Raw genomic sequence first — 230,686 nt, 5'->3', positions numbered from 1 at the left:
AGGGCAGCCACATCAAAATTGTCATAACCCACGGAGACGGTCGATGCTGCGCGTAGTTTTGGCATCTTCTCCAGCAGTGCGCTATTGACGGTTTCGCTGGAGCCCAACAAACCTTCCGCGCTGGCGAAAGCCTGGGCGTGTTGTTCTACCGTTTCCGGGCGAAGATTTGGCACCTGCGTGACGGTGAAATGCTCTTCCAGGCGATGCAGTAAATCGTCAGGTAACGCTTTGTAGAGAATAATGGACGGCTTCATGCGGATCTCCGTGAGTTAAGGTTTAAGCGTGGCGTGCGCCAATCGGTAATTGCTGATTGTTAGCAGGCTTAACAATTAAAGTTAGCCATACTGAGGCGAAAAGCGCCACCCCCATAAAAATGTACGAGGCGGCCGGGCTGCCGGTTGCGCCGTTGAGATAGCCGACGAACCATGAACCAAAGAAAGAGCCCAGCGCGCCCATACTGTTGATCAGCGCCATTGCGCCGCCCGCGACGTTACGCGGCAGCATTTCAGGAATAATGGCGAAGAACGGGCCATAAGGGGCATACATCGCCGCACCGGCGATAACCAGCAGGGTATAAGAGAGCCAGAAGTTGTTCGCGCCAACGGCCCATGAGCCGATAAAGGCAAAGGCGGCAATCAACAGCAGTGGCCAGACGAACAGTTTACGGTTTTGCAGTTTATCGGATGCCCAGGAGACAACGATCATCGCGATTGTCGCCGCCAGGTACGGCACTGAAGAGAGCCAGCCGACTTCCACCATACCCATATTCGCGCTGCCGCTACGGATGATGGACGGCAGCCACAGAACAAACCCGTACACCCCGATACTCCAGGTGAAATACTGCATGCACAGCAGGATGACGTTGCGTGAGCGGAATGCCTCGCTGTAATTGCGTACCGCTTTGATGCCCTGCTGCTCTTTTTCCAGCTGCGCCTGAAGCGCGGCTTTTTCTGACTCCGTCAGCCAGCCAGCTTGTGACGGTTTGTCTTTCACCAGCACCCACCAGAAGAACGCCCAGATGATGGCGGGGAAGCCTTCAATAATGAACATTTCACGCCAGCCGAGCGCCTGAATCAGGTAGCCTGAAACCACAGACATCCACAGCACCGTCACCGGGTTGCCGAGAATCAGGAACGTATTGGCGCGCGAACGCTCTGACTTTGTGAACCAGTTGCTGATGTAAATCAGCATGGCGGGCATAACGGCCGCTTCCACGACGCCGAGAATAAAGCGGATGGCGGCAAGCATTGGGATATTACTCACCATCCCGGTCAGCGATGCGCATGCCCCCCATAAAATCAGGCAGATAAAAATTAGTTTACGTACGCTGCGACGCTCGGCGTACACCGCGCCTGGGATCTGGAAGAAGAAATAACCGAGGAAGAACAGGGCGCCCAGCAGGGAGGAGATCCCTTTCGTGATGCCGAGGTCTTCGTTAATCCCCGCTGCGGAAGCGAAGCTGAAGTTTGCGCGATCCAGGTACCCAGGCTGTACGTGATGAACACGATAGGCATGATGTACCACCAGCGTTTTGCTGCATTTGTTGAGCTTGTCATAGGCCTGCCTCTGTCACTATGCCGCCGCTGTATGTAGGGTACAGGGGGCTGTTATCATTGCGTGAAGTTTATTCGCCTAACGCTTCACGAGTGGGTAATCCTTCGCTGTCGCCCTGAACCTGAATCGCCAGCGCGCCAATTTTATTGCCTCGCGTCACTGCCTGATGCAGCGTGCGGCCTTCCAGCAGGGCGCTGATCACGCCCACGGCAAAGCCATCGCCCGCACCAACCGTATCGACCACGTTGTCCACTTTCACCGGTGCGACGCAGCCTTGCTCGCCCTCAGCGGTTTTGTACCAGGCGCCATCCGCGCCGGTTTTCAGCACCACCGCTTTCACGCCGTGGCGCAGATAAAAATCGGCAATGCCCTCAGGCGTTTGCTGTCCGGTTAATATCATTCCCTCTTTCAGACCGGGCAGCACCCAGTCAGCCTGGAAGGCGAGGCGGTTAAGTTTTTCCACCATTTCGGCTTCGCTTTTCCACAGCACCGGGCGCAGATTCGGATCGAATGAAATCGTTTTGCCCTGTGCTTTCATGGTGCGGGCGGTATGTGCCAGCAATTCATAAGAGCTGGCGGAAAGCGCCGCCGCAACGCCGCTTAAGTGCAGATGACGCGCGCCGGAGAAGTACGCATCGTGGTAATCGTCCACGGAAAGGTGGCTTGCAGCGGAACCTTTACGGAAATATTCCACAATGGGATCGGTTCCATTTTCGACTTTAGATTTAAGCTGAAAGCCGGTGGCGTAACGTCCGTCCAGCGTGACGCCCTGCGCATCAATCCCTTCTTTTTCAAGCGACTTAAGGACAAAACGGCCAAAGCTGTCATCACCGACGCGGCTTACCCAGCCGACGTTTAACCCCAGGCGCGCCAGGCCGGTCGCTACGTTAAGTTCGGCCCCGGCGACGCGTTTGATAAACGCGTCTACGTCCGCGAGATCGCCCGTTTGCGTGGCGACGAACATCGCCATCGCTTCACCAATCGTGATGACATCCAGAGAATTTTTCATGCGTTACTCCTCACGTAACAAATCGACGTAGCGACGAGTCACCGCCGTCAAATCTTGCCCTTCCAGTGGGAACTCAATACCGCGCGGTACATCAACAGGCAGCGCGTTCAGCAGCGCCAGCCAGCGGGGGTCGGCGTCATCCGGCGCAACGGCGCGGAAACTGTCGTGATGGGGCGTGGCGGCTTTAACGTGGATATAGCCGACGGCGGGCGCCAGGTAGCGTGCGGCGTCTTCCGGCGAGTCGCCTACCCACAGCCAGTTCCCCATATCAAACGTCAGTCTGATGGGCAGGTTCTGTACCTGACAGGCGGCATTGAAGCGTTGCATCGGGCGCAATTTCCCGCAGGCGGTTTGATCATTTTCCACCACCAGCGCCATGCCGCTGCTCTCCAGCCAGTCACGCAGGGTGTCGAGCTGATCCTGGCGTTCAAAATGACCCAGCGACACTTTCAGCCACCACGCTTGCAGCGTGCGGGCTTCCTGTAACAGGTCGGGAAGGTGGGGGTTGAGGCTGCCATCCTCCAGGAACAGCGGTTCCGGCGCGGAATAGCAGGCCAGCAGGCCGAAAATGTCAATGGCGGCCGCCAGCAGCGGGAGCGCGTTAAGCTCGGCGTCAGTGAACATTTCACGGCGAATCTCGACGCCATCCGCCCCCGCTCCGGCAATGATGGGCAGCATCGCGGTTTGCCCGCCTGCGGCACGCACCTGGTCGTAGCCATAGGCGGCGGTGACCACCATAATTTTTCTTTGCATGGGAACTCCAAATCTATCGCTCTTGCTATTACGCTAGATGGAACCGGTTCCAAAGAAAAGTGCAGTGTGTCGAAATTATGATCACCATCACGAAGGAAAATTAGCGGGCGGTGGAGCCGCGAACGATCAGCTCGCCGGAGAAAACCTGCTCGTGAATCGCGTCGCTGCCCCCTTCAATGCGGCGTACAACCTGCTCGACAGCGGCAAAACCAATTTGCCAGGTCGGCTGTTTCAGCGTGGTGATGCCGACGCCTGCCAGCTCTGCCCATTCCAGTTCGTCAAAACCGAGCAGGCCGATGTCGCTGCCCCAGTTAAGACCAATGCGTTTGAGCGAACGGGCGACCTGCAATGTGAGCGCGCCGTTAGCGGAGATCACGGCTTTGCGCATCCCCCGGTGCTGTTGATGAAAATGGCGCAGGGTGTTATCCAGTTGCGTATTTTCCGCCAGCGGCACCTCGGCGTTTTCCGCCACCACGCCAGGATAACGCGCCAGCGTCGCACGAAATGCGTTCAGGCGCTCGCGGCGGGTATTGACCATACCGAGCGGTTCGCTGAGAAACAGGATCGCCTCGAACCCTTGCTCAATGAGATGTTCGGTGGCGGTTGTTGCCGCCTGGGTGTTATCCAGACCCACGACATCGCAGGCGAAATCAGGGATTTTACGGTCAATCAGAACCATCGGCAGCGCCGACTGTTGCAGGCGGTTCAGCCCCTCCTCGCGCATCCCGACGGCGTTCACCACGATGCCTTCCACCTGGTAGCTACGCAGCAGATCCAGATAGTGCAGTTCCTGATCCACCTCATTGTTGGTGTTACAGACCAGTGGAGTGAACCCTTTCTCGCGGCAGGCGGCTTCAATGCCGCTCAACACGTTAACGGAATAGGGGTTGGTAATATCGGCGATGATCAGGCCAATCAGGCGGGTACGGCCGCGTTTCAGGCCTCTGGCCATCAGGCTTGGGCGATAGTCGAGTTCGGCAATGGCTTTTTCAATGCGCGCCAGCAGGGCATCGGACAGCAAATGCTTCTCGCCGTTGAGATAGCGTGAAATGCTGGTTTTTCCGGTTTTAGCGGCTTTCGCCACATCGCTGATGGTTGCCCGTGTTGATTTGCTCATCGCTGATTTCCCTGAATTTGGTGACAACACCTTAACGCGAAAATCAACGATGGCAAGCGCTTCATGCCGGATAAGAATGTAGGCCGGATAAGGCGAAGCCGCCATCCGGCGATGTGCCCGGTGGCGCTGTCGCCACCCGGCACAACGATTACTGCAACGGACTTAAGGTGATTTCCACGCGGCGGTTTTGCGCTTTACCTTCGGCGGTGCTGTTGCTGGCGATCGGGTTCGCCGGGCCCATGCCGCTGGTGCGGATGCGGTTGGCGGCAACGCCCTGGGTGATCAGCGCGCTGGCCACGGAGTCCGCGCGCTGCTGCGACAGACGCATGTTCAGATCCTGCCCGCCGGTACTGTCGGTGTAGCCCACTACGTTAACGGCGGTTTTGTTGTACTCTTTCAGCACCATCGCCACGCCGGTCAGCGTGTTGGCGCCTGCCGGTTTCAGGGTTGCGCTGCTGCTGTCGAAGGTGACGTTATTCGGCATATTCAGGATGATGTTATCGCCACTTCGCGTCACGCTCACGCCCGTTCCTTGCATTTTGTCACGCAGTTTCGCTTCCTGTACGTCCATGTAATAGCCAGCGCCGCCGCCCAGCGCCGCGCCTGCCGCTGCGCCAATCAGCGCGCCTTTGCCGCGATCTTTCTTGGAAGAGGAGAGTGCGCCGACGCCTGCGCCGACCAGAGAACCAATGCCCGCGCCAATGCCGGATTTACCCGCTTCGCGCTCGCCGGTGTAAGGGTTTGTTGTGCAGCCAGATACTGCCAGGGCGCCGCTCACGATAGCAGCAATGACCAAAACACGTTTTTTCATCTTAGTTCCTTAATGACTTTTTTATTTTTTCGCCACAGCGACGGTGGCGGTTGATTATGACGTGCGAACATGAAGAAAATTCCAGGGAAGACTCTTAAATTTGTAAGTAACATTGAGCGGCATAATAAATAAGCCGTCACACCTGCATCGCATTCAGGAGCGCATTTTGATCAACGCACCATCGCACTATTCGGTATTAACTGCCGCCCACTGGGGACCTGTCCGGGTCGACACTGACGGCGAGACGATTCTCGCGTCTCGCGGGGCGCTGCCCACTTCGCATCTCAATTCCCTGCAAACCGTCGTGCGCGACCAGGTTCACAGCCCTACCCGGGTGCGTTTCCCGATGGTGCGTAAAGGATTTCTCGCCTCGCCAGAGAAGCCACAGGGCGTGCGCGGTCAGGATGAATTTGTGCGGGTGAGTTGGGATGAGGCGCTGGATCTGATCCATACCCAGCACAAACGTATTCGTGAAACATATGGTCCGTCCTCGATTTTTGCCGGTTCTTATGGCTGGCGTTCGAATGGCGTGCTGCATAAAGCTTCCACCCTGTTGCAGCGTTATATGGCGCTGGCGGGCGGGTATACCGGGCATCTGGGGGATTACTCCACGGGGGCGGCGCAGGCCATCATGCCGTATGTGGTGGGCGGAAACGAAGTCTACCAGCAGCAGACCAGCTGGCCGGTTGTGCTGGAACACAGTGACGTGGTGGTGCTATGGAGCGCCAACCCGTTGAATACGCTAAAAATTGCCTGGAATGCGTCGGATGAGCAGGGCATTGCTTACTTTGCCGCGCTGCGCAACAGCGGGAAACGGCTGATCTGCATCGATCCAATGCGATCGGAAAGCGCGGCGTTCTTTGGCGATAAGATGGAGTGGATCGCCCCGCATATGGGGACTGACGTGGCGCTGATGCTGGGGATTGCGCATACGCTGGTGAAAAACGGCTGGCATGATGACGCGTTTCTGGCGCGCTGCACGACCGGTTACGAGACATTCGCCGACTATCTGCTGGGCGTGAGCGACGGCGTGGCGAAAACGGCGGAATGGGCCGCAGATATTTGCGGCGTATCCGCTGCTAAAATTCACGAACTGGCGGAACTCTTCCATAAAAACACCACTATGTTGATGTCTGGCTGGGGAATGCAGCGTCAGCAGTTCGGCGAGCAAAAACACTGGATGCTGGTAACGCTTGCCGCTATGTTAGGGCAAATTGGCACGCCCGGCGGCGGTTTTGGCCTCTCGTACCATTTCGCCAACGGGGGAAACCCGACGCGCCGCGCCGCCGTACTGGCTTCAATGCAGGGCAGTCTGCCAGGCGGCACCGATGCGGTAGACAAAATTCCGGTGGCGCGCATTGTCGAGGCGCTGGAGAATCCCGGCGCGCCCTATCAGCACAACGGTATGAACCGCCATTTCCCGGATATCCGCTTCGTCTGGTGGGCTGGCGGCGCGAACTTTACGCATCATCAGGATACCAACCGTCTGATTCGCGCCTGGCAAAAGCCGGAACTGGTGGTGATCTCCGAATGTTTCTGGACCGCTGCGGCGAAACATGCCGATATCGTGTTACCTGCCACGACCTCTTATGAACGTAACGACTTAACCATGACCGGCGACTACAGCAACCAGCATCTGGTGCCGATGAAGCAGGTTGTGCCGCCGCGTGATGAGGCCCGTAATGACTTTGACGTGTTTGCCGAACTGAGCGAGCGCTGGGAAACGGGCGGTCATGCGCGCTTCACCGAAGGGAAAAGCGAGCTTGAGTGGCTGGAAACCTTCTACAACATCGCCGGGCAACGCGGCGCCAGCCAGCAGGTGACGCTGCCGCCGTTTGCACAGTTCTGGGAAGCCAACGATCTGATTGAAATGCCGGAGAATGCGGCCAACGCGCAGTTTATCCGCTTTGCGGATTTCCGCCGCGACCCCGACGCGCATCCACTGAAAACGGACAGCGGCAAGATAGAGATCTATTCCCGGCGAATTGCGGACTACGGCTATGCGGACTGCCCAGGACACCCAATGTGGCTGGAGCCAGACGAATGGCACGGCAATGCCGAACCCGGTCAGCTACAGGTGCTGTCCGCCCATCCGGCGCATCGTCTGCACAGCCAGCTTAACTACAGCCAGCTTCGTGAACAGTATGCGGTGGCGGGGCGCGAACCGATTACTCTGCATCCGCAGGATGCGCAGACGCGGGGCATTGCCGACGGCGACACGGTGCGGGTCTGGAATCACCGAGGACAAATTCTGGCGGGCGCGGTGGTGACGGAGGGCATTAGACCCGGCGTTATCTGCATTCATGAAGGGGCATGGCCGGATTTAGAGGTGTCGGCTGGCGGCATCTGTAAAAATGGCGCGGTAAACGTGTTGACCAAAGATCTCCCCAGCTCGCGACTGGGGAACGGCTGTGCGGGCAACACCGCGCTGGCGTGGATTGAAAAGTATACCGGCCCTTCGCTGACGCTTACGGCGTTTAATCCGCCTGCCAGCCCATAATCCATGTCGGATGCTGTGTATCTTCCTGCCATGCGCTGTCTTCGATACGAAAACCCAGCGCATGGTAGAAATTCACCGCCGACTGATTTTTCTGGTAAACCTCCAGGCTGAGCGCGGTAAAGCGCTGCTGAACATGCTGCACCAGCGCCTTGCCAATCCCGCTGCGGATCGCGTCTGGCGTGACAAACAGCGCGCCCAAAAAGCGCGCTTCCATCACGCTGGCAAAGCCTTTCAGTGAACCTGCTTCTTCCCACACCCAGGTCTGCGCGGCGGGCAGGTACACGTCACGCACTATCGCTTCGCTTTCGCGCCAGTAGCGCGCTTCGATAAACGGGTGGGCATAGATCGTGCTTTCCATCCAGAGCGTCAAAATTGACGCCATATCGTCAGTCCGGGATTCGCGAATCATGCTGACCTCCAGGATGGCAGAAACAGCCCGTGATATGGTCGTTGACCAGCCCGCACGCCTGCATAAAGGAGTAGCAAATGGTGGTGCCGACGAACTTGAAGCCGCGTTTTTTCAGCGCTTTTGCCAGCGCATCCGACGCGGGGGTTGAGGTGGGGATCTCGCTCAGGCTGGCGGCGCGCGTTACCTGCGGCTGGTTTTCGACAAAAGACCAGACGAATTCAGCAAACGGTTCGCCATTTTGCTCCATCGCGAGATACGCCCTGGCATTGCCGATGATGGCCTGAATTTTTCCCCGATGGCGAATAATGCCCGCATCCTGCAACAGACGCTCAACGTCGTCTTCCTGCATCGCCGCGACGCGAACGGGATCAAAGTGGTGGAAGTTTGCGCGATAGTTTTCCCGTTTCTTCAGCACGGTGATCCAGGAAAGCCCCGCCTGCTGGCCTTCAAGGCAGATCATCTCAAACAGCTTTTTGCCGTCGGTTTCGGGAATGCCCCACTCCTTGTCGTGATAGGCGATGTATAGTGGGTCCTGACTGACCCATCCGCAACGCTGCATACTCTTCCTCGCTGTTTTGACTACCGCAAAAATTTCATTCGGCCCGCCTTGACGCGCCAGCTAAAAAGACAATATTTAATACAGGGCTAATAAGCCCTGGAACCGCCAAACAATGACAATAATATCGCCGAATTCGGCTCTTCTCTGGAGTCGCGTTGATGATTATAAAAAAATGCAGTGGTCGCCAGGTGTGGTACTGCCTGGCGAGCGTTATCGTCTGTGCAATTTTCACTAACACAGCATATGCCTGGCAACAAGAATATATCGCTGATGCCGTATCGGGTCATACGACAGAACGCTATACATGGGACAGCGATCACCAACCAAGTTACAACGATATTCTGGCGGAGCGGATTCGGTCCAGCCAGAATGCGCCAGGCCCTGTGCTGAGTCTGGCCGATCAAACGCCACTGGACGCGACCAGCGGCATGAGCATGGGCTGGAATTTTCCGCTTGCCGGGCGCGTGACGACCGGGCCGGTCGCCAGCCTGCATTACGACGGCTCAACCACCTCGATGTTTAATGAATTTGGCGACAGCGTGACGGCGCAGGCGCTGACCGACCCTCTGTGGCATGCCAGCGTCAGTACGTTGGGCTGGCGGGTGAATTCGCAGTTTGGCGAGATCCGTCCCTGGGCGCAAATCAGCTATAACCAGCAATACGGCGAGAACATCTGGAAAGCGCAGTCGGGGCTGAGTCGAATGACGGCGGCGGATCAGAATGGCAACTGGCTGGATGTGACGGTGGGGGCGGATATGCTACTGAACCCGCATATCGCGGCGTATGCGGCGCTCTCTCAGGCAGATAACAGCGCAAGCAATAGCGACTACCTGTACACCCTGGGCGTTAGCGCCAGATTTTAACGAGAATACGCACGTAATAAAAACAAGTTTTTTACAATTAAGTCTCTTTAATAACAAGCTGTACAGCGATAGTAGGTACTAACTGACCTTAAAAAAATCACGCTGCGCAGTCTTTGTCTCGTCATTCATTCCGCAATCCAGGCATTTCATTCCGTTCTGATGGCATTTCATGCCGTTTTTCCCCTGCATAAAAAGCACTTCGTTATTGTTGTCAGCAGTGAATTTCTCCTTTGTTTATGCAGGAAGACTGCCATGAAAACTTCTGATTATCAGCGTACCCGTTGGCTGACGCTTATCGGCACCATCATCACACAATTTGCGTTAGGTTCTGTTTACACCTGGAGCCTGTTTAATGGCGCGCTCTCTGCGAAACTGGATGAGCCCGTCAGCCAGGTGGCCTTTTCATTTGGCTTGTTGAGCCTGGGACTGGCGATCTCCTCTTCCGTGGCGGGTAAATTACAGGAACGTTTCGGCGTAAAACGCGTCACGATGGCATCAGGTGTTTTACTGGGCATCGGCTTCTTTTTAACAGCGCATTCCAACAACCTTATGATGCTGTGGCTGAGCGCCGGGGTGCTGGTTGGCCTGGCGGACGGGGCGGGATACCTGTTAACGCTGTCTAACTGCGTAAAATGGTTCCCGGAACGTAAAGGGCTGATTTCCGCCTTCGCGATTGGTTCTTATGGCCTCGGTAGCCTCGGCTTCAAATTCATCGACAGCCAACTGCTGGCGACGGTCGGTCTGGAAAAGACATTTATGATCTGGGGCGCGATTGTGCTGGTGATGATTGTCTTTGGTTCAACGCTGATGAAAGACGCGCCGAATCAGGATGTTAAAGCGGTAAACGGGGTGGTGGAAAACGACTTCACCCTGGCGCAGTCCATGCGTAAACCGCAGTACTGGATGCTGGCGGTGATGTTCCTGACGGCCTGCATGAGCGGTCTGTATGTCATCGGTGTGGCGAAAGACATTGCTCAGGGGCTGGCGCATATGGATGTTGCTTCGGCGGCCAACGCGGTCACGGTGATTTCCATCGCTAACCTGTCAGGCCGCCTGGTGCTGGGTATTCTGTCTGACAAAATCGCCCGTATCCGCGTGATTACCCTCGGTCAGGTTGTCTCGCTGGTCGGGATGGCAGCGTTACTGTTCGCGCCGCTGAATGATGTGACGTTCTTTGCCGCGATTGCCTGCGTCGCCTTTAACTTCGGCGGTACGATCACGGTGTTCCCGTCGCTGGTGAGCGAGTTCTTCGGCCTGAATAACCTGGCGAAAAACTACGGCGTGATTTACCTGGGCTTTGGGATTGGCAGTATTTGCGGGTCGATTATCGCCTCGCTGTTCGGTGGGTTCTACGTCACCTTCTGCGTTATTTTCGCTCTGCTGATCCTCTCTCTGGCGCTCTCGACCACGATTCGCCAGCCTCAGCGCCGCGTCTTTAAAGAGGCTCACGCCTGATTTTATTCATCATTTAACCACTTCCCGGCCCGGATATTTTTGTAAATATCCGGGCCGCTTGCTTATTCTTCCGACACTTTTACGCTTCCCTGTGGTCTACATACCCGCGCGTGTAGACTGTCTGACATCTGCTGTTACCGCATTTATCCACCTGCCCGGTCTGGAATGGCCTTTTGCGGGTGGTTTTTATCCCGATTTCCAGGGGTTGCTTGCATGAAATACATTAAATCGATGACGCAGCAGAAGCTGAGCTTCTTGCTTGCGCTCTATATCGGCCTGTTTATGAATTGCGCAGTGTTTTACCGCCGGTTCGGCAGCTATGCGCAGGAATTTACCGTCTGGAAAGGCCTCTCGGCAGTGGTTGAACTTGGGGCCACGGTTCTCGCCACGTTCTTCTTACTCCGTCTGCTTTCCCTGTTTGGTCGCCGCGTCTGGCGGGTTCTGGCTACGCTGGTGGTGCTGTTCTCCGCGAGCGCCAGCTATTACATGACCCTCCTGAACGTGGTGATCGGCTACGGCATTATTGCCTCCGTGATGACCACGGATATCGATTTATCGAAAGAGGTCGTCGGCTGGCACTTCATTTTGTGGCTGGTGGTGGTGAGCATTCTGCCGCTGGTCTTTATCTGGAGTAACCGCTGTCGTTACACCCTGCTGCGGCAGTTACGCACGCCGGGCCAGCGCGTTCGCAGCGTGGCGGCGGTGGTTCTGGCTGGGGTGATGGTGTGGGCGCCGATTCGCCTGCTCGACGTTCAGCAAAAGAGTGTTGAACGAACAACGGGTATCGATTTGCCGAGCTATGGCGGCGTGGTGGCGAACTCTTATTTACCGTCGAACTGGCTGTCGGCTTTAGGGCTGTACGCCTGGGCGCAGGTGGATGAGTCGTCGGATAATAACTCGCTGATGAACCCGGCGAAGAAGTTTACCTATGTTGCGCCAGAAGGCATTGATGACACGTATGTTGTGTTTATCATCGGCGAAACCACGCGTTGGGATCATATGGGCATCTTCGGCTACGAGCGGAACACGACGCCGAAGCTGGCGCAGGAAAAAAATCTCGCGGCGTTCCGGGGTGAGTCGTGTGATACCGCGACCAAACTTTCGCTGCGCTGTATGTTTGTGCGCGAGGGTGGCGCGTCGGAGAATCCGCAGCGTACGCTGAAAGAGCAAAACATTTTTGCGGTGCTGAAGCAGTTAGGGTTTAGCGCCGATCTGTATGCGATGCAGAGCGAAATGTGGTTCTACAGCAATACGATGGCGGATAACATTGCCTACCGTGAGCAAATCGGCGCGGAGCCGCGCAACCGGGGTAAGACGGTTGATGATATGTTGCTGGTGGATGAAATGCAGCGTTCGTTAGCGCAAACCCCTGACGGGAAACACCTGATCGTGATGCATACCAAAGGGTCGCATTATAACTATACGCAGCGGTATCCCCGCAGCTTTGCGCAGTGGACGCCGGAGTGTGTCGGTGTTGACGATGGTTGCACAAAAGCGGAGATGATCAACTCTTACGATAACTCGGTGAGCTATGTTGATCACTTTATTACCCGCGTGTTCGATCAGCTGCGCGATAAGAAAGCCATTGTGTTTTACGCCGCCGATCACGGCGAGTCGATCAATGAGCGCGAGCATTTGCACGGCACGCCGCGCAAGATGGCGCCGCCAGAACAGTTCCGGGTGCCAATGCTGGTGTGGATGTCGGATAAGTATCTGGAGAACCCGCAGCATGCGCAGATGCTTGCGCGCCTGCAACAGGCGGCGGCGATGAAAACGCCGCGCCGTCATGTGGAGCTGTATGACACGGTGATGGGATGTCTCGGCTACACCTCGCCAGATGGCGGAATTAACGAAAACAACGACTGGTGCCATATTCCGGCTGAACAGAATGCAGCGGTGCAGTAAGCGGTCTGCTGACTTTCTCGCCGATTGAATGGCATTTTCAAACTAAGGGATTGACGGGCGCGCACCTGAGCAGTAAGATGCGCCCCGCATTCGGTGATTGGCGCAGCCTGGTAGCGCACTTCGTTCGGGACGAAGGGGTCGGAGGTTCGAATCCTCTATCACCGACCAATTCAGAAAAGCCAGCCTACGGGCTGGCTTTTTGCTGCCTGGAATTCAGCATTGTAGGCCTGATAAGCGCAGCGCCATCAGGCGGGATCGGTCGCCCACTTTCGGCAACGCCGGATGGCGGCGCAGGCGCCTTATCCGGCCTACGGGCGATTTCGCCATTGGCAAAAAATGTGCATCACTTCTCACTGTTTGTTCACGTTTTTGTGACATATTCCATTGCCTTTTTTTATCTTTGCTTAAATTTTTTTTTGCGTTACTTATGGCTGAGCCCAGCATTTTCCGCTGTGCGTTTTAGCGTTCGTGATATTAATCGCTCAGATATGCAGCATTTCGTCAGAAATTTTTCACAATCTGCACAAACGTTAATCACCAAATGTTGCGAAATATGAAGCGATTAATTCTGGTGTTAACGGAGTAGCACAAATTTCCCTGCTGAAAATAGTCGTTTGAAGTTTTTTTAATCTTTGTTTGTGAATTCTCACCGTTGTTGTAAATCATGGTTGCCTGTATTGACGTTTTCACATTCTGTTGACAGATTGTAGGGCATGAGGGGCATTTCATGGAGAATCCGCACTGCAACTCAGGCGCTTATGTGAACGGAATCCCCATCCTCTTAACGCCGACCCGGCCGGGTAAAAAACAAAAAAGGCCAGGCGGTGCAAACCCACTGCAAAGGGTAAAACAACAACATCACATTTGGAGCAGAAGAATGAGTATTTCCTTGAAGAAGTCAGGGATGCTGAAGCTTGGTCTGAGCCTGGTGGCCATGACCGTCGCAGCAAGTGTACAGGCTAAAACTCTGGTTTATTGTTCAGAAGGTTCTCCAGAAGGCTTCAACCCGCAGCTGTTTACCTCCGGCACCACCTATGACGCCAGCTCAGTACCTATCTATAACCGTCTGGTGGAATTTAAAATCGGTACAACCGAAGTTATTCCAGGCCTCGCTGAGAAGTGGGATGTCAGCGAAGACGGCAAAACCTACACCTTCCACCTGCGTCAGGGCGTGAAGTGGCAGGACAGCAAAGACTTTAAACCGACGCGCGATTTCAACGCCGATGACGTGGTGTTCTCGTTCGATCGTCAGAAAAATGCCGAAAACCCGTACCACAAAGTGTCTGGCGGCAGCTATGAATACTTCGAAGGGATGGGTCTGCCAGACCTGATAAGTGAAGTGAAGAAAGTGGACGATAGCACCGTTCAGTTCGTGCTGACCCGTCCAGAAGCGCCGTTCCTCGCTGACCTGGCGATGGACTTCGCCTCCATCCTCTCTAAAGAATATGCTGACAACATGCTGAAAGCCGGTACGCCGGAGAAAGTGGATCTGAACCCAATCGGTACGGGGCCGTTCCAGCTGTTGCAGTACCAGAAAGACTCCCGCATTCTGTATAAAGCGTTTGATGGTTTCTGGGGCACCAAGCCGCAGATCGACCGTCTGGTGTTCTCCATTACGCCTGACGCGTCCGTGCGTTACGCCAAGCTACAGAAAAATGAGTGCCAGGTGATGCCGTACCCGAACCCGGCGGACATCGCGCGCATGAAGCAGGACAAAAACATCAACCTGATGGAGCAGGCGGGTCTGAACGTCGGCTACCTCTCTTTCAACACCGAGAAGAAACCGTTTGATGACGTGAAAGTCCGTCAGGCGCTGACCTACGCGGTGAACAAAGAGGCGATCATTAAAGCGGTTTATCAGGGCGCGGGCGTTGAAGCCAAGAACCTGATTCCGCCGACCATGTGGGGCTATAACGACGACGTTAAAGACTACAACTACGATCCAGAAAAAGCCAAAGCGCTGCTGAAAGAAGCGGGCCAGGATAAAGGCTTCACCGTTGAACTGTGGGCGATGCCGGTACAGCGTCCGTACAACCCGAACGCTCGCCGTATGGCTGAGATGATTCAGGCTGACTGGGCGAAGATTGGCGTACAGGCCAAGATTGTCACCTACGAGTGGGGTGAATACCTCAAGCGTGCGAAGTCAGGTGAACATCAGGCGGTGATGATGGGCTGGACCGGTGATAACGGGGACCCGGATAACTTCTTCGCGACCCTGTTTAGCTGCGCTGCGGCGAAAGACGGTTCCAACTACTCTCGCTGGTGCTACAAGCCGTTTGAAGACTTGATTCAACCGGCGCGCGCCACTGACGATCACAACAAGCGTGTTGAACTCTACAAACAGGCTCAGGTGGTGATGCATGACCAGGCGCCTGCGCTGATCATCGCTCACTCCACCGTGTACGAACCTGTGCGTAAAGAAGTCAAAGGCTATGTGGTTGATCCTCTGGGCAAACACCACTTTGAAAACGTCTCTGTCGAATAATTAAAAGCCAGGGGTGCCTGAGCACCCCATGCCCGGCGGCGCTGCGTTTGCACGAACCTACGATCGTAGGCCGGGTAAGCGCAGCGCCACCCGGCGTAATGCTTTACCCCACGGCGGCGTATGCCGTGGGATAAGATTTGTGAGCAATACAGACGCACTGTCACCAGGCGGCGCGTCATTAGAGAGAATCCGGGTTATGTTGCAGTTCATCCTCCGACGTTTGGGACTCGTCATCCCCACGTTTATCGGTATCACCCTTCTCACCTTTGCCTTCGTCCATATGATCCCGGGCGATCCGGTCATGATCATGGCAGGTGAGCGTGGTATCTCTCCTGAGCGTCATGCTCAACTGCTGGCTGAACTCGGTCTGGATAAACCGATGTGGCAGCAGTACCTCCATTACATCTGGGGGGTGATGCATGGCGATTTGGGCATCTCGCTGAAAAGCCGTTTGCCGGTGTGGGACGAGTTCGTGCCTCGCTTTAAAGCGACGCTGGAACTTGGCGTCTGCGCCATGATTTTCGCCACCGCAGTAGGGATTCCGGTCGGCGTGCTGGCCGCCGTGAAGCGCGGTTCCATTTTCGATCATACCGCTGTTGGCCTGGCGCTGACCGGTTACTCTATGCCTATCTTCTGGTGGGGCATGATGCTGATCATGCTGGTATCGGTGCAATGGAACCTGACGCCGGTTTCCGGGCGCGTCAGCGATATGGTGTTCCTTGATGACTCCAATCCGTTAACCGGCTTTATGCTGATTGACACGGCTATCTGGGGCGAAGAGGGCAACTTTATTGATGCTGTCGCGCACATGATCCTGCCTGCGATGGTGCTCGGTACGATACCGCTGGCGGTTATCGTGCGTATGACCCGCTCCTCCATGCTGGAAGTGCTGGGTGAAGATTATATCCGTACCGCGCGCGCCAAAGGTCTCACAAGGATGCGCGTCATCATCGTACACGCGCTGCGTAACGCGATGCTGCCGGTCGTGACCGTTATCGGTTTGCAGGTAGGGACGCTGCTGGCAGGGGCGATCCTGACCGAAACCATCTTCTCGTGGCCTGGCCTTGGCCGTTGGCTGATTGATGCGCTGCAACGACGCGATTATCCGGTCGTACAGGGCGGGGTGTTACTGGTAGCGACGATGATTATTCTCGTCAACCTGCTGGTCGACCTGCTGTACGGCGTGGTGAACCCGCGTATTCGTCATAAGAAGTAAGGGGCCATCATGTCACAGGTTACTGAAAATAAAGTTATCTCTGCACCGGTGCCGATGACCCCGTTGCAGGAGTTCTGGCACTATTTTAAACGCAACAAGGGTGCGGTTGTCGGTCTGGCGTATGTCGTCATCATGATCCTGATTGCGGTGTTCGCGAACGTCATCGCGCCGTATAACCCGGCAGATCAGTTCCGCGATGTGCTGCTGGCGCCACCTGCGTGGCAGGAAGGCGGCAGTATCGCGCACCTGCTGGGAACGGATGATGTCGGTCGCGATGTGCTGTCGCGCCTGATGTATGGCGCACGTCTGTCGCTGCTGGTGGGCTGCCTGGTGGTGGTGCTGTCGCTGGTGATGGGGATTGTGCTCGGCCTGGTCGCGGGTTACTTCGGCGGCATTGTTGATAACATCATCATGCGCGTCGTCGATATCATGCTGGCGCTGCCAAGCCTGCTGCTGGCGCTGGTGCTGGTGGCGATCTTTGGCCCCTCTATCGGTAACGCCGCGCTGGCGCTGACCTTTGTGGCGCTCCCGCACTACGTGCGTCTGACCCGCGCCGCCGTGCTGGTGGAGGTGAACCGCGATTACGTTACCGCTTCCCGCGTGGCGGGCGCAGGCGCGATGCGCCAGATGTTCGTCAATATCTTCCCGAACTGCCTTGCGCCGCTGATCGTTCAGGCGTCGCTCGGTTTCTCTAACGCCATTCTCGATATGGCCGCCCTGGGCTTCCTCGGCATGGGTGCGCAGCCGCCGACACCGGAGTGGGGCACCATGCTCTCCGACGTGTTGCAGTTCGCACAAAGTGCCTGGTGGGTCGTGACCTTCCCGGGTCTGGCGATCCTGCTGACGGTGCTGGCATTTAACCTGATGGGTGACGGTCTGCGTGACGCGCTCGATCCCAAACTGAAGCAGTAAGAGGTTCGAGATGGCGTTATTAAACGTAGATAAATTATCGGTGCACTTCGGTGACGAAGGTACGCCGTTTCGCGCGGTAGACCGCGTAAGCTACAGCGTAAATCAGGGCGAAGTCGTTGGTATTGTCGGCGAGTCCGGCTCCGGTAAATCGGTTAGCTCGCTGGCGATTATGGGGCTGATTGACTTCCCGGGCCGCGTGATGGCGGAAAAACTGGAATTCAACGGTCAGGACTTGCAGCGCATCTCTGAGAAAGAGCGCCGCAACCTGGTGGGCGCGGAAGTGGCGATGATCTTCCAGGACCCGATGACCAGCCTGAACCCGTGCTACACCGTAGGTTTCCAGATTATGGAAGCGATTAAGGTGCATCAGGGCGGCAACAGGAAAACCCGTCGGCAGCGGGCGATTGACCTGCTGACTCAGGTGGGGATTCCCGATCCGGCGTCGCGTCTGGATGTCTACCCGCACCAGTTGTCCGGTGGGATGAGCCAGCGCGTGATGATTGCCATGGCGATTGCCTGTCGTCCGAAACTGCTGATTGCCGATGAACCGACCACTGCGCTGGACGTGACCATCCAGGCGCAAATCATCGAACTGCTGCTGGAATTGCAGCAGAAAGAAAATATGGCGCTGGTGCTGATTACTCACGATCTGGCGCTGGTGGCGGAAGCCGCGCATAAAATCATCGTAATGTATGCCGGACAGGTGGTAGAGACAGGGGCGGCGCACGATATCTTCCGCGCGCCGCGTCATCCGTATACGCAGGCGTTGCTGCGCGCACTGCCGGAATTCGCGCAGGATAAAGCGCGCCTGGCGTCGCTGCCGGGCGTGGTGCCGGGAAAATATGACCGCCCGAACGGCTGTCTGTTGAACCCGCGCTGCCCGTATGCCACGGATAAATGCCGTAGCGAAGAGCCGGATCTGAATCTGCTCGGCGACGGCCGCCAGTCCAAATGCCACTATCCACTCGATGATGCCGGGAGGCCCACACTATGAGTACGCACGAGGCCACCTTGCAACAGCCGCTGTTGCAGGCCATCGATTTGAAAAAACACTACCCGGTGAAGAAGGGGCTGTTTGCGCCCGAGCGCCTGGTAAAAGCGCTGGATGGCGTATCGTTCACCCTTGAGCGCGGCAAAACGCTGGCGGTCGTGGGCGAGTCCGGCTGCGGGAAATCCACGCTGGGCCGCCTGCTGACGATGATTGAAACGCCGACCGGCGGAGAACTGTATTATCAGGGGCAGGATCTGCTCAGGCACGATCCGCAGGCGCAAAAACTGCGTCGGCAGAAAATCCAGATTGTGTTCCAGAACCCGTATGGTTCGCTGAACCCGCGTAAGAAAGTGGGGCAGATTCTGGAAGAGCCACTGCTGATCAACACCTCGCTCAGCAAAGAGCAGCGTCGTGAAAAAGCGCTGGCGATGATGGCGAAAGTCGGCCTTAAAACCGAGCATTACGATCGCTACCCGCACATGTTTTCCGGCGGCCAGCGTCAACGTATTGCTATCGCCCGCGGTCTGATGCTTGACCCGGACGTGGTGATCGCCGATGAACCGGTCTCCGCGCTGGACGTTTCCGTGCGCGCGCAGGTGTTGAACCTGATGATGGATTTGCAGCAGGAACTGGGGCTGTCTTACGTCTTTATCTCGCACGACCTGTCGGTGGTCGAACACATTGCCGATGAGGTGATGGTGATGTATCTCGGCCGCTGCGTGGAGAAAGGGACGAAGGAGCAGATCTTTACCAACCCGCGCCATCCGTATACGCAGGCGCTGCTCTCCGCGACGCCGCGTTTGAACCCGGATGACCGCCGCGAGCGCATCAAGCTGACCGGCGAGCTGCCAAGCCCGCTGAATCCGCCGCCGGGCTGCGCCTTCAACGCCCGTTGCCGTCGTCGCTTTGGCCCCTGCACCCAGTTGCAGCCGCAGCTTAAAGATTACGGCGGTCAACTGGTGGCCTGTTTCGCCGTCGATCAGGATGAGAACCGACAGCAATAACTGTTGGTTATTGCCTCATAACCGGAGCCTTGTGCTCCGGTTTTTTTATATTCCATTTTTGGCTCCACAATGTGAGTCCATCGGCAGAACATTATCCCATAGCGACTAGAATGTAAGCAGATTTCTGATTGCCACAGAAATATCTGGAGCCAACGTGGTCACGATACGCTGGGATATTAAAACAATCGATCGTCTGTCTATGGTTGAGGATGTCCTCAAGGAGTTTTCCTGCCGCGATATTAATATTATCTCCATGAAGGTCACGCCGGGTCGGATTCTGATTAAATCCTGGTGCCGCCATTTGCAGGATATTTCCAGCGTCCAGACCTGCCTCAATCAACATGCCGACATTATTAATGTCGCTTATCTCTCAGAGAATCTTTCTGAACTGACCACGCCCGAACTGACGCGACCGCGCTATTTCTCCGACATTATCTGTAGCAGCCAGAGTATGCAGGTGCTGATTGAAAAAGCGCTAAAAATCGCTGACAGCAAATATACCGTCCTGATCCGTGGTGAGACCGGCACGGGTAAAGAGCTACTGGCGCGCGCCATTCATAATTCCGGGCAGCGGCGCTTTTATCCGTTTATCCCCGTCAACTGCTCAACGCTGCCTGAGGCATTGATGGAGAGCGAACTTTTTGGTTATGAAAAAGGGGCGTTCAGCGGTGCGGACGGCAGAGGGAAAAAAGGGTTGTTTGAAATGGCGGATAAGGGAACGCTGTTTCTTGATGAATTTGGCGAAATGCCGCTGAATTTACAGGCCAAGCTGCTGCGGGTGCTTCAGGACGGCGGCATCCGCCGCGTCGGCGGGGCGCAGGTGATCCCGGTTAACGCGCGTATTATTGTCGCCACCAACGCGAACCTGGAAGAGATGGTCGAACAGCGACTGCTGCGCGCCGATCTCTGGTATCGCATTAACGTACTGACGCTCACGATTCCGCCGTTGCGCGAGCGTCCTTCGGATATCACTTTACTGATTAGCCATTTTGTACAGAAATATGCCAAAGAGTTTCAACGGCGGCTGATACTGGACAAAGCCTGTTTTGAGTCACTGCGTCACCACCACTGGCCGGGCAACGTTCGCGAACTGGAGAACACCATTATCCGTCTGATGCTGATGTCAGAAAGTGATGTCATCACCTGCGATGATTTGGGGCTTTCAACGGTGTCACAAGCGTTGCCGGGGCATCCCGACCGCCCCTTCAAAGAGCAGGTGCAACATGCTGAGCGGCAGCTGATTGAGCAGATGGTGGAAGAGAATGTCTCCTCCCGGCATATCGCGAAAGCGTTGGGGGTTTCGCACACGACGGTGCTGAATAAAATACGCAGCTACCAACTGGAGGGGGTAAGTTAAGCGCCGCCAGGAATCGACGGCGCACGGAACGCGTTATTCAATCAGCTTCAGGAGCGGCGACAGGCACAGCAAAATCCCATACAGCAGAATCAGCCAGGTTTTCAGGCCGCGCAGTTTTTCCAGTTGCGTGACTTTATAGATCAGGAAAAAAGGGATGATGCACGACACAATGCCGTACAGCGGGCTACCCAACTGGAAGAACACCAGCACCGAGACGCGGAACGATACCCAAATGACCAGCGTGATAACGATAAAGGTACAGATGCCAAGCGTCAGTACCAGCGGATTGATCTTCTCCACGTCGATAACCCGGCTCAGCACGTTGAGAATGATGCCCTTAATCGCTTCATGAAAACCCAGGTAAATACCGAAGAAGGCGGTGAGAACCGCAAAGATATTCAGTACCGTTGAGGTGAAATGAATGATCTGTCCGGGAATGACCTGCGCAGCCAATGCCAGCGCGGAGATATTCTGCTCAAAGGCGGAAACGGCTTCTTCGTGGCTGATGGAGAAGGTAAACGAAAACGAGAAGAACAGGATCACGGCAATCAGCGTGATATAGCTGATGCGGTGGGTACGAATGGCCATGCGCGTCGCCAGCACTCTGTCGGCTTCTCGTTTGCGGTAGGCAATGTTCATTGGGTTCAGTACCTGAATAAACACCGCCGAGAAAAAACAGAAGGGGACGGTGAGCAGCACATCGCGGAAGAAGACCGACGCCTGCGGGAAGGCCGTAATATTGCTGAAGTTCCAGTGCGGAATCATCGCGAAACCGAAGATCAGGATGATGCCTACTTTCACCACCACCATAGGGCCGGAGATTTTAAACAGCAGCTTTTCTCCACCGGAGGCGATAGCGACCAGTACGGCGAAGATCGCCACTTTATAGAGGATGGACTGCGAGAGATCGGCATCGGTCAGACCGAAGGTCTTAATGTACGACGCGCTGTCGAAAACCACGGATAAAGAGTAGATAAAAATGCCGTGGATAATCATCAAAAAGTAGATCACGCCGAGGAAGACGCCCCAGTTTTTCCCCAGGTAATGACTGATAATATCGGTGTAGTCATTACAGGTTTCACTTTCTGATAACGTCTTTAAGTAAATATCCTGCACGATATAGGTTGCGGGGTAGGCGATAATAAACGCGGTGATAAAGACCCAAATTCCTTTTAGCCCAATCTGTACCGGCATCAGCACCGTTCCGGCGCCAATGGCCATGCCGATACATAACAGCACCCAGCCAAAATCGTATTTCGTAAACGGTAGTTTTCCTGAGAACGCTGCGGTGGTCGCTTTACTGTTGCTTAATTGTAATGTGTTGTCCTGCATAGAGCCCCCTGCCCAAAATACGCGTCACCCCGGGAAGGATGATGCGTATAGCCAGGCCGTTGTGCCTTGATTCTCAACAGCCGGAGCCGACGCAGGCCAGCTCCGACCGTAATGGTCAGAATGTCGCCTTTCTGATGGCGTGTTCAAGGTCGTTAATAATATCTTCTGGATCTTCAAGACCCACAGAAAGACGGATAAGCCCGTCGGTAATACCTGCTTTAAGCCGTTCCTCTGGCGCAACAGGCGAATGTGTCATAGACGCGGGGTGCTGAATGAGGGTTTCGGTATCACCGAGACTGACCGCGAGGAGGCACAATTCTACCGAATTGATCATGCGTCTGCCAGCCTCCAGGCCACCCGCGATTTCGAAGCTGATAATGCCGCCGGGCAGGCTCATCTGGCGTCTGCCAAGTTCATACTGCGGGTGCGAAGGAAGCCCCGGATACCAGACGTGGGTAATCTTCGGATGGCTTTCCAGGAAACGGGCGATTTTCAGCGCGTTCTCGCAGTGGCGCTCCATGCGAATCCCCAGCGTCTTCACGCCGCGCAGCGTCAGCCAGGCGTTAAAGGGGCTCATGCAGCCGCCGGTGATATCCTTCAGCCCGATAAACCGCGCCTGATCGATAAACTCCTGCTTGCCGACGATGACCCCGCCAATAACATCCCCGTGTCCGTTGATGTATTTCGTGACGCTGTGAACCACGATATCGGCTCCCTGGAGCAGGGGTTGCTGGCAGTACGGCGACATAAAGGTGTTATCCACAACCAACAGCACGCCCCGCTGATGGGCGATCCCGGCGACCGTTTCGATATCGACCAGGGAGAGCGTTGGGTTGGCGGGCGTTTCGATGTACACCACTTTGGTTTCCGGGCGGATGGCTTCGCGGATCTCATCCGGGTTGGCGGCATTAACGAAACTCACGTCAATACCGAACTTCGGTATGCTGTGCGACAAAAATGCGTGCGTGCAGCCATAAATCGCGCTGGCTGAGACAATGTGATCGCCCTGCTCACAGAGCGTCAGCAGCGTGGTGGTGATGGCGGAAATGCCGGACGCGGTCGCCAGCGCTGCTTCGCCTCTTTCCAGTACCGCCAGCTTTTTCTCCAGCGCGTCCGTCGTGGGGTTGCCCAGGCGGGTGTAAATGTACCCGGACTCTTCGAGCGCAAAGCGGGCGGCCCCCTGTTCGGCGCTGTCGAAAACAAACGTCGACGTCTGGAAGATTGGCGTACTGAGCGCGCCAGTTGAAGGATCGGGTTGTTGCCCCGCGTGAACGATCTGGGTGTTGAATCCGTAAGTACGACAGTCAGACATGATATCTCCTTTGATTCGGAACAGAACAGCTCACACTCAAATAGCAATCGCTGTGCCAGAAAAGGAGTTTTTATATATCAAAGAGTTAGTGGGTTTCGTTTTTTACGGGTCGTCAGAAAAGTTGCCAGCTGGCAAGAATCTTTCCAGCGTGTTGTGGCGCTTGCGCGAGTTTTGCCGGATGGCGACGAAAGCGTCTTATCCGGCCTACAAATCGGCATAATTTCAGGAGATTGTGCCTGACCTGTAGGCCTGATAAGCGTAGCGCCATCAGGCCTTTTTCGTTTACTGCGGATAAGGCACCCAGTCGCCGCCGTTCAGACGCACATACGGTTTACCCTGATACTGGATAACCACCGCGTTGGCGTTTTCAGCGACCGGTGCGGTCTGCGGCAACCCACGGGTGAGCTGATCCCAGTTGACGTTGTCTTCGACAAACAGTTTGCCGTCAAGGGCGCGCACCACCAGTTCGGAAATCGCCAGGTAGCTGCTCGGCTGGTCAATCTCAATCGATGCGCCCTGATGAGGCGTTTTCATACCGAAGAATTTCACCGCTGCCGGTACGTTGGTGATAGACGGGCTGGGGATGTCGCGTAGCCCGGAAACCTGCATTCTGTCGCCTTTGAGCGCGCCGCCGTGTTCCGGGACCATCACCACCATCACTTTACGGCCCGATTTCTCCAGTTCGGTAAAGAAGGCGTCCAGCTCATCGAACAGCTTTTGCGCGCGAATTTTGTAATCCGCCGTTTTGCTGACGCCAGGGAAGTGGTTTCCGTCGTGCAGCGGCAGCGTGTTATAGAACGTTGCGCTACGCGAGTTCTGATCTTTCTCGGTGGTTTCCAGCCAGCGGTTGAGCACGGCGGTGTCGTCATAAACCGGAGAACCGTCAAAGCCCAGCAGCGTGACGGGCAGCCCTTTTTGATCCATCAGCTCCGTCTGCATACCGCCATTCTCACGCACTTCTTTCAGGAAGCCGCCGAATTCGCCGTTATGACCCATCATCAAATGCTGCGTGAAGCCCAGCTTCGACAGGTTATCAAACAGGTAGCAGTCGTTGCCTGCCGGTTGATACAGATTCGTGTGCGACGACTGGCCGCAGCTGGCGCGCAGCAGGCGGATCGCCGCCGGGCCGCTGTAGGAGGTGGCGGAGTTAAAGTGCTTAAACAGAATATCGAAATGCGACCATAACGGATGTGACATCAGGCCTGCGGCTTCAACATCAGACCACGAGAGGGAACAGATGTTGATCACCAGCAGTTCAAACGGCTGCGCATCGGCTGGCAGCGCCGTCGGGAACGGCGTTTTTCGTTTTTCTTCCGCGTTATAGAAGGTGTTCAACCACGCGTTCAGATTGGCTGAGGTCGGAGGCGCGGTCTGCGCCGGGATATCGCCGACCACCGGGGTGTCTCCTGCCGTTGCGACCGTCGCCGCCGCAGAGCCGCCGGTGGTCGTCACCGTGTCGGTCGGCTGGCCGCCAGGCCACAGTGTAAAGACTGGCCCTGTCAGCGTCAGCACGTTCAGCCAGATCATAATGGCGACAACAAAAAGAGTGACCCGAATCCACTGCGATAAAAACAGCCAGGCGACGAGCAGCACAAACACGGCGCCGATCATCTGCCAGTTGATAAAGCGAGTCACCAGATCGAGCATATAGTCCGCGCTAAAACCCGCGACCTGCGAGCCCTGACTGATAATGCTTTGTGGGCCAGGCAGCCAGGTGTCATGCCAGAAAAGCGCGAAGCCGATTGGGATAGCGACCCAATGGCGCAGACGGTGCAGGCTGAGTTTGGGGACTGGCATTAACAAAAAGGCCATGAATACCAGGTTCTGCAACGGATGGAAGTTGAGATATCCCGCCCAGAGCAGGCCAAACTTTACCAGAAAGTAGAAATTCCAGCCCGAAAGGCCGCGCCAGTATTGCCAGAGTGGTGAAGGCATGGATGGGGTTTGAGTATGCTGAGTCATTTTTTGTCTGCCTTGACGTTTGTTGCACGGCGCAAGGTTCCGGCGGGTTTTACATAACGGGGTCTGGCGAATAACAGTCGGGCTGTGTTACGGATGCGGCGAAGCGAATGGCGCGCCAGATAGCCCAGAGGAAAAAAGATCAGCGCGCAAAAGACGATGATCTGGATGATATCGTTGACGTTCATCATTGTGGGCGCTCCACGCTGTCATCCAGCAGTCGTAAGGGTTCGGGAATACGTCGCCAGACTCGCCCGTCATGCTCGGCATTGAGCACAGGGTTCGGCCCCTGAGTCAGCGGCAGCGGTGTGCCCCACAGTTCAGGCGACAGCAGGCGCATTTGCACGAGTTCAGCGCTGATTTGGTTATCTTCGAACCAGACCATGCGGTTGGAAAAGATATCGCCGGTCGGCAGCGGGAAGATATGGTTCAGCGCCGTGTCCAGATCGTTGACCCGACAGAATGATAAAAACAGCACCAGCCGGTTGCCGCCGATAGTCATGATATCGCCGGTACGGTTTGGGCGGCAGAGCGTCAGCGCCTGCTCGATGCGGATACCCGGCACCGGGCGCAATGCGACCATCACGCCTTTCCCGTCAGCGGGCAGCAGCGTGTTGCTCATCATGTTATGTACGGCTTCGCAGAAGACGTCCCATGTCTGGAAACCGCGCAGCTTCATGGGCTGCGTCATCGACAGGAGTGTGGCGATCTCTTCCGGGACGTAGCGGCTGAATTGCTGTCCCTGCACGCTTTCAATCAGCGTCAGGCAGCGGGAAAGCGGCGCATTCCACGGAATAACCATATTCGCGCCGCAGCCTAACAGCAGTCGTTCGTCGGTCGCCCGCAAACTGGCGAGATTTTCGCGGACGATAATTTTCAGCGCGCTTCCGCGCTGGCGGCGCAGCGTATGGATATTTCGCGCCATGGGTTCGATTTGGCTATTTTGCGTCAGGGAGAAGATGATCGTCGCCGCCTGCGCAGTTCGCGCCTCGTTGAACAAGGTTTGGTTATTATCAAAAAGCGCCCAGTGTTCCGACAGCGGCGGAGCGCCTTCAAGAACGGCGATATTGCTGAGGATGCGTTTTTCGTCGCTGCGCGGCTGGATGTTCGCCTCTTCCTTGTGGGCCAGCTCCCAGTGCGCATCTTTATGGCGCAGCGTCAGTTGTTGCCGGGCGCTGACCCCTTTTTCACTGCACCAGAACGCGATGTCGAACAGATGCTGGTCGCCCTGAAAACGTAAGCTGGCAAGGCCGAAAAGCGAACGGTACTCTCCCATCAACAGGGAGAACTGTTTGTCATTATTATTTCCAGGGTTAATAACCAGAAGCGAACAGTGATGGAACCGGGTCCATTTATTCATTTTTTCCAGCCACTGATGAAGGCGTTCCCCTGATATATTTTGCCAGGCGTTATTCGCGCAAAGAAGAATGAAAAAGTAATGTGTAGGATCAACAGAACAAAGCAAATCGCGGGGCAAAAAGTATAACCCCTTTTCAGAATCCGGCATTGAAAATAACTGGATTTTTTCCGGGCCGTGAGATTCATCTAATTTGATTAATTCACCCGGATCGCAGCCCATACAAATGACCGCGACTTTCGCGTTCCCTGCCTGCGAGGCAATCGTTTGATTCACCAGGCTGATGGCATCTTCATTGCGATCAGCGTCAACCCACCAGACACCGCCGGCAGGCATGTGGCGTAGTTCATCCCATAATGATGAGATTCCGATAGAAAATACGGGGTCCACAGCGTCCCTCTTGTCGCTATTTTATCTGTTTATCAGTTTACTAGCGAAAGCTCAGAAATAAACCTAACATTGAAATTAAAACACATCAGATTTAGCATATGAATCAATTCGGCGGGCAGGAAGCCTTGCGACCTCGGTCATGGTGTTTTCTTTACTCTTACAGTTTGCGTAACGGAAAGGCGAGAAATGAACGATCCCCTGCATTGAAGATTAACAGTGAAGAGGGGGGGATGCTGCCAGAAAAATTGTCTGAAGCATGGTGAGTATATTCAAAAGGGACACAATACAGAATGTATAACAACAACGAACCTGACTCTCAGTTTGATTCAGCATTGGGCTATACCTTTCAAAATGATTTTCTGGCGTTAAGTCAGGCTTTCTCCTTGCCCGAAATAGACTATACCGATATTTCCCAACGCGAACAGCTGGCTGCGGCGATTAAACGTTGGCCTTTATTGGCTGAATTTGCGCAACAACCATCATAAGGGAGTCAGGGATGTCCATTCTGGGATTGCAGGGCGTGCGCGGCGGTGTAGGCACCACATCAATCACTTCGGCGCTCGCCTGGGCGCTGCAAATACTCGGGGAAAATGTGCTGGTCGTTGATGCCAGCCCCGATAACCTGCTGCGTATGTCATTCAATGTCGATTTTGCCCATCGCGACGGCTGGGCCAGGGCGCTACTGGACGGTAAAGACTGGCGCGATGCCGGACTGCGTTATACCACCCAGCTCGATCTGCTGCCGTTCGGACAGCTTACGGTGGAAGAACGGGAGAATCCTCAGGAATGGGCGGAAAAGCTGGGAGCTATTTGCGCTGGCCTGCGCGAACTGAAAGAGAGCCGACGCTATTCGTGGATTTTGCTGGATCTTCCCCACGGCGTCTCACCGCTGACGCAACAGTTGGTCAGTCTCTGCGATCATACGCTGGCGGTGGTAAAAGCGGACACCAATTGCCATATCCGGCTGCATCAACAGGCGCTGCCCACGGGCGCGCATATTCTGATTAACGATTTACGCATTGCCAGCCAGTTGCAGGACGATCTGTACCAGGTCTGGCTGCAAAGCCAGCGTCGTTTGCTGCCGATGGTGATCCATCGCGATGAAGCGATGGCGGAGTGTATGGCTTCGAAACAGCCGCTGGGCGAGTACCGTGGCGATTCGCTGGCGGCAGAAGAGGTGCTGACGCTGGCAAACTGGTGTTTGCTGCACTATGCGGGCAATCGCGCCCCTGCCGGGAGCGCATCATGAACATCCTGACCCGGTGGCTTCTCATTCCGCCGGTCGGCGCACGCCTGAGCGAGCGCTATCAAGGGTATCGCCGTCATGGCGCGTCGCCGTTCAGTGCGATGCTGGGCTGCCTGTGGGTGATTCTGGCGTGGACTTTTATTCCGCTTGAGCATCCGCGCTGGCAGCGCATTCGCGCGCAGCATAAAGCGCTCTATCCGCACATTAACGCCAACCGACCGCGTCCGCTGGACCCGGCCCGCTATGCCATTCAAACGCTCTGGTTGATGGCCTTCTCGCCGCGTAAAGAGAAGAAGGTCGAACCGCGCTGGCGGTCGCTCTCCCGCCTGCTGGGCGTGCGCGGTCGCTATCATCAGTGGATGGACACGCTGCCCGACCGCGTCAGTAAAAAGACCACGCACCTGGAAAGCGAAAAAGAGCTGGGCCATCTTAGCAACGGGGTGCGCCGCTTTATCCTCGGAGTTATCGTCACCTTTTCCCTGATTCTGGCGATCATCTGTATTACCCAGCCGTTTAACCCGCTGTCGCAGTTTATCTTCCTGATACTGCTGTGGGGCGTCGCGCTGCTGGTGCGGCGGATACCGGGGCGTTTCTCCGCCCTGATGCTGATCGTGCTGTCGCTGACGGTGTCATGCCGTTATATCTGGTGGCGCTATACCTCGACGCTAAACTGGGATGACCCGCTGAGCCTGGTTTGCGGGCTGATTTTGCTGTTTGCGGAAACCTACGCCTGGATTGTCCTGGTGCTGGGGTATTTCCAGGTTGTTTGGCCGCTTAACCGCCAGCCCGTGCCGCTACCGAAAGAGATGGCGCAGTGGCCGACGGTGGACATTTTTATTCCGACTTACAACGAAGACCTCAGCGTAGTGAAAAACACCGTTTATGCCTCGTTGGGCATCGACTGGCCGAAAGACAAGCTGAGCATCTGGATTCTTGACGACGGTGGGCGCGAAGAGTTCCGCCAGTTTGCCCAGACCGTTGGCGTACAGTACATCGCCCGTACCACGCATGAACACGCCAAGGCCGGCAACATCAATAACGCGCTGAAATACGCGAAAGGCGAGTTTGTCTCGATCTTTGACTGCGACCATGTCCCGACACGCTCGTTCCTGCAAATGACGATGGGCTGGTTCCTGAAAGAGAAAAAGCTCGCCATGATGCAGACGCCGCACCACTTTTTCTCGCCGGACCCGTTTGAACGCAACCTCGGTCGTTTCCGTAAAACGCCGAACGAAGGCACGCTGTTTTATGGGCTGGTGCAGGATGGCAACGACATGTGGGATGCCACGTTCTTCTGCGGATCGTGCGCGGTGATTCGCCGTAAACCGCTGGATGAGATTGGCGGCATTGCCGTTGAGACCGTGACCGAAGATGCGCATACCTCGCTGCGCTTGCACCGTCGCGGCTACACCTCGGCCTATATGCGCATTCCACAGGCGGCAGGTCTGGCGACGGAAAGCCTGTCCGCGCACATCGGGCAGCGTATTCGCTGGGCGCGCGGCATGGTGCAAATCTTCCGTCTGGATAACCCGCTGTTCGGCAAAGGCTTAAAGCTGGCGCAGCGTCTGTGTTACGTCAACGCCATGTTCCACTTTTTATCGGGTATTCCACGGCTCATCTTCCTGACGGCGCCGCTGGCTTTCCTGCTGCTGCACGCCTATATCATCTATGCGCCCGCGCTGATGATTGCGCTGTTTGTGTTGCCGCACATGATTCACGCCAGCCTCACCAACTCGAAGATTCAGGGGAAATACCGCCACTCCTTCTGGAGTGAAATCTACGAAACGGTGCTGGCCTGGTATATCGCGCCGCCGACGATGGTGGCGCTGATCAACCCGCATAAAGGGAAATTCAACGTTACCGCGAAAGGCGGGCTGGTAGAGGAAGAGTATGTCGATTGGGTGATTTCCCGGCCCTATATCTTCCTGGTGCTGCTCAACCTGCTGGGGGTCGTGGTGGGCGTCTGGCGTTACTACTACGGCCCCGCCAACGAAATACTCACGGTGATCGTCAGTCTGGTGTGGGTTTTCTATAACCTGATCATTCTGGGCGGCGCGGTGGCGGTTTCTGTGGAAAGTAAGCAGGTACGCCGGGCGCACCGCGTTGAAATCTCCATGCCGGCGGCCATTGCCCGTGAAGATGGCCACCTGTTCTCATGCACCGTGCATGACTTCTCCGACGGCGGCCTGGGGATTCGGATCAACGGGCAGGCGCAGGTGCTGGAAGGGCAAAAGGTTAATTTATTGCTTAAACGCGGCCAGCAAGAGTACGTCTTTCCTACTCAGGTCGTGCGCGTGCTGGGCAATGAGGTCGGGCTGCAATTGCTGCCGATGACCACGAAACAACATATCGACTTTGTGCAGTGCACATTTGCCCGCGCGGATACGTGGGCGCTCTGGCAGGACAGCTTCCCGGAAGACAAACCGCTGGAAAGCCTGCTGGATATTCTGAAGCTGGGCTTCCGTGGCTACCGCCATCTTGCGGAATTTGCTCCGTCTTCCGTCAAAGTAATTTTCCGTTCTCTGACGACGCTGGTTTCCTGGATTGTGTCGTTTATTCCGCGTCGCCCGGAGCGGCAGCCGGATCAGGTGATGGCTCAACAATGATGATAACGCGATGAAAAGAAAACTTTCCTGGGTTTATGCAGTGGCTATGGGGATAAGCGCTTTCCCCACTTTCATGACGAATGCGACGCCTGCAACGCAACCATTGATCAATGCTGAGCCAGCGCAAGCGCCGACAGCGCCTGCGCCAGAAACGCCGGAGCAGCCGGTCGGCCAGGTAATGCCGGGCGTGCCGGGCGCCGATGCGCCCGTGGTGGCGCAAAACGGGCCTTCCCGCGATGTGAAGCTGACCTTCGCGCAAATCGCGCCGCCGCCGGGCAGCATGGTGCTGCGTGGCGTGAACCCGAATGGCAGCATTGAGTTCGGTATGCGCAGCGATGAGGTGGTGTCGAAAGCGATGCTGAACCTGGAATACACCCCGTCGCCGTCGTTGCTGCCGATCCAGTCGCAGCTGAAGGTCTACCTCAATGATGAGCTGATGGGCGTGTTGCCGGTCACGAAAGAGCAACTGGGCAAAAAGACGCTGGCCCAGATGCCGATCAACCCGCTCTTTATCACCGATTTTAACCGCGTGCGGCTGGAGTTCGTCGGGCACTATCGCGATGTCTGCGAAAACCCGGCCAGCAGTACGCTCTGGCTGGATGTTGGCCGCAGCAGCGTGCTGGATCTGACGTACCAGACCCTGCCGGTGAAAAACGATCTGTCGCACTTCCCGGTGCCGTTCTTTGATCCGCGGGACAACCGCCAGGTTACGCTGCCTGTGGTCTTTGCCGGTTCGCCGGATCTGATGCAGCAGCAGGCGGCATCCATTGTCTCTTCATGGTTCGGTTCGCGCGCAGGCTGGCGCGGCCAGCATTTCCCGGTGATGTACAACACGCTGCCGGATCGTAATGCCATCGTCTTTGCCACGAACGACAAGCGCCCTGATTTCCTGCGCGATCATCCGCCGGTAAAAGCGCCGGTGATTGAGATGATCAGCCACCCGGACAACCCATATGTGAAGCTGCTGGTGGTCTTTGGCCGCGACGATAACGATCTGTTGCAGGCGGCGAAAGGCATTGCGCAAGGGAATATCCTGTTCCGTGGCGACAGCGTGGTGGTGGATGAGGTGAAGCCTCTGCTGGCGCGTAAACCTTATGATGCGCCGAACTGGGTACGTACTGACCGTGCGGTGACGTTCGGCGAGCTGAAAACCTATAAAGAGCAGCTCCAGTCCACCGGGCTGGAACCTGCGGCGATTTCGCTGTCGCTGAATTTGCCGCCGGATCTCTATCTGCTGCGCAGCAACGGTATTGATATGAACCTCAACTACCGTTACACCACGCCGCCGAGCAAAGACAGCTCGCGTATGGATATCAGCCTGAACGATCAGTTCCTGCAAGCGTTCAGCCTGAACAGCACCCAGGAAAGCAATCGCCTGCTGCTGCGTTTGCCGGTATTGCAGGGGCTGATTGACGGTAAAACGGACGTGTCGATCCCGGCGCTGAAGCTGGGGGCGATGAACCAGCTGCGCTTTGACTTCCAGTACATGAACCCGATGCCGGGCGGCTCGGTGGATAATTGCGTGACATTCCAGCCGGTACAAAACCATGTGGTGATTGGCGACGACTCCACCATTGATTTCTCGAAATATTATCACTTTATCGCGATGCCGGACCTGCGTGCCTTCGCCAACGCGGGCTTCCCGTTCAGCCGGATGGCTGACCTTTCAGAAACCATTGCCGTGATGCCGAAAAACCCGAACGAAGCGCAGATGGAAACGCTGCTGGATGTGACCGGAACGATTGGCGCGCAGACCGGTTTCCCGTCGATTAACCTGAATATCACCGACGATAGCCGCCAGATTCAGGGTAAAGACGCGGATATTATGGTGATCGGGACAATCCCGGACGCACTGAAAGATGACAAACGCATCGACCTGCTGGTACAGGCGACGCAAAGCTGGGTGAACACGCCGATGCGCCAGACGACCTTCCCGAGCATCATGCCGGATGAGGCCGACCGCGCGCCGGATGCGAAATCCACCATCACTTCTGCTGGCGCGATGGCGGCGGTAGTGGGCTTCCAGTCGCCGTTCAACGACCAGCGTAGCGTGGTGGCGCTGCTGGCAGACAGCCCGCGCGGGTATGAACTGCTGACCGAAGCGATGAACGATAGCGGAAAACGCGCCGCCATGTTTGGCTCCGTGTCGGTGATCCGCGAGTCTGGCGTCAACAGCCTGCGGGTGGGCGATATTTACTACGTCGGGCATTTACCGTGGTTCGAACGCCTCTGGTACGCGTTATCGAATCATCCGGTGCTGCTGGCGATACTGGCGGCGGTTAGCGTCGTGCTGTTGGCCTGGGTTCTGTGGCGTCTGCTGCGCATTATCAGCCGTCGTCGACTCGATCCCGATAACGAGTAATCGATGATGAACGCGCTGCGTGGATGGATGTTAACTGCCCTGATGCTGGCGACCGTCAGCGTACAGGCGGCCTGTACGTGGCCGGCATGGATACAGTTCAAAAAGGACTATATCAGTCAGGAAGGACGGGTGATTGACCCCAGCGACGCGCGCAAAATCACGACGTCGGAAGGGCAAAGCTATGCGCTGTTCTTTGCCCTCGCCGCCAACGATCGGCCGGCATTTGACCTGATCCTCGACTGGACGCAAAACAACCTGGCGCAGGGTTCCTTACAGTCGCATCTGCCTGCCTGGCTGTGGGGGCAGAAAGACCCCTCGACCTGGGCGGTGCTGGATGCAAACTCCGCTTCCGACGGCGATATCTGGATGGCCTGGTCGCTGCTGGAAGCCGGGCGCTTATGGAAAACGTCGCGCTATACCGACACTGGCGCCGCGCTGCTAAAACGCATTGCGCGTGAAGAGGTGGTAACGGTGCCGGGGCTGGGTTCAATGCTGCTGCCGGGGAACGTGGGTTTTGCGGAAAAGACGCGCTGGCGCTTTAATCCGAGCTATTTACCCCCGCAGCTGGCGCAATATTTTACCCGCTTTGGCGCGCCCTGGACCACGCTGCGTGAAACCAATATGCGTTTGCTGATGGAAACCGCCCCGAAAGGGTTCTCGCCGGACTGGGTGCGCTATGAAAAAGACAAAGGCTGGCAGCTGAAACCGGAAAAAACGCTGGTCAGCAGTTACGATGCCATCCGCGTTTATTTATGGGCGGGGATGATGCACGACGGCGATCCGCAAAAAGCGCGGCTGCTGACGCGCCTGAAACCGATGGCGACGCTGACGACAAAAAACGGCGTTCCGCCAGAGAAGGTGGATGTCGCCAGTGGTAAAGCCCAGGGCAACGGGCCGGTGGGCTTTTCGGCTTCTTTATTGCCTTTCCTGCAAAACCGTGATGCTCAGGCGGTGCAGCGACAGCGCGTGGCGGACAATTTTCCCGGTAGCGATGCCTACTATAGCTATGTGCTAACGCTTTTCGGACAAGGATGGGATCAGCATCGTTTTCGCTTCACCGCTAAAGGTGAATTACTACCTGACTGGGGCCAGGAATGCGCAAGTTCAAATTAAGTCTCATCCATCTCCTTTTGCCGGGTGGCGGTAACGCCTTATCCGGCCTACGGGATGCCGCTGATTGTAGGCCGGATAAGACGCTAAAGCGTCGCCATCGGGCAGTGCTCGGCCTGACGCTCGGCATCGCCTGGATGCCGTTCGCCGAGGCGGCGCCTTCCGCGCAACAGCAGTTGCTGCAACAGGTTCGGTTAGGCGAAGCCTCGCACCGTGAGGATTTGGTGCGCCAGTCGCTTTATCGCCTGGAACTGATCGACCCGAACAACCCGGAAGTGGTCGCCGCCCGATTTCGCTACCTGCTGCGCCAGGGCGACAATGACGGGGCGCAGAAACAGCTCGACAGACTTTCCCAGTTAGCGCCGAGTTCCAGCGCGTATCAGTCCTCCCGCACAACGATGATGCTTTCCACGCCGGAAGGGCGCCAGTCCTTGCAGGAGGCGCGTTTACAGGCGACCACCGGTCATACCGAAGAAGCGATTGCCGCTTACGACGCGCTGTTTAAAGGTCATCCGCCGCAAGGCGATCTGGCGGTGGAATACTGGACGACGGTGGCAAAATCTCCCGCGAGACGTAACGAGGCGATTAATCAGCTTAAAAGAATTAACGCCAGTACGCCGGGCAATACTGCCCTGCAAAACACGCTGGCGCAGTTGCTGTTTGACGGAGGGCGACGCGATGAGGGATTTGCCGTATTAGAGCAGATGGCGAATTCCAGCGCCGGGCGCACGACGGCTTCCGCTCTCTGGTATCAGCAGATTAAAGATCTGCCTGCCAGCGACGCCAGCGTAAAAGCGCTGCAAAAATACCTGACGGTGTTTAGCGAAGGCGACAGCGTCAATGCCGCGCGCAGCAAGTTGAGTGAACAGCAGCAACAGCTTTCCGACCCGGCGTTCAGAGCCAGAGCGCAAGGCCTGGCGGCGGTGGAAGCCGGACAGGGCGGGAAAGCCGTAACGGAATTGCAGCAGGCGGTAAGCGCGGATCACCGCGACAGCGAAGCCGTCGGCGCGCTGGGGCAGGCCTATTCGCAGCGCGGCGATCGTGCCCGCGCGGTGGCGCAGTTCCAGAAAGCGCTTGCGATGGACCCGAACAGCAGCAGTCGCGGCAAATGGGAAAGCCTGCTGAAGGTAAACCGCTACTGGCTGGCGATTCAGCAGGGCGACGCCGCGCTGAAAGCGAATAACCCGGACCAGGCGGAACGCCTCTACCGGCAGGCCAGGAGCATCGACAATACCGACAGCTATGCCGTGCTGGGGCTGGGCGACGTGGCGATGGCGCGTAAAGATTATCCCGCCGCCGAGCGCTACTATCAGCAGACGCTGCGAATGGACAGCGGCAACAGCAACGCCGTGCGCGGCCTGGCGAATATCTATCGTCAGCAGTCCCCGGAGAAAGCCTCGGCGTTTATCGCGTCGCTCTCCAGTCGTCAGCGGCAAAGTATTGATGATATTGAGCGTAGCCTTGAAAACGACCGGCTGGCGCAGCAGGCTGAAGCGCTGGAAAACCAGGGGAACTGGGCGCAGGCGGCGGAACTGCATCGTCGCAGGCTGGCGCTGGACCCCGGCAGCGTCTGGGTAACGTATCGTTTGTCCCGCGATCTGTGGAACGCCGGGCAGCGCAGCCAGGCCGATGCGCACATGCGCGCGCTGGCGCGTCAGAAACCGAACGACCCAGATCAGGTGTATGCCTATGGGCTGTACCTCGCGGGCAACGATCAGGATCGCGCGGCGATGGCGCATATCAATAATCTGCCGCGTAGCCAGTGGAACAGTAACATTCAGGAACTGGCGGACAGGCTGCAAAATAATCAGGTGCTGGAAACCGCCAGCCGCCTGCGTGATAGCGGCAAAGAGCGGGAAGCGGAAACGCTGCTTCGCCAACAGCCCGCCTCTACGCGCATTGATTTAACCCTTGCCGACTGGGCGCAGCAGCGGCGCGATTATTCTTCGGCGCGCGCCGCCTATGATGCGGTTCTGGCGCGGGAGCCGGGTAATGTCGATGCCCGGCTTGGCCTGACGGAAGTCTATATTGCGCAGGGCGATAACGCGGCGGCGCGGGCGGAACTGGCGAAACTTCCCGCCCCGGCAACCGGGGAGCCGCTGTCCATCAATATGCAGCGCCGTATGGCGCGGGCCCAGGCGCAACTGGGCGATACCGTCGCGGCGCAGCAGACCTTCAACACGATTGTGCCGCAGGCGAAGTCACAGCCGCCTTCTATGGAAACTGCGATGGTGCTGCGCGACGCGGCGGGCTTTCAGGCGCAAAACGGCGAACCGCAGCAGGCGCTTGAGACGTACAAAGACGCGATGGTGGCTTCCGGCATTACGCCGACCCGCCCGCAGGATAATGACACCTTTACTCGCCTGACCCGTAATGACGCGAAAGATGACTGGTTAAAACGCGGCGTGCGCAGCGATGCGGCGGATTTATACCGACAGCAGGATCTGAACGTTACGCTGGAGCATGATTACTGGGGATCGAGCGGCACCGGCGGCTACTCCGATCTGAAAGCGCATACCACCATGTTCCAGGTTGACGCGCCGTTGTCAGATGGCCGGATGTTCTTCCGTGCTGACCTGGTGAACGTGGATGTCGGCAGTTTCTCGACCCATGCGGACGGCACCTGGGACAAGAACTGGGGCACCTGTACGCTGCATGACTGTAGCGGCAACCGCAGCCAGTCTGATACCGGCACGAGCGTGGCGGTCGGCTGGAAAAACAAGACCTGGAGCTGGGATATCGGGACTACGCCGATGGGCTTTAACGTTGTCGATGTGGTTGGCGGCGTGAGCTACAGCAATGATATCGGGCCGCTGGGCTATACGCTGAACGCGCACCGTCGGCCAATCTCCAGCTCTCTGCTGGCCTTCGGCGGGCAGAAAGACGCGCCGAGCAACACGGGCACAAAATGGGGCGGCGTGCGTGCGGATGGCGGCGGTGTGAGCCTGAGCTATGACAAAGGTGAAGCCAACGGCGTCTGGGCTTCGCTGAGCGGCGATCAACTGACCGGTAAGAACGTCGTGGATAACTGGCGCGTGCGCTGGATGACGGGCTATTACTATAAAATCATCAATGAGAATAACCGTCGCGTCACCGTCGGCCTGAACAATATGATCTGGCACTACGACAAAGACCTGAGCGGGTATTCGCTGGGGCATGGCGGTTATTACAGTCCGCAGGAGTATGTGTCGTTCGCCGTGCCGGTGATGTGGCGGCAGCGTACGGAAAACTGGTCGTGGGAACTGGGCGGTTCGGTATCCTGGTCGCATTCACGCACCAAAACCATGCCGCGTTATCCGCTGATGAATTTGATCCCGACGGATTACCGCGAAGAGGCGGCCACGCAGACGAATGGCGGCGGCAGCAGTCAGGGCTTTGGTTATACGGCGCGGGCGCTGATCGAGCGACGGGTGACGTCTAACTGGTTCCTCGGAACGGCAATTGATATTCAGGAAGCGAAGGATTATACGCCGAGCCATTTCCTGCTGTATGTGCGTTATTCCGCTGCGGGATGGCAGGGCGATATGGATTTACCGCCGCAGCCGCTGGTGCCGTACGCGGACTGGTAAGCGCCGAACGCCTGATGGCGACGCGTTCGCGTCTTATCAGGCCTACAACGCGCGCTTGCGGTCACGTCGCTATTTGGCAATGCGCGCTTTCGTAGGCCGGATAAGGCGGTCACGCCGCCATCCGGCAGTGTGCGCTTTCTGTAGGCCGGATAAGGCGGTTACGCCGCCATCCGGCACTGATGATTCGGAAAAGTCCTTTTCAGATACGGCCTCTCTTTATGTCTGCGCGATCGGGTATACTCTGGCGGCAGCCTGGGGATAGTCATGGAGAGTCAATTTGCGCGTCAGCCGCTCGTTAACAATTAAGCAGATGGCAATGGTTGCGGCCGTTGTCCTGGTGTTTGTATTTATTTTTTGCACCGTTTTGCTGTTTCATTTAGTACAGCAGAACCGCTATAACACGGCTACGCAACTGGAAAGTATCGCCCGTTCTGTCCGCGAACCGCTGTCTGCCGCAATCCTGAAAGCGGATATCCCTGAAGCGGAAACCATCCTGGCGCGCATTCAGCCTGCGGGCGTGGTCAGCCGCGCCGACGTGGTGCTGCCGAACCAATTCCAGGCGCTACGAATGAGTTTTATTCCTGAGCGCTCCGTCCCGGTGACGGTGACGCGTCTGTTTGAACTGCCGGTGCAGATCTCGCTGCCGGTCTATTCCCTTGAGCGGCCAGCCAACCCACAGCCGCTGGCGTATCTGGTGCTCCAGGCGGACTCGTTCCGCATGTATAAGTTCGTGATGAGCACGCTCTCGACGTTAGTGACCATTTACTTACTTTTATCGCTGATGCTGACGGTGGCGATAACCTGGTGTATGAACCGCCTGATTGTGCATCCTCTACGCAAAATCGCCCGAGAGCTTAACGATATCCCGCCGCAGGAGCTGACGGGCCATCAGCTGGCGCTGCCGCGTCTGCATCATGATGATGAGATCGGTATGCTGGTGCGTAGCTACAACCTGAATCAGCAGATTGCCCAGCGTCACAGCATTGAGCAAAACGATCATGCGATGCGCTTTCCGGTTTCCGAGCTTCCCAACAAGGCTTTTCTGATGGGGCTTCTGGAACAGGTTGTGACGCGTCAGCAGACGACGGCGTTAATGATTGTCACCTGTGAAACGCTGCGCGATACCGCAGGCGTGCTCAAAGAGACGCAGCGGGAAATCCTGTTGCTTACGCTAGTGGAAAAACTGAAATCGGTGCTGGCGCCGCGAATGGTGCTGACGCAGGTGAGCGGCTTTGATTTCGCCATCATCGCGCACGGCGTAAAAGAACCGTGGCACGCGATTACGTTAGGTCAGCAAGTGCTCACTGTCATTAATGAACGGCTGCCGATCGAAAGCATCCAGCTACGCCCCAGTTGCAGCATTGGGGTGGCGATGTTTTACGGCGACCTGACGGCCGAGGCGCTTTATGGTCGCGCCGTCTCCGCCGCCTTTACCGCCCGCCGCAAAGGTAAAAATCAGATTCAGTTCTTTGACCCGGCGCAGATGGAAGCCGCGCAGCAGAGATTGACGGAAGAGAGCGATATTCTCAACGCGCTGGATAACCACCAGTTCGCTATCTGGCTGCAACCGCAGGTGGAGATGTCCAGCGGTAAGGTCCTGAGCGCAGAAGCATTATTACGCGTGCAGCAGCCGGATGGCAGTTGGGAACTCCCGGAAGGGTTAATTGACCGTATCGAATCCTGCGGTCTGATGGTGACGGTTGGGTACTGGGTGCTGGAAGAGTCCTGTCGCCAGCTTTCCGCCTGGCAGGAGCGTGGCGTGATGATGCCGCTCTCGGTGAATCTTTCCGCATTGCAGCTCATGCACCCGAATATGGTGTCGGATCTGCTGGAGCTGCTAAGCCGCTATCGTATTCAGCCGGATACATTGATTCTGGAAGTAACGGAAAGCCGACGCATCGACGACCCGCATGCCGCCGTCGCCATCCTGCGCCCGCTGCGCAGCGCGGGCGTACGCATCGCGCTGGATGACTTTGGTATGGGATACGCAGGGTTGCGTCAGCTTCAGCACATGAAATCGCTGCCGGTCGATATACTAAAAATCGACAAAATGTTTGTTGAGGGATTGCCGGAGGATGACAGCATGGTTACGGCGATTATCCTGATGGCGCGCAGCCTTAACCTGAAAATGATTGCGGAAGGCGTGGAGACCGAAGCGCAGCGCGACTGGCTGGCGCAGGCAGGGGTGGACGTGGCGCAAGGTTTCTTGTTTGCCCGCGCGGTTCCGCCGGATGTGTTTGAAGAACGTTACCTGAAGAACGCGCAGCCTGATTACAAAACTTAAAAAAGGTCAGACTTGTGCGAGCCAGCTCAAAGTTTTTAACATTTTTGTTTCAATTATGATCCAGGTGCATTTCTGTCATGTTGTGTGGGTGTTATTTTAAGGCCGCAGGTTAACCATAACCTTACAAGACCTGTGGTTTTTACTTCAAGGACACCCTATGAAAACCTCTCTGTTCAAAAGCCTTTACTTTCAGGTCCTGACAGCAATTGCCATTGGTATCCTCCTTGGCCATTACTACCCTGAATTAGGCGCACAAATGAAACCGCTTGGCGACGCGTTCGTTAAGCTGATTAAGATGGTCATCGCACCGGTTATCTTCTGTACTGTCGTTACCGGCATTGCAGGTATGGAAAGCATGAAAGCGGTGGGCCGCACCGGTGCGGTTGCGCTGCTTTACTTTGAGATTGTCAGTACGATTGCGCTGATCATTGGTCTCATTATCGTCAACGTCGTTCAGCCTGGCTCCGGGATGAACGTCGATCCGGCGACGCTGGATGCTAAAGCGGTGGCGATCTACGCCGAACAAGCAAAAGACCAGGGAATCGTGGGCTTCCTGATGGATATCATCCCGGGCAGCGTCATCGGCGCGTTCGCCAGCGGTAATATCCTACAGGTTCTGCTGTTTGCGGTGATGTTCGGCTTTGCGCTGCATCGTCTGGGCAGCAAAGGCCAGCTGATTTTCAACGTGATTGAAAGCTTCTCGCAGGTCATTTTCGGCATCATCAACATGATCATGCGCCTGGCGCCTATCGGTGCTTTCGGTGCGATGGCCTTTACTATCGGTAAATACGGCGTGGGTACGCTGGTGCAGTTGGGGCAGTTGATTGTCTGCTTCTACATCACCTGTATTCTGTTCGTGGTGGTGGTGCTTGGCTCGATTGCCCGCGCAGCTGGCTTCAGTATTTTTAAATTTATCCGCTACATCCGTGAAGAACTGCTGATTGTGCTGGGGACGTCCTCCTCCGAATCCGTGCTGCCGCGTATGCTGGATAAGATGGAAAAGCTGGGCTGCCGTAAGTCGGTGGTGGGGCTGGTTATTCCCACTGGCTACTCGTTTAACCTGGACGGAACCTCGATCTATCTGACGATGGCGGCGGTGTTTATCGCCCAGGCGACCAACAGTCATATGGATATCTTCCATCAGGTAACCCTGCTGGTGGTGCTGCTGCTCTCCTCGAAAGGGGCGGCCGGGGTAACGGGGAGCGGATTTATCGTGCTGGCTGCGACGATCTCCGCAGTGGGCCACTTACCGGTTGCGGGTCTGGCGCTGATCCTCGGTATCGACCGCTTTATGTCTGAAGCCCGCGCGCTGACCAACCTGGTCGGTAACGGCGTGGCAACGGTCGTTGTGGCGAAGTGGGTGAAAGAACTGGACCACAAAAAGCTGGATGATGTGCTGAATAATCGTGCGCCTGATGGCAAAACGCACGAATTATCCTCTTAATCTCACCTCTTATGCCCGCAGTCCCTTCCAGGACTGCGGGTGTTTGCGCATAATTGACCCCTGCACCCGAATCACTCAACATGTGGCTTCGGGATTTTTTCACTTCTGGCGTGACATTTTTATGTTCGCGCGGTCTAACACGAAGTGTTTTTAACGTCATATTCAGATAAGCCTTCCAGGCTGTCTTTTTATTACCAGGATTGTTGATCAGGGGTTTACATGCAGGGCACAAAAATTCGACTCTTAGCGGGCAGTCTGCTGATGATGGCTACTGTCGGCTATGTGCAGGCAGATGCGCTCCAGCCTGACCCGGCATGGCAACAGGGGACGCTGGCAAATGGATTACAGTGGCAAGTATTAGCTACCCCGCAGCGCCCAAGCGATCGTATTGAGGTTCGTCTGCTGGTCAATACCGGTTCGCTCACCGAAAGTACGCAACAGAGCGGTTTCAGCCATGCCATTCCCCGTATCGCGCTGACGCAAAGCGGCGGCCTTGACGCCGCGCAAGCACGTTCACTCTGGCAGCAGGGCTTTGACCCCAAACGCCCTGTGCCGCCCGTTATCGTTTCTTATGATTCCACGTTATATAACCTCAGCCTGCCCAACACCCGTAACGATCTGCTAAAAGAGGCGCTCTCTTATCTGGCGCATACCTCCGGCAAACTGTCCATCACGCCAGAGACGGTTGCGCATGCAGTCAATAGTGAAGATATGGTTGCCACCTGGCCTATGGACACCAAAGAGGGTTGGTGGCGCTATCGTCTGAAAGGGTCTGCGCTGTTAGGCCACGATCCGGCCGAGCCGCTGAAACAGCCTGTGGATGCGGAGAAACTTAACGCGTTTTACCAGAAATGGTACACCCCGGACGCGATGACGCTGATTATCGTCGGTAACGTGGACGCGCGTTCGGTTTCTGAGCAGATCAACAAAACCTTCGGCGAGTTGCAAGGCAAACGTGAAACGCCTGCGCCGGTGCCGACGCTTTCCCCTCTGCGCGCCGAAGCGGTCAGCATTATGACTGACGCCGTGCGCCAGGATCGTCTCTCCATCATGTGGGATACGCCGTGGCAGCCCATTCGCGAGTCCGCCGCGCTGCTGCGCTACTGGCAGGCGGATTTAGCCCGTGAGGCCCTGTTCTGGCATGTTCAGCAGGCGCTCAGCAAGAACAACGCCAAAGAGATTGGTCTCGGCTTTGACTGCCGGGTGCTGTTCCTGCGTGCGCAGTGCGCGATCAACGTTGAATCTCCCGGCGATAAGCTGAATCTGAACCTGGGGCTGGTGGCGCGTGAACTGGCGAAAGTCCGTGATAACGGCTTGCCGGAAGAGGAGTTTAACGCGCTGGTGGCGCAGAAGAATCTGGAGTTGCAGAAGCTGTTCGCCACTTATGCGCGTACCGATACCGATATCTTGATCAGCCAACGGATGCGCTCGTTGCAAAATCAGGTGGTCGATATTGCCCCGGAACAGTACCAGCGTTTACGGCAGAACTTCCTGAATAACCTGACCGTTGAGATGTTGAATCAAAACCTGCGTCAGCAGCTATCGCAAGATATGGCGTTGATTCTGCTTCAGCCGAAGGGCGAACCGGAGCTGAATATGAAGGACCTACAGGCAACGTGGGATCAAATCATGGCGCCAGTGACAGCAGCAGCAACAAGCGCAGAAACCGATGATGTCCACCCGGAAGTCACGGATATCCCGGCTGCGCAGTAGCAGTAGGCCGGATAAGGCGGTCACGCCGCCATCCGGCGAGAATGTCATGCCTGATGGCGCTACGCTTATCCGGCCTACCGTGCGGTTATTGCGGCATTGCATCGCGCGGGATAATCGCCCCGCGATGCTGAATGACCGTGCTGGCGGTCAGGTGCCCGCGCTGTGCGGCCCCGGCAGCGTCGCCGCCGGTTAAACGTATTGCCAGATACCCGGCGCTAAAGGAGTCGCCCGCTGCGGTGGTGTCGATCACTTTCTCTTTTGGCAATTTCACCGCCGGAACGTCAATCACCTCTTCGCCTTTGATGGAAACCAGGCAGGAATCTGCGCCGCGTTTCACCACCACTTCCTGGACGCCTGCGTCGTGCGTGCGGGCAATGACCTCGGCAACCGGCTTTTCACCCCACAATGCGTCTTCATCATCCAGCGTCAGGAACGCGATATCCGTGCATTCCAGCATCTGCTGATATACCTGCTGCGTCTCTTCTTTGCTTGCCCACAGGCGCGGGCGATAGTTGTTGTCAAAAATGACTTTCCCGCCGTTGGCACGGCATTCGCGCAGCAGCGACAGTAATTTATCGCGGCTGGACGGGCTTAAAATGGCAAGGCTGATCCCGCTCAGGTAGAGGTAGTCGAAGGTCGCCAGCTCTTCGCAGATTGCCGCAGACTGCTCGCTCTCCAGCCAGAATTTCGCTGCCGCCTCGTTGCGCCAGTAATAGAAAGTGCGTTCGCCAGTGCTGTCCGTCTCGATGTAATAGAGGCCCGGTAGACGGTTTTCCATGCGCTGCGTGAGGGAGGTATCGACATTTTCGCCTTGCCATGAATCCAGCATTTGCTGGCTGAAGCTGTCAGTGCCCAGCGCCGTCACGTAGTGTACGGACAAGGCCGCAGAATCGACCTGACGGGCGATGTAAACGGATGTATTCAACGTGTCGCCACCGAAACCGCGCTGAACGTCTGCGCCTTTCTGTGACAGCTCAATCATGCATTCGCCAATCACGGCAATCTTTTTGGACATAGTCGTGAACCTGCTCTGAAAAAAATTAGCGTTAGTGTGCGCTGTGGTGTATTCAGCGGTCAACTATATTAAAACATCGTTCCATTATTTTTTTGAGCCAACGCGTATTCTGTGTTGATTTTTGTCATGCTGTTTCTATTTTGCGGGACGCTGAACATAAAGTTCTTTGCCAGAGCGCCGATAACCTTTGACGAGTCCGGGCAGTCACACTCTCATTAACAGGACATCTGAGATGATAAAGCAGGTTATCCAGCAGCTAAGCATTCCTGAGGCAAGCATTGAAAGCTTGCAGGAGCGGCGCTTTTGGTTGCAGTGCGAACGTGCTTACACTTATCAGCCAATCTACCAGACCAACGGGCGATTGATGGCCGTGGAACTGCTGACGGTTGTGGTACACCCGGATAACCCTTCCCGGCGCGTTGCCCCGGATCGCTATTTTGCCGAACTGGCGGTAAGACACCGCGTGGATGTGGTGAAAGAACAGCTCCAGTTTCTGGAGCAGAAAGCCGATTTTTTCATGCGTCATGACCTGCTGGCCTCGGTCAATGTCGATGGCCCGACGCTGATCGCGATGCGTCAGCAGCCAGAGGTATTGAAAACGATTGAGCGCCTGCCCTGGCTGCGATTCGAACTGGTGGAACATATTCGTTTACCGAAAGACTCTTCGTTCGCCTCAATGTGTGAATTCGGCCCGCTCTGGCTGGATGATTTCGGCACCGGCATGGCGAATTTCTCTGCCCTGAGCGAAGTGCGTTACGACTACATCAAAGTGGCGCGGGATCTGTTTGTGATGCTGCGCCAGACGCCGGAAGGGCGAAACCTCTTTACGCTGCTGCTGCAACTGATGAACCGCTATTGCCGAGGCGTTATCGTCGAAGGCGTGGAAACGCTGGAAGAGTGGCGCGATGTACAACGTTCGCCCGCTTTCGCGGCGCAGGGGTATTTTCTGTCGCGTCCTGTTCCGCTGGAGAACCTTGAACAGGTGATCCTGATGCTGTAATACCCGCTGTTTCCCGGAATGGCGCGTCTTTCACGCGGTATTCCAGGACGCAGCCTGCCTCCCTTTTCCGTCTGCTGGACTATCTTTAGGACTGGCAAGGAAAGAAGTGAGGAAGTAAAACATGACGAAAGCAGGCAAAATAACCGCTGCCGTATCAGGGACTTTGTTGTTGTTGATCGTCGTACTCATCGTCCTGATTGCGACATTTGACTGGAATCGCCTCAAACCGACCATCAACCAGAAAGTCTCTACAGAACTCAACCGGCCATTCGCCATTCGCGGCGATCTGGGCGTGGTGTGGGAACGTCAAAAACAGGAAACCGGCTGGCGAAGCTGGGTGCCCTGGCCGCACGTTCATGCCGAAGACATTATCCTCGGCAATCCGCCGGATATCCCCGAAGTCACGATGGTGCATCTCCCGCGCGTTGAAGCCACGTTGGCGCCACTGGCGTTGCTGACCAAAACCGTCTGGCTGCCGTGGATCAAACTGGTGAAGCCTGACGCCCGCCTTATCCGCCTCTCGGAGAAAAACAATAATTGGACCTTCACTCTTGCGGCTGACGAGAAAAACGATCCCAATGCGCAGCCGTCCGCCTGGTCGTTCCGTCTGGATACGATTTTGTTCGATCAGGGGCGCATCGCCATTGACGATAAGGTCAGCAAAGCCGATATCGAGATCCTGGTTGATCCGCTGGGTAAACCACTGCCTTTTAGCGAAGTCACGGGAGCCAAAAGCAACAACGACAACAACGTGGGGGATTATGTTTTCGGCCTTAAGGCGCAGGGGCGTTATAACGGGGAACCGCTGACCGGCACGGGCAAAATTGGCGGTATGCTGGCGTTACGCAGCGAAGGCGCGCCTTTCCCGGTGCAGGCTGATTTCCGCTCGGGCAATACTCGCGTGGCCTTTGCCGGGGTGGTCAACGATCCGCTGAACATGGGCGGCGTCGATCTCCAGCTTAAGTTTTCCGGCGACTCGCTGGGCGAATTGTACGACCTGACCGGCGTACTGCTGCCGGACACGCCGCCGTTTGAAACGGACGGTCGCCTGGTGGCGAAAATCGATACGGAGACATCCTCGGTTTTTGACTACCGCAATTTTAATGGCCGCATCGGCGACAGCGATATTCACGGCTCTCTTGCTTACACCACCGGCAAGCCGCGCCCCAAACTGGAAGGGGATGTGGAGTCGCGCCAGCTTCGCCTGGCTGACCTGGGGCCGCTGATCGGCGTGGATTCCGGGAAGGGGGCGCAGCAGTCGAAACGCGCCGAGCAAAGCAAGGGTGAAAAGAGCATCCAGCCTGCCGACAAAGTGCTGCCTTATGACCGCTTTGAAACCGATAAATGGGACGTGATGGATGCCGACGTACGCTTTAAGGGCGGGCGCATTGAGCACGGCAGCAGCCTGCTGGTCAGCGATCTCTCTACCCATATCATCCTGAAAAATGCCGATTTACGTTTGCAGCCGCTGAAATTTGGCCTGGCAGGCGGCAGCATTGTCTCCAGCATTCATCTGGAAGGGGATAAAAAGCCGATGCAGGGAAGGGCGAATATCCAGGCGCGTCGTCTTAAACTGAAAGCGCTGATGCCGGATGTCGAACTGATGCAGAAAACATTGGGCGAAATGAACGGTGACGCGGATATCCGGGGAAGCGGCAATTCAGTGGCGGCGCTGTTAGGTAACAGTAATGGCAACCTGAAGTTGCTGATGAACGATGGCGTGATCAGCCGCAACCTGATGGAGATTGTCGGCCTGAACGTGGGTAACTTTATTGTCGGGCAGATATTTGGCGACGATGAGGTACGGGTCAACTGCGCGGCGGCTAATCTTGACATCGTTAATGGCGTTGCGCGCCCGCAAATCTTTGCTTTTGATACGGAAAATGCGTTGGTTAACGTCACCGGAACCGCGAGTTTCGCCTCTGAGCAACTGGATTTAACCATCGATCCAGAGAGCAAAGGGATTCGTATTATTACGCTGCGTTCGCCGCTGTATGTGCGCGGGTCGTTTAAAAACCCGCAGGCGGGGGTGAAAGCCGGGCCGCTGATCGCGCGAGGCGCGGTCGCTGCGGCGCTGGCGACGTTAGTCACGCCAGCCGCCGCGCTTCTGGCGTTGATTTCCCCGTCAGAAGGCGATGCGAATCAGTGTCGGACGATTTTGTCGCAGATGAAGAAATGATGATAGTGCCGGATGGCGGTGTAAACACCTTATCCGGCCTACGGGTGATGGCGGTCAAATCACAACGACTGGTGGCGCGTCTCGTGGGTCAACAGCAGCGCAATCAGCGTCAGGGCGGCCATTGACGCCAGATAGGTGCCGACCGCCGCCAGACCGTAGTTCCCCTGCAACCATGCGGCAATATATGGCGCTACGGACGCGCCAAGAATTGACGACACGTTATACGAGAAGGATGCGCCGGTGTAGCGAACTTCTGTCGGGAACAGCTCCGGCAACAGCGCGCCCATCGGGCCGAAGGTCAGCCCCATCAGACTCAGCCCCAGCAGCAGGAAAACGAATATCAATGCCGGATTACCGGAACCGAGCAACGGTTTAAAGGCAAACAGCGCGAACAGAATGATCATTGTCGTGATAATGACCATGCTCTTACGGCGACCAAAAGCGTCTGCCAGCAGGCCCGCAACTGGCACCATCACGCCAAAGCCGATCACCGCCAGCATCAACATCCACAACACCTCGTTACGCGGTAAACCGAGCCCCGCAGGAGCGGCTGCGGTACTGTACGTCATGGAATAGACCGTCATGATGTAGAACAGCGTATAGGTCGCCAGCATGATGAATGTCCCGAGTACTGTTACGCGTACGTGCCGGGTCAGCAGGGTGCCCAGCGGGATTTTCACCTGCTTTTTCGCCGCAGCGACCTTAGCGAATACCGGTGTTTCATGCAGCGAGACGCGGACGTACAGGCCGATAATGACCAGCACCGCAGAGAAAATGAACGGTAAACGCCAGCCCCAGGTCATGAACTGCTCATCGGTCAGCAGCCAGGAGAGGAGCAGGAACGTGCCGTTGGCGAAGAAGAAGCCGATAGGCGCGCCAAGCTGCGGGAAAGAGCCGTACAGCGCGCGCTTGCGCGGCGGGGCGTTTTCGGTCGCCAGTCGCGCCGCGCCGCCCCATTCTCCGCCGAGACCCAGACCCTGGCCAAAGCGCGCCAGCGCCAGCAGCAGCGGGGCGAAAATGCCAATGGTGGCATAGCCCGGCAGCAGGCCGATCACGACGGTGGAGATCCCCATCGTCAGCAATGACGCCACCAGCGTCACTTTACGCCCGACGCGGTCGCCGAAGTGGCCGAATAGCGCAGAGCCAATTGGACGCGCGACAAAGGCGATGGCAAAGGTGGCGAGGGACTGAAGCGTTGCCGCTGCCGGATCGCCCTGCGGGAAGAAAATATGGGGGAACACGATTACTGCGGCAGTCGCGTAAATGTAGAAGTCGAAGAACTCAATGGCGGTGCCGATGAGGGAGGCAACGACGACTTTATTGCGCGAGTTTACCGGAACGTGTTCCTGTTCGTTGTCGAGTGTGGTGGCGGTTGCTTGCATAGTATTTTCTTATTTTTTGGCGAACGAACGGCCATATTACGCACAGCAAAAGCGACATTTCAATCTGTAACAAAGCGGGATTTCGCTCAAATAATGGTCAAAAAGGGGATAATGTTTAGACCTGTGATTTCACGTCTATGAAATGCTTCACACAATTTTAAACTTAGAGGATAAAACTGGTTTTAGGTTAAATAAAAGTTACGGTCTGGATTTATATGCTGCAATGCGTGCCGTATAAGGCGTAGCGACCTGCCGGGCGGTAGGCCGGATAAGCATCGCGCCATCCGGCATCAAATGATGAACTAGCGGTGGGTTTTCCCTGGCATACGCGGGTCGTCTTTGTATTCGGCGGTGGCTATCCAGGCCGCACAAAACAGCGTCAGGCGGGCAAAGAAGTAGAAGAACGCCATCAGGCCAAGCACGGAACCGAATGCGGCGCCAGACGGGGATTTCACCAGGGAAGGCAGCGTGTAGGTCATGATGATTTTGATCACCTCAAAACCGATCGCGGCGATAAACGTACCGCGAATCAATGCCTTCTTGCGCGGTCGGTGGCGCGGTAGCCGCCAGAAAATCCAGAAGAACAGCAGGTAGTTGGCGAAAATCGAAATGGCCAGCCCAATCAACCGCCAGGCGGGTTTTAGCCACTCAATGCTGTCGAGATACAGCGCGGAGATAATCATCTGCTGCGCAGAACCGGCAATCGAGGTAATGGACAGCGTGATAATCAGCGCAACCAACAGCCCAATCAGCGAGACAAAATCGCGCAGGTATTTTATCCAGATTTTTTCCTGATCCTGCGGGGTGCGCTCCCACACGTCCCGAGACTGGGCGCGAATCGCTTCACGCAGGTTGCCCATCCAGTTGATCCCGGAATAGAGCGCAATGCCCAGCCCCACCAGGCCGACGGTGGTTCGCTGCTGAACGGCGGTGTTGATAGTGCTTTTCAGCGTGGACGCCAGCGTAGGGTCGCTGACGTTCATCAGGATTTTATTGAAAATGTCCTCTAATAGCGTGGGATGCGACGCGAGAATAAAACCGGCGGCGGCAAACGACACCATCAGGACAGGGATCATCGACAGAAACGAGAAATAGGTGATCGCGGCGCCAAACTGGTTGCCCAGCCGATCGTTAAAACGCTCTGCGGCGCGGATCAGGTGGGCAATCACCGGCTGACGCTGGATTCTCGCTGCCGTCGTGGAGACCGTTTTGAGCGCCTGGGTGGCCTTGTTGTTTGTTTCTGGTTCGTCACGATCATGCGTCTCCACTTTGGGCACCGGCGCATGGTCGAGTTCCTGAATAGGGCGTTTTACGTCTTTTTCCTGCGTCATCAGGTCGATAGTCCTTCTTTTGTTAACTCTCAGAACAGTATAGCGTGTCAGTCCACGTAGTCTTTCATTACGCCGGTCAGCCACTCCATAAACAGGTGCACCCGGCGGGAGAGGTTGCGGCGATGCGGGTAGAGCAGGGACACCGGCATTGGGTCAGCGCGATACTGCGGCAGGATCTCGATGAGCGTTCCGGCGCGCAATGCCTCGCGAACGCCGATGCGCGGCACCTGAATGATTCCCAGCCCCGCCAGGCAGGCGGCATGGTAAGTCTCGGTGCTGTTGACCGTCAGAATGCCGCCGGTTTTAATCCACTGCGTGCCGTTTGCCGTTGCCACTTCGAAGCCTTGCGGGCGCGTGCCCAGATTGACGGAATAATGAACCACCGCATGCGAGGCCAGATCGTCCAGACCTTCTGGGTAGCCAAAACGCGCCAGATACTGCGGACTGGCGCAGTTAATGACCGACAGCTTTCCCAACGGGCGGGCGATCAACCCGGAATCCTTTAGCGCCCCGACCCGCACCACGCAGTCGAACCCTTCCCGTATCAAATCCACCAGGCGATCGCTGCTGCTGAGTTCCAGCTCAATACCCGGATACTGCTGTAAAAACGCGGGCAGGCGCGGTATCACCAGGTTCTTGGCGACCCCAACCGGCATATCGACCCGCAGCTTGCCGCTGATGCTGGCCGGGTCGTGCTGGAATAAACCGTCCAGCTCGTCCAGGTTCGTCAGCAGATCTTTCGCACGTTCGTAATACACCATTCCGTCCTGAGTAAGCTGAACCCGCCGGGTGGTGCGGTGCAGCAACTGCGTGCCGAGGTGGTTTTCCAGCGCCTGTATCTGGCGGGATACGCTACCTTTAGGAAGGCCTGATGTTTCGGCGGCGCGGGAAAAACTCTCCAGTTCAGCGACGCGAATGAACAACTGCATTGCGTGAATTTTATCCATCGCGAGGTCCCGGTGTTGTTCTGAATGAAACAGTGAAGCGCATTTCGCTACATTTATTGTTTTTCTAACACCTAATAAGCTCTTTCTCAATCTTCACAACACCTGAAATGAGGTTTCTTATGACGCAACGTATCGCATTAGTGACCGGCGGCAGCCGAGGGCTCGGTAAAAACGCGGCGCTTAAGCTGGCGAGCAGAGGAATCGGGATCATTCTGACGTGGAACAGCAATGAAAAAGAGGCGCAGCAGGTCGTGCATGAAATTACGCAATCAGGCGGGAAAGCCGCAGCATTGCAGTTGAATGTCGGGGATATTTCGGGATTCCCGGCGTTTGTTGAAAAGGTGCGGGAAACCCTGAAAACGGAGTGGCAGCGTGATTCGTTTGATTATTTATTGAACAATGCCGGAATCGGCATCAACGCGCCGTATTCGACCTTCACTGAAGCGCAGTTTGACCAGCTTTTGAACATTCAGTTTAAAGGGCCGTTTTTCCTGACTCAGGGGCTGTTACCCCTGCTGAAGAATGGCGGCAGGATCCTCAATGTGTCGACGGGGCTGGCCCGTTTTGCGTTGCCTGGCTACAGCGCTTATGCCGCGATGAAGGGGGCGATGGAAGTGCTGACGCGTTATCAGGCAAAAGAGCTGGGCGAACGCGGCATTAGCGTGAACATCATTGCGCCGGGAGCCATTGAAACTGATTTTGGCGGCGGCAATGTGCGGGACAATGAACAACTGAATGCGTATATCGCGTCACAAACTGCCCTGGGACGGGTTGGTTTGCCGGACGATATTGGTGATGCCATCGCCGCGTTGCTCAGTGATGAACTGGGCTGGATGACCGCGCAGCGTATCGAAGTGTCGGGCGGCATGTTCTTATAATCAGGATGATAATATTAAGCGGGTGGTTTACACCCGCAACATTAATTTAGATTAAGGATAAACTTATTTCAGGAACGCTGTTTTATTCCTGACGTTAATTTTAATATTCCGCGATGACTGTTCATCGACTTCTCTTTATTTCCCTCGCCGCCCAAAATAAATTTCTCAACCTTTGCGTTATAGTCACTGTAATGCCAAAAAAATCTGTTATATCTATCAAAACAGATAATTAAAATAATATTAAAAGCCTTCTTTATGGAGGGGCTTTTTTAGGGACGATCATGACGAATAACGCTTCGCAGGCGATGCATTCGCCTTTTGAACACTGTCTGGGCATCATCCGTCAGGCGTCAGTGGAGATCCTGCTGCTGCTGGGCGTACATGTTGCGGAAGGAAAAGAACCGCGCTGGTTTATGGAACAACTGGATCAAGCCCGCCTTAATTTAGGCGGCTGGAGCGTGGTGGCAAAAAAATTACATATAAACGATGCGCAACTGAGCCAGTTTATGCTGCATTTGCGACATCTCCAGCAGTATGTTCCGCAATATGACAGCGGGAAGGATGTCAGTGAAAACCAACTGCTTGCCGCCCTGCGTTTTGTGGCGTCGCTGGAACAACTGCGCCAGCGGCAGCCGCTTCTCACTTATCAGACTGATATTGATGCAGGCAATCAGGACGCGCAAATACAGGCCCGGCGTCAGCTGCGGGCGATTGAACTCACGCTGAAAGCGCTTATTTCGCAGGTGTGGCCGGATCGTCATCAGTTGAATAGCTACCTGAAGCTGCATTTTGGCGCCGATCGTCTGCGACGCTGGTTAAAACTCAGCGAAGGACAGGATGCGCTCAGCGCGATGCTGTTCAGCGAGCTGGCATTGATGGTGGTCGATAAAAAGTCGTTTGCCCGTCACTATTCCGCATTTTTCAAAGACGCGTCTGCGCTGACGCTGTTTGTTGAGCCGCGTACGACCCTGCGTATGTTCCTTGAGGATTGCCGTCAGGCGCGTAACGGCATCATCGCCGGGCAGCCGCTCAGTTCCGTACAGTTGTCGCTACTGGATTGTCAGTTCCGGCAGATCACCCGCTCGGTACAGCGGGCGTTTAATGAAAAACGCACTCGCATAAACCCGGCTTCGTTTATGGCGTCCGATGAGGGCGTGGTGGAGAAATTCTGGGAGGAGGCGCGAGAAAAAGACGCGCTGGCGGGGGGAGATAACCAGGAAATTGGCGAGAGTATTGAACCGCCTCACAAGCGACAGCAGCGGACGGCTGAAGAGCGTGAGCAGCTGATTTCCGGGGTGTTGTGGGGCGGGGTTGGCGCAATGGTGCTGGCGATCCTGGTGGGGGCGTTTTGGTTGTTCAGCTCGCCGCCTCCTTCTGCCGCGCCCGTACAACGCGACGAGGTCATGCAGGATGACGCCCGGCTTGAGGCGCCCTCCGCGCGGGAAACCATGAGCCGCATGGGGATCACCTGGGACCCGTTTAATATGCGCTCGGCGATCGACCGTAATGATACGCGCGTTACGGCGTTGTTCTTACAGGGCGGGATGAACTGGCAGCTGGCCTGGACCGAACAGGCGTTTTCGGCGGGCAATGCCGATGTGCTGCAACTGCTGCTGCGCTACCCTTCGCTGATGGATGAGGTAAAACCCTGCCGACGCTTCCTGACGTCGCTGAGCCACGCCATGCTGAACGGAGCGTCGCTGACGTCGCTGCATAAAAAGTATCTGCAAAGTTTTTGTACCGTTCCGGCGGTGGTGATGCGCCAGCAGCATGATATGGAGCAGGCCCGGCTGCGTGTTCAGGCCGAGCCCAGCGTGGAAAACAAAAAATGGTTAAAGATTCAGACCGCCATTTATAACGAGATTCGGTAACGTCGCTATGGTTCGCCGTATAAACCAATCAAACGGCGAACCACGCCATTGGTCCAGCCAAACCCATCCTGCAACGGATATTCCCCGCCGCCCCCTTCACGCGGCGTGCCGCAGGCAATATGGTACTTTTCGATCAGTTTATGGTGCTGCTGGTAAAAAATATTGACGGTTTTTAACCAGTTGCGGGCAATTTCATCCCCCAGCATATCGTCGCCGTACAGCTTGAAGCCCTGGATTGCCATCCACTGTAGCGGCGCCCAGCCGTTAGGCTTATCCCATTGCTCGCCGGTTTCATACTCTGTCGCCATGATCCCGCCAGGCGTCAGCAGACGGCTGCGAACGGCGTTAGCGAGGCGGTCTGCCTGCTCGTGAGTCGCCATGCCGACATACAGCGGCACGATACTGGCGGCGGAAAAGAGCGCCATTTGCTCGCGCCGCCAGTCGTAATCCCGATAGCAGCCATTCTCGTCATCCCACAGATAGCGGTTTACGGCGGCGCGGCGATCGCTGGCTTTCTGGCGAAATGCCGCTTCGGTTTCACGATCGCCTTTCAGGGCGGAAATGTTGGCTATCGCGCTCTCCAGTTTGTAGAGGAAAGCGTTCAGATCGATGGGGATGAACTGGGTTGTGCGGATGCTGGCCAGCCGGCTTGCATCGCGCAGCCAGCGTGATGAGTAATCCCAACCGGAGGCCGCGCCAGCACGGAGATCCCGGTATACCTCATTGGCCGGGCGACCCGAATGTTTGGCGGTTTCCACATCCTCCAGCCACGATTCGTCGCGGGGGGTGTCGCGATCGTCCCAGTAGCGGTTGAGCAGGGAACCGTCCGGCATTCTGATGACATGGCGATAGGCCTGGTTGAGCACCAGAGATTCCGCGCCGTCCATCCAGAAGGCGTACTCCATTTTCAGATGATCCAGATAGCGCCGCGCCCCGCGCACGCCATCCTCTTCGAACAATTCGACCATCAGCGCAAAGACCGGTGGCTGCGAGCGGCTCAAATAATATGTGCGGTTTCCGTTGGGGATGTGGCCGTAATTCTCAATCATCCACGCGAAGTTGTCCGCCATACATTTCAGCAGGTCTTCCCGGCCGCTTTCCGCCAGGCCCAGCATGGTGAAATAGGAGTCCCAGTAGTAGGTTTCGCTAAAACGTCCGCCCGGCACGATATAGGATTGCGGCAGCGCCAGCAGCGAGGACCAGGGAATGTGATCCTGCGGCTCACGCGTCAGCACCGGCCAGAGCTGATCAATATGCTCTTTCAGTGAATTTTCCGGGTTGGAGACATATTCACTGGACCAGGTTTCTGGTAGCCAGAAGTGATTTTCAACAAAGCGCAGCAGGTCAAAGTCGCGGTGTCGTCTGACCTTACGGTAGCGGATCAGAATATCCAGCGGGTCCATTTTTGGCGCGCAGTCGGGGAAAGTTTTACTGTCGGCAAAAAGCCGGGATGATTGCACATGCTCGAACAGCTCAAGATAGCGATCGGCTGGGGTAAGGGCGTCGGAGGCGGGTAGCCCCTCAATCATCTCAGGTTCCGGTTCTGCCTCGATCATTTCATCCAGCTTTAACTCGCACGGATCCGTTTCATAAAGCAGATCGATTTCGATCGTTAATTCGTCGGATGGGGCGGGGTGTAATTTCTGGTTGAGCATAATGAGAAGGACCTCCGGATTGCGTCGTAAATGATACGGGTGTTGCCCGGCTGTCTATTAAGCGTAGACATTCGCTTCGGTATATGAGGTGCAAACTGTGCGATAGATCACGCTTTGTTAATGCGTGAAAAAGAGTCTTTAAATATAGATTACTGATAATAATATAAAAAATATGGAATAGCCGTAACAGGAAGATTTTCACTTTCAGAACATTCGATTGCAACGAGTTATGAATACCGACGCCGAAAGACCCTGCTTATAATAGGGAAAAGCTATCTTATCGATAGTTTATCCCCATGTAATTGCTTGATACTTATCAAAAACCCTTCGCCTGTATTTCCTATGATGGCTATGTCTAATAAAGACATACGCCTGATTTATGTTCATCTTCTGGGCCATAATATCTCACTATAGTGAGGGTAAAATAATGAAAATCATTACCCGTCTTACCGCGATAGCCATAGCAGGCATTGCGATTTGTTATTTAGGATTATCTGGTTACGTCTGGTATCACGATAATCAACGTAGTAAAGAAGCTGATGTGCAAGCCTCAACGCTGGAAGACAATAATAAAATCCTGGGTTTTTTGCGGGAAAAGGGATGCGATTATTGTCATACCCCCTCTGCTGAACTGCCTTTTTATTCCTCTTTTCCCGTTGCTAAGCAGTTGATGAATTATGACATTCAACTGGGCTATAAATCTTTCAACCTTGAAGCAGTACGCGCCGCGTTGGTCGCGGATAAACCCGTCACGCAAAGCGATCTGAATAAGATTGAATGGGTGATGCAGTACGAAACAATGCCGCCAACGCGCTATACCGCGCTGCACTGGGCCGGTAAGGTCAGTGATACGGAGCGGGAGGAGATTCTCGGCTGGATCGCTAAACAGCGCGAACGTTACTACGCCAGCGCGGATACGGCGGCGGCGCACCGTAATGAGCCGGTTCAGCCTGTCCCCGAAAAACTGCCGGTTGACGATCAAAAAGTCGCACTGGGTTTTACCCTCTACCACGATGCCCGTTTATCGGGTGACAGCACCATCTCCTGCGCGCATTGCCATGCGCTGAACGCGGGCGGCGTGGACGGCAGGAAAACCTCCATCGGCGTGGGCGGCGCGGTAGGGCCAATCAACGCGCCAACGGTGTTCAACTCGATCTTTAACGTTGAGCAATTCTGGGATGGTCGCGCACCGACGTTGCAGGCGCAGGCTGGCGGGCCGCCGTTAAACCCGATTGAAATGGCCTCTAAATCCTGGGATGAAATTATTGGGAAACTCGATAAAGACCCGGTGCTAAAACAGCAGTTCACGGCGATATATCCGCAAGGCTTCAGCGGAGAAACGATTACGGATGCCATTGCCGAGTTTGAGAAGACGCTGATTACGCCAAATTCGCCTTTCGATAAGTGGTTACGAGGGGATGAAAATGCGCTGACGGCGCAGCAGAAACATGGCTATGAGCTGTTCAAAGAGAATAAATGCGCGGCCTGTCACGGCGGTATTATTCTCGGTGGGCGTTCCTTCGAGCCGTTGGGTCTGAAGAAAGACTTTAATTTCGGCGAAATTACCGCTGCGGACATTGGACGTATGAACGTCACCAATGAAGTTCGCGATAAATTGCGTCAGAAAGTGCCAGGATTACGTAACGTTGCGCTGACCGCGCCGTATTTCCACCGTGGAGATGTGCCAACCCTCGACGGAGCGGTGAAACTGATGTTGCGTTATCAGGTGGGGAAAGAGATTCCGCAGAAAGACATTGATGATATTGTCGCGTTCCTGGAAAGCCTGAACGGGGTGTATACGCCGTATATGCAAGGAAAATAAAAGAATGCCGGATGACGGCTAAGGTCTTATCGGGCCTACGGAAAACCGCACGCGTAGGCCCGATAGGCATAGCGCCATCGGGCATGGCGCCGGATGACCGCGTAAATGCCTTATCTGGCCGACAGGATCATCACACCATCCGGCGCTTATCGACGATTAACGCATTGTCACGAACTCTTCCGCCGCCGTTGGGTGAATCGCCACGGTGTTGTCGAAGTCTTTCTTGGTGGCGCCCATTTTCAGCGCGACCGCGAAGCCCTGCAACATTTCATCCATCCCGAAGCCGATGCCGTGAATACCGACAATCTTCTCGTCTTCGCCGACGCACACCAGCTTCATTCGGCAGGGCTGACGGTGAGACGTCACCGCAGTGTACATGGCTGTGAACGATGATTTGTACACTTTCACCTGGTCGTCGCCGTACTGTTCGCGCGCTTGCGGTTCGGTCAGGCCCACGGTGCCAATCGGCGGGTGGCTAAAGACCACGGTCGGAATATTGCTGTAGTCCAGATGCTCGTTCGGCTTGTTGTTGAACAAACGTTCGGAGAGACGACGACCCGCCGCCACGGCGACTGGCGTCAGCTCAACCGCTCCGGTGTTATCGCCCACCGCATAAATACCTTCCACGCTGGTATTCTGGAATTTATCGACGACGATGTACCCTTTTTCGTTGGTTTTCACGCCGGTGGCGGCAAGGTTAACGTTGTCGGTTGCCGGTTCGCGGCCAATCGCCCAAATCAGGCAATCCACCGTTTCGCTGCGACCGTCTTCCAGTTGCAGGGTCAGGCTGCCGTCGGCGTTTTTCACCACCGCTTTCGGGATCGCGTGGGTGTGAAGCGTCGGGCCTTCCGTGTTCATCACTTCAACCAGCGTTTCGGTGATCATCGGGTCAAAGCTGCGCAGCGGCACGTGTTTACGCACGAACAGGTGCGTTTGGGCGCCCAGGCCGTTAATCACGCCAGCCAGTTCTACGGCGATGTAACCCGCGCCGACCACCGCAACGCGCTCCGGCAGCGCAGGCAGCGCAAAGAAACCGTCGGAGTCGATACCGTATTCCGTACCCGGAATGGACGGATGGCTCGGGCGACCGCCGGTGGCGATCAGAATGTGATCGGCGGTGATCGTTTCCCCATTCACTTCAAGGGTTCTGGCATCCACGAAGCGGGCGAATCCTTTGATCACATCCACGTTATTTTTACCCAGCACGTTGTCGTACGAGGTGTGAATACGGTCGATATAGGCCGTGCGGCTGGCAATCAGCGTGTCCCAGTTGAACGCGTTGATGGTGGTGTCAAAGCCGTAGTCCGGGCCGTACATATGGATCGCTTCGCGAATCTGCGCGGCATGCCACATCACTTTTTTAGGGACGCAACCGACGTTGACGCAGGTGCCGCCCAGCTCTTTGGCTTCAATCAACGCACATTTCTGACCGTACATAGCGGCACGGTTAATCGAGGCAATACCGCCGCTTCCGCCGCCGATCGCGATGTAATCATAGTGTTTGGTCATGACCGCTCCTTCATGTTCATTGTAGGACGAATGAGCGCAATGCCATTCGCCAAAATATTCGCGATTGTATACCTGGAATTAAAAGGTTCCACCGATGGCTGTGATTACTCTGGCACGATCCAGCTGACGGAAGCGTGCCCGGTGCCCGCTGGAACCAGCTTGCTGTGCAGCCACGGCAGCACGTTGTTCATCTGCTGTTCCAGCTTCCACGGCGGGTTAATGACGATCATGCCAGAGGCGGTCATGCCCCGCTGGTCGCTGTCCGGGCGTACTGCCAGCTCAATTTGCAGGATTTTGCGGATTCCAGTGTCTTCCAGGTCGTGAATCATGCGTTTAATTTGCTGGCGTAACACCACCGGATACCACAGCGCATAGGTGCCGGTAGCAAAGCGCTTATACCCTTCGCTGATGCCGCTGACGACCGCCTGATAATCGGTTTTCATTTCGTAAGGCGGGTCGATGAGGATCAGGCCGCGACGCGAAACCGGCGGCAGTTTGGACTTCAACTGCATATAGCCGTCGGCACGCTCCACGCGGGCGCGGCTGTCTTTTTGAAACTCAGAACGCAGCAGCGGAAAATCGCTTGAATGCAGCTCCGTCAGTTGCAGGCTGTCCTGCTCACGCAGCAGCTGGCGGGCGATGAGCGGGGAACCCGGGTAGTAACGCAGTTGCCCGTTACGGTTAAAGTGCTCTACCACGCCGATATAAGGCTCCAGCTCGGCTGGTAAATCGTCCTGCTGCCAGATGCGGGCGATTCCTTCCATATATTCACCGGTGCGCTCGGCGTGTTCGCCGCTCAGCTGATAACGGCCAGCGCCAGCGTGCGTGTCCAGATAAAGAAACGGTTTCTCTTTCTCTTTGAGCGACTCGATAATCAGGCTCTGAACAGTGTGTTTGAGGACGTCGGCGTGGTTGCCAGCGTGAAAGCTGTGGCGATAACTGAGCATGGGTAATTAAATTCCGCTGAAATAGACGATTTGTCACAGTTTACAGCAGAAAAGGGCAGATTACCCGTAGGCCGGTAAGCGCAGCGCTACCGGGTATTTTTCCGCTACGCTCGCCATTGAAATTCACTACACTTACCCCCATCTGAAACAAATATGCACAGCGCCGGATGCGCGCTTCATTCACCTCATTCAACAGGACAGCGCTTATGACCAATCCATTACTGACGCCTTTCTCGCTACCGCCGTTTTCCAAAATCCAGCCTGAGCATGTGGTGCCTGCCGTGACAAAGGCGCTGAATGACTGCCGTGAAAACGTGGAGCGGGTAGTGGCGCAGGGCGCGCCGTACACCTGGGAAAATCTCTGCCAGCCGCTGGCGGAAGTGGACGACGTGCTGGGGCGCATTTTCTCTCCGGTCAGCCACCTGAATTCTGTTAAAAACAGCCCGGAACTGCGCGAAGCCTATGAGCAGACGCTGCCGCTGCTGTCTGAATACAGCACCTGGGTTGGTCAGCACGAGGGTCTGTACAATGCGTACCGCGACCTGCGCGATGGCGACCATTACGCGACCCTGAACCTCGCGCAGAAAAAAGCGGTTGATAACGCGCTGCGCGATTTTGAGCTTTCCGGTATTGGTCTGCCGAAAGAAAAACAGCAGCGCTATGGTGAAATCGCCACTCGCCTGTCCGAGCTGGGTAATCAGTACAGCAACAACGTGCTCGACGCTACGATGGGCTGGACGAAGTTAGTGACTGACGACGCGGAACTGGCGGGCATGCCGGAAAGCGCTCTTGCCGCCGCGAAAGCGCAGGCGGAAGCGAAAGAACAGGAAGGCTGGCTGCTGACGCTGGATATTCCAAGCTATCTGCCGGTGATGACCTACTGCGACAACCCGGCATTGCGTGAAGAGATGTACCGCGCCTATGTGACGCGCGCCTCCGATCAGGGGCCGAACGCGGGTAAATGGGACAACAGCCCGGTGATGGAAGAGATCCTCGCGCTGCGTCATGAACTGGCGCAGTTGCTGGGTTTCGACAGCTATGCCTTTAAATCGCTCGCCACCAAAATGGCGGAAAACCCGCAGCAGGTGCTGGATTTCTTAACCGATCTGGCGAAACGCGCGCGTCCGCAGGGCGAGAAAGAGCTGGCGCAACTGCGCGCCTTCGCGAAAGCGACGTTCGGCGTCGATGAACTGCAACCGTGGGATATCGCGTACTACAGCGAGAAACAGAAGCAGCACCTTTACAGCATCAGCGATGAGCAACTGCGCCCGTACTTCCCGGAAAACAAAGCCGTGAACGGCCTGTTTGAAGTGGTACAACGCATTTACGGCATTACGGCCAGAGAGCGTAACGATGTGGATGTCTGGCATCCCGACGTGCGCTTCTTCGAGCTGTATGATGAAAACAACGAACTGCGCGGCAGTTTCTACCTCGATCTGTATGCGCGTGAGCACAAGCGTGGCGGGGCGTGGATGGATGACTGCGTCGGCCAGATGCGCAAAGCCGATGGCTCGCTGCAAAAACCGGTCGCCTACCTGACCTGTAACTTTAACCGTCCGGTTAACGGTAAACCGGCGCTGTTCACGCATGATGAAGTGATCACCCTGTTCCACGAGTTCGGCCACGGTCTGCACCACATGCTGACCCGCATCGAAACGGCGGGCGTTTCCGGCATCAGCGGCGTGCCGTGGGATGCGGTCGAACTGCCGAGCCAGTTTATGGAAAACTGGTGCTGGGAGCCGGACGCGCTGGCGTTTATCTCCGGTCACTACGAGACCGGCGAACCGCTGCCGAAGGAACTGCTGGATAAAATGCTGGCGGCGAAGAACTACCAGGCGGCGCTGTTTATTCTGCGTCAGCTGGAGTTTGGCCTGTTCGACTTCCGTCTGCATGCGGAATTTAACCCGGAACAAGGGGCGAAAATTCTGGAAACGCTTTCTGAGATCAAAAAACAGGTCGCCGTGGTGCCGGGGCCGTCATGGGGCCGCTTCCCGCACGCCTTCAGCCATATTTTCGCTGGGGGGTATGCGGCAGGTTACTACAGCTATCTGTGGGCCGATGTACTGGCGGCGGATGCCTTCTCGCGCTTTGAGGAAGAAGGCATTTTCAACCGCGATACCGGGCAGTCGTTCCTCGACAACATCCTGACTCGCGGCGGTTCGGAAGAGCCGATGGAGCTGTTCAAGCGCTTCCGTGGTCGTGAACCGCAGCTGGACGCGATGCTGACGCACTACGGCATTAAAGGCTGATAGCGTACGTGAAGATCTGCTTAGTTGATGAAACAGGCGCCGGAGACGGCGCCTTATCTGTTCTTGCCGCCCGCTGGGGGTTAGAGCATGACGAAAACAACCCGATGGCGCTGGTGCTGACGACTGCGCATCTGGAGCTGCGTAAGCGCGATGAGCCGAAGCTTGGCGGCATCTTTGTCGATTTTGTCGGCGGGGCGATGGCCCATCGCCGCAAGTTCGGCGGCGGTCGCGGCGAAGCGGTCGCGAAAGCGGTCGGCATTAAAGGCGATTACCTGCCGGATGTGGTCGATGCGACGGCGGGACTGGGGCGCGATGCTTTTGTGCTGGCTTCCGTGGGGTGTCGAGTGCGCATGCTGGAGCGCAACCCGGTGGTCGCGGCGTTGCTGGATGACGGTCTGGCGCGCGGGTATGCCGACCCGGAAATCGGCCCGTGGTTGCAGGAACGCTTGCAGTTGATCCATGCCTCCAGCCTGACGGCGCTGACGGATATCACGCCGCGCCCGCAGGTGGTTTATCTCGATCCGATGTTCCCGCATAAGCAGAAAAGCGCATTGGTGAAAAAAGAGATGCGGGTGTTTCAGTCGCTGGTCGGGCCGGATCTTGATGCTGATGGTTTGCTGGCGCCAGCGCGCCAGCTGGCGACCAAACGGGTCGTGGTGAAGCGCCCGGATTACGCGCCGCCGTTAGCGGATATCGCCACGCCGAACGCGGTTGTCACCAAAGGCCACCGGTTTGATATTTATACCGGTACGGCATTGGTGGAGTAACAAATTGCCCGATGGCGCTTCGCTTATCGGGCCTACGGTTCATGCAGGGTACTCCGCCATCCGGCAAGGCTGATTAAACAAACGGCGCCAGCGGATCGGCAATCTCAAACGCCACGGCTCTGTCGGCCTTCGGTGGATAGATCAGCTCGCTGACAATCGACAGCTTGAGTTTTTTCGCTTCCGCACGCGTCAGTTTTACCTGCTGATCCCAGCCTTCGGTGTAGACCGCGCCCCATGCGCCAAGATCCAGACAGGTGACATAGTTTTCCTGACGATACGGCAGAGGAGCGACCTCCAGCAGGTCAGCGGCCGCGTTATTCCCGGCAAACTTGCCCAGCAGAATAGCGTGCTGGCAGGTCATTAACGCATGGTTGCCTTTGTCATCGGTTGCGGCGTACGCCACATCGCCAGTGGCATAAATGTCATCGTGACCCACCACCTGAAGCTGAGCGTTCACATGTAAACGCCCCTGACGGTCGCGCGGAGCGTCAATCTGCCCGGTCAGATCGTTCGCCTGAACGCCGACGGTCCAGATGACAGTTTGCGACGCGATGGTTTGCCCGTCTTTCAGCGTGATGCCCGTTGCGTCCACGCTTTCCACTTCCGTATTCACCAGCCACTCCACGCCCAGCTCTGCCGACGCTTCGATAATCACGTTGCGCAGTTCTTCGCTGTAGCGAGCGCCAGGCTGCGGGCCGCGTTCAACTACGACTACTCTGGTCTTAGCATCAGCGCCGAGAATATCACGTAAACGGCCAGGCAACTCCAGCGCCATCTCGATCCCGGTAAAGCCGCCGCCGCAAACAACAACGGTATTGCGCGCGTCGCTTTCTTCTTTGTTCGCCAGATCCTTCAGGTGCTGCTCCAGTACGGCGGCGCTTTCCAGTTGATCCAGATCGAACGCATGCGCATCTGCGCCCGTTACGAGTGAACGGTTAACGTGGCTGCCGCTTGCCAGAATCAAACGGTCGTAGCGATGTAAGTGCGTTTTGCCGGAGGCATCTGCCCAGCTCACCTCTTTTGAGTCGGGAAGGATCTGCGCAACCGTCCCGCGCAGGAAGTTGACGCCGGTTTCGTCGAACAGCGGTTGCAGGGGAGCGACCAGCGTCTGGACGGCATTTTCATAAAAGCGAGGGCGTACGCGAAGTTCGGGTTGTGGGGCGATAACGGTGATATCAATTGTGTCATTCTGGTGTTTATCTGCCAGACGGGCGGCGCTCAGCGCGGCCCACATCCCGGAAAAACCTGCACCAACGATCAGAATTTGTTTACGCATTTAGGTTGCACTCAATGTTAACGATGAAGTTATTTACTCGGATTTTATTGGTCGTAGTTAATGAATGCAATGTCATTTGTGCGATCCAGTGGAAAATGATCCAGATCTGTTGGTTATCATTATGATAAATAATGAATTAAATTTTAATTCCTGATGTGCTGTGGTTCTCTGTCTGGCAGGCGCCTGTCGAAAAAGCTACAATAACTCAGAATTATTTTGGCTGAGATAAGAGCATGGCATTCTACAGTTCCGGGGTTGAGTACGGCATCCATAGCCTGATGTGTATGGTGGACAGCAAAGGCGACGCCCGCGATATGAGCGTTCGCGAAATTGCTGACCTGCAAAGCGTGCCCTACGACTATCTGGCCAAGATTTTTACCCGTCTGTCGAAAGCGGGCCTGGTGCGCAGCATCGAAGGCAAAGGCGGTGGTTTTCAGCTCGCCAGGCCTGCCGAACACATCACGGTGCTGGATGTGGTCAACGCCATTGACGGTGACAAGCGCATCTTTGAATGCCGTGAAATTCGCCAGCGTCTGGCTGTTTTTGATGAGCAGCCTCCGGCGTGGGCCTGCGAAGGTATCTGCGGCGTGCGCTCGGTAATGGACATGGCGCAGCAGCGTATGGAAGAAGCGTTAGGGCAGCATACCATTCTCGATCTGGCGCGTAAGATGTACCGCAAAGCGCCAGAGACCTTTGTGGTTGAAGTGCAGGAATGGATTGACGCGCGTAAAGGGTAAATGCCCGAACGCAGGCCGGATGCGGCTATGTCCGATAGCGCTGTGCTTATCGGACTATGTTGCGATTAGACTGTTTTGAAAAGATTAACCATCTCTGGATTACGCTCTATCACCCGAAGAACCTTAAGATAAGTTCCGGTAGGGATACGCCTCTTCTGCTCCCAGGCCTGAATCAGGGAAGATGAGACGCCTATTGCCTGTGCAAACTCATTCTGCTTCATATTGGCTTTCTTCCTGATAGCTTTGACATCTGGAAGTTCATATCGGGTGATTCGGGCAGCAGGTTTGCGACCCTGGCTGATTTCAACGGCCTCGCTTGCAGATTCCATCAGCTCTTTAAAGAAATCGTTCATAACGAGCCCTCTTTTAGTTGGTGAATGATGGATTTGAGGGCGTTTTTTTCTTCGCCGCTCAGACTATCCTTTTTGTTCTTAGGGTAAGCCATGAAAAGCCAGATACGCCCTTCGCTATTTTGAAAATAGTAAATACTACGAATCCCGCCGCTTTTTCCCTTACAGTGGCTCGCTGGAGCAAAACGAACTTTCCTGCAACCACCTGTACCCTGAATTAAATCACCTTCCAGCGGGTTTATAATGAGCATTTCCTGAAATGCGCGATATTCATCCTCGGTGAGCAGGGCTTCCCGCTGGCGGGCAAAGACAGAAGTCTCAATAAATTCAATGTAGTTCATGGTCATGTCCGTCCATGATGACCTGTTTGTTCAAATTATACTCTTACATCGTAAGAGTTAACAGATAAAAAAAAACCGCGATGTTACTCGCGGTCAAAACTAAAAGTTGACGCTTATTTACTGCTATCCGGCGTATTAATCATCCGGTTCAACCACGGCACCATAATCGCCATCACAACGGTGACCGCCAGTGTGACGAGGCCTATTTTGCTGAACACGCCGGTGTAGATGGGTAGCGTCTGGAGCGGGTCGGTGATGTTTTCCGGTACGGCGGTGAAGGTTGCGACATAGCCGCCCAGCAGGAAAGCCGCCGCCTGCGTCAGGAACCACATCCCGAGAATAAAGCCCATCAGGTGCTGAGGCACCAGCGCGGCAACCATCGCCAGCCCCAGGGCGCTAATCAGCAACTCACCCAGACTCTGGAACAGGTACACCAGCACGATAAACCACGGTGAAGTCAGCCCCTGCGCATCGGCGAACCACATGCCTGCGGCGGCGGCGGTCAAAAAGCCCAGCGAACAGAGGAACATGCCCAGCGTAAACTTCATCGGCATGGTCAGATCTTTGCCTTTGCTCCCCAGACGCGTGTAAATCGCCGCCAGTACGGGACTGGCAACCACCACCCAGAACGGGTTCAGCGCCTGGAAGCTGACCGGGTTAATGGTAAAACCGAGAATATCGTGATGTACGTTATTGATTGCGAAGAAATTCAGCGATGTAGGCATCTGTGCGTACAGAATATAAAACAGCACCGCTTCAAGCATCAGGATAAAAGCGACGAACATTTTGTTGCGTCCGGTTTTATCCAGACGAAACGCTTCACGGAAGAAGAAAATGATGACCACAATCGACAGGACGATCAGCACCAGGTTGGCGATTTTTACGTTATGCATCAGCCAGGCGCAGAGGAAAATCATGGCGACGGTGCCGATCAGTACGGCGAGCAGATTACGGAAGCTCAGCGGCTTATGGTCTGGCTCTGAACCGATATCTTTCACCATACCGCGACAGGCGAAGTAGACCAGCAGCGCGACAATCAGCCCGGCGCCGCACAGGTTATAGGTAACGGCATAGCCGAATTTGTCGGCGATGACCGGGGCGAGGGAGAGCGACAGCAGCGACCCGATGTTAATCGACATATAAAACAGGGTGAACGCGCCGTCCAGACGGGGGTCTTTGGGCAGGTAACACTTGGACAGCAGGCTCGCAGGGTTGGCTTTAAACAGCCCGTTACCGACGGCAATCGTCCCCAGCGCGATAAAAATCAGGCTCGGTTTCAGTAACGATAATCCGGTCATGAAGTAGCCGATCGCCAGGACAATCGCCCCCAGTACCAGGGTACGCTTAGTTCCCAGCAGGTGATCGCCAACGTAGCCGCCAATGGATATCAGGCCGTACACCAGTGCGGCAAATGCGCCAAAGGTGATAAATGCCTGTTCCTGAGAGAAGCCAAGCTGTTTAACAAAGAAAACCGCCAGGATGCCCTGGACGCCGTAATAGCCGAATCGCTCCCATAATTCTACAAAAAAGATCATGAAGAACGGACGGGGTTGCTGTAGCAAGCCCGTAGGTGCAGTTGTATTCATATTCCTTCGCCTTTCAATGCCATCCCGAAAAGTATGAACGCGTATGCCAAAACGCGCCGAAAAAGTCTGACTCTGTTATAGACTGCGGTCATTAACCGAATGAATAGATTATTATAGAGATGGTTTTCGATCTAATTAGTTGATCACACTAATTATGATTTGTGGTCTGGAATGTTGTACTGGAATGTGTTCGAGGGAAGGCATAAACAAAAACGCCCGCATTGGCGGGCGCTGTGTATATCGGGCTGATGAATGCCTGGCCGGATAAGGCGTCAGCCGCCATCCGGCACAACAGAACTTACTCTTCTTCGTCGCGCAGCGGAACAATCAGCATGTCGACATGCACGGTATTAATCAGCTGGCGTGCTGAAGACATCAGTTTGCTCCAGAAGTCCTGATGATGACCGCAAACGACCAGATCCATATCGTATTTTTTGATCGCGTCAACCAGTACCTGACCCAGATCGCCGCTGCCGCTCAGGGTTTCGGTGATAGGATAACCGGCATTGGTGGAAAGTTCGGTCAGCGCATGGTGTGTTTCTTCAGAGATGCGTTTTTGCATATCGCCCAGATTCACGTCGATCAGGCCGGTGTACAGGTCAGAGTAATTGACATCAACGTGGATAAGAGAGACTTTCGCGTTGTAAGGACGCGCCATTGAAACCGCTTTTTCTACCAGAACTTTACTTTCCGGGGAAAGGTCAACCGCGATGAGAATGTGTTTGTAAGCCATAGTGTTACTCCTTCCATAAGTTGTCGATGACTAGCCAGCTAGCGTTTCTTGTGCCGCCGCGTCACCCGCGTCCTGCGAACTACAGCGCGGGGCTAGCCCAGCCGAGAAGTGAATGTAAAGACTATCCTTACATTATAGCGACCTGGATAATCCGTCAATCCGCCTTGCTTGCCAATCAGTTAAACAAAATTTTCAGTTAATTGCATTGATAGCGGTTAACCTTCTGGCAAAAAAATTAACTGATCTCCTACACTATTTAATAGAGCCGTTCGGATGCAGGGCACTGGCGTGAACGGTTTAGCAGGACTCTTTCACTGAACTGTCTGGCTGAGTATCGGGGGAGCGGTAGTCCCGGAGAGGAGCTCCGTGGGCGGGTCGCCGGGGAGGAGGTATGATAAGCACCGTCGCATTATTCTGGGCTTTATGTGTCGTTTGCATTGTTAATATGGCGCGCTATTTCTCATCGTTACGCGCGCTGTTAGTGGTACTGCGTGGTTGCGATCCATTGCTCTACCAATATGTGGATGGAGGTGGCTTCTTTACCTCGCATGGTCAACCCAACAAACAGATGCGTCTGGTGTGGTATATCTACGCGCAACGTTATCGCGATCACCACGATGATGAATTCATCCGCCGTTGTGAACGCGTTCGCGGCCAGTTCATCCTCACCAGCGCATTATGCGGTCTGGTGCTGATCAGTATGGTTGCGCTGTTGATTTGGCACTGAGCAAAAAAAGCGGGTCAGTTTCCTGACCCGCTCAATACGGTTGATTCTGCATTCCTTTGCCTGATGGCGCGTCGCTTTAAGGCCTACGTGCTGCGTTTTTGTAGGCCGGATAAGGCATCGCCGCCATCCGGCACGGTCACGCTTAGATAATCTTCAGCGAGATCCAGTACAGCACGCCGGACAGAATAATCGCCGCTGGCAGGGTAAACACCCAGGCCATCAGAATGCTGGTGACCGTTTTGCGCTGTAGACCGCCACCGTCCACAACCATTGTCCCCGCGACGGAGGAAGAAAGGACGTGCGTGGTGGATACCGGCATACCGGTGTAGCTGGCGAGACCGATAGAGACTGCGGCCGTCATCTGCGCCGACATCCCTTGCGCATAGGTCATGCCTTTCTTACCAATCTTCTCACCGATGGTGGTCGCCACGCGGCGCCAGCCGATCATGGTGCCAATACCCAGCGCCAGCGCGACGGCCATGATTATCCAGATCGGCGCGTACTCAATGGTGCTCAGCATATCGGTTTTCAGTTTTTTCAGCAGACGCTGGTCGTCATTGCTTACGCCAGGCAGCTTCACGACTTTATCGGTCGTGTCGGAGATGCACAGCATAATGCGACGCAGCTGGCTACGCTGGTCAACGCTTAACGTGTCGTAGCTTTCCAGATTCGCCAGCATACCTTTCGCGCGATCAAGCGCATTGATGGTATTCGCCGGGTGGCAATGGAACTCTGCGGGTTCTGTCGCGCCCGGTTCCGGTGCGGGAATCAGCTGATCCACGCCGGTGACTTTTTTCAGCAGATCAGGGTGCTGCTGGAAGTACGTTTCGACGTTGTTGATGGCGTCGCGGGTACGGGTAATTTCATAGCCGGATGCGTTCATATTGACGACGAAGCCCGCAGGCGCCACGCCAATCAGAACCAGCATGACCAGACCAATGCCTTTCTGACCATCGTTAGCGCCATGAGAGAACGCCACGCCGATAGCCGAGAGGATAAGTGCGATACGCGTCCAGAATGGCGGCTTTTTCTTACCGTCTTTCTTTTCACGTTCAGCAGGGGTCAGGTGGATACGTGCGCGCTTTTTAGTGCCGCTCCAGTAGCGACGCAGCAAAAAGATCAGACCGCCAGCAAACACCAGGCCTACGATAGGGGAGACAATCAATGACCCAAAGATATTGATAACTTTAGGTATATTTAGCGCATCCACCACTGAAGTGCCGGTCATCATTGCATTGGTTAAACCGATACCAATGATGGCGCCAATCAGCGTATGGGAACTGGAGGCAGGCAGACCAAAGTACCATGTACCGAGGTTCCAGATAATGGCCGCCAGCAACATAGAGAACACCATAGCGAGGCCATGTGCGGAACCCATGTTAAGCAGCAAATCCGTAGGCAACATATGCACGATGGCATAGGCTACACTCAGACCGCCCAGTAGAACGCCAAAGAAGTTAAAGACCGCAGCCATAACAACCGCCAGTTGCGAACGCATCGCACGGGTATAAATCACGGTTGCCACTGCGTTGGCTGTATCATGGAAGCCGTTAATCGCTTCGTAGAACAGCACAAAAGCCAGAGCAAGCAATAATAAAAGCCCGGTATGTAAATCCAGGCCAGCAAACAAATGTAGCATAGGACGTTACGCCATTTTGAGGACATGAACGCGGCGCATTATCAGTGACTTTCGCGGCGCGGGCAAAGTGAAATATAGACTTTTTTTGATATAACGCCTGCTTAATGTCATGCCACTAAAGAATTATCTTATAGAATTCAATTAAATACTCATATCCATCGATTTTGGCGCTGGTGCGACCACTGAGGAATCTTTACAATTCACGCCCTGTTTTCAGAGAGGATCGCAAAGTGGAAAGGTTTGATGCCGTTATTATAGGCGCTGGCGCGGCGGGTATGTTCTGTGCGGCGCAGGCCGGTCAGGCGGGGCGCCGCGTGCTGCTCATCGATAATGGTAAAAAACCGGGGCGTAAGATCCTGATGTCCGGCGGCGGGCGCTGCAACTTCACGAATCTGTATGTCGAACCTGCTGCCTATCTGAGCCAGAACCTCCATTTCTGCAAATCGGCGCTGGCGCGTTACACCCAGTGGGACTTTATCGATCTGGTGGGCAAACACGGCATCGCCTGGCATGAAAAGACGCTCGGCCAGCTGTTCTGCGACGACTCTGCGCAGCAAATTGTCGATATGCTGGTGGCGGAATGCGCAAAGGGCAACGTGACGATGCGCCTGCGCAGCGAAGTGCTCAGCATTGCGCGTGATGACGAAGGGTTTACCCTGGAACTGAACGGCATGACGGTCGCGGCGAAAAAAGTGGTGATCGCCACGGGCGGTCTCTCCATGCCCGGTCTGGGCGCGTCGCCGTTGGGTTATAAAATTGCCGAACAGTTTGGTCTGGATGTCCTGCCGACCCGCGCCGGGCTGGTGCCCTTCACGTTGCATAAACCGCTGCTGGAGCAGCTTCAGGTGTTATCCGGCGTTTCGGTGCCTGCGGTGATCGCGGCGCAGGACGGTACGGTATTCCGTGAAAATCTGCTCTTTACCCACCGTGGGCTGTCAGGCCCGGCGGTTTTACAGATTTCGAGTTTCTGGCAGCCCGGCGAATTTGTCAGCATCAATTTGCTGCCGGAGGTCGATCCTGATGATTTCCTCAATGAACAACGTTGCGCGCACCCGAATCAAAGCCTGAAAAATACGCTGGCGATGCAGTTGCCGAAGCGCCTGGTGGAATGTTTACAGCAGCTTGGGCAAATCCCGGATGTTTCCCTGAAACAGTTGAACGCACGCGAGCAGCAAGCGCTGATTGAAACGCTGACCGAATGGCGCGTACAGCCTAATGGTACGGAAGGCTATCGCACGGCGGAAGTGACGCTTGGCGGCGTGAACACCGATGAACTTTCTTCGCGCACGATGGAGGCCCGAAAAGTGCCGGGACTTTATTTTATCGGCGAGGTGATGGATGTCACCGGTTGGCTGGGGGGCTATAACTTCCAGTGGGCCTGGTCGAGCGCGTGGGCATGTGCGCAGGCGCTGAGCGAAGGATAACGGGTTTGCCCGACCAGAGAGCGGTCGGGCGCAGTTGTCAGTTCAGGCCAAGAAAATACTGGGCGATTTTAAAGTAGATAATCAGTCCGGTGCCGTCGATCAGCGTGGCGATAAACGGCGCGGAGACCACCGCAGGGTCGATGCCGATGCGCTTGAGCACCATCGGGATCACCGATGACACCACCGCGCTCCACAGCGTAATGCATACCAGCGTCAGGCTGACGATCAGCGTGATTTCCACGCCGATACCCATCATCCAGGCGCGCAGACAACCCGCCAGGCCCAGCGTTATGGCGATCAGCAGCGAGGTCGATGCCTCTTTGCGAATGACCCGCCCCATGTCGCGCAGCCGCACTTCGCCCAGTGCCATTGCGCGCACCAGCGTAGAGGTTATTTGTGTGCCGCTGTTGCCGCCGGTGCCAATCAGCAGGGGGATGAAGAAGGCCAGCGCAATCGCTGACTCCAGCGCCTCTTCGAAATGTTGCAGTACGCTACTGGTATAGGCTTCCGCCACAAACAGCAGCAGTAGCCACACAGAACGTTTCTTCCACAGCGTCCACGGGCTGATGTCCAGATACGGTTTCTCCAGCGGCAGCGTCGCCCCCTGGCGCTGCACGTCTTCAGTGACGTCATCTTCCAGAAGATGGGCAATCTCTTTTTCCATCAGGCAGCCGACCAGCTCGCCTTTATCGACGACCGGCACCAGATCGAGCTGGCGTTCGGTCAGCTCGGCAATGATGTGTGGACGTTCGTCGTCGGGTTTGACGCGAAACAGGCAACTGTCCATTAAGGCGTGGATAGATTGCGCCGTGTCGCTTGCCTGTAAAAGTTTCTTGATGGATAAAACCCCGCGCAGCTGTTTTTCCGCAACCACAAACACCTGGCCGGGAATATCATCTGAGGTGAGTTGCGACACAAAGAATTCACGCGCCTCATGAACGCTGAGATGATCCGGCAGCATAATAAAATCGGTACGCATATATTGCGCGATAGCATCGCCGTCAAAAGCCGGAGCCGGGTGATGTGCGTTGCAAACGTGGATGGATGACATTGATGTAATTCCCTATAAAAAGCTCTCATAGGGGCGAACAAGACAGGATGAGCACAGGCAGATCCCTACGTCCTGGTTTTAGCACTGCACAACGTATCTGCCCGATAGTGATATCGTCAGAAGTTACCTTGGCAACACCTTGATTCGATGGATGCCTGTATTTCCCTGAGTGGTCTCTCTCGATACCAGCAGGGCGGTAACTTATATTTGTGCAGGAGCCTCGCCATAACGAGATCGATAAAATGAGCCGCCAGTATAGAGAATGTTAACCATTCACAATGTTTATAATTTAGATGGTTTATCAACGGTTGATATACCACATCGTCTCTCTGCCAATAAAAGCCAGCGAAACCCATTAAAGAATGAAGTGAATAGACATCACGGGTATTGGTGTTAGTATTTCATTGATAGTACATATGAGTATGCGTGTTTCATTTACGGCCAGGAACGCTGATGATGACAACATTAGTACCCGTTTTTCGAGCATTTCCGTCATTCACTTTCCTTTACGGCGAGCGCCGCGCTGACGCCTGCATGCCGTCTGGCCATTTTCTTTTTTTCCTTCTTATCCCGGATGGAATATCCCGCTGAACATGTGTTCGGGGGTGTTGTGACACGCATTGTTGGCTAACAGGGATCACGGCGGGTCGGATATGGACAAAATAAAGCGTCATCTGGTGTGGTGGAGTGTTGGCATCCTGGTGGCAATAGCAGCCGTAGCGTGGTGGATGCTACGTCCTGCTGGCGTACCGGATGGCTTTGCCGCCAGCAACGGCAGAATTGAGGCAACAGAAGTCGATATTGCCACCAAAATCGCCGGTCGAATTGACACCATTCTGGTGTCGGAAGGGCAATTTGTGCGCCAGGGCGAGGTGCTGGCGAAGATGGACACCCGCGTGTTGCAGGAACAGCGGTTGGAAGCCATCGCGCAAATCAAAGAGGCTGAAAGCGCGGTTGCCGCCGCGCGCGCCCTGCTGGAGCAACGCCAGAGCGAAACGCGCGCCGCCCAGTCGGTGGTGAAGCAGCGTGAAGCCGAGCTGGATTCGGTCTCCAAACGTCATGTGCGTTCCCGTTCGCTGTCGCAGCGCGGTGCGGTTTCCGCTCAACAGCTGGATGACGATCGCGCCGCTGCCGAAAGCGCTCGCGCCGCGCTGGAATCCGCCAAAGCCCAGGTCTCTGCGACGAAAGCGGCGATTGAAGCGGCCCGCACCAGCATTATTCAGGCGCAGACCCGCGTAGACGCGGCGCAGGCTACCGAACGACGCATTGTGGCGGACATCGATGACAGTGAATTAAAAGCGCCGCGAGATGGCCGCGTCCAGTACCGCGTTGCCGAACCGGGAGAGGTGCTGTCTGCGGGCGGCCGGGTGCTGAATATGGTCGATCTCAGCGATGTCTACATGACCTTCTTCCTGCCGACCGAGCAGGCCGGCCTGCTGAAAATTGGCGGAGAAGCGCGCCTGGTGCTGGATGCCGCGCCCAGCCTGCGCATTCCGGCCACCATCAGTTTTGTCGCCAGCGTCGCGCAGTTCACGCCGAAAACCGTCGAAACCAGCGATGAACGGCTGAAGCTGATGTTCCGCGTGAAGGCGCGTATCCCGCCAGCGCTGTTACAGCAGCATCTGGAATACGTTAAAACCGGTTTGCCGGGTATGGCATGGGTACGGCTGGATGAACAGCGTCCCTGGCCTGACGATCTGGCGGTGAGGCTGCCGCAATGACGAACCTGGCGCGTCTTCCCATTCCTCCCGTGGCGCACCTTGACGGCGTGAGTCAGCATTACGGGGCAACGGTGGCGCTGAACAACATCACGCTGGATATCCCCGCTCGCTGTATGGTGGGGCTGATTGGCCCGGACGGCGTCGGTAAGTCGAGCCTGCTATCACTTATCTCCGGCGCGCGCGTTATCGAGCAGGGCAATGTGCGGGTGCTGGGCGGCGACATGCGCGACGCGACGCACCGCCGCGATGTCTGCCCACGGATAGCCTGGATGCCGCAGGGGCTGGGAAAGAACCTCTACCATACGCTGTCGGTGTATGAGAACGTCGATTTCTTCGCGCGTCTCTTCGGGCATGATAAAGCGGAGCGTGAAGCGCGAATTACCGATCTGCTGAACAGCACCGGGCTGGCGCCGTTTCGCGATCGCCCGGCGGGGAAGCTCTCGGGCGGCATGAAACAAAAACTGGGGCTGTGCTGCGCGCTGATCCATGACCCGGAACTGCTGATTCTTGATGAGCCTACCACCGGGGTTGACCCGCTTTCCCGCGCCCAGTTCTGGGCGTTGATCGACAGCATTCGTCAGCGGCAGACTAACATGAGCGTGCTGGTCGCCACGGCCTATATGGAAGAAGCCGAGCGTTTCGACTGGCTGGTGGCGATGAACGCAGGTGAAGTGATGGCGACGGGCAGTGCGCAAGAACTGCGGGACAAAACCGGCAGCGCCACGCTGGAGCAGGCGTTTATCGCCCTGTTGCCAGAGGCGCAGCGCCAGGCGCACAAACCCGTTGTTATCCCGCCTTATGATGCGACGCAGGAAGAGATAGCCATTGAGGCGAAAGATCTGACCATGCGGTTTGGCAATTTCGTCGCCGTCGATCACGTCAATTTCCGCATCCCGCGCGGAGAGATTTTTGGTTTTCTGGGATCGAACGGCTGCGGCAAGTCCACCACCATGAAAATGCTCACCGGGCTGCTGCCTGCCAGCGAAGGGGAAGCCTGGCTGTTCGGACAGTCGGTTGACCCGAAGGATATCGAAACCCGCCGCCGGGTGGGTTACATGTCGCAGGCGTTTTCACTCTACAGCGAGCTGACCGTGCGGCAAAACCTGGAGCTACATGCCCGCCTGTTCCACATCCCGGACGCAGAGATTCCGCAGCGCGTAGCGCAGATGAGCGAGCGTTTTATGCTCTCTGACGTCGAAGATATGCTGCCGGAGGCGCTGCCGCTCGGTATTCGCCAGCGCTTGTCGCTGGCGGTGGCGGTGATCCATCGCCCGGAAATGCTGATTCTGGATGAGCCGACCTCCGGCGTGGACCCGGTCGCCAGGGATATGTTCTGGCAGTTGATGGTGGATCTGTCGCGCCAGGATAAGGTGACCATTTTTATCTCCACCCACTTTATGAACGAAGCGGAACGCTGTGACCGCATGTCGCTGATGCACGCCGGAAAGGTGCTTGCCAGCGGCACGCCGCAGGAACTGGTAGAGCGGCGGGGCGCAGCCAGTCTTGAAGAGGCGTTTATCTCCTGGTTACAGGAAGCCGCAGGGCCAGCGCCAGTATCACCGCTGCCGACAACGGACGCGCCAGACGCGCATAAAACGAGTAAACCGCCGCGCCAGGGCTTTAGTCTGCGACGCCTGTTCAGCTACAGCCGCCGTGAAGCGCTGGAGCTGCGCCGCGATCCGGTGCGGTCAACGCTGGCCTTGCTGGGGACGGTCATTTTGATGCTGATCATGGGCTACGGTATCAGCATGGATGTGGAAAACCTGCGCTTTGCCGTGCTCGATCGCGATCGGACCGTCAGCAGCCAGGCCTGGTCGTTGAACCTGGCGGGGTCTCGCTATTTTATCGAGCAGCCGCCGCTTACCAGCTATGACGATCTTGACCGGCGTATGCGCTCGGGCGAGGTGGCGGTCGCGATAGAACTTCCGCCCAATTTTGGACGGGATATCGCCCGCGGCACGCCGGTGCAGATTGGCGTGTGGGTGGATGGCGCAATGCCCAGTCGCGCGGAAACGGTGAGGGGATACGTACAGGCGATGCACCAGAGCTGGCTACAGGATGTGGCGAGCCGTCAGCCGAATGCCAGCAGCCAGGGCGGGCTGATGACCATTGAAACGCGCTATCGCTACAACCCGGATGTGAAAAGCCTGCCAGCGATTGTGCCGGCGGTAATTCCGCTGCTGTTGATGATGATCCCGTCAATGCTCAGCGCCCTGAGCGTGGTGCGTGAAAAAGAGCTGGGATCGATTATCAACTTGTATGTGACGCCGACCACCCGTAGCGAATTTTTACTCGGTAAACAGTTGCCGTACATCGCGCTGGGGATGCTGAACTTCCTGTTGCTCTGCGCGCTGTCGGTGTTTGTTTTTGGCGTGCCGCATAAGGGCAGCTTCCTGACGCTCACCCTGGCGGCGCTGCTTTACGTCACCATTGCCACCGGGATGGGGCTGCTGATTTCGACGTTTATGAAAAGCCAGATCGCCGCGATTTTCGGCACCTCGATCATTACGCTGATCCCGGCGACGCAGTTCTCCGGGATGATCGACCCGGTGGCGTCGCTGGAAGGGCCGGGGAGATGGATCGGCGAGATCTACCCGACCAGCCATTTTCTGACGATCGCGCGCGGTACGTTCTCGAAAGCGCTGGATCTGATGGATCTCTGGCCGCTGTTCGTGCCGTTGGCGATCGCCATTCCGCTGGTGATTGGCCTGAGCGTATTGCTGCTGAAAAAACAGGAGGGGTGATGCGCCGATTACGCAATATTTATAACCTCGGCATCAAAGAGTTACGCAGCCTGCTGGGGGATAAGGCAATGCTGACGCTGATTGTCTTTGCCTTCACGATTTCGGTGTACTCCTCCGCCACCGTTCTGCCGGGTTCGCTGCACCTTGCGCCAATCGCGATTGCCGATATGGACCAGTCTCAGCTGTCGAATCGCATTGTGAACAGCTTCTATCGCCCGTGGTTCCTGCCGCCGGAGATGATCACCGCCGATGAGATGGACGCCGGACTGGATGCCGGACGTTACACCTTTGCCGTCAATATTCCGCCCAATTTCCAACGGGATGTGCTGGCGGGGCGGCAGCCGGATATTCAGGTGAACGTCGATGCGACGCGCATGAGTCAGGCGTTTACCGGCAACAGCTATATCCAGAACATCATCAGCGGCGAGGTGAACAGCTTTGTGGCGCGTTACCGCGACAATAGCGAGCCGCTGGTCTCACTGGAAACCCGGATGCGCTTCAACCCGAATCTGGACCCGGCATGGTTCGGCGGCGTAATGGCGATTATTAATAACATCACCATGCTGGCGATTGTGCTGACCGGCTCGGCGCTGATCCGCGAGCGGGAGCACGGGACGATTGAACACCTGCTGGTGATGCCGATCACCCCGTTTGAGATCATGATGGCGAAGGTCTGGTCGATGGGGCTGGTGGTGCTGGTGGTTTCCGGGCTGTCGCTGATGCTGATGGTGAAGGGGGTACTCGGCGTGCCGATTGAGGGCTCCATTCCGCTGTTTATGCTGGGGGTCGCGTTAAGCCTGTTCGCCACCACGTCTATCGGCATTTTTATGGGCACCCTGGCGCGTTCGATGCCGCAACTGGGGCTGCTGATGATTCTGGTGCTGCTGCCGTTGCAGATGCTCTCCGGCGGTTCCACGCCGCGTGAAAGTATGCCGCAGATGGTGCAGGACATCATGCTGACGATGCCGACCACTCACTTTGTCAGCCTCGCGCAGGCGATACTTTATCGCGGCGCCGGGTTTGGCATCGTCTGGCCACAGTTTCTGACGCTGCTGGCGATCGGCAGCGCTTTCTTCCTGATAGCGCTACTGCGTTTCAGAAAGACGATTGGCACGATGGCGTAAACATTATTGCCGGATGGCGGCTACGCTTTATCCGGCCTGTGAACTACCAACGAAAACGGACGTAGGCCGGGCAAGCGAAGCGCCCCCGGCAACGAAACGGGCAATCACTCTTCCTTCGGCAAACACTGCAAATGACCGTGGCGCACGCCGCGCTGGGCGATGACGTCATCGGCAAAATGCTGAACGTCGCCCATATCGCCTTTCAGTACGGCGATCTCCAGACAGTCGTCGTGATTAATGTGTACATGCAGCGTCGCCACCGACAAATCATGGTGATGATGCTGAGTGGAAACGATGCGACTGGCTAAATCGCGTTTCTCATGCTCATAAACATACGAGAGCACCGCGAAGCCTTGGGTGCCGTGCTCCTGCGTGGCCTCCTGCGCCAGCGCGCCGCGCAGAATGTCACGAATCGCTTCGGAGCGGTTGTTGTAGCCCCGGCGCTGGCTCAGGCTATCCAGCGTTTCGAGTAAATCGTCATCAAGAGTAATAGTGACACGTTGCATCTGAATTAAACCTTTTCTGTCGCGCGACGGCGCACGGGAAATGCGGGAAGTACCGCATTTTGTAACACACGCCCGGCGTCAGAGGAAAAGGTTAATGTGTCACCTACGGTTCGCGTCTCAACAATCTGCCCTTCATCCATCACCATTACCCGGTGGCAAAAACGTTCCACCAGACGTAAATCGTGGGTGATAAACAGACAGGCGGTGCCGAACTGCTGTTGCAGCTTTTTGAGCAGACGAATGACGCCCGCCTGCAATACCAGATCGAGGTTGGAGACCGCTTCATCCAGAATCAGTAATTTGGGTTCGACCGCCAGCGCCCGCGCCAGGCAGACGCGTTGTAATTGCCCGCCGCTCAGCTGTGGCGGACGTTTATCCAGAAGCGTGTCGTCCAGATCCACCGCCCGCAGCATCTCGCTGGCGCGCGCGATTTGCTCGGCTCTGGAAAGCGACAGCAAATGGCGCATCGGTTCACGCAGGATCTCGCGTACGGTTTTACGCGGGTTTACCGCGCTGATTGAGTCCTGAAACACCATCTGGATATCACGGCGAAACGCTTTTTGTCTGGCCCGGTTAAGCGTGGAGAGCGGCTCGTCCTGCCAGCAGACACGGCCCTGCGTCGGCGATTCCAGCCCGACCAGCAGGCGGGCAAGCGTGCTTTTCCCGCAGCCGCTACGCCCCAATAACGCCACGGTTTCGCCGCTTTTCAGGCTTAATGACACCTCTTTCAGCACCGTGTGATGCTGATGTTTGCCGCTGAGGTTAGCGTGCGCGTATTGATGGGAAATACCGCTTACCGTCAGTAACGTCATGAGGCTAACTCCATACCGTACAGCGCGAGATGCGCCGAAACCAGATTACGCGTCACGCTATGCTGCGGGGTGCGGAATAACGTTTCAACGTCACCCAGTTCTACGATCTTGCCGTTGTCCATTACTGCCACATCGTCCGCCAGTCGCGCGACGACGCCCATATCATGAGTGACCAGCAGCATACCGGGCGCGCGGCTGCGCATAATGCTTTCCAGGAGATCGAGGATTCGTGCCTGGGCGACCACGTCCAGGTCGGTTGTTGGTTCGTCCGCGATGATGAACGGCGCGTCACACAGCAGCGCCATTGCAATCATCATGCGTTGCAGCATGCCGCCGCTCATCTCGAACGGGTAAAGCTTCAGCACCCGCGCGGCATTTTCCAGACCTACCGCCTCCAGCGCCGCGATAAGCGTGGCGTCATCCGCCGGTTTACCTGACGCCAGGCAGGTTTCTTTTGCGTGGGCCGCCATCGTGTGCAGCGGATTAAAGGCGCTGCGCGGGTTCTGCATGATGGTCGCGACCTTAATTCCACGCAGCTTGCAGGGGGAAATCGGCTGACCATCGGCCAGAATGGCGCCCGCTGTCTGACGCACGCCTGCGGGCAGGATGCCCAGCGCCGCCGCGCAGGTCAGCGATTTACCGCTGCCGCTGCCGCCTACCAGCGCCAGTACGCGCCCACGCCTGAGCGCTAACGACACGCCGTGCACCAACGGTCTGTCTGCTTGCAACACAATGTTTTGTAATTCAATTTGTTGTGGCATCAGTGGGCATGCTCCGTCACCAGATGAGGGTCAAGGTGATCGCGCAGGGCGTCACCCACCATGTTAAAGGCCATCACGCTGATAAACAGCGCCAGTCCCGGCCAGAACATCTGTAGCGGCTGAGTCCAGATATACTGGCGCGCATCGTTAATCATTACGCCCCATTCCGGCGTTGGCGCAGTGACGCCGAGGCCGAGGAACGACATCCCGGCGACGTGTAGCATCATATGGCCGATATCCAGCGTCGCCAGCACGAGCAGGGAGGGGATCACCGCCCCGGCCAGATGGTCGATAAACACGCGCACATGCCCGGCGCCGGAAAGGCGCGAGGCGAGCACAAATTCACGCTGGCGCAGGGAGATCACCAGGCTGCGCACCATCCGCGCATACCAGGCCCAGTGCGACAGGGCGATTGCGATGATGACGTTGGTCAACCCCGTCCCCAACACGCCCACGAGGAAAAAAGAGAGGATGGAGGTCGGGAACGTCATAAAGATATCCGCGACGCGCATGGTGAACTGATCGACGCGACCGCCCATCAGCCCGGCGCTGCCGCCGACGATCAGCCCCAGCGCTAACACCAGTAACAAACAGGCGATTACGGAACCGAGCGAGACGCGGGTTGCCGCCAGCAGGCGGGAGAAAATATCGCGCCCCAGATGGTCGGTGCCCAGCCAGTGCTGGCTGTCCGGCGACAGTAAACGTGACGGTAAATCAATCGCCTGCGGATCGTACGGCAACCACCACTGGCTGGTGAGCGCGATGATCGCCAGCAAAGCGATAATGAGGAGCGCCAGGCGCACCGGCCAGCGTGCAGAGAGAAAAAAATTCACGAATGCGCTCCTTCATGGCGACGAATGCGCGGGTCCAGCGCGGCGTTCAGCAGGTCAACAATCAGGTTACAGACCACGAAAACCACCACCATAATGAGCGTAAAGCACTGAATGACCGGGTAGTCGCGGTTAAAAATGGCTGACACCGCATAGCGCCCGACGCCCGGCCAGGCGAAGATGTTTTCGATAATCATCGTGCCGCCAATCAGTTCGCCAATGTGCATCCCGACGGCGGTAATCATGGGTAGCGACGCGTTACGCAGAATATGGCGGCGCTCGGTTTGTTTCGCGTTCAGGCCGCGCAGACGCGCCCATGTGACGTGGCGCTGCCCGGCGACTTCCAGCATGCTGGCGCGCAGCAGGCGGGCGTTAATCGCCAGCGACATAAACGCAATCGACACCGCAGGCAGAATGATGTGCTGCCAGCCGCCGTAGCCCATTGCCGGTAGCCACTTTAAATACACCGAGAAGAACATCACCAGCAGGAAGGCGAGCCAGAAGTTGGGCATTGATACGCCGAGAAACGCGATCAGCCGCACGATGAAGTCCGGCAGACGGTCACGATGGCGCGCCGCCCAGATCCCCAGCGGTACAGACGTGAGCAGGATCAGCACCAGCGCCGCGCCCGCCAGCTGTAGCGTGGCGGGCAGAAAGTTCAGTACGTCCTCCAGCACCGGGCGCTGAGTGGCGAAAGAGATGCCAAAATCCAGATGCAGCGCTTTCCACAGCCAGGAGCCGTACTGCACGACCAGCGGTTGATCCAACCCCAGCATAACCCGCGTGGAGGCGACCATCTCTGGCGTTGGCGGTAAGTTAGAGAGCCGCAGATAGTCGAGCGCCGGGTCGCCGGTGCCCATGCGCAGCATCAAAAAGATAATCACCGACGCGGCGAAAATCATCGGGATCAGCAGCAAAATGCGCCGCACAATATAACGCAGCATCAGGGTTTCACCGGGTTGATCTGTTCAAATGGGATCTCGGAGGTGATGGGCGCATAAGGAATTTTCCCCAGCTCGGGTTTCGCCACCACCATCATCGACATATAGCTGATGGGCAGATACACCGCATCGTTATGCAGACGCGTGAGGATGTCGCGATACAGAGACTTACGCTGCGCCTCATCGGTAGTGGTGAGCACCTCGCCAATTTCTTTATCAATTTGCGCTTTGTCCGGCAGCCCAAGCTGCGCCTGATAATCGGCGTGGGACGGTACGCGCATTGAGCTCATAAACGCATGCGGATCGTACGGCGCGCCCCAGGTGCGGGAGAAAATCATCCCGAAACGGCCATCGCGCATACGGGCATAAATACTGCTCTCTTCCTCGCCTACCAGCGACACATCGACGCCCACTTTGCGCATATCGGCCTGGATGATTTCCGCCATTGATTTGCTCAGCGCGTCGGTGCCGATATAGGCCAGCTCAACGTGCAGTGGCTGACCGGCTTTTTCACGAATGGTTTTCCCGGCAGGCAATCTCCAGCCCGCTTTTTCCAGCAGCGCGTTAGCCTGTTGGGGATCGTACTGGCGTGGTTTCAGGCCAATGTCGGCGTAAGGCACGGAGGGGGCAAACAGCGTATCGGCGATCTGCTGGGTGCCGTACAGGGCATTATCGATCAGCGATTTTTTATTTACCGCATAGTTCAGCGCTTCACGCACCGCCAGCTCGTTGGTTGGCGCTTTGGCGGAGTTCAGCGCCAGCATGACGGTCTCAACCGGCGCGGAAAGCTGGGTACGGTATTCCGGCGTCTGGCTGAAACGGGCGAAGGTATCGAGCGGCAGTAGTCCTTCATTGCCATACAGCAGGTCAATATCGCCGGTCTCAAAGGCTACCGCGCGGGTCGTCGGGTCCGGGATCACTTTAATCGTTATCTGGCGGATCGCAGGTTTTTCGCCCCAGTAGTGGTCATTGCGTACCAGCACGTCGTACTGGTTGAGCTTCGACGCTTTCAGAACCCACGGCCCGGTTCCGACAGGCGCTTTAATGCCGTTCATCGTTTCGTTGTTTTTAAACTGGGACGGGGCGATAAAGCGGAAAGGGCGCGGCAGGGCGAGTTCTTGCAGGAAAGGATAATAGGCGCTTTTCAGGGTGATTTGCAGTTCGGTTTTACTCAGCGCTTTGACGTCGGTGATTTGGTTCGTCAGCTCCAGCCAGGCATGGCGCTGGCGGTTATCAAGCACCGCGCGGAAGTTCTCTGCTGCGGCCTGGGCGTCAAATGCTTCGCCGTTAGAGAAGGTTACGTCATCGCGCAGCGTAAACACCCAGGTTTTGCCATCTGCCGAGTGGGTCCAGCTTTTTGCCAGCCAGGGTTTTACTGAACCATCCGCCTGATACTTCACCAGCGGTTCATACACCATGCTCTGGGCGAACATCTGGTTAGGCGTATAAAGGTGCGGGTTTAGCGGCCCTACGTTTACCGGCCATGCGGTGGTGATCTCGTCAGGTGCGGCGGCATGCGCGAGGAATGACGCACAGGCCAGCAGCGCAAAAAGTGTGCGGCGTAGTCTGGACAAAATGGTGGCCTCGATTAAAAAGAGGTACGACTAAATGAGTATGACGATTCTAAAGATTCATCATACTTTTGACGTGTTCTGGATCAATAGTTGGGCGGTCAAAGGGGGAAGGTATACGAAAATCATATGGTAGCGGCGGCGGAAGGGACACCGGGTGCGCCCCTTTTCCGCAATAAATTTACGCGATGGATTCCAGGCGCTGCACGCAATCAGCGGTCAGCGTGAACGGTGTCGGCGTGCAGACCGCCAGACTCAGGGTATCGAGCTGGCACTGGCTGACCGACAACGCCGAGTTGAGCGTGCTGTCCACGCTGACGATTTGCCAGGCGCTGCCGCCGCGCTGTTTTACGATAGCCTCTTTGCGCGTCCAGATGCGCCAGAACGCCGTCAGCTGTTGTTCGGGATGTTCGGCTTCTACTTCCGCATGTTCGCCAAGGCTGAACACCGCGTTGGCCAGCGACCGCCAGTTATCTCGCGGGCGGATCACTTCAATGTCGCAGCCGACTTCGCCCTCGTCGCTCAGCAGCAGGGCGATATCGTCCCCGCTATGACTCAGGTTAAACCAGAGCCGGGTGTCAGGAGAAAAAGCAGGTTTTCCCTGTTCGCCATACACAATCTCCGGCAATGGCGAAAGGGCATGGGAAAGCAGTACGCGACCGGCCAGCCAGCGCGCGCGGCGAGCGCCCTGCGGCGCCTGTGCGTACAGTGGCGACGGCAGCGCGCCTGTGCTCAGTGTCGAAACTTTTCCCAGAACAATCCGGTACATATCAGGGCCAACGTTTAATAATGATAGAAGTATTGATGCCGCCAAACGCAAAGTTGTTGCTTTGCAAAAATTCACAATCAATCTTGCGGGCTTCACCCATGATGTAATCCAGCGCGCCGCATTGGGTATCCGGCTGACTCAAGTTTAGCGTAGGTGCAAACCAACCTTCACGCATCATTTGCAGACTCATCCAGGCTTCCAGTGCCCCGCAGGCGCCAAGGGTATGCCCAAAGTAGCTTTTTAGCGAGGAGATCGGCACATTATCGCTATAAATTGCGGCCGTTGCCTGACTTTCTGCGATATCGCCCCGATCGGTCGCCGTGCCGTGGGCGGAAATGTACCCTATATCCTGTGCGCTTAAACCTGCTATTTTCAGCGATTGTTCCATGCAAATCTGCATGGTTTCACGCTGTGGCTGGGTGATATGCGCGGCGTCGCAGTTAGTGGCAAAGCCGATGATTTCGCCGTAAATGGTCGCCCCTCGGGCTTTGGCATGTTCCAGCTCTTCGAGAATCAGCGTCCCTGCGCCTTCGCCAATTACCAGACCGTCGCGCTTTTCATCAAACGGCGAAGGCGTCGTTTTCGGTTCGTCATTGCGCTGGCTGGTGGCGAACAGCGTGTCAAAAACCGCCGCTTCAGACGGGCATAACTCTTCTGCGCCGCCGGCGACCATCACCGTCTGGTAGCCGTGACGAATCGCTTCCCAGGCATAACCAATCGCCTGACTGCCGGAGGTGCAGGCGCTGGACGTCGGGATCACGCGGCCCCGCAGGCCAAAGAACAGCCCGGTGTTGACGGCGGTGGTGTGCGGCATCATCTGCACGTAAGTGGTGCCGGTGATGTTGTTGGTGTGTTTCTCCGTCAGCATGGTGGCGAATTCGCTCACCGGGCCGGTACTGCCGGTAGAAGAACCATAGGCAATCCCGGTTTCGCCGTTGGTCAGCACCGCATCGTCGATAAGCCCTGCCTGCTCCAGCGCCAGTTCGGTGGCGCGGGTGGACATGAGCGACACGCGGCCCATCGCCCGAATACGCTTGCGGGTATAGTGTGCCGGTAGGGTGAAATCATCGACTGGCGCGCCAAGCAGCGTATGCAGCCCGTCATAAACCTGCCATTCCGGCATCTGGCGCACGGCGTTTTCGTAAGCTTTCAGTCTGGTGGAAACGTCCTGCCAGTTCTCGCCAAACGCGGTGACGCCGCCCATGCCTGTAATCACAACGCGACGCGTCATAACATCCCTCCATTGATGGATATGACCTGGCGGGTAACGTAACCCGCAATATCCGACATTAAATAACTGGCCAGCCCTGCCACTTCATCTGCTTGGCCCATACGTTTCATTGGGATGATGGACATCGCCTCTTTCAGCGCGGCCTCTTCCATTGCGATCATGCCGGTGTCAATCAGCCCCGGCGCGATGCAGTTGACGGTGATTTTACGTTTTGCCAGCTCAATCGCCAGCGCTTTTGTCGCACCGATAATGCCCGCTTTTGCGGCGCTGTAGTTAACCTGACCACGGTTGCCCATCACGCCGGAAACGGATGACAGGGTAATGATCCGTCCACCCTGACGTGCGCTAATCATCGGCATGATGCACGGCTGAATCACATTGTAAAAGCTGTCGAGATTGGTGTGGATCACGGCATCCCAGTCGTCGTCGCTCAGCGCCGGAAAGGCGGCGTCGCGGGTGATCCCGGCGTTGCTGACCACGCCATACCACGGGCCATGCGCGTCGATATCCTGCTCCAGCACCTCGCGGCACTGCTCGCGACTGGCGACGTCAAAACTGAGCAGACGGCCTGCGCCGCCGACGGCGAGAATGGCATCCAGCGTTTCTTGCGCGCCCTGCGCGTCACGGTGATAGTGAACCCCGACAACAAAGCCGTCAGCCGCCAGTTGACGGGCGATGGCACGACCGATGCCTTTGCTGGCCCCGGTAACCAGAACGGAACGACTCATGTTGCAGCTCCCTGTTGAAATAGCGTGGTGAGTTCTTCCTGCGTGGGCTGGAACGTATTTACGCGGCCTGTCGCCAGCGTGTTATCCCCCACGTCGATTGTGCATTCAAAGCTGCCGAAACGCTCATCCTGCATGAGTAATGTGGCCCTGATGGTCAGCGTTTCCCCGGCGGGGAGGGCGCCTGCGGCGCAGACGAGTTCACGCGCGCCGAGCACCATGCCCAAAGAGATGACGCTCTGACCCTGTTGATGACGATGCCAGCCTGACCAGACGCCGACGGTTTGCGCCATCAGTTCCAGCGCGAACCAGCCGGGCAGATTGCCCTGCGGGTCAAGAAACGGGGCCAGCACGCCGCCTGGCGCCACGGTGACGCGGCAGGCGGCGGACTCGTCCGTGACGCACTCGACGTCTTCGAGCAGCAACATGGGGGCGTCATGCGGCAGATACTCGCCGGGTGATAAATAGCGACTCATGAAACCCTCCCGAGCAGAATGCTGGCGTTGTTGCCGCCAAAGGCGAACGAGTTAGATAAGATCACCGGGCGTTCAAGCGCGCGCGGTTGTTCGATGATGCCGCAGCGCGGCAACGCCGGGTCACGCGGCGAATCACTGAAATCCTGCGGCGGCAGCGGCAAGTCGCGTTGCAGTATCAACATGCTGAGGGCGGCTTCGGTGATTCCTGCTGCGCCCAGTGTGTGCCCGGTCAGATGTTTGGTGGAGCTACAGGGCACATTCTCGCCAAACAGTTCACTCACGACTTTCGATTCGATCTGGTCGTTGAGCGGCGTGGCGGTGCCGTGCAGGTTGATATAACCCACCTGCGTCGGCGTGATGCCTGCGTCATTGAGCGCCTGGGTAATCGCGCGAATCGCGCCTTCACCTTGCGGATGCGGCGCGGAAATATGGTACGCGTCGCTGGACTCGCCGACGCCCAACAGCGCGACAGGCTGCGGTTCGCGGGTCAGCAGCATCAGCGCGGCCCCTTCACCGATGGTAATGCCGCTGCGATCCCTGCCGAACGGCAGGCATCGCGTTGGAGAGAGCGACTCCAGGCTGTGGAAGCCGTTAATCGGCATCCGGCTTAAGGTGTCCGCGCCGCCGACAATCGCCACGTCCGCCAGACCGGCTTCGATCAGTCGGCGTCCGCTGATGATCGCTCTGGCGCTGGAGGAACAGGCGGTGGAAAGGGTGAATGCCGGGCCATCAAGCGCCAGCCAGTGGCTGAGAAAGCGCGACGGATCGCCCAGCTCCTGCTGCGGGTACTGCCAGGAGAGGCTTTCCTGGCCGTTTAGCGTCAGGTTGACATGGGCATCACCCTCGTCGAGGCCGGAGGTGCTGGTGCCGAGCACCACGGCGACGCGATCGCGGCCATACTGCGCGATGGCCTCATCCACCCGGGGCTGGATCTGCGCGAGCGCGGCCAGCAGCAGCTGATTGTTGCGCGAACGGTGAGCGGCAAAGTCATCGGGGATGGCGGGCAGTTCGCCGTCAACACCGGCGAGCACCGCCTGTGGATGCCCCTGTAGCCAGCCGGGGCGAGGGCGCATACCAGGCGCCACGCCGCGCGTCAGGTTCGTGGCGATCTCATCCGTATCGTTGCCCAGCGCGTTGATCATACCGATCGCAGAAATATAGATCATATCAGTCACCCAGATATTGAATGGTGATGTGGTATTTGAACACATGCTGCTCAATGCTGATTGGCTCGCGTTTGCCTTTGCGGTTCAGATAGATAATTTCCGTCACCAGCTTACCGCTGGCATTGCGCAGCTCGCGTTTGTCGCCGTTGTCGGTGAGCGTCCAGCCCGTCGGCAACTGCGGCTGCCAGGCGCTAATCGGCCAGTGGCTGAGCATTACGTCGGCCAGAACCTGGCTGGCGGGCGGCAGCTGCGGCACCACGATGGACTGCTCGGTGTGCAACCCTTTCTCATCATAGGTGACCAGGAACAGGCGGATGCCAACCGACGACAGTCCGGCAAGGGTGATTTTTTGCTCGTCGGCATTGAGCATCACCAGCAGCGACTGGGTTTTGCCGTTAAAGCTGCCGGTGAGCAGTTGTTGCGAACTGACCGCCGGAGAGATGCCCGGCGCAGGCAGCGTTACGCGCGCGCCGGGTTCCAGCCACGCCTGCGGGCGGCCTTCCGGCGCTTTCTGCGAGTGGCTGCATCCGGTCAGAATGAGCGCTGCGGTCATCAGCAGAAACTGCCGGATGGCACTACGCTTATCCGGCCTGCGGTTTGTGCGCTGGCGTAGGCCGGATAAGGCAAAGCCGCCATCCGGCAAAAGGTGTCTCAACCAGTGCGCTGTTTGTTTGATCATCTTCTTTTTTTCTCTTTTTTACCGGGCATTGCCAGAGGCGATAACAGAAATGCGGTGAAAATCCCGCTGACCAGTACGATACCGAAACTGCTGATGGCCTGGGTGGTGCTAAAGACCAGCATGCCGAGGGTCAGCAGCGTGGTCATCATCGCCAGCGTAATCGCCAGCAGCGAGGTCAACGGCGTTCCGCGTGGGTTGCTGAAAAACAGCGTATAGTTGATGCCAATCCCCAGCACCAGCACCAGCGCCAATAGCGAGAACAGATTGACCGCATGGCCGCTCAATGTCAGCGCCGCCAGACCGCAGCCCAGCGACAGCACTGACGGCACCAGGCTTACCAGCCCTTTGCGCCAGCCAAGCCTGATCATCGCGCCGCAGGCAATGACCGCCAGCGCCACAAACAGCAGTCCCGTCAGCACATTGCGATAGAGGGCGAACAGCGTGTCGAAGGTGCTTTTTCGGTCAACCCACGCCACGCCGGAATATTGCGTGGCGAGGGCGTTCAGCGTGGCGCTCCGCTTCACGCCGTCTACCGGCACCAGCACGCCGCTTTCGCCATTCTCCCGCGTCAGCCACAGCAGCCGCCAGCCTTCGCTGGCCGGGCTGGCAAGCCAGGCGTCCACCGTTACCGGCATGGCGTTCAGATCCGGGTTAACCGTGGAAAGCCCGGCATTCTGTAGCGCGCGGTTCACCGCCGGAGCGGCGTTTTTCAGTAGCTTCAGATCCTGCCGCTGACGGGCGAGCGAGTTGATCGGAAGCGTGCGATAGCCGCTGAGCAGCCCGTCACGCTTTGCCTGTTCCAGCGCTGGGGTAAAGGCTTCCAGCCGCTCCAGCGTTTGCTGTGCGGACTGACCGTAAACCACAAACCATTTCTGATCGACACTCTGCCCGGTCAGGGCGGTGATCGCTTTTTCCTGCGCCAGAATCTGCTGCGGCAGCGCCTGTAGCTGTGAAATATCGTCATCCACATGCAGCGTTGCGATGCCCGCCAGCGAGAAGATCGCCAGCGCCACAGGCAGGCCGATGGACAGTTTTTTATTGCGCCGCCACGCCGCCAGCCAGCGCAACATTAGCACCATTGCCGGAACGGGGCGCACAGGCAGCCCGCGACACAGCCACGGATGCCAGAAAATGACCGTCAGGCAGGAGGCGCTTAATCCCACGGCGGCAAATACCGCCATCTGGCGAATGCCGGGGAAAGGGGCGAGCATCATGATCAGATACGCCGCGACGGTGGTCAGCAGCGCCGGCAGCAGGGCGTTACGCACTTTGGCGAGGCTCTGCCACGGCGACGCGTCGTTGCCGTGCACCATGCGCTCGGTCAGGTAATAAAGCGTATAGTCGGCCGAAATGCCGATGATGCTCATGCTCATCACCAGCGTCATCAGGTGCAGCTCGCCGAAAATCAGCAGGGTGACGACGGTTCCGGCCAGCGCGCCGACGCCAATCGATATCAGGCACAGCAGCAGCGGGCGCAGCGAGCGAAAGACCGCCACGATCAGCAGAATCACGCCCAGAACCGTCGCCACGCCAAGGGTGGAGATATCCTGTTTCGCCTGCTGGCTGGCGTAATCACTGTAAAAAACCGTACCGCGCGACAGCAGCTGCGCCTGCGGATAACGCGTTTTTAGTTCACCTTCCAGCGCGCTGAGCGTGGTGACGAGCTGGTGCGTTTGCTGCATATCAAACGACGAACCGGCCAGCTCGCCGTGCAGCAGATACCAGTAGTGCCCCTGCTCATCCTGAGTGACCAGCCAGCCGTCCATCAGCCGCAGACGCTGGCCGTTTTTCGCCATCGCCAGCTGCGAACCGCGCATCAGCATCAGCGGATCGTTTTGCAGCTCTTTACCGCTCACCCCGGAGAAGGCGGAATACAGCTGAGACAGAATCCACTGCGCCTGCGCGTCGCCGCCGTTTTGCAGACGAGCGCGGGTGGCCTCATCGATCAGGCCGTTGCGATGCTGCCAGAAAAAGGCGCCCCATGCCTGCTGGCTGTCGGCGTCCATCGGGCCTTTGACGTCCGCCAGCGCGTGGGATTTTTGCAACAGCGCGAGCCAGTCGCGCGCCACCTGCGGATCGGCCTGTTTACCCGGGCTTACCAGCCAGACCAGCTGTTGGTCGAGGCGCTGCATGAAACCGTCGTTCAGGCCAGGCGGAATGTTCCCTAAAGCCTGTTTTGGCAGCATTGCCAGCACGCTGCTGTTCAGCCGTGACTGGGGCAGCAGCGTCAGCAATGCGCCCAACATAATCAGGCAGGCGACACCCCATAGCAGCGCGAGGCTTTTACGGTTATTGCGCGGTAAAACGTTGGCGTTCGTCATCGGTCAGTTGAGCGGGCGTCAGTTGGTGTTGAGTGAGTGCGATATCCGTGCGATCACCTTGTTTATCATTCAGTTGGATTGACTCCAGATACGTTTGTCCGGCCAGGTTAATCGTGGCGAAAATCTTGTCCAGCGGCGTGGTGATCGGCGTCAGCCGCAGCGCCCAGCGCCCCTCGCCTTTATCGGCGAAATCGACGCGGAAGTTCTGCTCCAGCACGCTGCGGTCAGCCTGGAACAGCGCGCGCAGCAGGTGGTTAAACTGGAACATCTGCGGGTTGTTTTCGGCGGTGATGACTTGCGGCGGCTGGCCGTTGATCACCTGTACCATCCGTTTGTCGTCCAGCAGCAGCTGCATCGGGAACGGGGCGGTTTGATCCCACAGCAGCCCCTGGTCGCGAGCGATCAGCATCCTGCCCTGGGATCGCAGCGGCTGCGGCAGATCCTTAATCGTCCGGGTTTGATCGAAGTGGGCGCGGACAACCGGCTGTTCGGTAAAGCGCTGTTGCAGATCGTCGAGCGTCAGAGCGCTCACGAACGGGCTGATGATCAGCGCCAGCAGCGGCAGGAATCTCATGGCGTTACTCCCATACGTTCAAACAAAATATCCGGGCTGACGAAGCACATCTCGCGGCTTTTCTCTTCTACCGCTACCTGGATGGTGTAACCCGTCGTGGCGCGTTTTCCCGTCTGCGCATCAAAAATTTCGTAGCCGATGCGCAGGCGGTTTTCGTACTCTTCAAGACGGGCGCGCACCCGAATGCGTTGTTCGAATGTCAGCGCGTTGCGGTACTTCACGCGGGTATCGACCACGGGCCACAGGTAGCCGGACGCTTTCATCTGGCGGTAGCCGTAGTCGAACTGGTTGAGCAGCGCCTCACGGGCAATCTCGAAGTAGCGGAAATAGTTGCCGTGCCACGCAACGCCCATCATATCGACGTCGTGGAACGGAATGGTCAGCTCTACTTCAGCAGTAAAACGGGGATCGTTAAGCACCCTTTACTCCTTGTTTTTGGCATCCGGCAGTTGCCAGAAATCGAAAAAATTAAACCAGTCGAGCGGCGACTGTAGCGCGTAGTGCTCAAGGCGTTCGGCGTAGCGGTCGATGGCCTGCTGTAATGCCTGCTGGCGTTCGGCGCGCGGCAACAGCAGCGGGTCGGCGAACGGTTCACAGTGGATATGCCGTTTCCCGTTCTGGCGCAGAGCGAAAATAAGCTGAACCGGGCAGCGCAGGATGGAGGCCAGAATAAATGGCCCCTGCGGAAACGGCGCGGGCTGACCCATAAAACGACTCCAGCAGACGCGCCACTCGCCGCCACGCTGTGGGTTAACCGCAATACGGTCGCCAACAATGGCGATCCACTCGCCGCGTTCCAGCTTCTCTTTCAGCAGGATGGCGGTGTCCGGGCCGATGTCGGTGACGGGCATCAGGTTCAGCCCGGCCTGCGGCGCCATCTCGTCCATGATCTGCTTAAAACGTTGGGCATTGTCGCTGAACACCAGAGCGTTGATGGTTTTGCTGCCCTGCAATTGCGCCAGCGCGCGGCAGGCTTCGACATCGCCCAGATGCGAGGCCAGCAGCAGTTTGCCCGTTGGCGCCGTGATGTTGAGCGTCGCTTCTGCGCCCGGCGCAAAGACCACATCGCGGCCAAACTGTAGCTCCCCGCGCCAGCTGGCGATTTTATCCAGCATCGCCTCGCCAAAACGCAGAAAGTGGTGGAAGCTGGTCAGCCGGGACGGAACGGGGCGCTGGTGTGACGTCAGTTGCGTTCGCACGCGGGTCAGCCAGTGTTGCGACGCGTTGCGGGCGTGCGCTGCCGTCAGCCAGTAGACGCCGACCACCGGATAAAGCAGCAGCGAGAACGCCTTACGCCCAAGCAGACGCCAGACCAGCAGCATCAGGCGCATTCCCCACAGCCCTTTAACTTCCTGTTGGCGCGCCCAGTGCGGCGACGAGCGGCGAAACAGCAAAGACGGGATGCGCGGCAGCATGCCGAAGAACAAGCGGGTGTGCATCAGTGAAATTCGGCAGTTGTCTTTTAGCGCGTCAAAATGGGACAGCCCGTCCAGCGGATAGGTAACGCGGGTTGGGACAAAATAGCTGGTGTTGCCCTGCCAGTAGAGGCGCACCATGACTTCGGTGTCGAAGTCCATCCGTTTGCCGAGCGTGACGCGCTGCGCCAGTTGCAGCACAGGGGAGACTGGGTACACGCGAAACCCGCACATGCTGTCTTTCAACTGGAACGAAAGCGTTTCAATCCATACCCAGACGTGGGTTATCCAGCGACCGTACAGGCGCGAACGGGGAATGGAATCGTCATAGATCGGCTGCCCGGAGATCAGCGCGGCTGGGTTTTCCTGCGCCAGTTCGAGCAGCTTCGGAATATCTTCAATGGCATGTTGGCCGTCGGCGTCCACCTGCACCGCGTGGGTAAATCCCGCGTCTGAGGCTGCCTGTAGCCCACGAATCACCGCAGCGCCTTTGCCCGCGTTTTCCGGCAGGCGGATCAGCGTCAGGTTCGGTTCCTGAGCCGCCAGCTGTGCTAATTCCCGATGTGTTGTTTCGTCACTGCCGTCATCCACCACAATGCAGGGCAGATTAAACGGCTGTAGTCGCGCCAGCACCCGCGCCATCATCGCGCCGTGGTTGTAGCAGGGGATGAGCACGCAGGGAGTGAAGGTCAACGGCATAACCGGATCTTCCCGCTGCTGGCGGTATGCCGCGCGTCGCCATCGTGGCGCTGATAGCTAAACGTCAGGAGCTGGCGGGTTTCCTGCCAGCTCAGGGTCAGCGTCACCGTGGTTTCAGGCAGCAGCGGCGCCTGGAATTTGACGTTCTGGATGCTGTGAAAACGCCAGCCGGGCGTGAGCAGCGTGGTGGCGTAATGCATCACCCAGTACAGCTGCGCGACGCCGGGCAACAGCGGCTGCACGGTAAAGTGGCCGCTGAACCAGAACAGGGAAGGGTCGAGATGCAGGACGATCTCAAGCTGTTGGGGTTGTGCCTGATGGCGCTCAATTTCATGGGGTATCATGAAATAACTCCTGTAATTGCGCATAGACACGCTTGTTCATACTGTTGACCGGGATCTCGTCGATCACGCGCCAGTAGCGAGGTACGGCAACCGGCTCCAGCCACGGCAGCAGCGAACGACGCCAGGTCAGCTCCTGGGCTTTGCCGCCGCAGCGCTGCCATTGTTGGCGGGTTTCGTCATCCAGCACCAGCAGAACGCCAATGCCCTGACGACCGCCGCGTGAAACAGGCAGCGCGACCGCCTCGCGGATGCCCTTCAATTCCAGCAGCCGCTGTTCAACTTCGCTGAGCGAGATCCGTTTCTCTTCAATTTTGACGACGCGCCCCCGGCGTCCCATCAGGCGGAACTGGCCGTTCTCATCAAAGTGGAGGATATCGTCGAGCAACAGGCCGTCCTGCTGCACGATCAGCGGCGAAAAGGCGCGAAATGCTTCGCCCTCCGGCTGAAAATGTACGCCGGGGAAGGGGAGCCAGGCGATCTCCTCCTGCTGGCGGTAGCGCCAGGCGAGAATGCCGGTTTCGGTGCTGCCGTAGATTTCATCCGGCCAGATATTGAGCCAGGCGGCGGTTTGCGTGACATCGCCCCAGGGCAGCATACCGCCTGCGGAAAGGATCATGTTGACCGGCGGCGGCGTGAGCCGGTGGTCGAGGCGTTTCAGGAACGCCGGACTGCTGATAAACGCATAGCGGTGGTCGTGGCTTAGCGCGGCAAGCTGCTCTGCGTAGTAGAGCATTGCGGCATGAAGCGGCAGGCCGAGCGCCATCGGTAGGAAAATACGGAAAGTCAGACCGTACAGATGTTGAGGAACGACTGACGCCACGACGCGACAGCCTGCCAGGCGGTCGGCAAAACGCATCGCCAGCAGTTCGGCCTCGCAATCCAGCCGCGCGATGGGTTTGATGATGCGCTTGGGCTGACCGGTGGAGCCAGAGGTAAACAATTCAACGAAGGCATCGGCGGCAATATCGTCGAATGTGAAGGCTTCTGCGCTGAACTGTCGTGATGTATTGACCACCAGCAGCGGGCCGTGCCAGCCAGACGTCTTATCGCTGAGCACGCCGTTGAACAGCGCGCGCTGCTCATCCAGCAGAGAGACGCGGTTATGCCCCGGAATAACGGGCGTTTTTCCGCTATGCAGCGTTGCCAGCAGCGCAACAATAAACAGATAGCTGTTCTCAAAACACAGCGCCCAGCGCTCGCCCTCCTGCTGTTGCAGGTGTTTCACCAACTGCGCGACGTCATGGCGCAGGTGGCCCAGCGTCCAGGTGTCCTCACCCAGCCAGGCAACAGGCGTTTCATCCGGGCGTGGCGCGGTGAGCCAGCGGGAGAGCGGAAGGGTCTGCTTCATTGTGTTTCTCGTTTAATCACCTGGCGGCGCACCAGCCACTCGCCCGCCATCAACGCGCCCATCAGCAGATAGGCAATCATGCCGTTCCAGGCGGTCCATAGCGCCATGTCGCCGTGTAGCGCGGTAAAGAGCGCAATACCGCCGTTGCCGATGAAAAAGGCGCACCAGATTTGTGTTACGCGACGGGTGTAGCGCACTGCGGCTTCCGGCAGCGCAGGTTCACGCAGTCGCGCCAGACGTTCGACAATCGGCATGGATGTCCACAGCGAGCCGCCAAAAACGGCAAGCATGACGCCGTTAACAACGACCGGGTAAAACAGCAGCAGTTGATGTGTTTTAAGCAGATAGCTGGCGACGCAAAGCGCTATGCCCGCCACCGCCGCCACCTGAGTGACGACGCGCAGCGGCCCCGCCTGTCGCCGGGTCTGACGAAAGCGTAAAAAGAGCAGCAACGCCATCAGCGGCAGCAGCCAGTGGAGGCTGTTATGCGTCAGCCCAAACCAGATCAAAAATGGCCAGGCCAGCAGCATCAGGCCGGTCAGCAACTGAATACCCATACGCGCGTGAGCGCCTGACATGGCGTATTACGCTTCTTTCAGCAGGCGTTCTACGGCGTCGACGACATCCTGCACGGTACGCACCGCTTTGAACTCTTCCGGCTTGATTTTCTTACCGGTTTTCTTTTGCAGATGCACGATCATGTCGACGGCGTCGATGCTGTCCAGCTCCAGATCTTCATACAGGCGCGCCTCAGGTTTGATGTCCTGAGGGTCGATTTCAAACAGTTTGACCAGAAGCGCGGAGACTTCTTCATAAATGGCATGTTGTTCTGTCATAACGGACTCGCCTCAGGCTCGTTGAGCGTGAATGAAAGATGCCAGCGTGGCGACGGAAAAGAAGTGCTGACGCATCTCTTCGCTCTCTGCGGAGAGCACCACGCCATACTGGTTTTTCACCGCCAGCCCCAGCTCAAGGGCATCGATCGAATCCAGTCCTAAACCATCACCAAAGAGCGCCGCCTCGGTATCGATATCGTCAGCGGACAGCTCGTCCAGATTCAGCGTATTTATTATGAGATTTTTAATTTCAAGGTAGAGCGCTTGCATCATTAATTCCTGAAAGAGGTGTAGCACCTGGTTGTAATTGAAGCAAAAGATGCCGGTTCAACTGCCTTGCCGCCAGCGCCGGTTCTTGTAAATTTGCATCGTTAAACGGGTCGATCGCGATCCGCTCGCGTACCTCTACGGTAAACAGAGGTTTCGCGGGAGGCACGTCATACCATTTGCTCTGCTTATCCAGCAGATGCTCGCTACAGTGGATAGTCACTACGCGTAAATCGCTGCCGCAGCGCACGGCGATATTGGCCGCGCCGCGTTGCAGCGTCATTTTTTCACCGGGTCGCGTTCGCGTCCCTTCGGGGAAAATCAATATTGTGTCGCCCTGATCCAGACGCTGCTGGCAGGCCGGTAACAGCGCGTCGGCCTGGCTGTTGATCAGGTAATCCGCCGCGCGAATAACGCCGCTGACGAACGGGTTTTTCAGCAGTGCGCTCTTCACCAGGCAGTCGGTTTCGGGCATGACGGAAGCCAGCAGCACGTAATCGATAAGCGTGGGATGGTTCGCCACCACCAGACACCCTTTCTCCTGTCGCAGCACGTCGCTCCCCTCAATGCGGTAGTCCAGAACGCCAAGCGTTTTCGCTACCGTTAAAAAGGCGCGAAAACTGGCCGCAATGCTGCGACGGGCCAGGCGGCGGCGTCTGACGGGGTTCCATACCAATAGTAACAATAAGTTGAACCACACGACAGAAAGCAACAGCCCGCCGATGCCGAACAGGGCAAAACAAAAACCGGTCATCACCAGTCGCCATGCCCAATCCAGGCGCGCCAGAAGCGTGTTCACGCGCGGCTCCACTGCCACTCTACCCGCTCGCCCGGCAGCGTAAAGGCGTCGGCGTTTTGTAAGTAACGTTGTAAAAACAGCAGGCTTTGCGGAAGCGGCGTTTCATCCTGAGGCGTACCGGGCTGCGTGGCGCAGGACAGCGTATTCCCCGCTTCAATGACAAAGGCGACGGCGTAAGGCCAGCTCGGCATCTGCGGCGGTAATCGCGGATGGTAAAACTCGGGTAGGAAGCCGTCGAAATCGACCATCAGTACCCGCTGATAACCCGCCTGAAGCAGGCACATCACTTCGCATAACCCTTGCTGGAAGGTGTCTCTCCCGGCGGAAAGCGAGGATGAGACAACTGGCTGTTTTGCGGCAATGGTCAGATTACCGACCGCGGAATTGTGTACTGACAGGGCGAAATCGGTGGGAGAGAGCGCCTGTTCCATCGCCAGCGCGTGCAGGATGCGGTAGTTACGCTCCAGTTCGCCGTGGCGGCTGGTATAGAGCACCGCGTCGATATCGTGGCGACGCAGCATGGCCAGCCCGCACTCTACCGCCAGTTTGCTGCCGGAACTGAGCCGCCGGGCGGTCATCATCGGGAGTTCGTGCAGTTTTGCCTGCGGCGCGGCGGGATCGATGGCGTACGGCTCCCGCGACCACTGCTGCCAGTGGGTCGCTTCGCTAAGTCCTGGGGCTCTGGCCTGCCAGTCTGTTATGTTTAGTGCAAATTTCATCAACGCGCGTCCGCGGTAATCCGGTGATACCAGTGACGTTTTTTTAACGTCACTTTGTTATTTTTTCTTTTGGCATATCAATAAAGTATGCCCAACGCCCAGGTTGTCATGGCGTTCATCCACCTGGAACCCTGCCATGTCCAGATAGTGATAAAACTTCTCTACGCTGTAGAAACGGCTGTTGCCATTTGCCATACAGGTAAAATAAAGCGAAGACGCATTCAGGCTAAAAGAGGCCGCTTCAAATTTCTGCGCATCCCAGAACAGCTCCATAATGCACAGCCTTGCGCCGGGTTTCATCACTCGGGCAACGTTACTGAGCATGGTGATAATCTGTTCCGGTGAAAAGCAGTCCAGAAATTGGCTCATCCACCAGATATCGGCCTCTCCAGGTAAAGGCGTATCACCCAGCATATCCACTGCATGGAAATCTATGCGATGAGATAATCCTGCATTTTCGATATTTTTACGGGCAAGTGCAATTTGTTGTGGCAAATCTAATAAAGTGACCGCGATATTTTCATCGTACTGGCAGCAGCGTAATGCCCATTTCCCGGTATTTCCGCCCACATCGTACAGGGTTGCCGGGCGACTGGCGAATACATAAGGCAACGCGGCGTCAAATGCGCCGTCGGAATAGTAATGATCGAAGGCGAACCAGCTGTCACGCGCCGCCTGCGGTAATTGCGACAACGCGGGATAAATCGTTGGCCAGTCGCCGAATATTTTCAGTCCTGACGGTTTGCCTTCCTTTAGCGCATTTTCCAGATAAAACAGCCCCTGATAGCAAACATCCTGGGTGAAATCCATATTTATGCGGGTCATGGCGTCATGCAGAAGAAAATGCCCCACCTTCGCGAGATAATAATGCCCCTCTTTGTGAGTAATAATACGTCCGCTTAATCCCATATCCAGCAGTACGCTGGCGGCATATTCATTGATGCTGCTGTTTTCAGTGATATCGTCGAGCGTTGCGCCGCGTTTACCCTGCCGATCCAGATATGTCAGCACACCCGCGTTACGCAGACACAATGCGGCCTGGAAAAGCATGGGGGCGAAGGCGATACGTTGTGCTTCCGTGATGGCATCCAGTGCGCTGAGCGAGTCCTGTTCGTACATAATGGGGACAACCTGTTAAGAGGGGGTAAAAGCGAGTTATCGGGCCGTCTTCGACCCGACTTTAATAATCCGCGTCATCTTTCAGGCCGCCGCTTTTGACGCGTGAACGTTCAGCTCAATGCCACCTGAATGAAAGTGCGTACCGCCTGAATTACAGACCCGCGCCTGCGGACAAGTTAACCTGGATGTCTTTGTCCAGGTTATGTACCCAGCGGTTGTAGTTTTTGTGAATTTTGCCGCCGGAAGCCTGCAAATTGAGGCTGCTGTCGTATTTGATGTCGTAGCCGGTGGCGGAGTAGGTAATGCGCACTTCAGCGACGTGGTTGCGCGTCTGCTGACGTCCTTTGATAACGCCAGGCCCGACTTCAGACATGATCCATTGGCGTTGAACGCCAGCCTTCAGAATGGCGTTTTTGACCTGCTCCTGAGTATGGCCCGCGCTCACGCTGGAGTGAACCTGATCGATAGGCGCAGTACGCGCGCAACCCGCCAGAGCACCCACAACCGCAATAGCGGCAAACCATTTAATGAATTGTTTCATGAAAACTCCCTATCAATTAACTAGTTGACTAATAATGTGCTTATTAATTTATTAATAACGAACGCCAGCCATAATGGCGTCGGTTTTTATTTTATGCATTTTTCATTTCACGCGAAAACCGGCTGAATGCGATATTGTTATATCTGTTTGAGTTAAGTCGCTTTATTCCGGTGAATGCTGTTTCTTATTTATTAAATAACGGGCGGCAGGACATATTTCATTTAAGGTAAACTGCCACATATATTTAAAACGCATGACAGTTTACCGGGCAGGTGCGTAGATAAAAACTACCCTGGTTGGTAGGTAAATTAATTATCCGGGCAACCGACTTTTCGGGCGACCCGGCCCCAGTAAAATCGCCAGCTTGCTGCCGCCTTTGGTGGTCTCCATCCAGATTTTACAGACGCTGGTAAGCGGAACGGAAAGCAGCATCCCTACCGGGCCTAATAACCATCCCCACACCAGTAAAGAGAGGAACACCACCAGCGTGGACATTCCCAGGCGGTGGCCCATCATGCGCGGTTCCAGGATATTGCCGATGATCATATGCACCACCAGAAAGAGCGCGCCGACCAGAACGCATTCGTAGAAACCGTTGAACAGCAGCGCCTGAATCATCGGCGGCACTGCTGAAATGACCGAACCAATATTAGGGACATAGTTGAGTAAAAACGCCAGCACGCCCCACATCAGCGCAAACTGGATGTCCATCAGCGCCAGCCCCAGCCAGACAATCACGCCGGTCCACAGGCTCAGCAGCGTTTTCAGCGCCAGATAGTGCGACACGCCTTTGAGCGCCCGGTGTAAACCCGCAATGTGAATTTGCGGGTTGTTCAGCGCGAAACGCAGTTTGTAGGGAACGTGGCGGACTTCGAACAGCATAAACACCACCGTCATCACCAGCAGGACTACGCTTGCCATCGCCCCGGAAAGGCCGGTCATCAGTGTGGTGGTGAAGGTCATCAGTTTATCGGAGTCGATGCGTTGCAGCAGGCGTTCCGGCGACATGTGCAGGTTGAGGAAGGGCAGCATCTCCTGCAAATGCAGAACCTTACGCGTCAGCTCCTTGTTGTATTTCGGTAGCATGGCGACGAATTCATTGATTGACGCAGCCAGCACGCCGATCAGCGCCGTCAGTACGATAAGCATCACGACCACCACGAGGGTAATCGCCACCGGGCGGTTAACGCCGCGACGAATAAACCAGGTTACCAGCGGGTTGAGGACAATGGCGAAAAAGAGCGCCAGTAAGAGCTGCACAATAATATCTGCTGCGGCATGGAGCCCTGCCAGTATGACGACCAACGACGCCAGTTTGAGCAGAATATGCATCCCCGTTTTGTCGGGGTGAGGGGTTGTCATGTCATCTTCCTTTTTGCATTTTTTCTAAGTGTAGCGCCTGGTCTGAGACCAATATTCTTAATCTTGCTACTGATTTTCGCGACTCAGCATGATAAAAATGAAACACTGTTGTAAAAACGTGGTGACCTCCCATGCCCGAACCCGTCGCTGAACCGGCGCTTAGCGGATTGCGCCTCAATCTGCGTATCGTTTCTGTTGTGATTTTTAACTTCGCCAGTTATCTGACGATCGGTTTGCCGCTCGCAGTCCTGCCGGGCTATGTCCATGATGTGATGGGGTTTAGCGCCTTCTGGGCGGGGCTGGTCATAAGCTTACAATATTTTGCGACGCTCGTGAGCCGCCCTCATGCGGGGCGCTATGCTGACCTGCTGGGGCCGAAAAAGGTTGTCGTCTTTGGTTTGTGCGGCTGCTTTCTGAGCGGCCTGAGCTATCTCCTGGCGGGATTCGCCAGCGGCTGGCCGATTGCAAGCCTGCTGCTGTTATGCCTGGGGCGTGTCATTCTGGGTATTGGACAAAGCTTCGCCGGAACCGGATCAACGCTCTGGGGCGTAGGCGTGGTGGGGTCGCTGCATATTGGCCGGGTGATTTCGTGGAACGGTATTGTCACGTATGGCGCGATGGCGATGGGCGCCCCGCTTGGCGTGCTGTTTTACGCCTGGGGCGGGTTACAGGGGCTGGCGTTGACGATCATGGGCGTGGCGCTGCTGGCCGTGCTGTTTGCGCTCCCGCGCCCGGCGGTGAAAGCCAGTAAGGGCAAACCGCTGCCGTTTCGCGCTGTGCTTGGGCGCGTCTGGCTGTATGGAATGGCGCTGGCGCTGGCATCCGCGGGATTCGGCGTTATCGCCACCTTCATCACGCTGTTTTATGACGCGAAAGGGTGGGATGGCGCCGCCTTCGCGCTCACGCTGTTTAGCTGTGCGTTTGTGGGCGCCCGTTTATTGTTCCCCAATGGCATCAATCGGTTAGGCGGCTTAAACGTGGCGATGATCTGCTTTAGCGTGGAGATTATCGGGCTGCTGCTGGTGGGCGTTGCGCTGATGCCGTGGATGGCGAAAATTGGCGTGCTACTGGCGGGGGCGGGGTTCTCGCTGGTCTTCCCGGCGCTGGGCGTGGTAGCGGTAAAGGCGGTGCCGCAGCAGAATCAGGGGGCGGCGCTGGCGACCTATACGGTGTTTATGGATTTATCGTTGGGCGTGACCGGGCCGCTGGCGGGGCTGCTGATGACCTGGGCGGGCGTGCCGGTTATCTATCTGGCGGCGGCGGGTCTGGTGGCGATTGCGCTGTTGCTGACCTGGCGGTTAAAAAAACGGCCTCCGGCGGTATCGCAGGAGGCCGTGTCATCGTCTTAACCGTTACTGGATAACCAGCGTGTTAATGATGTTTTCAGCGGCGGTTTGCGCCTTCTGCTGATCGTCTGCTGGCAGCGTGATTTGCAGGGTCAGCAGTTGGTTATCCACTTTGCCCAGCAGTACGGAAGAGTACGCGGTCTGGCCTTTCGCAGAGATAATGCTGTCCAGCTGTTGCAGCGTGTGGCCTTTCAGCTCGATGGCTTTATTGGTCACGACCTGCAACTGCGGGTCGCGGCTGCGCTGTTGGTCTTCCAGACGTTTCGCCAGCACGGCGAGGTCTTCATTGGTGTTATCGCCAACAATCACGATCACCGCTTTCTGGCCTGTCGCGTCAGAGTAGACGTGCATATTATTGGCCTGAGTGCCCAGCTTGCCGCTCTGGTCGGTCATATCCGCTGGCAGTGAGAACGTCAGCTTACCGTCCAGCAGGCTGACAGGTTGTCCGGTTGCGTTGCTTTCCGTAGAGGTTCCCTCTGCCGGAGCATTGGTATCGTTGTTATCACAGGCCGCAAGCCCCATAACCAGCAGGCCAATACCGACATATTTAACCAGATTGCGCATTGACTTCTTCCTTTCGATAAACGGCCATAACGGCTCATTCATCCATCTTATCACAACTCGGAAAATGAACCTTTAACTCGTCTGCAATGCCGAGATTTCAGATTTATCTGCCAGCCTTTTCAGCAACATATTCAGCAATACGCCATACATCGGCAGGAAGAAAATAATGCTGATGAGCACCTTGAAGCAGTAATCGACAAGGGCGATTTCCATCCAGTGCTCGGCCATAAAGGCATCGGGGCTGCGCCAGAAAGCGATGAAGAAGAAGGCGAGGGTATCGCTGACGTTGCCAAACAGCGTGGAGGCCGTGGGGGCCATCCACCAGCGGCGGTTCTGGCGCAGGCGGTTAAAGACGTGTACATCCAGAATTTGGCCCAGCGCATACGCCATAAAGCTGGCGGTGGCGATACGCGCGACAAACAGGTTGAAGTGCAGCAGCGCGCCAAATCCCTGCCAGGAACCCATATAAAACAGTGATGAGATGACATAGGAGATGAGCAGCGCCGGGATCATCACCGCAAAGATTATCCGTCGTGCCAGCGGCGCGCCAAAAATGCGCACGGTCAGGTCGGTCGCGAGAAAAATAAAGGGAAAGCTAAAGGCGCCCCACGTCGTGTGGAACCCGAAAACAGAGATCGGAAGCTGTACCAGATAGTTACTGGAGGTGATCACCAGTAGGTGGAATAGCGATAGCCAGAACAACGCTTTTACGCGCTGTATTTGAGTAAAGGAGTTCATATTGTACCTTTTTGATCGATATTTGGGGTGAGGGAACCCAATAAAACCGCCGCATCATACTGCTTTGAAAACGTATTGCAATGGTTGTTTTTCACGCAATCGTTAACTTGATTTGCTTACGGGCAAACAGGGCGTAAACTACAGCCGTTTTTTTAGTGAATGAGACGAAGATGACCGATCTGTTTTCCTCCCCCGACCATACGCTTGATGCCCAGGGGCTACGCTGCCCGGAACCGGTAATGATGGTGCGTAAAACCGTGCGTAACATGCAAACGGGCGAAACGCTGCTGATTATTGCCGACGATCCGGCGACAACCCGCGATATTCCTGGCTTTTGTACGTTTATGGAACATGAGCTGATGGCGAAAGAGACGGATTCGCTGCCGTATCGCTATTTGCTGCGTAAAAAGCATTGAGTCTCAGCCGGATAAAACCGGCGTGACCGCTGCGACATTTTTAAACCATCGTTTCAATTTTTCCTGCTTTTTTGTGAAGCACTTCACCTTCATCTTTCAGGGCATCGGCTACGGTTTAAGCGTAAAAACTAAAACAATGTTTTAACGCTACCCTCTCAACCTCTGGAGCTGACCCGATGAAAGTGACTCTCAAGCCGCTCGCGGCTTCCCTGTGCCTGGCTACCGCGTCAATACTGTTTTCCCATTCCGTTTTCGCGCAGGTCATTAAAGCGGCGGATGTCCATCCGCAGGGCTATCCGAATGTCGTCGCCGTGCAGAAAATGGGCGAAAAACTCAAACAACAAACCGACGGTAAACTGGAAATTAAAGTGTTCCCGGGCGGCGTGCTGGGCGATGAAAAACAGATGATTGAACAGGCGCAAATCGGCGCGATTGATATGATTCGCGTATCGATGGCGCCGGTGGCGGCTATTCTGCCGGATATCGAAGTCTTTACGCTACCCTATGTGTTTCGCGACGAAGACCACATGCACAAAATTATTGATGGCGATATCGGGAAAAGCATTGGCGATAAGCTGACGAACAACCCGAAATCACGTCTGGTGTTTCTTGGCTGGATGGACTCCGGGACGCGCAACCTGATTACCAAAAACCCGGTGGAAAAGCCGGAAGATCTCCACGGTATGAAGATTCGCGTGCAGGGAAGCCCGGTGGCGCTGGATACGCTGAAAGACATGGGGGCGAACTCGGTGGCGATGGGGGTGAGCGAGGTGTTTAGCGGTATGCAGACCGGCGTGATTGACGGTGCGGAAAACAACCCGCCGACTTTTGTCGCGCATAACTACATGCCGGTTGCGAAGAATTACACCCTCAGCGGGCACTTTATCACCCCGGAAATGCTGCTCTATTCCAAAGTGAAGTGGGACAAGCTGACTGCGGATGAGCAGCAGAAGATCCTGACGCTGGCGCGCGAAGCGCAGTTTGAGCAGCGTAAATTGTGGGATGCCTACAACCAGGAGGCATTAGCGAAGATGAAGGCTGGCGGCGTGCAGTTCCACGAAATTGATAAAGCGTATTTCGTGAAGGCCACCGAGCCGGTGCGCGCGCAGTATGGCGAAAAACACCAGGCGTTGATGAAGGCGATTGCCGACGTGCAGTAAGCGCTTTCGCTTCGCCGGATGAGCAGGCCTGCGTGGGTTCGTGCCATGATCCCCGTAGGCCTGATAAGCCTGGCGCCATCAGACGACAATCTACCCTTTACGCAACAGCCGCAGCGCGTTGGCAGTCACCAGCACTGTCGCCCCGGTATCCGCCAGCACGGCCAGCCACAGACCGGTTATGCCGAGCAGCGTGGTGATGAGAAAGATCCCTTTCAGCCCCAGGGCAATCGCGATGTTCTGACGAATATTGGCGTGGGTGGCGCGCGCCAGCTGGATCATCTGTACCAGCCCGCGCAGGCGGTTATGCGTCAGGGCGGCGTCTGCCGTTTCCAGCGCGACATCCGTTCCGCTTCCCATCGCAATACCTATCGCGGCGGCTTTCATTGCGGGGGCGTCGTTAATGCCGTCACCCACCATCGCCAGCGGGGCGTGCTGATTGAGCGCTGTCACCGCCCGGACTTTATCTTCCGGCAGCAGGCCCGCTTTAAACGTCAGGCCCAGCTCTCCGGCAATGGCCGCTGCCGCGCGTGGGTTATCGCCGGTCAGGATCACGCCTTTCACCCCTAACTGATTAAGCTCGCCGATCGCGGTGCGGGCGTCATCGCGCAGCGTATCCTGTAGGGCGAGCACGCCGAGTACGTCGTCGTTGCGTAGCACCAGCACGACCGTCTGTCCGGCGCTTTCCAGTTCGCTGATTTGCCCGGCAAAGGCTTCCGCCGGGCGTTTGCCTGCGGCGCAAATCAGGATGCGCTCGCCGTTAACCTGAGCTTCGATACCCGAACCGACCAGCGCGCGCTGCTCCAGCGCTGGCGGAATGGTCAGCTCACGCGTCTGCGCTTCACGCACAATGGCCTGCGCCAGTGGGTGCGTCGCGCCTTGTTCCACCGCCGCCGCCAGCGCCAGCAGCTCCGCTTCGCCGATCCCGCTTGCCGGATGGATGGCGGTGACGCGCGGTTTCCCTACGGTCAGGGTACCGGTTTTATCGAACGCCACCTGAGTGACTCGGCCTAGCTGCTCCAGCGCTGCGCCGCCTTTAATCAACGCCCCGCGACGTGCCGCCGCCGCCAGCCCGGAGGTGATGGCCGCCGGGGTGGAAATGACCAGCGCACACGGGCAGCCAATCAGTAACAGCGTGAGTCCCTTATAAATCCACTCTTGCCAGGACGCGGCAAACAGCAGCGGCGGCACCAGCGTGACCAGCAGCGCGACGGCCATAATCACCGGGGTGTAAATCCGGCTGAAGCGGTCAATAAAACGCTCAATGGGCGCGCGGCGTTCTTCAGCTTCTTCAATCAGCTTCAGGATACGGTCAATCGCGCTGGCGCCCGGTTCTGACAGCACTTCCAGCGTAACGAGCCGATCCACGCTGGTGGCGCCGGCGGGGACTTTCTCGCCCGTTGAGCGCTCGACCGGAATCGACTCGCCGGTGAGCGCGCTCTCATCAAAACTGGCGAAACCGGAGACCAGCCTGCCGTCGGCGGGTAAGCGCCCACCTGCCGCCACTTCGATAATGTCGCCGGGTTGCAGGGTGTTGATCGCCACCTCTTCGCGCACGCCATCGCGCAGGCGCGTGGCGGTTTCCGGTTTGAGGGCCATCAGCGCGCTGACCCCTTTGCGGGCGCGGCTGGCGGCCCACCCTTCGAGGCGTTCGCCGATCAGAAATAACAGCAGCACCATCGCCGCTTCCGCCGTCGCGCCAATAAACAGCGCGCCAATCGCCGCCACGCTCATCAGCGTTTCGATGGCGAACCAGCTACCGGTTTTCATCAGGCGCAGCGCCTGACGGGCAATGGGATACAGGCCGACCAGCGTGGTGGCGATAAACGCCAGTTGGCCGAACGGATGGTTGAATTGCTCCAGCCCCCAGCTAATCGCCATCATAATGATGAGCGTGATCAGCGGCAGGTTTTCTTGCAGCCGGGATTCGCGCGCCTCTGCTGTGGCCTGTTCATCACGCAGGGTATAACCCGCCTTTTGTACGGCGCGTTCAACGTGTTGGCGGATATCGGCATTCGCATCCACCACCAGTTTCTCGGTGGCGAACAGCACCTGTACCTGATTGACGCCCCCGACCTGGCGCACGGCGTTTTCGACTTTACGGGCGCAGGCGGCGCAGTCCATACCGGCGACTTTCCAGGTGTAACGCGTCCCTTCGATGGTGTCGGGGACGAGAGCCTCCGTTGCGCAGGCGCCCTCACAGCAGCAGTCATCTATCTTCCGGGGGGCTGGCGCCAGTTTGAAGGATGAAAATTGTGGGACTTTTTTGCCATCAGTATCGGGTGTCAACATGGCATCCTCCGGTTGATGATAATTTTCTCATTAACCGGAGGATACACTCTGGAGTCGACTCCAGAGTCAAGCGTTATTAAAGATAAAGTGAGCGGACAATCAGGAAGTGCCCGGCAAAGTAGCAGGCGGCGGAAATAGCGTTATCCGCGCGGAAGCGGCAGCGGTAATGGCTGCCCAGCCAGACGATGTTGCCGAGGAATAACAACGATGCGCCCATAAAAGCAGAGAGCGCCGGGGCGGTCGGGCGGAAGAACCACAGTTCACCGGCCAGCCAGACCATCATGAGCGTCATGGCGATAAAGGTGCATATCGGCCAGCGCAGCTCTTCCAGACGCGTCCAGATCACTGCAATCAGCAACCCGCCCAACACCAGCAGCACTAACGGCAATGGCCAGAAGAACGACAGCGTCATCTGGCTGGCGAAATAGAGGGTGTACAGCAGGTGCGACAGGAAGAATGCGCCAATGGCGTACAGCAGACGTTGGCGCGGCAACAGCGTCAACGCATCGCCCAGCAACGAGGCGCACAGGCCCGCCAGCACAAGGTAGCTGATCGCGTCGAACATCGGCGCTTGCCAGGCGAGTAAAAGAAGGAGAATCAGGGTGAGAGGTTTAAAGACCCAGCGCTGCCACGCTGGCCCACGATACGATGCGTCCACAAATAGCCATGCGGAAAGACAGACAGCGATAAACGACCAAAGCATCTTAGTTCCTTGAATTCGTTATTTTTTCGCGAGCGGTATGCTCACGGCCCTGTTGTCCAGTGTAGAGGTCGGCGCAGGCAGATGACAACACCATAACGGGCAGGGTATGCTTATTTCCGCATTTTCTGATGGGTTAAAATGATGAGTAAACCACCACTTTTTTTCATTGTTATCATTGGCTTGATTGTTATCGCCGCGTCGTTTCGCTTTGTTTCGCAGCGGCGAGAAAAAGCCGATAACGATGCCGCGCCATTGCAGCAAAAGCAGGTAGTGGTGAGCAATAAGCGCGAAAAGCCGATCAACGAGCGGCGCTCGCGTCAGCAGCAGGTGACGCCAGCGGGCACCAGTATGCGTTATGAAGCTAGCTTTAAACCGCAACGCGGCGGGCTTGAGCAGACGTTTCGTCTGGATGCCCAACAGTACCATGCGTTAACGGTCGGGGATAAAGGCACGCTGAGCTACAAAGGTTCGCGGTTTGTCGATTTTGTCGCCCAGCCATAAGATTTCGCCCGATGGCGTGTTGCTTATCGGGCCTACGGTCTGAGGGGTTTGTAGGTCGGATAAGGCGCAGCCGCCATCCGGCAAAAGGTTATTTTTTAACGTTAAATTTCTTCTGCCACACCAGCAGCTCAAATACGCCGAACAGGAAAATGCGGATTTTCTCACCGGTGGTCATCTGCGGGCCATCTTTAGGCATAGTGCTTTTTAACAGCGCCAGCTGCATACCGTGCATCAGCACCATAAAGACCAGTGCGACGTTAACGAAGATGTTGAGCGGGCGTGGAAAGGGTTGGAAAATATTCAGTAGTAAAAATGCCCAGACGCACAGCATCAGCAGACGTCCCAGATTAATCAGCATCGCTTTCTCCTTGTGCTTCCCGTTGATACAGGCGGTATGCGACCTGCCCGGCCACTTTTTCACGATACAAAGACCAGTTTGCCGGGACGGGCGGCAGACCGTTTTCGACTTCGCTTTCAACGTAAATATACGCGTCATCAGCCAGCCAGCCGTGCGTTTCCAGCAGGCTTAACGTCTCTTCCAGCAGCCCTTTGCGAAACGGGGGATCGACAAACACCACGTTGTGCGGCGTACCGGTCTGCGCCAGAAAGGCCAGCGTATTGGCGTTGACCACGCGGGCGTTGCCTGCCTTTAGCGTAGCAAGATTCTTTTGTAACTGCTGTGACACGGCGCGATCCATCTCCAGCAACGTCGCGCCCGCCGCATAGCGGGAAAGCGCTTCCAGCCCCAGCGCGCCGCTTCCGGCGAAACAATCCAGACAGTGGGCGTCTACCATGACCGGCGCCAGCCAGTTAAACAGCGTCTCGCGAACCCGGTCGGTTGTCGGGCGCAGCCCTGGGCTGTCGGGAACCGGAAGTTTACGGCCCCGCCACTGTCCGCCAATAATGCGGATTTGACCGCTGCCAGAGTGATTCGGTTTTTTCATTTCTATTGCTCAATCCGCTGCTGACGTGTCATTCCAGGCGGTGATGTGAATTAAGTTAAGTGGTAGACTATTTCATCATTTTTTTAGCTTCCATGTATATAGCGCCAGATATTAACCGCGAGGAGTACAGTCGCAGATGGCAAAACAGAAAAAACGTGGCTTCTTTTCCTGGCTGGGCTTTGGTGAAAAAGAGCAGGAACAGGAACAAAAAACCGAAGAACAACAGCGTGTTGAAGAACAGTTAGCGCCAGAGACGCCGGTTGAGACGGCGGCAGACGCCGACGCGGAAACGCACGCCCACGGCAAGGCGGAGACCGACGCTTTCGCCGAAGCCGTGGTGAACGTCACCGAACAGGTTCAGGAAAGCGAAAAACCGCAGCCGGTTGAGCCAGAGCCTGTCGTAGAGCCTGTTGTTGACCCCGTGGTTGAAGAAGACATCGTTGAGCCGCAGGCGGTGGTGGAACATGAAGAACTGCCGCTGCCGGAAGAGGTGAACGTCGAAGAGACATCGCCTGAAGAGTGGCAGGCCGAAGCGGACACGGTAGAGATCGTGGAGGCGGTAGAAGAAGAGGCGCAAAACGAACCGCAACTGACCGACGAAGAACGGGAAGCGCAGGCGCTAGCGGTGGAAGCGGCGGAAGACGCGGTGGTTGTCGTGCCGGCGGCGGAAGAAGAGACGCCGGTTGAGGAGGTGATTCAGGAGCAAGAGAAGCCGACAAAAGAGGGTTTCTTTGCGCGTCTGAAACGTAGTCTTCTGAAAACAAAAGAAAATCTCGGTTCAGGATTTATCAGTCTGTTCCGTGGTAAGAAAATCGACGATGATCTGTTTGAAGAACTGGAAGAGCAGTTGCTGATTGCCGATGTGGGCGTGGAAACCACTCGCAAGATCATCGCTAACCTGACAGAGGGCGCCAGCCGCAAACAGCTGCATGACGCCGAAGCGCTGTATGGCCTGCTGAAAGACGAGATGGGCGATATCCTCGCAAAAGTTGACGAACCGCTTAATATTGAAGGCAAAACGCCATTTGTTATTCTGATGGTTGGCGTTAACGGCGTGGGGAAAACCACCACGATCGGTAAGCTGGCGCGTCAGTTCGAGCAGCAGGGCAAATCCGTGATGCTGGCGGCGGGGGATACCTTCCGTGCGGCGGCGGTAGAGCAGTTGCAGGTCTGGGGCCAGCGTAACAACATTCCGGTTATCGCCCAGCATACCGGCGCGGATTCCGCTTCCGTTATCTTTGACGCCATCCAGGCGGCGAAAGCGCGTAATGTGGATGTGCTGATTGCCGATACCGCAGGTCGCTTGCAGAACAAAGCGCACCTGATGGAAGAACTGAAAAAAATCGTTCGCGTGATGAAGAAACTCGACGAAGATGCGCCGCATGAAGTGATGCTGACCATCGACGCCAGCACCGGGCAGAATGCGATAAGCCAGGCCAAACTGTTCCATGAAGCGGTTGGCCTGACCGGTATCACCCTGACCAAGCTGGATGGCACGGCGAAGGGTGGGGTTATCTTCTCGGTTGCCGATCAGTTTGGCATTCCTATCCGCTATATTGGTGTGGGCGAACGTATCGAGGATTTACGTCCGTTTAAGGCGGACGATTTTATAGAGGCACTTTTTGCCCGAGAGGATTAACAATGATTCGCTTTGAACATGTCAGCAAGGCCTATCTCGGTGGGAGACAAGCGCTGCAAGGAGTCACATTCCACATGCAGCCAGGCGAGATGGCGTTTCTGACCGGTCACTCAGGCGCGGGGAAAAGTACCCTGCTGAAGCTTATCTGTGGGATTGAACGGCCGAGCGCCGGGAAAATCTTCTTCAGCGGGCATGACATTACGCGCCTGAAAAACCGTGAAGTGCCGTTTCTGCGTCGTCAGATCGGAATGATTTTCCAGGATCACCACCTGCTGATGGATCGTACGGTCTATGACAACGTGGCGATCCCGTTGATTATCGCTGGCGCCAGCGGGGACGACATCCGTCGTCGTGTGTCGGCGGCGCTGGATAAAGTCGGGCTGCTGGACAAAGCGAGGAATTTTCCCATTCAACTCTCTGGCGGTGAGCAGCAGCGCGTGGGGATTGCCCGTGCGGTGGTGAACAAGCCTGCGGTGCTGCTGGCGGATGAACCGACCGGGAACCTGGATGATGCCTTATCGGAAGGGATTTTACGTCTGTTTGAAGAGTTTAACCGCGTTGGGGTGACGGTATTGATGGCGACGCACGACATCGGGCTTATCTCCCGTCGTTCGTACCGTATGCTCACCCTGAGCGAAGGTCATTTGCATGGAGGCCTGGTCAGTGAATAAGCGTGACGCTATCAACCAAATCAGGCAGTTTGGCGGCAGACTGGACCGTTTTCGTAAATCTGGCGGTTCGTCCGGCGACGGCGGCCGCAATGCGCCGAGACGCGCAAAACCCTCGCCAAAGCCGAACTCGCGTAAAACCAACGTCTTTAACGAGCAGGTGCGCTATGCGTTCCAGGGCGCGTTACAGGATCTGAAAAGCAAGCCGCTGGCGACGTTTCTGACGGTGATGGTGATTGCCATCTCTCTGACGCTGCCAAGCGTCTGCTACATGGTCTATAAGAACGTCAACCAGGCGGCGACGCAGTACTATCCGTCCCCGCAGATCACCGTTTATCTGCAAAAGACGCTGGATGACGACGCGGCCGCCGGGGTGGTCGCACAGCTCCAGGCCGAGCAGGGGGTGGAGAAGGTCAACTATCTCTCCCGCGACGATGCATTGGGCGAGTTCCGCAACTGGTCTGGCTTTGGCGGCGCGCTGGACATGCTGGAAGAGAATCCGCTTCCGGCAGTGGCGGTGGTGATCCCGAAACTGGATTTCCAGGGAACGGAGTCGCTGAATACGCTACGCGATCGCATCTCGCAGATTAACGGCATTGATGAAGTGCGTATGGATGACAGCTGGTTTGCCCGTCTGGCGGCGCTGACCGGGCTGGTAGGGCGCGTTTCCGCGATGATCGGCGTGCTGATGGTGGCGGCGGTGTTCCTCGTCATCGGCAACAGCGTGCGCCTGAGCATTTTCGCCCGCCGTGACACCATCAACGTGCAGAAACTGATTGGCGCGACGGATGGATTTATCCTGCGACCGTTCCTGTACGGCGGCGCTCTGCTCGGTTTTTCAGGGGCATTTCTTTCACTGATTTTGTCAGAAATTTTGGTGATGCGCTTGTCGTCAGCGGTGACGGAAGTGGCGCAGGTTTTCGGCACGAAGTTTGATATCAATGGCTTATCGTTCGATGAGTGCCTGTTGCTGCTGCTGGTGTGCTCGATGATCGGCTGGGTTGCGGCGTGGCTTGCCACTGTGCAACATTTACGTCACTTTACTCCCGATTAATAAAAGCGTGGTATACTCTTTCCCTGCAATGAGTTCCCGTTCGCAGGGAAAGAGCATCAAAACATCTCATCCCCTGCCCACAGTGTTTTTTCATAGCGGTGTCACATTTTGTGCGTAATTTATTCACAACGTTGCATTGAACTTGTGGATAAAATCACTGTCTGATAAAAGAGTGAGTGCTATTCTCGTTGCTCATAAACGCTGGCACGTTTGTTGCTCATTTGCAGTGCCAGACGATATAAATTGAGAGGATTTGAATGACCAAAGAAATGCAAAATTTAGCTTTAGCCCCTGTTGGTAACCTGGAATCTTACATCCGGGCTGCAAACGCGTGGCCGATGTTATCGGCTGACGAAGAACGGGCACTGGCTGAAAAGCTGCATTACCAGGGCGATCTGGAAGCAGCTAAGACGCTGATTCTGTCTCACCTGCGCTTTGTTGTTCATGTTGCTCGTAACTATGCGGGCTATGGCCTGCCGCAGGCGGATCTGATTCAGGAAGGTAACATCGGCCTGATGAAAGCCGTGCGCCGTTTTAACCCGGAAGTGGGTGTGCGCCTGGTTTCTTTCGCCGTGCACTGGATCAAAGCGGAGATCCACGAATACGTATTGCGTAACTGGCGTATCGTTAAAGTCGCAACCACCAAAGCACAGCGTAAGCTGTTCTTTAACCTGCGTAAAACCAAGCAGCGTCTGGGCTGGTTTAATCAGGATGAAGTGGAAATGGTGGCGCGCGAACTGGGCGTAACCAGCAAAGACGTTCGCGAGATGGAATCCCGTATGGCGGCGCAGGACATGACGTTTGACATGTCTTCGGACGACGAGTCTGACAGCCAGCCGATGGCGCCAGTGCTGTATTTGCAGGATAAAACCTCTAACTTTGCCGACGGCATTGAAGAGGATAACTGGGAAGATCAGGCGGCAAACAAACTGACCCACGCAATGGAAGGTCTGGACGAGCGTAGCCAGGACATCATTCGCGCCCGTTGGCTGGACGAAGACAATAAGTCCACGCTACAGGAACTGGCCGACCGCTATGGCGTTTCTGCTGAACGTGTACGTCAGCTTGAAAAGAACGCGATGAAGAAACTGCGCGCCGCTATCGAAGCGTAATTTCCGCGAAGTGCCCGAAAAACCCTGGATGAGAATCCGGGGTTTTTTGTTTTACAGGCCGGATAAGGCACCGCCGCCATCCGGCAAACAGGCAAACATAAATGCCCGATGGCGTTTCGCTTATCAGGCTACGGGGATAACGCTTTTTTTCTCCCCCGCTCTGGCGAATTCTTCCCCCCTGGCAAACACTTACCGATGGGTTGTGCGCATCTTAGGGGGAGAAGGTGAAAAATAACGAACTGAATGAAAGACGGTTGCAGGCGACGCCGCGCGGCATCGGGGTGATGTGCGGTTTCTATGCCGACAGAGCGGAAAACGCCACGCTGTGGGATATTGAAGGCAATGAGGTGATTGATTTCGCCGCCGGAATTGCCGTGTTGAACACCGGGCACCGTCATCCAAAAGTCATCGCGGCAATTGAAAAACAGCTCCAGTCATTTACCCATACCGCGTATCAAATCGTGCCTTATGCAAGCTACGTTACGCTTGCCGAGCGTATTAACGAGCGCGTGCCGGTCAACGGCCCGGCGAAAACGGCTTTCTTCTCCACCGGCGCGGAGGCGGTCGAAAACGCGGTGAAAATTGCGCGCGCCTGTACCCGACGACCGGGGCTGATTACCTTTGGCGGCGCGTTTCACGGGCGAACCTTTATGACGATGGCGCTCACCGGTAAGGTCGCGCCCTACAAAATTGGCTTTGGGCCGTTCCCGGGATCGGTCTATCACGCGCAATATCCGAATCCTTTGCATGGCGTTACCACGGCGGATGCGCTGAACAGTCTCGAACGGATTTTTAAAGCCGATATTGCGCCGGACCAGGTGGCGGCCATTATCCTGGAACCGGTGCAGGGGGAAGGGGGCTTTAACGTCGCGCCAACGGATTTCATGCAGGCGCTGCGTACGTTATGCGATACCCACGGCATCTTGCTGATCGCCGATGAAGTGCAGACCGGTTTTGCCCGTACAGGCAAACTGTTTGCGATGGAACACTACGGCGTTCAGCCGGATCTCATCACGATGGCCAAAAGTCTGGCCGGCGGTATGCCGCTGTCGGCGGTATCCGGTCGCGCCGAGGTGATGGATGCGCCAGCGCCGGGCGGTCTTGGCGGCACCTACGCCGGAAACCCGCTGGCGGTGGCCGCCGCGCATGCGGTGCTTGATGTGATTGAAGAAGACGATCTCTGCACTCGCGCCACGCAGCTTGGTCAGCATCTGGTTGAGGTGTTGAACAAAGCGAAAGCCGCCTGCCCGTCCATTGCCGAGATCCGCGCGCAGGGCTCGATGGTGGCGGTAGAGTTTACCGATCCGCAAACCGGCCAGCCGTCCCCGGAATTTACCCGGCAGGTGCAGGATCGCGCATTGCAGGAGGGTCTGCTGCTGCTCAGCTGCGGTGTTTACGGCAACGTGATCCGCTTCCTCTATCCGCTGACGATCCCCGATGCGCAGTTCCGTAAAGCGCTGGAGATCATTACGCGTTCGCTGACACGATAAACCGACGCCGCCCGTTGCGGCGGCGCCCCGTTTTGTCATCAACTTGTTATCTGACTGTCAAATTAGCTATTCCAAAATCATAAAAATCGGGTATGTTTTAGCAGAGTATGCTGCTAAAGCACGGGTGGCTTACCATTAATTGAAATAAAGTGCTGAACAACAACATCACAACATACGTAATAACCACAATAATGGGGATTCTCAGGATGAATATGAAGGGTAAAGCGTTATTGGCAGGATGTATCGCCCTGTCTTTGAGCAATATGGCGTTTGCTAAGGATATCAAAGTGGCCGTTGTCGGCGCGATGTCCGGCCCGGTAGCGCAGTACGGCGATCAGGAATTTACCGGCGCGGAGCAGGCGATTGCCGATATCAACGCGAAAGGCGGCATCAAGGGCGATAAGCTGGTTGCCGTGAAATATGATGATGCCTGCGACCCGAAACAAGCGGTAGCCGTAGCCAACAAAGTGGTCAACGACGGCATTAAATATGTTATCGGCCACCTGTGCTCCTCATCCACGCAGCCTGCGTCTGATATCTATGAAGACGAAGGCATTCTGATGATTACCCCGGCTGCGACCGCACCGGAACTGACCGCGCGCGGTTATCAGCTGATCCTGCGCACCACCGGTCTGGACTCCGATCAGGGGCCGACGGCGGCGAAATATATTCTGGAAAGCGTGAAGCCGCAGCGCATCGCCATTATTCACGATAAGCAGCAGTACGGTGAAGGCCTGGCGCGCGCGGTGCAGGATGGCCTGAAAAAAGGCAACGCCAACGTGGTGTTCTTCGACGGGATTACCGCCGGCGAGAAAGATTTCTCCACCCTGGTGGCGCGCCTGAAGAAAGAGAACATCGACTTTGTGTACTATGGCGGCTATCACCCTGAGATGGGGCAGATCCTGCGCCAGGCTCGCGCTGCTGGCCTGAAAACGAAGTTTATGGGGCCGGAAGGGGTAGCGAACGTGTCGCTGTCTAACATTGCCGGTGAGTCTGCCGAGGGGATGCTGGTCACCAAGCCGAAGAACTACGATCAGGTTCCGGCGAACAAACCGATTGTAGACGCGATCAAAGCGAAGAAACAGGACCCAAGCGGCGCGTTTGTGTGGACCACCTACGCGGCGTTGCAGTCATTGCAGGCGGGTCTGAATCAGTCCGACGATCCGGCTGAAATCGCCAAATACCTGAAAGCGAATACCGTGGAAACCGTTATGGGGCCGTTGTCCTGGGATGAGAAGGGCGATCTGAAAGGCTTTGAGTTCGGCGTCTTTACCTGGCATGCCGACGGTACGGCAACCGACGCCAGGTAATTGAGTGCCGGGTGGCGGCTTCGCCTTACCCCCTGGAAAATTGCGTGAGAGTTGCGAAACACGTAGGCCGGATAAGCGTTAGCGCCATCCGGCTTTTTTATTACCGTTTTTCCCAGCCGTCCGCCTGCGCCGTAAACCCTAATGCCTGCATAAACGCCGCCATTACGCCTCGCTCTTCGACGCCGACATCTGCCATCCACCAGGCTGAAACGCCCGGATTATTGCGGATCACCTCTTCCACCAGATACTGCCCCACGCCGCGACGACGCGTGATCTCGCGAACCCGCAATGAATCCAGCGCGCCTTGCGTACCGCTTAGCGTTACCCGCACAGCGCCCAACAGACGCTCATTGAAACGCGCCGCGTAGATCCGGTGAGTATCATCTACGCTTAAAGACGAGGCGGAGTATTCCGGCCAGATTTTACCCAGATCGATGAGATCCTGGGCGCTAAAGTTTTCTAAACGAACGATGGTCAGCTTCATCGACAGCATGTCCAAATCACCAAAGAGAGAACCAGTGTACCGAAATAATGTGTTCCGACACTTTCTCTTTTTTATTTCATTTACCAGGCGATTAGTTTTTTGGCAACGATAAGTACAGTTTGAAACATCAGAGAATGAAAAACAGGCAGGATAATCCCCTGGAAGGCAGCGTTTTATTCCGCCCTTTGTACCGTTATTTTATGCTGACAAGTGCGCTTTTTTTTGTTTATCTATAGCTGAAATCAGAATATTATCTTTTCTTAATCGACTGAAAAATAGAGTGTTTACTCTGATTTTGCATAAAAAACTGTGCTAAACCATTAATGCAACAGGTAAAAATAGCATAGTTCAAAAAAAGCACAGTCTGCTTTTTAACCACATAAATACAAAATATATACACAAAATCATTCAAGGTGCATCAAGGCGGTAAGAGCGTGAATCCCCAGGTGCTTACATAAGTTAGTGACTGGGGTGAACGCACGTAGCCAACACCGGGGCAGCGTGAAGGATGAAGTGTAATAACGTCACGAATGGGGATTCAGTAAATGAAACGGAATGCGAAAACGATCATCGCAGGAGTGGTTGCACTGGCGATGTCGCATACGGCAATGGCGGACGATATTAAAGTCGCCGTTGTCGGGGCGATGTCCGGCCCGGTAGCGCAGTGGGGCGATATGGAATTTAACGGCGCGCGTCAGGCCATTAAAGACATCAACGCCAAAGGCGGCATCAAAGGCGATAAGCTGGTGGGCGTTGAGTATGACGACGCCTGTGACCCGAAACAGGCTGTCGCGGTGGCGAACAAAATCGTCAACGACGGCATTCAGTACGTTATCGGCCACCTGTGCTCCTCTTCCACACAGCCCGCGTCTGATATCTATGAAGATGAAGGCATCCTGATGATCTCCCCGGGCGCCACAAACCCGGAGCTGACGCAGCGCGGCTACGAACACATCATGCGTACGGCGGGCCTGGACTCCTCCCAGGGGCCAACGGCGGCGAAATACATTCTTGAGAAAGTGAAGCCGCAGCGTATCGCCATTATTCACGATAAGCAGCAGTACGGTGAAGGTCTGGCGCGTTCCGTACAGGACAGCCTGAAAGCGGGCAACGCCAATATCGTGTTCTTTGACGGGATTACCGCTGGCGAGAAAGACTTTTCCGCACTAATTGCCCGCCTGCAAAAAGAGAATATCGACTTCGTTTATTACGGCGGTTACTACCCGGAAATGGGCCAGATGCTGCGCCAGGCGCGCGCTATCGGCCTGAAAACCCAGTTTATGGGGCCAGAGGGCGTGGGCAATGCCTCACTGTCCAACATTGCTGGCGCGGCGGCAGAAGGCATGCTGGTGACGATGCCAAAACGCTATGACCAGGACCCGGCGAACAAAGGCATTGTCGATGCCCTTAAAGCCGACAAAAAAGATCCTACCGGCCCTTACGTGTGGATCACTTACGCTGCGGTGCAGTCGCTGGCAACCGCAATGGATCGTACCGGCAGCAAAGCGCCGCTCGATCTGGTGAAAGATCTGAAAGCACACGGGGCTGATACCGTGATTGGGCCGCTGAACTGGGATGAAAAAGGCGATCTGAAGGGATTTGAGTTTGGTGTCTTCCAGTGGCATGCCGACGGCTCATCGACCGTTGCCAAATAACGCCTGAAGACAAGTTATCCCTCCGCCCGCGCAAAACGGGCGGGTTGAGAAAGGTTACCTTATGTCCGAGCAGTTTCTCTATTTCTTGCAGCAGATGTTTAACGGCGTCACGCTGGGAAGCACTTATGCGCTGATCGCTATCGGCTATACGATGGTTTACGGCATTATCGGCATGATCAACTTCGCCCACGGCGAGGTCTATATGATCGGCAGCTATGTCTCTTTCATGATCATCGCCGCGCTGATGATGATGGGCATTGATACCAGCTGGCTGCTGGTCGCCGCCGGGTTCGTCGGGGCTATCATTATCGCCAGCGCCTATGGCTGGAGTATTGAACGGGTGGCCTATCGGCCAGTGCGCAGTTCCAAGCGACTGATTGCGCTCATCTCCGCGATCGGGATGTCTATTTTCCTGCAAAACTACGTCAGTCTTACCGAAGGTTCGCGTGACGTGGCGCTCCCCAGTTTGTTTAACGGCCAGTGGATTATCGGCAGCAGCGAGAACTTCGCCGCCAGCATTACCACCATGCAGTTGGTCATCTGGATCGTCACTTTCCTGGCGATGCTGGCGCTGACGCTGTTCATCCGTTACTCCCGTATGGGACGCGCCTGCCGCGCCTGTGCGGAAGACCTGAAAATGGCGAGTCTGCTGGGCATTAATACCGACCGCGTGATTGCGCTGACCTTTGTGATTGGCGCGGCGATGGCGGCGGTGGCGGGCGTGCTGCTCGGTCAGTTCTATGGCGTTATCAACCCGTATATTGGCTTTATGGCCGGGATGAAGGCCTTCACCGCCGCGGTGCTTGGCGGCATCGGCAGCATTCCTGGCGCGATGATTGGCGGCCTGATTCTGGGCGTCGCCGAAGCGCTCTCCTCTGCGTACCTGAGTACCGAATATAAAGATGTGGTGTCGTTTGCGCTGCTGATTCTGGTGCTGCTGGTCATGCCGACCGGTATCCTGGGCCGCCCGGAGGTAGAGAAAGTATGAAACCGATGCATTTTGCGATGGCGCTGCTCTCTGCCGCCATGTTCTTCGTACTGGCGGGCGTCTTTATGGGCGTTCAACTGGAACTCGATGGCACCAAACTGGTGGTGGGGACTGCTGCGGATATTCGCTGGCAGTGGGTGTTTATCGGTACTGCCGTGGTCTTTTTCTTCCAGTTGCTGCGACCGATTTTCCAGAAAAGCCTGAAGGGCATTTCTGGGCCTAAATTTGTTCTGCCAGCGATTGATGGCTCAACCGTGAAGCAGAAGCTGTTCCTGATTGCGCTGCTGGTCATCGCCGTTGTGTGGCCGTTTATGGTGTCGCGCGGCACCGTTGATATCGCCACGCTGACCATGATTTATATCATCCTCGGTCTTGGGCTGAACGTGGTGGTGGGGCTGTCTGGTCTGCTGGTGCTGGGCTACGGCGGTTTCTACGCCATTGGCGCGTATACCTTCGCGTTGCTGAACCACTATTACGGTCTGGGGTTCTGGACCTGCCTGCCGCTGGCGGGGCTGGTTGCGGCGGCGGCGGGCTTCCTGCTCGGCTTCCCGGTATTGCGCCTGCGCGGCGACTACCTGGCGATTGTGACCTTAGGCTTTGGCGAGATTGTGCGCATCCTGCTGCTCAATAACACCGAAGTGACCGGCGGGCCGAACGGTATCAGCCAGATCCCGAAACCGACATTCTTCGGTCTGGAGTTCAGCCGTACCGCCCGTGAAGGCGGCTGGGATACCTTCAGCAACTTCTTCGGCGTGAAATACGATCCATCCGACCGCGTGATTTGGCTTTACCTGGTGGCGTTGCTGCTGGTCGTCTTCTCGCTGTTTGTGATCAACCGTCTGCTGCGTATGCCGCTGGGGCGGGCATGGGAAGCGCTGCGTGAAGATGAAATTGCCTGCCGTTCATTAGGCTTAAGCCCGACGCGCATTAAGCTGACGGCGTTTACCATCAGCGCCGCGTTTGCGGGGTTCGCCGGAACGCTGTTCGCCGCGCGCCAGGGCTTTGTCAGCCCGGAGTCGTTCACCTTTGCCGAATCCGCTTTTGTACTGGCGATTGTGGTGCTTGGCGGCATGGGTTCGCAGTTCGCGGTTATTCTCGCCGCTATCCTGCTGGTGGTATCGCGCGAGCTAATGCGTGACTTCAACGAATACAGCATGTTGATGCTCGGTGGTTTGATGGTACTGATGATGATCTGGCGTCCGCAGGGCTTGCTGCCGATGACCCGTCCGCAGTTGAAACTGAAAAACGGGGAAGCGAAAGGAGAGCAGGCATGAGTCAGCCATTATTATCCGTTAACGGCCTGATGATGCGCTTTGGCGGTCTGCTGGCGGTAAACAACGTTGAACTGGAGTTGCATCCACGCGAAATCGTCTCATTGATCGGGCCAAACGGCGCCGGGAAAACCACGGTCTTTAACTGCCTGACCGGTTTCTATAAACCGACCGGCGGCACCATTATGCTGCGCGATCAGCATCTGGAAGGGCTGCCGGGTCAGCAGATTGCCCGTATGGGCGTGGTGCGTACCTTCCAGCACGTCCGCCTGTTCCGTGAGATGACGGTGATTGAAAACCTGCTGGTTGCGCAACATCAGCAGTTGAAAACCGGCGTCTTTTCGGGTCTGTTGAAGACTCGGGCGTTCCGTCGGGCGCAGAGTGAAGCGCTCGATCGTGCCGCCACCTGGCTGGAGCGTATCGGCCTGCTGGAGCACGCCAACCGCCAGGCCAGCAACCTGGCCTACGGCGACCAGCGTCGTCTGGAGATCGCCCGCTGCATGGTGACGCAGCCGGAGATCCTGATGCTGGATGAACCGGCGGCGGGTCTGAACCCGAAAGAGACCAAAGAGCTGGACGAATTAATTGCGGAGCTGCGTAATCATCACAACACCACCATTCTGCTGATTGAGCATGATATGAAGCTGGTGATGGGGATTTCCGATCGCATTTACGTGGTGAACCAGGGAACGCCGCTGGCGAACGGGACGCCGGAAGAAGTTCGCAACAACCCGGACGTGATCCGCGCCTATTTAGGTGAAGCATAATGGTGGTGACGCATAAGATGGAAAAAGTCATGTTGTCCTTTGACAAAGTCAGTGCCCACTACGGCAAAATCCAGGCGCTGCACGAGGTGAGCCTGCATATTCGTCAGGGAGAAATCGTCACCCTGATTGGCGCCAACGGCGCGGGTAAAACCACGCTGCTCGGCACGTTATGCGGCGATCCGCGCGCCACCAGCGGTCGGATTGTGTTTGATGGTAAAGACATTACCGACTGGCAGACGGCGAAAATCATGCGTGAAGCGGTGGCGATTGTCCCGGAAGGGCGTCGCGTTTTTTCTCGTATGACGGTAGAAGAGAACCTGGCGATGGGCGGTTTTTTCGCCGAGCGCGACCAGTTTCAGGAGCGCATTAAGTGGGTTTACGCGCTGTTCCCGCGTTTGCATGAGCGTCGTATCCAGCGTGCGGGCACCATGTCCGGCGGTGAACAGCAGATGCTGGCGATTGGTCGTGCATTGATGAGCCAGCCGCGTTTGCTGCTGCTGGATGAACCGTCCCTGGGTCTGGCGCCGATCATTATCCAGCAGATTTTCGATACCATCGAACAGCTGCGCGAGCAGGGAATGACCATCTTCCTCGTCGAGCAGAACGCGAATCAGGCGCTGAAGCTGGCGGATCGCGGCTACGTGCTGGAAAACGGTCATGTGGTGCTGGAAGATACCGGCGATGCGTTGCTGGCCAACGAAGCGGTGCGCAGCGCATACCTCGGAGGCTAAACCATCTGTGTGCCCGGTGGCGCTACGCTTACCGGGCCTACTCGATCCTGTAGGCCGGGTAAGGCGAAGCCGCCACCCGGCTTTTTGTTTCTTCCATATTATCTTCACCATTCCATCATCTTCTTATCATCCTGCTGACGTTTGGCTGTCATTTATTTGTAACTAAAAAGTTATTTTTCTGTCATTCGCGCATGTCATGTTACCTCGCGAGCATAAAACGCGTGATATCGCGCATCCGGCACAACAAGAGAGATAAGCGAATGACATCGTTACGACATACAGCGTTAGGACTGGCGTTAAGCCTGGCATTCGTGGGAAACGCCATGGCCGTTACCACCATTCCATTCTGGCATTCTATGGAAGGCGAGCTGGGGAAAGAGGTTGATTCTCTGGCGCAACGTTTCAATGCGGCCAATCCTGATTACAAGATTGTGCCGGTGTATAAGGGCAACTATGAACAGAGCCTGAGCGCAGGTATCGCCGCGTTTCGTACCGGTAACGCTCCGGCGCTGTTGCAGGTTTATGAAGTCGGCACCGCGACCATGATGGCGTCGAAAGCGATTAAACCGGTCTATGAAGTGTTCAGCGACGCGGGCATCAGTTTCGATGAGTCGCAGTTTGTACCGACGGTGTCCGGTTACTACACCGATTCCAAAAGCGGACATCTGTTGTCCCAGCCGTTTAACAGCTCCACACCGGTGCTGTACTACAACAAAGACGCTTTCAAAAAAGCCGGTTTAGATCCAGAGCAGCCGCCGAAAACCTGGCAGGATCTGGCGGAGTACACCGCAAAGCTGAAGGCGGCGGGAATGAAGTGCGGCTACGCCAGCGGCTGGCAGGGCTGGATTCAGATTGAAAACTTCAGCGCCTGGCACGGCCTGCCGGTCGCTACCCAAAATAACGGCTTTGACGGTACTGACGCGGTGCTGGAATTTAACAAGCCGGAGCAGGTGAAACATATCGCGCTGCTGGAAGAACTGAACAAGAAGGGTGATTTCAGCTACTTCGGGCGTAAAGACGAATCCACTGAGAAGTTCTACAACGGCGATTGCGCCATCACCACTGCCTCTTCCGGTTCTCTGGCGGATATCCGCCACTACGCCAAATTTAATTACGGCGTAGGCATGATGCCTTATGACGCGGATGCCAAAGATGCGCCGCAAAACGCCATTATCGGCGGGGCGAGCCTGTGGGTGATGCAGGGTAAAGACAAAGAGACCTACACCGGCGTGGCGAAATTCCTCGACTTCCTGGCGAAGCCGGAAAATGCTGCTGAATGGCATCAGAAAACCGGCTATCTGCCGATCACCAAAGCGGCTTACGACCTGACCCGCGAGCAGGGATTCTATGACAAGAACCCCGGTGCGGATATTGCCACGCGCCAGATGCTGAACAAGCCGCCGTTGCCGTTCACCAAAGGTCTGCGTCTGGGCAACATGCCGCAGATCCGCACCATTGTGGATGAGGAACTGGAAAGCGTGTGGACCGGGAAGAAATCCCCGCAGCAGGCGCTGGATGCCGCCGTTGAGCGTGGTAATCAGCTGCTGCGTCGCTTTGAGCAGTCAACGAAATCGTAACGCATGATATGCCCGGAGGCGCTGCGCTTACCGGGCCTACAAGACCGTAGGCCGGGTAAGGCGAAGCCGCCACCCGGCACTGTTCAGGAATCAAATCTTCATGTCATCATCCCGTCCGGTGTTTCGCTCGCGTTGGCTGCCGTATTTGCTGGTTGCGCCGCAACTGGCGATCACCGTCATTTTCTTTATCTGGCCTGCGGGCGAAGCGCTGTGGTATTCGCTGCAAAGCGTCGATCCGTTTGGGCTGTCCAGCCAGTTTGTCGGTCTGGATAACTTTGTCGCCTTATTCCATGACAGCTACTACCTCGACTCCTTCTGGACGACGATGAAATTCAGTGCGCTGGTGACGGTAAGCGGCCTGTTGGTCTCGCTGTTTTTCGCCGCGCTGGTGGATTACGTGGTACGCGCAAGCCGCCTGTATCAAACGCTGATGCTGCTGCCTTACGCCGTTGCGCCAGCGGTGGCCGCCGTACTGTGGATCTTCCTGTTCAACCCCGGGCGCGGGCTAATCACCCATTTTCTTGCCGGGTTCGGCTATGACTGGAACCATGCGCAACACAGCGGCCAGGCCATGTTTTTGGTGGTGTTCGCTTCAGTCTGGAAGCAGATTAGTTACAACTTCCTGTTCTTTTTTGCCGCGTTGCAATCCATTCCCCGCTCGCTGACGGAAGCGGCAGCGATTGATGGGGCGGGTCCGGTTCGGCGCTTCTTTAAACTTTCGCTACCGCTGATTGCGCCGGTGAGTTTCTTCCTGCTGGTGGTCAATCTGGTGTATGCCTTCTTCGACACCTTCCCGGTGATCGACGCCGCTACCGCAGGCGGACCGGTACAGGCGACGACCACGCTGATTTATAAGATCTACCGCGAAGGCTTTGCCGGACTGGATCTCTCCGCCTCTGCCGCACAGTCGGTGGTGCTGATGTTCCTCGTCATCATTCTGACGGTTATCCAGTTCCGCTATGTGGAAAGTAAGGTGCGTTACCAATGATTGAGAACCGTCGCGGGCTGACGATATTCAGCCACACTATGTTGATTCTGGGGATTGTGGTGATCCTGTTTCCCTTGTACGTCGCCTTTGTGGCGGCGACGCTGGACAACCGCGCGGTGTTCGATACGCCGATGACGCTCATCCCCGGAACGCATCTGCTGGAAAACATGGCAACGATCTGGGTTAACGGCGTGGGTGTGAACAGCGCGCCGTTCTGGCTGATGATGCTTAACAGTTTCATCATGGCTTTTGGCATTACGGTGGGGAAAATTACCGTTTCTATGCTGTCAGCGTTTGCCATTGTCTGGTTTCGTTTTCCGCTGCGTAATCTGTTTTTCTGGATGATCTTTATCACCCTGATGCTGCCAGTTGAGGTGCGTATTTTCCCGACGGTGGAAGTGATTGCCAATCTGAAAATGCTCGACAGCTACGCGGGTCTGACCCTGCCGCTGATGGCCTCAGCGACCGCCACCTTTCTGTTTCGCCAGTTCTTTATGACGCTGCCGGACGAGTTGATTGAAGCGGCGCGCATCGACGGCGCTTCACCGATGCGCTTTTTCCGCGACATTGTGCTGCCGCTGTCGAAAACCAATCTCGCGGCGCTGTTCGTCATCACCTTCATCTACGGCTGGAACCAGTACCTGTGGCCGTTGCTGATTATTACCGACGTTGATCTCGGCACCGCCGTTGCGGGGATTAAAGGCATGATCGCCACCGGGGAAGGCACCACTCAGTGGAATCAGGTGATGGCGGCGATGCTGCTGACCCTGATTCCCCCCGTCGTTATCGTTTTAGCCATGCAGCGCGCGTTTGTACGCGGCCTGGTGGACAGTGAGAAGTAGGAAATTTTATGGCTGGTTTGAAATTACAGGCAGTAACCAAAAGCTGGGACGGCAAAACCCAGGTCATACAGCCGTTAACGCTGGATGTGGCGGATGGCGAGTTTATTGTGATGGTTGGGCCGTCCGGCTGCGGTAAATCGACGCTGCTGCGTATGGTGGCCGGGCTTGAGCGGGTAACGAGCGGCGATATCTGGATTGACCGCCAGCGCGTTACGGAGATGGAGCCGAAAGACAGGGGCATTGCGATGGTGTTCCAGAACTACGCGCTCTACCCACACATGAGCGTAGAGGAGAACATGGCGTGGGGGCTGAAGATTCGCGGCATGGGCAAAGGGCATATTGCTGAACGGGTGAAAGAGGCGGCGCGGATTCTGGAGCTGGACGGTTTGCTCAAACGCCGTCCACGCGAGCTTTCCGGCGGCCAGCGCCAGCGTGTGGCAATGGGGCGTGCGATTGTGCGCGATCCGGCCGTCTTCCTGTTTGATGAGCCGCTGTCCAACCTTGACGCTAAATTGCGCGTCCAGATGCGCCTTGAGTTACAACATCTGCATCGCCGCCTGAAAACCACCTCGCTGTACGTGACGCACGATCAGGTCGAAGCGATGACGCTCGCCCAGCGGGTGATGGTGATGAACAAAGGCGTGGCGGAGCAAATCGGTACGCCGGTAGAGGTGTATGAGAAGCCCGCCAGCCGCTTTGTGGCGAGCTTTATCGGCAGCCCGGCGATGAACCTGCTGGAGGGGCGCATCAGCGCCGCAGGCACCCATTTTGAGCTGGAGAGCGGGATGGCGCTGCCCGTTAACTGGAACTATCGTCGCTATGCCGGGCGGAAAATGACGCTGGGTATCCGTCCTGAGCATATTGCGCTAAGCTCGCAGGCGGAAGGCGGCGTACCGCTGGTGATGGACACGCTGGAGATGCTGGGGGCGGATAACCTGGCGCACGGACGCTGGGGCGATCAAAAAATGGTCGTGCGGCTGGCGCATCAGCAACGTCCGACGGCAGGCGGCACGCTATGGCTGCATTTGCCGGAAAATCATCTGCATCTTTTCGATGGCGAAACAGGACAACGAGTATGAGTAACTGGCCTTATCCCCACATCGTCGCGCATCGCGGTGGCGGAAAACTCGCACCGGAAAACACGCTGGCGGCGATTGACGTGGGGGCGCGGTGCGGACACACGATGGTTGAGTTTGACGTGAAGCTGTCGAAAGACGGTGAGATCTTTCTGCTGCATGACGACAACCTGGAGCGCACCAGTAACGGCTGGGGCGTGGCGGGGGAAGTCAACTGGCAGGATCTGCTGCGCGTTGATGCCGGGAGCTGGTTTAGCGGCAAGTTTAAAGGCGAGCCGTTGCCGCTGTTGTCTCAGGTAGCGGAACGCTGCCGCGAGCACGGCATGATGGCGAATATTGAAATTAAACCGACGACCGGCACCGGGCCATTGACGGGGAAAGTGGTGGCGCTGGCGGCGCGGGAGCTGTGGTCTGGAATGACCGCGCCTTTGCTTTCATCGTTTGAAATTGATGCCCTGGAAGCGGCGCAACAGGCGGCACCAGAGCTACCGCGCGGTTTACTGCTGGATGACTGGCGTGACGACTGGCATGCGCTGACGACCCGACTGGGCTGCGTCTCTGTTCATCTCAACCATAAATTGCTCGATGAAGCACGGGTAAAAGCGCTCAGGGCGGCGGGACTGCGCATTCTGGTTTACACCGTCAACAAACCCCAGCGCGCGGCGGAACTGCTGCGCTGGGGCGTGGACTGCATCTGTACCGATGCCATTGATGTGATTGGGCCGGATTTTACTGCGGCGAGTTATTGAGCATATCGCCACTCTGTCGCTGGGGCAGCAGATGTTGCTGACCGCTGCTCTGGCGGGTTCCACCGCTTAACATACCGCCATTGTTGTTTGGTAAAACCTGCTCACGCACCTGGCCCTGCTGGACCCGCTGCGCGTTATTGTTCATCTGCGTTTGCAGATGCTGTTGCTGAAGCTGGGTCTGCGTTTTTAACTGCTGGTTAAGCATTCCTTTCTGCTGGGTCTGCTGCGTCTGCATTTGGGTTTGCATCCGCTGTTGACTCGGGATCTGATACCCCGGCTGATTCGGGTTATTCATGGTGTTGATGGGCTGCGCAAAGCCGGAAAACGGCAGTAGCGCCGCTAAAATTAAGAGTCGTTTCATCGTCTTTCCTCCTCTGGGGGGATCTATTAAGTTTACTCCTTTCCCGCCGCAACGATGATTATTTCAGAGTTATGCACCAGGCTTAGTGGGGGGCTGACCCCGTATCTCTGGAGAATAACGATGATGAAACCGACGTTTTTGCGCCGGGTAGCCATTGCTGCTCTGCTCTCAGGAAGTTGTTTTAGTGTTGTTGCCGCGCCGCCTGCGCCACCTCCGGTGTCATACGGTGTTGAAGAGGATGTTTTCCACCCTGTTCGTGCGAAGCAGGGGATGGTGGCATCCGTGGATGCGATGGCGACCCAGGTCGGCGTCGATATCCTTAAGCAAGGGGGAAATGCCGTCGATGCGGCGGTTGCCGTTGGCTATGCGCTGGCGGTGACGCATCCGCAGGCGGGGAACCTCGGCGGCGGGGGTTTTATGCTGCTGCGCACCAAAGACGGGAACACCACGGCGATCGACTTCCGCGAAATGGCGCCAGCCAATGCCACCCGCGATATGTTCCTGGACGATCAGGGCAATCCTGACAGTAAAAAATCGCTGACGTCGCACCTGGCGACCGGTACGCCGGGCACCGTGGCCGGATTCTCGCTGGCGCTGGAGAAATACGGCACCCTGCCGCTCAACAAAGTGATACGCCCGGCGATGAAACTTGCGGATGAGGGATTCGTCGTCAACGATGCGCTGGCGGATGACCTGAAAACCTACGGTAGCGAGGTGCTGCCGAATTATGAAAACAGCAAGGCTATTTTCTGGAAAGACGGCGAACCGCTGAAGAAGGGCGACAAGCTGGTGCAGAAAAACCTGACGAAAAGTCTGGAGATGATTGCTGAGAATGGCCCGGATGCCTTCTACAAAGGGGCAATAGCCGACCAGATCGCACAGGAGATGCAGAAGAACGGGGGGCTTATCACCAAAGAGGATCTGGTGGCTTACAAAGCGGTAGAACGCACGCCGATTAGCGGCGACTATCGCGGGTATCAGGTCTTTTCGATGCCGCCTCCGTCCTCCGGCGGCATTCATATCGTGCAGATCCTCAATATCCTTGAAAACTTCGACATGAAGAAATACGGGTTTGGCAGCGCCGATGCCATGCAGATAATGGCTGAAGCGGAGAAATATGCCTATGCCGATCGGTCGGAGTATCTCGGTGACCCGGATTTTGTGAAGGTGCCGTGGCAGGCGCTGACCAGTAAAGCGTATGCGAAATCCATTGCCGATCAGATAGATATCAATAAAGCCAAACCGTCCAGCGAGATTCGCCCCGGTAAACTGGCGCCGTATGAAAGCAATCAGACCACCCATTTCTCGGTGGTGGATAAAGACGGCAACGCGGTGGCCGTCACCTACACCCTGAACACCACGTTTGGTACCGGGATTGTGGCGGGAAACACCGGGATTCTGCTCAACAATGAGATGGATGACTTCTCCGCGAAACCTGGCGTACCAAACGTTTACGGTCTGGTGGGCGGTGATGCTAACGCCGTAGGGCCGAAGAAACGTCCGCTGTCGTCAATGTCGCCGACCATTGTGGTGAAAGACGGCAAAACCTGGCTGGTGACAGGCAGCCCTGGCGGTAGCCGGATTATTACCACCGTGCTGCAAATGGTGGTCAACAGCATCGATTTCGGGATGAATGTCGCTGAGGCGACCAACGCACCGCGTTTCCATCATCAGTGGCTGCCGGATGAGCTGCGCGTGGAAAAGGGCTTTAGCCCGGATACGCTGAAACTCCTGGAACAGCGTGGGCAAAAAGTCGCGCTGAAAGAAGCGATGGGCAGCACCCAGAGCATCATGGTCGGGCCGGATGGTTCGCTGTACGGCGCGTCTGACCCGCGCTCAGTCGATGATTTAACGGCGGGATATTGAGGTAAGTGGCCCTCTTCGGTGGAAGGGGGCTTATCAGGGAGTTCTGGCTGTAACCTTGTTTTTCAACAGCATTATTCTGCACGGCGATTATGGTACGTTATTGTCAGTATCAGTATTCTTGATTAGCCTGTATCCTTTTTCAGATACGCGATAGTAAGGCATGGACTTATGCCCACTATCTTCAATATTTACCAGACACTCGCTAGCCAATTTATTCACAATATTAACGACATTGCTGAACCCCGGGATTCTTTTCATGGAAAGCGTGCGATCCAGATTCATCCAGTTCCAGTTAATATCTTTTTCGGCCATAACTTTCAGTACGTTAAGTTCAGTTTCAGTTATCATAGTTAATCGTATCTGGGTAAGCTTAGCTTCGTGCTTTTTTGCTCTCTTCGTAGTCTTTTAAATATTTCTCCAGCGGCCAGGCAGTACCTAAATCAAAGATTTCACCGCTATCTTTATCGATGATGAAAGGAGTGTTTCCTGCCAGGCGGGAAGCGTTGTCTCCGGTTTCGAGATACTCCATTGATTCGAAACAAAAAACAACCTTCTGTAAATCTTCCGTGGAGTGTGATGACGACAGGAGTATCTGCATCGTAAAGATACTTATTGGCTTTGTTTATAGCTTTTTTGTAAGTGATCATTAGCATTCCCCTTAAAGCGCATAACTTTATTATCTGGATTTCTACTTTTTCCGCTCAAGCCCAATATATTCTACAAAACCTTCTCCTGAATAAATATTCATTCTTATTCTAAGTATGTCTATTGTATCTTTTGCTAGCTCTTTAGGAATGAACAGCACAAAAACTCTGTCGTCACCATCAATAATTACTCCTGAAGCCAATTGTGAAAATATATTGTCTGGCAATATATAATCACCCAATGTCTTTCTGCTAATTTCTTTTGCTTTTCGTTCTAAAATGTCTAAAGGTATTTTTTTCATTCTATGGTCTCCATTCTGGGCTAATTAAATCGCCATCAGGTGAAAAGTTGAACCTGCGTCCATAAGGATCAGATATAGAACTCTTACTATTCAAATTGTGATCCTTAAATATCTTCAAAATCGCTCTATCACCAAGAGAAGATCTTAAGGTTCCATCTGGATGAACATGGCTGGACCATCGCCAACCTTTAGTAGCAAGCTCTTCAGCTTCAACAATACCTATTGGTACTCCGGTTGCATTTCCGCGAATAATCAATCTTCTACCACCTGTTGTAAACATTGCAAACTCGTCACCTGTAGCTGCACTAAGCGCTGCTAAATCATTCTGTCCAAAGCCTTTGGTTACAATAATTCTTGAGCCCATTTTGGGCAATTGTGTCAGCGTTTTTGTTTGTGCAACACTCAAGTCTTCAGCACCAGCGGCAATTGCGCGGTAATTTTGTCCTGTTGTTGCAATGGTAGTGGTGTCAATGCTATCTGGAACTGATAGTGTCTTCCAGACTTTTGCCTGTCCGAACTTTTCCACCTCCGAAGCTAATCCTAACCGCCCCATACCAAAGACAGAAGCGATTGATGCTAAGGCTATTATGGTTCCTTTCGTTTGATCATTCAGGACGTGATCATATCCCTTAATCGCATCTCCTCCCAACTTTTCTGCCGTTTCCCTGAAACCTTCGATATTCCCGTTGTAGATACCTCCGGCGGCAAGCAATCTGCCAACCCCTTTGCTGTTTAACGTTTTGAGGCTGTTATCTGCGGGTGTTTTTGGACGGGGGATAAACAGGCGGTTGTAGTTCTCGGGCAACGCCAGGTAGCTAAACTCAGTGTTGGCAATAAGGTGTTTGCAGAGGATATATTCATAGCTGATGGTTATTGTTTCTGTATCTAAATTATTTTCGCTGAATTGGTGTTGAATACCTGATAGAAATGCTCCCCGCAGTTGAATATAATAATACTTCTCCCATCTACCGAATCTATTGATGCGGTAGAAATAAAACTCCATATACAACTGCTCGTTGTTGTTAATAGCATTAACAAACAACGGTGTGCTTTTATCGATCAGTTTACAAAATCGCAGTCCATGCAGTTGAGAACCTTTACCAGTACTGGTTATGCTATTCGAGAGTGAAAATACGAAAATTTCATCCTCGTGTCCGGTTTGCCAGCGGTTGCCCACTGAGGCAGTGCTTCCACATCCATCGGAAATAGCACCTTGCAGCTCCCCTGCAATTGTCAGGTAGACAATATTTCCCATTATTATCTTATCCTTTAATAACGGCATGCTAAATGTATTAGCCGTGAATCCTTTCTTTATTATCTGTTTACGCTCTATTCTCAGATTCGTATACAGAATTAATAAATGTTTTCACTTTAGCCAAATATTATTGAGGATATTCTGAATTGGGCCGGACTACTTTTAATTACGGGATATTCCCCTCTCCTGGAGAGAGGGGAGGCGAAAATTACTTCACCCGCGCCATAAAGTATGCGTCGACATACTCACCGTTACGCAGTGCGTACTTCTTGCCGGAGCCTTCAATCTCAAAACCATGCTTCTTGTAGACCGCCACGGCGGGTTCATTATCGACAAATACCGTTAGCTCGATACGCTCCACGCGCAGCCAGTTATCGCACATGTCGATCATGGTACGGAGCAGCGCGCTGGCGACCCCACGGTTTTGCCACCGCGCATCAACGCTGATGCCAAAATCGGCGACATGGCTGCGGCGCGGACGCTGGATGACCGCAATGGTGAGATGCCCAACGACAGTATCGTCAATACAGGCGACCAGCTGTTTGATGCCGGGCTGGTCGGCTAACCGCTCCTGCCACATCGCACTGGAAGGATGAGGAACCTGTAGCGTGTTGTGATACACCTCCGGCTGGGCATGGATCTGACGAATTGCGTCGTAATCTTTTGGTTCCGCGTGGCGTATCACTATCTCGCTCATTTCTGTGTCCTTAGCAGGTTAAAAGTCCTTTTAAACATCATTGACTTTAAAAACGGAGTCAACTGCATTTTTTTGCAAAAAGTATTGGACAAGTGCGAATGAGAATGATTATTATTGCTCTGCGTTCAGGGAGACCCTTGCGGAGAACCTGAAAGCACGACATTGCTCACATTGCTTCCAGTATTACTTTAGCCAGCCGGGTGCTGGCTTTTTTTTTGAGCTGGGTGTTCGGCCTGGCTTACTTGTCATTTTGTCCCCGGGAAGTGCTCGTGCTCCTCACGTACATTTAGTACGCTCCGGGCCCTGCGCGCTTGCCGTGAACAAACTGACCGCGACGCCGACGACCGATCTTGAGGCTTCTTCTTTTGTAGGCCGGATAAGGCAAAGCCGTCATCCGGCAATGGCTCTTGTGACGCCGGATGGCGCTTATGCTTATCCAGCCTACGATCGTTTCACCGCTATTTCCCACATGTTGTTTGCGCTATGGTGTATGCAATCACCTTTCAAAAAGGACACTCCCATGACCTTACACTGCGCATTTATTGGCTTTGGTAAAAGCACCACCCGCTACCATCTGCCGTATGTTCTTAACCGTAAAGGCAGCTGGCATGTTGCGCATATCTTCCGCCGTCACGCGAAGCCGGAAGAGCAGGCGCCGATCTACTCGCATATTCACTTCACCAGCGATCTTGATGAAGTGCTGAACGATCCGCAGGTAAAACTGGTGATCGTCTGTACCCATGCGGACAGCCATTTTGACTACGCCCGGCGCGCGCTGGAGGCGGGAAAAAACGTGCTGGTGGAAAAACCGTTTACGCCAACGCTTGCCGAGGCGAAAGTGTTGTTCGAACTGGCGCGGAGCAAAGGGCTGACCGTCACGCCGTACCAGAACCGCCGCTTTGACTCCTGTTTCCTGACCGCCAAAAAAGCGATTGAGAGCGGTAAACTGGGCGAGATTGTTGAAGTTGAAAGCCACTTTGATTACTACCGACCGGTTGCGGAAACCAAACCTGGCCTGCCGCAGGATGGCGCGTTTTACGGCCTCGGCGTGCATACGATGGATCAAATTATTTCGCTGTTCGGACGCCCGGACCATGTGGCCTATGACATCCGCAGCCTGCGCAATAAAGCCAACCCGGATGATACGTTCGAAGCGCAGCTGTTTTACGGCGATCTGAAAGCCATCGTTAAAACCAGCCATTTAGTGAAGATCGATTACCCGAAATTTATCGTTCACGGCACCAGAGGCTCGTTTGTGAAGTACGGCATCGACCAGCAGGAAACCAGCCTGAAGGCCAATATCATGCCCGGCGAACCGGGGTTTGCGGCGGATGATTCTGTCGGCCTGCTGGAATACGTTAATGACGAAGGCGTGACGGTGAAAGAAGAGATGAAACCGGAGGTCGGCGACTATGGCCGCGTTTATGACGCCCTGTTCGAGACCCTCACGCATGGCGTGCCGAATTACGTCAAGGAATCTGACGTTCTCACCAACCTTGAGATCCTTGAACGGGCGTTTGAACAGGCGTCTCCGGCCACAGTAACCCTTGCGAAATAAACAAAATCAACGTCTCTGGGCTTGTTCATAATTTTTGAACAGAGGAGTCAATTTTCACCCTCTATGATCCCGTCTGGATTGGGTTCACACTTACTCCATCGAAAACATCTGGGGGGTGAATACAATGATCTACTTACGCAAAGCAAACGACCGTGGTCATGCGAATCATGGCTGGCTGGATTCCTGGCATACTTTTTCTTTTGCAAACTACTATGACCCTAACTTTATGGGCTTCTCGGCACTGCGCGTGATTAACGATGACGTTATTGAAGCAGGCCAGGGCTTTGGGACGCACCCGCATAAAGACATGGAAATCCTGACCTATGTGCTGGAAGGCGCAGTGGAACACCAGGACAGCATGGGTAACAAAGAGCAGGTTCCTGCCGGTGAGTTCCAGATAATGAGCGCCGGGACGGGCATTCGTCACTCGGAATACAACCCGAGCAATACCGACCGCCTGCGTTTGTATCAGATTTGGATCATGCCGCAGGAAAACGGGATTACGCCGCGTTACGAGCAGCGTCGTTTTGACGCCGTACAGGGCAAACAGCTGGTGCTGTCGCCGGATGCGCGCGACGGTTCGCTGAAAGTGAATCAGGATATGGAGCTGTACCGTTGGGCGCTGCTGAAAGACGAACAGTCGGTACACCAGATCTCCGCCGAACGCCGCATCTGGATTCAGGTGGTGAAAGGTAACGTCACCATTAACGGCACCAAAGCGTCTACCAGCGACGGTCTGGCGATTTGGGATGAGCAGGCGATCTCCATCCATGCCGACAGCGATAGCGAAGTGTTACTGTTCGACCTGCCGCCAGTTTAAAAATACACGTCATCCTTCAAGCCGCATCTTTGTTGGCTTCCTGGCTTACCCCGGTCGCGTACTTGATGTACGCTTCCGGGGATTTAATGAGGGACATCCTTGTCCCTCACCAGAGGCAACCTTCGGTTGTTCAAATTCGTTCCTGACGAATTTGTCACTGCGTCGCCGCCTTGATGCAACTCGAATGATTTAGTGTATTTCTCACAATACAAAAACAACCTTAGTTTTCTCTGCGAAGGTTCATGCACGTCCGTGGTAAACTGGGGAAATCTATCCCTTTTATGCCTTTCAGGACGATGAAAAAGAAAAGACCCGTACTTCAGGATGTGGCTGACCGCGTAGGCGTGACCAAAATGACGGTCAGCCGTTTTCTGCGTAACCCGGAGCAGGTCTCCGTCGCGCTGCGGGGCAAGATCGCTGCTGCACTTGATGAACTGGGTTACATTCCCAATCGTGCTCCCGATATTCTTTCTAACGCGACCAGCCGTGCGGTGGGCGTTCTGCTGCCGTCGTTAACCAACCAGGTTTTCGCCGAGGTGTTACGCGGAATTGAGACCGTCACCGATGCCCACGGCTATCAGACGATGCTGGCGCACTACGGCTATAAGCCGGAAATGGAGCAGGAACGTCTGGAGTCGATGCTGTCATGGAACATTGACGGGTTAATCCTCACTGAACGTACCCATACGCCGCGCACGCTCAAAATGATTGAAGTCGCGGGCATTCCGGTGGTGGAGCTGATGGACAGCAAATCGCCATGCCTCGATATCGCCGTCGGTTTTGACAACTTTGAAGCCGCGCGTCAGATGACCGCCGCGATTATCGCGCGTGGCCATCGTCATATCGCCTATCTGGGGGCGCGCCTCGACGAACGTACTATCATCAAACAGAAGGGCTATGAACAGGCCATGCTGGACGCCGGGCTGGTGCCCTACAGCGTGATGGTGGAGCAATCGTCGTCTTACTCTTCCGGGATTGAGCTGATCCGCCAGGCAAGACGTGAATACCCACAACTGGACGGTATTTTCTGTACCAACGATGACCTTGCCGTCGGGGCGGCGTTCGAATGCCAGCGTTTAGGGCTCAAAATTCCTGATGATATGGCGATTGCCGGTTTCCACGGCCACGACATTGGTCAGGTGATGGAACCGCGTCTGGCCAGCGTACTCACGCCGCGTGAGCGGATGGGCAGTATCGGCGCAGAGCGCCTGCTGGCGCGCATACGCGGTGAAGCGGTGACGCCTAAAATGTTAGATTTAGGTTTCACCTTGTCACCGGGTGGATCTATTTAGTCCAACAAATTTGAAGTAGCTCACACTTATTCACTTCTGCCACGAATGGATATTGCTTCTATTCTGGTCCGGCCGGACAATGTTACCGATAACAGTTACCCGTAACAATTCCTGATCCTTGTACTGTGGGGGCACCACTTTGAGCACGACTAACCATGATCACCACATTTACGTTCTGATGGGCGTATCAGGCAGTGGCAAATCCGCTGTCGCCAGCGAAGTGGCGCATCAGCTGCATGCCGCGTTTCTTGATGGCGATTTTCTCCATCCGCGTTGCAACATCATGAAAATGGCCTCCGGCGAGCCGTTGAATGACGACGACCGCAAGCCGTGGTTACAGGCGCTGAACGATGCGGCGTTTGCGATGCAGCGAACCAATAAGGTATCGCTGATTGTCTGTTCCGCACTGAAAAAACACTATCGCGACCTGCTGCGCGACGGTAATCCAAACCTGTCTTTCATCTACCTGAAAGGGGATTTTGACGTTATCGAAAGCCGCCTGAAGGCACGTAAAGGCCACTTCTTTAAAACGCAGATGCTGGTAACTCAGTTTGACACGCTGGAAGAGCCGGGCGCTGACGAGAGCGATGTACTGGTGGTGAATATCGATCAGCCGCTGGAAGGTGTCGTGGCAAGCACCATTGAGGTCATTAACAAAGGCAGTAAGTAGTGAGTACATTAACGCTTGTTTTAACAGCAGTAGGTTCTGTTTTACTGCTGCTGTTTTTAGTGATGAAGGCGCGTATGCACGCCTTCGTTGCTTTGATGGTGGTGTCTATTGGCGCAGGTCTCTTTTCCGGTATGCCGCTCGATAAAATCGCGGCGACGATGGAAAAAGGGATGGGCGGTACGCTTGGCTTCCTGGCGATTGTCGTCGCACTGGGCGCCATGTTCGGCAAAATTTTGCATGAGACGGGCGCAGTCGATCAGATTGCCGTCAAAATGCTCAAATCTTTCGGCCACAGCCGCGCGCATTACGCGATTGGTCTGGCGGGGCTGATTTGCGCGCTGCCGCTGTTCTTTGAAGTCGCCATTGTGCTGCTGATCAGCGTCGCATTCTCTATGGCGCGCCATACCGGAACAAACCTTGTGAAGCTGGTCATTCCGCTGTTTGCGGGCGTGGCGGCGGCTGCGGCGTTTCTGCTGCCCGGGCCTGCGCCGATGCTGCTGGCGTCCCAAATGCACGCTGATTTTGGCTGGATGATCCTGATTGGTCTGTGCGCGGCAATCCCTGGCATGATCATCGCCGGGCCGCTGTTTGGTAATTTCATTGGCCGCTATGTGGAACTGCATGTCCCGGACGACATTACCGAACCGCATCTGGGCGAAGGTAAAATGCCGTCATTTGGCTTCAGCCTCTCGCTGATCCTGCTGCCGCTGGTGCTGGTGGGGCTGAAAACGATCGCCGCGCGCTTTGTCGCGGAAGGTTCCAGCGCTTACGAATGGTTTGAGTTTATCGGCCACCCGTTCACCGCGATTCTGGTGGCGTGCCTGGTGGCAATCTATGGCCTGGCGGTGCGTCAGGGGATGGCGAAAGATAAAGTCATGGCGATCTGCGGTCAGGCGCTGCAACCGGCGGGCATTATTCTGTTGGTGATTGGCGCAGGCGGCGTGTTCAAGCAGGTTCTGGTGGATTCCGGCGTTGGCCCGGCGCTGGGCGAAGCGTTAACCGGCATGGGCTTGCCGATTGCCATCACCTGCTTCGTGCTGGCGGCAGCGGTGCGTATCATTCAGGGTTCCGCGACCGTCGCGTGCTTAACGGCGGTGGGGCTGGTGATGCCGGTGGTGGAACAACTGAACTTCTCCGGCGCGCAGATGGCGGCATTGTCTATCTGTATCGCGGGCGGTTCTATCGTGGTCAGCCACGTAAACGACGCCGGTTTCTGGCTGTTCGGTAAATTCACTGGCGCGACCGAAGCGCAAACGCTGAAGACCTGGACGATGATGGAAACTATTCTCGGCACCGTCGGCGCGATTGTCGGTATGGTTGCGTTCCAGCTTCTGAGCTGAGTCTTGTTGCCCGGTGGCGCGCCGCTTACCGGGCCTACAAGTGAGCACATATCCACACCGTAGGCCGGGTAAGCGCAAGCGCCACCCGGCTTTTTTACATCCTCAGCCTTTCATCCACATCCGAATGCCGTCCAGGAACATTTGGGTCGCCATCATCACCAGAATCAACCCCATCAGACGTTCCAGCGCGTTAACCCCTTTCTCGCCCAGCAGACGCAGGAACAGCGACGATTGCAGCAGAATCACAAACGTGCCGCCCCAGGCGATCAGCAGAGCGATGACCAGATGCCCCATCTGGTTCGGATACTGATGCGATAACAGCATCAGCGTCGCCAGGATGGTCGGGCCCGCCACCAGAGGGATAGCCAGCGGTACGATAAACGGTTCTTCGCCCGCCGGGAGTCCGGCGCTGTTGCCTGATGCGCTGGGGAAAATCATCTTAATGGCGATCAGGAACAGAATAATCCCCCCGGAGATCGACACGGTTTCCGCCCGCAGGTTGAGAAAGGCCAAAATTTTCTCGCCCGCAAACAGGAAAATGAGCATCAGTAAAAGCGCAATAAACAGCTCGCGAACCATAATCGCCCGGCGGCGCTTTGGTTCGGTATGTTTCAGTACGGACATGAAAATGGGCAGGTTTCCGAGTGGATCCATAATCAGGATCAATAAAACTGCCGCTGAAATGATTTCATTCATAACTCAAATTCCCTGATAATTACTGCGGACTTTCTGCTTGCTTAGGAAGCGGGATAAGTCGCATTACTGATGGCTTCGCTATCATTGATTAATTTCACTTGCGACTTTGGCTGCTTTTTGTATGGTGAAGGAAGAACCAGTAGGACACTGGTTTGCATACACAGCACACATCTTTGCAGGAAAAAAACGCTATGAAAAATGTTGGTTTTATCGGCTGGCGCGGTATGGTCGGCTCTGTACTCATGCAACGCATGGTTGAAGAGCGCGACTTCGATGCCATTCGCCCTGTTTTCTTTTCTACTTCCCAGCTTGGGCAGGCAGCGCCGACGTTCGGCGGTACGCCCGGCGGCACACTTCAGGATGCCTTTGATCTCGACGCGCTGAAGGCGCTTGATATCATTGTGACCTGTCAGGGCGGCGATTATACCAACGAAATCTATCCAAAGCTCCGTGAAAGCGGCTGGCAGGGCTACTGGATTGACGCGGCATCCTCGCTGCGCATGAAAGACGACGCCATCATTATTCTTGATCCGGTTAATCAGGATGTCATTACCGACGGCCTGAACAACGGCATTAAAACCTTCGTCGGCGGTAACTGTACCGTCAGCCTGATGCTGATGTCGCTGGGCGGTCTGTTTGCTAATGACCTGGTGGACTGGGTTTCTGTTGCGACTTACCAGGCGGCGTCCGGCGGCGGCGCGCGTCATATGCGCGAACTGCTGGCGCAGATGGGCCACTTGTACGGTCACGTAGCCGATGAGCTGGCGACCCCTTCTTCCGCGATCCTCGACATTGAGCGCAAAGTGACGACCCTGACCCGCAGCGGCGACCTGCCGGTTGATAACTTTGGCGTACCGCTGGCGGGCAGCCTGATTCCGTGGATCGACAAACAGCTCGATAACGGCCAGAGCCGCGAAGAGTGGAAGGGCCAGGCGGAAACCAACAAAATTCTCAACACCTCTTCCGTGATCCCGGTGGATGGTCTGTGCGTGCGCGTCGGCGCGCTGCGCTGCCACAGCCAGGCGTTCACCATTAAACTGAAAAAAGACGTGTCTGTTCCGACCGTGGAAGAACTGCTGGCCGCGCACAACCCGTGGGCGAAAGTGGTACCCAACGATCGTGATATTACCCTGCGTGAGTTAACCCCGGCAGCCGTTACTGGCACGCTCACCACGCCGGTTGGCCGCCTGCGTAAGCTGAACATGGGGCCGGAGTTCCTCTCCGCCTTTACCGTTGGCGATCAGCTGCTTTGGGGCGCGGCAGAACCGCTGCGCCGTATGCTGCGTCAGCTGGCGTAATTGTGATGGCCTGGTGGCGCGACGCTTATCAGGCCCACCAATAACGTGAATCATCAGGCCGGATAACGCATCGCCGCCATCCGGCAAACAAAACAGAGTTTAAATGTTGGGTGCTGAGTCACCCTTTTTTTGCGTAATACAGGAGTAAGCGCAGATGTTCCAATATTTACCAGGAGTAAGATAAAGCATTGGCTATTCTTTAAGGGTGTCTTAATACCGGAGGTATTAAGCCTTAGCCTGAAGGTGGGACGGGGCAGAGAGGATGCACATTGGTGCTGCGCCGTTCAGGTCAAAGAAGTGTCACAACCTGATGTCGAAGATCAGTTGGAAGGGGTGACACCATAAAACAGGAAGACAGCCATGTCCGATCGTATCGATAGAGACGTGATTAATGCGCTAATTGCGGGCCATTTTGCGGACCCTTTTTCCGTACTTGGTATGCACCAAACCACCGCGGGACTGGAAGTCCGCGCCCTATTGCCTGATGCCACCGAAGTGTGGGTGATTGAACCGAAAACCGGACGTAAAGTCGGCAAACTGGAATGTATCGACTCACGCGGTTTTTTTAGCGGTGTGCTCCCCCGACGCAAAAATTTCTTTCGCTATCAGCTCGCTGTTGTCTGGCATGGACAGCAGAATCTGATTGACGATCCTTACCGTTTTGGCCCGCTGATCCAGGAAATGGATGCCTGGTTACTGTCTGAAGGCACGCATTTACGCCCGTATGAAACGCTGGGCGCACATGCCGACACAATGGACGGCGTTACTGGAACCCGTTTTTCCGTCTGGGCGCCGAATGCCCAGCGCGTCTCCGTCGTTGGGCAATTCAACTACTGGGATGGCCGCCGCCACCCGATGCGCCTGCGCAAAGAAAGCGGTATCTGGGAGCTGTTTATTCCCGGCGCGCAACACGGTCAGTTGTACAAGTTCGAGATGATCGATGCGCATGGCAAGCTGAGAATCAAAGCCGACCCGTATGCGTTTGAAGCGCAAATGCGCCCGGAAACGGCCTCGCTGATCTGCGGTCTACCGGAAAAAGTGGTGCAGACGGAAGAGCGCAAACAAGCCAACCGGTTCGATGCGCCAGTCTCCATCTATGAAGTGCATCTGGGCTCGTGGCGTCGTCATACCGATAACAATTTCTGGCTGAGCTACCGCGAACTGGCGGATCAGCTTATTCCATACGTAAAATGGATGGGCTTTACCCACCTCGAACTGCTTCCTGTTAATGAACATCCCTTTGATGGCAGCTGGGGCTACCAGCCGACCGGGCTGTATGCGCCGACCCGCCGTTTCGGCACGCGCGATGACTTCCGCTATTTCATCAATGCCGCTCATCAGGCGGGTCTGAACGTCATTCTTGACTGGGTGCCGGGCCACTTCCCGTCGGATGATTTTGGTCTGGCGGATTTCGATGGCACCAAACTGTATGAGCACAGCGACCCGCGCGAAGGGTATCACCAGGACTGGAACACGCTTATCTATAACTACGGGCGCCGTGAAGTCAGCAACTATCTGGTCGGGAACGCGCTTTACTGGATTGAGCGTTTCGGCATTGATGCGCTGCGTGTAGACGCCGTGGCGTCGATGATTTACCGCGACTACAGCCGCAAAGAAGGCGAGTGGATCCCCAACGAGTTCGGCGGGCGTGAGAACCTGGAAGCCATTGAGTTCTTACGCAATACCAACCGTATTCTGGGAGAACAGGTGTCTGGCGCGGTGAGCATGGCCGAGGAGTCCACTGACTTCGCTGGCGTGTCCCGACCACAGGATATGGGCGGACTGGGTTTCTGGTACAAATGGAACCTGGGCTGGATGCATGACACGCTGGACTACATGAAGCTGGACCCGGTTCATCGCCAGTATCATCACGATAAGCTGACCTTCGGCATGCTCTACAACTACACCGAAAACTTTGTCCTGCCGCTGTCGCATGACGAAGTGGTGCATGGCAAAAAATCGATTCTCGACCGTATGCCTGGCGACGCCTGGCAGAAATTCGCCAACCTGCGCGCCTATTACGGCTGGATGTGGGCGTTCCCCGGTAAGAAACTGCTGTTTATGGGCAACGAGTTCGCCCAGGGGCGCGAGTGGAACCACGACGCCAGCCTTGACTGGCATCTGCTGGAAGGCGGCGACAACTGGCACCACGGCGTACAGCGGCTGGTGCGCGATCTCAACCATACCTATCGCCACCATAAAGCGCTGCATGAACTTGATTTTGACGCTTACGGTTTTGAATGGCTGGTGGTGGATGATAACGAACGTTCGGTGCTGATTTTTGTCCGCCGCGATAAAGTCGGCAATGAAATCATCGTCGCCAGCAACTTTACCCCGGTGCCGCGCCATGACTATCGTTTTGGCATCAATCAGCCAGGGAAATGGCGGGAGATTGTGAATACCGACTCCATGCACTACCACGGCAGCAATACCGGCAACGGCGGGGTGGTGCACAGCGACGAGATCGCCAGCCACGGCCGCCAGCACTCATTGAGTCTGACGCTGCCGCCGCTGGCCACCATCTGGCTTGTGCGGGAGGGTGAATGACGCAACTGGCAACCGGCAAAGCGACACCGCATGGCGCGACGTATGACGGTCATGGCGTCAACTTCACGCTTTTTTCGGCGCATGCAGAGCGCGTTGAACTGTGCGTGTTTGATGCGCTCGGCAATGAGCAGCGGTATGACCTGCCGGGGCGCAGCGGCGATGTCTGGCACGGCTACCTTGCCGACGCCAGACCCGGCCTGCGCTACGGGTATCGCGTACACGGCCCGTGGCAACCCGCGCAAGGGCACCGCTTTAACCCGGCAAAACTGCTTATCGATCCCTGCGCTCGCCGCGTTGAAGGAGAGCTGAAGGATAACCCGCTGCTGCACGGCGGGTACGACGAGCCGGACCATCGTGATAATGCCGCCGTTGCCCTGAAGTGCGTTGTCACCGCCGACCGCTATGACTGGGAAGATGACGCCGCGCCGCGCACGCCGTGGGGCAACACGGTCATCTACGAAGCGCATGTGAAGGGGCTGACGTACCTGCATCCGGCGATCCCGTCAGAGATTCGCGGCACCTGGAAGGCGCTGGGCCATCCGGTGATGATCGCGTATTTCAAGCAGTTGGGCATTACCGCGCTGGAGCTGTTGCCGGTGGCGCATTTTGCCAGTGAACCGCGCTTACAGCGCCTGGGGCTGTCGAATTACTGGGGCTATAACCCGGTGGCGATGTTCGCGCTGCATCCGGCTTATGCCTGCTCCCCGGAAACGGCGCTGGATGAGTTTCGCGATGCCATCAAAGCGCTGCATAAAGCCGGTATTGAAGTCATTCTTGATATTGTGCTGAACCATAGTGCGGAGCTGGATCTCGACGGGCCGCTCTTCTCCCTGCGCGGAATCGACAACCGTAGCTATTATTGGATCAAGGAGGATGGCGACTATCACAACTGGACCGGCTGCGGCAACACCCTCAATCTGAGCCATCCCGGCGTGGTGGAGTTTGCGTGCGAGTGCCTGCGCTACTGGGTTGAAACATGCCATGTGGACGGTTTTCGTTTTGATCTGGCCTCCGTGATGGGGCGCACCCCAGCGTTCCGTCAGGATGCGCCGCTGTTTACCGCCATCAACAATTGCCCGGTATTGTCGAGCGTGAAGCTCATTGCTGAGCCCTGGGATATCGGCGAAGGCGGCTATCAGGTGGGGAATTTCCCGCCGCCGTTTGCCGAGTGGAACGACCATTTCCGTGACGCGGCCCGCCGCTTCTGGTTGCAACGCAATCTGCCCCTCGGTGAGTTTGCCGGACGTTTCGCCGGTTCCAGCGATGTGTTTAAACGCCACGATCGCCTGCCCAATGCGTCCGTCAATCTGATCACCGCGCATGACGGTTTTACGCTGCGCGACTGTGTTTGTTTCAATCAGAAACACAATGAGGCGAACGGTGAGGAAAATCGGGACGGCACCAACAACAATTACAGTGATAATCATGGTAAAGAGGGATTAGGCGGCACGCTGGATCTGATTGAACGGCGGCGCGACAGCATTCACGCCCTGCTGACCACGTTGTTGCTCTCTCAGGGAACGCCGATGCTGCTGGCGGGCGATGAACACGGCCATAGCCAGCACGGCAACAATAACGCTTACTGCCAGGATAACGCGTTAACCTGGCTGGACTGGCAGCAGGCAAACAGTGGGCTAACCACCTTTACCGCTGCATTGATTCATCTTCGCCAGCAGATACCGGCATTAGTGGGAAATCGCTGGTGGGAAGAAAATGACGGCAATGTTCGTTGGCTGAATAAAAATGCAGAGCCCTTAAGCGCGGGCGAGTGGGAAAACGGGCCGAAACAGATGCAGATCCTGCTTTCAGACCGCTTCCTTATCGCGATAAACGCCACGCTTGAGGTGACAGATATCGTTTTACCTGAAGGGGAGTGGCACGCTATTCCCCCATTCGCTGGAGAGGATAATCCGGTGATTACGGCTGTCTGGCAGGGACCTGCGCACGGACTGTGTGTGTTCCAGAGATGATAAAAAAGGAGTTAGTCATGGTGAGTTTAGAGAAGAACGATCGTGTAATGTTGGCGCGCCAGCTGCCATTAAAATCTGTTGCCCTGATCCTGGCCGGTGGCCGTGGTACACGCCTGAAAGATTTAACCAACAAACGTGCCAAACCTGCCGTGCACTTTGGCGGTAAGTTCCGCATCATCGATTTTGCCTTATCCAACTGTATTAACTCCGGGATCCGCCGTATTGGCGTGATCACGCAATACCAGTCTCATACTCTGGTACAGCATATTCAGCGCGGCTGGTCATTCTTCAGCGAAGAGATGAACGAATTCGTCGACCTGCTTCCCGCCCAGCAAAGGATGCAGGGCGAAAACTGGTATCGTGGAACGGCGGATGCCGTGACCCAGAACCTGGACATCATTCGTCGCTATAAAGCGGAATATGTGGTGATCCTCGCGGGCGATCATATCTACAAGCAGGACTACTCGCGCATGCTGATCGACCACTTCGAAAAAGGAGCGCGCTGTACCGTGGCGTGTATGCCGGTGCCGATTGAAGAGGCCACCGCGTTTGGCGTGATGGCGGTGGACGAGAGCGACAAGATCATCGAGTTTGTTGAAAAACCGGCGAATCCGCCAGCCATGCCTGGCGACGCGACGAAATCTCTCGCCAGCATGGGGATCTACATTTTCAACGCCGATTATCTGTATGAGTTGCTGGAGGAGGACGACAAAGACGACACCTCCAGCCACGATTTCGGTAAAGATATCATCCCAAAAATCACCAAAGCTGGTATGGCATATGCGCATCCATTCCCGCTGTCCTGCGTGCAGTCCGATCCCGAATCTGAGCCTTACTGGCGCGATGTGGGCACGCTGGAAGCCTACTGGAAAGCCAACCTCGACCTGGCCTCGGTGACGCCGGAACTCGACATGTATGATCAGGACTGGCCGATCCGCACGCACATGGAGTCTCTGCCGCCTGCGAAATTTGTTCAGGATCGCTCCGGCAGCCACGGCATGACGCTCAACTCGCTGGTCTCCGGCGGGTGCATTATATCCGGTTCGGTGGTGGTGCAGTCCGTCCTGTTCCCGCGCGTGAGGGTGAACTCATTCTGTAACATCGATTCGGCAGTCCTGCTGCCAGAGGTCTGGGTTGGACGCTCATGCCGCTTGCGTCGTTGCATCATCGATCGCGCCTGCGTAATCCCGGAAGGGATGGTGATTGGCGAAAACGCGGAAGAAGATGCCCGTCGTTTCTACCGTTCAGAGGAAGGCATTGTGCTGGTCACGCGTGAAATGCTGCGCAAATTGCAGGTCAAACAGGAGCGATAATGCAGGTTTTACATGTATGTTCAGAGATGTTCCCCCTGCTAAAAACAGGTGGTCTGGCGGATGTGATTGGCGCGTTGCCTGCGGCACAGATTGCGGATGGTGTGGATGCTCGTGTGCTGCTTCCTGCATTTCCTGATATTCGTCGGGGCATCCCGGATGCGCAGGTAGTGACCCGGCGCGATACCTTTGCGGGAAGAATTACACTCCTGTTCGGGCATTATAACGGCGTGGGAATCTACCTGATTGATGCGCCGCATCTGTATGACCGTCCAGGAAGCCCTTATCACGATACGAATTTATTCGCCTATACCGATAACGTCCTGCGGTTTGCGCTGTTGGGATGGGTGGGATGTGAAATGGCCTGCGGGCTTGATCCATTCTGGCGCCCGGATGTGGTGCATGCGCACGACTGGCATGCAGGCCTGGCGCCTGCGTATCTGGCTGCGCGCGGGCGTCCGGCGAAATCGGTGTTTACCGTACACAACCTGGCCTATCAAGGCATGTTTTATGCACATCACATGGATGACATCCAACTGCCATGGTCGTTCTATAACATGCATGGTCTGGAGTTTAACGGGCAGATTTCATTCCTGAAGGCGGGGTTGTATTACGCCGACCATATTACGGCTGTGAGCCCGACCTATGCGCGTGAAATTACCGAGCCGCAGTTCGCGTACGGGATGGAAGGCCTGCTGCGTCAGCGTCATCAGGAAGGGCGTCTGTCCGGCGTGCTGAATGGCGTGGATGAGAAAATCTGGAGCCCGGAAACGGATCTGCTGCTGGCGGCGCGCTATACGCGTGACTCGCTGGAGGAGAAAGCGGAGAACAAGCGCCAGCTACAGATTGCGATGGGGCTGAAAGTGGATGACAAAGCGCCGCTGTTCGCCGTGGTCAGCCGTCTGACCAGCCAGAAAGGGCTGGATCTGGTGCTGGAGGCGTTGCCGGGATTGCTGGAGCAGGGCGGGCAACTGGCGCTGCTGGGCGCGGGCGATCCGGTATTGCAGGAAGGATTTTTAGCGGCGGCGGCGGAACACCCTGGTCAGGTGGGCGTGCAGATCGGCTATCACGAAGCCTTCTCTCACCGCATCATGGGCGGGGCGGATGTCATTCTGGTGCCCAGCCGCTTTGAGCCGTGCGGCTTAACGCAGTTATACGGACTGAAGTACGGCACGCTGCCGCTGGTGCGGCGTACCGGTGGGCTTGCTGATACGGTGTCGGACAGTTCGCTGGAAAACCTGGCGGACGGCATCGCCAGTGGGTTTGTATTTGAAGATAGTAATGCCTGGTCTCTGTTACGGGCGATCCGGCGTGCTTTCGTGTTGTGGTCCCGACCTTCGCTCTGGCGGTTTGTGCAACGGCAGGCTATGGCCATGGATTTTAGCTGGCAAGTCGCGGCGAAGTCTTACCGCGAGCTTTACTATCGCTTGAAATAGTTATCCAGGAATCACCTATATGAATGCTCCATTTACTTATGCATCGCCCACTCTTAGCGTAGAAGCGCTTAAGCATTCTATTGCCTACAAACTGATGTTCACGATTGGTAAAGATCCGGTCATTGCCAATAAACATGAATGGCTGAACGCCACGCTGTTCGCGGTGCGCGATCGCCTCGTGGAACGCTGGCTGCGTTCTAACCGTGCTCAACTGTCGCAGGAAACCCGTCAGGTCTATTACCTGTCGATGGAATTTTTGATTGGCCGAACCCTCTCCAATGCCTTGTTATCGTTGGGTATTTATGACGATGTTAAAGGGGCGCTGGAAGCGATGGGGCTGGATCTCGAAGAACTGATTGATGAAGAGAACGACCCCGGTCTTGGCAACGGCGGTCTTGGCCGTCTGGCGGCGTGCTTCCTTGATTCGCTGGCGACCCTGGGCCTGCCGGGGCGCGGCTATGGAATTCGCTACGACTACGGCATGTTCAAGCAGAACATTGTCGAGGGGCGGCAGAAAGAGTCCCCGGACTACTGGCTGGAATACGGCAATCCGTGGGAGTTCAAACGCCATAATACGCGCTACAAAGTGCGTTTCGGCGGGCGAATTCAGCAGGAAGGCAAGAAAGCCCGCTGGATTGAAACCGAAGAGATTCTGGCGGTGGCCTATGACCAGATTATCCCGGGCTATGATACCGACGCCACCAACACGCTGCGCCTGTGGAGCGCTCAGGCCAGTAGCGAAATCAACCTTGGTAAATTTAACCAGGGCGACTATTTCGCGGCGGTAGAGGATAAAAACCACTCTGAAAACGTATCCCGCGTGCTTTACCCGGATGACTCCACCTATTCGGGACGCGAGCTGCGCCTGCGTCAGGAGTACTTCCTGGTTTCCTCAACGGTACAGGACATTCTGAGCCGCCACTACCAGCTGCATAAAACCTATGACAACCTGGCGGATAAAATCGCCATTCACCTCAATGATACCCACCCGGTGCTGTCGATCCCGGAACTGATGCGCTTGTTGATTGATGAGCACAAATTCAGCTGGGACGATGCGTTTGAGGTGTGCTGCCAGGTCTTCTCCTACACCAACCACACGCTGATGAGCGAAGCGCTGGAAACCTGGCCGGTGGATATGCTGGGTAAAATCCTGCCGCGTCATTTGCAGATCATCTTTGAGATTAACGACTACTTCCTGAAAACGTTGCAGGAGCAGTATCCCAACGATACCGCTCTGCTGGGGCGGGCGTCGATTATCGATGAGTCCAACGGTCGTCGCGTCCGTATGGCGTGGCTGGCGGTAGTGGTGAGCCATAAAGTGAATGGCGTGTCGGAGCTGCACTCTAACCTGATGGTGCAGTCGCTGTTTGCTGATTTTGCGAGTATCTTCCCGACCCGCTTCTGCAACGTGACCAACGGCGTGACGCCGCGCCGCTGGCTGGCGCTGGCGAACCCGTCGCTTTCTGAGGTGCTGGACGAAAATATCGGGCGCACCTGGCGTACGGATCTCAGCCAGCTAAGCGAACTACAGCAGCATTGCGATTTCCCGCTGGTGAATCACGCGGTGCGCCAGGCGAAGCTGGAAAACAAAAAACGGCTGGCAATACTCATCGCTCAGCAGTTGAACGTGGTGGTCAATCCGAAGGCGTTGTTTGATGTGCAGATTAAACGTATTCACGAGTACAAACGTCAGTTGATGAATGTGCTGCATGTGATTACGCGTTATAACCGCATCAAGGAAGATCCTGAGGCGGAATGGGTGCCGCGCGTGAATATCTTTGCCGGTAAGGCGGCTTCGGCCTATTACATGGCGAAGCACATTATTCACCTGATCAATGACGTTGCTAAGGTGATCAACAACGATCCGCAGATTGGCGATAAGCTGAAAGTGGTGTTTATCCCGAACTACAGCGTGAGCCTGGCGCAGGTCATTATTCCTGCCGCCGACCTGTCTGAGCAGATTTCGCTGGCGGGTACGGAAGCGTCCGGCACCAGTAACATGAAGTTTGCGCTTAACGGCGCGCTGACCATCGGTACGCTGGACGGCGCAAACGTCGAGATGCTGGAGCATGTGGGGGCGGAGAATATCTTTATCTTTGGTAATACGGCGGAAGAAGTGGAAGAACTGCGCAAGCAGGGCTATAAACCGCGCGAGTATTACGAAAAAGATACGGAGCTGCACCAGGTGCTGACGCAGATCGGCAGCGGCGTGTTCAGCCCGGAAGAGCCGGGGCGCTACCGTGATCTGGTGGATTCGTTGATTAACTTTGGCGACCACTATCAGGTGCTGGCGGATTATCGTAGCTATGTTGATTGTCAGGATAAGGTGGATGAATTGTATCGTCATCCCGAAGAGTGGACCGCGAAAGCGATGCTCAATATCGCCAATATGGGGTATTTCTCTTCCGACAGGACGATCAAGGAGTATGCCGAAAATATCTGGCACATTGATTCGGTAAGGCTGTAACAAGGGACAGGACTAGCTGTAGGCCGGATAAGACGTTAGTCGCCATCCGGCAAAAGGCCCGGTGGCGCTGACGCTTACCGGGCCTGTGGACTGTTTTGTAGGCCGGATAAGGCGTAGCCGCCATCCGGCATTGTCATTACGACGCCAGCGACAACTGACGTTTGCCAATATATTCCGCCAGCCACTGGCTCACGCGGGACTGCTGCTCGGCGTTGAGCCACATCCCTTCTTTGGTGCGGCGCCACAACGCGTCGTCCGCGCGACGTACCCATTCGTGATCCACCAGATACTTCAGCTCCGCTTCGTAAAGTTCGTGACCGAAATCTTCACCTAACTCGGCAACGGAGGTGGCTTCGCCGAGTATCCACTCGGTATTGCTGCCGTAGGTGCGGGAATAATGACGCGCCAGCGACTCCGTCAGGAACGGATAGCGGCGGCGCAGTTTGGCCGCGTAATCTTCACGATCGCCGCCGATATCCCCGCCAGGAAGCACGCACTCTTTAGTCCAGGCCGGGCCAATGCCCTGGTAATAGGACGACAGTTTTTCCATTGCGTGTTCGGCCAGCTTACGATAAGTGGTCAGCTTACCGCCGAATACCGACAGCAGCGGCGCTTTGCCGTTTTCATCGTGGATATCCAGCGTGTAGTCACGGGTGATCGCCTGCGGAGAATCGGACTCGTCATCGCACAGCGGACGCACGCCGGAGTAGGTCCAGACGATATCGTCGCGGCCCAGTTGTTTCTTGAAGTGCGCGTTATAGACTTTCAGCAGGTAATTGATTTCGCTTTCATCAATTTTCACTGCTTTCGGATCGCCTTTGTACTCCACGTCAGTGGTGCCGATGATTGAGAACTCATCCATCCACGGAATCACAAATACGATACGCTTATCTTCGTTTTGCAGGATATAAGCCTGTTTCTGCGTATGCACGCGCGGCACCACAATGTGGCTGCCTTTGATCAGACGAATGCCGTAGGGTGAAGGCAGGTGCATACCGTCGTCGAAGAACTGTTTTACCCACGGCCCCGTGGCGTTGACCAGACCACGCGCCTGCCAGGTGTGCTTTTTACCGGTATCGATATCTTCCGCTTCTACGATCCACAGACCGTTTTCACGACGGGCAGAGGTCGCTCGGGTACGGGTTAACACTTCCCCGCCTTTACGCACCACCATTTGGGCGTTTGCCAGAACCAGACGCGCATCGTCTACCCAGCAGTCAGAATATTCGAAACCGCGCACGATCTCCGGTTTCAGCACCGAATCTGCGCCAAAACGCAAACCGGTTGAACCGGGCAGACTGGTGCGTTTGCCCAGATGATCGTACATAAACAAACCAATTCGGATCATCCATGCCGGGCGCAGGTGCGGGCGGTGAGGCAGGCGGAAGCGCATCGGGAAGGCGATGTGCGGCGCCATTTTCAGCAGCACTTCACGTTCGGCCAGCGCTTCGCTGACCAGGCGGAATTCGTAGTGTTCAAGGTAGCGCAAGCCACCGTGAATTAATTTAGAGCTGGCGGAAGAGGTTGCACAGGCCAAATCCTGCGCTTCCAGCATGAGCACGGATAAACCACGTCCGGCGGCGTCTGCCGCGATACCCGCACCGTTAATGCCCCCGCCTATCACAATCAGATCTTTGGTTTCCATGCTACCCTCTTGCACTTTCGTTAAAGCTCAAAAATGTTCGTTATCGAGCATAATAGCAAAAAAACGAGCTGGTGGTAACATCGAAAAAACATTTTAGAGTGATACATATAACATTATGGCGTTTACTTACCCCGGCGACGTACACTGAACGGTAAAATAGCCATCTGCATATAAAGCCTGCATATAAAAGAAAGAGAGACTCATGGATCAGTTTGAATGTATTAATGTCGAAGAAGCTCACCAGAAGCTGCACCAGGGAACGGCGGTGCTGGTGGATATCCGCGATCCGCAAAGCTATGCGATGGGCCACACGCCGCAGGCATTCCATCTGACCAACGATACGCTGGGCGCGTTTATGCGCGACCATGATTTCGATACCGTGGTGATGGTGATGTGCTATCACGGCAATAGCAGCAAAGGCGCGGCACAGTACCTGCTACAACAGGGTTATGACGCGGTTTACAGTATTGATGGCGGGTTTGATGCCTGGCACCGCCATTTCCCCTCAGAGGTGGCATTTGGCGCTTAAGCCCACAAAGATGCAGCCTGAAGCCGGAAGGGCCTATATACTGTCCTCTTTTGTGTGGACTAAGCGACAGCAACAATGTTGATGATTACCTCTTTTGCTAACCCCCGCGTGGCGCAGGCATTTGTTGATTACATGGCGACGCAGGGCGTTATCCTGACGATTCAACAACATCATCAAAGCGATGTCTGGCTGGCGGACGAATCTCAGGCCGAGCGCGTGCGGGCGGAGCTGGCGCGCTTTCTGGAAAATCCCGCCGATCCGCGTTATCTGGCGGCAAGCTGGCAGTCCGGTCATACCGGCAGCGGGCTGCACTATCGCCGTTTCCCGTTTATCGCCACATTGCGCGAGAGGGCGGGCCCGGTCACCTGGCTTATTATGATCGCCTGTATCCTGGTGTTCGTTGTGATGAGCATCGTCGGCGCGCAGAGCGTCATGGTGTGGCTGGCGTGGCCGTTTGATCCGTCACTGAAATTTGAGTTCTGGCGCTATTTCACCCATGCGTTTATGCATTTCTCGTTAATGCATATCCTCTTCAACCTGTTGTGGTGGTGGTATATCGGCGGGGCGGTGGAAAAACGTCTGGGCAGCGGAAAACTGATTGTTATTACCGTCATCAGCGCATTGCTGAGCGGTTATGTACAGCAGAAGTTCAGCGGCCCGTGGTTTGGTGGGCTTTCCGGCGTGGTTTACGCGCTGATGGGCTACGCCTGGCTACGTGGTGAACGCGATCCGCAAAGCGGCATATATCTACAGCGTGGGCTTATTGCTTTTGCGTTGATCTGGATTGTTGCCGGGTGGTTTGATGTGTTTGGCATGTCGATGGCGAACGGTGCGCACATCGCCGGGCTGGCCGTGGGGCTGGCGATGGCATTTGCTGACACGGTGAATGCGCGAAAACGAACATGATTGGGGTTGCGCCGGATGGCGGCGAAACGCCTTATCCGGCCTACTAAAAATGCACGGTCGGTAGGCCGGATAAAACGCCAGGCGTCGTCATCCGGCAAAATTCCAGGGAATAACAATGAAACAGACACAACGTCATGACGCTATCATCGAACTGGTAAAAAAGCAGGGATACGTCAGCACTGAAGAACTGGTGGAACATTTCTCCGTCAGCCCACAAACCATCCGTCGGGATCTCAACGACCTGGCGGAGCAGAATATGATCCTGCGCCACCACGGCGGCGCGGCGTTGCCTTCCAGCTCGGTCAACACGCCGTGGCACGATCGTAAAGCGACGCAAACGGCGGAGAAGGAACGTATTGCGCGGAAAGTCGCCACGCAAATCCCCAACGGTTCAACGCTGTTTATCGATATCGGCACGACGCCGGAAGCGGTGGCGCATGCCTTGTTGGATCACAGTAACCTGCGCATTGTGACCAACAATCTCAACGTGGCGAACACGCTGATGGTGAAAGAGGATTTTCGCATTATTCTCGCTGGCGGTGAGCTTCGCAGCCGTGACGGCGGCATTATTGGCGAAGCGACGCTCGATTTCATCTCTCAATTCCGCCTGGATTTTGGCATTCTGGGGATCAGCGGTATCGACAGCGACGGGTCGCTGCTGGAATTTGATTATCACGAAGTACGCACGAAACGCGCGATTATTGAAAATTCACGCCATGTGATGCTGGTTGTGGATCACTCTAAGTTTGGTCGTAATGCGATGGTGAATATGGGCAGCATTAGCCTGGTGGATGCCGTCTATACCGATATGACGCCGCCAGCAGGGGTATTGCAGGTACTTACCGACCACCATATTCAGTTAGAGTTGTGCTGATCGTGATTGTAGGCCCGGTAAGCGTAAGCGCCACCGGGCAATCATCACACCCCGTACCCCATCATTTTCAAAAGCCTCTGCGCATGTTGTACGGCGTCCTGACGATGCGCGACGCCGAGCTTCTGATATAAATTGCGAATGTGCGTTTTGATGGTCGTGGCCGCAACCGCCAGCTCGCCGGCGATTTGCTCGTTGCTGTAGCCGGAATAGATCAGCCCCAGAACCTGCCACTCACGCTGCGTTAGCGGGCTGGTGCGGATCAGCTCCGGTACGTCCGGGTGATTTAACAGCCGCTCCACAAAGCCTTCGTCAAAATGGGCGAACTTATGTCGATGGTGCTGGTTAATTTCCCGCAGGATGCGCTGTGCGCGATGTTGTTCAAGCTCCGGCAGCGTATTCAACTGAATCAACTGACGCAGTTGCTGCGCCATCGCTTCGCCTTCAATCACAAAGTGGCTGATGAAACCGGTACGGTTCGCCAGTTGCAGCGCATCAAGCAACACCCGCTGGGCGTCGTTTTTACGTCCGGCCTGCCAGTACAGTTGATTAAGCAACAGCAGGTTACGGTTAAGATCGCTCATTAAACGCAGGCTACGGGCGTTCTCGTTTAGCTCTTCCAGCACAATCTCTGCGGATTCAAACTCACCCAGCAGGATCTGCGCCCTGGCGATATTACGCCACTGGCCTTGCAGGAAGTGGTTGTTGGCAAATTCTGGTTTCGGCGTATGACGCAGCCAGTTGGCGGCGGACTTCTTATCGCCCGTCATCTGCCAGTAAATCACGCGAACCTTATCGGCATTGGAAATCCAGTCGCTGTGATACTGGCCGTTGCCCAGCAGGTTCTCCAGACGGTTCAACTGCGTGCGGGCATTATCCAGATCGCCGCGCGCCAGCGAGCACTGCACCAGCAGCGCCAGACACTGCAATTGCTGCTGCGGCTGGAATGCGGAAAGCACATCAATACCGCTGCGGGCGGAGGCTTCCGCTTCGTCAAGACGCGCCCATGCCCACAGAAGCTGCGCGCGAATGCGCATCAGGAACTCGTGCATCGGCAACTGTTCGAGATGTTGCTCTTTAATCAGCTGGAACGCTTTCTCCTGGGTTTCCCAGGCGGCCTGCAAAAAGCCCTGGGCGAAGAGAATTTCACTTTGTTGGAGCAGGCTCCAGAGGGCGTAATGCCAGACGTCATGATGACGTGACATTTGCTCAGTTTGCTGCATCAACGACAGTGAACGGGAGAGATCGCCTTTACAGTGCAGCACTTCGCCGTGTACGGAGGTGGCGACAATACGGCTGTAAAACCAGGCGATCGGCAGCTCATCCAGCGCCAGTTTTGCCAGCCGTTCCGCTTCATCCGGGTTGCCGTCGTTAATCGCGACCTGAGCGCGCAGGGCGTTAAATTCCGCATGCAGCGTACCGTCCATCATGCCCTGAATTTCTTGCTCAGCGCGCGCCAGCAGAGTATTCACTTCGCTGTAGCGGTGCTGGCTTTGCATCAGCCATGCCTGCAACAGAACCAGCCGCGGGTTTTCCAGCAAACTTTCCCACGGCAGGGCCTTTAATGACTCTTCCAGCAGCGCCAGCTCACTGTGGTTAAACAGCCCCCACGCATGATTCAGCAGGATATCGCGCAGCATATGCGCATCGCCCGCCGCCAGGGCATGGTGAATGGCTTCGCTGGGGAAACCTTGCGCCATCCAGCTTTCGGCGGCAGCGCGGTGGATATCCGGCAGCTCGGTCGCCAGTTCCCACTGGCAACGCTGACGCAGGAAACTGCCAAACAGCGGGTGATAGCTGAACCATTCGCCCGTATCGTCCATGCGTTGCAGGAACAGCCCCTGACGCTCAATCTCCTCCAGACGCATCTGCCCGTTCTCTTCGCCCGTCACGCGCACGATCAGCGCATCGTTCATCGAACGCAGGATGGCGCTTTTCAGCAGAAAATGCCGGGTACTCACGTCCACGTTGTCCAGCACTTCATCGACCAGGTAATCAGACAGATGGCTGGCGTTGATTCCCGCCAGGCGTCGCGCAGACTGGTGCGCGGAGTTATTGTTCTGGCGGGCGGAAAGGGCGATAAGCTGTAGCGCGGTTGCCCAACCGGCGACGTCGTCGCACATCCGGCTGCTCTCGGCGGCTTCGATAGGCGAGGACAGACGGCGGTCAAAGAACTGTTTTGCTTCCTGATGGTTAAAGGCTAATTGCTGGCTGCCGATTTCCAGCAGCTGATCGCGAACGCGCAGATTAGCGATGCCGAGCTGCGGTAAATTACGCGACAGCACGACCAGCGTGAGATTTTCGGGCTGATGGCGCAGGAAAAAGCGCATCGCGTCGTGGATCACCGGGTTTGTGATCAGATGGTAATCATCAATGACCAGATAAAGCGGGCGATGCCACTCAGCCAACTCAATAAAGAGTTGCGCGAAAAGGGAGGTCAGGCTGACGTACTGGCGTTTTTGCACCATGACTTCACTGGTGGAGCAATGCCCGCCCGTTGCCTGCTGAAGCGCGGCAATTAAATAACTGGCGAATCGCTCCTGCTGGTTGTCGCCTTCATCCAGCGAGAACCAGCCTAACTCGTTTTTCCCGGCTGCCCACTGTGAAACAAGCGTGGTTTTCCCATAGCCCGCAGGGCTTGTTACCAGGGCCAGCCTGAAATTGTTCGCGCCGGAAAGTTTAGCCAACAGGCGCTCACGAACCACCGTATGGTCGAGTCGAACCGGACGACTTAATTTAGACGGAATCAACATAGTAATCACTTCACTGTGAGGAAATGGGGAAATGCGATTTTTTTTGCGCTTCGTAATTAATAGATATAAGGTCGGACAGAAACCGGTTTAATGCAAGCTATGCAAGTTTTTTGTGTGTCTGAATTTGCACTCTGTCACAATTCTAAATATCCATTGCAAGAAACGGTTTAGCACGGTCTGAGTGTGCGTGGAGACTGGGATAGTGCCCGATCCTGCCTGCCCCAAATAATGCCATTTCCTCTGTGTGGTTACTGTGCTTTTTAATGAAAGTCAGGAAGTAATGAACTCAGGGAATTATTCAGGAACGGAAATAACTGAATGGGTTTGATATTTCAGGTTAGAAACTATTTCCGCATTTACATATTCACTTTCAATAAACCTCCGCGATTTAATTATTTGTGTCATCGTGCGTAAAACGGCGTGCAGTCGCAGGTATGCTGTGCGGTAATTCGACGTATTCACCGGCAATCCACTACCTTTAAGTGGCGGCGATCACACTTTTATGCTCATCCCCACTACTCCTCCCTGCCTAATCCCGGGTGGGATGAGGAAGGTCAACATCGAGCCAGGCAAACTAACGATAACGTTGTTTTATTACCTGAGGATTCGGAATTTCTATGTCACAGCCTACCTTCAACAAAGATCACTTTCAGGCTGCCCTGATGCGTCAGTGGCAGCGTTTCGGTTTACTGTCGGCTCATGAGATGACATCTCGCCAGTGGTGGCAGGCCGTTAGCGGCGCACTGGCTGAATTGCTCAGCGCGCAACCTGCGGCGAAACCGGCTAAAAACCAGCGTCATGTTAACTACATCTCGATGGAATTCCTGATTGGCCGCCTGACCGGGAACAACCTGTTGAATCTGGGCTGGTATCAGGCGGTGAGCGATGTGCTGAAAACGCACGACGTCAACCTGACCGACCTGCTGGAGGAAGAGGTTGATCCTGCGCTGGGCAACGGTGGTTTAGGACGTCTGGCGGCATGTTTCCTGGACTCTATGGCGACGGTAGGCCAGTCCGCAACGGGCTATGGTCTGAACTACCAGTATGGGCTGTTCCGTCAGTCTTTTGTCGATGGGCAACAGATGGAAGCGCCGGATGACTGGCATCGCGGTAGCTACCCGTGGTTCCGTCACAATGAACAGCTTGATGTTCAGGTCGGTATTGGCGGTAAAGTGACGAAGGACGGGCGTTGGGAACCGGGTTTTGTGATCACCGGGCAGGCGTGGGACTTGCCGGTGCTTGGCTACCGGAACGGCGTCGCACAGCCGCTGCGTTTGTGGCAGGCCGCGCATGCGCATCCGTTTAACCTGACCAAATTCAACGACGGCGATTTCCTGCGCGCGGAGCAGCAGGGGATCGACGCGGAAAAACTGACGAAAGTCCTCTATCCGAACGACAACCACACCGCAGGCAAAAAGCTGCGCCTGATGCAGCAGTATTTCCAGTGCGCCTGCTCGGTAGCGGATATTCTGCGCCGTCACCACCTGGCGGGGCGCAAACTGCATGAGCTGGCGGAGTATGAGGTCATTCAACTCAACGATACTCACCCGACCATCGCTATCCCTGAACTGCTGCGCGTGCTGCTCGATGAGCACCAGCTAAGCTGGGACGACGCCTGGGCTATCACCAGTAAAACGTTCGCCTACACCAACCATACGCTGATGCCGGAGGCGCTGGAGTGCTGGGATGAGAAACTGGTGAAAGCGCTGCTGCCGCGCCATATGCAGATCATCAAAGAGATTAATGACCGCTTTAAGAAACAGGTTGATAAAACCTGGCCGGGCGATAAGCAGGTGTGGGCGAAGCTGGCGGTAGTGCACGACAAGCAGGTGCGGATGGCCAATATGTGCGTGGTCAGCGGCTTTGCGGTCAACGGCGTTGCGGCGCTGCACTCCGATCTGGTGGTGAAGGATCTGTTCCCGGAATATCACCAGCTGTGGCCGAACAAATTCCACAACGTGACCAACGGCATTACGCCGCGTCGCTGGATCAAACAGTGCAACCCGGCACTTGCGGCGCTGCTGGATAAGTCGTTGAAGAACGAGTGGGCTAACGACCTCGATCAGCTGATCAACCTGGAGAAATTCGCCGACGACGCGGCGTTCCGCAAAACGTATCGTGAGATTAAACAGGCGAATAAAGTCCGCCTGGCCGAATTTGTGAAAATACGCACCGGGATTGAAATCAACCCGCAGGCGATTTTCGATATCCAGATTAAGCGCTTGCACGAATATAAGCGCCAGCACCTGAACCTGCTGCATATTCTGGCGCTGTACAAAGAGATCCGCGAAAATCCGAAAGCAGACCGCGTGCCGCGCGTGTTCCTGTTTGGCGCAAAAGCGGCGCCGGGCTACTATCTGGCGAAAAACATCATCTTCGCCATTAACAAGGTGGCGGAAACCATCAACAACGACCCGAAAGTCGGCGATAAGCTGAAAGTGGTCTTCCTGCCGGACTACTGCGTTTCGGCGGCGGAAATGCTGATCCCGGCGGCGGACGTCTCTGAGCAGATCTCTACTGCCGGTAAAGAAGCCTCCGGCACCGGCAATATGAAGCTGGCGTTGAACGGCGCGCTGACGGTCGGTACGCTGGATGGGGCGAACGTTGAGATCGCCGAACAGGTCGGGGACGAGAACATCTTTATCTTCGGTCATACCGTGGAAGAGGTGAAACGGCTGAAGGCCAAGGGTTACGACCCGGTGAAATGGCGTAAGAAAGACAAAGTGCTGGACGCGGTGCTGAAGGAGCTGGAAAGCGGCAAATACAGCAACGGCGACAAGCACGCTTTTGATCAGATGCTGCACAGCATTGGCAAACAGGGGGGCGATCCGTACCTGGTGATGGCGGACTTTGCCGCCTACGTTGCGGCACAAAAGCAGGTGGACGTGCTGTATCGCGACCAGGATGCCTGGACCCGGGCGACGATCCTGAACACCGCGCGTTGCGGGATGTTCAGCTCGGATCGCTCCATCCGCGATTATCAGGCTCGTATCTGGCAGGCAAAACGCTAAGGAAGCGCCATGGAACGCAAACGTCTGGATAATGCCGCGCTGGCGGCGGGGATCAGCCCCAATTACATCAATGCCCACGGTAAACCGCAGTCGATTGGCGCCGAAACCAAACGGCGTTTGCTTGATGCGATGCACCGCGCCACCGCCGCCACGAAGGTGGCGGTAACGCCAGTGCCGAATGTGATGGTGTATACCGCAGGCAAGAAGATGCCGCTGGCGGTAGAAGGCAGCGGCGATTTTAGCTGGCTGCTGACCACCGAGGAGGGCGTACAGCACAAGGGGCACGCCACCGGCGGTAAAGCCTTTACGCTTCCGGCAAAGCTGCCGGAGGGGTATCACACGCTGACCCTGACTCAGGGCGAACAGCGCACGCACTGCCGGATCATCGTGGCGCCGAAACGCTGCTATGAGCCGCAGGCGCTGCTGACCGGACAGAAGCTATGGGGGGCGTGCGTTCAGCTTTATACCCTGCGTTCGGAAAAAAACTGGGGGATTGGCGACTTTGGCGATCTCCAGTCGATGCTGACGGATGTTGCGAAACGCGGCGGCGCATTTATTGGCCTGAACCCGATTCACGCCCTCTACCCGGCAAACCCGGAGAGCGCCAGCCCGTACAGCCCCTCATCCCGCCGTTGGCTGAATGTCATTTATATCGACGTGAATGCCGTTGACGATTTCCGGTTGAGCAAAGAGGCGCAGGCCTGGTGGAACATGCCGGCGACGCAACAGACATTGCAGCGCGCACGGGACGCCGAATGGGTTGATTATTCTGCTGTTACCGCGCTGAAAATGACCGCCCTGCGGATGGCATGGAAAGGTTTTGCGCTTCGTGATGACGAGCAGATGGCGGCGTTTCGCCACTTTGTCGCCCAGGAAGGCGACAGCCTGTACTGGCAGGCGGCATTTGACGCGCTGCACGCGCATCAGGTGAAGGAAGATGAGTTGCGCTGGGGCTGGCCGGTCTGGCCGGAAGCGTATCAGTCAGTGAACTCGCCGGAAGTGAAACAGTTCTGTGAAGATCACCGTGATGAGGTGGACTTTTACCTCTGGTTACAGTGGCTGGCGTATACCCAGTTTGCCGCCTGTTGGGCGGTATGCCAGGGTTATGATATGCCGATTGGCCTGTATCGCGATCTGGCGGTAGGGGTTGCGGAAGGTGGGGCGGAAACCTGGTGCGACCGTGAGCTGTATTGCCTGAAAGCGTCGGTGGGCGCGCCGCCGGATATCCTCGGCCCTCTGGGGCAGAACTGGGGACTGCCGCCGATGGACCCACACATCATCGCCGCCCGCGCCTATGAGCCGTTTATTGAACTGCTGCGCGCCAATATGCAGAACTGCGGCGCTTTGCGTATCGATCATGTTATGTCGATGCTGCGTCTGTGGTGGATTCCTTACGGTGAAACGGCGGATCACGGGGCGTATGTGCATTACCCGGTGGACGCCCTGCTCTCTATTCTGGCGCTGGAAAGTAAACGTCATCGCTGCATGGTGATTGGCGAAGATCTGGGGACGGTGCCGGTGGAAATCGTGGGTAAACTGCGCGACAGCGGCGTTTACTCGTATAAAGTGCTCTATTTCGAGAATGATCATGAGAAGAACTTCCGCGCGCCGAAAGCGTACCCGGAACAATCAATGGCAGTCGCGACGACGCATGACCTTCCTACGCTGCGTGGCTACTGGGACAGCGGCGACCTGACGCTCGGCAAAACGCTGGGGCTTTACCCGGATGAAGTGATATTGCGTGGGCTGTATCAGGATCGTGAGCTGGCGAAGCAGGGTCTGCTGGACGCGCTGCACAAATACGGTTGCCTGCCGAAACGCGCGGGGCATAAGGCGTCGCTGATGTCGATGACGCCGATCCTCAACCGTGGAATGCAGCGTTACATCGCGGACAGCCATAGCGCATTGCTGGGGTTGCAGCCGGAAGACTGGCTGGACATGGCGGAGCCGGTCAATATTCCAGGCACCAGCGACCAGTACAAGAACTGGCGGCGCAAGTTGTCCACGACGCTTGAGAAGATGTTTGCCGATGACAAGGTGAATAAACTGCTTAAAGATTTGGACAAGCGGCGAAAAGCGGCCGCGAAGAAGAAGTAAAAAAAGCCGGGAAATTCCCGGCTTTTTTATGGTGACAACACGTAGGCCTGATAAGCGCAGCGCCATCAGGCAATTCTGGCGCACATTGCCGGATGGCGGCTTTGCCTTATCCGGCCTACAGGCCGTCTCGGTTACACCACCATTCCCAGCAGCAGACACCCAATCAGGCCGCAGACGGAGATAATGGTTTCCAGCATTGACCAGGACTTGATGGTTTCGCCGATGGTCAGGTTGAAATACTCTTTGAACAGCCAGAAGCCTGGATCGTTTACGTGAGAGAAAATGACGCTACCGGAACCGACGGCGATAACCATCAGCTCAGGGCTTACGCCCGTCGTCGCAATCAGCGGCGCCACGATACCACCCGCGGTAATTGCGGCCACGGTGGCAGAACCGAGCGCGATACGCAGTACGGCTGCGATGGACCATGCCATGAACAGCGGAGAAACGTTGGTTTCGTTCATCATGGACGCGATGTATTTGTCTACGCCGCTATCAACCAGTACCTGCTTAAACGCGCCGCCGCCGCCGATGATCAGCAGCATCATCGCGATGATTTTGATTGAGGAACCCAGCGTGTCGTTAATCTGATCCATTGAGCGGCCACGGTTCAGACCGAACGTAAACATCGCAATCAGTACCGCAATCAGCGTTGCCATTACCGGGTCGCCAAAGAACTCAGCAACCGGCAGGAAGGCATGACCTTTTGGCAGCACCATTTCTGCAACGGCGCGCATGGCCATTAAAATAACCGGCACCAGAGAAGTCCAGACGCTGACGCCAAAGCCAGGCATCTCTTCTTCAGTAAAGTTTTTTGCGCTGTACAGACCTTCCGGGATCGGCTTATCGATGCCTTTCAGGAAGCGGGCAAATACCGGGCCAGCGAGAATTACGGTCGGGATAGCCAGAATCGTACCGAACAGCAGGGTTTTACCCATATCGGCGTGGAAGATCGTGGCGATAGCGGTCGGGCCCGGGTGCGGAGGCAGGAAGCCGTGGGTAACGGACAGCGCTGCCGCCATCGGTACGCCGACATACAGCAAAGGAATGCTGGCCGCCGCTGCGATGGTGAATACCAGCGGCAGCATCAGCACGAAACCCACTTCATAGAACAGTGCGAAACCTACCGTGAAGCCGGTTAATACCACTGCCCACTGGATGTGTTTTTTACCAAATTTGGCAATCAGCGTGGTCGCGATGCGCTGTGCGCCGCCGCAGTCTGCCAGCATTTTGCCCAGCATGGCGCCGAAACCCATAATCAGGGCGAGGCTACCAAGAGTACCACCAACACCAGCTTTAATAGAGCCAATGACTTTATCCAGCGGCATTCCTTGCATCAATCCAACAGCAAGTGCCACCAGGACGAGAGCGATGAAACCGTTCATTTTGAAGCGGATCATCAGGAGTAATAACAAAATTACACCGATAGCGACGATGACTAATGGCATGATTTACCTGGCCTTTCATTTGTTATGGGTAACGTCGGTGTGTCGACGAAAAATTCCGCTTGCCCCAACCGGGAACAGAAGCGTAACGGCACCAACACTGATTGACTTTAACACTATCTGGTTTAGTCGGCTGTTATGGGGATGTTTGGTGCCCATATGAATGATACGGGTAACATATAGCGATTGAGAATCACCCTGGCAGGCAAAATTTAAATTATGAGAGGCAGGTCATGTTATCGAAGGGGAAAAGCGGAAGATATCATCACGCCGGATGGCGGCGTAAACGCCTTATCCGGCCTACGGGATATGCATTGTAGGCCCGGTAAGCGACGCGCCACCGGGCAGAATCTTAGTAGTAAGAGTGCTCGCCGCGCTGGTGTTCGGTCAGATCGCGAACGCCTTTCAGCTCAGGGAATTCATTCAGCAGCTGCTTCTCGATCCCTTCTTTCAGGGTCACATCGACCATCGAGCAACCGTTACAGCCGCCGCCAAACTGCAAAATGGCGTAGCCTTCGTCGGTGATCTCCATCAGAGAGACGCGACCGCCGTGACCGGCAAGCTGCGGGTTGATCTGCGATTGCAGCATGTACTCCACACGTTCCATCAGCGGCGCATCATCAGCAACCTTACGCATTTTGGCGTTTGGCGCTTTCAGCGTCAGCTGAGAACCCAGCTGATCGGTGACGAAATCGATCTCGGCATCTTCCAGATACGGCGCGCTCAGTTCATCAACATAAGCGGTCAGCAGGTCAAATTTCAGGGCAGTGTCGCTTGCTTCCACGGCGTCCGGCGGACAATAAGAAACGCCGCATTCAGCGTTAGGCGTACCGGGATTGATCACAAATACGCGGATTTGTGTCCCTTCTTCCTGATTTGCCAGCAGTTTGGCAAAGTGCGCTTGTGCAGCATCGGAAATATGGATCATAGTAATGGCCTAATAGTTGACTATTTTACTTGGTTATAATACGCCCATCATCGAGGCTCTACAAGGTTCGACACAGGCACCATACCTGGACAGTCGCCGCGCCGTTGCGCAAAAGCAGCTGCGCGATCTCCGCGACGGTACTTCCGGTAGTGACGACATCATCCACAATGACCATATGGAGTCCCTGTACCGGCAATTCAAGGCGAAACGCATTTTTCAGGTTATGTTTGCGCAATCGGGCGCTGAGATGGTGCTGAGTGGCGGTGGCGCGAAGGCGCGTGACGCTTCGGCTGTCCCAGCCGCAGCCCAGCCAGCGCGCCAGGGGGCGACACAGCAGATCGCTTTGGTTAAATCCCCTGCGCCAGTGACGGCGCTGCCAGAGCGGCACGCTGACTAAGCGATCCGGTAGCGGAAGCGTCGATGCGCGGTGCGCGTGTAAGACTTCCAGCAACAGCAGGCGTGAAAGGGCGGCGGCGACGTCGCTGCGGCGAGAGAATTTTAGCTGGTGGATAAGTAAACTTAATGGCGGTACGTAGTCGCTGACCGTCACCAGACGCTGCCACGGCGGGGGTTTTTGCAGACAACGCCCGCAGGGAATGGCGGCGTGCGCAGCGGGTAATCCACACTGCGGGCACAGGCTGACGCGGCGACGCGCCGCTCTCGTGCAAACCGAACAAATCCCCCAGTGACTCAACGCCAGCGGCATTCGGCATAGCCAGCATAATCCCGGTACTGTTAGCATATGTTCATCCTTGTTAGCCAAAAGAGAACAGTAACTGATGAATGACATCTGGTGGCAGACTGAAGGTCAGGGAAATTGCCATCTTGTGCTGCTGCACGGATGGGGACTGAATGCGGAAGTCTGGAATTGCATTCGTGAGGAACTCAGCGCGCATTTCACGCTGCATCTTGTCGATTTACCCGGATTTGGCCGCAGCCAGGGTTTTGGCGCGATGTCGCTGGAGCAGATGGCGAAGCATGTGCTGAAACAGGCGCCTGATAAAGCCGTCTGGCTTGGCTGGAGTCTGGGAGGGCTGGTGGCGAGCCAGGTGGCGTTAACCCATCCTGAACGCGTTCAGGCGCTGGTGACCGTCGCGTCATCGCCCTGTTTCAGCGCTCGCGAAGCGTGGCCGGGTATTAAGCCGGATATCCTGGCGGGATTTCAACAGCAGCTCAGCGAAGATTTCCAGCGTACGGTGGAACGTTTTCTGGCGCTGCAAACGTTAGGCACCGAAACCGCGCGTCAGGATGCCCGCACGCTGAAAAGTGCCGTGCTGGCGTTGCCGATGCCGGAGGTTGCGGTACTGAACGGTGGGCTGGAGATATTGAAAACGGCCGACCTGCGCGAGCCGCTTAAATCGCTGACCATGCCGTTCCTGCGTCTGTATGGTTATCTGGATGGTCTGGTGCCGCGCAAAGTCGTGCCGATGCTGGATGCCGCATGGCCGGAGAGTGAATCGCAGGTGTTTGCAAAGGCCGCCCATGCGCCGTTTATTTCGCATCCCGGCGAATTTTGTCAGGCGTTGATGGCGTTAAAGCAGAAGATATAATTATTGTCTATGCAGTGCCGGATAGCGGCGTAAACGCCTTATCCGGCCTACAGGTTAGCTACCGTTCGCCATCCGGCATAACGTTAACGCAACGTCCACCACTCCCGGAGACAGGCTTTTCCTTCCGGGCAGCTTTTGCAGCTACCGGACAGGCAGCCGTCGGGATCTTCCTGAATCCGCACGGCCCTGCCCATATTCTCCAGCTGATTCAGCATCGCGTCGATCATCGGCTGCGGCGTATGCAGCGTGCGGCTAATCTGCATTGCCTCCATACGCCCCTGCAAAGCCAGTAAATCACGAACCTGAATAAGTGACGCCATTGTTCTCAACCTTAGTGACAGTTACCGGCAGGGCTTGCGCAGCAGGCGCTGGCCGTTTTACGCGTCGCCAGCAGTTCGATATCCACCCGGCTACGGGCGCGCCGTAACAGCCCCAGCACCACGATGTTAAACAGGATGACCGCCAGAATGCAGACCAGGCTATAGGTCGGATGCTGGCTAAAGCTTGCAACCTGATAGAACAGGGTAGACAGCGAGTAGGCGATATTCAGCCCCCACAGAATCGAGAAGCTCATCCAGCCGCGGCTGGATTCACGCGCGATAGCCCCCATCACCGAGATGCACGGTACATACAGCAGAACGAAAATCAGATAGCTGTATGCGGCAGCGGCGCTGCCAAACTTCGCGTCCATCACGCCCATCGCCCCGGTCGCCATTTCACCGTCGCCTTTGCTGGCTTCGATTGGGTTAGCCAGTACGCTAAGGCTGAAGGTGTCTTTCAGGCTTTGCCAGGTTTCATCGACCGCGCCCAGCAGCTCGTCGCCGAGATGGAAGTCAGCCGGGTTAAACTCTTCTTCCTGAATATTTTCAGCGGTATAGAGGGTGTTCAGCGTCCCTACCACCACCTCTTTCGCCATTGCGCCGGTGAACAGGCCAACGGTCGCCTGCCAGTTATCTTCATGAACGCCAATCGGTTTAAAGACAGGCGTAATCACGCGGCTGATGGACGCGAGCGCAGAGTCGTTGATGTTATCGACGATTTTTCCGCTCAGGGAGAAGCTGTTAAACGCGCTGAGGAAAATACTGACGATGATGATGACCTTACCGGCACGCAGCACAAAGCCTTTCAGGCGTTGCCAGGTCTGGATCACCAGGCTTTTGATGTGCGGCACATGGTAGACCGGCAGTTCCATCACGAACGGAGAGGCTTCGCCGCGCATAATCGTGTGTTTAAGCATCAGGCCGGTCAGTACCGCCATCACGATACCCAGCACATACAGCGAGAAAACCGCCAGCGCGCCGTTTTGCCCAAAGAACGCGGCGGCAAACACGGCGAAAATCGCCAGACGTGCGCCGCAGGACATAAACGGCGCCATCATAATGGTCATCAGGCGTTCACGCGGCGCGTCCAGGGTACGGGCGCCCATCACGGACGGGACGTTACAGCCAAAGCCGACAATCAGCGGCACGAACGATTTACCCGGCAGCCCTAGTGCCTGCATCAGACGGTCCATAACGAACGCCGCGCGCGCCATGTAGCCGGAGTCCTCCAGGAAAGAGAGAAACAGGTACATCATGCCGATCTGCGGCACCAGCGGCAGAACGGTATTGATACCGCCGCCCAGCCCCTGCGCGAGGAAAATGGTGAGCCAGTCCGGGAAGTGCAGCGTGTAGCCGATCCACTGGATGCCGTGAATAAAGAGCGCCACGGAACCCACGTCGAACAGCGGTTGCAGCGCGCCGCCAATGTTAATGGCGAGCAGGAACATCAGGTACATGACGAACAGGAAAATCGGCAACCCGAGGAAACGGTTCAGGATGACCTTATCTACCGCTGCGGTGAAACGGCTGGGTTCCGCCGTCAGGGTGTTGCTGACCACGTCGCAAATCGCGGCGATGCACTGATAACGCGCATCAGCGATGTGTAGCGCCGGGTCATCCATCTCTTTGCTCAGGCGAGTGAGCGACGCCTCAAGGTTTTGCGCGGCATTACCGGCGTAAACGCGGCTGTAGATATCGCCTTCCAGCATCTGCAAGCCCAGCCAGCGGCGCTGTTGCGCCGGCATATCCGCCGCCATGACGTCGGCCAGCGATTCGGCCTCGCGCAGCAACGGCCGGGCATAATGTACCAGCTCAACGTTTTCGTTTTCTTTATAGCGATCGATAGCCAGTTTCAGGGCTTCAATCCCACGGCCGCGCGTGGAAACCAACGGCACAACCGGGCAACCAAGGCGTGCGGACAGCGCGTCGATATCAATGCGAACCTGCTGTTTCTCCGCGATGTCGAGCATGTTGAGCGCCACAATGCAGGGAATGCCCAGCTCAAGCAGTTGCAGCGTCAGGTAGAGGTTGCGCTCAAGGTTAGAGGCATCCACCACGTTGATCAGCAGGTCTGCGTCGCCGCTCAGAATGTAATGGCAGGCGATTTGCTCATCGAGGGAAGTTTGTGACGAAATGGTGGTCAGTGAATAGGTGCCGGGTAAATCGACCAGCGTGACCTGATGGTCGGTTGTTGCGAACTGACCTTCTTTGCGTTCAACGGTAACACCCGCCCAGTTCCCCACACGCTGACGCGCGCCGGTGAGCTGGTTAAATAATGTTGTCTTGCCGGAATTTGGATTACCAATTAAACCAATGGTTAATTTTTTCATTTTTATAGACTCACCGAATTAACAGGAAACCGCTTCCACTTCTAATAACGCCAGATCTTTCTTACGTAATACCAGGCTCACGCGGCGAGTTTCGATATGAATAGGATCGCCTAATGGGGCGACGCGCACTACGTTAAATGAAGAACCTGGCAACATGCCGAGTGAAAGCAGTTTCTGACGGTATGCCGGGCTGATTTCATGGGAAAAGCCGGTAATTTTCCACGCCGTGTCTGGAATGAATTGCATAGGGGGCCTACTTGTTTCTCGCTAACTGGACGTATACCTCATGCGCGCTCAGAAGGCGGCATAAGACCAGATGATTAGCCAACGAAAGAAAGATTAAATAATCAACAAGACAATGATAATGAGAATGGTTTTTATCATCAATGATTAAAATGTGACGGAATGTAGAAATGGATAATAAATTGAGTCAGTTTTGACATGGCTCAACATTTATTCGTCTTAAAAAGAACGTGTTGATTTAAACATTATTCAGCGTTGCTAATGTTTAATTAAGGTTTCATCTGTTAATGAATTGATAATTACCAGTACTGGCAACAGGCGGGTAATGAATTAAGCAATTTAATTCGTAAGATTTAATTGTTAATTTCAAATATAACGGCCGGATGGCGGTATAGATACCTCATCCGGCCTACAAGCATAAGGCTTGATTAGCGTTTTTTACCCATTGCGGCCGCCAGCGCGTCCATCATGGCGCTGTTGCCCGCAGGCTGCGCATCACGACCACGCGGCTTCGCCGCTTTTGCCGCCGGGCGGTTGCCCTGGGCGCGATCGTTGCCGCCGCCGCGACGGGCGTTGGTTTCACCCGGCTGCTCGTCCAGACGCATGGTCAGCGCGATGCGCTTACGTTGCAGGTCAACCTCCAGCACTTTCACCTTCACGATGTCGCCCGCTTTCACCACGGTGTGTGGATCTTCGACGAACTTATTCGACAGGGAAGAGATGTGCACCAGACCGTCCTGATGTACGCCGATATCCACAAACGCGCCAAAGTTGGTGACGTTGGTTACGGCGCCTTCCAGAATCATGCCCGGTTGCAGATCGTTCATGGTTTCTACGCCATCAGCAAACTGCGCGGTTTTGAACTCTGGACGCGGGTCGCGGCCCGGTTTTTCCAGCTCTTTGATGATGTCGGTAACGGTTGGCACGCCGAATTTGTCGTCGGTGAAATCCACCGCTTTCAAATTGCGTAGCTCGCTGCTGTTGCCCATCAGCGCTTTCAGCGCCTGTTGGGTGGCGGCAAGAATACGCTCGACCACCGGGTAGGCTTCCGGGTGAACGGTAGAGGCATCCAGCGGGTTATCGCCGTGGTTGATGCGCAGGAAGCCCGCGCACTGTTCAAAGGCTTTCGGCCCCAGACGGCTCACTTTCAGCAACTGCTGGCGGTTCTGGAACTGACCGTTTTCATCACGCCAGGCGACGATATTCTGCGCCATCATGCGCGTTAAGCCTGCCACGCGGGTCAGTAACGGTACGGACGCGGTATTGAGATCGACGCCGACGGCGTTTACGCAGTCTTCCACAACGGCATCCAGCTTACGGGCAAGCTGGGTCTGGCTGACGTCGTGCTGATACTGGCCGACGCCGATGGATTTCGGATCGATTTTCACCAGCTCTGCCAGTGGGTCTTGCAGACGACGGGCGATAGAGACCGCGCCGCGCAGCGAAACGTCCAGATCCGGGAACTCCAGCGCCGCCAGCTCGGAAGCGGAATACACCGATGCTCCGGCTTCGCTGACGATCACTTTCTGCGCCGTCACTTTCGGGAACTGTTTCTGCACGTCGAGGAAGAAGCGCTCGGTTTCGCGCGATGCCGTGCCGTTACCAATCGCCACCAGCTCAACGTTGTGTTTTTCGCACAGCGCGGCAACCGCCACCGCAGCTTTAGCTGCCTGACCGGTATGTGGATAAATGGTGTCGGTGGCGACCAGTTTACCGGTGCCGTCCACTACAGCGACCTTCACGCCGGTACGCAGACCCGGATCGAGACCCATAGTCGCGCGCAGGCCAGCAGGCGCCGCCATCAGCAGATCGTGGAGGTTGCGGGCAAAGACGTTAATGGCTTCATCTTCCGCGCGTTCACGCACGGTGCCCATCAGTTCGGTTTCGAGATGCATCAGGACTTTTATACGCCATGTCCAGCTCACCACGCCTTTGCGCCAGCTATCCGCCGGAGCGTTGTTCAGACGCAGGCCGAGGTGATCCTGGATGATCTGCTCGCAGTGGCTCTCTTTGGGCGGCTCATCGAATTGCGGGTCGGCATTCAGCGACAGTTGCAGCACGCCTTCGTTGCGGCCACGGAACATCGCCAGCGCACGGTGTGAAGGGACGGTGGCGATTGGTTCGTGATGATCGAAGTAATCTCGGAATTTCGCCCCTTCCTCCTCTTTGCCGCTTACGACGGTCGCGACCAGGTGGGCGTTCTTCCACAGATAATCGCGCACTTTCGCCAGCAGCGCCGCGTCTTCGGCAAAACGCTCCATCAGAATATAGCGCGCGCCATCAAGGGCTGCTTTGGCGTCCGCCACGCCGTTGTCAGCGTCGATGTATTTTGCCGCTTCCGTTTCCGGGGTGTGGGACGGGTCTGTCCACAGCAGGTCGGCCAGCGGTTCAAGTCCGGCTTCGATGGCGATTTGCCCGCGCGTGCGACGCTTGGGTTTGTAGGGCAGGTAGAGGTCTTCGAGTTCGGTCTTACTTAACGTGCCGTTGATGGCGTTAGCCAGCTCATCGGTCAGCTTGCCTTGCTCGGAAATGGACTTGAGAATGGCCTGACGTCTGTCTTCCAGTTCACGCAGATATCCCAGACGGGTCTCCAGATTACGCAATTGCGTGTCATCCAGCCCGCCGGTGATCTCCTTACGATAACGTGCGATAAACGGCACGGTGTTCCCTTCGTCAAGCAGGCGAACGGCAGCGTCTACCTGTTCGGCGCGTGCCTGAATTTCACCCGCGATAATGCGGCAGAAAGAATCATTCATCATGGATTTAGTTTCATCTGAGTAAAAAATCAGGGGATAGTTATACGGATTGACTGGCAAAATTGCCAGTCATCAGCGGGGGCTTCGGATTGTTCCGGCGCTATTTTACGTATTCGATCTCATTAACGTACCAGCTGGCCTCGCCGGCGGGCGTGTGTACTACCGCGAGATCGCCCACTTCTTTTTTCAGCAACGCCCGCGCCATAGGCGAGTCGATGGAGATGTAATCCTTACGACCGAAAATTTCATCGTAGCCGACGATGCGAAAGCGGCGGATATCGCCCTCATCGTTTTCGATCTCCACCCACGCGCCGAAGAACACTTTGCCTTCCTGCTGCGGGGAATAATCGACGATTTTCAGGTTTTCCATGCATTTGGTCAGATAACGAACACGACGGTCGATCTCACGCAGGCGCTTTTTATTATACTGATAGTCAGCATTTTCGCTGCGGTCCCCAAGACTCGCAGCCCAGGTCACTTTTTTGGTGACTTCCGGGCGCTCTTCCCGCCAGAGATAATTCAGCTCGTGTTTGAGTTTTTCGTACCCTTCCCGGGTAATCAGGGGCGTTTTCATCTCGTTGATTTACCTTTGACTATTTGGCGATGCGCACAATACGTATTACGTGATCGCCGCAGCAGAATAAATAATGTGTCGCAAGATTAATTGTATACTTAAGCTGCTGTTAAATATGCTTTGTAACAATTTAGCCTGGAATTTATACCAGAATTCGCTGGTGACGAACGTAAGCTTTTTTAAGAATACACACATTCAATTGTTGCGAACCTTTGGGAGTAAAACAATGCAAGAGAATTATAAGATTCTGGTGGTGGATGACGATATGCGCCTGCGCGCGCTACTGGAACGTTATCTGACCGAGCAGGGCTTCCAGGTTCGAAGCGTGGCAAACGCCGAGCAAATGGATCGTCTGCTGACCCGTGAGTCCTTCCACCTTATGGTACTGGACCTCATGCTGCCTGGCGAAGACGGCCTGTCAATTTGCCGCCGTCTGCGCAGCCAGAGCAACCCTATGCCGATCATCATGGTGACGGCGAAGGGCGAAGAAGTGGACCGCATTGTGGGTCTGGAGATCGGTGCCGACGACTACATTCCGAAGCCGTTCAACCCGCGTGAACTGCTGGCGCGTATTCGCGCTGTGCTGCGCCGTCAGGCGAACGAACTGCCGGGCGCGCCTTCGCAGGAAGAAGCGGTAATCGCTTTCGGTAAGTTCAAGCTGAACCTCGGCACCCGCGAAATGTTCCGCGAGGACGAACCGATGCCGCTCACCAGCGGTGAATTTGCGGTACTGAAAGCGCTGGTCAGCCACCCGCGCGAACCGCTCTCCCGCGATAAGCTGATGAACCTGGCGCGCGGTCGTGAATACTCTGCGATGGAACGCTCCATCGATGTGCAGATCTCCCGTCTGCGCCGCATGGTGGAAGAAGATCCGGCGCATCCGCGTTACATTCAGACCGTCTGGGGCCTGGGCTACGTCTTTGTACCGGACGGTTCTAAAGCATGAGGCGAATGCGCTTCTCTCCGCGAAGTTCATTTGCCCGCACGCTACTGCTCATCGTCACCTTGCTGTTCGTCAGCCTGGTGACGACTTATCTGGTGGTGCTGAACTTTGCGATTCTGCCGAGCCTCCAGCAGTTTAATAAGGTTCTGGCCTACGAAGTTCGTATGCTGATGACCGATAAGCTGCAACTGGAGGACGGCACGCAACTGGTGGTGCCGCCTGCGTTCCGCCGGGAAATCTATCGTGAGCTGGGGATTTCTCTCTATTCCAACGAGGCTGCCGAAGAGGCCGGGCTGCGTTGGGCGCAACACTATGAATTCTTAAGCCATCAGATGGCGCAGCAGCTGGGCGGCCCGACGGAAGTGCGCGTTGAGGTCAACAAAAGCTCGCCGGTGGTCTGGCTGAAAACCTGGCTGTCGCCCAATATCTGGGTGCGCGTGCCGCTGACGGAAATCCATCAGGGCGATTTCTCCCCGCTGTTCCGCTATACGCTGGCGATTATGCTGCTGGCGATAGGCGGCGCATGGTTGTTTATTCGTATCCAGAACCGACCGCTGGTCGATCTTGAACATGCCGCGTTGCAGGTGGGGAAAGGCATGATTCCGCCGCCGCTGCGCGAGTACGGCGCGTCGGAGGTGCGCTCTGTGACCCGCGCCTTCAACCATATGGCGGCGGGTGTGAAGCAACTGGCTGATGACCGTACCTTGCTGATGGCGGGCGTGAGCCATGATTTGCGCACACCGTTGACGCGTATCCGCCTGGCTACCGAAATGATGGGTGAAGAGGACGGCTATCTCGCGGAGTCCATTAATAAGGACATCGAAGAGTGCAACGCCATTATCGAACAATTCATCGATTACCTGCGTACCGGTCAGGAAATGCCGATGGAGATGGCCGATCTGAATGCCGTGTTGGGTGAGGTTATTGCGGCGGAAAGCGGCTACGAGCGGGAAATTGATACTGCGCTGCAACCGGGCAGTATTCAGGTGAAAATGCATCCGTTGTCGATTAAACGCGCGATCGCCAATATGGTGGTCAACGCCGCCCGTTATGGCAATGGCTGGATCAAGGTCAGCAGCGGTACGGAACCGCATCGCGCCTGGTTCCAGGTTGAGGACGATGGGCCAGGCATTAAGCCGGAACAGCGTAAGCACCTGTTCCAGCCGTTTGTGCGTGGCGACAGCGCGCGCAGCACCAGCGGCACCGGGTTGGGTCTGGCGATTGTGCAGCGTATTGTGGATAACCATAACGGTATGCTGGAGATTGGCTCCAGCGAGCGCGGTGGGCTTTCTATTCGCGCCTGGCTGCCGATTCCGGTCGCTCGCGTGCCGGGTTCAACGAAAGACGCATAAGAAAAGGGAGGCGAAATGCCTCCCTTTTTATTTCTCAGCGCCCGGTGGCGCTACGCTTACCGGGCCTACGACAGCGTGTGCTCCGTAGGCCGGATAAGGCGCAGCCGCCATCCGGCGTGTTTCTTTACAGCTTCGGCCCGGCGCTGACCAGCGCTTCACCGGCTGGGGTATCGGTGTATTTCTCGAAATTCTCGACAAACAGTTTCGCCAGCGCGGTGGCTTTTTCCTGCCACTGTTCCGGTGACGCGTAGGTGTTACGCGGGTCAAGAATACGTGTCTCTACGCCCGGCAGCTCGGTCGGGATCGCCAGGTCAAACATCGGCAGATTAAAGGTTTCCGCATTATCCAGAGAGCCGTTCAGGATGGCGTCGATAATCGCGCGCGTATCTTTGATGGAGATACGTTTGCCCGTGCCGTTCCAGCCGGTGTTTACCAGATACGCCTGCGCGCCGGATGCCTGCATGCGTTTGACCAGCACTTCAGCGTACTGCGTCGGGTGCAGCGACAGGAACGCCGCGCCGAAGCAGGCAGAGAAGGTTGGCGTCGGTTCGGTAACGCCGCGCTCAGTACCGGCCAGTTTAGCGGTAAAGCCAGACAGGAAGTGGTACTGCGTCTGGTCAGCCGTCAGGCGTGAAACCGGCGGCAGCACGCCGAAAGCGTCGGCAGTCAGGAAGATGACTTTGGTTGCATGGCCCGCTTTTGATACCGGCTTAACGATGTTATCGATGTGATAAATCGGGTAGGAGACGCGGGTGTTCTCGGTTTTGGAACCATCGTCGAAATCGATGGAGCCATCTTCGCGAACGGTGACGTTTTCCAGCAGCGCATCGCGACGGATAGCGTTGTAGATTTCCGGTTCAGCTTCTTTAGACAGCTTGATGGTTTTCGCGTAGCAGCCGCCTTCAAAGTTAAACACGCCGTCGTCATCCCAGCCGTGTTCGTCATCGCCGATCAGACGGCGTTTCGGGTCGGTGGAGAGGGTGGTTTTCCCGGTGCCGGAAAGCCCGAAGAAGACCGCGACGTCGCCTTTCTCGCCCACGTTGGCGGAGCAGTGCATGGAAGCAATGCCTTTCAGCGGCAGCAGGTAGTTCATGACGGAGAACATCCCTTTTTTCATTTCGCCGCCGTACCAGGTGCCGCCAATTAACTGAATGCGTTCAGTCAGGTTGAAGGCCACGAAGTTTTCAGAGTTCAGCCCCTGTTCCTTCCACTGCGGGTTGGTGCATTTCGCGCCGTTCATCACGATAAAGTCTGGTTTGAAATCCACCAGTTCTTCGTCCGCAGGACGGATGAACATGTTTTTGACAAAATGCGCCTGCCAGGCGACTTCCGTGATGAAGCGAACGGAGAGACGGGTATCCGCGTTAGCGCCGCAGAAGGCGTCAACGATGAACAGGCGTTTGCCGGAGAGTTGCTGAGTTACCAGCCCTTTCAGGTGCTGCCAGGTTTCCTGGGACAGCGGTTTGTTGTCGTTCTTGCCTTTGCCTTTGTCGGACCACCAGAGCGTGTCACGCGTGGTGTCGTCACGGACAATGTATTTATCCTTCGGCGAACGTCCGGTAAAGATACCAGTATCAACGGCAACGGCGCCCAGATTCGTTAATACGCCGCGCTCGTAACCTTCCAGAGTAGGATCAAGTTCCTCCTGGTACAGCAGGTCGTAGCTGGGGTTGTAAACGATATCCTGAACGTCATTGATACCATAAGCCTTGAGATCTTGCGGGGTTAAGCTGTTAACGCGCATGTCACTACTCCTTAGCCAATATGTATTACCTGAAATTGTAGGGTTTTTTAGGGTTTGTTAACCGCGACGAGGCTCATAGATTTACGTATCTGGACAAAATCACGATTGACCGAAAACGCTGTGACTCCTGTCACGAAGCGGCGCTTATTATGGCAGAGAACCCTTTTTTGTTGTGGAAAATGTTCTTAAAACGTTAAAAATGAGTGTATTCTGCGGGAATGTTGTGAGTGTAATCGCATTCATGTAAGAAATTTACGAAACTCTTACATATAAAATATCGATTCACCACGAAGGAAAAAATGAACAAAAAGTGCGGAATTTTGCGGAGCAGGCCGGATGACGACGCGGATGCGTCTTATCTGACCTGTAAATGAGTAAGCCTGATGAGCGATTCGCCATCAGGCTTTTTACTGGTGATTAATGCACCTGCGGGTCGGCAGGGGAGGCGTTGTTGCGGATTTCCGCAATGTCCATCGCGTTGAACAGATAGTGGCTACCGCAGTAATCGCAGTGCATATCGATCTCGCCTTCTTCCGCCAGGATGCTGTCCACTTCTTCATCCGGTAGCGTTTTCAGCGCGCCCGCACAGCGTTCACGAGAACAGGTACACTTGAACTCAACGTCCTGCGGGTCGTAGAGCGTGACTTCTTCTTCATGGTACAAACGCCACAACACATCGTTAGCCGGAAGGGTCAGCAACTCTTCGGTTTTGATGGTTCCGGTCAGCGTCGCCAGGTGATCGAAGTCGTCCGCCTGCGCGTTCTGCGCGGGCATTACCTGTAGCAGCATTCCGCCCGCCGCCGGTTTGCCTTCCACCTCGCCAGTGCGGATGAACAGGCGTGTCGGCAACTGTTCGGAACGCAGGAAGTAATCTTCCAGACACGCTGCCAGCGTGTCGCCTTCCAGACCGACCACGCCCTGATAACGCTCGCCTTCTTCCGGCGTAATGGTGATCACCAGATAGCCGTTGCCCACCAGCGTTTTCAGATCCGCGTTTTCCGGCACTTCGCCCTGTACGCGAGCGACGCCGCGCATCTGCTGGTTGTTATTGCCGTTGATCACCGCCAGGCTCAGCGGGCCGTCGCCCTGTAGCTGTACGGTAATGTCACCGGCAAATTTCAGCGTGGCGGTCAGCAGGCTGGTGGCGACCAGCAGCTCGGCCAGCACGGTTTTTACCGGCTGCGGATAGGCGTGGTTTTCGAGGATCTGTTGCAGGGTTTCCGATACGGTCACCAGTTCGCCGCGCACGGCAAAGTTTTCAAACAGATAACGATGTAATTGGTCATGTTGCGGCATAATCATCTCTCTTGCGGGTGACAGTCACTCACTGTCGCCGTGTTTAAATCGTAACAGGTCGCGGCGCTCTTTTTTATCCGGTCGCCTGTCCGGGTGCGGCATGGTTAATGCGTTAAGTTTGCGTGCCTGCGCCATTTTTTCGCGTTTTTCCACGCTCTCCGCTGTTTCTTCATACAGCGTAACGGCTTCGCTCGCCGGACGGCGCTGCTCGGTAATGCCTTTAATGACTACCGTCCGCTCGTCGTTGCCCTGGCGCAGGGTCAGCGTCGCATTCAGCTCGACAATCTTGCCCGGCTTGCTGCGCTGCCCGTTATAGTGCACCTTACCGCCTTCAACCATTTCGCGGGCCAATGCACGGGTTTTATAAAAGCGTGCGGCCCACAGCCATTTATCCAGTCGGACCTCAACAGAGGGCTTTTCTTTCATGGCGTCTCCTTCACATCAGTGAGGGGATCAGTCGGCGGTAATCATTCAACGACGGATGGCGTGCATACTGCTTTTCCGCAATGCCGGAGTCGGGATTGGTCACGCCGAGGCAGTAACGAATGCCGAATTGGGCGGCGGCGTCGAGAATCGGTTCGCTGTCGTCGATAAACAGCGTTTTCTCTGCGCTTATTCCCGTTTCTTCAGCCACTGCGTGCCATAACCGCTGATCCTCTTTGGGATAACCAAATGTGTGGGTGGAAAGTAATAAATCAAGGTGTGATGCCAGACCGGTATGTTCCAGCTTCACCGCCAGGTTATGCGGGTGCGCGTTGGTCAGCAGAATGCGGCGTTTACCGCGGGCTTTTAACGCATCCAGAAACGGCACGGTATCTTCGCGCAGCACGGCGCGCGGCCCCTGTGCCGTCGTCATGGCGCAAATGTCCAGACCCAGCCGCTCGCTCCAGTAATCAAGACAGTACCAGTTTAGCGTATGCTGCACGGCATGATACTGCTGGCGAATATAGTCCTGGGCTTCCTGTGCAGTGATTCCCTGCTGTGCGCCATAGGTTTCCGGCACCAGTTTCTGCCAGAAATAGTTATCGAATGCCAGATCGAGCAGCGTGCCGTCCATGTCCAGCAAAACGGTATCGACGTCCTGCCAGGCAATATCAATATGCATGGGAATTCTCCAGATGAGATTGCCGCCAAATCCTGGCGGCTTTTGCCGGATATGCGCTACAGGGTAGCATACCGTGAGCTGTCAGATGAGGCTTTCCGGGGAGGCGATCAGCTTTGGATTCAGGCAGTTTTCATAATATTCCTGAATTTCCGCCATACGGGTGCGGTTACGCTGATAACGTCTGAACGCCTGAATACCGTTGTAAGCGGCGCAGCCCAGCATGGTGAGCATCAGCAACGTCGTGCCAAGGTAGCGCCATAAACCGGAACGATCCGGGATGCGGTGCAGGCCGATGTGCTGCGTGCCGTTGGCGTCGGTGTAGACACGGGTGACGATCCCTTCGGCGCTAAACGGCGTTTGCATTAACATCTGCGCCAGGCGCTGGAATGCGCCCCACTGTTCCTGCGCGGGGTAATCGTACAGGGACATCGACGGCCACGGCTGATCAACCAGATCGCTGCCTTCATCGCTGATAATCAGGAAGCCGCCCGGCGCGGGGCTGTTAAGCGCCTGTGCGGCGCGCGCGGTTTCACGGGAGATAAACGGCGCGGTTGAGGTCGTCACCAGGTTATCGAGCGACTCCGCGCTGACGGGGCGCAGCAGAACGTTCACGCCGTCAAGTTTGCCCGCATTCGCGCGTTTGACCAGCGCGGCCCAGTTTTTGCTGTTGCCGAGGTTCACCAGCGCATTTTTCAGGCGCACGCATTCATCTTCGGCGGCGCACAGATCGGCGGTCTTTAATACGATGTCGCCGAAATCATCCAGCAATACCATCCCGGACTTTTGAATCGCCGAACGCAGCGACGCGCTAACGCGGGAGTCATCTTCCGGCTTCGGGTGCAGCTGGCGGTTGATGGCCTGGGTCAGCGCTGTGGCTTTGTGGACGAGATCGGACTCGGGCAGCGGCAGCGTCCGCGCGTCATTCCAGATGATTTGCGAGCAATCAAACGGCATAAAAGGGGAGTTCGGCTGCGCAGTCCAGCTACCAGACTGATGGATATTACACATGCCTTTGCCGCTCAGATGCAGCGTATCGCCCACGCGAACTCCGGCGTCGTGGAGCTGCTTAACGCTGGTGGCCTCAATGGTTTGCGCGCCTTTCATCCACGACAAGGTGAATTTGATCGGCATATCCAGCGGGATCCAAAAGAGCAGCATAAACAGCACCAGCAGCGATCCGCCCGCAATAACGGCGCTACGCAGCCAGTGTTGCAACGGGAAATTTTTCACCTCGTCATGCAGGGAGAGAAAACGCCCTTGCCGCGCGACGTGGCGATCCAGATAGATATCAATATCCGTTTGCTGCCCGAGATCCTGTGCGATATAGGGTTGCCAGTGGGCAGGGTAAATCAGGTCAATAATCCCCAGCGAAATATTGTTGATCTGCTCCTGATCGTTTTCGCCAAACAGCCCCCAGCGACGCGGGGTTCCCCGCAGGCAGTGAATCTCCCGCAGCGAGGTTTTAGATGGCGGTGCAAACAGCCCCCAGAGACCTGCGGCGAGCAGCAGAATTGCGCCGCCTGCAATCCACGGCACGAAGACATCCGGCGTAATTAAGCAACAGAAGAACAGCAGGAATGAGGCCACAATCAGCGACGCTTCGCGCAGCCCCGCAGGGCGGCTGAGCGCATACTCTTCGTGAGTTTCCTGACGAATGTTCAGCAGTTCAATTTGCTCGCTCTCTTCGCCACGAATCGACGCCTGGGTGGAGGAGGTATGCTGTAGCGCATAGCCGCGCGTCTCCTGCATGTACTCCTGCAACGTGTGGCCGTTAAGCGAGATGACTAAAGGAAGCGTATCGGTATGGATCAGCTCAACGTTATTTTCGTCATTGATGTACTGTTCCCAGAACGGCGGTAAATGAACCTCAACGGAATCAAGGTAATATCGCCATTTATTGGGATCGTCGGTCGTAATGCCGTAACGCGTAATGGAATGGGTCAGAATAATGACGTTATTACTCTGGGCATTCAGCGTTAACGACACGGGAGCGGTGCTGGCGCCTGTCGGCCCCGGCACCTGCTGAATCTGGCTGAGGTTGTCGAGATAGTTTTCAACCGCACTGCGCTCTTCCGGCGTTAGCTTGCGCGTCGCGGCGTCTGAAAAGGCGCTGATCCAGGGCAGATTCTGCCGCCTGGCTCTTACTCTGAGTAGCCATCCTGCCAGTAGAGAGCAGGCCAGCAAAGCAGCTAAGAAAATCAAAATGGTGCTCATGCTTTCCCCATCTTACTAAGTCTGTCAGGCGTGGTCAGTCGCACCCTGTCGAATAAATGTGATGCTGTGGTTGGCTATCGGCAAGCGTGGAGTTGAACTTGAGCATTTTTACGCGCATCCCAGTGAACGCGGATCATAGCAAACCCACCAAAAGCGGAATATCAGCAAATTCCTGGAGTTATTTCAACCTATTGACTTTTAATTTTAAATGGGAATTAATTTTTACTACGTTACATAAATGTAAATAAACGGCAATTCACATTGCCGAAACCGTGCTGTATATCGCACAATGGCACCAGATTTCACTGCATAGATTCTCACGATGAGCAAATCATTACAAAAACCCACCATTTTGAAAGTTGAAACTGTCGCGAAATCCCGGCTGTTTAACGTCGAAAGTGTGGATCTCGAATTCAGCAACGGCGTGCGCCGCGTCTATGAGCGTATGCGTCCGTCCACTCGTGAAGCGGTAATGATTGTGCCGATCGTAGACGATCACCTGATTCTGATTCGTGAATATGCCGTGGGCACGGAGTCTTATGAGCTGGGGTTCTCCAAAGGGTTGATCGACCCTGGTGAAACCGTTTTTGAAGCGGCGAACCGGGAACTGAAAGAAGAAGTTGGGTTTGGCGCGAACGATCTGACGTTCCTCAAAAAGCTCAGCATGGCGCCGTCCTATTTTTCCAGCAAAATGAATATTGTGATAGCGGAAGACCTCTATCCTGAATCACTGGAAGGCGACGAGCCGGAACCGCTGCCGCAGGTGCGCTGGCCGCTGACGCATTTAATGGATCTGCTGGAAGAACCGGATTTCAGTGAAGCGCGAAACGTCAGCGCGCTGTTCCTGGTCCGTGAGTGGCTGAAGGGGCAGGGGCGGTTGTAATTTATATTGCCGGATGGCGGCTGACGTTTTACCTGGCCTACAACAAAATGTAGGCCGGATAAGACGTTTCAGGCGTCGCCATCCGGCAAAAGATCAAAACAGTTCGTGTGTCTCACCGTTATCGATAATGGTGGTGCCCACCTCATGCACCGCCTGCTGCGTTGGCTGAGTGCCTTCGATAAAGTATTCCGCGCGGCTGTTACCGCCGTTTGCCAGTTGCCCGGTGCTTCTGTCGATATTGATCGTCACGATGCCCGGAGGCGGCGTCAGCGGCTCTTCAGGAACCCCTTCCAGCACGGTTTTCATGTAAGCATCCCATGCGGGTTGCGCACTTTTCGCGCCGCCTTCGTAACCAGAAATCTGGTCTTTGATCGCCCCGGACGCGGTAGTGCGCCCCAGATCGCGACGGTGATCGTCAAAGCCGATCCACACGGAAGTCACCACGCCCGGGCCGTAACCGGAGAACCAGGCATCTTTCGAGCTGTTGGTGGTCCCGGTTTTTCCGCCGATATCATGACGTTGCAGGTCGCGACCCGCGCGCCAGCCGGTGCCCATCCATCCGGGTTCGCCGAAGATGTTGCTGTTCAGCGCGCTCTTAATCAGGAAGGCCAGCGGCGTGTTGATCACATGCGGAGCATATTCCTGCATTCCGCTTTGCGCCACTAACGCCTGGTTAGCCTGCTCCAGTTTTGGCATTGGCACGGTGGCGTTTTGCTGCTCCTGAGAGATGGCGACATCTTCAACGTTATTGTTTTCCAGCACGTTGGATTTCTGGGTATCACCGTAAATGACCGGGATATCGCAATCCGGGCAGGCGATTTTCGGCTTCGCTTCGAAGATCACGCCGCCCTGGTCGGTCTCTATCTTGCTGATGAAATACGGGTCTACCAGGAAGCCGCCGTTAGACATTACCGCATAACCGCGCGCCACCTGCATCGGGGTGAAGGACGCGGAGCCCAGCGCCAGCGATTCGGTATGCACGATGTTCTGCGCCGGGAAACCGAAGCGTTGCAGATACTCTGCGGCGTAATCCACGCCCATCGCGCGCATCGCCCGCACCATCACCACGTTTTTCGACTGACCCAGACCCTGACGTAAGCGGATTGGCCCGGCATACTGCGGCGGGGAGTTTTTTGGCCGCCAGTCGGAACCGGCGCCTGCGTCCCAGCGGGAAATCGGCACGTCGTTCAGCATACTCGCCAGCGTCAGACCTTTATCCATTGCGGCGGTATAGAGGAACGGTTTGATGTTCGACCCGACCTGACGCAGCGCCTGCGTGGCGCGGTTGAATTTACTCTGGTTGAAGTCAAAACCGCCGACCAGCGCCAGAACCGCGCCGTTTTGCGGGTTGATGGAAACCAGCGCTGAGTTCACATCCGGGACTTGCGCCAGCCACCAGGCATCACCCATCTGGCGAACCCAGATTTGTTGGCCTGTCTGTACGGCGTCGGTCACTTTACGCGGCGTCGGGCCCTGTTGGGTATCCGAACGGTAAGGGCGCGCCCAGCGTACGCCTTCCATCCGCAGCGACACGGAGGTGCCATCAGCGAGCATCGCGGTGGCTTCCTGCGGATTCGCGCCGGTAATGACGGCGGGCAGCAACGGCCCGTAGGTTGGCAGGGCTTTCAGCGTGTCGGTGATTTTTTTGTTGTCCCAGGCGGTTTCGCCTACTTTCCACAGCACGTTCGACGGCCCGCGATAGCCGTGGCGCATGTCGTAGTCCAGCACGTTGTTACGCACGGCTTGCTGCGCCGCCTGCTGTACTTTGCGGGTGATTGTGGTGTAAATGCGATACCCGTCTTCATAGGCGCTTTCGCCATAACGGCTGTACATTTCCTGGCGCACCATTTCCGACAGATACGGCGCTGAGAACGCGATTTCCGGCGCATGGTAATTGGCGTCAATCGCTTCGCCGCGCGCCTGATCGTACTGCGCCTGGGTGATGTAGCCTTCGCTCAACATACGAGACAGCACCACGTTACGACGCGCCGTCGCCCGATCCATCGAGTAGAGCGGGTTAAATGTGGAAGGGGCTTTCGGCAGACCGGCAATCACCGCCATTTCGCTCAGGGTGAGCTGATCGACCGTCTTACCGAAATAGACCTGCGCCGCCGCGCCGACGCCGTAGGCACGGTAGCCGAGGTAGATCTTGTTCAGGTAAAGTTCGAGGATCTCATCTTTGCTCAGCATCTGCTCAATGCGGATTGCCAGGAACGCTTCCTTAATTTTACGCATCAGCGTGCGTTCCGGGCTCAGGAAGAAGTTTCTCGCCAGTTGCTGGGTGATGGTACTTGCCCCCTGTGAGGCATGGCCTGAGAACAGCGCGACGCTGGCCGCACGGAAGATCCCTACCGGATCGACGCCATGATGCTCGTAAAAGCGGCTGTCTTCCGTAGCGATAAAGGCTTTAACCATTTCCGGCGGCATCTGGTCAAGCGTGACCGGGATACGACGTTTCTCGCCATACTGCGCGATCAGCTCGCCATCCGCGCTGTAAACCTGCATCGGAATCTGCAAACGCACGTCTTTTAAGGTCGCGACGTCAGGTAGTTGCGGCTCGATATAGCGGTAGAGGCCATAAATCGAGCCTGCTCCCAGCAGGATGCAACATACTGCAAGGATCAATAAATACTTTACGAACTTCACTGGAGATTTCCCATTTAGTGTCATTTGGGCAGTTTATAAACAAACGCGCGGTAGTATAAAGGCAAGCCAGACGCATTGATATACCCGTAAGAGCGACCATTGATAAGGAGATCATAAGCAATGGCTTTCAGGTTCTGGCAAATTGGCCTTCATATTCAGCAGCATGAGGCGCTGGCTGTCGCCGTGGTTCGCGGCGCGTCAGGCTGGTCTTTACAACGCTGGTGGCGGGTGCCGCTGGCGGGACGTACCTTCGTTGACGGGCATCTCCGCGAGCCAGAACAGCTCGTCGATGCATTGCTTCCGTGGCGTCGTTCGCTTCCTCACCGGCATCATATTTATCTCTCTTTCCCTGCCAGCCGGACGCTGCAAAAGCATTTTCCGCGCCCGGAAATGGCGCTGCGCGAACGTGAACAAACGGCGTGGCTGACCGGCGCGATGGCGCGTGAGCTGGATATGCCCCCCGACGCCCTGCGCTTTGACTATCGCGAAGATACCCTGACTCCGGCATTTAACGTGACCGCCGCCCAAAGCAAGGAGGTGGCGACCTTATTAACGCTGGCGCAAAAACTGAAAATGCAGGTGACGGCGATTACGCCGGATGCCTGCGCATTACAGCGCTTTATTCCTTATCTGCTGGCGCACCAGCAGTGTCTGGCCTGGCGTGACGAAGAACAGTGGCTGTGGGCGACGCGCTATGCGTGGGGGCGTAAACCGCTACAAGAGGCGGCCTGCGCCGACAGTCTTGCCGCGACGTTGTCCATTGCGCCGGAAAGTCTGACAGTGTGCGGCGCGGGCGGCTTCGAACCCTGGTGCGCGGTTGCCATTCGCCAGCCTCCCGTTCCGCCGGAAGGCCATACCTTTGCCATCGCGCTGGGATTAGCAATGGGGGCGCCGCGCTGATGAGTCATCCGGTCAACTTTTTGCCCTGGCGTCAGTCCCGGCGGCGCGAATGTCTGCGATTCTGGAGCGTTATGTTCAGCGGTTCACTGCTGCTGACCATCGCGCTGGCGTGCATCCATGAGGTTACGCTCACGGCGCAAAAGCGGGTGGATGCGCAGTGGTCGATCGCAGAAAAAGAGCGCGCCGCCGCGCTGCTGGCGATCCAACCCCGCTTACAGCAGCGGCAGACCGCGTGGCAGCAAGCGTTGCAGCGGCAAACGGAATATGAGCAGACGCGGCGCTGGCAGAGCGTGCTGGAAGGGATGGCGGCGCTGTTGCCCGAGCAGGCGTGGCTAACCCGGTTATCCTGGCAGCAGGGAACGCTGGAACTTGAGGGATACGCGACGACATTTCTCGCGTTAAACACGCTGGAAACCGCGCTGCGTCGTCATCCTGATTTCCTGTTAGCCGGGAGTGGGGCAACGCAGCAGGATGCGCAGGGACGCTGGCAATTTCATTACCCGTTAAAAAGGAGCCTCGCAGATGGCCGCGCTTTTTGACCTCTGGTGCGGGTTATTGCCGCGAACCCGCCTCTTCTGCTGGTTAGGCTGGAGTCTGGGGCTGGGATTACTGGCGTGTTTATGTGCGTTTTCTTCGGGTGCGCAGCAACAGGAGCAGCAACGAACGGCGCTGGCGCAACAGCGGGCGGCTATCGACCGGCAGTGGCGGGGTCTGCGCCAGATCGCCGCATCAATGGATATGTCTCGTTTAGCGTCGGCCAGCAAGCGCGTGCCTTTTTCCCCTCTGGATTTTCAGCGCTCTCCGGTACGCCTTCTTCACTGGCAGCCTTCCGCGCAGGGAGGCGAGCTGGCGCTGGCATCCTCCTGGGAGGCGGTTCCGCAACTGTTCAGTCGGCTGGCGGAGCGTGGCATGCGCATTAACCGCTTTTCGCTTGTTCCGCAGGAGACGGAGCTGCTGTTGACGCTACAGCTGGAGCGGCTGACTGATGACTAAGCGCTGGCTGTTGGTCTGTAGCTGCCTGCTGATGCTGACCGGAATGCGCGACCCCTTCAAACCGCCGGAGGACCGATGCCGGATCGCTGAACTGCCGATGTGGCGTTACCAGGGCGTGGTGAGTCAGGGAGAGCGCCTGACTGGCATTCTCAAAGACAGCCAGCAGAAGTGGCGGCGCGTCGAACAATATCAGGTGCTGGAGAACGGCTGGACGATTTCCCGACTGACGGCAGACAGCATAACGCTTGAGACCGGTAAAGGCTGTGAACCATCGCAGTGGCGGTGGCAACGACAAGGAGAAGTGAATGAAGCGATGGATAGCCGCAGCGTTGATCGCCGTGATGCCCGCCGTACAGGCGGGGAAAGCGCAAAACGTGACGCTGGTGGTGGATGATGTTCCTGTTGTTCAGGTGTTGCAGGCGCTTGCCGCGCAGGAGAAGAAGAATCTGGTGGTCTCGCCTGACGTCAGCGGTTCGCTGTCGCTGAGTCTGACGGATGTGCCGTGGAAGCAGGCGGTGCAGACGGTCATAAAAAGCGCCGGGCTGGTGCTGCGCCAGGAGGGGAATATTCTGCATGTTCACTCGGTTCACTGGCAAAACGAAAACGCCGCGCGGCAGGAGGCCGAGCAGGCAAGGCTTCGGGCCAACTTACCGCTGGAGGATCGCAGTATTTCTCTGCAATACGCCGATGCCTCCGAACTGGCAAAAGCGGGAGAAAAGCTGCTGAGCGCCAAAGGCAGTATGACGGTAGATAAGCGCACCAACCGGTTATTGCTTCGGGATAACAACGCTGCGCTGGCGGCGCTGGAAACGTGGGCGGCGCAAATGGATCTCCCCGTTGAGCAGGTTGAACTGGCGGCGCATATCGTCACCATAAATGAAAAAAGTCTGCGTGAGCTGGGGGTAAAGTGGACGCTGGCGGACGCGCAACTGGCCGGGTCGCCAGGGCAGGTGACGTCGCTTGCCAGCGATCTGTCCGTCGCGGCCGCCACGTCTCGCGTCGGGTTTAACATCGGGCGCATCAACGGTCGCTTGTTGGATCTTGAGCTTTCCGCCCTGGAGCAGAAGCAGCAACTTGATATTATCGCCAGCCCACGACTGCTGGCTTCGCACCTGCAACCTGCCAGTATTAAGCAGGGGAGCGAAATCCCGTATCAGGTCTCCAGCGGCGAGAGCGGGGCGACGTCCGTGGAGTTTAAAGAAGCGGTGCTGGGGATGGAGGTGACGCCCACCGTTTTGCCGAAGGGGCGCATTCGTCTGAAGCTTCACATCAGCCAGAACGTTCCCGGTCAGGTGCTACAGCAGGCGGATGGCGAAGTGCTGGCGATCGATAAGCAGGAGATCGACACGCAGGTCGAGGTTAAAAGCGGCGAAACGCTGGCGCTGGGCGGCATCTTTTCGCGCAAGAACAAATCCGCTAAAGATAGCGTCCCGCTGTTAGGCGATATCCCCTGGCTTGGTTCCCTTTTCAGCCATGATGGAAAAGAGAACGAGCGGCGCGAACTGGTGGTGTTCATTACCCCCAGACTGGTTGCGGCAGAATAATTTATGCCTGAAATCGCGCTGTTTTTGCACTGAACACGTTTCAGGGATTTGACGTGGGGGTGTATTTAGCATACAAGGAGTACCGATTTGAGAGTTGGTTCTTCTCGTCGCTATCCGGCGACGCTGCCTCCGGGGTTGTCTACAATATGTCTTGGTAATTTATTCAGTTGCCAAACCCGTTGGAGTATTGAGATAATTTTCAGTCTGACTCTCGCAATATCTTATGAGGTTTCAGTTCATGTCCTGCTGCGCAAGGTGTCTGCGACGCGGGTTTATCATTAACGAATTGTCTTAGTAGTACCGAAAAAATGGCAGAGAAACGCAATATCTTTCTGGTTGGGCCTATGGGTGCCGGAAAAAGCACTATTGGGCGCCAGTTAGCTCAACAACTCAATATGGAATTTTACGATTCTGATCAAGAGATTGAGAAACGAACCGGAGCTGATGTGGGCTGGGTCTTCGATGTAGAAGGTGAAGACGGCTTCCGTGATCGCGAAGAAAAAGTCATCAACGAGTTGACGGAAAAACAGGGTATTGTGCTGGCAACCGGCGGTGGCTCTGTAAAATCACGTGAAACGCGTAACCGTCTCTCCGCGCGTGGCGTCGTGGTGTATCTTGAAACGACAATCGAAAAACAACTTGCGCGTACGCAGCGCGACAAGAAACGCCCGCTGTTGCAGGTAGAAGCTCCGCCTCGTGAAGTTCTGGAAGCGTTGGCCAACGAACGCAATCCTCTGTATGAAGAGATTGCCGACGTGACCATTCGTACCGACGATCAGAGCGCTAAGGTCGTGGCAAACCAGATTATTCATATGCTGGAAAGCAACTGATTCTGGCTTAATACATACTCGGTAAGCGGGTACAAGTAACTAAGGTGGATGTCGCGTCATGGAGAGGATTACAGTTACTCTCGGGGAACGTAGTTACCCTATCACCATCGCGGCTGGTTTGTTTAACGAACCAGCTTCATTCTTACCGCTGAAATCGGGCGATCAGGTTATGTTGGTGACCAACGAAACCCTGGCTCCCCTTTACCTTGATAAGATCCGTAGCGTACTTGAACAGGCGGGGGTTAACGTAGATAGCGTTACCCTGCCCGATGGCGAAAAGTATAAAAGCCTGACGGTACTTGATACGGTTTTCACCGCGTTACTGCAAAAACCGCACGGTCGCGATACCACGCTGGTTGCCCTCGGCGGCGGCGTGATTGGCGACCTTACCGGTTTCGCCGCCGCCAGCTATCAGCGTGGCGTGCGCTTTATCCAGGTCCCGACGACATTGCTGTCGCAGGTCGACTCCTCCGTAGGCGGGAAAACCGCTGTAAACCATCCCCTCGGCAAGAACATGATCGGCGCGTTCTACCAGCCTGCTTCTGTGGTGGTGGATCTCGACTGTCTGAAAACGCTTCCTGCGCGTGAGCTGGCATCGGGTCTGGCGGAAGTGATCAAATACGGCATCATTCTTGACGGTGAATTTTTCACCTGGCTTGAGGACAATCTGGACGCGTTATTACGTCTGGAAGGTCCGGCAATGGCGTACTGTATCCGCCGTTGTTGTGAGCTGAAAGCCGAAGTTGTCGCAGCAGACGAGCGCGAAACGGGCTTACGTGCTTTACTGAATCTGGGACATACCTTTGGTCATGCCATTGAAGCTGAAATGGGTTATGGCAATTGGTTACACGGTGAAGCCGTCGCCGCTGGTATGGTGATGGCGGCGCGCACGTCAGAGCGTCTCGGTCAGTTTAGCGCTGCGGATACGCAACGCATTATTACGCTGCTCCAGCGCGCAGGTCTGCCTGTACACGGGCCGCGTGAGATGTCTGCTCAGGCGTATTTGCCACACATGCTGCGCGATAAGAAAGTCCTGGCGGGCGAGATGCGCTTAGTGCTCCCGCTGGCGATAGGGAAAAGTGAAGTACGCGGCGGAGTGCCGCACGAAATCGTTCTCAGCGCTATTGCTGACTGTCAGCAGGCGTAACAACAAGAAAGGTCGGACTGATACTGCACGGTATTGGTCATTTAAATTCAGGTTAACTGCAACGTCGTAAGCATTAACCTTTGAGTGGGGTGTTAAATGGATGAATTCAAACCAGAAGACGAGCTGAAACCCGATCCCAGCGATCGTCGTACTGGTCGTACTCGTCAATCTTCTGAACGCGATAATGATCCACAGATCAATTTCGATGACGTCGACCTGGATACGGACGATCGTCGTCCAGGGCGTGCGCGAAAGGCGCGTGAGGAAGAGCAGTACAGCGAAGACGATTATGAATCCGATGATGCAGTGGATGAAGAACGCGTAGAGCGTCGTCCCCGCAAACGTAAGAAAGCCGCCAGCAAACCCGCTTCCCGTCAGTACATCATGATGGGTGTCGGCGTTCTGGTGTTGCTGCTGTTGATCATCGGTATTGGTTCCGCGCTGAAAGCCCCTTCACCCTCCTCTTCCAGCGATCAAACGGCGTCTGCCGAGAAGAACATCGATCTTTCCGGCAATAACGCGACCGATCAGGCGAGCGCCACGCAGCCTGCGCCAGACGCTGAACAGACCGCCGGAAACACGCAGCAGGATGTTTCTCTGCCGCCGATCGCCTCAACGCCAACGCAGGGTCAGGCGCCTGCCGCGACCGAAGGCCAGCAGCGTGTGGAAGTTCAGGGCGATCTGAACAATGCGCTGACTCAGCCGCAGGGCCAGGAACAGGTTAACAATGTGGTGGCGAACTCCACGCTGCCGACGGAACCAGCCACCGTTGCGCCAATCCGCAACGGCAATGCGCCGCGTCAGACGGCGACGACGCAATCGGGCGAGCGTCAGACCACTACGCGCCCGGAACGTAAGCAGGTTGTGATTGAGCCGAAGAAACCGCAGACCACCGCGAAAGCGACGCCAGCGGAACCGAAGACGACCACGCAGCCGAAACGTAGCGAACCTGCCGCGCCGGTCGCGACGACGAAAGCGCCAGCAACCTCCGCGCCAGCGGCAACGACCGCGCCGAAAGCCACCGCCAGCACTGCGCCTGCACAAACCGCAGCGCCAGCGCAAACCACAGCGGCAGCCGGCAGTGCGGCTGGTACGAAAAGCACAGGTAACGTGGGTTCGCTGAAGTCTGCGCCTTCCAGCCATTACACCCTGCAACTCAGCAGTTCTTCTAACTACGACAACCTGAACGGTTGGGCGAAGAAAGAAAACCTGAAAAACTATGTGGTGTATCAGACGACGCGTAACGGCCAGCCGTGGTATGTTCTGGTAACGGGTGTGTATGCGTCTAAAGATGATGCCAAACGTGCGGTGTCTACGTTGCCAGCCGATGTGCAGGCGAAAAACCCGTGGGCAAAACCGTTGCATCAGGTGCAGGCCGATCTGAAGTAATAGTCATGTTAAAGCGCAGGATGCTGTCGGAGCTTTCTCCACAGCCGGAGAAGGTGTAATTAGTTAGTCAGCATGAAAAAGAATCGCGCTTTTCTGAAGTGGGCAGGGGGGAAATACCCCCTGCTTGATGACATCAAACGGCATTTACCGAAAGGTGAATGTCTGGTTGAACCCTTTGTGGGTGCCGGGTCGGTGTTTCTTAACACCGACTTTTCTCGTTATATTCTTGCCGATATTAATAGTGACCTTATCAGCCTCTATAACATCGTGAAGTCGCGTACTGAAGAGTATGTGCGGGCTTCCCGCGAGCTGTTTACGCCTGAGACGAATCAGGCCGAGGTTTACTATCAACTCCGTGAAGAGTTCAATACGAGCCGGGAGCCGTTCCGTCGCGCGGTCCTGTTCTTATACCTGAACCGCTATGGTTACAATGGCCTGTGCCGCTATAACTTGCGTGGGGAGTTTAACGTGCCGTTTGGCCGTTACAAAAAGCCCTACTTCCCGGAAACGGAGTTGTACCATTTTGCCAAAAAAGCGCAGAATGCAGAGTTTCATTGCCTTTCGTATGAAGAGTGTATGGATCGTGCTGATAGCAATTCTGTGGTCTATTGCGATCCGCCTTACGCACCGCTTTCTGCGACGGCGAATTTCACCGCTTATCATACCAATAGCTTCAGCCCAAAAGAGCAGGCGCGCCTGGCGGAGATGGCAGAAAAGCTGGTCAGCAAGCGGATCCCGGTGTTAATTTCGAACCATGACACGCCCGATACCCGCGAGTGGTACAAAGCGGCGAAACATTTTCAGGTCAAAGTGCGTCGCAGTATAAGCAGCAATGGCGGCACACGTAAAAAGGTGGACGAACTGCTGGCTCTGTACCAACCAGGAGTCGTAACGCCTGCGAAAAAATAATTCTCAAGGAGAAGCGGATGAAACAGTATTTGATTGCCCCCTCAATTCTGTCGGCTGATTTTGCCCGCCTGGGTGAGGACACCGCGAAAGTGCTGGCTGCTGGTGCGGATGTCGTGCATTTTGACGTCATGGACAACCACTATGTGCCGAACCTGACCATCGGCCCGATGGTGCTGAAATCCCTGCGCAAATACGGTATTACCGCACCCATCGACGTGCATTTGATGGTGAAGCCGGTTGACCGCATCGTGCCGGATTTCGCCGCAGCGGGCGCCAGCATCATTACGTTTCATCCCGAAGCCTCCGAGCATGTCGATCGTACCTTGCAGCTGATTAAAGAAAACGGTTGTAAAGCGGGTCTGGTGTTTAACCCGGCCACGCCGCTGAGTTATCTGGATTACGTGATGGATAAGCTGGATGTGATCCTGCTGATGTCCGTCAACCCGGGTTTTGGCGGCCAGTCTTTTATTCCGCACACGCTGGAGAAGCTGCGTGAAGTGCGTCGTCGTATTGATGAGTCAGGTTATGACATTCGCCTGGAAGTGGACGGCGGCGTCAAGGTGAACAACATCGGCGAAATCGCCGCGGCGGGCGCAGACATGTTTGTGGCAGGCTCCGCGATTTTCGACCAACCAGACTACAAAAAAGTCATTGATGAAATGCGCAGTGAACTGGCAAAGGTAAGTCATGGATAAATTGCAGGATATTCGGGGTGTCGCCTTTGACCTCGACGGCACGCTGGTTGACAGCGCGCCGGGATTAGCCGCTGCGGTAGATATGGCGTTATACGCGCTGGAACTGCCTACCGCTGGCGAAGATCGCGTAATTACCTGGATTGGTAACGGCGCGGATGTATTGATGGAGCGTGCGCTCGCCTGGGCTCGCCAGGAACGCGCTACGTTACGTAAAACAATGGGCAAACCGCCTGTTGATGATGAGATCCCCGCCGAGGAGCAGGTGCGTATTTTGCGTAAGCTGTTCGACCGCTACTATGGCGATGTGGCGGAAGAAGGGACGTTCCTGTTCCCGCACGTAGCCGATACGCTGGGCGCGCTGCATGCCAAAGGGCTGCCGCTTGGACTGGTGACCAATAAGCCGACGCCGTTTGTGGCGCCGCTGCTTGAAGCGCTGGATATCGCCAAATACTTCAGCGTGGTTATTGGCGGCGACGATGTGCAGAACAAAAAGCCGCATCCCGATCCGCTGCTGCTGGTGGCAAAGCGGATGGGCGTCGCGCCTGAACAGATGCTCTTCGTGGGCGATTCGCGTAATGACATTCAGGCTGCAAAAGCGGCTGGCTGCCCGTCAGTCGGCCTCACGTACGGCTACAACTATGGCGAATCCATCGCTCTTAGCCAGCCGGATGTGATTTACGACACTATTAATGACCTTCTGCCCGCTCTCGGGCTTCCGCATAGCGAAAATCAGGAATCGAAAAATGACTAAGCCCATCGTTTTTAGTGGCGCACAGCCCTCAGGTGAATTGACCATTGGCAACTATATGGGTGCGCTGCGTCAGTGGGTGAACATGCAGGATGACTATCATTGCATTTACTGCATCGTTGACCAGCATGCGATCACCGTGCGTCAGGATGCACAGCAGCTGCGTAAGGCGACGCTGGATACGCTGGCGCTCTACCTGGCGTGTGGTATCGATCCTGAGAAAAGCACCATCTTTGTTCAGTCCCATGTGCCGGAGCACGCGCAGCTGGGCTGGGCGCTGAACTGCTACACCTATTTCGGCGAACTGAGCCGGATGACCCAGTTCAAAGACAAATCCGCGCGCTATGCCGAGAACATCAACGCCGGTCTGTTTGATTACCCGGTTCTGATGGCGGCAGACATTTTGCTGTATCAAACGAATCAGGTGCCGGTGGGTGAAGATCAGAAACAGCATCTGGAATTGAGCCGCGACATCGCGCAGCGTTTTAACGCGCTGTATGGCGATATCTTTAACGTTCCTGAGCCGTTTATTCCAAAATCCGGCGCGCGCGTGATGTCACTGCTGGAACCGACCAAAAAGATGTCCAAGTCGGACGATAACCGTAACAACGTCATCGGCCTGCTGGAAGACCCGAAATCGGTGGTGAAAAAAATCAAACGTGCGGTGACGGATTCCGACGAGCCGCCGGTAGTGCGCTACGACATCCAGAATAAAGCGGGTGTGTCTAACCTGCTGGATATCCTCTCCGCCGTAACTGGCCAGAGCATCCCTGAACTGGAGCAGCATTTCGAAGGCAAGATGTATGGTCATCTGAAAGGTGAAGTGGCTGAAGCCGTTTCCGGTATGCTGACCGAGTTGCAGGAGCGTTATCATCGCTTCCGCAGCGACGAAGCCTTCTTGCAGAAAGTGATGAAAGAAGGGGCGGAAAAAGCCAGCGCCCGTGCTTCCGAAACGCTGAAAGCGGTCTACGAAGCGATTGGCTTTGTCGCCAAGCCGTAATGCGCACCGCGCCGTAGGCCAGATAAGGCGTTTACGCCGCCACCCGGCGTAAACACGGCGAGGGCCTACAGTGGTGCGACACCACACATTAAAAAACCGGGGATTTCCCGGTTTTTTTGTCTCTCTGCGTACCCGTGACGAAAAACTGTGAGGCGTCTCGCCGTTTACGCACATCGTCATTGCGCGATATCTTCATTTTAATGAATATATAAATATTCACTTTACTGAAAATTTATGATGCGTCGAACATTTATCAAAAAAGAGGGGGTCGTGCTGACGACCCTGGCCCGCTACCTGCTTGGTGAGAAATGCGGTAACCGTTTGAAAACGATAGATGAACTGGCTAATGAATGCCACTCATCGGTGGGGTTAACGCAGGCCGCATTAAAAACGCTGGAGTCTTCCGGGGCGATCCGTATTGAGCGTCGTGGGCGCAACGGCAGCTTCCTGGTGGAGATGGATAACAAAACGTTGCTGTCGCATGTGGACATCAGCAACGTTGTTTGCGCGATGCCGCTGCCGTACACCCGTCTGTATGAAGGGCTGGCGAGCGGGCTGAAAGCGCAGTTTGAAGGGATTCCATTTTATTACGCGCACATGCGTGGGGCGGACATCCGGGTTGAATGCCTGCTGAATGGCGTCTACGACATGGCCGTGGTGTCGCGTCTGGCCGCAGAGAGCTACCTGGCGCAAAACGGGTTGCGCATCGCGCTGGAACTGGGGCCCCACACCTATGTCGGCGAGCACCAGTTGATCTGCCGTAAAGGCGAATCCGACCGGGTGAAGCGAGTGGGGCTGGATAACCGTTCGGCAGATCAGAAAATCATGACTGAAGCCTGTTTCGGCAAAAGTGATGTGGAGCTGATAGACCTCTCTTATCACGAAAGTCTTCAGCGCATTGTGAAAGGCGATGTGGATGCGGTGATCTGGAATGTGGTGGCGGAAGCGGAGCTGGCATTGCTGGGGTTAGAAGCGACGCCGCTCACCCGCGATCCTCGATTCTTGCAGGCCACCGAAGCCGTGGTGCTGACCCGGTCGGACGATTACCCGATGCAGCAACTGCTGCGCGCCGTGGTGGACAAACAGGCGCTGCTCGCCCATCAGCAACGTGTGGTCAGCGGTGAACAGGAACCCAGTTACTAAGTTAATCAAAGGCATTGTAAATGGAAAACAGACTCAGCCTGCTGTGTGACGCAGGGGTTATCGACGAAGATATTTGCCGTGGCATGTTGCAGGTCGTCAGACGACTGGACGAGGAGTGGAAGCTGCCGGTGCATACCGAGCAGGGAACGATGGCGATAACCCACATGGCCAGCGCGTTAATGCGCAGTCGCCGGGGAGAGGTGATTGACGCGCTGGATCACGAGCTGTTGGCGGAACTGACGCAATCTCCCCACTGGCCCGCGATTTTGTTGGCGCACCAGGCGCTGCTGGCGGAGTTTACGGTTTCGCTTCATGCCAATGAGGAAGGTTATTTGTTGGCAAATCTATATGGGCTGTGGATGGCGGCGCACGAAGCGTCGTGAGGAACACCGTACATCAACGTACCACACCTTAAATATTCAAAAAAATGAATATTTAATTCAGGGATTAGAAACCGAGGCACAAAGATGTTTATACACGCATTGAAACGCCAGAATCCGGCGCTGATTACCGCCGCGATCCGACTCTGGCAGCAGGGAAGGATCGTCCCGGACAGCTGGGTGATTGATGTTGATCAGGTGCTGGAAAACGGGAAGCGCCTGGTTGATACGGCTCATCAATACGGCATCACGCTGTATCTGATGACAAAACAGCTTGGGCGCAATCCCTGGCTGGCGGAAAAGCTGCTGGCGCTGGGATATGCCGGAATTGTCACGGTGGATTACAAAGAGGCCAGGGTCATGCGCCGCGCCGGATTGCCGGTGGCGCATCAGGGGCATTTAGTGCAGATCCCCTCCCGGCAGATTGGCGAAGCGGTGGAGCAAGGGACGGACGTGATTACGCTCTTTTCGCTGGAGAAGGCGCGTGAAGTGTCGGCGGCGGCGGTGAAGGCCGGGCGCGTGCAGGCGGTAATGCTGAAGATTTACGGCGAGCAGGATTTTCTTTATCCGGGGCAGGAGAGCGGCTTCCCACTGGCGCGCCTTGATGACGCTGTGAATGACATTCGCCGTCTGCCGGGGCTCCATGTCACGGGGTTAACGCATTTCCCCTGCCTGCTGTGGGATGACGCATCAGGCGAGACCAGGCCGACGCCCAATCTGCATTCCCTGGTCAAGGCGAGGCAGCAACTGGAAGAACAGGAGATTGCCATTGAGCAGCTTAATGCGCCCTCTGCAACCAGCTGTGCGTCTTTGCCGCTGTTGGCGCGGTATGGCGTCACCCATGCCGAACCGGGCCATGCGCTGACCGGCACCATTCCGTCGAATCAGCAAGGCGATCAGCCTGAACGCATTGCGATGCTCTGGCTGAGTGAAATTTCGCACCATTTTCGTGGCAACAGCTACTGCTATGGCGGCGGCTATTACCGCCGGGGACATGCGCGCAACGCGCTCGTTTTTACGCCGGAAAACGACGTTCCCGCGAAGACGACGCTGGAACCCGTCGATGACAGCAGTATCGACTACTACCTGCCGCTTGCAGGGACGTTTCCGGTGAGCAGCGCCGTGGTGCTTTGTTTTCGTACCCAAATCTTTGTGACGCGCAGTGATGTGGTGCTGGTGTCTGGCATTCAGCGCGGCGCGGCGGAAATCGTCGCCCGTTATGACAGTCTCGGAAACGTACTGGAGGCGTAATGGCTCGTTTTGTGGTGCTGGTGATTGATAGCTTCGGCGTTGGCGCAATGAAGGATGTGGCGGAGGTTCGCCCGCAGGATGTCGGGGCGAATACCTGCGGACATATTCTGCGTCAGCTCCCGCAGCTACATCTGCCGACGCTGGAGAAGCTGGGGTTGATTAACGCGCTGGGCTATGCGCCAGGCGTTATGGCTCCCTCGGCGTCGGCAGTGTGGGGGATCGCGGAATTGCAGCATGAAGGAGGGGATACCTTCATGGGGCATCAGGAGATTTTAGGCACGCGTCCGCAGGCGCCGCTGCGTATGCCGTTTAGCGAGGTGATTGATCGCGTTGAGCTGGCGCTGAAGGCGGCGGGCTGGCAGGTAGAGCGACGTGGCGGCGAACTGGCGTTCCTGTGGGTCAATGAGTCGGTGGCGATAGGCGATAACCTCGAAGCGGATTTAGGGCAGGTTTACAACATTACCGCCAACCTTTCCGCCATCGCCTTTGACGAGGTGCTGAAGATTGGCCGCATTGTGCGTGAACACGCGCAGGTGGGGCGCGTCATTGCATTCGGCGGCACGCTTCACGACAGCCAGCGGATTCTGGACGCCGCAGAAACGAAAGAGGGGCGTTTTATTGGCATCAATGCGCCGCGATCCGGCGCATATGAGAGCGGTTTTCAGGTTGTTCATATGGGCTATGGCGTGGATGAGCGGGTTCAGGTGCCGCAAAAACTGCATGAGGTTGGCGTGCCGACCGTGCTGATCGGCAAAGTGGCGGATATCGTGGCGAACCCTCACGGACGTAGCTGGCAAAACCTGGTGGACAGCCAGCGCATTATGGATATCACGCGCGATGAATTCAGTGCCGCCCGGCACGCGTTTATCTGCACCAACATCCAGGAAACCGATCTGGCGGGGCACGCCCAGGATGTCGCACGTTATGCGGAACGTTTGCAGGTGGTTGACCGTAATCTTGCGCGGCTGACAAGCGAGATGACACCCGATGATTGTCTGCTGGTGATGGCCGACCACGGCAACGATCCGACGATAGGTCACAGTCACCATACCCGTGAAAGAGTGCCGATTCTGGTCTACCGGCAGGGGCTGAAGCCTGTTCAGTTAGGCCTTCGCGCCACGCTGTCGGATGTGGGCGCGACGGTCTGTGAGTTCTTTGGCGCGCCCGCGCCACAAAACGGCACCTCTTTCTTTTCGTCATTACAGCTCACAGGAGACGCCGTATGAATTTTGATACGTCAGGCTACACCTGGGCCCATGAGCATCTGCACATCGATCTCTCCGGGTTCAAGAATAACCTCGACTGCCGGTTAGATCAGTACGATCTCATTTGTCAGGAGATGAAAGATCTGCGGGCGTTGGGCGTGCGCAACATCATTGAAATGACTAACCGCTATATGGGGCGCAACCCGCAATTCATGCTCGATTTGATGCGGGATAGCGGGATAAACGTGGTGGCCTGTACGGGTTACTACCAGGACGCATTTTTCCCTGAGCATGTCGCGACCCGCAGCGTGGAGCAGCTTGCGCAGGAGATGATCGATGAAATTGTCATCGGTATTGATAACACGACGCTGAAAGCCGGAATTATTGCGGAAATCGGCTCCAGTGAAGGGGTGATTACGCCGCTGGAAGAGAAGGTGTTTATCGCCGCTGCGCGCGCCCACAATGAAACCGGACGCCCCATTTCCACCCATACCTCGTTCAGTACTATGGGGCTGGAGCAACTGGCCTTGTTGCAGGCGCAGGGCGTCGATCTCTCCCGCGTGGTGATTGGTCATTGCGATCTGAAAGATAACCTTGACGGCATTTTGCAGATGATCGATCTCGGCGCGTACGTGCAGTTCGACACCATCGGCAAAAACAACTACTACCCGGATGAAAAGCGCATCGACATGCTGAATGCGCTGCGCCAGCGTGGTTTGCTCAACCGCGTGATGCTTTCGATGGATATTACCCGCCGCTCCCATCTAAAAGCCAATGGCGGCAATGGCTACGACTACCTGTTAACCACCTTTATCCCACAGCTGCGCCAGTCAGGATTCAGTCAGGCCGATGTGGACACGATGTTGCGTGATAACCCCTCACAATTTTTCCAATAAGGACAGAAAGATGAAAAAGATTGGTGTTGCTGGCTTACAGCGTGAGCAGATTAAAAAAACCATCGAGACCGTGGCGCCCGGCTGCTTTGACGTGTCCATTCACAACGATATGGAAGCGGCGATGAAAGTGAAGTCCGGGCAACTGGATTATTACATCGGCGCGTGTAATACCGGCGCTGGCGCGGCGTTGTCGATAGCGATTGCGGTGATTGGCTACAACAAAAGCTGCACCATCGCTAAGCCGGGTATTAAAGCGAAAGACGAGCATATCGCAAAGATGGTCGCGGAAGGGAAAGTGGCGTTTGGCCTCTCTGTCGAACATGTTGAGCATGCGATTCCCATGCTGGTTAACCACTTGAAATAAAAGGCATGCTTATGGAGCTGTATATTCAGATTCTGGTGGTGGCCTGCCTGACGGGGATGACGTCGCTACTGGCGCACCGCTCAGCCGCCGTTTTCCATGACGGGATTCGCCCGATCTTACCGCAACTGATCGAAGGCTATATGAACCGCCGGGAGGCGGGGAGTATCGCGTTTGGTTTGAGTATCGGTTTTGTGGCGTCGGTGGGGATCTCATTTACCCTCAAAACGGGGCTGCTTAACGCCTGGCTGCTGTTTTTACCTACCGATATTCTTGGCGTACTGGCGATCAATAGCCTGTTGGCGTTTGGGCTTGGTGCCGCCTGGGGCGTGCTGATTCTGACCTGTCTGCTGCCGGTGAACCATCTGCTTACCGCCTTGCCGGTTGACGTGCTGGGGAGCCTTGGCGAGCTGAGTTCCCCGGTTGTCGCCGGTTTTGCTCTGTTCCCGCTGGTGGCGATTTTTTATCAATTCGGCTGGAAACACAGTCTTATCGCTGCGGTTGTGGTGCTGATGGCGCGTGTCCTGGTAGTGCGCTACTTCCCGCATCTGAACCCGGAATCGATTGAGATTTTTATCGGCATGGTGATGCTGCTGGCGATTGCGATTACGCACGACCTGCGCCACCGTGGCGATGAGGAGATGGATACCAGTGGGTTATCCGTCTTTGAGGAGCGCACCTCCCGTATTATTAAAAATTTACCGTATATCGCGATCGTCGGCGCGTTGATTGCGGCGGTCGCCAGTATGAATATTTTTGCCGGCAGCGAGGTGTCGATCTTTACCCTTGAGAAAGCCTATTCTGCTGGCGTTACGCCTGAAGAGTCGCAGACCTTGCTTCATCAGGCGGCGCTGGCGGAGTTCATGCGCGGGCTTGGCTTCGTGCCGATGATCGCCACAACGGCGCTGGCGACGGGCGTGTATGCGGTGGCCGGTTTTACCTTTGTGTATTCCGTGGGCTATCTGGCGCCGAATCCGTGGATTGCCGCCATCCTGGGGGCGGTCGTGATTTCTGCGGAAGTGCTGCTGTTGCGCTCGATTGGGAAGTGGCTTGGACGCTACCCGTCGGTGCGCAATGCGTCGGACAATATCCGTAACGCGATGAATATGCTGATGGAAACCGCGCTACTGATCGGCTCTATTTTTGCGGCGATCAAGATGGCGGGTTATACCGGATTCTCGATTGCGATTGCTATCTACTTCCTCAACGAGTCGCTGGGGCGCCCGGTGCAGAAGATGGCCGCACCGGTCGTGGCCGTGATGATTACCGGTATCTTGTTGAATATTCTCTACTGGTTCGGTCTGTTTATTCCGGCCTGAGGAGGCGTCTAAATGAAAACCTTCCCCCTGCAAAGCCTGACGCTCGCCGAGGCGCAGCAGAAGCAGTTTGCGCTGGTGGACACGGTGTGTCGTTATTTCCCTGGCGCGGATTTTTTAAAGGGTGGCGATCTGGGATTAAGTCCGGGGCTTAACCAGCCGGGAACCACCCGACAAGTGGAAAAGGTGCTGGCGGAGGCGTTTCATGCTGAGGACGCGGTGCTGGTGCAGGGCGCGGGAACCGGCGCGATTCGGGCCGGGCTGGCTGCGCTGCTGAAACCGGGGCAACGCCTTCTGGTGCATGATGCGCCGGTTTATCCCACAACGCAGGGGATCGTCGAGCAGATGGGGATTGTGCTTGTCAGAGCGGATTTCAACGATCTGGCGACGATAACGCAGGTTATCGCAGAGCATCGGCCCCATGCGGCGCTGGTGCAACATACGCGTCAGCAACCGCAGGATTGCTATTCTCTGGCCGGGGTACTGGCGGAGCTTGCGCGATGCGGCGTCCCCACGCTGACCGACGATAATTATGCGGTGATGAAAGTGGCGCGTATTGGTTGTGAATGTGGGGCCACGCTGTCTACGTTTTCCTGTTTTAAACTCTTCGGGCCTGAAGGCACCGGCGCGGTGGTGGGGGAGGCGGAAGCCATCGCCAGAATACGTGCGACGATGTATTCCGGCGGCAGCCAGATTCAGGGCGCGCAGGCGCTGGCGGTGCTTCGTGGCCTGGTTTTCGCGCCAGTGATGCACGCTGTGCAGGCCGGGGTGACGGAACGTTTACTCGCCTTGTTAAACAGCGGAACCGTGCCGGAAGTGAAGCAGGCGGTGATTGCGAATGCGCAATCGAAAGTGTTGATTGTGGAGTTCCACCAGCCCGTTGCCGAAAAGGTGCTGGAGGAGGCGCAAAAGCGCGGGGCGTTGCCTTACCCGGTGGGCGCGGAGTCCAAATATGAAATCCCGCCATTGTTTTATCGCCTTTCCGGTACGTTTCGTGCGGCCCGTCCGGGTCTGGCGCGTTATGCGATTCGTATTAATCCCAACCGCAGCGGCGAAGAAACGGTGTTACGTATTTTGCGGGAAAGCCTGTGTGCCTGATGGCACAGCACCGTAGGCCGGATAAGGCGCTTGCGCCGCCATCCGGCGCGTATGTGTGCACGGAAGCCTGATGGCGCTACGCTTATCAGGCCTACAATGATACACATGAAAAAACCGGGGAATCCCCGGTTTTTTTGTATCGTGCGACAACGGTCTCGATTATTGATCCGCAGCCGGGCCGCAACCACCAATAATTTTTGAAATAGAAATTGCCGGGTGAAGTAAATAATCGTAACTGCAATCATTCTTTTTGTTTTCGATATGACCCGTACACGCGGTGAGCGTAGCCAGCATCCCTGCCACAACGGCAATCTTTGCAATTTTAAACATGACAAAATCCTTGTAAATAAAACAATTTTAATTGTATGAGATAAATGGAAAAATCCATTTTGCGGACGTTACCATATCAATTAATAAGGGAGTGAGGTAGTCCAGATAAGGACTTCTTATTCTGCGGGTAATATGCTTTGCGTAGACTCAACATAATAAAAAACGGCCTGGAGATGATGTATATTCTCCAGGCCGTGGCGTTTATTTAATTAACGGAATGTTTTCTTAAAGTTCAGCATAAAGCCTTTATCGCTGATGCCGTCTTCTTTCCACTGATAAGCGTCAAGATGCAGGCTGCTGTCCTGGGCGCTGTACTTCACGCCCATCGTTGCCAGACCGTTCAGACCGCCGCCTTTCTGGCCGTCGTCAACGCTAAAGCGCTGGTCGCTTGCACCCGCCAGCGTGGCGCTACGCTGGCTTTTCGTGTAGCTCAGGTTCGGGCCGCCTTCCAGCGTGGCGCTTGCGCTCCAGCCGTTTTCCCCGGCGTAGTCCATTTTCAGGCCAAGCACGGAATCTACGGCTGTTTCGCTGCCGCTGTTCATCGACAGGTTGAAGTCTCCGGCGCTGCGCTCTTTGTAACCTTCTTCCATTGTATGACGCAGCTTAACGCCCGCATACGGCGTGATTTTCAGCGCATCGTCCATCAGGTTAAAGGTTTTTGCCCCTTCGCTGCGGAACTCCATGTACTGCTGACGGGCGTCAGAATCCGCCACTTTATTGACATCGCCATAGGCGACAGAGCGGCTGCTGTCGAGGTTATGCACGTCATAACGCAGGCTGTTGTTCCAGGCCAGACCCTCATTAAAGGTCATGCTGTGCTTCAGGCCGAAGAACTGGCTGTAGCCGCCGGTCACTCCGTTGTCGCCCGCTTTCTGCGAACCGTCGCCGTCCAGACGCGCAATACCGTATTCCAGCGTCAGGTTCTGGCTGGCGGTCAGATCCAGCGTCTGGCGCAGCGCCAGCATGTCGTACTGGGTGTCGTTACCCAGTTCGGCACGCGGATCGCCTTTCGCCATCACGTTGAACGCCAGACCGTCTTTCACCTGCGGCGCGGCGTCCGCCAGCATCGTAAAGCGATTGCTGAGTACGCGGGCTTCGCGGAAGACGGTGTTCGCCTGGCTGCCGCTGACCTGTTTCAGGGCGTTGTTCAGCTCTGCGGTCGTGCCAACGTTCAGGCTGTTGTACAGCTCATTGTTGGTATACCCGGCGTCCAGCGCCTGTGCGACGTCGTTGACGGAACTCTCCGTCGCCACATCCGCATAGGCGTTTTTGGTCATGGTGATGTCAACGTTGCCGTCGCCGTCGGTGCTGCCCTGGGCGTTCCACACCACGCTGGTGGAGGTGATATTGTCCGCGCCCTGGATATTACTGCCGGTAAAGGCGTTATCGACCACGACGGTGGTCTCTGCCGTACCTGCGGTAAAGCCGGTATTCACCTTCACGTCGTCGCCAATCATCAGGTTATTCGCTTTCAGCGTACCGGAACTGCCGTCAGCATTGGTGCCCACAATGTAGTTGCTTAACATCTGCGGCGCGTTCGGATCGGCCGGAGGCGCTGGAATATCACCCTGCGTCGGCGCGACAATCGCATCCGGGATCACGATATCCGCCGTACCGTTGTGATCGTTCTGCGTACCCGTAGTGCCAGGGGCGTAGATGCCGCAGCCGGTGTCGCACAGCAGATTCACTTCGCCATTATTGATGATGGTTTTGCTCTGGCCGCCAAACGCGTAAGAGTCATTCGCGTACACGTTGATCACGCCATCGGCGGTGTTGTTGATGGTGGTGGCGTTGCCGTTGCCTTTGATGCCGATAAGTCCGGTGCCGTTGGTTCCGTCTATTTGCCCCTGTTCGGTGCCGACGTTGATGGTGCCGCTGTTGACCAGGTCGATGATATAACTGCTGGTGCCGCCGCTGATCGCCACGGCATTGTCGCCCTGGACGTTAATGGTCCCTTCGTTGTCAAAGCTATAGTCACGGCTGAGGTTGATCAGGGGGGCGTCCGGGTTAATACCATTAATCACGCCGGTTTCCGTGTTCCAGATCCACATCGGGGAGTTGCTGGCATTCGCGGTGGTGATGGCGCTGTAACCGTTGGTGGCGGTAATGGTGCCGCTGTTCACCTGAGCGATGGAACTGTCGGTTCGCGTCATGTTGATGATGGTGTTTTCGCCGCCTTCTACCGCGCTGCCGCTGTTGGTAAGCGTTGCGCCTTCCTGGTTATAAAACGCAAAGCTGCCGTTGATGAGCGATTTGCCATCTTCCGCCACCGTCATATTGCCGGTATTGACGACTTCCTGGGCGTAAGAGGTTCCTGCAATTGAGCCGGTAAAGCTGCCCTCGTTGAACAGGGTGATATCGCCATTAAGCGTCAGGAGGTCAGTGGTCAGGCTGCCGTCTGCGCGGTTGAACAGGCTGTGATACGTGGTGATCGTATCGACATGCATCGTCCCGTGGTTTTCCAGATCGCCTCCGGCATTAATCGCCATATCGCCGTTGACGGTCAGCGTGGCGCCTGCTTCGTTGTACAGCCAGCCGCTAACATCGATATCGCCGTTCAGCGTTTCATTGCCGTAATTCGCCAGCGCTCCGGTGGTGAAAAAGCCCGCTTCTGACGTTTGGCTATCGCTGTCGCCGCTGCCGGGCAGCGACCGTATCCAGATTTTGTCGGTTGGCGTGGAACCCATATGCGGGTCGTTTTCGTCCATCGGGCTGCCGTTCAGGTTGATGGCGCCGTTATTGATGATGTAGCTGTTGCTGTCGCTAAGGAACGCCTGACCGTAGTCGGCATCAATATTGATGGTGCCGGTGGTGTCGTTCACGACGGTGCCGCCGTTTAATGCAGCCATCCCCACCAGTTGGTTTTCCTCGCCGGTCACACCTTCATCAGCGGTCAGCGTAATAGTACCCTGGTTAACGGCCGTGCCGCCGTTGAGCGCCATCATACCGAACCCGGCGTTGTTGACGGTGATGGTGCCGGTGTTGATGGCCGTGGCGTCACCGTAGCCGCTGTCGGTGGAACCGGCAACCATTGCCGAGCTGGTCAAATAGAGGTGTGTCGGCTGCCAGTAGTCTGTGCTGATGATATTGTTTTCATCGTCCAGCGTCGGGATAAAACCGTCCAGATAAATATCGCCTTCGTTTAACGCCGTCCCTACACTGGCACTGACGCCATATGCTCCCGCGCCCTGTAAATGGACGGTCGCTCCTTTATCATTAACGACGCTGCCGCCCTGGGCCGCCAGCATGGCGTAAAGCGTGTGGGTATACCATCTTTCCGGGTAGAGATTGATGCCGTCAATGTACTCTGGCGTTTGGTTAGAAAAGAGGGTGATATCGGCCCCCGCTTTGTTGTGTACGACCGCATCTTCGCGATTTGCACTGGTGATGGCAGAACGGTTATCTCCCGTATCGTCACTGCTTCCGTAGACGAGAATATTGCCACTGTTGCTCGCTTCCGCTCCCTGATCGGCAAGGAGAACGTTGGCTGTTCCGTGGGTGGTAATATCGCCCTGATTTTCAATCGTCGAGCCCTGGCCATGAGCTGACAGCAGGGCTTTATTTCCGACGGAGTAATGTGTGTACAGATAGTCGGCGTTCACTTCAATCGTGGCGTCATCGGTAACGAGCAGGGAGCCGCCATTATTAACGTTTGCCAGCGTGGCCTGGCCACCTGAGATAGTGGTCATATCCACGGTAGATTTACCGCTTAGCGTTAACGTGTTGTCACCATCAATGTTGATACCGATAGCTTCAGAGCCAGCAGCCGCTTCGTTTTGGGAAAAGTCGATGTTTATACCACCGGCGACATTCACGGCGTTACCGCTGCCGCTGATATCGAGGCCGACAACGCTCGCATACCCAGAGCTGATATCAGAACTGTCAAGATGGATATTCATCGCGCCATCCAGATTGACCGTATTTTGATTGCCGTTGACGGTAATGCCTTGTAACTGCTCATCGCTTTTAATTTGAGCGTCTTGCGGGTAACTGCCCTCGATGTTCACATTACCCAGAATGGTTGTCGTATTCGTGTCGCCAGAAACGTTAAGACCGGTTGCCCCACGAAATACACCGCTGCTGTCCTGAGCCGCAGTCACGTTAATATCGCCCGTCAGACTGACCTGCGATTCAGTACCGCTGATCAGCGTTCCCGTACCGTTAAGGCTGGTGTTGATATTACCTTTGTTGTTGAAGGTGTTTTGTGTACCAGCCACAACGAAGCCGACAGAGCCGTCGTTACGCACGGTGGTGGTGCCGCTGTTTGTGAGTTCGCTTTCTTCGCCGTTGATGGTCAGGCCCGTCGCGCCATTCATAACCAACAGGTCGCCATTCTGCGTCATGTCAGCGTTATTGCCCGTAATGGTGGCGATTGTTGAGCCAGCGCCGTCGACGGCCATATTGCCGGTATTGAGTACGCGGGCGTTGTCGCCATCAATGCGCACGCCCGTCGCGCCATCGGCGATGAGCTGATCACCTTCATTAATCACCAGCGCATGATCGCCCTCAATGTACAGCCCCGTAGAACCGGTACCGCGGGTTGTCGAATGGCCTTTGTTATCGACAATAGCATTGTCGCCGGTGATTTTTGCCCCGGTGCCGCCGTCAGAAACGTTTAATTCCCCCTTGTTGAGGAGGCGAATGTTATTGCCGTTAATGATGGAACCGGTAGAACCTGCGCCGCTAATGCTGGAGGTTCCCGCATTATCAATGAGGGTGTTATCACCATCGATAACGATGCCCGTACCGCCGCCGCTGATGGTGATATCGCCGGAGAGCGAGGTCGAGGTGCCATTGCCGGAAATTAACGCCCCGGTAGCGCCATCTACCGTACTTTTGCCTGAGATAGCGTTAGTGGTGCCGTCGCCGCTAATAACCAGGCCAACTGCGCCATTGGTTACGGTGGAATCCCCGTTCAGCGTATTACGGGTGTTATCGCCCGAGATAATGACGCCGGTACGATTTTTCCCGCTGATATCCAGTTCGCGATCGGTGGTGTGCGTTTTGCCGTCTCCGCTGACAACCTGAGTATTGTTATCCGCGAGGATCAGATAGCCCCGACTGTCGTACTTCCAGTAAAAGCCGTTGGCCTGAGCGCCTTCAATCACGGCTGCGTTGCTGTCGGTAACGTTCCAGCCGGAAATCGCCAGCGTTTTGCCGTCCTGGGTGGTTAACTGCCACTGCGCGTCTTGTTCGGAATAACTGAGCGTGGCTTCGCCGAGGTGCTCGCCGTTATCCAGTTTGATGTCGTCGAAGTGCAGGGTGTCTGTGCCTTTATCCAGCGTCACCTGATTGCTGAAGGTCGTCACGGATGTGTCGTCAGGCGGTACTGGTGTATCACCGCCATCATCAGGCGGTGTGACGTCGCCGCCATCATCGGGAGGCGTTGGGGTGACATCTCCGCCGTCATCCGGCGGCGTTGGGGTAACGTCGCCCCCGTCGTCTGGCGGGACTGGCGTTGTTGAATGGTGGTGAGAGTCGCCGTCGCTGTGATTGCCAATGGCGATGCCCGCCGCCAGAGCCGCTACGCCACTGGCGACCCATGCCCAATGGTTATCCTGCCCGGCTTCTGCCGTCAGACATTTCGCCGGTAACTTATTGCGCTCCGCCTGAGATAACGACGAAATATTTACCGGACATTCTTTCTCATCTTCTGTATTCTCTGCCGCAATTGCCGGGCAGTAATATGTTTGCAGTGCAATCGCAATACCCACTGCAAGGAGTTTTTTCCTTTGCATAAACATAGTTGCCATCCTGTAAATAAAATAAGAAATATAAGGCGGCCCTGACAGGCAACCTTTATTTGCAAAATTAATGAATGGCGCTATTTTGCCACTGACTACCCAGGGGGCGTCAATCCAGCCCTTATTCTGCTGATATTTGTGTGGTGAATTTATTTAGCGAATAAAAAAGAGATAATGGCTGTTTTGTGCGGTATTTTATGGCGTTATTCTTTTTTGTATTTACGTAATGAATGGATTTAGCTTATTTAAAGTGTAATGTAAGAATGAATGATCGTTAAAGTGTTAAAAAAAAGATGCCCTGATATAGGGCATCTATATTTATTAATGGTTTGAGAACCAGTTTAGCTTATCGCGTAACGCGACCACCCGACCGACAATAATCAGCGCCGGGCTTTCGACCTGTTTCGCCAGCTCGCCTAATTGCGCAAGAACGCCGCTGACCACGCGCTGCTTGACGGCCGTACCGTTTTCGACCAGCGCCACAGGCATATCGGCCTGCATACCAAACGCGATCAGCTTCTCCTGAATGGTTGCCGCCTGATTCAGCCCCATATAGAACACCAGCGTTTGTTTCTCCGCCGCCAGGTTTTCCCAGTCCAGCTCGCCGCCCGTTTTCAGGTGCCCGGTGACCAGACGCACGCTTTGCGCGTAGTCGCGGTGAGTCAGCGGAACGCCGGAATAAGCCGAGCACCCGGAGGCCGCGGTAATACCGGGAACAACCGAGAACGGAATACCGGCGTGGCACAGCGTTTCCAGCTCTTCGCCGCCGCGACCGAAGATAAACGGATCGCCGCCTTTCAGACGCACCACGCGTCTGCCTTTCTGCGCTTCTCGCAGCAGGATCTGGTTAATCTCTTCCTGCGGAACGCAGTGATAGCCCGCGCGTTTGCCAACGAACACGCGGTCAGCGTCGCGGCGTACCAGATTCATAATGTCGTCGGAGACCAGACGGTCATACACCACCACATCCGCCTGTTGGATCTGTTGTAACCCTTTCAGCGTCAGCAGCCCGGCGTCGCCAGGGCCCGCGCCCACCAGCACCACTTCACCACGGTGATCCAGCGGTTCGCTAAGCATCTGCTCGGTGATCTCCGACACCGCTTTCGCATCGGCATTCGCCAGCGACTGCGCGAGCCTGTCGTTGATGAACAGTTTTTCCCAGAAGCGACGGCGCTCGCCCATTGTGGCGAACTGCTTTTTCACCCGCGCGCGGAGCTGGCCGGCGTAATGCGCGACCTGACCGAGGTGCTGGGGCAGCAAGGACTCCAGTTTCTCGCGCAGCAAGCGTGCGAGAACGGGCGAGGTGCCGCCGGAGGAGACCGCCACCATCAGCGGCGAGCGGTCGATAATGGAGGGCATGATGAAACTGGCGGCTTTTGGCGCATCGACCACGTTGCAGAAAATGCGGCGTGATTCAGCGGCTTCGCTCACCTGCTGGTTCACGGCGTCATCATCGGTCGCGGCGATTGCCAGCCAGCATCCGTCGAGCAGGGATTCTTCGAATGCCCCTTCAACTAACGTCAACATGCCTTCATTTGCCCACACGGTGAACTGCGGAATAAACGCCAGCGCGTTGACCGTTAATCGAGCGCCTGCTTCCAGCAGTAACCGCGCTTTGCGTTCTGCGACATCGCCACCGCCGACGAGCAGACAGTCACGATCGCGTAATTGACAAAATATAGGCAAATGGTCCACGACATTACCTCTTAATTATTGGCAGTAGCTTCAGTTTGATTGATTTTTGCCGGAGCCGGACGCTCCGCTTTTGGCGTAGCATACCAATAACCTAATCCCATGAATACGACACCGGACAAAGTATTGCCGAGAGTCACCCACAGCAGGTTATGACCAATTCCCGCCAGCGTGTAGGCGTCGCCGTGATGGCCGAACCAGGAGAGGGCGAACAGCGTCATGTTGGCGACGGAGTGCTCGTAGCCGGACGCGATGAACGCCAGCAGACACCACCAGATAGCGAGGAATTTCGCCGCGCCTTCGGTACGAATCGCCATCCAGATCGCCAGACAAACCAGCCAGTTGCACAGCGCGCCTTTAAAGAACAGTACCGTGGCGGGCGCGGTGGTTTTCGCCAGCGCAACCGTGTGAACGATGCTGGTATCGACCGGCAGCAGACTGCCGCCGCCCCAGCTATACAGCAGCGCGACGAACACGGAGCCCACCAGGTTGCCCAGCCAGGTTTGCGGCAGAATCGCCCACATCTGACCGTGGCTGATGGTGCCCGCTTTTACGCCGAGCGTCAGGAACATGGTGTGGCCGGTAAAGAGTTCAGAACCGGCGATGATCACCAGCGTTAAGGCGATGCCGAAGGTAGCGCCCATCACCAGTGGTCGAACGGAAGGGTCAAGCAGGTTGCCGAGAGTGAAAATAAGAATGATGCCGAGACCGACGTAGGCGCCGGCCATTGCGGAACTCACCCAGAAACCGAGCGGATTATTTGCCGACAGGCGTGCAATGCGCGCAGCGTTAGCCGCACACTTGTTAATAGTGTCTGTAAACATTTGATTATCCTTGAAGTAAAAACAATAAAATTAAAAAAGAAATCGTAAAACCGTAGGCCGGATAAGGCATTTATGCCGCCATCCGGCGGTATGTTTTGCCTGATGGCGCTGCGCTTATCAGGCCTACAAAATCGGGCCTGTAACCATTTGATTGTCCTTGAAAAATCGTAAAACCGTAGGCCGGATAAGGCATTTATGCCGCCATCCGGCGGTGTGTTTTGCCTGATGGCGCTACGCTTATCAGGCCTACAAAATCGGGCCTACAAAGACGTCAAAAAGGGAGGCGTTGCGCCTCCCCAAATTCATCAACCGCGCAGTTGCACCACGCCGTCTTTCACGCGAGCTTCGTAGTGCGCGACGGAATGGCTTTCATCTTCCATGCACAGACCGTCGCTCAGACGGAAACGCTGTTTTTTCAGCGGGCTGGCAACCCACAGTTCGCCCTGATGCTCGGCAATCAACCCGCGCGACAGCACGCTGGACTCAAAAAACGGGTCGATGTTGCTGATCGCGAACACCTGGTCGCTGTGATATGGACGGAAAATGGCGACCTGCTTTTCGCCTAACAGCGCGCAGACGCCGGTTTCCGGCAGAATGTCATCGATTTTGCAGATGTTTTTCCACTGGCTCATGCGTTTTCCTCCACCAGAGTTACCGGAATGCGCTCGTACGGCGTTGCCGGACGATGCTGTTCACGCTCAGGCACCACCTGAACATTCGGGTCGCGCTTATCGCTGTTGATAAAGTGTCTGAAACGAACCTGCGCAGACGGTGTATTCACGGTCTCCGTCCACTCGCACACCACCGCTGCACGCAGGCGGGTCATCTCTTCTTCCAGATGCGCGTTCAGGCCCAGTTTGTCGTCGATGATGACCGACTTCAGGTAGTCGATGCCGCCTTCCAGGTTATCTAACCACGGTGCGGTACGGGTCAGTTTGTCGGCGGTACGGATGTAGAACATCATGAAGCGGTCGAGGTATTTAACCAGCGTTTCGCGGTCGATATCCGCCGCCAGCAGGTCTGCATGACGCGGTTTCATCCCGCCGTTACCGCAGACGTACAGGTTCCAGCCTTTTTCCGTGGCGATAATCCCCACATCTTTACCCTGGGCTTCCGCACATTCACGGGTACAGCCGGAGACGCCAAATTTCATTTTGTGCGGGGTACGGATGCCTTTGTAGCGGTTTTCCAGCTCGACGCCGAAGCCGACGCTATCGCCCACGCCGTAGCGGCACCAGGTGCTGCCCACGCAGGTTTTCGCCATACGCAGCGCTTTGGCATACGCGTGACCGGTTTCGAAGCCCGCTTCAATCAGCTGACGCCAGATTTCCGGCAGATCGTCTTTCTGCGCGCCGAACAGACCAATACGCTGAGAACCGGTAATTTTGGTGTACAGGTTAAACTCACGCGCGATGCGACCTACGGCCACCAGACCTTCCGGCGTGATTTCGCCGCCCGCAGAACGCGGGATCACGGAGTAGGTGCCGTCTTTCTGGATGTTCGCCAGGAAGTTGTCGTTGGTATCCTGTAGCGGGGTGTGCTGTGGCTTTAGAATGTATTCGTTCCAGCAGGAGGCCAGCAGAGAACCGACGGTCGGTTTACACACTTCGCAGCCGTAGCCTTTACCGTGTTTCGCCAGCAGTTCTTCAAAGGTTTTAATGCCTTCCACGCGGATGAGGTGGAACAGTTCCTGGCGCGAGTACGCAAAGTGCTCACACAGGTTGTTGTTTACTTCAATACCCTGTTTCGCCAGTTCGGCATTCAGAACCTGAGTAACCAGCGGAATACAGCCGCCGCAGCCAGTACCGGCTTTGGTTTCCGCTTTCAGCGCCGCAACGGTGTGGCAGCCTTTGTTGATGGCGGCGACCAGCATCCCTTTGGTGACGTCAAAGCAGGAACAGATTTGCGCGCTGTCCGGCAGTTTATCAACGCCAATGGAAGGCTTACCGCTGCCAGAATGTGCCGGCAGGATCAGCGAGTCCGGGTTTTCCGGCAGTTCAATCGCATTCAGCACCAGTTGCAGCAGGTTGCCGTAATCGCTGGTATCGCCCACCAGAACCGCGCCGAGCAGGGTTTTGTTGTCTTCGCTGACGATGAGGCGTTTGTAGACCTCTTTGCTTTCGTCGAGGTAAACGTAGCTACGCGCGCCCGGCGTGCGGCCATGCGCATCGCCAATGCCGCCGACGTCCACGCCCAGCAGCTTCAGCTTGGCGCTGAGGTCTGCGCCTTCAAACACGTTTTCGGTTTCGAGGATGTGGTCAACGGCAACCTGCGCCATTTTGTAGCCAGGCGCGACCAGACCGTACACGCGGTTGTTCCAGCTGGCGCATTCGCCAATCGCGTAGATATCCGGGTCAGACGTCTGGCAGGCGTCGTTAATCACGATACCGCCGCGCTGAGCGACGTCCAGGCCGCACTGGGTGGCCAGTTTGTCACGCGGGCGGATACCGGTAGAGAAAACGATGAAATCGACTTCCAGCTCGCTACCGTCGGCAAAACGCATGGTTTTACGCGCTTCGGTGCCTTCCTGAACGATCTCTTTGGTGTTTTTGCTGGTGTGTACGCGTACGCCCATGCTTTCGATTTTACGGCGTAGCTGCTCGCCGCCCATCTGATCCAGCTGTTCTGCCATCAGCATGGGGGCAAATTCGATAACGTGGGTTTCGACGCCTAAGTTTTTCAGCGCGCCAGCGGCTTCCAGACCCAGCAGGCCGCCGCCGACCACCGCGCCGCGTTTGCTGCGACGGGCGCAGGCTTCAATGGCGTTGAGATCTTCAATGGTACGGTAAACAAAGCAGTCCTGAGTTTCGGAACCTTTAATTGGCGGGATCCACGGGTAGGAGCCGGTCGCCATGATCAGTTTATCGTAATAAACCGTACGACCCGCGCTGGAGTGGATGACCTTCTCCTGACGGTTGATCGTAATGGCGCGTTCGCCGACCAGAACGTTAACGCCGTGCTTCTCATAAAAGCCTTCACGCACCAGAGACAGCTCTTCAGCGGTGTGGTGGGAGAAGTAGGAAGACAGGTGGACACGGTCGTATGCTTTGCGGGGTTCTTCACAGAACACGGTAATGTCAAAATTGGCAGCGTCGGATTTATCAAGAAGGTCCTCAATAAAGCGATGGCCGACCATACCATTACCGATAATAGCGAGTCTGACTTTGCTCATTTTTGCCTCGATTTCTTTTCTATTACTGCCTACCTTAACGATTCAGCAACCCCGCTTATTGATGTAAATCAAATTCGGCCTTATATACTCCTTAAGAGGTATATTGCTGATTTGTCAGCATTTTTATAAGTCACGGAATTGTCAGACATTTCGTTGTTGTGCAAATAACGTACAAAATGAGGGGTTATTAGCGTAAGAAGGTCTACCTCTAAAGAATGCGAGGTCTACGCCGTCAGGAGGAGGGGGAAATTGCGCGAAAAAGCAGGATTAAAAAGCCGGATGGCGACGCTATGCGTCTTATCCGGCCTACAAGTTACATGTAGGCCCGGTAAGCTTGCGCCACCGGGCAAATCATCATCAGTGCGCTGCTGGCACGTTATGCTGGCGATGACGGGTAACAAACCCGAGGATAAAGCACATCACAAACACCACGGCATACAGACCGTTTGCGGTGAGCAACGCGGCCTGCGGGCCGCTGTGCGCCACGATTGGGCCTGTCACCACGAAGGTCAGCATGGTGCCAATGGTGCCGCAGGTCAGCACAAAGTTAACCAGCTTCGGCGACGGCACTTTGGTTTGCTGCGAACCCAGCGTAATGATTGAGGTGTAAATGGCGCTGGAGAAGAAGCCGAGCGTCAGAATAAACCATGCCATATGCTCCGGCTGGGCCTTAATGAACAGGTACATCAGCACCGCCGCCAGACCCGCCAGTACCGTCAGGATACGTTGCAGATCAAAGAAGCGCAGAATGAAGCTGAAGGCCCACATGCCGAACATGTACGACATCCAGAAATCGCTGACCAGCGTACCGGCGTCGTTCAGGCTCATGCCCAGACCTTTGGCGTATTCCGGCACCCAGGAGATGAAACCCAACTGACCGAGGATGTAGCACAGCGCGGCGATAGACAGGAACAGAACGCCAATGCCCCATTTCTCTTTTACCACCGGCGTTTCCGTTTTCGGCGCGTGTTTACCCAGCGCCGGAAATTCGCAGCCGAAGGTCAGGATGAAAATCGCCACGTAGACCAGACCGATGCAGGCGTATACCCAGTACCACTCAATGCTGCGCGCCAGCAGGTAAGCGGCGACCATCGGGAAGATCATCCCGGCCATACTGAAGAAGGAGTCGGTGAACAGCAGGCGAGAACCACGCTGACGGCCTTCATACATCTGGGTGATCAGGAAAGTACCGATCGACATGGTGATACCGCTCACCAGGCCCAGTACAAACATTGCCGCAGAGAAAAGCGCCAGGCTATGGCTGAGCATCAGCCCGGCCACGGCCAGCACCATCAACACAAAGCCAAAACGCAGCTGCGTTTTCAGCGGGATAATTTCCATCAGCCAGGCATTCAGGAAAATAGAGATCAGGATACCGGCGTTAAGAAAGGTGAATGTGTTACTCATACTGGAAACGGGCAGGTTGAAGTACTCTGCAATGTTTCCCATCACCATCCCGGTGACAATTACCAACGCGCCTGTCAGGGCGTAGGAGAGAAAGCTAATCCATGTGAGCTTGATGCGATTGCTGTTAGTCATGACTGGCCTGTGTATAGAGGTGTAAAGCGCGTTGACAGCGCCGTGAGCGGGCAGATTTTAGGCGTTTTAGTGATGTATTTAAATGTTTATTAGCAATTACTGTAAGCGTTACATTTTTTAACGTGACATTGATCACATTAATATACCGAAAAGCACAACAAAATCGTAAGGTTACATTTGTTTCAGATACGTAAAATTAGGTAAAGGGCTGGCCTGCTCCTTGAAGGCTCTTTAGAATCAATCTACTTGCTTTTGTTACTGCTCTCGTTAAGGAAATCTCATGCTCAAATCGACTCTGGCGGCTGTTGCAGCTGTTCTCGCTCTTTCTGCTCTCTCTCCTGTAGCGTTGGCAGCGAAAGGTGACCCACATGTTCTGCTGACGACCTCCGCCGGAAATATTGAACTGGAACTGAATAGCCAGAAAGCGCCAGTTTCAGTGCAAAACTTTGTCGATTATGTCAACAGCGGTTTCTATAACAACACCACGTTCCACCGTGTGATCCCCGGCTTTATGGTGCAGGGCGGCGGTTTTAACGAGCAGATGCAGCAAAAGAAACCTAACCCGCCGATCAAGAACGAAGCGGACAACGGGCTGCGCAACACCCGTGGCACCATTGCGATGGCGCGTACCGCAGATAAAGACAGCGCAACCAGCCAGTTCTTTATCAACGTTGCCGACAACGCCTTCCTGGATCACGGCCAGCGCGATTTTGGCTACGCCGTATTTGGTAAAGTTGTGAAAGGGATGGATGTCGCTGACAAAATCTCCCAGGTGCAGACGCACGATGTCGGCCCTTACCAAAATGTTCCTTCAAAACCGATAGTTATCCTTTCTGCCAAAGTCCTGCCGTAATGGCATTCTGCGCGGGCCAGCAATGCCCGCGCGATTCCTGACCTCTGCGTAACCTGAATTTGCTGCTTATACTTGTGGCAAGTGCAGGCACATTCAGGGAGGTCTCGTGAAAAAACTCACCGATAAACAAAAGTCTCGCCTCTGGGAACAACGACGAAATATCAATTTCCAGGAGAGTCGACGTCTGGAAGGGGTGGACATCCCGTTAGTTACCCTGACCGCCGAAGAAGCACTGGTGCGCCTGGCAGAATTAAGGAGGCACTATGAGCGATAAGTTTGGTGATGGACGCGACCCCTATCTGTATCCCGGCCTGAATATCATGCGTAACCGCTTAGGCATCCGGCAGGTTCAGCGCCTGGAGCAGGCGGCGTATGAACTGACCGCACTGCGTGCCGCGACGATTGAACCTGGCCCTCTGGTGCGCGGACTGCCTCACCTGCGCGCCATTCATCGTCAGCTGTATCAGGATGTTTTTGACTGGGCCGGACAACTGCGCGAGGTCGATATATATCAGGGAGATACCCGTTTTTGCCATTTTGCCTACATCGAAAAAGAGGGCAACGCCCTGATGCAGGATCTGGAAGAAGAGGGGTATCTGGTCGGGCTGACGAAAGAGAAATTCGCCGATCGTCTGGCGCACTACTACTGTGAAATTAATGTGCTGCATCCTTTTCGCATCGGCAGCGGACTAGCGCAGCGCATCTTCTTTGAGCAACTGGCGCTCCACGCCGGTTATATCCTGAGCTGGAGCGGCATTCAGGTGGCCGAATGGAGCCAGGCGAACCAGAGCGGCGCGATGGGCGACCTGTCGGGATTACAGGCAATATTTCGTAAAGGGGTAAGCGAAGCCCAGGAAACTGAGTAGAATAGCGCGGTTCTTACGTACCGGAGCCGCCATGATTCTGCTGATCGACAACTATGATTCGTTTACCTGGAACCTGTATCAGTATTTCTGCGAACTGGGCGCTGATGTCCTGGTCAGGCGAAATGACGCGTTGACGCTGGCGCAAATTGACGCGCTGAATCCGCAAAAAATCGTGATCTCGCCGGGGCCCTGTACGCCGGATGACGCGGGCATCTCCCTGGCAGTAATCCGCCATTATGCCGGACGCCTTCCCATGCTCGGCGTCTGTCTTGGACACCAGGCGATGGCGCAGGCCTTTGGTGCGACGATCGTGCGGGCGGCTAAAGTGATGCACGGTAAAACCTCTCCCGTCACCCATAACGGCCAGGGCGTTTTTCAGGGGCTATCGAACCCGCTTACCGTCACGCGCTATCACTCACTGGTGATCGATCCTGCAACGCTTCCCGCCTGCTTTGACGTTACGGCCTGGAGCGACACGCAGGAAATTATGGGGATTCGCCACCGGGAGTGGGATCTGGAAGGGGTGCAGTTCCACCCGGAAAGTATTCTGAGCGAGCAGGGACATCAACTGCTGGCTAATTTCCTGTCGCGCTGATTTGTGGTTGCTATCCAGTGATTTTTTATGCATATTTTATGACTGAAATTTCATTTAGCTGGATGGGCATAAGATGGCAACTGAACAAACTGCAATTACGCGCGCGACTTTCGATGAAGTTATCCTGCCGATTTATGCACCGGCAGAGTTTATTCCGGTAAAAGGCAAGGGCAGCCGGGTCTGGGATCAGCAGGGTAAAGAGTACGTTGATTTCGCGGGTGGGATTGCAGTTACCGCCTTAGGGCATTGCCATCCGGCGCTGGTGGAGGCGCTGAAAACGCAGGGTGAAACGCTGTGGCACACCAGCAACGTTTTTACTAACGAACCTGCGCTGCGTCTGGGGCGTAAGCTTATCGACGCGACCTTCGCCGAGCGCGTGCTGTTTATGAACTCCGGCACCGAAGCCAACGAAACCGCCTTCAAACTGGCGCGCCACTATGCCTGCGTGCGTCATAGCCCGTTTAAAACCAAAATCATCGCCTTCCATAACGCTTTTCATGGCCGCTCGCTGTTTACCGTTTCCGTTGGTGGTCAGCCGAAGTATTCCGACGGATTTGGCCCTAAACCGGCGGATATCATCCATGTTCCTTTCAACGACCTGCACGCGGTGAAAGCGGTGATGGATGACCATACCTGCGCGGTGGTGGTGGAGCCGATCCAGGGAGAAGGCGGCGTCACCGCCGCAACGCCAGCGTTTCTGCAAGGCCTGCGCGAGCTGTGCGATCGGCATCAGGCGCTGCTGGTGTTTGATGAAGTTCAGTGTGGTATGGGGCGCACCGGCGATCTGTTCGCCTATATGCACTACGGCGTGACGCCGGATATTCTTACCAGTGCGAAAGCGCTGGGCGGCGGCTTCCCGGTCAGCGCTATGCTGACCACGCAGGAGATTGCGTCCGCGTTCCACGTTGGGTCGCACGGTTCCACCTACGGCGGCAACCCGTTGGCCTGCGCTGTTGCCGGGGCCGCGTTCGATATCATCAATACGTCTGACGTGCTGAGCGGTGTTCAGACTAAACGCGAGCGGTTTGTTCAGCATTTGCAGAAGATTGACGAGCAGTATGACATTTTCAGCGATATTCGCGGCATGGGGCTGTTGATTGGCGCGGAACTGAAGCCGCAGTACAAAGGTCGGGCGCGGGATTTCCTTTACGCTGGCGCGCATGAAGGCGTTATGGTGCTGAATGCCGGGCCGGATGTCATGCGCTTTGCCCCGTCGCTGGTGGTGGAAGAGGCGGATATTGACGAAGGGATGCAGCGTTTTGCGCAGGCGGTGGCGAAAGTGGCTGGCTGATTGCCGGATGGCGCTACGCTTATCCGGCCTACAAATCGCGTTTTCCCTGTAGGCCGGATAAGGCGCTTGCGCCGCCATCCGGCAAACAACAAACAGCAAACAACGTCAACCCTTCATATCCCGTAACCGGCGACTAAGCCAGATGCCGTGATGCGGGCGCTGGCGCCATGCCACTGACGAAATGGTGTGCATGGTATTCAGGTGCCCCAGCACGCGTTGCAGATGCTGTTCCAGCGTGCTGAGCGGCCCGTGGGAGAGCATCTCCGATGACTCCAGAATATTCACATCCCCGGAACCGCCCGGCGCGTCATACTCCAGCCGCTGCTGACAGCGCTGGAGCGCAATTTCGCAGGATTCCAGATAGCGCTGCGCCAGATCCGGCGTCAGCATCGTATGCTCGCGCGCCAGCGTGGTCATGGCGTTGACGTGCTCAACGATAAACTGGCTGTGCGTTACCCACAGTTTCATATCTTCCAGATAGTGCGTGTTAAACCCCGGTTCCTGCATCGCCTGATTCAGCGAGTTAAACAGCGTATTGTGCGCCTGGTTCACCCGCATTCGCTGGTACGCCAGCGGCGTTGGCTGCGGGTCGTTGCTGAGGATCAGCCGAATGGCCTCCTGGTCCGCTTCCAGCGCGTCGTGGGCATTCTTACGCAAAAGGCCGCTTTGCCACTGCGGCCAGAGCCAGACCATCCCGCCAAAAGCAATCAGGCAGCCAATGACCGTATCAATAAATCGCGGCACGATGAACTGTTCGCCGTTGAGCGTCAGCAGTTGCAGGGTATAGACCGCCGTCACCGTAAAGCCAACCGTCGCCCAGCCGTAGTTTTTGCGAATGGTCAGATAGCTCACCAGCGTAATGATCAGCATTAATGCCAGCGTGTAGCCTTCAGGAATGCGAAAGTGCAACGTGACGCCCGCCACCACCAGACCGGCCAGCGTACCCGCTGAACGGTGCAGAATGCGTACGCGCGTCGCGCCGTAGCCGTTTTGCGTGACGAACAGGATGGTCATCAGAATCCAGTACGGCTTGGGCAGATGTAAGGCGCTGCCCATCAGACTGGCGATACTTAACATGACGCTGATTCGCCCGGCGTTGCGCAGCGCGGGCGATTTAAACGATAAATAGCTTTTCAGCGCGGGCAGCAGCGGCAGGCGACGCTGTTTATCAGCCATCAGGTCGCGTGCGTACAGCGGACGCTGAGTGCGTAATACGCGGGCAATACGGCTAAAGTGCCAGTAGCAAAACTGCCCGACAGGGTTTTCCGGGTGCTGATTGGCGATTTTTTCCAGCGCGCCAGTCTGCTTCTCCATCGAAAAACGGCTGGGCAGACGGTGATACAGGATGTCATCCGCGATGATGCGCAGGCGGGCAGCGACGGTTTGCGCATTCCAGCGAATAACCTGTTCCGCGTGGCTGCGCTCCACCAGCTTCTGAACCTCCTCCGGCTGATGCAAACTAACGGAGATATGCTCCTGTAAGTCCAGCGCTTCCTGGAAGGCGCGCAGCAGGCGCTTGTAGTCATTATTGTGCTGGGCCGACAGCATGTGCATCTGCTGGTAACACTGGGTAATGAGATCTACCGCTTTCTGCTGGCGCACCAGCAGAGGCGGCAGCGCTTTTTCTGGATCGATATGCTGCGTGAGCAGGCTGTATTTGGCCTCGCAATAGTCGGCCAGCTCGCGATACAGCAGGCTGAGCGACTCGCGCAGCGGCTGTTCGCGCCACAGCCAGAACCAGAACCAGTTAAACAGCCCATACCATAGCGTGCCGAGCGCATAGATGAGCAGCGGCTCCCAGACCGGCATGTTCCCCGCCAGGCTTAGCGTGAAAATGGCGGCAATCAGTGAAGCGGGCAGCAGCCTTGCATGCAGCGGGCTGATTTCTGCCGTGACGCCGAGCAGCAGCGTCAGCCCGGTGAGGATCAGCGGCAGGGGGATGTCGCGCGCCAGCAGCAGTTGTGTAATCAGGCTGCATCCGGCAAACAGCGATCCGCCGATGATTAAGCGTTTGAAAAAGCGTTTATGCGGGGTATCAAGACCGGCAATATTGCAGCAGGCGGGAACGAGCGAGAACAGCAGTCCCAGGTGCAACTGGCCGATGATCAGGCCGATAGCCACAGGCAGGCACAGCACCAGCGTTTGCCGTAGTGCGTAGTTGATCTCAGGATGGTAAATCAGTCTTCGCCACATCGGTGCAAACAAAAATGGCGCATTACCCGGTAATGCGCCATTCCGACGGGATTAACGTGTGCCGTAGACGACGATGGTCTTACCGTGAGCGGAGATCAGATTCTGATCTTCGAGCATTTTCAGAATACGCCCCACGGTTTCACGGGAGCAGCCAACGATCTGGCCGATCTCCTGACGGGTGATTTTGATCTGCATGCCATCCGGGTGAGTCATCGCGTCAGGTTGTTTCGCCAGGTTCAGCAGGGTCTGAGCGATACGGCCCGTTACGTCGAGGAAGGCGAGGTTACCGACTTTCTCAGATGTCACTTGCAGACGGCGAGCCATCTGGGAAGACAGGCGCATCAGAATATCCGGGTTTACCTGGATCAACTGACGGAATTTCTTGTAAGAAATTTCAGCGACTTCACAGGCCGTTTTGGCACGTACCCAGGCACTGCGTTCCTGACCTTCTTCAAACAGGCCCAGTTCGCCAATAAAATCGCCCTGATTCAGATAAGAAAGGATCATTTCTTTCCCTTCTTCATCTTTGATCAACACTGCCACTGAGCCTTTAACGATGTAGTACAACGTTTCCGCTTTTTCACCCTGGTGAATCAGCGTGCTCTTCGATGGGTACTTATGAATGTGGCAATGAGACAAGAACCATTCGAGAGTCGGGTCTGTTTGCGGTTTGCCAAGCACCATGCGCGGTTATCCTCTGTTATAAGCTGTCTCCAGAGCCAGAACACGACACTGCCTCTGGGTTTGCAAAAATAGGTTTCCCGAATTCCTGGGAAGGGGGCTGTCGAAAATGTACTGCAGCCTGAATGTGATGTCCTCTGCATACATGCAGTACGTCAATGTATTACTGTAGCATCCCGACTGTTTTAGCATAGCTTTCGCCGTGTGTCTCCTGGTGTCTCGCTTCAGCATGACGCAGGTCGCCTTCCGTTGCGAGATTTGTTATGTGCGCGTAATCTGTCAGGAAAATTGACACATTGGAGTTCCGAATATGCAAGCGCGTGTAAAGTGGGTTGAAGGGTTAACCTTTCTGGGAGAGTCTGCCTCCGGCCACCAGGTTTTAATGGATGGCAACTCCGGTGATAAAGCGCCAAGCCCGATGGAAATGGTGCTGATGGCCGCAGGCGGTTGTAGCGCAATCGACGTGGTTTCTATTTTGCAGAAAGGGCGTCAGGATGTGACGAATTGCGAAGTGAAGCTGACGTCCGAACGTCGTGAAGAAGCGCCGCGCCTGTTTACGCATATCAATCTGCATTTCATTGTGACCGGCAATGACCTGAAAGACGCGGCGGTTGCGCGGGCGGTCGATCTTTCGGCTGAGAAGTATTGCTCAGTGGCGCTGATGCTAGAAAAAGCGGTGAATATTACCCATTCGTATGAAGTGATTGCGGCGTGATGCCGGTTGCCTGATGGCGCTTCGCTTATCAGGCCTACGAATTCGCACCCTGTAGGCCGGATAAGGCGCCAGCCGCCATCCGGCATATATCAAACGCACCCTGTAGGCCGGATAAGGCGTCAGCCGCCATCCGGCAAACATCGAACAGATTATTCGATCTTCTTCCCTTCCATCAGTCGCTGAACCAGCGGCAACATGATCAGCTCCATCGCCAGCCCCATTTTGCCGCCCGGCACCACGAGCGTATTGATATGGGAAATAAACGACCCCTGCAACATCGCCAGCAGCCACGGGAAATCAATCCCTTCCAGATTTCTGAAATGAATGACCACAAAACTTTCGTCCAGCGAAGGAATGCCTTTCGCGGCGAAGGGATTGGAAGTGTCAACGGTGGGCACGCGCTGGAAGTTAATGTGGGTGCGGGAAAACTGCGGCGTAATGAAATTAATGTAGTCATCCATTGAGCGGACAACGGAATCCATCACCGCCTCGCGGGAGTGGCCGCGCTCGCTGGTATCGCGAATCAGTTTTTGAATCCACTCCAGGTTGACGATCGGCACCACGCCGACCAGCAGATCGACATGACGCGCGACATCATGCTGCGGCGTTACCACGCCGCCGTGCAGCCCTTCGTAAAACAGCACATCGGTGGGTTCCGGCAGCGGCTGCCACGGGGTAAACGTCCCTGGCACCTGATTCCACGGCACGGCCTCATCGTAGGTATGAAGATACTTACGCGCCTGGCCTTTGCCCGTCTGTCCGTATTCAATAAAGGTTTGTTCCAGCAGGCTGAAGTCGTTGGCTTCAGGGCCGAAATAGCTGATATGCCGCCCGGCGTCGCGCGCTTTGCGGATCGCCATGTCCATTTCGGGGCGTGTGTAACGATGAAAACTGTCGCCTTCCACCTCGGCTGCGCGCAGATTTAACTGCGCGAAAATTTTTCGAAACGCGAGGCTGGTGGTCGTGGTCCCCGCGCCGCTGGACCCTGTTACCGCAATCACCGGATGTTTGGCAGACATAACAACTCCATGAATCAACAAAAGTTTTAGTATAGTCGGCCGTCAGCGGCGGATTATTCGCGAAACTGTTCACGCGGCATAATGTTGACCGTCTCGTGCAGTTCAGACCACACCAGAACAGCTTCTCCGCACTGTAGCTGTCGTTTGACGTCGGCGACCTTTTGCTCAAGCGAACGTTCATGTTCACCATAATCGGTGCCTTCACGCAACACAAAGCTTTCGATCAAATTGTCCAGCGTCTCAGAAGACAGCTCTTGCCAGGGGATCATCATGATGACGCCTCCAGATACGTTGTCAGCCAGTCGGGAATCCGCGACTCCAGCCACATTTCCGGGCGACGCAGCGTCCCGCCGATAAATCCAACATGCCCGCCATGCTCGGTGAGCTGATACTCCACCAGCGGCGGCAGATTTTCCGGTTTCGGGATCACATGATGATCCATAAACGGATCGTCTTTCGCGTGGATGATGAGCGTCGGTTTGGCGATCTGGTTGAGCATCGGCATGGCGCTACATTGACGATAATAGTCTATCGCGTCGGCAAAGCCGTGAATTTTCGCGGTGATCAGATCGTCAAATTCACGGAGCCGGCGCACGGATTTGAGCTGCGCCAGATTAATCGGCAGTGTGCCGGGGTATGCCGCCAGCTTGCGCGCGGCGTTGGCCTTCAGCAGATTGAGCAGATAGCGCTGATAAACGCGGGAAAACCCTTTTTCCATATGATAGCTGCACGCTTCCAGCACAAAGGGAGCGGAAACGATGACCGCCGCGTCAATTGGGATCTCGCGGCCTTCTTTCGCCAGCAGACACGCCAGCATATTTCCGCCGAGCGAATAGCCGACGGCGGCGGTGGGGACGGCGCCAAACTCACGCTGTAGCCAGTGTAAAAACCAGGTGCCGTCTTCCGTTTCGCCGGAGTGATAAATGCGGTTCAGCCGGTTCGGTTCGCCGCTACAGCCGCGAAAGTGCATGACCACGCCCAGCCAGCCGCGCTTTTGCGCCGCTTCAATCAGCCCGTGAGCGTACGGGCTGTTCAGGCTGCCTTCCAGGCCGTGAAAAACCACCAGACGCGGTTTGTGCTTCGCGTGCTGTGGATCTTCACTCCAGGCCAGATCGATAAAATCGCCGTCTGGTAATTCCAGACGCTGCCAGTGCGCATCGAACTTCACCTTGCGGCGGATGAGTCGCGGCAGCATGGTTTGCAGGTGGCGGTTGCGGATACCGCGCATTGGCACGAACTCCGCACTATCGTGACCGGTGATATCAAGGTCGGGGGAGGTTATTTGAGTCATAAATTATGCGATGTTTTTTTAAATCTGCCGCCTACTATACCGTCACTTTCCCCTGGTGTTTATGAAAATGAGGCAGGGGGAGCGGATTTACACCTTCCTGACGCTGATCTTAATCACAATTCATTACTCAAATTATTACTCTCAGGCTAATGATTCCTCTCTACGCTTAATTGATGACTTTCTCACCAGGGCGCACACTCTTTCCAGTGTTAAGCAATCAAAATGATTAGCTGAATCAGGAGGTTAATAATGTTATCTGGGCAAACGCCAGCACGAGTCTGGAACACGCGCCGCACCGAGAAGCAGCGGCGTCTGGCTTCTGTTCCGGTGCAGGGCAAGGTGCTGCCAACCGCAGACCTGACCGCAATGCTGGAAAAACTGATCGCGCCGGGTGACCGCGTGGTATTAGAAGGGAATAACCAGAAGCAGGCAGATTTCCTGTCCCGCATGCTGGCGGAGGTCAACCCGCAGATAGTGCATGACCTGCATATGATCATGCCAAGCGTTGGGCGCAGCGAGCATCTCGATATCTTCGAAAAGGGTATCGCCCGCAAGCTGGACTTCTCTTTTTCCGGCACCCAAAGTCTGCGCATCTCGCAACTGCTGGAAGATGGCCTGCTGGAAATTGGCGCCATCCACACCTACATTGAGCTTTATTCCCGTCTTTACGTCGACCTGGCGCCAAACGTGGCGCTGATTGCCGGTTACAAAGCTGACCGCAAAGGCAACCTCTACACCGGGCCGAGTACCGAAGATACCCCGGCGCTGGTGGAAGCCGCCGCATTCCACGATGGCATCGTTATCGTACAGGTGAATGAGCTGGTGGACGACGAGTGCGACTTGCCGCGCATCGATATTCCGGGCTCGTGGATCGACTACGTGGTGGTTGCCGACAAACCGTTCTTTATCGAACCGCTGTTCACTCGCGACCCGCGCCTGATCAAACAGGAACATATCCTGATGGCGATGATGGCCATTAAAGGCATCTACGCAGAGCACCAGGTGCAGTCGCTGAACCACGGTATCGGCTTCAACACCGCCGCTATTGAACTGCTGCTGCCCACCTGGGGCGAGCAACTCGGTCTGCGCGGCAAAATCTGTAAACACTGGACGCTGAACCCGCATCCGACGCTGATCCCGGCGATTGAAAGCGGCTGGGTGGAAAGTGTGCACTGCTTCGGCGGCGAGCTGGGGATGGAGGAGTACATCCGCGCCCGTCCTGACGTGTTCTTTACCGGCGCCGACGGCTCCATGCGTTCTAACCGCGCTTTCTGTCAGCTGGCGGGTCAGTACGCGGTCGATATGTTTATCGGCTCCACGTTGCAGGTTGATGGCCTGGCTAACTCCTCAACGGTGACTCGCGGTCGCCTGTCCGGCTTCGGCGGCGCGCCAAACATGGGCCACGACCCGCACGGTCGCCGTCACGCTACCCCGGCCTGGCTGAACATGATCACCGAACCTGACCCTATGCAGCGCGGTAAAAAGCTGGTGGTGCAGATGGTGGAAACCTTCCAGGCAGGCGTGAAACCGACTTTCGTGGAAAAACTGGATGCGGTTGATGTAGCGAAAGCCTCCGGTATGCCGCTGGCGCCGGTGATGATCTACGGCGACGACGTGACCCACGTTCTGACCGAAGAAGGTATCGCTTATCTCTACCGGGCGGAAAGTCTGGAGGAGCGTCGCGCGATGGTTGCGGCGGTGGCCGGTATCACCGACATCGGTCTGGGCGTAGACGCCCGGCGCGTCGCCGAACTGCGTCAGAGCGGCAAGGTGGTTTACCCGGAAGATATGGGCATTCGTCGTACCGACGCCACCCGTTCTCTGCTGGCGGCCGGCAGTGTTGCCGACCTGGTGGAATGGTCCGGGGGGCTCTACAACCCACCTGCGAAATTTCGGAGCTGGTAATGAAACTTCTGCCCCGGATTCAGGTTGAAGGCGGCGCCGAATGGCTGGCGCGAACCGCCACGCAGTGTCTGATCGACGAAGCACGATTAAGCCCGAAGCCCGGTCTGGTGGACAGTCGGGGGAACGGCGCGCACCACGATTTATCGCTTGCGCTGATGGAGCGCTCGGCGCACAGCCTGACCGCCACGTTTCAGGCGCTGGCGCAACAAAGCTGGCGGCGTCCGGCTGATATTGCGCTCAGACAAACCATAGGGCGACTCGGTCGCGAAGGCGAGCAGCAGATGATGGCGGCAACGGGCGGCGTGAACACCCACCGTGGCGCGATTTGGGCGCTGGGGCTGTTGGTGAGCGCCGTGGCGATGCACGGCGGCGCGGGTAAGGCGCAGCAGGTGACGGCAACCGCCGCTGAACTGGCAAAACTGCCGGATGACGCCGCGCCGAAAGTCTTCAGTAAAGGGCTGCGCGCCACCCACCGTTATCGCGTACCGGGCGCCAGAGAAGAGGCACAGCAGGCGTTTCCACACATTATGCAGCGTGCGCTGCCGCAGCTTCGGCTAAGCCGACAGAACGGCAGCAGCGAAATGCACGCCCGGCTGGATGCGCTGATGGCCATCATGACCTCGCTGACCGACACCTGCGTACTTTCTCGCGCCGGGATGGAGGGGCTGGATGCCATGCAGCATGGCGCGCGCGCCGTTCTCCATGCGGGCGGCAGCGCGCACCCGGCAGGGGAGCAGGCGCTGGCTCGTTTAGACCGCCAGATGCTGGCGCTGAACGCCTCGCCGGGCGGCGCGGCGGACTTGCTCGCCGCCACCCTGTTTCTCGATCGTGTCGAAACGTCTTATTCAAAGCATTAAGAGGATGTTATGGAAAAAATCACATTGACCGTGCCAGCCAACCGCGCATTACGCGGCAGGGCGCTGGCAGGGGTTGTCGGCTCCGGGGATATGGAGGTGTTATTCACCGCCGACCAGGGCCAGACGTTAACCATTGATATCACCACTTCCGTCGATAACAGCCGCAGCCGCTGGGAAGCGCTGTTTACCCGTCTGCAAACGGTCAGCAGCCTGCCGGCAGGCAAACTGACCATCCACGACTTCGGCGCGACGCCGGGCGTAGCGCGCATTCGTATCGAACAGGTATTTGAAGAGGTGAGCTATGCGTGATGACCGCAGTTTTATCGAATTAAAAGCGCGTCAGCGCGCCCATGCGCTGCTGGATGAAGGCAGCTACCGCGAACTGCTCGACCCGTTTGAAGGCGTGATGTCGCCGTGGCTGGGTGCGCAGGGCATCGTGCCGCAGGCCGATGACGGTATGGTCGTGGCGAAAGGCACTATTAACGGCAAACCGGCGGTGGTTGTGGCGATTGAGGGCGCATTCCAGGGCGGCAGTATGGGCGAAGTGTCCGGCGCTAAAATGGCGGCGGCGCTGGAGCTGGCGGCGGAAGATAACCGTAACGGCATTCCGACGCAGGCGGTGTTGAGCCTGGAAACCGGCGGCGTGCGTTTGCAGGAAGCCAACCTCGGCCTGGCGGCGATTGCCGACATCCACGCGGCGATTGTTGACCTGCGTCGTTATACCCCGGTGGTCGGCATTGTGGCCGGGACTGTCGGCTGCTTCGGCGGGATGTCTATCGCCGCTGCGTTGTGTAGCTATCTGATTGTCACCCGCGAAGCGCGTCTGGGTCTGAACGGCCCGCAGGTTATCGAACAGGAAGCCGGGATTGAAGAATATGACTCCCGTGACCGCCCGTTTATCTGGAGCATGACCGGTGGCGAAGTGCGCTATCAAAGCGGGCTGGTGGATGCGCTGGTTGGCGATGGCGTCAACGCGGTGAAAGCGGCGATGAACGATGCGCTGGCGAAAGGCGTTCCGGCAAAACACCGCACCGATAACTACGACGATTATCTGAACCGTCTGAGCCATTTCGACACCCGCAAACAGGCCGATTCAGAACAGATTAACGCGCTCTTTGCCCGGGAGGTGAAATGATGAGTAACGCAATAAGCCGTGGCGAGTTATGGCTGCAAGCCCTCGTACCGAACGCCAGACGGCTCGAAGGGCTGTGCCCCTCCGTGCAGGCCGCAGACGGTGAGCTGAACGGTGAAACGGCGCGCTTTATCGCGGTAGTGCCGGATGCTAACAACCATTACCCACGCGCCGCAAAAGGCGAGGTTGGTCTGCTGGAAGGCTGGACGCTTGCAAAAGTGGTCAGCGAAACCGTGGCTGCCGATGCTGATAACGCTGTTAAGCGCCCGATCGTGGCGGTGATTGATGTGCCCAGCCAGGCCTACGGTCGCCGTGAAGAGGGATTTGGTATTCACCAGGCGCTGGCCGGTGCGGCAGCGGCGTATGGCAATGCGCGTCTGGCGGGCCATCCGGTGATTGGCCTTATCGTCGGCAAGGCGATGTCTGGCGCGTTTCTGGCGCACGGTTATCAGGCCAACCGCCTGATTGCCTTCAACGACAAAGGCGTGCTGATCCACGCGATGGGTAAAGAGTCTGCGGCACGTATCACCCTGCGTACCGTCGAGTCGCTGGAAAAACTGGCGGCCACTATTCCGCCGATGGCGTACGACATCAGTAACTACGCCACGCTGGGACTGCTCTCCAGTCTGCTGGATATCAGTAATCCAGATGTTCCTTCGGCAAACGATCTGACGTTGGTGACGGCCACTCTGCAACAGGCCATCAGCGATGCTCGTCAGGAGCCGACGCTGAAAAACCGTCTGGGTGCCGACAATCGTCGTAGTTCTGCTCTTGTACGCGAACGCATGCGGGCGAGCTGGTAAGTAAAAGAGACCTGCCAGATGCATAACCCCACGGGCGCGCCCGTTGCGTCCGTGAGGCGACCTGCATCCTGAAAATAATAATCATCGCGTCCGTGCTAACTCTTTTATTCATTACAGGTGATTTATGACTTACGTGATTGTTCATGCTCTTGCACCGATTTTTGTCATCATGTTGCTGGGGTTCTGGGCCGGGAAGGCCAAAATGGTTGATAACAAGAATGTTTCCCTGCTCAACATTTTCGTCATG

General features: G+C 56.0%; 198 protein-coding genes, 1 tRNA gene, 2 pseudogenes and 1 riboswitch (2 of these 202 cut by a window edge). Of the genes and pseudogenes, 106 read left to right on the top strand and 95 right to left on the bottom strand.

Annotation, left to right across the window (positions count from 1 at the left end):
* From ghrB to CKO_RS21310, 6 genes and pseudogenes are all read right to left on the bottom strand, one after another.
* Positions 1-254: the 5' portion of a glyoxylate/hydroxypyruvate reductase GhrB gene (ghrB, locus tag CKO_RS21335; protein WP_012135692.1), read on the bottom strand. Its footprint begins 721 nt before the window's first position; the window shows 254 of its 975 coding nt (coding positions 1-254); its start codon is at positions 252-254; its stop codon lies beyond the left edge, outside the window.
* A 22-nt stretch (positions 255-276) separates the two neighbouring features.
* Positions 277-1,556: pseudogene (locus tag CKO_RS21330) on the bottom strand (MFS transporter).
* Between the two features lie 68 nt (positions 1,557-1,624).
* The gene (locus tag CKO_RS21325) at positions 1,625-2,563 is read right to left on the bottom strand and encodes a sugar kinase (protein ID WP_012135690.1); all 939 of its coding nucleotides are present in this window, start codon (positions 2,561-2,563) and stop codon (positions 1,625-1,627) included.
* Positions 2,564-2,566: 3 nt separating this feature from the next.
* Positions 2,567-3,316, bottom strand: coding sequence for a sugar phosphate isomerase/epimerase family protein (locus CKO_RS21320; RefSeq protein ID WP_012135689.1), 750 nt, complete (start codon positions 3,314-3,316; stop codon positions 2,567-2,569).
* A gap of 100 nt (positions 3,317-3,416) precedes the next feature.
* Entirely contained in the window at positions 3,417-4,433 is a 1,017-nt protein-coding gene (locus tag CKO_RS21315) for a LacI family DNA-binding transcriptional regulator (protein ID WP_024131050.1), read from the bottom strand.
* Positions 4,434-4,581: 148 nt separating this feature from the next.
* Complete coding sequence (locus CKO_RS21310; protein ID WP_012135687.1) at positions 4,582-5,244, bottom strand: OmpA family lipoprotein; 663 nt, start codon at positions 5,242-5,244, stop codon at positions 4,582-4,584.
* A 166-nt stretch (positions 5,245-5,410) separates the two neighbouring features.
* Here CKO_RS21310 and CKO_RS21305 point away from each other — a divergent pair, with 166 nt between their 5' ends.
* Positions 5,411-7,744, top strand: coding sequence for a molybdopterin guanine dinucleotide-containing S/N-oxide reductase (locus CKO_RS21305; protein ID WP_024131049.1), 2,334 nt, complete (start codon positions 5,411-5,413; stop codon positions 7,742-7,744).
* Here the strand turns inward: CKO_RS21305 and CKO_RS21300 are convergent.
* Positions 7,722-8,153 (bottom strand): N-acetyltransferase, encoded by a 432-nt coding sequence (locus tag CKO_RS21300; RefSeq protein WP_012135683.1) that lies wholly within the window; start codon positions 8,151-8,153, stop codon positions 7,722-7,724. The genes CKO_RS21305 and CKO_RS21300 overlap by 23 nt on opposite strands.
* Positions 8,131-8,712: a DNA-3-methyladenine glycosylase I gene (tag, locus tag CKO_RS21295; RefSeq protein ID WP_012135682.1), complete on the bottom strand. Its 582-nt coding sequence runs from the start codon at positions 8,710-8,712 to the stop codon at positions 8,131-8,133. The genes CKO_RS21300 and tag overlap by 23 nt, the downstream gene beginning before the upstream one ends.
* A 158-nt stretch (positions 8,713-8,870) precedes the next feature.
* Here tag and CKO_RS21290 point away from each other — a divergent pair, with 158 nt between their 5' ends.
* The 10 genes from CKO_RS21290 to CKO_RS21245 all read left to right on the top strand — a co-directional run bounded on the left by CKO_RS21290 (position 8,871) and on the right by CKO_RS21245 (position 20,900).
* A complete protein-coding gene (locus tag CKO_RS21290) occupies positions 8,871-9,575 on the top strand; it encodes an autotransporter outer membrane beta-barrel domain-containing protein (protein WP_012135681.1) in 705 nt (234 codons plus the stop codon).
* Positions 9,576-9,827: 252 nt separating this feature from the next.
* Positions 9,828-11,030, top strand: coding sequence for an L-lactate MFS transporter (locus tag CKO_RS21285; protein WP_024131048.1), 1,203 nt, complete (start codon positions 9,828-9,830; stop codon positions 11,028-11,030).
* A 213-nt stretch (positions 11,031-11,243) separates the two neighbouring features.
* Positions 11,244-12,935: a kdo(2)-lipid A phosphoethanolamine 7''-transferase gene (gene eptB / locus CKO_RS21280; protein WP_012135679.1), complete on the top strand. Its 1,692-nt coding sequence runs from the start codon at positions 11,244-11,246 to the stop codon at positions 12,933-12,935.
* Between the two features lie 91 nt (positions 12,936-13,026).
* Positions 13,027-13,103, top strand: a tRNA-Pro gene (locus CKO_RS21275).
* Between the two features lie 709 nt (positions 13,104-13,812).
* The gene (gene dppA, locus CKO_RS21270; protein ID WP_012135678.1) at positions 13,813-15,420 is read left to right on the top strand and encodes a dipeptide ABC transporter periplasmic-binding protein DppA; all 1,608 of its coding nucleotides are present in this window, start codon (positions 13,813-13,815) and stop codon (positions 15,418-15,420) included.
* 196 nt (positions 15,421-15,616) lie between these two features.
* Positions 15,617-16,636, top strand: coding sequence for a dipeptide ABC transporter permease DppB (gene dppB / locus CKO_RS21265; RefSeq protein WP_012135677.1), 1,020 nt, complete (start codon positions 15,617-15,619; stop codon positions 16,634-16,636).
* A 9-nt stretch (positions 16,637-16,645) separates the two neighbouring features.
* Complete coding sequence (dppC, locus tag CKO_RS21260; RefSeq protein WP_012135676.1) at positions 16,646-17,548, top strand: dipeptide ABC transporter permease DppC; 903 nt, start codon at positions 16,646-16,648, stop codon at positions 17,546-17,548.
* A 10-nt stretch (positions 17,549-17,558) separates the two neighbouring features.
* Positions 17,559-18,542: a dipeptide ABC transporter ATP-binding protein gene (gene dppD, locus CKO_RS21255; protein ID WP_012135675.1), complete on the top strand. Its 984-nt coding sequence runs from the start codon at positions 17,559-17,561 to the stop codon at positions 18,540-18,542.
* Complete coding sequence (dppF, locus tag CKO_RS21250; protein WP_012135673.1) at positions 18,539-19,543, top strand: dipeptide ABC transporter ATP-binding subunit DppF; 1,005 nt, start codon at positions 18,539-18,541, stop codon at positions 19,541-19,543. The genes dppD and dppF overlap by 4 nt, the downstream gene beginning before the upstream one ends.
* Positions 19,544-19,697: 154 nt before the next feature.
* A complete protein-coding gene (locus CKO_RS21245; protein WP_024131046.1) occupies positions 19,698-20,900 on the top strand; it encodes a sigma-54 interaction domain-containing protein in 1,203 nt (400 codons plus the stop codon).
* Between the two features lie 33 nt (positions 20,901-20,933).
* On the opposite strand, the gene CKO_RS21240 is transcribed toward CKO_RS21245, so the two are convergent.
* The 5 genes from CKO_RS21240 to bcsE form a co-directional block, all read right to left on the bottom strand.
* Positions 20,934-22,232: an aromatic amino acid transport family protein gene (locus tag CKO_RS21240; RefSeq protein WP_012135671.1), complete on the bottom strand. Its 1,299-nt coding sequence runs from the start codon at positions 22,230-22,232 to the stop codon at positions 20,934-20,936.
* A 115-nt stretch (positions 22,233-22,347) separates the two neighbouring features.
* Positions 22,348-23,544 (bottom strand): methionine gamma-lyase, encoded by a 1,197-nt coding sequence (gene megL / locus CKO_RS21235; RefSeq protein ID WP_012135669.1) that lies wholly within the window; start codon positions 23,542-23,544, stop codon positions 22,348-22,350.
* Positions 23,545-23,826: 282 nt separating this feature from the next.
* Positions 23,827-25,506 carry a cellulose biosynthesis protein BcsG gene (gene bcsG, locus CKO_RS21230; protein ID WP_012135667.1) on the bottom strand — a complete coding sequence of 560 codons (1,680 nt, stop codon included), beginning with the start codon at positions 25,504-25,506 and terminating at the stop codon, positions 23,827-23,829.
* Positions 25,503-25,694: a cellulose biosynthesis protein BcsF gene (gene bcsF, locus CKO_RS21225; RefSeq protein ID WP_012135666.1), complete on the bottom strand. Its 192-nt coding sequence runs from the start codon at positions 25,692-25,694 to the stop codon at positions 25,503-25,505. Before bcsF ends, bcsG begins: the two co-directional genes overlap by 4 nt.
* Positions 25,691-27,250: a cellulose biosynthesis c-di-GMP-binding protein BcsE gene (bcsE, locus tag CKO_RS21220; protein ID WP_024131044.1), complete on the bottom strand. Its 1,560-nt coding sequence runs from the start codon at positions 27,248-27,250 to the stop codon at positions 25,691-25,693. The genes bcsF and bcsE overlap by 4 nt, the downstream gene beginning before the upstream one ends.
* Positions 27,251-27,540: 290 nt before the next feature.
* On the opposite strand from bcsE, the gene bcsR reads away from it, so the two are divergent.
* From bcsR to CKO_RS21175, 9 genes are all read left to right on the top strand, one after another.
* Positions 27,541-27,735: a cellulose biosynthesis protein BcsR gene (bcsR, locus tag CKO_RS21215; RefSeq protein ID WP_012135663.1), complete on the top strand. Its 195-nt coding sequence runs from the start codon at positions 27,541-27,543 to the stop codon at positions 27,733-27,735.
* A gap of 11 nt (positions 27,736-27,746) precedes the next feature.
* Complete coding sequence (gene bcsQ / locus CKO_RS21210; RefSeq protein ID WP_012135662.1) at positions 27,747-28,499, top strand: cellulose biosynthesis protein BcsQ; 753 nt, start codon at positions 27,747-27,749, stop codon at positions 28,497-28,499.
* Entirely contained in the window at positions 28,496-31,102 is a 2,607-nt protein-coding gene (gene bcsA / locus CKO_RS21205) for a UDP-forming cellulose synthase catalytic subunit (protein WP_012135661.1), read from the top strand. Before bcsQ ends, bcsA begins: the two co-directional genes overlap by 4 nt.
* A gap of 10 nt (positions 31,103-31,112) precedes the next feature.
* Positions 31,113-33,464, top strand: coding sequence for a cellulose biosynthesis cyclic di-GMP-binding regulatory protein BcsB (gene bcsB / locus CKO_RS21200; protein ID WP_012135659.1), 2,352 nt, complete (start codon positions 31,113-31,115; stop codon positions 33,462-33,464).
* Between the two features lie 3 nt (positions 33,465-33,467).
* Positions 33,468-34,577, top strand: a complete 1,110-nt coding sequence (gene bcsZ / locus CKO_RS21195) for a cellulose synthase complex periplasmic endoglucanase BcsZ (RefSeq protein WP_012135658.1) — start codon at positions 33,468-33,470, stop codon at positions 34,575-34,577.
* A complete protein-coding gene (gene bcsC, locus CKO_RS21190) occupies positions 34,559-38,143 on the top strand; it encodes a cellulose synthase complex outer membrane protein BcsC (RefSeq protein WP_012135657.1) in 3,585 nt (1,194 codons plus the stop codon). The genes bcsZ and bcsC overlap by 19 nt, the downstream gene beginning before the upstream one ends.
* Before the next feature lie 277 nt (positions 38,144-38,420).
* Positions 38,421-40,427: a biofilm formation regulator HmsP gene (hmsP, locus tag CKO_RS21185; protein ID WP_024131042.1), complete on the top strand. Its 2,007-nt coding sequence runs from the start codon at positions 38,421-38,423 to the stop codon at positions 40,425-40,427.
* A 157-nt stretch (positions 40,428-40,584) separates the two neighbouring features.
* Positions 40,585-41,871 (top strand): C4-dicarboxylate transporter DctC, encoded by a 1,287-nt coding sequence (dctA, locus tag CKO_RS21180; RefSeq protein WP_012135654.1) that lies wholly within the window; start codon positions 40,585-40,587, stop codon positions 41,869-41,871.
* Positions 41,872-42,090: 219 nt separating this feature from the next.
* Complete coding sequence (locus CKO_RS21175; RefSeq protein ID WP_012135653.1) at positions 42,091-43,584, top strand: M16 family metallopeptidase; 1,494 nt, start codon at positions 42,091-42,093, stop codon at positions 43,582-43,584.
* A gap of 85 nt (positions 43,585-43,669) precedes the next feature.
* Here CKO_RS21175 and kdgK read toward each other — a convergent pair whose 3' ends face one another.
* Complete coding sequence (kdgK, locus tag CKO_RS21170) at positions 43,670-44,599, bottom strand: 2-dehydro-3-deoxygluconokinase (RefSeq protein WP_012135652.1); 930 nt, start codon at positions 44,597-44,599, stop codon at positions 43,670-43,672.
* Positions 44,600-44,831: 232 nt separating this feature from the next.
* Here kdgK and pdeH point away from each other — a divergent pair, with 232 nt between their 5' ends.
* Together pdeH and CKO_RS21160 are read left to right on the top strand one after the other, a co-directional pair.
* Entirely contained in the window at positions 44,832-45,599 is a 768-nt protein-coding gene (gene pdeH / locus CKO_RS21165) for a cyclic-guanylate-specific phosphodiesterase (protein ID WP_012135651.1), read from the top strand.
* A gap of 121 nt (positions 45,600-45,720) precedes the next feature.
* On the top strand, positions 45,721-47,778 hold the full coding sequence (locus CKO_RS21160) for an AsmA family protein (protein WP_012135649.1): 2,058 nt from the start codon (positions 45,721-45,723) through the stop codon (positions 47,776-47,778).
* A 59-nt stretch (positions 47,779-47,837) separates the two neighbouring features.
* On the opposite strand, the gene CKO_RS21155 is transcribed toward CKO_RS21160, so the two are convergent.
* The 3 genes from CKO_RS21155 to CKO_RS21145 form a co-directional block, all read right to left on the bottom strand.
* Positions 47,838-49,160: an MFS transporter gene (locus tag CKO_RS21155; protein WP_012135648.1), complete on the bottom strand. Its 1,323-nt coding sequence runs from the start codon at positions 49,158-49,160 to the stop codon at positions 47,838-47,840.
* A 302-nt stretch (positions 49,161-49,462) separates the two neighbouring features.
* Positions 49,463-50,491, bottom strand: coding sequence for an inner membrane protein YhjD (yhjD, locus tag CKO_RS21150; protein WP_012135646.1), 1,029 nt, complete (start codon positions 50,489-50,491; stop codon positions 49,463-49,465).
* A gap of 47 nt (positions 50,492-50,538) precedes the next feature.
* Positions 50,539-51,438 (bottom strand): LysR family transcriptional regulator, encoded by a 900-nt coding sequence (locus CKO_RS21145; protein WP_012135645.1) that lies wholly within the window; start codon positions 51,436-51,438, stop codon positions 50,539-50,541.
* A gap of 119 nt (positions 51,439-51,557) precedes the next feature.
* Here CKO_RS21145 and CKO_RS21140 point away from each other — a divergent pair, with 119 nt between their 5' ends.
* Together CKO_RS21140 and CKO_RS21135 are read left to right on the top strand one after the other, a co-directional pair.
* Positions 51,558-52,316 carry an SDR family NAD(P)-dependent oxidoreductase gene (locus CKO_RS21140; RefSeq protein ID WP_024131041.1) on the top strand — a complete coding sequence of 253 codons (759 nt, stop codon included), beginning with the start codon at positions 51,558-51,560 and terminating at the stop codon, positions 52,314-52,316.
* Between the two features lie 281 nt (positions 52,317-52,597).
* Entirely contained in the window at positions 52,598-54,187 is a 1,590-nt protein-coding gene (locus CKO_RS21135; protein WP_012135643.1) for an STY4199 family HEPN domain-containing protein, read from the top strand.
* Between the two features lie 5 nt (positions 54,188-54,192).
* On the opposite strand, the gene CKO_RS21130 is transcribed toward CKO_RS21135, so the two are convergent.
* Positions 54,193-55,842, bottom strand: coding sequence for an alpha,alpha-trehalase (locus CKO_RS21130; protein WP_012135642.1), 1,650 nt, complete (start codon positions 55,840-55,842; stop codon positions 54,193-54,195).
* A 427-nt stretch (positions 55,843-56,269) separates the two neighbouring features.
* Between CKO_RS21130 and CKO_RS21125 the strand changes: the two genes are divergently transcribed.
* The gene (locus CKO_RS21125) at positions 56,270-57,664 is read left to right on the top strand and encodes a cytochrome-c peroxidase (RefSeq protein ID WP_024131040.1); all 1,395 of its coding nucleotides are present in this window, start codon (positions 56,270-56,272) and stop codon (positions 57,662-57,664) included.
* A 156-nt stretch (positions 57,665-57,820) separates the two neighbouring features.
* On the opposite strand, the gene gorA is transcribed toward CKO_RS21125, so the two are convergent.
* Both gorA and CKO_RS21115 read right to left on the bottom strand, forming a co-directional pair.
* Positions 57,821-59,173: a glutathione-disulfide reductase gene (gorA, locus tag CKO_RS21120; RefSeq protein WP_012135640.1), complete on the bottom strand. Its 1,353-nt coding sequence runs from the start codon at positions 59,171-59,173 to the stop codon at positions 57,821-57,823.
* A gap of 104 nt (positions 59,174-59,277) precedes the next feature.
* Positions 59,278-60,120 (bottom strand): 23S rRNA (adenine(2030)-N(6))-methyltransferase RlmJ, encoded by an 843-nt coding sequence (locus tag CKO_RS21115; RefSeq protein WP_012135639.1) that lies wholly within the window; start codon positions 60,118-60,120, stop codon positions 59,278-59,280.
* A 206-nt stretch (positions 60,121-60,326) separates the two neighbouring features.
* On the opposite strand from CKO_RS21115, the gene prlC reads away from it, so the two are divergent.
* Together prlC and rsmJ are read left to right on the top strand one after the other, a co-directional pair.
* A complete protein-coding gene (gene prlC / locus CKO_RS21110; protein ID WP_024131039.1) occupies positions 60,327-62,369 on the top strand; it encodes an oligopeptidase A in 2,043 nt (680 codons plus the stop codon).
* An 8-nt stretch (positions 62,370-62,377) separates the two neighbouring features.
* Positions 62,378-63,136: a 16S rRNA (guanine(1516)-N(2))-methyltransferase RsmJ gene (rsmJ, locus tag CKO_RS21105; RefSeq protein WP_012135636.1), complete on the top strand. Its 759-nt coding sequence runs from the start codon at positions 62,378-62,380 to the stop codon at positions 63,134-63,136.
* Between the two features lie 73 nt (positions 63,137-63,209).
* Here rsmJ and CKO_RS21100 read toward each other — a convergent pair whose 3' ends face one another.
* Entirely contained in the window at positions 63,210-64,412 is a 1,203-nt protein-coding gene (locus CKO_RS21100; RefSeq protein WP_012135635.1) for an NAD(P)/FAD-dependent oxidoreductase, read from the bottom strand.
* A 233-nt stretch (positions 64,413-64,645) separates the two neighbouring features.
* Between CKO_RS21100 and CKO_RS21095 the strand changes: the two genes are divergently transcribed.
* Complete coding sequence (locus CKO_RS21095) at positions 64,646-65,149, top strand: RrF2 family transcriptional regulator (protein WP_012135633.1); 504 nt, start codon at positions 64,646-64,648, stop codon at positions 65,147-65,149.
* A 65-nt stretch (positions 65,150-65,214) separates the two neighbouring features.
* Here the strand turns inward: CKO_RS21095 and nadS are convergent, their stop codons facing one another.
* The 4 genes from nadS to uspA form a co-directional block, all read right to left on the bottom strand.
* Entirely contained in the window at positions 65,215-65,502 is a 288-nt protein-coding gene (gene nadS / locus CKO_RS21090; protein WP_012135632.1) for a NadS family protein, read from the bottom strand.
* A complete protein-coding gene (locus CKO_RS21085) occupies positions 65,499-65,840 on the bottom strand; it encodes a type II toxin-antitoxin system RelE/ParE family toxin (RefSeq protein WP_048902455.1) in 342 nt (113 codons plus the stop codon). Before CKO_RS21085 ends, nadS begins: the two co-directional genes overlap by 4 nt.
* A 113-nt stretch (positions 65,841-65,953) precedes the next feature.
* A complete protein-coding gene (gene dtpB, locus CKO_RS21080) occupies positions 65,954-67,426 on the bottom strand; it encodes a dipeptide/tripeptide permease DtpB (RefSeq protein ID WP_012135629.1) in 1,473 nt (490 codons plus the stop codon).
* A 298-nt stretch (positions 67,427-67,724) separates the two neighbouring features.
* Entirely contained in the window at positions 67,725-68,159 is a 435-nt protein-coding gene (gene uspA / locus CKO_RS21075; protein ID WP_000323571.1) for a universal stress protein UspA, read from the bottom strand.
* A 391-nt stretch (positions 68,160-68,550) separates the two neighbouring features.
* On the opposite strand from uspA, the gene uspB reads away from it, so the two are divergent.
* A complete protein-coding gene (uspB, locus tag CKO_RS21070; protein ID WP_012135627.1) occupies positions 68,551-68,886 on the top strand; it encodes a universal stress protein UspB in 336 nt (111 codons plus the stop codon).
* A 142-nt stretch (positions 68,887-69,028) separates the two neighbouring features.
* Here the strand turns inward: uspB and pitA are convergent, their stop codons facing one another.
* Positions 69,029-70,525, bottom strand: coding sequence for an inorganic phosphate transporter PitA (pitA, locus tag CKO_RS21065; protein ID WP_012135626.1), 1,497 nt, complete (start codon positions 70,523-70,525; stop codon positions 69,029-69,031).
* A gap of 230 nt (positions 70,526-70,755) precedes the next feature.
* Here pitA and CKO_RS21060 point away from each other — a divergent pair, with 230 nt between their 5' ends.
* Positions 70,756-71,949, top strand: coding sequence for a BaiN/RdsA family NAD(P)/FAD-dependent oxidoreductase (locus CKO_RS21060; protein ID WP_012135625.1), 1,194 nt, complete (start codon positions 70,756-70,758; stop codon positions 71,947-71,949).
* 37 nt (positions 71,950-71,986) lie between these two features.
* On the opposite strand, the gene CKO_RS21055 is transcribed toward CKO_RS21060, so the two are convergent.
* Positions 71,987-73,000, bottom strand: a complete 1,014-nt coding sequence (locus CKO_RS21055; protein ID WP_012135624.1) for a magnesium transporter — start codon at positions 72,998-73,000, stop codon at positions 71,987-71,989.
* A gap of 56 nt (positions 73,001-73,056) precedes the next feature.
* Positions 73,057-73,240, bottom strand: a riboswitch (M-box (ykoK) riboswitch).
* Between the two features lie 413 nt (positions 73,241-73,653).
* Here CKO_RS21055 and CKO_RS21050 point away from each other — a divergent pair.
* Genes CKO_RS21050 through CKO_RS21040 form a run of 3 tightly spaced genes read left to right on the top strand, consistent with a single transcriptional unit; the run spans position 73,654 to position 78,589 of the window.
* Positions 73,654-74,721, top strand: a complete 1,068-nt coding sequence (locus tag CKO_RS21050; RefSeq protein ID WP_012135621.1) for an HlyD family secretion protein — start codon at positions 73,654-73,656, stop codon at positions 74,719-74,721.
* Positions 74,718-77,465, top strand: a complete 2,748-nt coding sequence (gene rbbA, locus CKO_RS21045; protein WP_012135620.1) for a ribosome-associated ATPase/putative transporter RbbA — start codon at positions 74,718-74,720, stop codon at positions 77,463-77,465. Before CKO_RS21050 ends, rbbA begins: the two co-directional genes overlap by 4 nt.
* Positions 77,465-78,589: an ABC transporter permease gene (locus CKO_RS21040; RefSeq protein WP_012135619.1), complete on the top strand. Its 1,125-nt coding sequence runs from the start codon at positions 77,465-77,467 to the stop codon at positions 78,587-78,589. Before rbbA ends, CKO_RS21040 begins: the two co-directional genes overlap by 1 nt.
* 104 nt (positions 78,590-78,693) lie before the next feature.
* On the opposite strand, the gene nikR is transcribed toward CKO_RS21040, so the two are convergent.
* The 26 genes from nikR to CKO_RS20910 form a co-directional block, all read right to left on the bottom strand.
* Entirely contained in the window at positions 78,694-79,095 is a 402-nt protein-coding gene (gene nikR, locus CKO_RS21035) for a nickel-responsive transcriptional regulator NikR (RefSeq protein WP_012135616.1), read from the bottom strand.
* A gap of 5 nt (positions 79,096-79,100) precedes the next feature.
* Positions 79,101-79,907: a nickel import ATP-binding protein NikE gene (gene nikE / locus CKO_RS21030; RefSeq protein ID WP_012135615.1), complete on the bottom strand. Its 807-nt coding sequence runs from the start codon at positions 79,905-79,907 to the stop codon at positions 79,101-79,103.
* Complete coding sequence (nikD, locus tag CKO_RS21025; protein ID WP_012135614.1) at positions 79,904-80,668, bottom strand: nickel import ATP-binding protein NikD; 765 nt, start codon at positions 80,666-80,668, stop codon at positions 79,904-79,906. The genes nikE and nikD overlap by 4 nt, the downstream gene beginning before the upstream one ends.
* A complete protein-coding gene (gene nikC, locus CKO_RS21020; protein WP_012135613.1) occupies positions 80,668-81,501 on the bottom strand; it encodes a nickel ABC transporter permease subunit NikC in 834 nt (277 codons plus the stop codon). Before nikC ends, nikD begins: the two co-directional genes overlap by 1 nt.
* The gene (gene nikB, locus CKO_RS21015; RefSeq protein WP_012135612.1) at positions 81,498-82,442 is read right to left on the bottom strand and encodes a nickel ABC transporter permease subunit NikB; all 945 of its coding nucleotides are present in this window, start codon (positions 82,440-82,442) and stop codon (positions 81,498-81,500) included. Before nikB ends, nikC begins: the two co-directional genes overlap by 4 nt.
* Positions 82,442-84,016, bottom strand: a complete 1,575-nt coding sequence (gene nikA / locus CKO_RS21010) for a nickel ABC transporter substrate-binding protein (protein WP_024131037.1) — start codon at positions 84,014-84,016, stop codon at positions 82,442-82,444. The genes nikB and nikA overlap by 1 nt, the downstream gene beginning before the upstream one ends.
* A gap of 175 nt (positions 84,017-84,191) precedes the next feature.
* Positions 84,192-84,779, bottom strand: coding sequence for a 4'-phosphopantetheinyl transferase AcpT (acpT, locus tag CKO_RS21005; protein WP_012135610.1), 588 nt, complete (start codon positions 84,777-84,779; stop codon positions 84,192-84,194).
* Between the two features lies 1 nt (position 84,780).
* Entirely contained in the window at positions 84,781-86,010 is a 1,230-nt protein-coding gene (locus CKO_RS21000; RefSeq protein ID WP_012135609.1) for a beta-ketoacyl-ACP synthase, read from the bottom strand.
* On the bottom strand, positions 86,007-86,738 hold the full coding sequence (locus CKO_RS20995; RefSeq protein ID WP_012135608.1) for a 3-ketoacyl-ACP reductase FabG2: 732 nt from the start codon (positions 86,736-86,738) through the stop codon (positions 86,007-86,009). The genes CKO_RS21000 and CKO_RS20995 overlap by 4 nt, the downstream gene beginning before the upstream one ends.
* Positions 86,735-87,211: a hotdog family protein gene (locus tag CKO_RS20990; protein ID WP_012135607.1), complete on the bottom strand. Its 477-nt coding sequence runs from the start codon at positions 87,209-87,211 to the stop codon at positions 86,735-86,737. The genes CKO_RS20995 and CKO_RS20990 overlap by 4 nt, the downstream gene beginning before the upstream one ends.
* Positions 87,208-88,377, bottom strand: coding sequence for a beta-ketoacyl-[acyl-carrier-protein] synthase family protein (locus tag CKO_RS20985; RefSeq protein ID WP_012135606.1), 1,170 nt, complete (start codon positions 88,375-88,377; stop codon positions 87,208-87,210). The genes CKO_RS20990 and CKO_RS20985 overlap by 4 nt, the downstream gene beginning before the upstream one ends.
* A 1-nt stretch (position 88,378) precedes the next feature.
* Entirely contained in the window at positions 88,379-88,930 is a 552-nt protein-coding gene (locus tag CKO_RS20980; protein ID WP_096753934.1) for a DUF3261 domain-containing protein, read from the bottom strand.
* 122 nt (positions 88,931-89,052) lie between these two features.
* Complete coding sequence (locus CKO_RS20975; protein WP_012135604.1) at positions 89,053-91,377, bottom strand: MMPL family transporter; 2,325 nt, start codon at positions 91,375-91,377, stop codon at positions 89,053-89,055.
* Positions 91,346-91,951, bottom strand: a complete 606-nt coding sequence (locus CKO_RS20970) for a LolA family protein (protein ID WP_012135603.1) — start codon at positions 91,949-91,951, stop codon at positions 91,346-91,348. Before CKO_RS20970 ends, CKO_RS20975 begins: the two co-directional genes overlap by 32 nt.
* Positions 91,948-92,370, bottom strand: coding sequence for an acyl-CoA thioesterase (locus CKO_RS20965; protein WP_012135602.1), 423 nt, complete (start codon positions 92,368-92,370; stop codon positions 91,948-91,950). The genes CKO_RS20970 and CKO_RS20965 overlap by 4 nt, the downstream gene beginning before the upstream one ends.
* 3 nt (positions 92,371-92,373) lie before the next feature.
* Complete coding sequence (locus CKO_RS20960; protein WP_012135601.1) at positions 92,374-94,065, bottom strand: glycosyltransferase family 2 protein; 1,692 nt, start codon at positions 94,063-94,065, stop codon at positions 92,374-92,376.
* The gene (locus tag CKO_RS20955) at positions 94,056-94,409 is read right to left on the bottom strand and encodes an ApeI family dehydratase (protein ID WP_012135600.1); all 354 of its coding nucleotides are present in this window, start codon (positions 94,407-94,409) and stop codon (positions 94,056-94,058) included. Before CKO_RS20955 ends, CKO_RS20960 begins: the two co-directional genes overlap by 10 nt.
* Complete coding sequence (locus tag CKO_RS20950; protein WP_012135599.1) at positions 94,396-95,757, bottom strand: class I adenylate-forming enzyme family protein; 1,362 nt, start codon at positions 95,755-95,757, stop codon at positions 94,396-94,398. The genes CKO_RS20955 and CKO_RS20950 overlap by 14 nt, the downstream gene beginning before the upstream one ends.
* The gene (locus tag CKO_RS20945; protein ID WP_024131036.1) at positions 95,754-96,335 is read right to left on the bottom strand and encodes a COG4648 family protein; all 582 of its coding nucleotides are present in this window, start codon (positions 96,333-96,335) and stop codon (positions 95,754-95,756) included. The genes CKO_RS20950 and CKO_RS20945 overlap by 4 nt, the downstream gene beginning before the upstream one ends.
* A 6-nt stretch (positions 96,336-96,341) precedes the next feature.
* Complete coding sequence (locus CKO_RS20940) at positions 96,342-96,593, bottom strand: acyl carrier protein (protein WP_012135597.1); 252 nt, start codon at positions 96,591-96,593, stop codon at positions 96,342-96,344.
* A gap of 12 nt (positions 96,594-96,605) precedes the next feature.
* Complete coding sequence (locus CKO_RS20935) at positions 96,606-96,863, bottom strand: phosphopantetheine-binding protein (protein WP_024131035.1); 258 nt, start codon at positions 96,861-96,863, stop codon at positions 96,606-96,608.
* Positions 96,844-97,614, bottom strand: a complete 771-nt coding sequence (locus tag CKO_RS20930) for a lysophospholipid acyltransferase family protein (protein WP_228096617.1) — start codon at positions 97,612-97,614, stop codon at positions 96,844-96,846. Before CKO_RS20930 ends, CKO_RS20935 begins: the two co-directional genes overlap by 20 nt.
* Positions 97,615-97,655: 41 nt before the next feature.
* Entirely contained in the window at positions 97,656-98,378 is a 723-nt protein-coding gene (locus CKO_RS20925; protein ID WP_012135594.1) for a beta-ketoacyl synthase chain length factor, read from the bottom strand.
* Between the two features lie 57 nt (positions 98,379-98,435).
* Positions 98,436-99,497 carry a class I SAM-dependent methyltransferase gene (locus CKO_RS20920; protein WP_012135593.1) on the bottom strand — a complete coding sequence of 354 codons (1,062 nt, stop codon included), beginning with the start codon at positions 99,495-99,497 and terminating at the stop codon, positions 98,436-98,438.
* Between the two features lie 151 nt (positions 99,498-99,648).
* Positions 99,649-100,026 carry a hypothetical protein gene (locus CKO_RS20915; RefSeq protein ID WP_125337100.1) on the bottom strand — a complete coding sequence of 126 codons (378 nt, stop codon included), beginning with the start codon at positions 100,024-100,026 and terminating at the stop codon, positions 99,649-99,651.
* Between the two features lie 324 nt (positions 100,027-100,350).
* On the bottom strand, positions 100,351-101,400 hold the full coding sequence (locus tag CKO_RS20910) for an AI-2E family transporter (protein WP_012135589.1): 1,050 nt from the start codon (positions 101,398-101,400) through the stop codon (positions 100,351-100,353).
* A gap of 131 nt (positions 101,401-101,531) precedes the next feature.
* On the opposite strand from CKO_RS20910, the gene CKO_RS20905 reads away from it, so the two are divergent.
* Positions 101,532-102,749 carry an MFS transporter gene (locus CKO_RS20905; protein WP_012135588.1) on the top strand — a complete coding sequence of 406 codons (1,218 nt, stop codon included), beginning with the start codon at positions 101,532-101,534 and terminating at the stop codon, positions 102,747-102,749.
* Between the two features lie 3 nt (positions 102,750-102,752).
* On the opposite strand, the gene CKO_RS20900 is transcribed toward CKO_RS20905, so the two are convergent.
* Positions 102,753-103,310 (bottom strand): DcrB family lipoprotein, encoded by a 558-nt coding sequence (locus tag CKO_RS20900; protein ID WP_024131033.1) that lies wholly within the window; start codon positions 103,308-103,310, stop codon positions 102,753-102,755.
* Between the two features lie 72 nt (positions 103,311-103,382).
* The gene (locus tag CKO_RS20895; RefSeq protein ID WP_012135586.1) at positions 103,383-104,048 is read right to left on the bottom strand and encodes a 7-cyano-7-deazaguanine/7-aminomethyl-7-deazaguanine transporter; all 666 of its coding nucleotides are present in this window, start codon (positions 104,046-104,048) and stop codon (positions 103,383-103,385) included.
* 170 nt (positions 104,049-104,218) lie between these two features.
* Between CKO_RS20895 and tusA the strand changes: the two genes are divergently transcribed.
* Positions 104,219-104,464, top strand: coding sequence for a sulfurtransferase TusA (gene tusA, locus CKO_RS20890; RefSeq protein ID WP_012135585.1), 246 nt, complete (start codon positions 104,219-104,221; stop codon positions 104,462-104,464).
* A 176-nt stretch (positions 104,465-104,640) separates the two neighbouring features.
* The gene (locus CKO_RS20885; protein ID WP_012135584.1) at positions 104,641-105,624 is read left to right on the top strand and encodes a TRAP transporter substrate-binding protein; all 984 of its coding nucleotides are present in this window, start codon (positions 104,641-104,643) and stop codon (positions 105,622-105,624) included.
* 90 nt (positions 105,625-105,714) lie between these two features.
* Here the strand turns inward: CKO_RS20885 and zntA are convergent, their stop codons facing one another.
* Both zntA and CKO_RS20875 read right to left on the bottom strand, forming a co-directional pair.
* Entirely contained in the window at positions 105,715-107,913 is a 2,199-nt protein-coding gene (gene zntA / locus CKO_RS20880) for a Zn(II)/Cd(II)/Pb(II) translocating P-type ATPase ZntA (protein ID WP_012135583.1), read from the bottom strand.
* Between the two features lie 76 nt (positions 107,914-107,989).
* On the bottom strand, positions 107,990-108,616 hold the full coding sequence (locus CKO_RS20875; RefSeq protein ID WP_012135582.1) for a lysoplasmalogenase: 627 nt from the start codon (positions 108,614-108,616) through the stop codon (positions 107,990-107,992).
* A gap of 141 nt (positions 108,617-108,757) precedes the next feature.
* On the opposite strand from CKO_RS20875, the gene CKO_RS20870 reads away from it, so the two are divergent.
* Positions 108,758-109,117, top strand: a complete 360-nt coding sequence (locus CKO_RS20870) for a DUF2500 domain-containing protein (RefSeq protein WP_024131032.1) — start codon at positions 108,758-108,760, stop codon at positions 109,115-109,117.
* Positions 109,118-109,205: 88 nt separating this feature from the next.
* Here the strand turns inward: CKO_RS20870 and CKO_RS20865 are convergent, their stop codons facing one another.
* Positions 109,206-109,475 (bottom strand): DUF1145 family protein, encoded by a 270-nt coding sequence (locus CKO_RS20865; protein ID WP_012135579.1) that lies wholly within the window; start codon positions 109,473-109,475, stop codon positions 109,206-109,208.
* Entirely contained in the window at positions 109,465-110,061 is a 597-nt protein-coding gene (gene rsmD, locus CKO_RS20860) for a 16S rRNA (guanine(966)-N(2))-methyltransferase (RefSeq protein WP_012135578.1), read from the bottom strand. The genes CKO_RS20865 and rsmD overlap by 11 nt, the downstream gene beginning before the upstream one ends.
* 136 nt (positions 110,062-110,197) lie before the next feature.
* On the opposite strand from rsmD, the gene ftsY reads away from it, so the two are divergent.
* The 6 genes from ftsY (at position 110,198) to livJ (ending at position 117,334) form a co-directional block, all read left to right on the top strand.
* Positions 110,198-111,700 (top strand): signal recognition particle-docking protein FtsY, encoded by a 1,503-nt coding sequence (gene ftsY, locus CKO_RS20855; RefSeq protein ID WP_012135576.1) that lies wholly within the window; start codon positions 110,198-110,200, stop codon positions 111,698-111,700.
* Positions 111,701-111,702: 2 nt separating this feature from the next.
* Positions 111,703-112,371 (top strand): cell division ATP-binding protein FtsE, encoded by a 669-nt coding sequence (ftsE, locus tag CKO_RS20850; RefSeq protein ID WP_012135575.1) that lies wholly within the window; start codon positions 111,703-111,705, stop codon positions 112,369-112,371.
* Positions 112,364-113,422, top strand: coding sequence for a permease-like cell division protein FtsX (ftsX, locus tag CKO_RS20845; RefSeq protein ID WP_024131031.1), 1,059 nt, complete (start codon positions 112,364-112,366; stop codon positions 113,420-113,422). The genes ftsE and ftsX overlap by 8 nt, the downstream gene beginning before the upstream one ends.
* 257 nt (positions 113,423-113,679) lie before the next feature.
* Positions 113,680-114,534, top strand: a complete 855-nt coding sequence (rpoH, locus tag CKO_RS20840) for an RNA polymerase sigma factor RpoH (protein ID WP_012135571.1) — start codon at positions 113,680-113,682, stop codon at positions 114,532-114,534.
* Between the two features lie 224 nt (positions 114,535-114,758).
* A complete protein-coding gene (locus CKO_RS20835; protein WP_012135569.1) occupies positions 114,759-116,024 on the top strand; it encodes a 4-aminobutyrate--2-oxoglutarate transaminase in 1,266 nt (421 codons plus the stop codon).
* Positions 116,025-116,230: 206 nt separating this feature from the next.
* Positions 116,231-117,334, top strand: coding sequence for a branched chain amino acid ABC transporter substrate-binding protein LivJ (gene livJ, locus CKO_RS20830; RefSeq protein WP_024131030.1), 1,104 nt, complete (start codon positions 116,231-116,233; stop codon positions 117,332-117,334).
* 100 nt (positions 117,335-117,434) lie between these two features.
* Here the strand turns inward: livJ and panM are convergent, their stop codons facing one another.
* Positions 117,435-117,818, bottom strand: a complete 384-nt coding sequence (gene panM, locus CKO_RS20825; protein WP_024131029.1) for an aspartate 1-decarboxylase autocleavage activator PanM — start codon at positions 117,816-117,818, stop codon at positions 117,435-117,437.
* Positions 117,819-118,363: 545 nt separating this feature from the next.
* Between panM and livK the strand changes: the two genes are divergently transcribed.
* The 10 genes from livK to ugpQ all read left to right on the top strand — a co-directional run bounded on the left by livK (position 118,364) and on the right by ugpQ (position 128,462).
* A complete protein-coding gene (livK, locus tag CKO_RS20820; RefSeq protein ID WP_012135565.1) occupies positions 118,364-119,473 on the top strand; it encodes a high-affinity branched-chain amino acid ABC transporter substrate-binding protein LivK in 1,110 nt (369 codons plus the stop codon).
* 61 nt (positions 119,474-119,534) lie between these two features.
* Positions 119,535-120,461: a high-affinity branched-chain amino acid ABC transporter permease LivH gene (livH, locus tag CKO_RS20815; protein WP_012135564.1), complete on the top strand. Its 927-nt coding sequence runs from the start codon at positions 119,535-119,537 to the stop codon at positions 120,459-120,461.
* Positions 120,458-121,735: a branched chain amino acid ABC transporter permease LivM gene (livM, locus tag CKO_RS20810; RefSeq protein ID WP_012135563.1), complete on the top strand. Its 1,278-nt coding sequence runs from the start codon at positions 120,458-120,460 to the stop codon at positions 121,733-121,735. The genes livH and livM overlap by 4 nt, the downstream gene beginning before the upstream one ends.
* Complete coding sequence (livG, locus tag CKO_RS20805) at positions 121,732-122,499, top strand: high-affinity branched-chain amino acid ABC transporter ATP-binding protein LivG (protein ID WP_012135562.1); 768 nt, start codon at positions 121,732-121,734, stop codon at positions 122,497-122,499. The genes livM and livG overlap by 4 nt, the downstream gene beginning before the upstream one ends.
* A gap of 17 nt (positions 122,500-122,516) precedes the next feature.
* Positions 122,517-123,230, top strand: coding sequence for a high-affinity branched-chain amino acid ABC transporter ATP-binding protein LivF (gene livF / locus CKO_RS20800; RefSeq protein WP_047463875.1), 714 nt, complete (start codon positions 122,517-122,519; stop codon positions 123,228-123,230).
* A 260-nt stretch (positions 123,231-123,490) separates the two neighbouring features.
* The gene (gene ugpB, locus CKO_RS20795; protein ID WP_024131025.1) at positions 123,491-124,807 is read left to right on the top strand and encodes a sn-glycerol-3-phosphate ABC transporter substrate-binding protein UgpB; all 1,317 of its coding nucleotides are present in this window, start codon (positions 123,491-123,493) and stop codon (positions 124,805-124,807) included.
* Between the two features lie 100 nt (positions 124,808-124,907).
* Positions 124,908-125,795, top strand: coding sequence for a sn-glycerol-3-phosphate ABC transporter permease UgpA (gene ugpA, locus CKO_RS20790; RefSeq protein ID WP_024131024.1), 888 nt, complete (start codon positions 124,908-124,910; stop codon positions 125,793-125,795).
* Entirely contained in the window at positions 125,792-126,637 is an 846-nt protein-coding gene (gene ugpE, locus CKO_RS20785) for a sn-glycerol-3-phosphate ABC transporter permease UgpE (protein ID WP_012135557.1), read from the top strand. Before ugpA ends, ugpE begins: the two co-directional genes overlap by 4 nt.
* A gap of 8 nt (positions 126,638-126,645) precedes the next feature.
* Entirely contained in the window at positions 126,646-127,716 is a 1,071-nt protein-coding gene (locus tag CKO_RS20780) for a sn-glycerol-3-phosphate import ATP-binding protein UgpC (RefSeq protein WP_012135556.1), read from the top strand.
* Entirely contained in the window at positions 127,713-128,462 is a 750-nt protein-coding gene (gene ugpQ, locus CKO_RS20775; protein ID WP_012135555.1) for a glycerophosphodiester phosphodiesterase, read from the top strand. Before CKO_RS20780 ends, ugpQ begins: the two co-directional genes overlap by 4 nt.
* Here the strand turns inward: ugpQ and CKO_RS20770 are convergent.
* The gene (locus tag CKO_RS20770) at positions 128,443-128,823 is read right to left on the bottom strand and encodes a DUF2756 family protein (protein ID WP_012135554.1); all 381 of its coding nucleotides are present in this window, start codon (positions 128,821-128,823) and stop codon (positions 128,443-128,445) included. The two genes, ugpQ and CKO_RS20770, sit on opposite strands and share 20 nt — an antisense overlap.
* Positions 128,824-128,943: 120 nt before the next feature.
* On the opposite strand from CKO_RS20770, the gene ggt reads away from it, so the two are divergent.
* Positions 128,944-130,689 carry a gamma-glutamyltransferase gene (gene ggt / locus CKO_RS20765; RefSeq protein WP_048902419.1) on the top strand — a complete coding sequence of 582 codons (1,746 nt, stop codon included), beginning with the start codon at positions 128,944-128,946 and terminating at the stop codon, positions 130,687-130,689.
* Positions 130,690-130,776: 87 nt separating this feature from the next.
* Here the strand turns inward: ggt and CKO_RS20760 are convergent, their stop codons facing one another.
* From CKO_RS20760 to yhhY, 5 genes and pseudogenes are all read right to left on the bottom strand, one after another.
* Positions 130,777-131,037, bottom strand: a complete 261-nt coding sequence (locus tag CKO_RS20760) for a hypothetical protein (RefSeq protein WP_012135551.1) — start codon at positions 131,035-131,037, stop codon at positions 130,777-130,779.
* A gap of 22 nt (positions 131,038-131,059) precedes the next feature.
* A pseudogene (locus tag CKO_RS20755) lies at positions 131,060-131,336 on the bottom strand (YrhB domain-containing protein).
* Positions 131,337-131,377: 41 nt separating this feature from the next.
* Positions 131,378-131,635, bottom strand: coding sequence for a hypothetical protein (locus tag CKO_RS20750; protein WP_012135548.1), 258 nt, complete (start codon positions 131,633-131,635; stop codon positions 131,378-131,380).
* Between the two features lies 1 nt (position 131,636).
* Positions 131,637-132,890: a type VI secretion system tube protein TssD gene (tssD, locus tag CKO_RS20745; protein ID WP_024131022.1), complete on the bottom strand. Its 1,254-nt coding sequence runs from the start codon at positions 132,888-132,890 to the stop codon at positions 131,637-131,639.
* Positions 132,891-133,098: 208 nt separating this feature from the next.
* Complete coding sequence (gene yhhY, locus CKO_RS20740; RefSeq protein WP_012135546.1) at positions 133,099-133,587, bottom strand: N-acetyltransferase; 489 nt, start codon at positions 133,585-133,587, stop codon at positions 133,099-133,101.
* Positions 133,588-134,107: 520 nt separating this feature from the next.
* Between yhhY and CKO_RS20735 the strand changes: the two genes are divergently transcribed.
* The 5 genes from CKO_RS20735 to gntU all read left to right on the top strand — a co-directional run bounded on the left by CKO_RS20735 (position 134,108) and on the right by gntU (position 139,267).
* A complete protein-coding gene (locus CKO_RS20735; RefSeq protein WP_024131021.1) occupies positions 134,108-135,145 on the top strand; it encodes an oxidoreductase in 1,038 nt (345 codons plus the stop codon).
* A 124-nt stretch (positions 135,146-135,269) separates the two neighbouring features.
* Complete coding sequence (yhhW, locus tag CKO_RS20730) at positions 135,270-135,965, top strand: quercetin 2,3-dioxygenase (protein WP_012135544.1); 696 nt, start codon at positions 135,270-135,272, stop codon at positions 135,963-135,965.
* Positions 135,966-136,261: 296 nt separating this feature from the next.
* A complete protein-coding gene (gene gntR / locus CKO_RS20725) occupies positions 136,262-137,257 on the top strand; it encodes a gluconate operon transcriptional repressor GntR (RefSeq protein WP_024131020.1) in 996 nt (331 codons plus the stop codon).
* A gap of 139 nt (positions 137,258-137,396) precedes the next feature.
* The gene (gene gntK, locus CKO_RS20720; RefSeq protein ID WP_024131019.1) at positions 137,397-137,927 is read left to right on the top strand and encodes a gluconokinase; all 531 of its coding nucleotides are present in this window, start codon (positions 137,397-137,399) and stop codon (positions 137,925-137,927) included.
* Entirely contained in the window at positions 137,927-139,267 is a 1,341-nt protein-coding gene (gene gntU / locus CKO_RS20715) for a gluconate transporter (RefSeq protein ID WP_024131018.1), read from the top strand. Before gntK ends, gntU begins: the two co-directional genes overlap by 1 nt.
* 102 nt (positions 139,268-139,369) lie before the next feature.
* Here the strand turns inward: gntU and yhgN are convergent, their stop codons facing one another.
* The gene (gene yhgN, locus CKO_RS20710; protein WP_012135540.1) at positions 139,370-139,963 is read right to left on the bottom strand and encodes an NAAT family transporter YhgN; all 594 of its coding nucleotides are present in this window, start codon (positions 139,961-139,963) and stop codon (positions 139,370-139,372) included.
* A gap of 191 nt (positions 139,964-140,154) precedes the next feature.
* Here yhgN and asd point away from each other — a divergent pair, with 191 nt between their 5' ends.
* The 6 genes from asd (at position 140,155) to glgP (ending at position 150,991) form a co-directional block, all read left to right on the top strand.
* Positions 140,155-141,261: an aspartate-semialdehyde dehydrogenase gene (gene asd / locus CKO_RS20705; protein ID WP_012135538.1), complete on the top strand. Its 1,107-nt coding sequence runs from the start codon at positions 140,155-140,157 to the stop codon at positions 141,259-141,261.
* A gap of 360 nt (positions 141,262-141,621) precedes the next feature.
* Entirely contained in the window at positions 141,622-143,808 is a 2,187-nt protein-coding gene (glgB, locus tag CKO_RS20700; protein WP_012135537.1) for a 1,4-alpha-glucan branching enzyme, read from the top strand.
* Entirely contained in the window at positions 143,805-145,778 is a 1,974-nt protein-coding gene (gene glgX, locus CKO_RS20695) for a glycogen debranching protein GlgX (RefSeq protein WP_012135536.1), read from the top strand. The genes glgB and glgX overlap by 4 nt, the downstream gene beginning before the upstream one ends.
* A 17-nt stretch (positions 145,779-145,795) precedes the next feature.
* Positions 145,796-147,091, top strand: a complete 1,296-nt coding sequence (glgC, locus tag CKO_RS20690) for a glucose-1-phosphate adenylyltransferase (RefSeq protein WP_024131017.1) — start codon at positions 145,796-145,798, stop codon at positions 147,089-147,091.
* A complete protein-coding gene (glgA, locus tag CKO_RS20685; RefSeq protein ID WP_012135534.1) occupies positions 147,091-148,524 on the top strand; it encodes a glycogen synthase GlgA in 1,434 nt (477 codons plus the stop codon). The genes glgC and glgA overlap by 1 nt, the downstream gene beginning before the upstream one ends.
* Positions 148,525-148,543: 19 nt before the next feature.
* A complete protein-coding gene (glgP, locus tag CKO_RS20680) occupies positions 148,544-150,991 on the top strand; it encodes a glycogen phosphorylase (RefSeq protein WP_012135533.1) in 2,448 nt (815 codons plus the stop codon).
* A 136-nt stretch (positions 150,992-151,127) separates the two neighbouring features.
* Here glgP and glpD read toward each other — a convergent pair whose 3' ends face one another.
* Positions 151,128-152,636, bottom strand: a complete 1,509-nt coding sequence (glpD, locus tag CKO_RS20675) for a glycerol-3-phosphate dehydrogenase (RefSeq protein WP_012135531.1) — start codon at positions 152,634-152,636, stop codon at positions 151,128-151,130.
* Positions 152,637-152,838: 202 nt separating this feature from the next.
* Between glpD and glpE the strand changes: the two genes are divergently transcribed.
* The 3 genes from glpE to CKO_RS20660 all read left to right on the top strand — a co-directional run bounded on the left by glpE (position 152,839) and on the right by CKO_RS20660 (position 154,945).
* A complete protein-coding gene (glpE, locus tag CKO_RS20670) occupies positions 152,839-153,165 on the top strand; it encodes a thiosulfate sulfurtransferase GlpE (protein WP_012135529.1) in 327 nt (108 codons plus the stop codon).
* Between the two features lie 75 nt (positions 153,166-153,240).
* Positions 153,241-154,071 carry a rhomboid family intramembrane serine protease GlpG gene (gene glpG / locus CKO_RS20665; RefSeq protein ID WP_012135528.1) on the top strand — a complete coding sequence of 277 codons (831 nt, stop codon included), beginning with the start codon at positions 153,241-153,243 and terminating at the stop codon, positions 154,069-154,071.
* Positions 154,072-154,186: 115 nt separating this feature from the next.
* Positions 154,187-154,945, top strand: a complete 759-nt coding sequence (locus CKO_RS20660) for a DeoR/GlpR family transcriptional regulator (protein ID WP_012135527.1) — start codon at positions 154,187-154,189, stop codon at positions 154,943-154,945.
* 44 nt (positions 154,946-154,989) lie between these two features.
* Here CKO_RS20660 and malT read toward each other — a convergent pair whose 3' ends face one another.
* Complete coding sequence (gene malT, locus CKO_RS20655) at positions 154,990-157,695, bottom strand: HTH-type transcriptional regulator MalT (RefSeq protein WP_012135526.1); 2,706 nt, start codon at positions 157,693-157,695, stop codon at positions 154,990-154,992.
* Between the two features lie 617 nt (positions 157,696-158,312).
* On the opposite strand from malT, the gene malP reads away from it, so the two are divergent.
* Both malP and malQ read left to right on the top strand, forming a co-directional pair.
* Entirely contained in the window at positions 158,313-160,706 is a 2,394-nt protein-coding gene (gene malP, locus CKO_RS20650; RefSeq protein ID WP_012135524.1) for a maltodextrin phosphorylase, read from the top strand.
* A gap of 9 nt (positions 160,707-160,715) precedes the next feature.
* Positions 160,716-162,803, top strand: a complete 2,088-nt coding sequence (gene malQ / locus CKO_RS20645) for a 4-alpha-glucanotransferase (RefSeq protein WP_012135523.1) — start codon at positions 160,716-160,718, stop codon at positions 162,801-162,803.
* Positions 162,804-162,934: 131 nt separating this feature from the next.
* On the opposite strand, the gene gntT is transcribed toward malQ, so the two are convergent.
* The 3 genes from gntT to gntX form a co-directional block, all read right to left on the bottom strand.
* A complete protein-coding gene (gene gntT / locus CKO_RS20640; protein WP_012135522.1) occupies positions 162,935-164,251 on the bottom strand; it encodes a gluconate transporter in 1,317 nt (438 codons plus the stop codon).
* A 349-nt stretch (positions 164,252-164,600) separates the two neighbouring features.
* Complete coding sequence (gene nfuA / locus CKO_RS20635) at positions 164,601-165,176, bottom strand: Fe-S biogenesis protein NfuA (protein ID WP_012135521.1); 576 nt, start codon at positions 165,174-165,176, stop codon at positions 164,601-164,603.
* 58 nt (positions 165,177-165,234) lie between these two features.
* Positions 165,235-165,918, bottom strand: a complete 684-nt coding sequence (gntX, locus tag CKO_RS20630; RefSeq protein WP_024131016.1) for a DNA utilization protein GntX — start codon at positions 165,916-165,918, stop codon at positions 165,235-165,237.
* Between the two features lie 37 nt (positions 165,919-165,955).
* Between gntX and bioH the strand changes: the two genes are divergently transcribed.
* The gene (gene bioH / locus CKO_RS20625) at positions 165,956-166,726 is read left to right on the top strand and encodes a pimeloyl-ACP methyl ester esterase BioH (RefSeq protein WP_012135519.1); all 771 of its coding nucleotides are present in this window, start codon (positions 165,956-165,958) and stop codon (positions 166,724-166,726) included.
* Between the two features lie 83 nt (positions 166,727-166,809).
* On the opposite strand, the gene feoC is transcribed toward bioH, so the two are convergent.
* The 5 genes from feoC to greB form a co-directional block, all read right to left on the bottom strand.
* Positions 166,810-167,046 carry a [Fe-S]-dependent transcriptional repressor FeoC gene (gene feoC / locus CKO_RS20620; protein WP_012135518.1) on the bottom strand — a complete coding sequence of 79 codons (237 nt, stop codon included), beginning with the start codon at positions 167,044-167,046 and terminating at the stop codon, positions 166,810-166,812.
* Positions 167,047-167,057: 11 nt separating this feature from the next.
* Positions 167,058-169,376 carry a Fe(2+) transporter permease subunit FeoB gene (gene feoB / locus CKO_RS20615; protein ID WP_012135517.1) on the bottom strand — a complete coding sequence of 773 codons (2,319 nt, stop codon included), beginning with the start codon at positions 169,374-169,376 and terminating at the stop codon, positions 167,058-167,060.
* 18 nt (positions 169,377-169,394) lie between these two features.
* Positions 169,395-169,622, bottom strand: a complete 228-nt coding sequence (gene feoA, locus CKO_RS20610) for a ferrous iron transporter A (RefSeq protein ID WP_012135516.1) — start codon at positions 169,620-169,622, stop codon at positions 169,395-169,397.
* 425 nt (positions 169,623-170,047) lie between these two features.
* Positions 170,048-172,378 carry a Tex family protein gene (locus CKO_RS20605; RefSeq protein ID WP_012135515.1) on the bottom strand — a complete coding sequence of 777 codons (2,331 nt, stop codon included), beginning with the start codon at positions 172,376-172,378 and terminating at the stop codon, positions 170,048-170,050.
* A 97-nt stretch (positions 172,379-172,475) separates the two neighbouring features.
* Entirely contained in the window at positions 172,476-172,949 is a 474-nt protein-coding gene (gene greB, locus CKO_RS20600) for a transcription elongation factor GreB (protein ID WP_012135514.1), read from the bottom strand.
* A 226-nt stretch (positions 172,950-173,175) separates the two neighbouring features.
* Here greB and ompR point away from each other — a divergent pair, with 226 nt between their 5' ends.
* Both ompR and envZ read left to right on the top strand, forming a co-directional pair.
* Positions 173,176-173,895 (top strand): osmolarity response regulator transcription factor OmpR, encoded by a 720-nt coding sequence (gene ompR, locus CKO_RS20595; RefSeq protein ID WP_001157751.1) that lies wholly within the window; start codon positions 173,176-173,178, stop codon positions 173,893-173,895.
* The gene (envZ, locus tag CKO_RS20590) at positions 173,892-175,244 is read left to right on the top strand and encodes a two-component system sensor histidine kinase EnvZ (RefSeq protein WP_012135512.1); all 1,353 of its coding nucleotides are present in this window, start codon (positions 173,892-173,894) and stop codon (positions 175,242-175,244) included. The genes ompR and envZ overlap by 4 nt, the downstream gene beginning before the upstream one ends.
* Before the next feature lie 124 nt (positions 175,245-175,368).
* On the opposite strand, the gene pckA is transcribed toward envZ, so the two are convergent.
* From pckA to igaA, 5 genes are all read right to left on the bottom strand, one after another.
* The gene (gene pckA / locus CKO_RS20585; RefSeq protein WP_012135511.1) at positions 175,369-176,988 is read right to left on the bottom strand and encodes a phosphoenolpyruvate carboxykinase (ATP); all 1,620 of its coding nucleotides are present in this window, start codon (positions 176,986-176,988) and stop codon (positions 175,369-175,371) included.
* A gap of 417 nt (positions 176,989-177,405) precedes the next feature.
* Positions 177,406-178,284 (bottom strand): Hsp33 family molecular chaperone HslO, encoded by an 879-nt coding sequence (gene hslO / locus CKO_RS20580; protein WP_024131015.1) that lies wholly within the window; start codon positions 178,282-178,284, stop codon positions 177,406-177,408.
* Positions 178,285-178,308: 24 nt separating this feature from the next.
* A complete protein-coding gene (gene hslR / locus CKO_RS20575; RefSeq protein WP_012135509.1) occupies positions 178,309-178,710 on the bottom strand; it encodes a ribosome-associated heat shock protein Hsp15 in 402 nt (133 codons plus the stop codon).
* Positions 178,711-178,720: 10 nt separating this feature from the next.
* Entirely contained in the window at positions 178,721-179,389 is a 669-nt protein-coding gene (gene yrfG / locus CKO_RS20570; RefSeq protein ID WP_012135508.1) for a GMP/IMP nucleotidase, read from the bottom strand.
* 81 nt (positions 179,390-179,470) lie between these two features.
* Positions 179,471-181,603, bottom strand: a complete 2,133-nt coding sequence (gene igaA / locus CKO_RS20565; protein WP_012135507.1) for an intracellular growth attenuator protein IgaA — start codon at positions 181,601-181,603, stop codon at positions 179,471-179,473.
* A 322-nt stretch (positions 181,604-181,925) separates the two neighbouring features.
* Here igaA and nudE point away from each other — a divergent pair, with 322 nt between their 5' ends.
* Positions 181,926-182,486, top strand: coding sequence for an ADP compounds hydrolase NudE (gene nudE / locus CKO_RS20560; protein WP_012135506.1), 561 nt, complete (start codon positions 181,926-181,928; stop codon positions 182,484-182,486).
* 93 nt (positions 182,487-182,579) lie between these two features.
* Here nudE and mrcA read toward each other — a convergent pair whose 3' ends face one another.
* Entirely contained in the window at positions 182,580-185,132 is a 2,553-nt protein-coding gene (mrcA, locus tag CKO_RS20555; protein ID WP_012135505.1) for a peptidoglycan glycosyltransferase/peptidoglycan DD-transpeptidase MrcA, read from the bottom strand.
* 120 nt (positions 185,133-185,252) lie between these two features.
* On the opposite strand from mrcA, the gene CKO_RS20550 reads away from it, so the two are divergent.
* The 20 genes from CKO_RS20550 to CKO_RS20455 all read left to right on the top strand — a co-directional run bounded on the left by CKO_RS20550 (position 185,253) and on the right by CKO_RS20455 (position 202,937).
* Entirely contained in the window at positions 185,253-186,032 is a 780-nt protein-coding gene (locus CKO_RS20550; protein ID WP_012135504.1) for a type IV pilus biogenesis protein PilM, read from the top strand.
* Positions 186,032-186,571 (top strand): PilN domain-containing protein, encoded by a 540-nt coding sequence (locus CKO_RS20545; protein ID WP_024131014.1) that lies wholly within the window; start codon positions 186,032-186,034, stop codon positions 186,569-186,571. Before CKO_RS20550 ends, CKO_RS20545 begins: the two co-directional genes overlap by 1 nt.
* The gene (locus tag CKO_RS20540; RefSeq protein ID WP_012135502.1) at positions 186,555-187,025 is read left to right on the top strand and encodes a HofO family protein; all 471 of its coding nucleotides are present in this window, start codon (positions 186,555-186,557) and stop codon (positions 187,023-187,025) included. Before CKO_RS20545 ends, CKO_RS20540 begins: the two co-directional genes overlap by 17 nt.
* A complete protein-coding gene (locus CKO_RS20535; RefSeq protein WP_012135501.1) occupies positions 187,018-187,419 on the top strand; it encodes a DUF2531 family protein in 402 nt (133 codons plus the stop codon). The genes CKO_RS20540 and CKO_RS20535 overlap by 8 nt, the downstream gene beginning before the upstream one ends.
* The gene (hofQ, locus tag CKO_RS20530; RefSeq protein ID WP_012135500.1) at positions 187,331-188,569 is read left to right on the top strand and encodes a DNA uptake porin HofQ; all 1,239 of its coding nucleotides are present in this window, start codon (positions 187,331-187,333) and stop codon (positions 188,567-188,569) included. Before CKO_RS20535 ends, hofQ begins: the two co-directional genes overlap by 89 nt.
* A 308-nt stretch (positions 188,570-188,877) precedes the next feature.
* Entirely contained in the window at positions 188,878-189,399 is a 522-nt protein-coding gene (aroK, locus tag CKO_RS20525) for a shikimate kinase AroK (RefSeq protein WP_012135498.1), read from the top strand.
* A 58-nt stretch (positions 189,400-189,457) separates the two neighbouring features.
* Positions 189,458-190,546, top strand: coding sequence for a 3-dehydroquinate synthase (gene aroB, locus CKO_RS20520; protein WP_012135497.1), 1,089 nt, complete (start codon positions 189,458-189,460; stop codon positions 190,544-190,546).
* Positions 190,547-190,642: 96 nt separating this feature from the next.
* Entirely contained in the window at positions 190,643-191,935 is a 1,293-nt protein-coding gene (gene damX / locus CKO_RS20515; RefSeq protein WP_012135495.1) for a cell division protein DamX, read from the top strand.
* A gap of 72 nt (positions 191,936-192,007) precedes the next feature.
* A complete protein-coding gene (dam, locus tag CKO_RS20510) occupies positions 192,008-192,844 on the top strand; it encodes an adenine-specific DNA-methyltransferase (protein WP_012135494.1) in 837 nt (278 codons plus the stop codon).
* Positions 192,845-192,861: 17 nt separating this feature from the next.
* Positions 192,862-193,539, top strand: coding sequence for a ribulose-phosphate 3-epimerase (gene rpe / locus CKO_RS20505; RefSeq protein ID WP_012135493.1), 678 nt, complete (start codon positions 192,862-192,864; stop codon positions 193,537-193,539).
* Complete coding sequence (gene gph, locus CKO_RS20500) at positions 193,532-194,290, top strand: phosphoglycolate phosphatase (protein WP_012135492.1); 759 nt, start codon at positions 193,532-193,534, stop codon at positions 194,288-194,290. The genes rpe and gph overlap by 8 nt, the downstream gene beginning before the upstream one ends.
* The gene (gene trpS, locus CKO_RS20495; protein WP_012135491.1) at positions 194,283-195,287 is read left to right on the top strand and encodes a tryptophan--tRNA ligase; all 1,005 of its coding nucleotides are present in this window, start codon (positions 194,283-194,285) and stop codon (positions 195,285-195,287) included. Before gph ends, trpS begins: the two co-directional genes overlap by 8 nt.
* A gap of 237 nt (positions 195,288-195,524) precedes the next feature.
* A complete protein-coding gene (yhfZ, locus tag CKO_RS20490) occupies positions 195,525-196,430 on the top strand; it encodes a GntR family transcriptional regulator YhfZ (RefSeq protein ID WP_024131011.1) in 906 nt (301 codons plus the stop codon).
* 20 nt (positions 196,431-196,450) lie between these two features.
* Positions 196,451-196,813: a hypothetical protein gene (locus CKO_RS20485; protein ID WP_012135488.1), complete on the top strand. Its 363-nt coding sequence runs from the start codon at positions 196,451-196,453 to the stop codon at positions 196,811-196,813.
* A gap of 84 nt (positions 196,814-196,897) precedes the next feature.
* Complete coding sequence (locus tag CKO_RS20480) at positions 196,898-198,061, top strand: YhfX family PLP-dependent enzyme (RefSeq protein ID WP_012135487.1); 1,164 nt, start codon at positions 196,898-196,900, stop codon at positions 198,059-198,061.
* Entirely contained in the window at positions 198,061-199,287 is a 1,227-nt protein-coding gene (locus tag CKO_RS20475) for a phosphopentomutase (RefSeq protein WP_012135486.1), read from the top strand. The genes CKO_RS20480 and CKO_RS20475 overlap by 1 nt, the downstream gene beginning before the upstream one ends.
* A complete protein-coding gene (locus tag CKO_RS20470; RefSeq protein WP_012135485.1) occupies positions 199,284-200,162 on the top strand; it encodes a phosphotriesterase-related protein in 879 nt (292 codons plus the stop codon). The genes CKO_RS20475 and CKO_RS20470 overlap by 4 nt, the downstream gene beginning before the upstream one ends.
* Before the next feature lie 10 nt (positions 200,163-200,172).
* Positions 200,173-200,526: a DUF2620 domain-containing protein gene (locus tag CKO_RS20465; RefSeq protein WP_012135484.1), complete on the top strand. Its 354-nt coding sequence runs from the start codon at positions 200,173-200,175 to the stop codon at positions 200,524-200,526.
* An 11-nt stretch (positions 200,527-200,537) separates the two neighbouring features.
* Positions 200,538-201,842, top strand: a complete 1,305-nt coding sequence (locus tag CKO_RS20460; protein ID WP_024131010.1) for a YhfT family protein — start codon at positions 200,538-200,540, stop codon at positions 201,840-201,842.
* Between the two features lie 12 nt (positions 201,843-201,854).
* On the top strand, positions 201,855-202,937 hold the full coding sequence (locus CKO_RS20455) for an aminotransferase class I/II-fold pyridoxal phosphate-dependent enzyme (RefSeq protein WP_012135482.1): 1,083 nt from the start codon (positions 201,855-201,857) through the stop codon (positions 202,935-202,937).
* A 159-nt stretch (positions 202,938-203,096) separates the two neighbouring features.
* On the opposite strand, the gene CKO_RS20450 is transcribed toward CKO_RS20455, so the two are convergent.
* From CKO_RS20450 to tsgA, 7 genes are all read right to left on the bottom strand, one after another.
* Entirely contained in the window at positions 203,097-203,267 is a 171-nt protein-coding gene (locus CKO_RS20450) for a YhfL family protein (RefSeq protein WP_012135480.1), read from the bottom strand.
* A gap of 209 nt (positions 203,268-203,476) precedes the next feature.
* On the bottom strand, positions 203,477-209,005 hold the full coding sequence (locus CKO_RS20445; RefSeq protein ID WP_024131009.1) for a BigA/YdbA N-terminal beta-barrel domain-containing protein: 5,529 nt from the start codon (positions 209,003-209,005) through the stop codon (positions 203,477-203,479).
* Between the two features lie 327 nt (positions 209,006-209,332).
* Positions 209,333-210,706, bottom strand: a complete 1,374-nt coding sequence (cysG, locus tag CKO_RS20440) for a siroheme synthase CysG (RefSeq protein WP_012135478.1) — start codon at positions 210,704-210,706, stop codon at positions 209,333-209,335.
* Positions 210,707-210,717: 11 nt separating this feature from the next.
* Complete coding sequence (gene nirC / locus CKO_RS20435; RefSeq protein WP_012135477.1) at positions 210,718-211,527, bottom strand: nitrite transporter NirC; 810 nt, start codon at positions 211,525-211,527, stop codon at positions 210,718-210,720.
* Between the two features lie 305 nt (positions 211,528-211,832).
* Positions 211,833-212,159 carry a nitrite reductase small subunit NirD gene (gene nirD / locus CKO_RS20430; RefSeq protein ID WP_012135476.1) on the bottom strand — a complete coding sequence of 109 codons (327 nt, stop codon included), beginning with the start codon at positions 212,157-212,159 and terminating at the stop codon, positions 211,833-211,835.
* The gene (gene nirB / locus CKO_RS20425) at positions 212,156-214,699 is read right to left on the bottom strand and encodes an NADPH-nitrite reductase large subunit (RefSeq protein WP_012135475.1); all 2,544 of its coding nucleotides are present in this window, start codon (positions 214,697-214,699) and stop codon (positions 212,156-212,158) included. The genes nirD and nirB overlap by 4 nt, the downstream gene beginning before the upstream one ends.
* Before the next feature lie 357 nt (positions 214,700-215,056).
* The gene (gene tsgA, locus CKO_RS20420; RefSeq protein ID WP_012135472.1) at positions 215,057-216,238 is read right to left on the bottom strand and encodes an MFS transporter TsgA; all 1,182 of its coding nucleotides are present in this window, start codon (positions 216,236-216,238) and stop codon (positions 215,057-215,059) included.
* Positions 216,239-216,518: 280 nt separating this feature from the next.
* Here tsgA and ppiA point away from each other — a divergent pair, with 280 nt between their 5' ends.
* The 5 genes from ppiA to argD all read left to right on the top strand — a co-directional run bounded on the left by ppiA (position 216,519) and on the right by argD (position 219,843).
* Positions 216,519-217,091, top strand: coding sequence for a peptidylprolyl isomerase A (gene ppiA, locus CKO_RS20415; protein ID WP_012135471.1), 573 nt, complete (start codon positions 216,519-216,521; stop codon positions 217,089-217,091).
* A 106-nt stretch (positions 217,092-217,197) separates the two neighbouring features.
* Positions 217,198-217,365 carry a YhfG family protein gene (locus CKO_RS20410; RefSeq protein WP_012135470.1) on the top strand — a complete coding sequence of 56 codons (168 nt, stop codon included), beginning with the start codon at positions 217,198-217,200 and terminating at the stop codon, positions 217,363-217,365.
* The gene (locus CKO_RS20405) at positions 217,355-217,957 is read left to right on the top strand and encodes a putative adenosine monophosphate-protein transferase Fic (RefSeq protein ID WP_012135469.1); all 603 of its coding nucleotides are present in this window, start codon (positions 217,355-217,357) and stop codon (positions 217,955-217,957) included. Before CKO_RS20410 ends, CKO_RS20405 begins: the two co-directional genes overlap by 11 nt.
* A 31-nt stretch (positions 217,958-217,988) precedes the next feature.
* Positions 217,989-218,552, top strand: coding sequence for an aminodeoxychorismate synthase component 2 (pabA, locus tag CKO_RS20400; RefSeq protein ID WP_012135468.1), 564 nt, complete (start codon positions 217,989-217,991; stop codon positions 218,550-218,552).
* A gap of 73 nt (positions 218,553-218,625) precedes the next feature.
* A complete protein-coding gene (argD, locus tag CKO_RS20395) occupies positions 218,626-219,843 on the top strand; it encodes a bifunctional acetylornithine/succinyldiaminopimelate transaminase (protein WP_012135466.1) in 1,218 nt (405 codons plus the stop codon).
* Positions 219,844-219,948: 105 nt separating this feature from the next.
* On the opposite strand, the gene CKO_RS20390 is transcribed toward argD, so the two are convergent.
* Together CKO_RS20390 and crp are read right to left on the bottom strand one after the other, a co-directional pair.
* Entirely contained in the window at positions 219,949-222,036 is a 2,088-nt protein-coding gene (locus tag CKO_RS20390; RefSeq protein ID WP_012135464.1) for a YccS/YhfK family putative transporter, read from the bottom strand.
* Between the two features lie 51 nt (positions 222,037-222,087).
* Positions 222,088-222,720 carry a cAMP-activated global transcriptional regulator CRP gene (gene crp / locus CKO_RS20385; protein ID WP_000242758.1) on the bottom strand — a complete coding sequence of 211 codons (633 nt, stop codon included), beginning with the start codon at positions 222,718-222,720 and terminating at the stop codon, positions 222,088-222,090.
* Between the two features lie 307 nt (positions 222,721-223,027).
* On the opposite strand from crp, the gene CKO_RS20375 reads away from it, so the two are divergent.
* Positions 223,028-223,432, top strand: coding sequence for an OsmC family protein (locus CKO_RS20375; protein WP_012135462.1), 405 nt, complete (start codon positions 223,028-223,030; stop codon positions 223,430-223,432).
* Between the two features lie 149 nt (positions 223,433-223,581).
* Here CKO_RS20375 and CKO_RS20370 read toward each other — a convergent pair whose 3' ends face one another.
* The 3 genes from CKO_RS20370 to CKO_RS20360 are packed head-to-tail and all read right to left on the bottom strand — an operon-like array spanning position 223,582 to position 225,742.
* Positions 223,582-224,451: a phosphoribulokinase gene (locus tag CKO_RS20370; protein WP_012135460.1), complete on the bottom strand. Its 870-nt coding sequence runs from the start codon at positions 224,449-224,451 to the stop codon at positions 223,582-223,584.
* A 53-nt stretch (positions 224,452-224,504) separates the two neighbouring features.
* A complete protein-coding gene (locus CKO_RS20365; RefSeq protein WP_012135459.1) occupies positions 224,505-224,723 on the bottom strand; it encodes a YheU family protein in 219 nt (72 codons plus the stop codon).
* On the bottom strand, positions 224,720-225,742 hold the full coding sequence (locus tag CKO_RS20360; RefSeq protein ID WP_012135458.1) for a hydrolase: 1,023 nt from the start codon (positions 225,740-225,742) through the stop codon (positions 224,720-224,722). Before CKO_RS20360 ends, CKO_RS20365 begins: the two co-directional genes overlap by 4 nt.
* Before the next feature lie 249 nt (positions 225,743-225,991).
* Between CKO_RS20360 and mdcA the strand changes: the two genes are divergently transcribed.
* The 6 genes from mdcA to CKO_RS20330 all read left to right on the top strand — a co-directional run.
* Entirely contained in the window at positions 225,992-227,647 is a 1,656-nt protein-coding gene (gene mdcA, locus CKO_RS20355; RefSeq protein WP_012135456.1) for a malonate decarboxylase subunit alpha, read from the top strand.
* The gene (locus tag CKO_RS20350) at positions 227,647-228,504 is read left to right on the top strand and encodes a triphosphoribosyl-dephospho-CoA synthase (protein ID WP_012135455.1); all 858 of its coding nucleotides are present in this window, start codon (positions 227,647-227,649) and stop codon (positions 228,502-228,504) included. The genes mdcA and CKO_RS20350 overlap by 1 nt, the downstream gene beginning before the upstream one ends.
* Positions 228,505-228,513: 9 nt before the next feature.
* The gene (gene mdcC / locus CKO_RS20345) at positions 228,514-228,813 is read left to right on the top strand and encodes a malonate decarboxylase acyl carrier protein (protein ID WP_012135454.1); all 300 of its coding nucleotides are present in this window, start codon (positions 228,514-228,516) and stop codon (positions 228,811-228,813) included.
* The gene (locus CKO_RS20340) at positions 228,806-229,639 is read left to right on the top strand and encodes a biotin-independent malonate decarboxylase subunit beta (protein ID WP_012135453.1); all 834 of its coding nucleotides are present in this window, start codon (positions 228,806-228,808) and stop codon (positions 229,637-229,639) included. The genes mdcC and CKO_RS20340 overlap by 8 nt, the downstream gene beginning before the upstream one ends.
* Positions 229,639-230,439: a biotin-independent malonate decarboxylase subunit gamma gene (mdcE, locus tag CKO_RS20335; RefSeq protein ID WP_024131008.1), complete on the top strand. Its 801-nt coding sequence runs from the start codon at positions 229,639-229,641 to the stop codon at positions 230,437-230,439. The genes CKO_RS20340 and mdcE overlap by 1 nt, the downstream gene beginning before the upstream one ends.
* A 124-nt stretch (positions 230,440-230,563) precedes the next feature.
* Positions 230,564-230,686 carry the 5' portion of an AEC family transporter gene (locus CKO_RS20330; RefSeq protein ID WP_012135451.1) on the top strand. It continues 837 nt past the right edge of the window, so 123 of the gene's 960 nt are visible here — the first part of the coding sequence; it begins with the start codon at positions 230,564-230,566; its stop codon lies beyond the right edge, outside the window.

It is taken from the genome of Citrobacter koseri ATCC BAA-895 (assembly GCF_000018045.1).
Lineage (GTDB): Bacteria > Pseudomonadota > Gammaproteobacteria > Enterobacterales > Enterobacteriaceae > Citrobacter_B > Citrobacter_B koseri.
This window is presented reverse-complemented; position numbering and strand designations above follow the sequence as displayed.

What these genes read in the sequence shown, in the direction of transcription:
- CKO_RS21325 (WP_012135690.1), bottom strand. Translation starts at nt 2,563, where the DNA reads ATGAAAAATTCTCTGGATGTCATCACGATTGGTGAAGCGATGGCGATG.
- CKO_RS21320 (WP_012135689.1), bottom strand. Translation starts at nt 3,316, where the DNA reads ATGCAAAGAAAAATTATGGTGGTCACCGCCGCCTATGGCTACGACCAG.
- CKO_RS21315 (WP_024131050.1), bottom strand. Translation starts at nt 4,433, where the DNA reads ATGAGCAAATCAACACGGGCAACCATCAGCGATGTGGCGAAAGCCGCT.
- CKO_RS21310 (WP_012135687.1), bottom strand. Translation starts at nt 5,244, where the DNA reads ATGAAAAAACGTGTTTTGGTCATTGCTGCTATCGTGAGCGGCGCCCTG.
- CKO_RS21300 (WP_012135683.1), bottom strand. Translation starts at nt 8,153, where the DNA reads ATGATTCGCGAATCCCGGACTGACGATATGGCGTCAATTTTGACGCTC.
- tag (WP_012135682.1), bottom strand. Translation starts at nt 8,712, where the DNA reads ATGCAGCGTTGCGGATGGGTCAGTCAGGACCCACTATACATCGCCTAT.
- CKO_RS21290 (WP_012135681.1), top strand. Translation starts at nt 8,871, where the DNA reads ATGATTATAAAAAAATGCAGTGGTCGCCAGGTGTGGTACTGCCTGGCG.
- CKO_RS21285 (WP_024131048.1), top strand. Translation starts at nt 9,828, where the DNA reads ATGAAAACTTCTGATTATCAGCGTACCCGTTGGCTGACGCTTATCGGC.
- eptB (WP_012135679.1), top strand. Translation starts at nt 11,244, where the DNA reads ATGAAATACATTAAATCGATGACGCAGCAGAAGCTGAGCTTCTTGCTT.
- dppA (WP_012135678.1), top strand. Translation starts at nt 13,813, where the DNA reads ATGAGTATTTCCTTGAAGAAGTCAGGGATGCTGAAGCTTGGTCTGAGC.
- dppB (WP_012135677.1), top strand. Translation starts at nt 15,617, where the DNA reads ATGTTGCAGTTCATCCTCCGACGTTTGGGACTCGTCATCCCCACGTTT.
- dppC (WP_012135676.1), top strand. Translation starts at nt 16,646, where the DNA reads ATGTCACAGGTTACTGAAAATAAAGTTATCTCTGCACCGGTGCCGATG.
- dppD (WP_012135675.1), top strand. Translation starts at nt 17,559, where the DNA reads ATGGCGTTATTAAACGTAGATAAATTATCGGTGCACTTCGGTGACGAA.
- dppF (WP_012135673.1), top strand. Translation starts at nt 18,539, where the DNA reads ATGAGTACGCACGAGGCCACCTTGCAACAGCCGCTGTTGCAGGCCATC.
- CKO_RS21240 (WP_012135671.1), bottom strand. Translation starts at nt 22,232, where the DNA reads ATGCAGGACAACACATTACAATTAAGCAACAGTAAAGCGACCACCGCA.
- megL (WP_012135669.1), bottom strand. Translation starts at nt 23,544, where the DNA reads ATGTCTGACTGTCGTACTTACGGATTCAACACCCAGATCGTTCACGCG.
- bcsG (WP_012135667.1), bottom strand. Translation starts at nt 25,506, where the DNA reads ATGACTCAGCATACTCAAACCCCATCCATGCCTTCACCACTCTGGCAA.
- bcsF (WP_012135666.1), bottom strand. Translation starts at nt 25,694, where the DNA reads ATGATGAACGTCAACGATATCATCCAGATCATCGTCTTTTGCGCGCTG.
- bcsR (WP_012135663.1), top strand. Translation starts at nt 27,541, where the DNA reads ATGTATAACAACAACGAACCTGACTCTCAGTTTGATTCAGCATTGGGC.
- bcsQ (WP_012135662.1), top strand. Translation starts at nt 27,747, where the DNA reads ATGTCCATTCTGGGATTGCAGGGCGTGCGCGGCGGTGTAGGCACCACA.
- bcsA (WP_012135661.1), top strand. Translation starts at nt 28,496, where the DNA reads ATGAACATCCTGACCCGGTGGCTTCTCATTCCGCCGGTCGGCGCACGC.
- bcsB (WP_012135659.1), top strand. Translation starts at nt 31,113, where the DNA reads ATGAAAAGAAAACTTTCCTGGGTTTATGCAGTGGCTATGGGGATAAGC.
- bcsZ (WP_012135658.1), top strand. Translation starts at nt 33,468, where the DNA reads ATGATGAACGCGCTGCGTGGATGGATGTTAACTGCCCTGATGCTGGCG.
- bcsC (WP_012135657.1), top strand. Translation starts at nt 34,559, where the DNA reads ATGCGCAAGTTCAAATTAAGTCTCATCCATCTCCTTTTGCCGGGTGGC.
- dctA (WP_012135654.1), top strand. Translation starts at nt 40,585, where the DNA reads ATGAAAACCTCTCTGTTCAAAAGCCTTTACTTTCAGGTCCTGACAGCA.
- CKO_RS21175 (WP_012135653.1), top strand. Translation starts at nt 42,091, where the DNA reads ATGCAGGGCACAAAAATTCGACTCTTAGCGGGCAGTCTGCTGATGATG.
- kdgK (WP_012135652.1), bottom strand. Translation starts at nt 44,599, where the DNA reads ATGTCCAAAAAGATTGCCGTGATTGGCGAATGCATGATTGAGCTGTCA.
- pdeH (WP_012135651.1), top strand. Translation starts at nt 44,832, where the DNA reads ATGATAAAGCAGGTTATCCAGCAGCTAAGCATTCCTGAGGCAAGCATT.
- CKO_RS21160 (WP_012135649.1), top strand. Translation starts at nt 45,721, where the DNA reads ATGACGAAAGCAGGCAAAATAACCGCTGCCGTATCAGGGACTTTGTTG.
- CKO_RS21155 (WP_012135648.1), bottom strand. Translation starts at nt 49,160, where the DNA reads ATGCAAGCAACCGCCACCACACTCGACAACGAACAGGAACACGTTCCG.
- yhjD (WP_012135646.1), bottom strand. Translation starts at nt 50,491, where the DNA reads ATGACGCAGGAAAAAGACGTAAAACGCCCTATTCAGGAACTCGACCAT.
- CKO_RS21145 (WP_012135645.1), bottom strand. Translation starts at nt 51,438, where the DNA reads ATGGATAAAATTCACGCAATGCAGTTGTTCATTCGCGTCGCTGAACTG.
- CKO_RS21140 (WP_024131041.1), top strand. Translation starts at nt 51,558, where the DNA reads ATGACGCAACGTATCGCATTAGTGACCGGCGGCAGCCGAGGGCTCGGT.
- CKO_RS21135 (WP_012135643.1), top strand. Translation starts at nt 52,598, where the DNA reads ATGACGAATAACGCTTCGCAGGCGATGCATTCGCCTTTTGAACACTGT.
- CKO_RS21130 (WP_012135642.1), bottom strand. Translation starts at nt 55,842, where the DNA reads ATGCTCAACCAGAAATTACACCCCGCCCCATCCGACGAATTAACGATC.
- CKO_RS21125 (WP_024131040.1), top strand. Translation starts at nt 56,270, where the DNA reads ATGAAAATCATTACCCGTCTTACCGCGATAGCCATAGCAGGCATTGCG.
- gorA (WP_012135640.1), bottom strand. Translation starts at nt 59,173, where the DNA reads ATGACCAAACACTATGATTACATCGCGATCGGCGGCGGAAGCGGCGGT.
- CKO_RS21115 (WP_012135639.1), bottom strand. Translation starts at nt 60,120, where the DNA reads ATGCTCAGTTATCGCCACAGCTTTCACGCTGGCAACCACGCCGACGTC.
- prlC (WP_024131039.1), top strand. Translation starts at nt 60,327, where the DNA reads ATGACCAATCCATTACTGACGCCTTTCTCGCTACCGCCGTTTTCCAAA.
- CKO_RS21100 (WP_012135635.1), bottom strand. Translation starts at nt 64,412, where the DNA reads ATGCGTAAACAAATTCTGATCGTTGGTGCAGGTTTTTCCGGGATGTGG.
- CKO_RS21095 (WP_012135633.1), top strand. Translation starts at nt 64,646, where the DNA reads ATGGCATTCTACAGTTCCGGGGTTGAGTACGGCATCCATAGCCTGATG.
- nadS (WP_012135632.1), bottom strand. Translation starts at nt 65,502, where the DNA reads ATGAACGATTTCTTTAAAGAGCTGATGGAATCTGCAAGCGAGGCCGTT.
- CKO_RS21085 (WP_048902455.1), bottom strand. Translation starts at nt 65,840, where the DNA reads ATGAACTACATTGAATTTATTGAGACTTCTGTCTTTGCCCGCCAGCGG.
- dtpB (WP_012135629.1), bottom strand. Translation starts at nt 67,426, where the DNA reads ATGAATACAACTGCACCTACGGGCTTGCTACAGCAACCCCGTCCGTTC.
- uspA (WP_000323571.1), bottom strand. Translation starts at nt 68,159, where the DNA reads ATGGCTTACAAACACATTCTCATCGCGGTTGACCTTTCCCCGGAAAGT.
- uspB (WP_012135627.1), top strand. Translation starts at nt 68,551, where the DNA reads ATGATAAGCACCGTCGCATTATTCTGGGCTTTATGTGTCGTTTGCATT.
- pitA (WP_012135626.1), bottom strand. Translation starts at nt 70,525, where the DNA reads ATGCTACATTTGTTTGCTGGCCTGGATTTACATACCGGGCTTTTATTA.
- CKO_RS21055 (WP_012135624.1), bottom strand. Translation starts at nt 73,000, where the DNA reads ATGTCATCCATCCACGTTTGCAACGCACATCACCCGGCTCCGGCTTTT.
- CKO_RS21050 (WP_012135621.1), top strand. Translation starts at nt 73,654, where the DNA reads ATGGACAAAATAAAGCGTCATCTGGTGTGGTGGAGTGTTGGCATCCTG.
- rbbA (WP_012135620.1), top strand. Translation starts at nt 74,718, where the DNA reads ATGACGAACCTGGCGCGTCTTCCCATTCCTCCCGTGGCGCACCTTGAC.
- CKO_RS21040 (WP_012135619.1), top strand. Translation starts at nt 77,465, where the DNA reads ATGCGCCGATTACGCAATATTTATAACCTCGGCATCAAAGAGTTACGC.
- nikR (WP_012135616.1), bottom strand. Translation starts at nt 79,095, where the DNA reads ATGCAACGTGTCACTATTACTCTTGATGACGATTTACTCGAAACGCTG.
- nikE (WP_012135615.1), bottom strand. Translation starts at nt 79,907, where the DNA reads ATGACGTTACTGACGGTAAGCGGTATTTCCCATCAATACGCGCACGCT.
- nikD (WP_012135614.1), bottom strand. Translation starts at nt 80,668, where the DNA reads ATGCCACAACAAATTGAATTACAAAACATTGTGTTGCAAGCAGACAGA.
- nikB (WP_012135612.1), bottom strand. Translation starts at nt 82,442, where the DNA reads ATGCTGCGTTATATTGTGCGGCGCATTTTGCTGCTGATCCCGATGATT.
- acpT (WP_012135610.1), bottom strand. Translation starts at nt 84,779, where the DNA reads ATGTACCGGATTGTTCTGGGAAAAGTTTCGACACTGAGCACAGGCGCG.
- CKO_RS21000 (WP_012135609.1), bottom strand. Translation starts at nt 86,010, where the DNA reads ATGACGCGTCGCGTTGTGATTACAGGCATGGGCGGCGTCACCGCGTTT.
- CKO_RS20995 (WP_012135608.1), bottom strand. Translation starts at nt 86,738, where the DNA reads ATGAGTCGTTCCGTTCTGGTTACCGGGGCCAGCAAAGGCATCGGTCGT.
- CKO_RS20990 (WP_012135607.1), bottom strand. Translation starts at nt 87,211, where the DNA reads ATGAGTCGCTATTTATCACCCGGCGAGTATCTGCCGCATGACGCCCCC.
- CKO_RS20985 (WP_012135606.1), bottom strand. Translation starts at nt 88,377, where the DNA reads ATGATCTATATTTCTGCGATCGGTATGATCAACGCGCTGGGCAACGAT.
- CKO_RS20980 (WP_096753934.1), bottom strand. Translation starts at nt 88,930, where the DNA reads ATGACCGCAGCGCTCATTCTGACCGGATGCAGCCACTCGCAGAAAGCG.
- CKO_RS20975 (WP_012135604.1), bottom strand. Translation starts at nt 91,377, where the DNA reads ATGACGAACGCCAACGTTTTACCGCGCAATAACCGTAAAAGCCTCGCG.
- CKO_RS20970 (WP_012135603.1), bottom strand. Translation starts at nt 91,951, where the DNA reads ATGAGATTCCTGCCGCTGCTGGCGCTGATCATCAGCCCGTTCGTGAGC.
- CKO_RS20960 (WP_012135601.1), bottom strand. Translation starts at nt 94,065, where the DNA reads ATGCCGTTGACCTTCACTCCCTGCGTGCTCATCCCCTGCTACAACCAC.
- CKO_RS20955 (WP_012135600.1), bottom strand. Translation starts at nt 94,409, where the DNA reads ATGATACCCCATGAAATTGAGCGCCATCAGGCACAACCCCAACAGCTT.
- CKO_RS20950 (WP_012135599.1), bottom strand. Translation starts at nt 95,757, where the DNA reads ATGAAGCAGACCCTTCCGCTCTCCCGCTGGCTCACCGCGCCACGCCCG.
- CKO_RS20945 (WP_024131036.1), bottom strand. Translation starts at nt 96,335, where the DNA reads ATGTCAGGCGCTCACGCGCGTATGGGTATTCAGTTGCTGACCGGCCTG.
- CKO_RS20940 (WP_012135597.1), bottom strand. Translation starts at nt 96,593, where the DNA reads ATGACAGAACAACATGCCATTTATGAAGAAGTCTCCGCGCTTCTGGTC.
- CKO_RS20935 (WP_024131035.1), bottom strand. Translation starts at nt 96,863, where the DNA reads ATGCAAGCGCTCTACCTTGAAATTAAAAATCTCATAATAAATACGCTG.
- CKO_RS20930 (WP_228096617.1), bottom strand. Translation starts at nt 97,614, where the DNA reads ATGACCGGTTTTTGTTTTGCCCTGTTCGGCATCGGCGGGCTGTTGCTT.
- CKO_RS20925 (WP_012135594.1), bottom strand. Translation starts at nt 98,378, where the DNA reads ATGAAATTTGCACTAAACATAACAGACTGGCAGGCCAGAGCCCCAGGA.
- CKO_RS20920 (WP_012135593.1), bottom strand. Translation starts at nt 99,497, where the DNA reads ATGTACGAACAGGACTCGCTCAGCGCACTGGATGCCATCACGGAAGCA.
- CKO_RS20910 (WP_012135589.1), bottom strand. Translation starts at nt 101,400, where the DNA reads ATGACAACCCCTCACCCCGACAAAACGGGGATGCATATTCTGCTCAAA.
- CKO_RS20905 (WP_012135588.1), top strand. Translation starts at nt 101,532, where the DNA reads ATGCCCGAACCCGTCGCTGAACCGGCGCTTAGCGGATTGCGCCTCAAT.
- CKO_RS20900 (WP_024131033.1), bottom strand. Translation starts at nt 103,310, where the DNA reads ATGCGCAATCTGGTTAAATATGTCGGTATTGGCCTGCTGGTTATGGGG.
- CKO_RS20895 (WP_012135586.1), bottom strand. Translation starts at nt 104,048, where the DNA reads ATGAACTCCTTTACTCAAATACAGCGCGTAAAAGCGTTGTTCTGGCTA.
- tusA (WP_012135585.1), top strand. Translation starts at nt 104,219, where the DNA reads ATGACCGATCTGTTTTCCTCCCCCGACCATACGCTTGATGCCCAGGGG.
- CKO_RS20885 (WP_012135584.1), top strand. Translation starts at nt 104,641, where the DNA reads ATGAAAGTGACTCTCAAGCCGCTCGCGGCTTCCCTGTGCCTGGCTACC.
- zntA (WP_012135583.1), bottom strand. Translation starts at nt 107,913, where the DNA reads ATGTTGACACCCGATACTGATGGCAAAAAAGTCCCACAATTTTCATCC.
- CKO_RS20875 (WP_012135582.1), bottom strand. Translation starts at nt 108,616, where the DNA reads ATGCTTTGGTCGTTTATCGCTGTCTGTCTTTCCGCATGGCTATTTGTG.
- CKO_RS20870 (WP_024131032.1), top strand. Translation starts at nt 108,758, where the DNA reads ATGAGTAAACCACCACTTTTTTTCATTGTTATCATTGGCTTGATTGTT.
- CKO_RS20865 (WP_012135579.1), bottom strand. Translation starts at nt 109,475, where the DNA reads ATGCTGATTAATCTGGGACGTCTGCTGATGCTGTGCGTCTGGGCATTT.
- rsmD (WP_012135578.1), bottom strand. Translation starts at nt 110,061, where the DNA reads ATGAAAAAACCGAATCACTCTGGCAGCGGTCAAATCCGCATTATTGGC.
- ftsY (WP_012135576.1), top strand. Translation starts at nt 110,198, where the DNA reads ATGGCAAAACAGAAAAAACGTGGCTTCTTTTCCTGGCTGGGCTTTGGT.
- ftsE (WP_012135575.1), top strand. Translation starts at nt 111,703, where the DNA reads ATGATTCGCTTTGAACATGTCAGCAAGGCCTATCTCGGTGGGAGACAA.
- rpoH (WP_012135571.1), top strand. Translation starts at nt 113,680, where the DNA reads ATGACCAAAGAAATGCAAAATTTAGCTTTAGCCCCTGTTGGTAACCTG.
- livJ (WP_024131030.1), top strand. Translation starts at nt 116,231, where the DNA reads ATGAATATGAAGGGTAAAGCGTTATTGGCAGGATGTATCGCCCTGTCT.
- panM (WP_024131029.1), bottom strand. Translation starts at nt 117,818, where the DNA reads ATGAAGCTGACCATCGTTCGTTTAGAAAACTTTAGCGCCCAGGATCTC.
- livK (WP_012135565.1), top strand. Translation starts at nt 118,364, where the DNA reads ATGAAACGGAATGCGAAAACGATCATCGCAGGAGTGGTTGCACTGGCG.
- livH (WP_012135564.1), top strand. Translation starts at nt 119,535, where the DNA reads ATGTCCGAGCAGTTTCTCTATTTCTTGCAGCAGATGTTTAACGGCGTC.
- livM (WP_012135563.1), top strand. Translation starts at nt 120,458, where the DNA reads ATGAAACCGATGCATTTTGCGATGGCGCTGCTCTCTGCCGCCATGTTC.
- livG (WP_012135562.1), top strand. Translation starts at nt 121,732, where the DNA reads ATGAGTCAGCCATTATTATCCGTTAACGGCCTGATGATGCGCTTTGGC.
- livF (WP_047463875.1), top strand. Translation starts at nt 122,517, where the DNA reads ATGGAAAAAGTCATGTTGTCCTTTGACAAAGTCAGTGCCCACTACGGC.
- ugpB (WP_024131025.1), top strand. Translation starts at nt 123,491, where the DNA reads ATGACATCGTTACGACATACAGCGTTAGGACTGGCGTTAAGCCTGGCA.
- ugpA (WP_024131024.1), top strand. Translation starts at nt 124,908, where the DNA reads ATGTCATCATCCCGTCCGGTGTTTCGCTCGCGTTGGCTGCCGTATTTG.
- ugpE (WP_012135557.1), top strand. Translation starts at nt 125,792, where the DNA reads ATGATTGAGAACCGTCGCGGGCTGACGATATTCAGCCACACTATGTTG.
- CKO_RS20780 (WP_012135556.1), top strand. Translation starts at nt 126,646, where the DNA reads ATGGCTGGTTTGAAATTACAGGCAGTAACCAAAAGCTGGGACGGCAAA.
- ugpQ (WP_012135555.1), top strand. Translation starts at nt 127,713, where the DNA reads ATGAGTAACTGGCCTTATCCCCACATCGTCGCGCATCGCGGTGGCGGA.
- CKO_RS20770 (WP_012135554.1), bottom strand. Translation starts at nt 128,823, where the DNA reads ATGAAACGACTCTTAATTTTAGCGGCGCTACTGCCGTTTTCCGGCTTT.
- ggt (WP_048902419.1), top strand. Translation starts at nt 128,944, where the DNA reads ATGATGAAACCGACGTTTTTGCGCCGGGTAGCCATTGCTGCTCTGCTC.
- CKO_RS20760 (WP_012135551.1), bottom strand. Translation starts at nt 131,037, where the DNA reads ATGATAACTGAAACTGAACTTAACGTACTGAAAGTTATGGCCGAAAAA.
- CKO_RS20750 (WP_012135548.1), bottom strand. Translation starts at nt 131,635, where the DNA reads ATGAAAAAAATACCTTTAGACATTTTAGAACGAAAAGCAAAAGAAATT.
- tssD (WP_024131022.1), bottom strand. Translation starts at nt 132,890, where the DNA reads ATGGGAAATATTGTCTACCTGACAATTGCAGGGGAGCTGCAAGGTGCT.
- yhhY (WP_012135546.1), bottom strand. Translation starts at nt 133,587, where the DNA reads ATGAGCGAGATAGTGATACGCCACGCGGAACCAAAAGATTACGACGCA.
- CKO_RS20735 (WP_024131021.1), top strand. Translation starts at nt 134,108, where the DNA reads ATGACCTTACACTGCGCATTTATTGGCTTTGGTAAAAGCACCACCCGC.
- yhhW (WP_012135544.1), top strand. Translation starts at nt 135,270, where the DNA reads ATGATCTACTTACGCAAAGCAAACGACCGTGGTCATGCGAATCATGGC.
- gntR (WP_024131020.1), top strand. Translation starts at nt 136,262, where the DNA reads ATGAAAAAGAAAAGACCCGTACTTCAGGATGTGGCTGACCGCGTAGGC.
- yhgN (WP_012135540.1), bottom strand. Translation starts at nt 139,963, where the DNA reads ATGAATGAAATCATTTCAGCGGCAGTTTTATTGATCCTGATTATGGAT.
- asd (WP_012135538.1), top strand. Translation starts at nt 140,155, where the DNA reads ATGAAAAATGTTGGTTTTATCGGCTGGCGCGGTATGGTCGGCTCTGTA.
- glgB (WP_012135537.1), top strand. Translation starts at nt 141,622, where the DNA reads ATGTCCGATCGTATCGATAGAGACGTGATTAATGCGCTAATTGCGGGC.
- glgX (WP_012135536.1), top strand. Translation starts at nt 143,805, where the DNA reads ATGACGCAACTGGCAACCGGCAAAGCGACACCGCATGGCGCGACGTAT.
- glgC (WP_024131017.1), top strand. Translation starts at nt 145,796, where the DNA reads ATGGTGAGTTTAGAGAAGAACGATCGTGTAATGTTGGCGCGCCAGCTG.
- glgA (WP_012135534.1), top strand. Translation starts at nt 147,091, where the DNA reads ATGCAGGTTTTACATGTATGTTCAGAGATGTTCCCCCTGCTAAAAACA.
- glgP (WP_012135533.1), top strand. Translation starts at nt 148,544, where the DNA reads ATGAATGCTCCATTTACTTATGCATCGCCCACTCTTAGCGTAGAAGCG.
- glpD (WP_012135531.1), bottom strand. Translation starts at nt 152,636, where the DNA reads ATGGAAACCAAAGATCTGATTGTGATAGGCGGGGGCATTAACGGTGCG.
- glpE (WP_012135529.1), top strand. Translation starts at nt 152,839, where the DNA reads ATGGATCAGTTTGAATGTATTAATGTCGAAGAAGCTCACCAGAAGCTG.
- glpG (WP_012135528.1), top strand. Translation starts at nt 153,241, where the DNA reads ATGTTGATGATTACCTCTTTTGCTAACCCCCGCGTGGCGCAGGCATTT.
- CKO_RS20660 (WP_012135527.1), top strand. Translation starts at nt 154,187, where the DNA reads ATGAAACAGACACAACGTCATGACGCTATCATCGAACTGGTAAAAAAG.
- malT (WP_012135526.1), bottom strand. Translation starts at nt 157,695, where the DNA reads ATGTTGATTCCGTCTAAATTAAGTCGTCCGGTTCGACTCGACCATACG.
- malP (WP_012135524.1), top strand. Translation starts at nt 158,313, where the DNA reads ATGTCACAGCCTACCTTCAACAAAGATCACTTTCAGGCTGCCCTGATG.
- malQ (WP_012135523.1), top strand. Translation starts at nt 160,716, where the DNA reads ATGGAACGCAAACGTCTGGATAATGCCGCGCTGGCGGCGGGGATCAGC.
- gntT (WP_012135522.1), bottom strand. Translation starts at nt 164,251, where the DNA reads ATGCCATTAGTCATCGTCGCTATCGGTGTAATTTTGTTATTACTCCTG.
- nfuA (WP_012135521.1), bottom strand. Translation starts at nt 165,176, where the DNA reads ATGATCCATATTTCCGATGCTGCACAAGCGCACTTTGCCAAACTGCTG.
- gntX (WP_024131016.1), bottom strand. Translation starts at nt 165,918, where the DNA reads ATGCTAACAGTACCGGGATTATGCTGGCTATGCCGAATGCCGCTGGCG.
- bioH (WP_012135519.1), top strand. Translation starts at nt 165,956, where the DNA reads ATGAATGACATCTGGTGGCAGACTGAAGGTCAGGGAAATTGCCATCTT.
- feoC (WP_012135518.1), bottom strand. Translation starts at nt 167,046, where the DNA reads ATGGCGTCACTTATTCAGGTTCGTGATTTACTGGCTTTGCAGGGGCGT.
- feoB (WP_012135517.1), bottom strand. Translation starts at nt 169,376, where the DNA reads ATGAAAAAATTAACCATTGGTTTAATTGGTAATCCAAATTCCGGCAAG.
- feoA (WP_012135516.1), bottom strand. Translation starts at nt 169,622, where the DNA reads ATGCAATTCATTCCAGACACGGCGTGGAAAATTACCGGCTTTTCCCAT.
- CKO_RS20605 (WP_012135515.1), bottom strand. Translation starts at nt 172,378, where the DNA reads ATGATGAATGATTCTTTCTGCCGCATTATCGCGGGTGAAATTCAGGCA.
- greB (WP_012135514.1), bottom strand. Translation starts at nt 172,949, where the DNA reads ATGAAAACGCCCCTGATTACCCGGGAAGGGTACGAAAAACTCAAACAC.
- ompR (WP_001157751.1), top strand. Translation starts at nt 173,176, where the DNA reads ATGCAAGAGAATTATAAGATTCTGGTGGTGGATGACGATATGCGCCTG.
- envZ (WP_012135512.1), top strand. Translation starts at nt 173,892, where the DNA reads ATGAGGCGAATGCGCTTCTCTCCGCGAAGTTCATTTGCCCGCACGCTA.
- pckA (WP_012135511.1), bottom strand. Translation starts at nt 176,988, where the DNA reads ATGCGCGTTAACAGCTTAACCCCGCAAGATCTCAAGGCTTATGGTATC.
- hslO (WP_024131015.1), bottom strand. Translation starts at nt 178,284, where the DNA reads ATGCCGCAACATGACCAATTACATCGTTATCTGTTTGAAAACTTTGCC.
- hslR (WP_012135509.1), bottom strand. Translation starts at nt 178,710, where the DNA reads ATGAAAGAAAAGCCCTCTGTTGAGGTCCGACTGGATAAATGGCTGTGG.
- yrfG (WP_012135508.1), bottom strand. Translation starts at nt 179,389, where the DNA reads ATGCATATTGATATTGCCTGGCAGGACGTCGATACCGTTTTGCTGGAC.
- igaA (WP_012135507.1), bottom strand. Translation starts at nt 181,603, where the DNA reads ATGAGCACCATTTTGATTTTCTTAGCTGCTTTGCTGGCCTGCTCTCTA.
- nudE (WP_012135506.1), top strand. Translation starts at nt 181,926, where the DNA reads ATGAGCAAATCATTACAAAAACCCACCATTTTGAAAGTTGAAACTGTC.
- CKO_RS20550 (WP_012135504.1), top strand. Translation starts at nt 185,253, where the DNA reads ATGGCTTTCAGGTTCTGGCAAATTGGCCTTCATATTCAGCAGCATGAG.
- CKO_RS20545 (WP_024131014.1), top strand. Translation starts at nt 186,032, where the DNA reads ATGAGTCATCCGGTCAACTTTTTGCCCTGGCGTCAGTCCCGGCGGCGC.
- CKO_RS20540 (WP_012135502.1), top strand. Translation starts at nt 186,555, where the DNA reads ATGGCCGCGCTTTTTGACCTCTGGTGCGGGTTATTGCCGCGAACCCGC.
- CKO_RS20535 (WP_012135501.1), top strand. Translation starts at nt 187,018, where the DNA reads ATGACTAAGCGCTGGCTGTTGGTCTGTAGCTGCCTGCTGATGCTGACC.
- hofQ (WP_012135500.1), top strand. Translation starts at nt 187,331, where the DNA reads ATGAAGCGATGGATAGCCGCAGCGTTGATCGCCGTGATGCCCGCCGTA.
- aroK (WP_012135498.1), top strand. Translation starts at nt 188,878, where the DNA reads ATGGCAGAGAAACGCAATATCTTTCTGGTTGGGCCTATGGGTGCCGGA.
- aroB (WP_012135497.1), top strand. Translation starts at nt 189,458, where the DNA reads ATGGAGAGGATTACAGTTACTCTCGGGGAACGTAGTTACCCTATCACC.
- damX (WP_012135495.1), top strand. Translation starts at nt 190,643, where the DNA reads ATGGATGAATTCAAACCAGAAGACGAGCTGAAACCCGATCCCAGCGAT.
- dam (WP_012135494.1), top strand. Translation starts at nt 192,008, where the DNA reads ATGAAAAAGAATCGCGCTTTTCTGAAGTGGGCAGGGGGGAAATACCCC.
- rpe (WP_012135493.1), top strand. Translation starts at nt 192,862, where the DNA reads ATGAAACAGTATTTGATTGCCCCCTCAATTCTGTCGGCTGATTTTGCC.
- gph (WP_012135492.1), top strand. Translation starts at nt 193,532, where the DNA reads ATGGATAAATTGCAGGATATTCGGGGTGTCGCCTTTGACCTCGACGGC.
- trpS (WP_012135491.1), top strand. Translation starts at nt 194,283, where the DNA reads ATGACTAAGCCCATCGTTTTTAGTGGCGCACAGCCCTCAGGTGAATTG.
- yhfZ (WP_024131011.1), top strand. Translation starts at nt 195,525, where the DNA reads ATGCGTCGAACATTTATCAAAAAAGAGGGGGTCGTGCTGACGACCCTG.
- CKO_RS20485 (WP_012135488.1), top strand. Translation starts at nt 196,451, where the DNA reads ATGGAAAACAGACTCAGCCTGCTGTGTGACGCAGGGGTTATCGACGAA.
- CKO_RS20480 (WP_012135487.1), top strand. Translation starts at nt 196,898, where the DNA reads ATGTTTATACACGCATTGAAACGCCAGAATCCGGCGCTGATTACCGCC.
- CKO_RS20475 (WP_012135486.1), top strand. Translation starts at nt 198,061, where the DNA reads ATGGCTCGTTTTGTGGTGCTGGTGATTGATAGCTTCGGCGTTGGCGCA.
- CKO_RS20470 (WP_012135485.1), top strand. Translation starts at nt 199,284, where the DNA reads ATGAATTTTGATACGTCAGGCTACACCTGGGCCCATGAGCATCTGCAC.
- CKO_RS20465 (WP_012135484.1), top strand. Translation starts at nt 200,173, where the DNA reads ATGAAAAAGATTGGTGTTGCTGGCTTACAGCGTGAGCAGATTAAAAAA.
- CKO_RS20460 (WP_024131010.1), top strand. Translation starts at nt 200,538, where the DNA reads ATGGAGCTGTATATTCAGATTCTGGTGGTGGCCTGCCTGACGGGGATG.
- CKO_RS20455 (WP_012135482.1), top strand. Translation starts at nt 201,855, where the DNA reads ATGAAAACCTTCCCCCTGCAAAGCCTGACGCTCGCCGAGGCGCAGCAG.
- CKO_RS20450 (WP_012135480.1), bottom strand. Translation starts at nt 203,267, where the DNA reads ATGTTTAAAATTGCAAAGATTGCCGTTGTGGCAGGGATGCTGGCTACG.
- CKO_RS20445 (WP_024131009.1), bottom strand. Translation starts at nt 209,005, where the DNA reads ATGCAAAGGAAAAAACTCCTTGCAGTGGGTATTGCGATTGCACTGCAA.
- nirC (WP_012135477.1), bottom strand. Translation starts at nt 211,527, where the DNA reads ATGTTTACAGACACTATTAACAAGTGTGCGGCTAACGCTGCGCGCATT.
- nirD (WP_012135476.1), bottom strand. Translation starts at nt 212,159, where the DNA reads ATGAGCCAGTGGAAAAACATCTGCAAAATCGATGACATTCTGCCGGAA.
- nirB (WP_012135475.1), bottom strand. Translation starts at nt 214,699, where the DNA reads ATGAGCAAAGTCAGACTCGCTATTATCGGTAATGGTATGGTCGGCCAT.
- tsgA (WP_012135472.1), bottom strand. Translation starts at nt 216,238, where the DNA reads ATGACTAACAGCAATCGCATCAAGCTCACATGGATTAGCTTTCTCTCC.
- ppiA (WP_012135471.1), top strand. Translation starts at nt 216,519, where the DNA reads ATGCTCAAATCGACTCTGGCGGCTGTTGCAGCTGTTCTCGCTCTTTCT.
- CKO_RS20405 (WP_012135469.1), top strand. Translation starts at nt 217,355, where the DNA reads ATGAGCGATAAGTTTGGTGATGGACGCGACCCCTATCTGTATCCCGGC.
- pabA (WP_012135468.1), top strand. Translation starts at nt 217,989, where the DNA reads ATGATTCTGCTGATCGACAACTATGATTCGTTTACCTGGAACCTGTAT.
- argD (WP_012135466.1), top strand. Translation starts at nt 218,626, where the DNA reads ATGGCAACTGAACAAACTGCAATTACGCGCGCGACTTTCGATGAAGTT.
- CKO_RS20390 (WP_012135464.1), bottom strand. Translation starts at nt 222,036, where the DNA reads ATGTGGCGAAGACTGATTTACCATCCTGAGATCAACTACGCACTACGG.
- crp (WP_000242758.1), bottom strand. Translation starts at nt 222,720, where the DNA reads ATGGTGCTTGGCAAACCGCAAACAGACCCGACTCTCGAATGGTTCTTG.
- CKO_RS20375 (WP_012135462.1), top strand. Translation starts at nt 223,028, where the DNA reads ATGCAAGCGCGTGTAAAGTGGGTTGAAGGGTTAACCTTTCTGGGAGAG.
- CKO_RS20370 (WP_012135460.1), bottom strand. Translation starts at nt 224,451, where the DNA reads ATGTCTGCCAAACATCCGGTGATTGCGGTAACAGGGTCCAGCGGCGCG.
- CKO_RS20365 (WP_012135459.1), bottom strand. Translation starts at nt 224,723, where the DNA reads ATGATGATCCCCTGGCAAGAGCTGTCTTCTGAGACGCTGGACAATTTG.
- CKO_RS20360 (WP_012135458.1), bottom strand. Translation starts at nt 225,742, where the DNA reads ATGACTCAAATAACCTCCCCCGACCTTGATATCACCGGTCACGATAGT.
- mdcA (WP_012135456.1), top strand. Translation starts at nt 225,992, where the DNA reads ATGTTATCTGGGCAAACGCCAGCACGAGTCTGGAACACGCGCCGCACC.
- CKO_RS20350 (WP_012135455.1), top strand. Translation starts at nt 227,647, where the DNA reads ATGAAACTTCTGCCCCGGATTCAGGTTGAAGGCGGCGCCGAATGGCTG.
- mdcC (WP_012135454.1), top strand. Translation starts at nt 228,514, where the DNA reads ATGGAAAAAATCACATTGACCGTGCCAGCCAACCGCGCATTACGCGGC.
- CKO_RS20340 (WP_012135453.1), top strand. Translation starts at nt 228,806, where the DNA reads ATGCGTGATGACCGCAGTTTTATCGAATTAAAAGCGCGTCAGCGCGCC.
- mdcE (WP_024131008.1), top strand. Translation starts at nt 229,639, where the DNA reads ATGAGTAACGCAATAAGCCGTGGCGAGTTATGGCTGCAAGCCCTCGTA.